Annotated in this window: 208 protein-coding genes, 1 other RNA gene, 10 pseudogenes and 1 riboswitch (1 of these 220 cut by a window edge); of the genes and pseudogenes, 137 read left to right on the top strand and 82 right to left on the bottom strand. The window is 58.3% G+C overall.

Annotated elements, in window-relative coordinates:
* From araG to otsA, 4 genes are all read left to right on the top strand, one after another.
* Nucleotides 1–868, top strand: partial view of an L-arabinose ABC transporter ATP-binding protein AraG gene (gene araG, locus NKJ21_RS12425; protein WP_049138232.1) — the 3' portion only. It extends 647 nt beyond the left edge of the window; the window shows 868 of its 1515 coding nt (coding positions 648–1515); its start codon lies beyond the left edge, outside the window; its stop codon occupies nucleotides 866–868.
* A gap of 14 nt (nucleotides 869–882) precedes the next feature.
* On the top strand, nucleotides 883–1863 hold the full coding sequence (gene araH, locus NKJ21_RS12420; protein WP_004203438.1) for an L-arabinose ABC transporter permease AraH: 981 nt from the start codon (nucleotides 883–885) through the stop codon (nucleotides 1861–1863).
* Nucleotides 1864–2024: 161 nt separating this feature from the next.
* Nucleotides 2025–2813, top strand: coding sequence for a trehalose-phosphatase (gene otsB, locus NKJ21_RS12415; RefSeq protein ID WP_008804233.1), 789 nt, complete (start codon nucleotides 2025–2027; stop codon nucleotides 2811–2813).
* Nucleotides 2788–4212, top strand: coding sequence for an alpha,alpha-trehalose-phosphate synthase (gene otsA / locus NKJ21_RS12410; RefSeq protein ID WP_012967674.1), 1425 nt, complete (start codon nucleotides 2788–2790; stop codon nucleotides 4210–4212). The genes otsB and otsA overlap by 26 nt, the downstream gene beginning before the upstream one ends.
* Before the next feature lie 23 nt (nucleotides 4213–4235).
* Here the strand turns inward: otsA and uspC are convergent, their stop codons facing one another.
* On the bottom strand, nucleotides 4236–4664 hold the full coding sequence (gene uspC, locus NKJ21_RS12405) for a universal stress protein UspC (protein WP_012541242.1): 429 nt from the start codon (nucleotides 4662–4664) through the stop codon (nucleotides 4236–4238).
* 352 nt (nucleotides 4665–5016) lie between these two features.
* Here uspC and NKJ21_RS12400 point away from each other — a divergent pair, with 352 nt between their 5' ends.
* Together NKJ21_RS12400 and NKJ21_RS12395 are read left to right on the top strand one after the other, a co-directional pair.
* The gene (locus NKJ21_RS12400) at nucleotides 5017–6600 is read left to right on the top strand and encodes an MFS transporter (protein ID WP_012541243.1); all 1584 of its coding nucleotides are present in this window, start codon (nucleotides 5017–5019) and stop codon (nucleotides 6598–6600) included.
* Between the two features lie 4 nt (nucleotides 6601–6604).
* A complete protein-coding gene (locus tag NKJ21_RS12395) occupies nucleotides 6605–7744 on the top strand; it encodes a glycoside hydrolase family 105 protein (protein WP_032730728.1) in 1140 nt (379 codons plus the stop codon).
* Nucleotides 7745–7805: 61 nt separating this feature from the next.
* Here NKJ21_RS12395 and argS read toward each other — a convergent pair whose 3' ends face one another.
* On the bottom strand, nucleotides 7806–9539 hold the full coding sequence (argS, locus tag NKJ21_RS12390; protein ID WP_023297883.1) for an arginine--tRNA ligase: 1734 nt from the start codon (nucleotides 9537–9539) through the stop codon (nucleotides 7806–7808).
* Between the two features lie 235 nt (nucleotides 9540–9774).
* On the opposite strand from argS, the gene NKJ21_RS12385 reads away from it, so the two are divergent.
* Complete coding sequence (locus NKJ21_RS12385; protein ID WP_008804239.1) at nucleotides 9775–10344, top strand: VOC family protein; 570 nt, start codon at nucleotides 9775–9777, stop codon at nucleotides 10342–10344.
* 76 nt (nucleotides 10345–10420) lie between these two features.
* Nucleotides 10421–11164: a copper homeostasis protein CutC gene (gene cutC / locus NKJ21_RS12380; RefSeq protein ID WP_008804240.1), complete on the top strand. Its 744-nt coding sequence runs from the start codon at nucleotides 10421–10423 to the stop codon at nucleotides 11162–11164.
* Between the two features lie 81 nt (nucleotides 11165–11245).
* On the opposite strand, the gene cmoB is transcribed toward cutC, so the two are convergent.
* From cmoB to NKJ21_RS12355, 5 genes are read right to left on the bottom strand one after another with little or no spacing between them, the layout of a single operon-like run.
* The gene (gene cmoB, locus NKJ21_RS12375; RefSeq protein ID WP_008804241.1) at nucleotides 11246–12250 is read right to left on the bottom strand and encodes a tRNA 5-methoxyuridine(34)/uridine 5-oxyacetic acid(34) synthase CmoB; all 1005 of its coding nucleotides are present in this window, start codon (nucleotides 12248–12250) and stop codon (nucleotides 11246–11248) included.
* Complete coding sequence (gene cmoA, locus NKJ21_RS12370) at nucleotides 12247–12990, bottom strand: carboxy-S-adenosyl-L-methionine synthase CmoA (protein ID WP_008804242.1); 744 nt, start codon at nucleotides 12988–12990, stop codon at nucleotides 12247–12249. Before cmoA ends, cmoB begins: the two co-directional genes overlap by 4 nt.
* Before the next feature lie 39 nt (nucleotides 12991–13029).
* On the bottom strand, nucleotides 13030–13425 hold the full coding sequence (locus NKJ21_RS12365; RefSeq protein ID WP_008804243.1) for an MAPEG family protein: 396 nt from the start codon (nucleotides 13423–13425) through the stop codon (nucleotides 13030–13032).
* A gap of 52 nt (nucleotides 13426–13477) precedes the next feature.
* Nucleotides 13478–14296 carry a DUF72 domain-containing protein gene (locus NKJ21_RS12360; RefSeq protein WP_012541247.1) on the bottom strand — a complete coding sequence of 273 codons (819 nt, stop codon included), beginning with the start codon at nucleotides 14294–14296 and terminating at the stop codon, nucleotides 13478–13480.
* Nucleotides 14293–14859 (bottom strand): hydrolase, encoded by a 567-nt coding sequence (locus NKJ21_RS12355; RefSeq protein ID WP_110199320.1) that lies wholly within the window; start codon nucleotides 14857–14859, stop codon nucleotides 14293–14295. The genes NKJ21_RS12360 and NKJ21_RS12355 overlap by 4 nt, the downstream gene beginning before the upstream one ends.
* A 267-nt stretch (nucleotides 14860–15126) precedes the next feature.
* On the opposite strand from NKJ21_RS12355, the gene aspS reads away from it, so the two are divergent.
* From aspS to ruvB, 6 genes are all read left to right on the top strand, one after another.
* Complete coding sequence (gene aspS / locus NKJ21_RS12350; protein ID WP_008804246.1) at nucleotides 15127–16914, top strand: aspartate--tRNA ligase; 1788 nt, start codon at nucleotides 15127–15129, stop codon at nucleotides 16912–16914.
* A gap of 1 nt (nucleotide 16915) precedes the next feature.
* Complete coding sequence (nudB, locus tag NKJ21_RS12345) at nucleotides 16916–17359, top strand: dihydroneopterin triphosphate diphosphatase (protein ID WP_002911477.1); 444 nt, start codon at nucleotides 16916–16918, stop codon at nucleotides 17357–17359.
* 27 nt (nucleotides 17360–17386) lie between these two features.
* On the top strand, nucleotides 17387–18127 hold the full coding sequence (locus tag NKJ21_RS12340; RefSeq protein WP_002911459.1) for a YebC/PmpR family DNA-binding transcriptional regulator: 741 nt from the start codon (nucleotides 17387–17389) through the stop codon (nucleotides 18125–18127).
* 34 nt (nucleotides 18128–18161) lie between these two features.
* Nucleotides 18162–18683, top strand: a complete 522-nt coding sequence (ruvC, locus tag NKJ21_RS12335) for a crossover junction endodeoxyribonuclease RuvC (protein ID WP_008804247.1) — start codon at nucleotides 18162–18164, stop codon at nucleotides 18681–18683.
* A gap of 79 nt (nucleotides 18684–18762) precedes the next feature.
* On the top strand, nucleotides 18763–19374 hold the full coding sequence (ruvA, locus tag NKJ21_RS12330; protein WP_002911454.1) for a Holliday junction branch migration protein RuvA: 612 nt from the start codon (nucleotides 18763–18765) through the stop codon (nucleotides 19372–19374).
* Nucleotides 19375–19382: 8 nt separating this feature from the next.
* Nucleotides 19383–20393 carry a Holliday junction branch migration DNA helicase RuvB gene (gene ruvB / locus NKJ21_RS12325; protein ID WP_012541250.1) on the top strand — a complete coding sequence of 337 codons (1011 nt, stop codon included), beginning with the start codon at nucleotides 19383–19385 and terminating at the stop codon, nucleotides 20391–20393.
* 63 nt (nucleotides 20394–20456) lie between these two features.
* On the opposite strand, the gene znuB is transcribed toward ruvB, so the two are convergent.
* The gene (znuB, locus tag NKJ21_RS12320; RefSeq protein ID WP_008804249.1) at nucleotides 20457–21242 is read right to left on the bottom strand and encodes a zinc ABC transporter permease subunit ZnuB; all 786 of its coding nucleotides are present in this window, start codon (nucleotides 21240–21242) and stop codon (nucleotides 20457–20459) included.
* Nucleotides 21242–21994 carry a zinc ABC transporter ATP-binding protein ZnuC gene (gene znuC / locus NKJ21_RS12315; protein ID WP_071582981.1) on the bottom strand — a complete coding sequence of 251 codons (753 nt, stop codon included), beginning with the start codon at nucleotides 21992–21994 and terminating at the stop codon, nucleotides 21242–21244. Before znuC ends, znuB begins: the two co-directional genes overlap by 1 nt.
* A gap of 77 nt (nucleotides 21995–22071) precedes the next feature.
* Here znuC and znuA point away from each other — a divergent pair, with 77 nt between their 5' ends.
* The 3 genes from znuA to lpxM all read left to right on the top strand — a co-directional run bounded on the left by znuA (nucleotide 22072) and on the right by lpxM (nucleotide 25440).
* Complete coding sequence (znuA, locus tag NKJ21_RS12310; protein WP_008804251.1) at nucleotides 22072–23016, top strand: zinc ABC transporter substrate-binding protein ZnuA; 945 nt, start codon at nucleotides 22072–22074, stop codon at nucleotides 23014–23016.
* Between the two features lie 15 nt (nucleotides 23017–23031).
* Nucleotides 23032–24351, top strand: a complete 1320-nt coding sequence (mepM, locus tag NKJ21_RS12305) for a murein DD-endopeptidase MepM (protein ID WP_012541251.1) — start codon at nucleotides 23032–23034, stop codon at nucleotides 24349–24351.
* 117 nt (nucleotides 24352–24468) lie between these two features.
* Nucleotides 24469–25440, top strand: a complete 972-nt coding sequence (lpxM, locus tag NKJ21_RS12300; RefSeq protein ID WP_008804253.1) for a lauroyl-Kdo(2)-lipid IV(A) myristoyltransferase — start codon at nucleotides 24469–24471, stop codon at nucleotides 25438–25440.
* A gap of 30 nt (nucleotides 25441–25470) precedes the next feature.
* Here the strand turns inward: lpxM and dcuR are convergent, their stop codons facing one another.
* From dcuR to NKJ21_RS12285, 3 genes are all read right to left on the bottom strand, one after another.
* A complete protein-coding gene (gene dcuR, locus NKJ21_RS12295; RefSeq protein ID WP_016161392.1) occupies nucleotides 25471–26187 on the bottom strand; it encodes a two-component system response regulator DcuR in 717 nt (238 codons plus the stop codon).
* Nucleotides 26188–26251: 64 nt separating this feature from the next.
* The gene (locus tag NKJ21_RS12290; RefSeq protein ID WP_110221711.1) at nucleotides 26252–27937 is read right to left on the bottom strand and encodes an NAD-dependent malic enzyme; all 1686 of its coding nucleotides are present in this window, start codon (nucleotides 27935–27937) and stop codon (nucleotides 26252–26254) included.
* Between the two features lie 62 nt (nucleotides 27938–27999).
* Nucleotides 28000–28947: an AEC family transporter gene (locus NKJ21_RS12285; RefSeq protein WP_012541253.1), complete on the bottom strand. Its 948-nt coding sequence runs from the start codon at nucleotides 28945–28947 to the stop codon at nucleotides 28000–28002.
* Nucleotides 28948–29366: 419 nt separating this feature from the next.
* On the opposite strand from NKJ21_RS12285, the gene NKJ21_RS12280 reads away from it, so the two are divergent.
* The gene (locus NKJ21_RS12280; protein ID WP_012967679.1) at nucleotides 29367–30701 is read left to right on the top strand and encodes a 2-hydroxycarboxylate transporter family protein; all 1335 of its coding nucleotides are present in this window, start codon (nucleotides 29367–29369) and stop codon (nucleotides 30699–30701) included.
* A gap of 61 nt (nucleotides 30702–30762) precedes the next feature.
* Here NKJ21_RS12280 and pyk read toward each other — a convergent pair whose 3' ends face one another.
* Nucleotides 30763–32205 (bottom strand): pyruvate kinase, encoded by a 1443-nt coding sequence (pyk, locus tag NKJ21_RS12275; RefSeq protein ID WP_002911440.1) that lies wholly within the window; start codon nucleotides 32203–32205, stop codon nucleotides 30763–30765.
* Nucleotides 32206–32330: 125 nt separating this feature from the next.
* Nucleotides 32331–33236, bottom strand: a complete 906-nt coding sequence (locus NKJ21_RS12270; RefSeq protein ID WP_162493240.1) for a MurR/RpiR family transcriptional regulator — start codon at nucleotides 33234–33236, stop codon at nucleotides 32331–32333.
* 159 nt (nucleotides 33237–33395) lie between these two features.
* Here NKJ21_RS12270 and NKJ21_RS12265 point away from each other — a divergent pair, with 159 nt between their 5' ends.
* The 4 genes from NKJ21_RS12265 (at nucleotide 33396) to NKJ21_RS12250 (ending at nucleotide 37745) form a co-directional block, all read left to right on the top strand.
* Complete coding sequence (locus tag NKJ21_RS12265) at nucleotides 33396–33545, top strand: hypothetical protein (protein ID WP_004145554.1); 150 nt, start codon at nucleotides 33396–33398, stop codon at nucleotides 33543–33545.
* Nucleotides 33546–33555: 10 nt separating this feature from the next.
* Nucleotides 33556–35031 carry a glucose-6-phosphate dehydrogenase gene (zwf, locus tag NKJ21_RS12260; protein ID WP_008804260.1) on the top strand — a complete coding sequence of 492 codons (1476 nt, stop codon included), beginning with the start codon at nucleotides 33556–33558 and terminating at the stop codon, nucleotides 35029–35031.
* A gap of 222 nt (nucleotides 35032–35253) precedes the next feature.
* The gene (edd, locus tag NKJ21_RS12255) at nucleotides 35254–37065 is read left to right on the top strand and encodes a phosphogluconate dehydratase (RefSeq protein ID WP_008804261.1); all 1812 of its coding nucleotides are present in this window, start codon (nucleotides 35254–35256) and stop codon (nucleotides 37063–37065) included.
* A 38-nt stretch (nucleotides 37066–37103) separates the two neighbouring features.
* The gene (locus NKJ21_RS12250; protein ID WP_002911423.1) at nucleotides 37104–37745 is read left to right on the top strand and encodes a bifunctional 4-hydroxy-2-oxoglutarate aldolase/2-dehydro-3-deoxy-phosphogluconate aldolase; all 642 of its coding nucleotides are present in this window, start codon (nucleotides 37104–37106) and stop codon (nucleotides 37743–37745) included.
* Nucleotides 37746–37802: 57 nt separating this feature from the next.
* Here the strand turns inward: NKJ21_RS12250 and purT are convergent, their stop codons facing one another.
* On the bottom strand, nucleotides 37803–38981 hold the full coding sequence (gene purT, locus NKJ21_RS12245; RefSeq protein WP_254732917.1) for a formate-dependent phosphoribosylglycinamide formyltransferase: 1179 nt from the start codon (nucleotides 38979–38981) through the stop codon (nucleotides 37803–37805).
* Nucleotides 38982–39116: 135 nt separating this feature from the next.
* Here purT and NKJ21_RS12240 point away from each other — a divergent pair, with 135 nt between their 5' ends.
* The 3 genes from NKJ21_RS12240 (at nucleotide 39117) to ptrB (ending at nucleotide 42449) form a co-directional block, all read left to right on the top strand.
* Complete coding sequence (locus NKJ21_RS12240) at nucleotides 39117–39464, top strand: YebG family protein (protein ID WP_048964808.1); 348 nt, start codon at nucleotides 39117–39119, stop codon at nucleotides 39462–39464.
* Between the two features lie 141 nt (nucleotides 39465–39605).
* Entirely contained in the window at nucleotides 39606–40268 is a 663-nt protein-coding gene (locus tag NKJ21_RS12235; RefSeq protein ID WP_012541257.1) for a tellurite resistance TerB family protein, read from the top strand.
* A gap of 120 nt (nucleotides 40269–40388) precedes the next feature.
* On the top strand, nucleotides 40389–42449 hold the full coding sequence (ptrB, locus tag NKJ21_RS12230) for an oligopeptidase B (RefSeq protein ID WP_244334809.1): 2061 nt from the start codon (nucleotides 40389–40391) through the stop codon (nucleotides 42447–42449).
* A gap of 3 nt (nucleotides 42450–42452) precedes the next feature.
* Here ptrB and exoX read toward each other — a convergent pair whose 3' ends face one another.
* Together exoX and NKJ21_RS12220 are read right to left on the bottom strand one after the other, a co-directional pair.
* Nucleotides 42453–43112: an exodeoxyribonuclease X gene (gene exoX, locus NKJ21_RS12225; protein WP_012541259.1), complete on the bottom strand. Its 660-nt coding sequence runs from the start codon at nucleotides 43110–43112 to the stop codon at nucleotides 42453–42455.
* Nucleotides 43113–43190: 78 nt separating this feature from the next.
* On the bottom strand, nucleotides 43191–43421 hold the full coding sequence (locus NKJ21_RS12220) for a DNA polymerase III subunit theta (RefSeq protein WP_012541260.1): 231 nt from the start codon (nucleotides 43419–43421) through the stop codon (nucleotides 43191–43193).
* A 113-nt stretch (nucleotides 43422–43534) separates the two neighbouring features.
* Here NKJ21_RS12220 and yobA point away from each other — a divergent pair, with 113 nt between their 5' ends.
* From yobA to NKJ21_RS12205, 3 genes are read left to right on the top strand one after another with little or no spacing between them, the layout of a single operon-like run.
* A complete protein-coding gene (yobA, locus tag NKJ21_RS12215) occupies nucleotides 43535–43909 on the top strand; it encodes a CopC domain-containing protein YobA (RefSeq protein ID WP_008804269.1) in 375 nt (124 codons plus the stop codon).
* Between the two features lie 3 nt (nucleotides 43910–43912).
* Nucleotides 43913–44782 (top strand): copper homeostasis membrane protein CopD, encoded by an 870-nt coding sequence (gene copD, locus NKJ21_RS12210; RefSeq protein WP_254732915.1) that lies wholly within the window; start codon nucleotides 43913–43915, stop codon nucleotides 44780–44782.
* Between the two features lie 16 nt (nucleotides 44783–44798).
* On the top strand, nucleotides 44799–45137 hold the full coding sequence (locus NKJ21_RS12205) for a YebY family protein (protein WP_008804271.1): 339 nt from the start codon (nucleotides 44799–44801) through the stop codon (nucleotides 45135–45137).
* Nucleotides 45138–45782: 645 nt separating this feature from the next.
* Here NKJ21_RS12205 and NKJ21_RS12200 read toward each other — a convergent pair.
* Nucleotides 45783–45926, bottom strand: a complete 144-nt coding sequence (locus NKJ21_RS12200) for an Ecr family regulatory small membrane protein (protein ID WP_142667623.1) — start codon at nucleotides 45924–45926, stop codon at nucleotides 45783–45785.
* Between the two features lie 103 nt (nucleotides 45927–46029).
* Nucleotides 46030–46998 carry a VirK/YbjX family protein gene (locus tag NKJ21_RS12195; RefSeq protein ID WP_162493241.1) on the bottom strand — a complete coding sequence of 323 codons (969 nt, stop codon included), beginning with the start codon at nucleotides 46996–46998 and terminating at the stop codon, nucleotides 46030–46032.
* A 156-nt stretch (nucleotides 46999–47154) separates the two neighbouring features.
* Here NKJ21_RS12195 and pphA point away from each other — a divergent pair, with 156 nt between their 5' ends.
* Complete coding sequence (gene pphA / locus NKJ21_RS12190) at nucleotides 47155–47808, top strand: protein-serine/threonine phosphatase (protein WP_008804273.1); 654 nt, start codon at nucleotides 47155–47157, stop codon at nucleotides 47806–47808.
* Here the strand turns inward: pphA and NKJ21_RS12185 are convergent.
* From NKJ21_RS12185 to yebS, 5 genes are all read right to left on the bottom strand, one after another.
* Nucleotides 47805–47996, bottom strand: a complete 192-nt coding sequence (locus NKJ21_RS12185) for a YebW family protein (RefSeq protein ID WP_002911395.1) — start codon at nucleotides 47994–47996, stop codon at nucleotides 47805–47807. The genes pphA and NKJ21_RS12185 overlap by 4 nt on opposite strands.
* 97 nt (nucleotides 47997–48093) lie before the next feature.
* On the bottom strand, nucleotides 48094–48333 hold the full coding sequence (locus NKJ21_RS12180) for a YebV family protein (RefSeq protein WP_002911393.1): 240 nt from the start codon (nucleotides 48331–48333) through the stop codon (nucleotides 48094–48096).
* 115 nt (nucleotides 48334–48448) lie between these two features.
* A complete protein-coding gene (gene rsmF / locus NKJ21_RS12175) occupies nucleotides 48449–49882 on the bottom strand; it encodes a 16S rRNA (cytosine(1407)-C(5))-methyltransferase RsmF (protein ID WP_064171062.1) in 1434 nt (477 codons plus the stop codon).
* A 129-nt stretch (nucleotides 49883–50011) separates the two neighbouring features.
* Nucleotides 50012–52645 (bottom strand): PqiB family protein, encoded by a 2634-nt coding sequence (locus tag NKJ21_RS12170; protein ID WP_254732913.1) that lies wholly within the window; start codon nucleotides 52643–52645, stop codon nucleotides 50012–50014.
* Nucleotides 52614–53897: a membrane integrity lipid transport subunit YebS gene (gene yebS, locus NKJ21_RS12165; protein ID WP_008804276.1), complete on the bottom strand. Its 1284-nt coding sequence runs from the start codon at nucleotides 53895–53897 to the stop codon at nucleotides 52614–52616. The genes NKJ21_RS12170 and yebS overlap by 32 nt, the downstream gene beginning before the upstream one ends.
* Nucleotides 53898–54029: 132 nt before the next feature.
* Between yebS and NKJ21_RS12160 the strand changes: the two are divergent.
* The 4 genes and pseudogenes from NKJ21_RS12160 to htpX all read left to right on the top strand — a co-directional run bounded on the left by NKJ21_RS12160 (nucleotide 54030) and on the right by htpX (nucleotide 58490).
* Nucleotides 54030–54543 (top strand): annotated as a pseudogene (locus NKJ21_RS12160) (GAF domain-containing protein).
* 81 nt (nucleotides 54544–54624) lie between these two features.
* Entirely contained in the window at nucleotides 54625–55302 is a 678-nt protein-coding gene (gene proQ / locus NKJ21_RS12155) for an RNA chaperone ProQ (protein WP_008804278.1), read from the top strand.
* Nucleotides 55303–55321: 19 nt separating this feature from the next.
* Nucleotides 55322–57370, top strand: a complete 2049-nt coding sequence (gene prc, locus NKJ21_RS12150; RefSeq protein ID WP_008804279.1) for a carboxy terminal-processing peptidase — start codon at nucleotides 55322–55324, stop codon at nucleotides 57368–57370.
* 235 nt (nucleotides 57371–57605) lie between these two features.
* Nucleotides 57606–58490, top strand: coding sequence for a protease HtpX (gene htpX, locus NKJ21_RS12145; protein ID WP_008804280.1), 885 nt, complete (start codon nucleotides 57606–57608; stop codon nucleotides 58488–58490).
* A gap of 69 nt (nucleotides 58491–58559) precedes the next feature.
* On the opposite strand, the gene NKJ21_RS12140 is transcribed toward htpX, so the two are convergent.
* Nucleotides 58560–59930: an MFS transporter gene (locus tag NKJ21_RS12140; RefSeq protein WP_012967757.1), complete on the bottom strand. Its 1371-nt coding sequence runs from the start codon at nucleotides 59928–59930 to the stop codon at nucleotides 58560–58562.
* Between the two features lie 177 nt (nucleotides 59931–60107).
* Here NKJ21_RS12140 and kdgR point away from each other — a divergent pair, with 177 nt between their 5' ends.
* Complete coding sequence (gene kdgR, locus NKJ21_RS12135; RefSeq protein ID WP_008804282.1) at nucleotides 60108–60899, top strand: DNA-binding transcriptional regulator KdgR; 792 nt, start codon at nucleotides 60108–60110, stop codon at nucleotides 60897–60899.
* 58 nt (nucleotides 60900–60957) lie between these two features.
* On the opposite strand, the gene NKJ21_RS12130 is transcribed toward kdgR, so the two are convergent.
* Nucleotides 60958–61197, bottom strand: a complete 240-nt coding sequence (locus NKJ21_RS12130) for a YobH family protein (protein WP_008804283.1) — start codon at nucleotides 61195–61197, stop codon at nucleotides 60958–60960.
* Nucleotides 61198–61356: 159 nt separating this feature from the next.
* On the opposite strand from NKJ21_RS12130, the gene mgrB reads away from it, so the two are divergent.
* From mgrB to rlmA, 7 genes and pseudogenes are all read left to right on the top strand, one after another.
* Nucleotides 61357–61500: a PhoP/PhoQ regulator MgrB gene (gene mgrB / locus NKJ21_RS12125; RefSeq protein ID WP_002911375.1), complete on the top strand. Its 144-nt coding sequence runs from the start codon at nucleotides 61357–61359 to the stop codon at nucleotides 61498–61500.
* 74 nt (nucleotides 61501–61574) lie between these two features.
* Entirely contained in the window at nucleotides 61575–61865 is a 291-nt protein-coding gene (locus NKJ21_RS12120) for a YebO family protein (RefSeq protein WP_002911374.1), read from the top strand.
* Between the two features lie 284 nt (nucleotides 61866–62149).
* A complete protein-coding gene (locus NKJ21_RS12115; RefSeq protein WP_153242727.1) occupies nucleotides 62150–62359 on the top strand; it encodes a hypothetical protein in 210 nt (69 codons plus the stop codon).
* 97 nt (nucleotides 62360–62456) lie between these two features.
* A pseudogene (locus tag NKJ21_RS12110) lies at nucleotides 62457–62528 on the top strand (DUF2627 domain-containing protein); the annotation flags it as partial.
* Between the two features lie 85 nt (nucleotides 62529–62613).
* Complete coding sequence (cspE, locus tag NKJ21_RS12105) at nucleotides 62614–62823, top strand: transcription antiterminator/RNA stability regulator CspE (RefSeq protein ID WP_001062678.1); 210 nt, start codon at nucleotides 62614–62616, stop codon at nucleotides 62821–62823.
* Between the two features lie 187 nt (nucleotides 62824–63010).
* Complete coding sequence (gene ftsI / locus NKJ21_RS12100) at nucleotides 63011–64759, top strand: peptidoglycan glycosyltransferase FtsI (protein WP_218809587.1); 1749 nt, start codon at nucleotides 63011–63013, stop codon at nucleotides 64757–64759.
* Nucleotides 64760–64819: 60 nt separating this feature from the next.
* Nucleotides 64820–65614 carry a 23S rRNA (guanine(745)-N(1))-methyltransferase gene (gene rlmA / locus NKJ21_RS12095; protein WP_012541271.1) on the top strand — a complete coding sequence of 265 codons (795 nt, stop codon included), beginning with the start codon at nucleotides 64820–64822 and terminating at the stop codon, nucleotides 65612–65614.
* 3 nt (nucleotides 65615–65617) lie between these two features.
* Here rlmA and mntP read toward each other — a convergent pair whose 3' ends face one another.
* The 5 genes from mntP to manX all read right to left on the bottom strand — a co-directional run bounded on the left by mntP (nucleotide 65618) and on the right by manX (nucleotide 69817).
* Complete coding sequence (mntP, locus tag NKJ21_RS12090; RefSeq protein ID WP_008804287.1) at nucleotides 65618–66184, bottom strand: manganese efflux pump MntP; 567 nt, start codon at nucleotides 66182–66184, stop codon at nucleotides 65618–65620.
* Nucleotides 66185–66301: 117 nt separating this feature from the next.
* Nucleotides 66302–66404, bottom strand: a riboswitch (yybP-ykoY riboswitch).
* Between the two features lie 199 nt (nucleotides 66405–66603).
* Entirely contained in the window at nucleotides 66604–67062 is a 459-nt protein-coding gene (locus tag NKJ21_RS12085; protein ID WP_008804288.1) for a DUF986 family protein, read from the bottom strand.
* A 62-nt stretch (nucleotides 67063–67124) separates the two neighbouring features.
* Nucleotides 67125–67976, bottom strand: coding sequence for a PTS mannose transporter subunit IID (locus NKJ21_RS12080; RefSeq protein WP_004145526.1), 852 nt, complete (start codon nucleotides 67974–67976; stop codon nucleotides 67125–67127).
* Between the two features lie 12 nt (nucleotides 67977–67988).
* Nucleotides 67989–68789 carry a PTS mannose/fructose/sorbose transporter subunit IIC gene (locus tag NKJ21_RS12075; protein ID WP_004203359.1) on the bottom strand — a complete coding sequence of 267 codons (801 nt, stop codon included), beginning with the start codon at nucleotides 68787–68789 and terminating at the stop codon, nucleotides 67989–67991.
* A gap of 56 nt (nucleotides 68790–68845) precedes the next feature.
* Nucleotides 68846–69817, bottom strand: a complete 972-nt coding sequence (gene manX, locus NKJ21_RS12070; RefSeq protein WP_254732911.1) for a PTS mannose transporter subunit IIAB — start codon at nucleotides 69815–69817, stop codon at nucleotides 68846–68848.
* Nucleotides 69818–70263: 446 nt separating this feature from the next.
* On the opposite strand from manX, the gene yoaE reads away from it, so the two are divergent.
* Nucleotides 70264–71823 (top strand): CNNM family cation transport protein YoaE, encoded by a 1560-nt coding sequence (gene yoaE / locus NKJ21_RS12065; protein WP_129675484.1) that lies wholly within the window; start codon nucleotides 70264–70266, stop codon nucleotides 71821–71823.
* 33 nt (nucleotides 71824–71856) lie between these two features.
* Here the strand turns inward: yoaE and NKJ21_RS12060 are convergent, their stop codons facing one another.
* The 4 genes from NKJ21_RS12060 to pabB all read right to left on the bottom strand — a co-directional run bounded on the left by NKJ21_RS12060 (nucleotide 71857) and on the right by pabB (nucleotide 77075).
* Nucleotides 71857–73428 (bottom strand): EAL domain-containing protein, encoded by a 1572-nt coding sequence (locus NKJ21_RS12060; RefSeq protein ID WP_012967761.1) that lies wholly within the window; start codon nucleotides 73426–73428, stop codon nucleotides 71857–71859.
* A gap of 182 nt (nucleotides 73429–73610) precedes the next feature.
* Nucleotides 73611–74975, bottom strand: a complete 1365-nt coding sequence (sdaA, locus tag NKJ21_RS12055; protein ID WP_032730721.1) for an L-serine ammonia-lyase — start codon at nucleotides 74973–74975, stop codon at nucleotides 73611–73613.
* Nucleotides 74976–75137: 162 nt separating this feature from the next.
* Nucleotides 75138–75716, bottom strand: coding sequence for a CoA pyrophosphatase (locus NKJ21_RS12050; RefSeq protein ID WP_008804292.1), 579 nt, complete (start codon nucleotides 75714–75716; stop codon nucleotides 75138–75140).
* Nucleotides 75717–75719: 3 nt separating this feature from the next.
* Nucleotides 75720–77075 (bottom strand): aminodeoxychorismate synthase component 1, encoded by a 1356-nt coding sequence (gene pabB, locus NKJ21_RS12045; RefSeq protein ID WP_012541273.1) that lies wholly within the window; start codon nucleotides 77073–77075, stop codon nucleotides 75720–75722.
* Nucleotides 77076–77163: 88 nt separating this feature from the next.
* On the opposite strand from pabB, the gene NKJ21_RS12040 reads away from it, so the two are divergent.
* Nucleotides 77164–77373 carry a YoaH family protein gene (locus tag NKJ21_RS12040; RefSeq protein ID WP_012967763.1) on the top strand — a complete coding sequence of 70 codons (210 nt, stop codon included), beginning with the start codon at nucleotides 77164–77166 and terminating at the stop codon, nucleotides 77371–77373.
* 30 nt (nucleotides 77374–77403) lie between these two features.
* Here the strand turns inward: NKJ21_RS12040 and NKJ21_RS12035 are convergent, their stop codons facing one another.
* A complete protein-coding gene (locus tag NKJ21_RS12035) occupies nucleotides 77404–79410 on the bottom strand; it encodes a heparinase II/III family protein (RefSeq protein ID WP_088717069.1) in 2007 nt (668 codons plus the stop codon).
* Nucleotides 79410–80648, bottom strand: coding sequence for an alginate lyase family protein (locus tag NKJ21_RS12030; protein ID WP_048268566.1), 1239 nt, complete (start codon nucleotides 80646–80648; stop codon nucleotides 79410–79412). The genes NKJ21_RS12035 and NKJ21_RS12030 overlap by 1 nt, the downstream gene beginning before the upstream one ends.
* 579 nt (nucleotides 80649–81227) lie before the next feature.
* Here NKJ21_RS12030 and NKJ21_RS12025 point away from each other — a divergent pair.
* The 5 genes from NKJ21_RS12025 to NKJ21_RS12005 are packed head-to-tail and all read left to right on the top strand — an operon-like array spanning nucleotide 81228 to nucleotide 86520.
* Nucleotides 81228–82463 carry a sugar ABC transporter substrate-binding protein gene (locus NKJ21_RS12025; protein ID WP_254732909.1) on the top strand — a complete coding sequence of 412 codons (1236 nt, stop codon included), beginning with the start codon at nucleotides 81228–81230 and terminating at the stop codon, nucleotides 82461–82463.
* A gap of 41 nt (nucleotides 82464–82504) precedes the next feature.
* Nucleotides 82505–83416, top strand: a complete 912-nt coding sequence (locus NKJ21_RS12020) for a carbohydrate ABC transporter permease (protein WP_048268690.1) — start codon at nucleotides 82505–82507, stop codon at nucleotides 83414–83416.
* 9 nt (nucleotides 83417–83425) lie between these two features.
* A complete protein-coding gene (locus tag NKJ21_RS12015; RefSeq protein ID WP_032741217.1) occupies nucleotides 83426–84265 on the top strand; it encodes a carbohydrate ABC transporter permease in 840 nt (279 codons plus the stop codon).
* 10 nt (nucleotides 84266–84275) lie between these two features.
* Nucleotides 84276–85370 (top strand): ABC transporter ATP-binding protein, encoded by a 1095-nt coding sequence (locus NKJ21_RS12010; RefSeq protein ID WP_012967769.1) that lies wholly within the window; start codon nucleotides 84276–84278, stop codon nucleotides 85368–85370.
* Nucleotides 85371–85377: 7 nt separating this feature from the next.
* Entirely contained in the window at nucleotides 85378–86520 is a 1143-nt protein-coding gene (locus NKJ21_RS12005) for an alginate lyase family protein (RefSeq protein ID WP_032741301.1), read from the top strand.
* 117 nt (nucleotides 86521–86637) lie between these two features.
* Here NKJ21_RS12005 and NKJ21_RS12000 read toward each other — a convergent pair whose 3' ends face one another.
* Entirely contained in the window at nucleotides 86638–86982 is a 345-nt protein-coding gene (locus NKJ21_RS12000; RefSeq protein ID WP_002910910.1) for a RidA family protein, read from the bottom strand.
* Between the two features lie 131 nt (nucleotides 86983–87113).
* Between NKJ21_RS12000 and NKJ21_RS11995 the strand changes: the two genes are divergently transcribed.
* The 5 genes from NKJ21_RS11995 (at nucleotide 87114) to rnd (ending at nucleotide 93573) form a co-directional block, all read left to right on the top strand.
* On the top strand, nucleotides 87114–89024 hold the full coding sequence (locus NKJ21_RS11995) for an ATP-dependent DNA helicase (RefSeq protein ID WP_008804295.1): 1911 nt from the start codon (nucleotides 87114–87116) through the stop codon (nucleotides 89022–89024).
* Nucleotides 89025–89169: 145 nt separating this feature from the next.
* Entirely contained in the window at nucleotides 89170–89865 is a 696-nt protein-coding gene (gene tsaB / locus NKJ21_RS11990; protein ID WP_038421449.1) for a tRNA (adenosine(37)-N6)-threonylcarbamoyltransferase complex dimerization subunit type 1 TsaB, read from the top strand.
* A gap of 38 nt (nucleotides 89866–89903) precedes the next feature.
* A complete protein-coding gene (locus NKJ21_RS11985) occupies nucleotides 89904–90485 on the top strand; it encodes a Slp family lipoprotein (protein WP_008804297.1) in 582 nt (193 codons plus the stop codon).
* 205 nt (nucleotides 90486–90690) lie between these two features.
* Nucleotides 90691–92376 (top strand): long-chain-fatty-acid--CoA ligase FadD, encoded by a 1686-nt coding sequence (fadD, locus tag NKJ21_RS11980; protein ID WP_046881652.1) that lies wholly within the window; start codon nucleotides 90691–90693, stop codon nucleotides 92374–92376.
* Between the two features lie 81 nt (nucleotides 92377–92457).
* Nucleotides 92458–93573, top strand: a complete 1116-nt coding sequence (gene rnd, locus NKJ21_RS11975) for a ribonuclease D (RefSeq protein WP_004175459.1) — start codon at nucleotides 92458–92460, stop codon at nucleotides 93571–93573.
* A 77-nt stretch (nucleotides 93574–93650) separates the two neighbouring features.
* On the opposite strand, the gene minE is transcribed toward rnd, so the two are convergent.
* From minE to minC, 3 genes are read right to left on the bottom strand one after another with little or no spacing between them, the layout of a single operon-like run.
* Nucleotides 93651–93920 carry a cell division topological specificity factor MinE gene (gene minE, locus NKJ21_RS11970; protein ID WP_004103270.1) on the bottom strand — a complete coding sequence of 90 codons (270 nt, stop codon included), beginning with the start codon at nucleotides 93918–93920 and terminating at the stop codon, nucleotides 93651–93653.
* 3 nt (nucleotides 93921–93923) lie between these two features.
* The gene (gene minD, locus NKJ21_RS11965) at nucleotides 93924–94736 is read right to left on the bottom strand and encodes a septum site-determining protein MinD (RefSeq protein ID WP_008804300.1); all 813 of its coding nucleotides are present in this window, start codon (nucleotides 94734–94736) and stop codon (nucleotides 93924–93926) included.
* 23 nt (nucleotides 94737–94759) lie between these two features.
* Nucleotides 94760–95461, bottom strand: coding sequence for a septum site-determining protein MinC (gene minC / locus NKJ21_RS11960; RefSeq protein ID WP_008804301.1), 702 nt, complete (start codon nucleotides 95459–95461; stop codon nucleotides 94760–94762).
* A 126-nt stretch (nucleotides 95462–95587) separates the two neighbouring features.
* Here minC and NKJ21_RS11955 point away from each other — a divergent pair, with 126 nt between their 5' ends.
* The 3 genes from NKJ21_RS11955 to NKJ21_RS11945 all read left to right on the top strand — a co-directional run bounded on the left by NKJ21_RS11955 (nucleotide 95588) and on the right by NKJ21_RS11945 (nucleotide 97086).
* Complete coding sequence (locus tag NKJ21_RS11955) at nucleotides 95588–95869, top strand: YcgL domain-containing protein (RefSeq protein WP_004203320.1); 282 nt, start codon at nucleotides 95588–95590, stop codon at nucleotides 95867–95869.
* Between the two features lie 16 nt (nucleotides 95870–95885).
* The gene (locus NKJ21_RS11950; RefSeq protein ID WP_012967776.1) at nucleotides 95886–96545 is read left to right on the top strand and encodes a fumarylacetoacetate hydrolase family protein; all 660 of its coding nucleotides are present in this window, start codon (nucleotides 95886–95888) and stop codon (nucleotides 96543–96545) included.
* Between the two features lie 94 nt (nucleotides 96546–96639).
* Nucleotides 96640–97086 carry a YcgN family cysteine cluster protein gene (locus NKJ21_RS11945; protein WP_008804304.1) on the top strand — a complete coding sequence of 149 codons (447 nt, stop codon included), beginning with the start codon at nucleotides 96640–96642 and terminating at the stop codon, nucleotides 97084–97086.
* 8 nt (nucleotides 97087–97094) lie between these two features.
* On the opposite strand, the gene NKJ21_RS11940 is transcribed toward NKJ21_RS11945, so the two are convergent.
* The 3 genes from NKJ21_RS11940 to nhaB all read right to left on the bottom strand — a co-directional run bounded on the left by NKJ21_RS11940 (nucleotide 97095) and on the right by nhaB (nucleotide 99799).
* On the bottom strand, nucleotides 97095–97439 hold the full coding sequence (locus NKJ21_RS11940) for a DUF1971 domain-containing protein (protein ID WP_022065914.1): 345 nt from the start codon (nucleotides 97437–97439) through the stop codon (nucleotides 97095–97097).
* A 150-nt stretch (nucleotides 97440–97589) separates the two neighbouring features.
* Nucleotides 97590–98120, bottom strand: a complete 531-nt coding sequence (gene dsbB / locus NKJ21_RS11935; protein WP_008804305.1) for a disulfide bond formation protein DsbB — start codon at nucleotides 98118–98120, stop codon at nucleotides 97590–97592.
* Nucleotides 98121–98248: 128 nt separating this feature from the next.
* Nucleotides 98249–99799 (bottom strand): sodium/proton antiporter NhaB, encoded by a 1551-nt coding sequence (gene nhaB, locus NKJ21_RS11930; RefSeq protein ID WP_064142133.1) that lies wholly within the window; start codon nucleotides 99797–99799, stop codon nucleotides 98249–98251.
* Between the two features lie 248 nt (nucleotides 99800–100047).
* Between nhaB and fadR the strand changes: the two genes are divergently transcribed.
* Complete coding sequence (fadR, locus tag NKJ21_RS11925) at nucleotides 100048–100767, top strand: fatty acid metabolism transcriptional regulator FadR (RefSeq protein WP_012541278.1); 720 nt, start codon at nucleotides 100048–100050, stop codon at nucleotides 100765–100767.
* Nucleotides 100768–100841: 74 nt separating this feature from the next.
* Here fadR and NKJ21_RS11920 read toward each other — a convergent pair whose 3' ends face one another.
* On the bottom strand, nucleotides 100842–102374 hold the full coding sequence (locus tag NKJ21_RS11920) for a SpoVR family protein (protein WP_004203310.1): 1533 nt from the start codon (nucleotides 102372–102374) through the stop codon (nucleotides 100842–100844).
* 88 nt (nucleotides 102375–102462) lie between these two features.
* Between NKJ21_RS11920 and NKJ21_RS11915 the strand changes: the two are divergent.
* From NKJ21_RS11915 to dadX, 3 genes and pseudogenes are all read left to right on the top strand, one after another.
* Nucleotides 102463–102597: pseudogene (locus NKJ21_RS11915) on the top strand (hypothetical protein); the annotation flags it as partial.
* A gap of 98 nt (nucleotides 102598–102695) precedes the next feature.
* Nucleotides 102696–103994, top strand: coding sequence for a D-amino acid dehydrogenase (locus NKJ21_RS11910; RefSeq protein WP_008804309.1), 1299 nt, complete (start codon nucleotides 102696–102698; stop codon nucleotides 103992–103994).
* A 9-nt stretch (nucleotides 103995–104003) separates the two neighbouring features.
* Nucleotides 104004–105074, top strand: coding sequence for a catabolic alanine racemase DadX (gene dadX / locus NKJ21_RS11905; RefSeq protein WP_012967778.1), 1071 nt, complete (start codon nucleotides 104004–104006; stop codon nucleotides 105072–105074).
* A gap of 16 nt (nucleotides 105075–105090) precedes the next feature.
* On the opposite strand, the gene NKJ21_RS11900 is transcribed toward dadX, so the two are convergent.
* Both NKJ21_RS11900 and ldcA read right to left on the bottom strand, forming a co-directional pair.
* Nucleotides 105091–106824, bottom strand: coding sequence for a potassium/proton antiporter (locus tag NKJ21_RS11900; RefSeq protein ID WP_008804311.1), 1734 nt, complete (start codon nucleotides 106822–106824; stop codon nucleotides 105091–105093).
* 92 nt (nucleotides 106825–106916) lie between these two features.
* Nucleotides 106917–107831: a muramoyltetrapeptide carboxypeptidase gene (gene ldcA, locus NKJ21_RS11895; protein WP_016161371.1), complete on the bottom strand. Its 915-nt coding sequence runs from the start codon at nucleotides 107829–107831 to the stop codon at nucleotides 106917–106919.
* Between the two features lie 175 nt (nucleotides 107832–108006).
* Between ldcA and emtA the strand changes: the two genes are divergently transcribed.
* A complete protein-coding gene (gene emtA, locus NKJ21_RS11890) occupies nucleotides 108007–108618 on the top strand; it encodes a membrane-bound lytic murein transglycosylase EmtA (RefSeq protein ID WP_008804313.1) in 612 nt (203 codons plus the stop codon).
* Between the two features lie 48 nt (nucleotides 108619–108666).
* Here emtA and NKJ21_RS11885 read toward each other — a convergent pair whose 3' ends face one another.
* The 4 genes from NKJ21_RS11885 to NKJ21_RS11870 all read right to left on the bottom strand — a co-directional run bounded on the left by NKJ21_RS11885 (nucleotide 108667) and on the right by NKJ21_RS11870 (nucleotide 114649).
* Complete coding sequence (locus NKJ21_RS11885) at nucleotides 108667–109491, bottom strand: TIGR04222 domain-containing membrane protein (protein ID WP_023297865.1); 825 nt, start codon at nucleotides 109489–109491, stop codon at nucleotides 108667–108669.
* A 12-nt stretch (nucleotides 109492–109503) separates the two neighbouring features.
* Nucleotides 109504–110355, bottom strand: coding sequence for a hypothetical protein (locus NKJ21_RS11880; RefSeq protein WP_023297864.1), 852 nt, complete (start codon nucleotides 110353–110355; stop codon nucleotides 109504–109506).
* Between the two features lie 179 nt (nucleotides 110356–110534).
* Nucleotides 110535–112655, bottom strand: coding sequence for a TonB-dependent siderophore receptor (locus tag NKJ21_RS11875; RefSeq protein WP_070544567.1), 2121 nt, complete (start codon nucleotides 112653–112655; stop codon nucleotides 110535–110537).
* A 260-nt stretch (nucleotides 112656–112915) separates the two neighbouring features.
* Complete coding sequence (locus tag NKJ21_RS11870) at nucleotides 112916–114649, bottom strand: alpha,alpha-trehalase (protein WP_117108798.1); 1734 nt, start codon at nucleotides 114647–114649, stop codon at nucleotides 112916–112918.
* A 197-nt stretch (nucleotides 114650–114846) separates the two neighbouring features.
* Here NKJ21_RS11870 and NKJ21_RS11865 point away from each other — a divergent pair, with 197 nt between their 5' ends.
* From NKJ21_RS11865 to NKJ21_RS11845, 5 genes are all read left to right on the top strand, one after another.
* Nucleotides 114847–115761, top strand: coding sequence for an alpha/beta hydrolase (locus NKJ21_RS11865; RefSeq protein WP_044649605.1), 915 nt, complete (start codon nucleotides 114847–114849; stop codon nucleotides 115759–115761).
* Nucleotides 115762–115943: 182 nt separating this feature from the next.
* On the top strand, nucleotides 115944–117383 hold the full coding sequence (locus NKJ21_RS11860) for a circularly permuted type 2 ATP-grasp protein (RefSeq protein WP_004180417.1): 1440 nt from the start codon (nucleotides 115944–115946) through the stop codon (nucleotides 117381–117383).
* Nucleotides 117377–118306: an alpha-E domain-containing protein gene (locus NKJ21_RS11855; protein ID WP_002910835.1), complete on the top strand. Its 930-nt coding sequence runs from the start codon at nucleotides 117377–117379 to the stop codon at nucleotides 118304–118306. Before NKJ21_RS11860 ends, NKJ21_RS11855 begins: the two co-directional genes overlap by 7 nt.
* The gene (locus NKJ21_RS11850) at nucleotides 118303–119118 is read left to right on the top strand and encodes a transglutaminase family protein (protein ID WP_008804319.1); all 816 of its coding nucleotides are present in this window, start codon (nucleotides 118303–118305) and stop codon (nucleotides 119116–119118) included. The genes NKJ21_RS11855 and NKJ21_RS11850 overlap by 4 nt, the downstream gene beginning before the upstream one ends.
* A gap of 16 nt (nucleotides 119119–119134) precedes the next feature.
* Nucleotides 119135–119881: a proteasome-type protease gene (locus NKJ21_RS11845; RefSeq protein ID WP_008804320.1), complete on the top strand. Its 747-nt coding sequence runs from the start codon at nucleotides 119135–119137 to the stop codon at nucleotides 119879–119881.
* A 61-nt stretch (nucleotides 119882–119942) separates the two neighbouring features.
* Here NKJ21_RS11845 and NKJ21_RS11840 read toward each other — a convergent pair whose 3' ends face one another.
* From NKJ21_RS11840 to NKJ21_RS11820, 5 genes are read right to left on the bottom strand one after another with little or no spacing between them, the layout of a single operon-like run.
* Entirely contained in the window at nucleotides 119943–121028 is a 1086-nt protein-coding gene (locus tag NKJ21_RS11840) for an ABC transporter ATP-binding protein (protein ID WP_008804321.1), read from the bottom strand.
* Entirely contained in the window at nucleotides 121015–121977 is a 963-nt protein-coding gene (locus tag NKJ21_RS11835; RefSeq protein ID WP_032733257.1) for a carbohydrate kinase family protein, read from the bottom strand. The genes NKJ21_RS11840 and NKJ21_RS11835 overlap by 14 nt, the downstream gene beginning before the upstream one ends.
* Nucleotides 121978–121979: 2 nt before the next feature.
* Nucleotides 121980–122819, bottom strand: a complete 840-nt coding sequence (locus tag NKJ21_RS11830; protein WP_239270538.1) for a carbohydrate ABC transporter permease — start codon at nucleotides 122817–122819, stop codon at nucleotides 121980–121982.
* Nucleotides 122809–123717 carry a carbohydrate ABC transporter permease gene (locus NKJ21_RS11825; protein WP_117110406.1) on the bottom strand — a complete coding sequence of 303 codons (909 nt, stop codon included), beginning with the start codon at nucleotides 123715–123717 and terminating at the stop codon, nucleotides 122809–122811. Before NKJ21_RS11825 ends, NKJ21_RS11830 begins: the two co-directional genes overlap by 11 nt.
* A 9-nt stretch (nucleotides 123718–123726) precedes the next feature.
* Entirely contained in the window at nucleotides 123727–124971 is a 1245-nt protein-coding gene (locus NKJ21_RS11820) for an extracellular solute-binding protein (protein WP_008804325.1), read from the bottom strand.
* 214 nt (nucleotides 124972–125185) lie between these two features.
* Here NKJ21_RS11820 and NKJ21_RS11815 point away from each other — a divergent pair, with 214 nt between their 5' ends.
* The 3 genes from NKJ21_RS11815 to NKJ21_RS11805 all read left to right on the top strand — a co-directional run bounded on the left by NKJ21_RS11815 (nucleotide 125186) and on the right by NKJ21_RS11805 (nucleotide 128248).
* Nucleotides 125186–126394 (top strand): ROK family transcriptional regulator, encoded by a 1209-nt coding sequence (locus NKJ21_RS11815; RefSeq protein WP_117108796.1) that lies wholly within the window; start codon nucleotides 125186–125188, stop codon nucleotides 126392–126394.
* Between the two features lie 74 nt (nucleotides 126395–126468).
* A complete protein-coding gene (locus tag NKJ21_RS11810; protein ID WP_008804327.1) occupies nucleotides 126469–127455 on the top strand; it encodes a fatty acid desaturase in 987 nt (328 codons plus the stop codon).
* Complete coding sequence (locus NKJ21_RS11805; RefSeq protein WP_023322873.1) at nucleotides 127448–128248, top strand: phosphate/phosphite/phosphonate ABC transporter substrate-binding protein; 801 nt, start codon at nucleotides 127448–127450, stop codon at nucleotides 128246–128248. The genes NKJ21_RS11810 and NKJ21_RS11805 overlap by 8 nt, the downstream gene beginning before the upstream one ends.
* Nucleotides 128249–128295: 47 nt before the next feature.
* Here NKJ21_RS11805 and NKJ21_RS11800 read toward each other — a convergent pair whose 3' ends face one another.
* The 6 genes from NKJ21_RS11800 to NKJ21_RS11775 form a co-directional block, all read right to left on the bottom strand.
* Complete coding sequence (locus tag NKJ21_RS11800) at nucleotides 128296–129612, bottom strand: NtaA/DmoA family FMN-dependent monooxygenase (protein ID WP_223168408.1); 1317 nt, start codon at nucleotides 129610–129612, stop codon at nucleotides 128296–128298.
* Between the two features lie 58 nt (nucleotides 129613–129670).
* Nucleotides 129671–130570 (bottom strand): ABC transporter substrate-binding protein, encoded by a 900-nt coding sequence (locus NKJ21_RS11795; RefSeq protein WP_023297855.1) that lies wholly within the window; start codon nucleotides 130568–130570, stop codon nucleotides 129671–129673.
* A gap of 60 nt (nucleotides 130571–130630) precedes the next feature.
* Nucleotides 130631–131299: an ABC transporter permease gene (locus NKJ21_RS11790; RefSeq protein ID WP_004203269.1), complete on the bottom strand. Its 669-nt coding sequence runs from the start codon at nucleotides 131297–131299 to the stop codon at nucleotides 130631–130633.
* Nucleotides 131299–131928, bottom strand: coding sequence for an ABC transporter permease (locus tag NKJ21_RS11785; protein ID WP_254732907.1), 630 nt, complete (start codon nucleotides 131926–131928; stop codon nucleotides 131299–131301). The genes NKJ21_RS11790 and NKJ21_RS11785 overlap by 1 nt, the downstream gene beginning before the upstream one ends.
* Nucleotides 131921–133009, bottom strand: coding sequence for an ABC transporter ATP-binding protein (locus tag NKJ21_RS11780; RefSeq protein ID WP_012967793.1), 1089 nt, complete (start codon nucleotides 133007–133009; stop codon nucleotides 131921–131923). Before NKJ21_RS11780 ends, NKJ21_RS11785 begins: the two co-directional genes overlap by 8 nt.
* A gap of 437 nt (nucleotides 133010–133446) precedes the next feature.
* Nucleotides 133447–133590, bottom strand: a complete 144-nt coding sequence (locus tag NKJ21_RS11775) for a hypothetical protein (RefSeq protein WP_163590782.1) — start codon at nucleotides 133588–133590, stop codon at nucleotides 133447–133449.
* Nucleotides 133591–133766: 176 nt separating this feature from the next.
* Here NKJ21_RS11775 and tdcA point away from each other — a divergent pair, with 176 nt between their 5' ends.
* The 5 genes from tdcA to pflB all read left to right on the top strand — a co-directional run bounded on the left by tdcA (nucleotide 133767) and on the right by pflB (nucleotide 140704).
* On the top strand, nucleotides 133767–134705 hold the full coding sequence (tdcA, locus tag NKJ21_RS11770) for a transcriptional regulator TdcA (RefSeq protein ID WP_008804334.1): 939 nt from the start codon (nucleotides 133767–133769) through the stop codon (nucleotides 134703–134705).
* 93 nt (nucleotides 134706–134798) lie between these two features.
* Nucleotides 134799–135788 carry a bifunctional threonine ammonia-lyase/L-serine ammonia-lyase TdcB gene (tdcB, locus tag NKJ21_RS11765; RefSeq protein WP_002910762.1) on the top strand — a complete coding sequence of 330 codons (990 nt, stop codon included), beginning with the start codon at nucleotides 134799–134801 and terminating at the stop codon, nucleotides 135786–135788.
* A 25-nt stretch (nucleotides 135789–135813) separates the two neighbouring features.
* Nucleotides 135814–137145, top strand: coding sequence for a threonine/serine transporter TdcC (gene tdcC, locus NKJ21_RS11760; protein ID WP_032733250.1), 1332 nt, complete (start codon nucleotides 135814–135816; stop codon nucleotides 137143–137145).
* 27 nt (nucleotides 137146–137172) lie between these two features.
* Nucleotides 137173–138381 (top strand): propionate kinase, encoded by a 1209-nt coding sequence (tdcD, locus tag NKJ21_RS11755; RefSeq protein ID WP_008804335.1) that lies wholly within the window; start codon nucleotides 137173–137175, stop codon nucleotides 138379–138381.
* A gap of 28 nt (nucleotides 138382–138409) precedes the next feature.
* Nucleotides 138410–140704: a formate C-acetyltransferase gene (pflB, locus tag NKJ21_RS11750; RefSeq protein ID WP_100751028.1), complete on the top strand. Its 2295-nt coding sequence runs from the start codon at nucleotides 138410–138412 to the stop codon at nucleotides 140702–140704.
* A gap of 51 nt (nucleotides 140705–140755) precedes the next feature.
* Here the strand turns inward: pflB and NKJ21_RS11745 are convergent, their stop codons facing one another.
* Entirely contained in the window at nucleotides 140756–140902 is a 147-nt protein-coding gene (locus NKJ21_RS11745) for a hypothetical protein (RefSeq protein ID WP_004225356.1), read from the bottom strand.
* Between the two features lie 289 nt (nucleotides 140903–141191).
* On the opposite strand from NKJ21_RS11745, the gene NKJ21_RS11740 reads away from it, so the two are divergent.
* The 5 genes from NKJ21_RS11740 (at nucleotide 141192) to NKJ21_RS11720 (ending at nucleotide 146158) form a co-directional block, all read left to right on the top strand.
* The gene (locus tag NKJ21_RS11740) at nucleotides 141192–142250 is read left to right on the top strand and encodes a branched-chain amino acid ABC transporter substrate-binding protein (protein ID WP_254732939.1); all 1059 of its coding nucleotides are present in this window, start codon (nucleotides 141192–141194) and stop codon (nucleotides 142248–142250) included.
* Nucleotides 142251–142359: 109 nt separating this feature from the next.
* A complete protein-coding gene (locus tag NKJ21_RS11735) occupies nucleotides 142360–143274 on the top strand; it encodes a branched-chain amino acid ABC transporter permease (RefSeq protein WP_008804338.1) in 915 nt (304 codons plus the stop codon).
* A 9-nt stretch (nucleotides 143275–143283) separates the two neighbouring features.
* Nucleotides 143284–144570 carry a high-affinity branched-chain amino acid ABC transporter permease LivM gene (gene livM, locus NKJ21_RS11730; protein ID WP_012967797.1) on the top strand — a complete coding sequence of 429 codons (1287 nt, stop codon included), beginning with the start codon at nucleotides 143284–143286 and terminating at the stop codon, nucleotides 144568–144570.
* A complete protein-coding gene (locus NKJ21_RS11725) occupies nucleotides 144567–145442 on the top strand; it encodes an ABC transporter ATP-binding protein (protein ID WP_008804340.1) in 876 nt (291 codons plus the stop codon). The genes livM and NKJ21_RS11725 overlap by 4 nt, the downstream gene beginning before the upstream one ends.
* Complete coding sequence (locus NKJ21_RS11720) at nucleotides 145439–146158, top strand: ABC transporter ATP-binding protein (RefSeq protein ID WP_008804341.1); 720 nt, start codon at nucleotides 145439–145441, stop codon at nucleotides 146156–146158. The genes NKJ21_RS11725 and NKJ21_RS11720 overlap by 4 nt, the downstream gene beginning before the upstream one ends.
* Before the next feature lie 5 nt (nucleotides 146159–146163).
* On the opposite strand, the gene NKJ21_RS11715 is transcribed toward NKJ21_RS11720, so the two are convergent.
* Complete coding sequence (locus NKJ21_RS11715; RefSeq protein ID WP_008804342.1) at nucleotides 146164–147057, bottom strand: LysR substrate-binding domain-containing protein; 894 nt, start codon at nucleotides 147055–147057, stop codon at nucleotides 146164–146166.
* A 283-nt stretch (nucleotides 147058–147340) separates the two neighbouring features.
* Between NKJ21_RS11715 and pckA the strand changes: the two genes are divergently transcribed.
* On the top strand, nucleotides 147341–148984 hold the full coding sequence (pckA, locus tag NKJ21_RS11710) for a phosphoenolpyruvate carboxykinase (ATP) (RefSeq protein ID WP_012967799.1): 1644 nt from the start codon (nucleotides 147341–147343) through the stop codon (nucleotides 148982–148984).
* A 49-nt stretch (nucleotides 148985–149033) separates the two neighbouring features.
* On the opposite strand, the gene NKJ21_RS11705 is transcribed toward pckA, so the two are convergent.
* Entirely contained in the window at nucleotides 149034–149510 is a 477-nt protein-coding gene (locus tag NKJ21_RS11705) for a GNAT family N-acetyltransferase (RefSeq protein WP_012541306.1), read from the bottom strand.
* A 98-nt stretch (nucleotides 149511–149608) separates the two neighbouring features.
* Here NKJ21_RS11705 and NKJ21_RS11700 point away from each other — a divergent pair, with 98 nt between their 5' ends.
* From NKJ21_RS11700 to NKJ21_RS11690, 3 genes are all read left to right on the top strand, one after another.
* Nucleotides 149609–150541, top strand: a complete 933-nt coding sequence (locus tag NKJ21_RS11700) for a LysR family transcriptional regulator (RefSeq protein ID WP_022066199.1) — start codon at nucleotides 149609–149611, stop codon at nucleotides 150539–150541.
* Between the two features lie 305 nt (nucleotides 150542–150846).
* Nucleotides 150847–152142 (top strand): MFS transporter, encoded by a 1296-nt coding sequence (locus NKJ21_RS11695; protein WP_032432118.1) that lies wholly within the window; start codon nucleotides 150847–150849, stop codon nucleotides 152140–152142.
* Between the two features lie 11 nt (nucleotides 152143–152153).
* Nucleotides 152154–152963, top strand: coding sequence for a substrate-binding domain-containing protein (locus NKJ21_RS11690; RefSeq protein WP_008804347.1), 810 nt, complete (start codon nucleotides 152154–152156; stop codon nucleotides 152961–152963).
* Here the strand turns inward: NKJ21_RS11690 and NKJ21_RS11685 are convergent.
* Nucleotides 152938–153837: a LysR family transcriptional regulator gene (locus tag NKJ21_RS11685; RefSeq protein ID WP_008804348.1), complete on the bottom strand. Its 900-nt coding sequence runs from the start codon at nucleotides 153835–153837 to the stop codon at nucleotides 152938–152940. The genes NKJ21_RS11690 and NKJ21_RS11685 overlap by 26 nt on opposite strands.
* Before the next feature lie 112 nt (nucleotides 153838–153949).
* The gene (locus NKJ21_RS11680) at nucleotides 153950–154432 is read right to left on the bottom strand and encodes a cold-shock protein (RefSeq protein ID WP_012541308.1); all 483 of its coding nucleotides are present in this window, start codon (nucleotides 154430–154432) and stop codon (nucleotides 153950–153952) included.
* Between the two features lie 190 nt (nucleotides 154433–154622).
* On the opposite strand from NKJ21_RS11680, the gene NKJ21_RS11675 reads away from it, so the two are divergent.
* Complete coding sequence (locus tag NKJ21_RS11675) at nucleotides 154623–155321, top strand: RluA family pseudouridine synthase (protein ID WP_023322865.1); 699 nt, start codon at nucleotides 154623–154625, stop codon at nucleotides 155319–155321.
* 24 nt (nucleotides 155322–155345) lie between these two features.
* On the opposite strand, the gene NKJ21_RS11670 is transcribed toward NKJ21_RS11675, so the two are convergent.
* On the bottom strand, nucleotides 155346–155885 hold the full coding sequence (locus NKJ21_RS11670; protein ID WP_012967804.1) for a DUF2058 domain-containing protein: 540 nt from the start codon (nucleotides 155883–155885) through the stop codon (nucleotides 155346–155348).
* Between the two features lie 368 nt (nucleotides 155886–156253).
* Between NKJ21_RS11670 and dgoR the strand changes: the two genes are divergently transcribed.
* The 6 genes from dgoR (at nucleotide 156254) to NKJ21_RS11640 (ending at nucleotide 161916) form a co-directional block, all read left to right on the top strand.
* Nucleotides 156254–156943 (top strand): D-galactonate utilization transcriptional regulator DgoR, encoded by a 690-nt coding sequence (dgoR, locus tag NKJ21_RS11665; RefSeq protein ID WP_022066201.1) that lies wholly within the window; start codon nucleotides 156254–156256, stop codon nucleotides 156941–156943.
* A complete protein-coding gene (locus tag NKJ21_RS11660; RefSeq protein ID WP_012541312.1) occupies nucleotides 156940–157857 on the top strand; it encodes a 2-dehydro-3-deoxygalactonokinase in 918 nt (305 codons plus the stop codon). The genes dgoR and NKJ21_RS11660 overlap by 4 nt, the downstream gene beginning before the upstream one ends.
* Nucleotides 157802–158419, top strand: coding sequence for a 2-dehydro-3-deoxy-6-phosphogalactonate aldolase (locus NKJ21_RS11655; protein ID WP_023340379.1), 618 nt, complete (start codon nucleotides 157802–157804; stop codon nucleotides 158417–158419). The genes NKJ21_RS11660 and NKJ21_RS11655 overlap by 56 nt, the downstream gene beginning before the upstream one ends.
* A complete protein-coding gene (dgoD, locus tag NKJ21_RS11650; RefSeq protein ID WP_008804354.1) occupies nucleotides 158416–159564 on the top strand; it encodes a galactonate dehydratase in 1149 nt (382 codons plus the stop codon). The genes NKJ21_RS11655 and dgoD overlap by 4 nt, the downstream gene beginning before the upstream one ends.
* Before the next feature lie 94 nt (nucleotides 159565–159658).
* Nucleotides 159659–160972 carry an MFS transporter gene (locus NKJ21_RS11645; protein ID WP_008804355.1) on the top strand — a complete coding sequence of 438 codons (1314 nt, stop codon included), beginning with the start codon at nucleotides 159659–159661 and terminating at the stop codon, nucleotides 160970–160972.
* Nucleotides 160969–161916, top strand: coding sequence for a 2-hydroxyacid dehydrogenase (locus tag NKJ21_RS11640; protein ID WP_008804356.1), 948 nt, complete (start codon nucleotides 160969–160971; stop codon nucleotides 161914–161916). The genes NKJ21_RS11645 and NKJ21_RS11640 overlap by 4 nt, the downstream gene beginning before the upstream one ends.
* Nucleotides 161917–161973: 57 nt before the next feature.
* On the opposite strand, the gene NKJ21_RS11635 is transcribed toward NKJ21_RS11640, so the two are convergent.
* Nucleotides 161974–162303 (bottom strand): gamma-glutamylcyclotransferase family protein, encoded by a 330-nt coding sequence (locus NKJ21_RS11635; protein ID WP_254732905.1) that lies wholly within the window; start codon nucleotides 162301–162303, stop codon nucleotides 161974–161976.
* Between the two features lie 632 nt (nucleotides 162304–162935).
* On the opposite strand from NKJ21_RS11635, the gene tssK reads away from it, so the two are divergent.
* The 24 genes and pseudogenes from tssK (at nucleotide 162936) to NKJ21_RS11510 (ending at nucleotide 187742) form a co-directional block, all read left to right on the top strand.
* Nucleotides 162936–164276, top strand: a complete 1341-nt coding sequence (gene tssK / locus NKJ21_RS11630; protein ID WP_023340376.1) for a type VI secretion system baseplate subunit TssK — start codon at nucleotides 162936–162938, stop codon at nucleotides 164274–164276.
* Nucleotides 164273–164926, top strand: coding sequence for a type VI secretion system protein TssL, short form (gene tssL, locus NKJ21_RS11625; RefSeq protein ID WP_012541320.1), 654 nt, complete (start codon nucleotides 164273–164275; stop codon nucleotides 164924–164926). Before tssK ends, tssL begins: the two co-directional genes overlap by 4 nt.
* A gap of 3 nt (nucleotides 164927–164929) precedes the next feature.
* Nucleotides 164930–166627, top strand: coding sequence for an OmpA family protein (locus NKJ21_RS11620; protein ID WP_239270517.1), 1698 nt, complete (start codon nucleotides 164930–164932; stop codon nucleotides 166625–166627).
* A 184-nt stretch (nucleotides 166628–166811) separates the two neighbouring features.
* A pseudogene (locus tag NKJ21_RS11615) lies at nucleotides 166812–166936 on the top strand (hypothetical protein).
* Between the two features lie 149 nt (nucleotides 166937–167085).
* A complete protein-coding gene (locus NKJ21_RS11610) occupies nucleotides 167086–169572 on the top strand; it encodes a type VI secretion system Vgr family protein (RefSeq protein WP_064171076.1) in 2487 nt (828 codons plus the stop codon).
* Nucleotides 169573–170493: 921 nt separating this feature from the next.
* Nucleotides 170494–171556 (top strand): annotated as a pseudogene (locus NKJ21_RS11605) (hypothetical protein).
* 218 nt (nucleotides 171557–171774) lie between these two features.
* Nucleotides 171775–171852, top strand: a pseudogene (locus NKJ21_RS11600) (hypothetical protein); the annotation flags it as partial.
* Between the two features lie 21 nt (nucleotides 171853–171873).
* Nucleotides 171874–172764, top strand: a complete 891-nt coding sequence (locus NKJ21_RS11595; RefSeq protein WP_109848624.1) for an SUMF1/EgtB/PvdO family nonheme iron enzyme — start codon at nucleotides 171874–171876, stop codon at nucleotides 172762–172764.
* Between the two features lie 45 nt (nucleotides 172765–172809).
* Entirely contained in the window at nucleotides 172810–172926 is a 117-nt protein-coding gene (locus NKJ21_RS11590; protein WP_004217423.1) for a hypothetical protein, read from the top strand.
* Nucleotides 172927–172947: 21 nt separating this feature from the next.
* Nucleotides 172948–173841, top strand: a complete 894-nt coding sequence (locus NKJ21_RS11585) for an SUMF1/EgtB/PvdO family nonheme iron enzyme (RefSeq protein ID WP_239270516.1) — start codon at nucleotides 172948–172950, stop codon at nucleotides 173839–173841.
* Nucleotides 173842–173893: 52 nt separating this feature from the next.
* Nucleotides 173894–173995 (top strand): hypothetical protein, encoded by a 102-nt coding sequence (locus NKJ21_RS11580; RefSeq protein ID WP_071787070.1) that lies wholly within the window; start codon nucleotides 173894–173896, stop codon nucleotides 173993–173995.
* 21 nt (nucleotides 173996–174016) lie between these two features.
* Nucleotides 174017–174910, top strand: a pseudogene (locus tag NKJ21_RS11575) (formylglycine-generating enzyme family protein).
* Between the two features lie 133 nt (nucleotides 174911–175043).
* Entirely contained in the window at nucleotides 175044–175271 is a 228-nt protein-coding gene (locus tag NKJ21_RS11570) for a DUF6392 family protein (protein WP_162536011.1), read from the top strand.
* A 114-nt stretch (nucleotides 175272–175385) separates the two neighbouring features.
* A pseudogene (locus NKJ21_RS11560) lies at nucleotides 175386–175835 on the top strand (DUF6392 family protein).
* A gap of 297 nt (nucleotides 175836–176132) precedes the next feature.
* On the top strand, nucleotides 176133–176399 hold the full coding sequence (locus NKJ21_RS11555; protein ID WP_004175522.1) for a PAAR domain-containing protein: 267 nt from the start codon (nucleotides 176133–176135) through the stop codon (nucleotides 176397–176399).
* A gap of 3 nt (nucleotides 176400–176402) precedes the next feature.
* Complete coding sequence (locus tag NKJ21_RS11550) at nucleotides 176403–177560, top strand: type VI secretion protein (RefSeq protein ID WP_239270515.1); 1158 nt, start codon at nucleotides 176403–176405, stop codon at nucleotides 177558–177560.
* Entirely contained in the window at nucleotides 177544–180954 is a 3411-nt protein-coding gene (locus NKJ21_RS11545; RefSeq protein ID WP_254732903.1) for an ImcF-related family protein, read from the top strand. The genes NKJ21_RS11550 and NKJ21_RS11545 overlap by 17 nt, the downstream gene beginning before the upstream one ends.
* 134 nt (nucleotides 180955–181088) lie before the next feature.
* Nucleotides 181089–182852, top strand: a complete 1764-nt coding sequence (gene tssF / locus NKJ21_RS11540) for a type VI secretion system baseplate subunit TssF (protein ID WP_239270513.1) — start codon at nucleotides 181089–181091, stop codon at nucleotides 182850–182852.
* A 29-nt stretch (nucleotides 182853–182881) separates the two neighbouring features.
* On the top strand, nucleotides 182882–183898 hold the full coding sequence (tssG, locus tag NKJ21_RS11535) for a type VI secretion system baseplate subunit TssG (RefSeq protein ID WP_254732901.1): 1017 nt from the start codon (nucleotides 182882–182884) through the stop codon (nucleotides 183896–183898).
* A complete protein-coding gene (gene tssJ, locus NKJ21_RS11530; protein WP_077263621.1) occupies nucleotides 183879–184415 on the top strand; it encodes a type VI secretion system lipoprotein TssJ in 537 nt (178 codons plus the stop codon). The genes tssG and tssJ overlap by 20 nt, the downstream gene beginning before the upstream one ends.
* A gap of 2 nt (nucleotides 184416–184417) precedes the next feature.
* Nucleotides 184418–184861: a type VI secretion system baseplate subunit TssE gene (tssE, locus tag NKJ21_RS11525; protein ID WP_004152261.1), complete on the top strand. Its 444-nt coding sequence runs from the start codon at nucleotides 184418–184420 to the stop codon at nucleotides 184859–184861.
* Nucleotides 184862–184880: 19 nt separating this feature from the next.
* Nucleotides 184881–186283, top strand: a pseudogene (locus tag NKJ21_RS11520) (VasL domain-containing protein).
* Between the two features lie 131 nt (nucleotides 186284–186414).
* Nucleotides 186415–187329, top strand: a complete 915-nt coding sequence (locus NKJ21_RS11515; protein ID WP_164728710.1) for a sugar ABC transporter substrate-binding protein — start codon at nucleotides 186415–186417, stop codon at nucleotides 187327–187329.
* 83 nt (nucleotides 187330–187412) lie between these two features.
* Nucleotides 187413–187742 carry a DUF1869 domain-containing protein gene (locus NKJ21_RS11510; RefSeq protein WP_043875095.1) on the top strand — a complete coding sequence of 110 codons (330 nt, stop codon included), beginning with the start codon at nucleotides 187413–187415 and terminating at the stop codon, nucleotides 187740–187742.
* Between the two features lie 81 nt (nucleotides 187743–187823).
* Here NKJ21_RS11510 and ychF read toward each other — a convergent pair whose 3' ends face one another.
* On the bottom strand, nucleotides 187824–188918 hold the full coding sequence (gene ychF, locus NKJ21_RS11505) for a redox-regulated ATPase YchF (RefSeq protein WP_008804380.1): 1095 nt from the start codon (nucleotides 188916–188918) through the stop codon (nucleotides 187824–187826).
* Nucleotides 188919–189035: 117 nt separating this feature from the next.
* The gene (gene pth, locus NKJ21_RS11500; protein ID WP_004180389.1) at nucleotides 189036–189620 is read right to left on the bottom strand and encodes an aminoacyl-tRNA hydrolase; all 585 of its coding nucleotides are present in this window, start codon (nucleotides 189618–189620) and stop codon (nucleotides 189036–189038) included.
* Between the two features lie 272 nt (nucleotides 189621–189892).
* Between pth and ychH the strand changes: the two genes are divergently transcribed.
* On the top strand, nucleotides 189893–190168 hold the full coding sequence (gene ychH, locus NKJ21_RS11495) for a stress-induced protein YchH (protein WP_002910437.1): 276 nt from the start codon (nucleotides 189893–189895) through the stop codon (nucleotides 190166–190168).
* 220 nt (nucleotides 190169–190388) lie between these two features.
* A complete protein-coding gene (locus tag NKJ21_RS11490) occupies nucleotides 190389–191435 on the top strand; it encodes a MerR family transcriptional regulator (protein WP_012541336.1) in 1047 nt (348 codons plus the stop codon).
* Here NKJ21_RS11490 and dauA read toward each other — a convergent pair whose 3' ends face one another.
* From dauA to lolB, 4 genes are all read right to left on the bottom strand, one after another.
* Entirely contained in the window at nucleotides 191436–193115 is a 1680-nt protein-coding gene (dauA, locus tag NKJ21_RS11485) for a C4-dicarboxylic acid transporter DauA (protein WP_071787626.1), read from the bottom strand.
* A 250-nt stretch (nucleotides 193116–193365) separates the two neighbouring features.
* A complete protein-coding gene (prs, locus tag NKJ21_RS11480) occupies nucleotides 193366–194313 on the bottom strand; it encodes a ribose-phosphate diphosphokinase (RefSeq protein WP_002910407.1) in 948 nt (315 codons plus the stop codon).
* A gap of 183 nt (nucleotides 194314–194496) precedes the next feature.
* Nucleotides 194497–195345, bottom strand: a complete 849-nt coding sequence (ispE, locus tag NKJ21_RS11475; RefSeq protein ID WP_012541338.1) for a 4-(cytidine 5'-diphospho)-2-C-methyl-D-erythritol kinase — start codon at nucleotides 195343–195345, stop codon at nucleotides 194497–194499.
* Nucleotides 195345–195956: a lipoprotein insertase outer membrane protein LolB gene (gene lolB / locus NKJ21_RS11470; RefSeq protein WP_008804385.1), complete on the bottom strand. Its 612-nt coding sequence runs from the start codon at nucleotides 195954–195956 to the stop codon at nucleotides 195345–195347. Before lolB ends, ispE begins: the two co-directional genes overlap by 1 nt.
* Before the next feature lie 271 nt (nucleotides 195957–196227).
* Here lolB and hemA point away from each other — a divergent pair, with 271 nt between their 5' ends.
* Genes hemA through kdsA form a run of 6 tightly spaced genes read left to right on the top strand, consistent with a single transcriptional unit; the run spans nucleotide 196228 to nucleotide 201559 of the window.
* Nucleotides 196228–197484, top strand: coding sequence for a glutamyl-tRNA reductase (gene hemA, locus NKJ21_RS11465; RefSeq protein WP_012541339.1), 1257 nt, complete (start codon nucleotides 196228–196230; stop codon nucleotides 197482–197484).
* Between the two features lie 42 nt (nucleotides 197485–197526).
* Complete coding sequence (gene prfA / locus NKJ21_RS11460) at nucleotides 197527–198609, top strand: peptide chain release factor 1 (protein WP_008804387.1); 1083 nt, start codon at nucleotides 197527–197529, stop codon at nucleotides 198607–198609.
* On the top strand, nucleotides 198609–199457 hold the full coding sequence (prmC, locus tag NKJ21_RS11455) for a peptide chain release factor N(5)-glutamine methyltransferase (protein ID WP_239270535.1): 849 nt from the start codon (nucleotides 198609–198611) through the stop codon (nucleotides 199455–199457). Before prfA ends, prmC begins: the two co-directional genes overlap by 1 nt.
* Entirely contained in the window at nucleotides 199457–199849 is a 393-nt protein-coding gene (sirB2, locus tag NKJ21_RS11450) for an invasion regulator SirB2 (protein WP_008804389.1), read from the top strand. Before prmC ends, sirB2 begins: the two co-directional genes overlap by 1 nt.
* 3 nt (nucleotides 199850–199852) lie before the next feature.
* Nucleotides 199853–200665 carry an invasion regulator SirB1 gene (sirB1, locus tag NKJ21_RS11445; protein ID WP_008804390.1) on the top strand — a complete coding sequence of 271 codons (813 nt, stop codon included), beginning with the start codon at nucleotides 199853–199855 and terminating at the stop codon, nucleotides 200663–200665.
* 39 nt (nucleotides 200666–200704) lie between these two features.
* Nucleotides 200705–201559 carry a 3-deoxy-8-phosphooctulonate synthase gene (gene kdsA / locus NKJ21_RS11440; RefSeq protein WP_002910393.1) on the top strand — a complete coding sequence of 285 codons (855 nt, stop codon included), beginning with the start codon at nucleotides 200705–200707 and terminating at the stop codon, nucleotides 201557–201559.
* A gap of 87 nt (nucleotides 201560–201646) precedes the next feature.
* On the opposite strand, the gene chaA is transcribed toward kdsA, so the two are convergent.
* Nucleotides 201647–202747, bottom strand: a complete 1101-nt coding sequence (gene chaA, locus NKJ21_RS11435; protein WP_008804391.1) for a sodium-potassium/proton antiporter ChaA — start codon at nucleotides 202745–202747, stop codon at nucleotides 201647–201649.
* A 263-nt stretch (nucleotides 202748–203010) separates the two neighbouring features.
* On the opposite strand from chaA, the gene chaB reads away from it, so the two are divergent.
* On the top strand, nucleotides 203011–203241 hold the full coding sequence (gene chaB, locus NKJ21_RS11430) for a putative cation transport regulator ChaB (protein ID WP_008804392.1): 231 nt from the start codon (nucleotides 203011–203013) through the stop codon (nucleotides 203239–203241).
* A gap of 136 nt (nucleotides 203242–203377) precedes the next feature.
* Entirely contained in the window at nucleotides 203378–204058 is a 681-nt protein-coding gene (locus tag NKJ21_RS11425; RefSeq protein WP_004152258.1) for a gamma-glutamylcyclotransferase, read from the top strand.
* Between the two features lie 218 nt (nucleotides 204059–204276).
* On the opposite strand, the gene NKJ21_RS11420 is transcribed toward NKJ21_RS11425, so the two are convergent.
* Together NKJ21_RS11420 and NKJ21_RS11415 are read right to left on the bottom strand one after the other, a co-directional pair.
* Entirely contained in the window at nucleotides 204277–204519 is a 243-nt protein-coding gene (locus NKJ21_RS11420) for a DUF1883 domain-containing protein (RefSeq protein ID WP_002910387.1), read from the bottom strand.
* A 238-nt stretch (nucleotides 204520–204757) separates the two neighbouring features.
* Complete coding sequence (locus tag NKJ21_RS11415; RefSeq protein WP_008804393.1) at nucleotides 204758–205111, bottom strand: DsrE/DsrF/TusD sulfur relay family protein; 354 nt, start codon at nucleotides 205109–205111, stop codon at nucleotides 204758–204760.
* Nucleotides 205112–205179: 68 nt separating this feature from the next.
* Between NKJ21_RS11415 and nasR the strand changes: the two genes are divergently transcribed.
* The 7 genes from nasR (at nucleotide 205180) to NKJ21_RS11380 (ending at nucleotide 217762) form a co-directional block, all read left to right on the top strand.
* Complete coding sequence (gene nasR / locus NKJ21_RS11410; RefSeq protein WP_008804394.1) at nucleotides 205180–206361, top strand: nitrate regulatory protein NasR; 1182 nt, start codon at nucleotides 205180–205182, stop codon at nucleotides 206359–206361.
* Between the two features lie 242 nt (nucleotides 206362–206603).
* Nucleotides 206604–207860: a CmpA/NrtA family ABC transporter substrate-binding protein gene (locus tag NKJ21_RS11405; RefSeq protein WP_032733486.1), complete on the top strand. Its 1257-nt coding sequence runs from the start codon at nucleotides 206604–206606 to the stop codon at nucleotides 207858–207860.
* Between the two features lies 1 nt (nucleotide 207861).
* Complete coding sequence (gene ntrB, locus NKJ21_RS11400) at nucleotides 207862–208746, top strand: nitrate ABC transporter permease (RefSeq protein WP_008804396.1); 885 nt, start codon at nucleotides 207862–207864, stop codon at nucleotides 208744–208746.
* 9 nt (nucleotides 208747–208755) lie between these two features.
* Complete coding sequence (locus NKJ21_RS11395) at nucleotides 208756–209544, top strand: ABC transporter ATP-binding protein (RefSeq protein WP_004145418.1); 789 nt, start codon at nucleotides 208756–208758, stop codon at nucleotides 209542–209544.
* A 10-nt stretch (nucleotides 209545–209554) separates the two neighbouring features.
* Nucleotides 209555–213622: a nitrite reductase large subunit NirB gene (gene nirB / locus NKJ21_RS11390; protein ID WP_072125864.1), complete on the top strand. Its 4068-nt coding sequence runs from the start codon at nucleotides 209555–209557 to the stop codon at nucleotides 213620–213622.
* Entirely contained in the window at nucleotides 213622–216228 is a 2607-nt protein-coding gene (locus tag NKJ21_RS11385) for a nitrate reductase (RefSeq protein WP_080928521.1), read from the top strand. Before nirB ends, NKJ21_RS11385 begins: the two co-directional genes overlap by 1 nt.
* Nucleotides 216229–216379: 151 nt before the next feature.
* The gene (locus tag NKJ21_RS11380) at nucleotides 216380–217762 is read left to right on the top strand and encodes a YchO/YchP family invasin (RefSeq protein ID WP_064165870.1); all 1383 of its coding nucleotides are present in this window, start codon (nucleotides 216380–216382) and stop codon (nucleotides 217760–217762) included.
* Here NKJ21_RS11380 and narL read toward each other — a convergent pair.
* Both narL and narX read right to left on the bottom strand, forming a co-directional pair.
* Nucleotides 217759–218409, bottom strand: a complete 651-nt coding sequence (gene narL, locus NKJ21_RS11375; RefSeq protein WP_002910198.1) for a two-component system response regulator NarL — start codon at nucleotides 218407–218409, stop codon at nucleotides 217759–217761. The genes NKJ21_RS11380 and narL overlap by 4 nt on opposite strands.
* Before the next feature lie 10 nt (nucleotides 218410–218419).
* Nucleotides 218420–220198 carry a nitrate/nitrite two-component system sensor histidine kinase NarX gene (gene narX / locus NKJ21_RS11370; RefSeq protein WP_110235698.1) on the bottom strand — a complete coding sequence of 593 codons (1779 nt, stop codon included), beginning with the start codon at nucleotides 220196–220198 and terminating at the stop codon, nucleotides 218420–218422.
* 311 nt (nucleotides 220199–220509) lie between these two features.
* On the opposite strand from narX, the gene NKJ21_RS11365 reads away from it, so the two are divergent.
* The 5 genes from NKJ21_RS11365 (at nucleotide 220510) to narI (ending at nucleotide 228963) form a co-directional block, all read left to right on the top strand.
* Nucleotides 220510–221898: a NarK family nitrate/nitrite MFS transporter gene (locus tag NKJ21_RS11365; RefSeq protein WP_032733224.1), complete on the top strand. Its 1389-nt coding sequence runs from the start codon at nucleotides 220510–220512 to the stop codon at nucleotides 221896–221898.
* Between the two features lie 405 nt (nucleotides 221899–222303).
* Entirely contained in the window at nucleotides 222304–226047 is a 3744-nt protein-coding gene (locus NKJ21_RS11360) for a nitrate reductase subunit alpha (protein ID WP_012967818.1), read from the top strand.
* On the top strand, nucleotides 226044–227579 hold the full coding sequence (gene narH, locus NKJ21_RS11355; RefSeq protein ID WP_002910193.1) for a nitrate reductase subunit beta: 1536 nt from the start codon (nucleotides 226044–226046) through the stop codon (nucleotides 227577–227579). Before NKJ21_RS11360 ends, narH begins: the two co-directional genes overlap by 4 nt.
* On the top strand, nucleotides 227576–228286 hold the full coding sequence (gene narJ, locus NKJ21_RS11350) for a nitrate reductase molybdenum cofactor assembly chaperone (protein ID WP_012541353.1): 711 nt from the start codon (nucleotides 227576–227578) through the stop codon (nucleotides 228284–228286). The genes narH and narJ overlap by 4 nt, the downstream gene beginning before the upstream one ends.
* Nucleotides 228286–228963 (top strand): respiratory nitrate reductase subunit gamma, encoded by a 678-nt coding sequence (gene narI / locus NKJ21_RS11345; RefSeq protein WP_002910189.1) that lies wholly within the window; start codon nucleotides 228286–228288, stop codon nucleotides 228961–228963. Before narJ ends, narI begins: the two co-directional genes overlap by 1 nt.
* On the opposite strand, the pseudogene NKJ21_RS11340 reads toward narI, so the two are convergent.
* Nucleotides 228960–229855 (bottom strand): annotated as a pseudogene (locus tag NKJ21_RS11340) (DMT family transporter). The gene narI and the pseudogene NKJ21_RS11340 sit on opposite strands and share 4 nt — an antisense overlap.
* A gap of 107 nt (nucleotides 229856–229962) precedes the next feature.
* On the opposite strand from NKJ21_RS11340, the gene NKJ21_RS11335 reads away from it, so the two are divergent.
* Complete coding sequence (locus NKJ21_RS11335; RefSeq protein WP_004152249.1) at nucleotides 229963–230406, top strand: Lrp/AsnC family transcriptional regulator; 444 nt, start codon at nucleotides 229963–229965, stop codon at nucleotides 230404–230406.
* A 165-nt stretch (nucleotides 230407–230571) separates the two neighbouring features.
* Here the strand turns inward: NKJ21_RS11335 and NKJ21_RS11330 are convergent.
* Nucleotides 230572–230686: non-coding RNA, RtT sRNA (locus tag NKJ21_RS11330), on the bottom strand; the annotation flags it as partial.

Raw genomic sequence — 230686 nt, 5'->3', positions numbered from 1 at the left:
TAAGGATGGCCGCTATGTCTGCACTTTTGACGATATGCCGAGCGTCAGTCATGACGCCCTGGTTCAGGCGATGGTGGGGCGCAATCTGGGCGATATATACGGCTGGAAACCTCGCCCCTATGGCGAAGAGCGGCTGCGTCTGGAGGAGGTCAAAGCACCGGGCGTGCGTACGCCGATCAGCCTCTCGGTACGCAGTGGCGAAATCGTCGGCCTGTTCGGGCTGGTGGGCGCCGGGCGCAGCGAACTGATGAAAGGCTTATTTGGCGGCACCCGGATCACCGGCGGTCAGGTGTATATCGATGGCCAGCCCGTCGACATTCGTAAACCGGCCCAGGCCATCCAGGCCGGGATGATGCTGTGCCCGGAAGATCGCAAAGCGGAGGGGATTATTCCGGTTCACTCCGTACGCGACAATATCAATATCAGCGCCCGGCGCAAGCATATTCACGCTGGCTGCCTGATCAACAACGCCTGGGAGGCGGACAATGCCGATCAGCATATCCAGTCGCTGAACATTAAAACGCCTGGCCCGGAACAGCTGATCATGAACCTGTCGGGCGGCAACCAGCAGAAAGCGATCCTTGGCCGCTGGCTGTCGGAAGAGATGAAGGTGATCCTGCTCGATGAGCCCACCCGCGGCATCGACGTCGGCGCCAAACATGAAATTTACAACGTGATATATGGCCTCGCCGCCTCAGGTGTTGCCGTGGTGTTTGCCTCCAGCGACCTGCCGGAAGTGCTGGGCGTCGCCGACCGCATCGTGGTGATGCGCGAAGGGCAAATCGCCGGCGAACTGCTGCATGAAGAAGCCAATGAACAGCAGGCGTTAAGCCTTGCGATGCCAAAAGTGAGTCAGGCTGTCGCCTGAGTAAGGAGTAAATGATGTCATCTGTGACTACGTCCGGCGCTACCCGCTCTGCCTTTAGCTTTGCCCGCATTTGGGATCAGTTTGGCATGCTGGTGGTGTTTGCTGTGCTGTTTATCGGCTGCGTTATTTTTGTGCCCAACTTTGCCTCATTCGTCAATATGAAGGGGCTGGGGCTGGCGATCTCGATGTCCGGAATGGTGGCCTGCGGCATGCTCTTCTGCCTGGCCTCCGGCGATTTTGACCTGTCGGTGGCGTCGGTTATCGCCTGTGCCGGGGTCACTACCGCAGTGGTGATTAACCTGAGCGAAAGCCTGTGGCTGGGGATTGCCGCCGGCCTGCTGCTGGGCGCGGTCAGTGGTCTGGTCAACGGCTTTGTCATTGCGCGCCTGAAGATTAACGCCCTGATCACCACCCTCGCGACGATGCAAATCGTCCGGGGCCTGGCCTACATTATCTCCGACGGGAAAGCGGTGGGGATCGAAGATGAGCGCTTCTTCACTCTCGGCTACGCCAACTGGTTTGGTCTGCCGGCGCCAATCTGGCTGACGGTCGCCTGCCTGGTGGTTTTCGGATTATTACTAAACAAAACCACCTTTGGCCGTAATACGCTGGCTATTGGCGGCAATGAAGAGGCGGCGCGTCTGGCCGGGGTCCCGGTGGTGCGCACCAAGATTATTATCTTTGTGCTCTCCGGTCTGGTATCGGCCGCCGCGGGGATCATTCTGGCGTCGCGGATGACCAGCGGCCAGCCGATGACCTCGATTGGCTATGAGCTGATTGTTATTTCAGCCTGCGTGCTGGGCGGGGTATCGCTGAAGGGCGGGATCGGCAAGATCTCCTACGTGGTCGCCGGGATCCTGATCCTCGGGACCGTGGAGAACGCGATGAACCTGCTGAACATCTCGCCTTTCTCACAATACGTCGTGCGCGGTGTGATCCTGCTGGCAGCGGTGATTTTTGACCGCTACAAACAAAAAGCCAAACGCGCGGCCTGATTTCAGGCATAACTTTTAAGTCTACAGAGTAATTACCGCCAGCGCCCGTTTCGCTGGCGGTAACTATCAAAAATGGCGAGGTTGGTCACACTGTCTATACTTACATGGCTAACATATAATTAACAACCAGCTTCGGCTGGCCATGATAAGGAGGAAACAGGGTGGATAACCAGATATCTGTACCGCCTGCGCTAACCGGAAACTACGCTTTTTTCTTTGACCTCGACGGTACTCTTGCCGATATCCAACCGCACCCCGATCAGGTGGTGATACCCGACAACACGTTGCAGGCGCTCAACGCGCTGGCCCAGCAGCAGGGTGGGGCGGTGGCATTGATTTCAGGGCGCTCAATGGCTGAACTTGACGCGCTAACCCATCCCTGGCGGCTACCGCTGGCCGGCGTTCACGGGGCAGAACGCCGTGATATCAATGGTAAAACCTATATCGTTTCTCTGCCGTCGGCGCTGCGCGATGAAATCGCGACTGAGCTGACCTCGGCGCTGCAGGGGCTCCCCGGCTGCGAGCTGGAGAGTAAGGAGATGGCCTTCGCGCTGCACTACCGCCAGGCTCCGCAGCAGCAGAGCGCAGTACTGGAGCTGGCTCAGCGCATCGTTCAGCGCTACCCGCTGCTGGCACTGCAGCTGGGTAAATGTGTGGTGGAGATTAAACCCCGCGGAGTGAACAAAGGGGAGGCGATCAGCGCCTTCATGCAGGAGGCGCCGTTTGCCGGCCGCGAACCGGTTTTTGTCGGCGATGATTTGACCGATGAGGCGGGATTTAGCGTGGTTAATCAACTGCAGGGAATGTCGGTAAAAGTCGGCGCCGGGGAAACTCAGGCGCACTGGCGGTTGGCGGATGCCGCCGCTGTAAGGACGTGGTTGCAACATTTGGCGTATGACGCGCAAACCGAAAGGAGGGATGACCATGAGTCGTTTAGTCGTAGTCTCTAACCGTATCGCCTTACCGGACGATAAAAAATCGAGCGCTGGCGGTCTGGCCGTCGGCATCCTGGGGGCACTGAAAGCGGCGGGGGGTCTGTGGTTTGGCTGGAGCGGCGAAATTGGCGATGACCAGCAGCCGCTGAAGCAGGTCTCCCGCGGAAATATCTCCTGGGCGTCGTTCAACCTGAATGAACGGGACCATGATGAATATTACAACCAGTTTTCCAACGCCGTGCTGTGGCCGGCCTTCCACTATCGTCTTGACCTGGTCAGCTTCCAGCGCGAAGCCTGGGAGGGATATCTGCGGGTCAACGCGATGCTGGCGGACAAGCTTCTGCCGCTGATCGAGCCAGACGATACGCTGTGGATCCATGATTACCATCTGCTGCCTTTCGCCAGTGAACTGCGTAAGCGCGGAGTGAACAACCGGATCGGCTTCTTTTTGCATATTCCATTCCCGACGCCGGAGATTTTTAACGCGCTACCGCCGCATGCCGAGCTGCTGGAGCAACTGTGCGATTACGATCTGCTGGGCTTCCAGACCGAAAGCGACAGAACCGCCTTTCTTGACAGCATTGCCATGCAGACCCGACTCTCCGATCTCGGGGACAAACGCTATCAGGCATGGGGTAAGGCGTTCAGTACCGAGGTTTATCCGATTGGGATCGATCCGGACGAAATTACGCGCAACGCCAAAGGCCCGCTGCCGCCGAAGCTGGCTCAGCTGAAGAATGAGCTGAAAAATGTGAAGAATATTTTCTCCGTGGAGCGGCTTGACTACTCGAAAGGGTTGCCGGAGCGATTCCTCGCCTATGAGACGCTGCTTGAGAAGTACCCTCAACATCATGGCAAGATCCGTTATACCCAGATCGCGCCCACTTCCCGTGGCGATGTACAGGCCTATCAGGATATTCGTCACCAGCTGGAAACGGCAGCCGGACGCATCAATGGCCAGTTTGGCCAGCTTGGCTGGACCCCGCTCTACTACCTGAACCAGCATTTTGACCGTAAGCTGCTGATGAAGGTCTTCCGCTACTCTGACGTCGGGCTGGTGACGCCGCTGCGTGATGGCATGAACCTGGTGGCGAAAGAATACGTCGCAGCGCAGGATCCGGATAACCCCGGGGTGCTGGTCCTGTCGCAGTTTGCCGGGGCGGCGCAGGAGCTGACCAGCGCGCTGATCGTCAACCCTTACGATCGCGATGAGGTTGCCACCGCGCTGGATCGTGCTCTCAGCATGCCGCTGCCGGAACGTATCGCCCGTCATTCCGCGATGCTGGACGTGATCAGAGAGAATGATATTCATAACTGGCAGGCGCGTTTTGTCGACGATCTGCAGCATATTTCGCCGCGCAGCGAGGAGAGCCGTCTGCGGGGGAAGATAGCCACCTTCCCTAAACTGGCCTAGTTCAGGAAAAGGGCTAACCGGCGTTAGCCCTTTTCAAGGGAAACCAGCAGAACATCGACGCCGCTACTGCCGACGATATTTTTCGCCGAGCAGGTGGCGCGCGAGAAAAGCGAGTGGTTGTGATTGCCGCAGATCACCAGATCAACCTTGTGCGACAGGCAAAAGTCTTTGACATGGTGACCCAGTTCGCCGCAGGCGATGGTCATTTTTTCTATCGGGTAGTCCGCCTGACGTGCCAGCTCATTGAGAAACTCCCGCGTTTCTTCCTGCATCAGCTCACGCAGATTTTCCATCATCGGTGCGGCGAACTGGTTATACATTTCCGGATCCGTGGCGAAGGTGATAAAGCTCACTTTCGCGTTAACGGGGCGGGCAATCGAAACCGCTTTTTTAATTAATATCTGACTCTCCGGTGTTGGCGCGACGGCAACCAGCAGATGTGAATAAGGCATCTGGCCTCCTTGAGATACGCGGAATAACCCTTTCTTTCCTTCTTTACTCCTGTTTCCCCAGCGGCGCAAGGGCTGCTCCCGTGATTTGCGACGCTCTTCGCCAGTCCGTGTTTTCCCCACAAGATCACATAAATGAACCTGCCTTTTTATTTAAAAGAAATGCTGTTTTATAAATGAGTGAAGTAGAGACATCGTCTCTTTGTCATTTTGCCACCGGCAGTTGTTCCGTGGCAAAAACACAAAGGTAACGTCGTTTCACTGCTTTTAGTGTAGCCAGGTACCCACTCCCTTCCGGTGGCAAATCCGGAACGATTGTCGGCGTTCTTTTAATAAAAGACACAGGATCACGGCGATGAAAACACGAAAAATTGGACTGGCTAACTACCTGGCCTACGGCGCGGGCGATTTTCTCGGCGCCGGCACGACAGCACTAACTGCCGCATGGCTACTCTACTTTTACACGACCTTCTGCGGACTGACCCCAATTGAGGCCACGCTTATTTTTGCTGCTGCCCGCGTGCTGGATGCGGTGGTGAGCCCGCTGATGGGCTTTCTCACCGATAACTTCGGCACCACCTGGCTCGGAAAGCGCTTCGGCCGCAGAAAATTCTTTATTCTGCTCGGCATTCCGTGCGTATTCAGCTATTCAGCGATGTGGGTCGGCGAGATGGGCTTCTGGTACTACCTCGTCACCTATCTGCTGTTTGATATGGTTTACACCATGATTCTGGTGCCCTACGAAACGCTGGTGCCAGAGATGACCGATGACTTTAAACAGAAAACCAAATTTTCCGGCGCGCGCATCTCGATGGCGCAAATGTCGGCGATTTTAGCCTCCTTTCTGCCGGGGATCCTCCTCACCTGGCTCGGGAAAGACAATGCCAGCTCATTCTTTTATGCCAGTCTGGTGTTCTCGGTCCTGTGCGCGGTGATGCTGACCTTCGTCTGGTGCTTCACGTGGGAACGGCCGCGTGAGGCGTGGTCAGAGGCGGCGCTGCGGGCGGAAGCGGAAAAACAAAACTTAACCCTCGCTCAGAGCCTCAATCGCCTGGTGATTGAGCTAAGCTCCACGCTGCGGATAAAAATTTTCCGCCAGCACCTCGGCATGTATCTGGGGGGCTATATCGCCCAGGACGTCTTCAATGCCGTGTTTACCTACTACGTGGTCTTTGTCCTGATGCAGGAAGCCTCTGTCGCCTCGAATCTGCTCGGGACGATGGCCATCTTCCAGTTTATTGCGGTGATCGCCATGATCCCGTTGTGCATTCGCTTTGGCCCCGCGCCGTCCTACCGCATGGTGGTGGTCCTGTTTGGCCTGAGCTCGCTCTCGTATGCGCTGCTCTATTACGCCGGACTGAGCGACGTCTATTCCTTACTGCTGCTCATCTCTGCTGTCGCCGGACTGGGACGCGGCGGGATTAACTACGTACCGTGGAATACCTACACCTATATTGCCGACGTCGACGAGGCGATCACCGGCCAGCGCCGCGAAGGAATTTTTGCCGGCATCATGACGCTGACCCGCAAAGCCTCGCAGGCGGGGGCGGTCATGCTGGTGGGTATCATCATGCAGCTGTCAGGGTTTGTCTCCGGGCAAAAAATACAACCGCCAGGCGTGAGCCATACCATTTTACTGATCCTCAGCGTCGGCACCCTGGTGGTGTTAGCCTGCGGCTTCCTCGTCTCGCTACGCTTCAAGCTCAACCTGCACACCCACAGCATCCTGCGCAGTGAAACCCTCAGAATGCGCGATCTCGGCTGTGCCCAGCCGGAACAGACCATTGCAGAACACCGCGCGGTGGTCGAGATGCTGGCGGGGATGCCTTACGACTGCCTGTGGGGCAATAACAATATTGGCTATCTGAATCGTCATAAACCTGCTGCCCCGGGGCTCACCCAGGGCGGCGCTTTGAATTCGACATACACCCGAGGTTAACAACATGAAAGTTTGGCCAGTCAAACATAGCCCATTACTGTGTCAGCCTGAGCGTTTTATCGCCCGCAGCGAACTGCAGGCACTGATCCGCAACGTGACGCAAAACCTGGTGAACATTAAGGATGAGAGCGGGCAATTTTTACTGCGCCTCGATGACGGGCGCGTGATCGATACCAAAGGCTGGGCCGGCTGGGAGTGGACCCACGGCGTTGGGCTGTACGGCATCTATCAGTATTATCAGCAAACCGGCGATATCGAGATGCGCGATATCATCGACCGCTGGTTTGCCGACCGCTTCGCCGAGGGGGCAACGACCAAAAACGTCAATACGATGGCCCCGTTCCTGACCCTGGCATACCGCTTTGAAGAGACCGGCCGGATGGCGTATCTGCCGTGGCTGGAGAGCTGGGCGGAGTGGGCGATGCATGAGATGCCGCGCACCGAGCAGGGCGGCATGCAGCACATGACCCTGGCGGAGGAGAACCATCAGCAAATGTGGGATGACACGCTGATGATGACCGTGCTGCCGTTAGCCAAAATTGGCAAGCTGCTTCACCGCCCACAGTATGTGGAGGAGGCGACCTACCAGTTCCTGCTCCATGTGCAGAACCTGATGGACCGGGAGACCGGGCTGTGGTTTCACGGCTGGAACTATGAGGGACGGCACAACTTTGCCCGGGCGCGCTGGGCGCGGGGCAACAGCTGGCTCACCATGGTGATCCCGGATTTTCTGGAGCTGGTGGATCTCCCCGAGGGGAACGCGGTACGGCGTTATCTGATGACGGTACTCGACGCACAGATTGCCGCCTTAGCAAAATGCCAGGACGACAGCGGCCTGTGGCATACCCTGCTGGACGATCCGCACTCTTATCTTGAGGCCTCCGCGACCGCCGGCTTTGCCTACGGCATTCTCAAAGCGGTGCGCAAGCGTTACGTCGGGCAGCACTATGCCGGGGTGGCTGAAAAAGCAATTCGCGGGATTGTGCAGAATATTTCGCCGCAGGGGGAGCTGCTGCAGACCTCGTTTGGCACCGGAATGGGGGCAGACCTTGATTTTTATCGCCAGATCCCGCTTACCTCGATGCCCTATGGCCAGGCGATGGCGATCCTTTGTCTGACGGAGTATCTGCGCAAGTATTTCTGAGCAGGGGGCCCCGCTGACGGGGCGCTGAATAAAACTAACCCGGCTTTCGCCGGGTTGTTTGTTACATACGCTCTACGGTTTCGATACCCAGGGTATCGAGACCCAGCTTGAGGGTTTTCGCCGTCAGCAGCGCCAGCTTCAGGCGGCTGTTGCGGGTCTCTTCGCTTTCCGCGCTGAGGATCGGGCAATGCTCGTAGAAGCCGGAGAATAGCCCCGCCAGATCGTACAGGTAGGCGCACATCACGTGCGGCGTCCCTTCGCGAGCGACCACGGAGAGGGTCTCTTCAAACTGCAACAGGCGCGCGGCCAGCTGGGCTTCGCGATCTTCGGCGATGACCACCGGCGCATCGATCATCGCGTTTTCGTCGATGCCGGCTTTGCGGAACACGGAGAGCACGCGGGTATAGGCATACTGCATATACGGCGCGGTGTTGCCTTCGAACGCCAGCATATTATCCCAGTCAAAAACGTAATCGGTGGTGCGGTTTTTCGACAGATCGGCATATTTCACCGCGCCGATACCGACCACTTTCGCCAGATTTTCCAGCTCGTCAGCCGACATGTCCGGGTTTTTCTCCGCTACCAGGCGACGGGCGCGCTCCAGCGCTTCGTCCAGCAGATCGGCCAGCTTCACGGTACCGCCGGCGCGGGTTTTAAACGGCTTGCCGTCTTTCCCCAGCATCATACCGAACATATGGTGCTCCAGCGGCACAGAGTCCGGCACGTAGCCTGCTTTACGCACGATGGTCCACGCCTGCATCAGGTGCTGGTGCTGACGAGAGTCGATGTAATAGAGCACGCGGTCGGCGTGCAGCGTTTCATAGCGATACTTTGCGCAGGCGATATCGGTGGTGGTGTAAAGGTAGCCGCCATCCTTTTTCTGGATGATGACGCCCATCGGTTCGCCTTCCTTGTTTTTGTACTCATCAAGGAACACCACGGTGGCGCCTTCGCTCTCGACGGCCAGCCCTTTGGCTTTCAGATCGGCGACGATCCCCGGCAGCATCGGGTTGTACAGGCTCTCACCCATTACGTCATCGCGGGTCAGCGTCACATTCAGGCGATCGTAGGTGATCTGGTTTTGCGACATGGTGATGTCGACCAGCTTACGCCACATCTGCAGGAAGTACTGATCGCCGCCCTGCAGTTTAACCACGTAGCTACGTGCGCGCTCGGCAAAGGCTTCGTCTTCATCGTAGTGCTTTTTCGCTTCGCGATAGAAACCTTCGAGGTCGGCCAGGGCCATCTCACCGGCGTTTTCCTGCTGCTGTTTTTCCAGATACGCGATCAGCATACCGAACTGGGTGCCCCAGTCGCCGACGTGGTTGGCGCGGATCACCTTATGACCCAGGAACTCCAGGGTACGGACTGAAGCATCGCCAATGATGGTCGAACGCAGATGGCCAACGTGCATCTCTTTCGCTACGTTGGGTGCCGAGTAGTCGACGACGATAGTCTGCGCCTGCGGTTTCGTGACGCCCAGGCGCTCAGACTGCAGCGCGCGGTTGACGTTGTCCGCCAGAAAAGCAGGATCGAGGAAAATATTGATAAAGCCCGGCCCGGCGATTTCAACCTTGTTGGCAATGCCGTTGAGGTCAAGATGAGACAGTACCTGCTCTGCAAGTTGTCGCGGCGCCATGCCCAGTTTTTTGGCGACAGCCATCACGCCGTTGGCCTGATAGTCACCGAACTGAACTTTTGCTGACTGGCGGACCTGAGGTTCGCAATCGGCAGGCGCGCCTGCCGCGATCAGGGCCTGGCTGACTTTTTCTGAGAGAAGAGCCTGAATATTCACCGGAATACCTTACGTGTAATGCGCCTGCCCCCGAGGGAGGCAGCGCCATAATGTGGACAAATTAGGGCGGGAGTATACTGCATTTGTCCCCGTCCGTCAGCATTGCGCGCGGCGCGGCGGCGTGCGCAATCCATCGCCGTTCAGTTGCCCATCAGCAGGGCGGCGGTTGGTCCGCAGACCGAAACACGGTAAATTACCTTTTCATTACTGACGAGCATCATTGACGAGCAAACCCATGGCAAACTGGCAGCAAATTGAACAACTGGCCGATATTACGGCGGATCTCCCGCGATTTTCCGATGCGCTTCAGCGCTTCACTGCGCGACTGGGACTGGAGATCGCCGGGCTCGACGCCGACCATATCTCCCTGCGCTGTCATCAGAATACCACTGCGGAACGCTGGCGCCGCGGTCTGGAACAGTGCGGAACCCTGCTGTCGGAGAATATGATCAACGGCCGGCCCATTTGCCTGTTCAAGCTGGCGGAGCCGGTCTGCGTGGCGCACTGGCGCTTCCATATCATTGAGCTGCCGTGGCCGGGTGAAAAGCGTTATCCCCATGAAGGATGGGAGCATATTGAAATTGTCCTGCCTGGCGATCCGGCAACCTTAAATGCCCGCGCGCTGGCGCTGCTGGCCGATGATGGACTCAGCCAGCCGGGGATCGTCGTCAAAACCAGCTCGCCGAAAGGGCAGCATGAGCGTCTGCCGAATCCCACCCTGGCGGTGACCGACGGCAGCGTGACGGTGAAATTTCATCCGTGGTCGATTGAACAAATCGTCGCCAGCGAGCAAGCTGATACGTAACAGTGTGAAGCCGCGCGGCGTCTGCCGCGTGAAATCATGACATGCTGCAAAGGTTGTCTGGATCAGGGAGAGAGGAATGGCGGTACTGGAAGTGTGTTGCTACAGCATGGCGTGCGCTCGGGAGGCTGAGCGCTGCGGCGCCGATCGTATTGAACTCTGCGCCGCGCCGCAGGAAGGGGGATTAACACCCTCTTATGGGGTGCTGGTCTCGGTCCGCGAGGCGATTACCCTCCCGGTGCATCCGATCGTTCGCCCGCGCGGCGGCGATTTCTGCTACACCGAAGAGGAGTTCGCCGCGATGCTTAGCGATATCTGCATGGTGCGGGAGCTCGGCTTTCCCGGGGTGGTGACCGGCGTACTGAATGCCGATGGCCAGGTCGATATCCCGCGGATGAAAAAAATAATGGCCGCGGCCGGGCCGCTGGCGGTGACCTTTCATCGCGCGTTCGATCTGTGTGCCGACCCGCGTCAGGCCTGGAAGACGCTGGGTGAGCTGGGGGTTAAACGTATCCTGACTTCCGGTCAGCAATCCTCGGCGGAGAAAGGTATTTCATTAATTACGGAACTTATTGCCGCAGGGGATACTCCAATCATTATGGCCGGTGCGGGAGTGCGCGCCGCGAACTTGCCGCTGTTGCTGCAGGCGGGGGTGAAAGAGGTTCATAGCTCTGCAGGCCAGTGGTTGCCATCGGAGATGCGCTTTCGTCATCCAGGCGTTTCGATGTCAGCCGATCCCGATGCGGACGAATACAGGCGCTACGCCGTCAATGGCGAAGCGGTGGCGGAGATGAAAGGGATTATCTCCGCCTGGAGAAGTTAAATGGTTTTTTGCTGCACATCATGTCGCCCAATATGATGATTGCCCGTACCAGGCCCCTGCCCATTAAACAGGGGCCTTTTTTTATCTCGCTTTTTTTGCCAGCGACTGCTGCGTTTCCGGTTTGGTGGCGATAATCACCGCGCGCAGCGGAGCCGGATACCCCTCCACGGTTTTGCGCTGATCCTGCGGGTCGAGGAAATCGGCCAGCGATTCACTGGTCATCCATTCGGTGCGCCGCTGCTCATCGGTCGAGGTGACGCAGGCATCGACGATGCGCACATCGATAAACCCACACTTCTCCAGCCACATTTTCAGGGCCGCCGCCGAGGGAATAAAATAGACGTTGCGCATCTGCGCATAGCGGTCGCCCGGAACCAGCACCGTATTTTCATCCCCTTCGACCACCAGCGTCTCCAGCACCAGCTCGCCTCCCGGCGCCAGCTGATCTTTCAGCTGCCACAGATGGTCCAGCGGCGAGCGGCGATGGTAGAGCACGCCCATCGAGAACACGGTGTCGAAGGCCTCCAGCGCCGGCAGCTGCTCGATGCCCAGCGGCAGGAGATGCGCCCGCTGGTCGTTGCCGAGCAGCTTACGCACCGCTTCAAACTGGCACAGGAACAGCTGGGTGGGATCGATGCCGACCGCCAGATGCGCGCCGGCGCCGATCATTCGCCACATGTGATAGCCGCTGCCGCAGCCCACGTCGAGGATAGTCCGCCCGGTAAGATCGGACAGGTGCGGCAGGACGCGCTCCCATTTCCAGTCGGAACGCCATTCGGTATCGATATTAATGCCGTACAGCGAATAAGGCCCTTTGCGCCACGGCATCAGGTTTTTAAGCAGGTTTTCTACCCGCAGCTGATGACCTTCGCTGAGCGGCGTTTCGCTCTCGGCGGTGACGCTGTGCAGGAGATCCAGACGCCACGGCGTTAATTCCGGAAGAAACTCAACGGCGCGCTCCCATTCGCGAAACTTGCCGTGCAGGGCCTCGCGCTGCCAGGCGGCTACCTGAGCTGGCAAGGTTTCCAGCCAGTGAGATAGCGGGCTTTTGGCGATCAGCTGATAGAAATTACTGAAGTCGATCATGCCTGCTCCCCGGATTTTACTGCCACCAGCGAGCCAAAGTTAAAGCACTGGAACCACAGTTCGGCATGTTCAAACCCAGCCTGACGCAGGCGGGCTTTATGGGTTTCCACGGAGTCCGTCAGCATCACATTTTCCAGCATGCTGCGTTTCTGGCTGATCTCCAGCTCGCTGTAGCCGTTCGCGCGTTTAAAATCATGATGCATATTGAACAGCAGCTCGCCGACGTGGGCGTCTTCGAAGCTGAATTTCTCCGAGAGCACCAGCGCGCCGCCCGGATTAAGCCCCTGATAGACTTTATTGAGGATCGCCTGGCGATCGCCCGGCTCAAGGAACTGAATGGTAAAGTTCAGGATCACCAGCGAGGCGTTTTCAATGGCCACATCGCGGATATCCCCTTCAATGACCTCGACCGGCGTCGGCGCTTTATAGGCGTCAATATGGCGACGGCAGCGCTCTACCATCGCGGGAGAGTTGTCGATGGCGATAATGCGACAGCCCGGATGACTAATATTGCGGCGCACAGAGAGGGTGGCGGCGCCCAGCGAACAGCCAAGATCGTAAACCTGGGTGTTGGGCTGAACGAAGCGCTCGGCCAGCATGCCGATCATCGAGATGATATTGGAATAGCCGGGCACAGAGCGCTGGATCATATCCGGGAAGACTTCAGCAACCCGTTCATCAAAGGTCCAGTCGCCGAGGCTGGCAATCGGCGCGGAAAAAAGCGTATCGCGGTGAGACATAACGTTAAACCCGAAAAAACGAAAACGGCGTATTGTGCGCTAACGGAGGGAGAAAACCAACTCCCAGGGCATATACCAGAGGTTGGCCAGCACCATCAGCAACAAGGCGCACCAGGTGGCGCTCATGCCGGAGCGGCGCCAGTGGTAGACGCGGTGATGAAAACCCCAGGAGTGCATCAGTCGCCCGACAATCAATAAAATGCCGCAAACGTGCACCATCCAGGTCTGGGCGCCGTTCATCTCCATAAATAACAGCAAAATGAGGCCAATCGGCACATATTCGACGGCATTACCGTGAACGCGGATGGCGACCTGTAGCTCGCTAAAGCCGCCGTCACCGTAGCCTACATGGTATTGGGTGCGTAACCGCACCACGTCGAACGAGAACTTCACTAACAATAACGCACCTAAAACGGCATACAGCGCGCTGACCATACGAAAACTCCCTTTAACTCTGGCAGATGGCTCCGATTATGATAGCAGGATATCAGAAAAGGGAGGATTGCTGCGGAATCGACGGCGCATTTCCTGCCGCCGGCAGGGCGGTGCGCAGATCGCTCCACAGCGTATCGACCAGCGTCGGCGCGTAAGCAATGTCTGGGGTATGCAGGAACAGCCACGGGGTGCCAGACTGATGCCACTTCGGCAGGGTCTGCAGCCAGACGCGAAACAGTTCCCGGTTGTGGGCCATATCGTCACCGCCGATAAAGCGCACCATCGGCTGCCGGGCGGTCATCACCGCATGTACCGGCACTTTGGGTTTCTTTTTCTGCGCGTCGATCATCGCCGGACTGGTGGCCGCAGCGCTGTGGACCGGGCGGCTGTCGAGGATCACACGGTTAACGTTGCGCTCGTGCAGCCCGCGGTTGAGCTGCTGTTCCGCTTCGCCTTTGGCGAAGAATTCGGGGTGACGAACCTCGACGCCGTAGGTGAAATCCTTCGGCAGCCCGTCGAGAAATTGCCATAGCGCGGGGAGATCGCGAGGACCGAAGGTCGCCGGCAGCTGCAGCCAGTACTGGCCGATGCGCGAGGCCAGCGGCGCCAGGCGGGCAAAAAATTCACTGCTTAAATCGTCGCAATGACGCAGGGCGGCCTGGTGCGAGATGGTGGCCGGGAATTTAAAGCAGAAGCGGAAGTCATCATGGGTTTGTTCATACCAGCGGGTGACTATCTCCGGCTTCGGCAGCGCATACAGGGTAGTGTTGCCCTCCACGCAGTTAAAGTGGCGGGCGTACTCTTCAAGGCTGGTGATGCCAAGGCGCACCCATTTCGGGTGCGACCACTGGGGAAGCCCAATATAAATCATAGCGCGGCGAGGATCTCCTCGGTGCTGCGCACCCGACCGATGCGCGGGAAAATATGCGTCATGCTGCCCTGATGCTGCTCGGCGGAGGCGGCGCTGCAGGCATCTTCGGCGATGACCAGGTTAAAACCCAGCTCCCAGGCGTTGCGGGCGGTGGATTCGACGCCGATGTTGGTGGAGATACCGCAGAGAATAATGGTGTCGATACCGCGGCGGCGCAGCTGAAGCTCAAGGTCGGTGCCATAGAACGCGCCCCACTGGCGTTTGGTCACTTCGATATCGCTCTCCTGCTTACCCAGCGTGGCCGGGTAGGTCCACCAGTTTTCAGGCAGCGTATGCGCCCCGGCCTGAGCGTCGACAGGCTGTTTCAGCGCTTCGGCGAAATCGGGCGACCAGCCGACGCGGACCATGATGACCGGTGAACCCTGTTGTCGACACTTGTCTGCCAGGCGAGCGGCGCGCGCCACCACCTCGTCAGCCCGATGTGGTCCGCCGGCGAAAGGCAGAATGCCTTCCTGCAGATCGATCACCACCAGCGCCGTTTTTTTTGCATTGAGTTCTAACATGGTATCCCCGTATCTTCTTCTGTTGTCAGGCGGCTACAATACCTGCGCGGCTTCAGCAAAAGGGTAACAAATATTGTTAATTTATGTGAGTGTAGACGTTAAGCGCGCAGCAAAGCAGCGTACATCGTGCGTCGGACTTATCGAACGACAGAATTTCCAGTATAATAGCCGCCTTTTTTCATTCAGTTGTGACATCAGCTAAAGCTGCGACCTCGTCGCCTGCAGGGCAGACGACAATCCGCCGACGGCTAAGTTAAGGGATATCTCATGCGTACAGAATATTGCGGACAGCTTCGACAGTCCCACGTTGGGCAGCAGGTGACTCTGTGTGGTTGGGTCAACCGCCGTCGCGATCTCGGTAGCCTCATTTTTATCGATATGCGCGACCGCGAAGGCATCGTTCAGGTGTTTTTCGACCCGGATCGTGCGGATGCGTTGAAATTAGCCTCTGAACTGCGTAATGAGTTCTGCATTCAGGTCACTGGCACCGTCCGCGCGCGTGAAGAGAAAAACATCAACGCGGACATGGCCACCGGCGCCATCGAAGTGCTGGCCTCCGATCTGACGATCATTAACCGCTCAGAATCGCTGCCGCTGGACTCCAATCACGTCAACACCGAAGAAGCGCGTCTGAAATACCGCTACCTCGACCTGCGTCGTCCGGAAATGGCGCAGCGTCTGAAAACCCGCGCGAAAATCACCAGCTTTGTGCGCCGCTTTATGGACGACCATGGCTTCCTCGACATCGAAACTCCGATGCTGACCAAAGCCACCCCGGAAGGCGCTCGCGATTACCTCGTGCCTTCCCGCGTGCATAAAGGCAAATTCTACGCGCTGCCGCAGTCTCCGCAGCTGTTCAAACAGCTGCTGATGATGTCCGGGTTCGATCGCTATTATCAGATCGTTAAATGTTTCCGCGATGAAGACCTGCGTGCCGACCGTCAGCCTGAATTTACCCAGATCGATGTGGAAACCTCCTTTATGACCGCGCCGCAGGTGCGTGAGATCATGGAAGCAATGGTGCGTCAGCTGTGGCTGGAAATTAAAGGCGTCGACCTGGGTGATTTCCCGATCATGACCTTCGCCGAAGCCGAACGTCGTTATGGCTCCGATAAACCGGATCTGCGTAACCCGATGGAGCTGGTGGACGTCGCCGACCTGCTGAAGTCCGTGGAATTCGCGGTCTTTGCCGGCCCGGCCAACGATCCGAAAGGGCGCGTGGCGGCGCTGCGCGTCCCGGGCGGTGCCTCTCTGACCCGCAAGCTGATTGACGAATACGGCAACTTTGTGAAGATCTACGGCGCGAAGGGACTGGCCTATATTAAAGTGACCGAGCGTGCGAAAGGCATGGACGGGATCAACAGCCCGGTGGCGAAATTCCTGACCGCTGAGATCGTGGAAGCGATCCTCGAACGCACCGGCGCGCAGGACGGCGATATGATCTTCTTCGGCGCCGACAACAAGAAAGTGGTGGCGGACGCGCTGGGCGCGCTGCGTCTGAAGCTCGGTAAAGACCTGAGCCTGACTGACGAGAGCAAATGGGCGCCGCTGTGGGTGATCGACTTCCCGATGTTCGAAGACGACGGCGAAGGCGGCCTGACGGCGATGCACCATCCGTTCACTTCGCCAAAAGATATGACCGCGAACGAGCTGAAAGCTGCGCCGGAAGAGGCCGTAGCGAACGCCTATGATATGGTCATTAACGGTTATGAAGTCGGCGGCGGTTCTGTTCGTATTCACCGTGGCGACATGCAGCAGACCGTATTTGGTATTCTGGGCATTAATGAACAAGAGCAGCGTGAAAAATTCGGCTTCCTGCTGGATGCGCTGAAATACGGTACGCCGCCGCACGCGGGTCTGGCGTTCGGTCTTGACCGTCTGACCATGCTGCTGACCGGTACCGATAACATCCGCGACGTTATCGCCTTCCCGAAAACCACCGCCGCGGCCTGTCTGATGACCGAAGCGCCAAGCTTCGCCAATCCGGCTGCGCTCGGTGAACTGGGTATTCAGGTTGTGGAGAAAGAGGCGAAAGCGTCTCTGGAGAACAAGTAATATGTCATTTAAGCTGCCCGTTTCGGTGCTGGTGGTGATTTACGCCGAAGATACGAAACGGGTGCTGATGTTACAGCGGCGCGACGATCCCGCGTTCTGGCAGTCGGTGACCGGCAGCCTGGAAGCAGGAGAGACCGCGCTGCAGGCCGCCGCGCGTGAAGTAAAGGAAGAGGTCGCCATTGATGTTGCCTGCGAGCAACTGACCTTAATTGACTGTCAGCGCACGGTGGAGTTCGAGATATTTTCTCATTTGCGTCATCGCTATGCGCCGGGTGTAGAGCGCAATACAGAATTCTGGTTCTGTCTTGCGCTGCCTCATGAGCGGGAGATTACCTTCACCGAACATCTGGCCTACCGCTGGGTCAGCGCGACGGAAGCCGCTGCGCTGACCAAGTCGTGGAGCAACCGGCAGGCGATTGAAGAATTTGTAATTAACGCCGCCTGAAAGGGCGCGCTTTTTGGAGAATTTTTTATGGCAGGTCATAGTAAATGGGCCAACACCAAACACCGCAAAGCGGCACAGGATGCTAAACGCGGTAAAATCTTTACGAAAATCATTCGCGAGCTGGTGACTGCGGCGCGTCTGGGCGGCGGCGATCCGGCTTCCAACCCGCGCCTGCGTGCGGCCGTTGATAAAGCGCTGTCTAACAACATGACGCGCGACACCCTGAACCGCGCCATCGCGCGCGGCGTCGGCGGTGATGAAGACGCGAACATGGAAACCATCATTTACGAAGGCTATGGCCCTGGCGGTACCGCGGTAATGGTGGAATGTCTGTCCGACAACCGTAACCGTACCGTTGCGGAAGTGCGTCACGCTTTCACCAAAACCGGTGGTAACCTCGGTACCGACGGCTCCGTGTCCTACCTGTTCAGCAAGAAAGGCGTCATCTCCTTCGAGAAAGGCGATGAAGACACCATTATGGAAGCGGCGCTGGAAGCTGGCGCAGAAGACGTGGTGACCTATGACGACGGCGCCATCGACGTCTACACCGCGTGGGAAGAGATGGGTGCCGTGCGCGACGCGCTGGAAGCCGCTGGCCTGAAAGCCGACGCTGCCGAAGTCTCGATGATCCCGTCCACCAAAGCGGATATGGATGCCGAGACGGCGCCGAAGCTGCTGCGTCTGATCGATATGCTGGAAGACTGCGACGACGTGCAGGAAGTGTACCATAACGGCGAGATCTCCGACGAGGTCGCGGCCACCCTGTGATGCAGTCGCATCCACGGTTAACCGGAGGCGCGTGATGGCTATTATTCTCGGCATTGACCCGGGGTCGCGCGTCACCGGTTATGGCGTGATCCGCCAGGTTGGACGGCAGTTGAGCTACCTTGGCAGCGGATGCATCCGCACCAAAGTGGACGATCTGCCGTCGCGGCTGAAGCTGATCTACGCCGGGGTGACGGAAATCATCACCCAGTTTCAGCCCGACTATTTCGCCATTGAGCAGGTCTTTATGGCGAAGAACGCCGATTCGGCGTTAAAGCTTGGGCAGGCGCGGGGAGTGGCGATCGTTGCAGCGACCAATCAGTCGCTGCCGGTGTTTGAATACGCCGCCCGTCAGGTCAAGCAGACCGTTGTCGGGATCGGCAGCGCCGAAAAGAGCCAGGTTCAGCACATGGTGCGCACCTTGCTCAAACTGCCTGCCAATCCGCAAGCGGATGCGGCGGATGCGCTGGCGATTGCCATCACCCATTGCCATATCAGCCAGAATGTTGCTCAGGTCAGCGAGACCCGGCTCAATCTGGCGCGAGGGCGCTTACGATAATCGCAAATCAGGCTGGATATCTATCCAGCCTTTTTTTATGATACCGCCAGATACTTAGACCATAACGCAGGAGCCCCACGTGATAGGCAGACTCAGAGGCATCATTCTCGAAAAACAACCCCCGCTGGTGTTGCTGGAAACGGCGGGCGTCGGCTATGAAGTGCATATGCCAATGACCTGCTTCTATGAGCTGCCGGAGGCCGGTCAGGAGGCGATAGTCTTTACCCACTTTGTGGTGCGTGAAGATGCCCAGCTGCTGTATGGTTTTAACAACAAACAGGAACGTACGCTGTTTAAAGAGCTGATTAAAACCAACGGTGTGGGGCCAAAGCTGGCGCTGGCGATCCTCTCCGGCATGTCGGCGCAGCAGTTCGTCAATGCCGTTGAGCGGGAAGAAGTCGCCTCGCTGGTGAAGCTGCCGGGGATTGGCAAAAAAACCGCAGAACGCCTGATCGTCGAGATGAAAGACCGCTTCAAAGGGCTGCACGGCGACCTGTTCACTCCGGCGGCCGATCTGGTGCTGACCTCGCCGGCAGGCCCGACGGCAGATGATGCCGAACAGGAAGCGGTTGCCGCGCTGGTCGCGCTGGGCTATAAACCGCAGGAGGCCAGCCGGATGGTAAGCAAGATTGCCCGTCCGGACGCCAACAGTGAAACGCTAATCCGCGAAGCGCTGCGCGCCGCGTTGTGAGGTAAGGGATGATTGAAGCAGACCGGCTGGTATCGGCAGACAGCAGCGGCGCAGAAGAGGCCGTTGACCGCGCCATCCGCCCAAAATTGCTGGCAGAGTATGTCGGCCAGCCGCAGGTGCGCTCCCAGATGGAGATCTTTATCCAGGCGGCGAAACTGCGCGGCGACGCCCTCGATCACCTGCTGATTTTTGGCCCGCCTGGGTTGGGGAAAACCACCCTGGCGAACATTGTCGCCAATGAGATGGGGGTGAATCTGCGCACCACCTCCGGCCCGGTGCTGGAGAAAGCGGGCGATCTCGCCGCGATGCTCACCAACCTCGAACCGCACGACGTGCTGTTTATCGATGAGATCCATCGCCTCTCGCCGGTGGTGGAAGAGGTGCTTTACCCGGCGATGGAAGACTATCAGCTGGATATTATGATTGGCGAAGGTCCGGCGGCGCGCTCCATCAAAATCGATCTGCCGCCGTTTACCCTGATTGGCGCCACCACCCGGGCCGGTTCATTGACCTCGCCGCTGCGCGACCGCTTTGGCATCGTGCAGCGCCTGGAGTTCTATCAGATACCCGATCTGCAGCATATCGTCAGCCGCAGCGCCCGCCATATGGGGCTGGAGATGAGCGACGAAGGCGCGCTGGAAGTGGCCCGTCGTTCACGCGGCACGCCGCGTATTGCCAACCGTCTGCTGCGCCGGGTGCGCGACTTCGCGGAAGTGCGCCACGACGGCAGCATCTCTGCCGACATTGCTGCCCAGGCGCTGGATATGCTGAATGTCGATGCGGAAGGGTTCGACTATATGGACCGTAAACTACTGCTGGCGGTGATAGATAAATTCTTTGGTGGGCCGGTGGGGCTGGATAACCTCGCCGCCGCGATCGGCGAAGAGCGGGAAACCATTGAAGATGTGCTGGAGCCCTACTTAATTCAGCAGGGTTTTCTGCAGCGTACGCCACGGGGAAGAATGGCGACGGTGCGCGCCTGGAATCATTTCGGGATCACGCCGCCGGAAATGCCCTAGTTCGCGACGGATGTGTCGTTCATTATGAGGCCCGGTCAGCAGCGCGACCGGGCTTTTTCATTTTCAGCTGGCGGCTTTTTTTGTCATGCTGAGAATAAACAGCACGGCGGCGCACAGCACCACCGACGGCCCGGCCGGGGTGTCGTAGAAGGCCGAGAAGGTTAACCCGCCGGTAACGGCCAGCATTCCCACGCCCACTGCCACGGCGGCCATCTGCTCCGGCGTGCGGGCAAAACGGCGGGCGGTGGCGGCCGGGATAATCAGCAGGGAAGTGATGATCAGCGCGCCGACGAACTTCATCGCCACGCCGATAGTCAGAGCGGTGACCAGCATCAACAGCAACTTCACGCGCTGCAGCTTCACGCCATCGACAAACGCCAGATCCGGACTGATGGTCATCGCCAGCAGCGGTCGCCACTGCCAGAGCAGGATACCAATCACAATCACTACGCCAATGGCGATGGCAATCAAATCCTGCGGCGTCACTGCCAGCAGATCGCCGAACAGGTACGCCATCAGATCGACGCGGACGTTAGACATCAGACTGACCACCACCAGCCCCAGCGACAGTGCGCTGTGCGCCATGATGCCCAGCAGGGTATCGATCGCCAGATGGGGGCGTTTTTCCAGCCACACCAGCCCGCCGGCCAGCAGCAAAGTCACGGCGATCACCGCATAAAACGGATTGATGTTAAGTAATAAGCCGAAAGCGACGCCGAGCAGCGACGCATGCGCCAGCGTATCGCCAAAATAGGACATGCGGCGCCAGACCACAAAGGAGCCCAGCGGACCGGCGGCGCAGGCCAGCATCATCCCGGCCAGCCAGCCAGGTAACAGAAGTTCAATCATTAGCGGCTGTTTCCCCGACGCAGTACAATTCGCCCCTGAAGGTCGTGGCGGTGATTATGGTGGTGGCGGTAAATCCCCAGCTGTTCCGCGCCGCGCGGGCCGAACATGGAGATAAACTCCGGATGCATGGAGACCACCTCCGGCGCGCCGGAGCAGCAGATATGCTGGTTCAGGCACAGGACTTCGTCGGTTTTGGCCATCACCAGATGCAGGTCGTGCGATACCATCAGCACTGCGCAGTCCAGTTCATGGCGCAGCTGGTCGATAAGATCGTAAAGCGCCACCTGGCCATTGACGTCAACACCCTGGGTCGGTTCATCCAGCACCAGCAGCTGTGGGCGGTTGAGCAGGGCGCGGGCCAGCAGTACGCGCTGGGTTTCGCCGCCGGAGAGTTTTTGCATCGGCGCGTCGATCAGATGCCCGGCCTGCACACGTTTCAGTGCCGGCAGGATGTCGTCTTTGCGGGTTCCCGGGCGCAAACGCAGGAAGCGGCTGACGGTCAGCGGCAGCGTGGCGTCAAGATGCAGCTTCTGCGGCACGTAGCCAATCCGCAGGCGGTCATCCCGCTTGATGACACCCTCTGTTGGTGCTACCAGCCCCAGAACCACTCGCACAAGGGTCGATTTACCGGCGCCGTTCGGGCCCAGCAGGGTTAATATTTTGCCTGGCGTGAGTGCCAGCGAAATGTCAGACAGCACGCGGCGTTGGCCAAAGGCCACCGACACATTTTCCAGCGTAACAAGGTTTGTCATAGTAATTTAGGGTTGCACAAGCTAGTGAATGTTATAATATCACATCACATTCACTCGTTTCGATGACTAGACGCATTATGTTACATAAAAATACGCTTCTTTGCGCTGGACTTGGCGCTGTTTTTTTGTTCGCGCAGGTTCCGCTGGCCAGCGCCGCCGTAGTGACTTCCATGAAACCGCTGGGCTTTATCGCAGCCGCCATCGCCGATGGGGTGACAGATACTCAGGTGCTATTGCCAGACGGCGCCTCAGAGCATGACTATTCACTGCGGCCTTCTGATGTAAAACGCTTACAGAACGCAGACTTAGTGGTATGGATTGGGCCGGAAATGGAAGCCTTTATGGATAGGTCGACGCAAAGCATTGCGGCGAATAAAAAGGTGACCATCGCGGAGCTGGAAGGGGTGAAGCCGCTGCTGATGACCGGGGCGGATGACGATGACGATCATGATGGTCATGACCACGGCGCAGCAGAAAAAAGTGACGGCGATCACCATCACGGTATTTACAATATGCATCTGTGGTTATCCCCAGAGATAGCGCGGCTTTCGGCGGTTGCAATCCACGATAAATTATTAGAACTTATGCCGCAGAGTCGAGCCAAACTCGACAGCAACCTGCAGCAGTTCGAGGCCGCGCTGGCGGCGACTGACAAGCAGGTTAGCAATGAGCTGGCACCGCTGAAAGGGAAGGGCTATTTCGTTTTTCATGACGCCTACGGTTACTTTGAAAAACACTACGGTTTGACCTCGCTGGGGCACTTTACCGTCAACCCTGAAATACAGCCTGGTGCGCAGCGTTTACACGAAATCAGAACACAACTGGTTGAGCAGAAGGCCACGTGCGTTTTTGCTGAGCCACAGTTCAGGCCAGCGGTTATCGAAGCTGTTGCCCGGGGCACGTCTGTGCGCATGGGAACCCTGGATCCGCTGGGTACTGGAATTACGTTGGGTAAAGCGAGTTACCCGCAATTCCTGACCCAGCTGGCGAATCAGTATTCGAGCTGCCTGAAAGGAGATTAACGAGGAAGTGAATACGTGCAACAGATAGCCCGCGCTGTCACTCAGGCATTCAACAATCTGCCACGACCTCATCGCGTCATGTTGGGGTCGCTTAGCGTTCTTACCTTAGCGGTCGCCGTCTGGCGACCCTACATTTACCACCCGGAATCCGCCCCCATCGTCAGAACCATTGAACTGGAAAAAAGCGAGATCCGTTCCCTGCTGCCGGAAGCCTCCGAGCCGATCGACCAGGCCCCGCAGGAAGAAGAAGCCATTCCTCAGGATGAACTCGACGAGAAGGCCGATACCGATGCCGGCGGTCATGAATATGTGGTGTCGACTGGCGATACGCTCAGCAGCATCCTGAACCAGTACGGTATCGATATGGGCGATATCGCCCAGCTTTCCTCCGCCGATAAAGAGCTGCGTAATCTGAAGATTGGCCAGCAGCTCTCCTGGACCCTGACCGCGGACGGCGATCTGCAGAGCCTGACCTGGGAGATGTCCCGCCGCGAAACCCGCACTTATACCCGTGTGGACAACGGTTTTAAAATGAGCAGCGAGCTGCAGAAAGGCGACTGGGTCAACAATGTGCTGAAGGGCACCGTCGGCGCCAGCTTTGTCTCCAGCGCGCGCGATGCCGGCCTGACCAGTACCGAAATCAGCGCGGTGATCAAGGCCATGCAGTGGCAGATGGATTTCCGTAAGCTGAAAAAAGGCGACGAGTTCTCGGTATTGATGTCGCGCGAAATGCTCGACGGCAAGCGCGAGCAAAGTCAGCTGCTGGGCGTGCGTTTGCGCTCCGACGGTAAGGATTACTATGCTATCCGTGCCGAAGACGGCAAATTCTACGATCGTAACGGGACGGGGCTGGCGAAAGGCTTTATGCGCTTCCCGACGGCGCGTCAGTTCCGCGTTTCCTCTAACTTTAACCCGCGTCGTCTGAATCCGGTCACCGGGCGCGTCGCGCCGCATCGTGGCGTCGATTTCGCGATGCCGCAGGGGACGCCGGTGCTGGCAGTGGGTGATGGCGAAGTGGTAGTGGCCAAGCGCAGCGGCGCTGCCGGGTATTATGTTGCTATCCGCCACGGTCGCACCTATACCACCCGCTATATGCACCTGCGTAAGCTGCTGGTGAAACCGGGGCAGAAAGTGAAGCGCGGCGATCGTATCGCGCTGTCGGGGAATACCGGCCGTTCTACCGGGCCGCACCTGCACTATGAAGTGTGGATCAACCAGCAGGCGGTCAACCCGCTGACGGCTAAGCTGCCGCGTACCGAAGGGCTGAGCGGTTCCGACCGTACCGATTACCTGGCGCAGGTCAAAGAGGTCGTCCCGCAGCTGCGGTTTGACTAACCACCGGTCAGTGGAAAGCCGGTGCCCCAGGGCGCCGGCTTTTTCTTTTGTAGGTTACCTAACGTCTCGCTACACTATCCCATTATCTTGATTAAGCAGTCGACCTGCGGATTGGGCATGGAAACGAAAAAAAATAATATTGAGTTTATCCCTAAGTTTGAGAAATCCTTTTTACTGCCGCGCTACTGGGGCGCGTGGCTGGGCGTCTTTGCCTTCGCAGGCATCGCGCTGACGCCGCCTTCCTTTCGCGATCCGATCCTCGGAAAACTCGGCCGCTTCGTAGGGCGTTTGGCGAAAAGCTCGCGGCGCCGGGCGCAGATTAATTTGCTCTACTGTTTTCCGGAAAAAAGCGAGCACGAACGGGAAGCGATCATCGACGCCATGTATGCCTCGGCGCCGCAGGCGATGGTGATGATGGCCGAGCTGGGCCTGCGCGATCCGCAGAAAATCCTTGCCCGCGTCGACTGGCAGGGGAAAGAGATCATCGACGAGATGCAGCGTAATAACGAGAAAGTGATTTTCCTCGTTCCGCATGCCTGGGGCGTGGATATCCCGGCGATGCTGATGGCCTCCGGTGGGCAGAAGATGGCGGCGATGTTCCACAACCAGGGTAACCCGGTCTTTGATTACGTGTGGAATACCGTGCGCCGTCGTTTTGGCGGGCGTATGCACGCGCGCAACGACGGGATCAAACCGTTTATTCAGTCGGTGCGCCAGGGCTACTGGGGTTACTATCTGCCCGATCAGGATCACGGCGCTGAGCACAGTGAATTTGTGGATTTCTTTGCCACCTACAAGGCGACGCTGCCCGCGATTGGCCGTTTAATGAAGGTATGCCGCGCCCGCGTCGTACCGCTGTTTCCGGTCTATGATGGCCAAACGCATCGCCTGACGGTGCTGGTCCGCCCGCCGATGGACGACCTGCTGGACGCAGACGATACGACGATCGCCCGGCGGATGAACGAAGAAGTGGAAGTGTTTGTTAAGCCGCACACCGAGCAGTACACCTGGATCCTGAAGCTGCTGAAAACGCGCAAGCCGGGTGAAATCGAGCCCTACAAACGCAAAGAGTTGTTCCCAAAGAAGTAGTCTAAAAGAGAGCCAGTGGGCGTTCCTGGCTCACTGGCTATATTGCGTCAGTAACATCAGGTTCTCGACGACAAGCCGGTAGCGATACTCCGGGCGGCCAGTGATACCGTAGTGATTGGTCGTGAAGAGCACGTTTATCTGCTCCAGCCAAATCAGGTATTTACGGCATGACACCCTGGATATCTGCAGCGCCGCCGCCAGCTCGTTTGTCGAAAAATCGCGCGCCTGATGGTCGTCAATCCACTGGCACACCAGGCGAAGGGTTTGCGGCGTCAGCCCTTTCGGCAGGCGGCGGGCGCTTTCCTGTTGCGGGATCCCGCGGCGCAGCAGGGTGTCGATATCCGCTTGGGCATAACAGGATTTCGCCTGCGTCACCTCACGCTTTTTGCGCCATGCCTGCAGGGCCTCCTCAAAGCGCGAAAACTGAAACGGTTTAATCAGGTAATCCACCACGCCATAGTGCAGCGCCGTTTGTAGCGTGAGCGTATCGGCGGCAGACGTCATCATGATGACGTCAATATTCCGCCCATCTGCGCGAAGCGCCGGCAGCAGGTCCAGGCCATTCTCCTGTTGCATATAGACATCCAGCAGCAGTAGATCGACCTGCGCCAGATGGCTTAGCATCGCTTTGGCGTCGCCGATCGTCGCCGCCACCCCGCAGCAGTGAAAATCAGCTACCCGGCTGATAAACAGCCGGTTCAGGTCGGCTACCATGGGATCATCATCGACGATCAGCACATTGAACATGCGTGGTTCCCCGGTGTGGCGGGAAGCCAGCCGGCTTCCCGCAAGATGAGTTGAGGAATGACGATCAGAATGACGATCGTTTATAGGCGGTGTAGCGCGCTCGCCAGAAGGTTTTATCGATATTCGCCGCCAGCTGTGCCTCGTCAATCTGCGGCGCAACGCCGTCCCGCTGCGCGGCGCGAGCGACCTCTGCGGCAATAGCCCGGGAAATCATTTCGATCTCTTCAACCGGCGGCAGTAAAGCACCGGTTTCACGGCTCGCCAAAGGCGAGTGGGCTGCCAGGGTTTTACTGCAGGTGATCAGCATCGCTTCCGTGACGCGCTGCGCTTTACTGGCGAGGATCCCCAGCCCCAGACCGGGAAAAATATAGGCGTTGTTGCACTGAGCGATATCGTAGGTTTTGCCGTCGTAGAAGACGGGTTCGAACGGGCTGCCGGTGGCGATCAGCGCGCTTCCCCGGGTCCACTCCAGCAAATCCTTCGGCTGGGCTTCGGCCCGGGAGGTGGGGTTAGAGAGCGGCATAATAATCGGACGCGGGCAGTGCCGATGCATCTCCTTCACTATCTCTTCGCTAAATAACCCCGGCTGGCCAGACACGCCAATCAGTACGGTAGGGTGGACGTTGCGTACGACATCCATCAGCGACAGTTGGGCGGACTCGGTATCCCAGTGGGCAATACTGGCTCGCGGCGTGACGAGGTCGCGCTGAAAATCGAGCAGATTGGGCATCTCATCCGTCAGCAGGCCAAAGCGGTCAACCATAAAGATACGGCGGCGTGCTTCCTCCTGCGAAAGCCCATCATCCACCATCAGCGCAATGATTTTTTCCGCAATGCCGCATCCGGCCGAACCGCCGCCAAGGAAAACTACCCGCTGGTCGCGGATCGGCGTCCCGGCCGCGGCCGCGGCGGCGATCAGCGTCCCTGAGGTCACGGCGGCGGTGCCCTGGATATCATCGTTAAAACAGCACAGCTGGTGACGATAGCGGTTGAGCAGTCGCGTGGCATTCTTTTGGGCAAAGTCTTCAAACTGAAGTAATACATTCGGCCAACGTTGCTGAATGGCATGGACAAACATGTCCATAAACTCCAGGTACTGCTCGTCGCTGATGCGCGGATGGCGCCAGCCCATATACAGCGGATCCTCCAGATGCTGCGGGTTGTTGGTGCCGACATCTAGCATGATAGGCAGCGTGGATGCCGGGTGAATGCCCCCGCAGGCGGTATATAACGAGAGTTTGCCAATGGGGATCCCCATACCACCAATCCCCTGGTCGCCCAGCCCCAGAATGCGCTCGCCATCGGTCACCACAATGACTTTGGTATCATTGCGGGAAAATCCCTGCAGCATTTCGTCAATCTGGTGACGGTTGGGCCAGGAAATAAACAAACCGCGTCCCCGGCGATATATTTCTGAGAAATGTTCACACGCTTCACCCACCGTCGGGGTATAGATCACCGGCAGCGTTTCTTTCATATGACTACGCAGCAGGTTATAGAATAATGTCTCGTTAGTATCCTGAATATTCCTGAGATAGATATGGCGCGAAATACTCTTTTTGAACTGGCAAAACTGGCCCCATGCGCGCTCGGTTTGTTCTTCAATGGTTTCAACATTATGGGGTAACAGTCCCTGAAGATTAAATGCCGTGCGTTCACTTTCGGTAAAAGCAAGGCCTTTATTTAATAACGGATTTTCCAGCAGGACGGCACCGTTATAGGGAGTGTATAAGGTTTCTGTGGCTAACATTGGATGACTCCTGAATATCAAATTAAAACATTGCCTGATGTCTTGGTGTTTTATTTCCGTGATTACGAAATGAGATAAATCATGATGCCTTCGGTGACGACGCCGATGGCGGTACCCAGCAAAATAGAGGATGAGGCCGGCTCAATATAGGTATCGCTGCGCAGTGCAAACATCCCTGCCGCGATGGCGGAAGGCGTCGCGCCGATGATAATAACCTGTTGCATTAAGGTATGACTGAGCCCAAAGGCCAGTCCGGCCAGGGCCATCATTGCCGGTTGGATCAGATTTTTGATACTGATATTGGTACAGGTTTGAATATTGACCGTCGGGCGTTCGCCGTAAAACAGCAGTCCCAGGGCGAACAGTGACAGACCGCCGGCGATTTTACCCACCATTTCAATAGGCATACTGAGCATAGGTGGCAGCTGGACTCCCGCCAGGCTGAGCAATACGCCGGAAATTGGGATCCAGACGATGGGGTTTCTCACGGCCTTCAGTAGGTTTTGCAGGATCAGCTGCCCGGCGTGAAGCTGGGGTTCATCCGCGCTCCGGTGCTTGTCTCCCATGCGAATCAGGATAATAGTCAGGGGGATCATCAATACGCTGGTCACCAGGTTTCCGATAAGCACGCCGAGAAAACCCTCCGGACCTATCAGTACCGCCAGCACGGGCGCGCCAAAGTAGGCCATATCGGGGAAGGCGCAAACCAGCGACTGAATCGCGCTGGTTTTAATATCATGACGGAAAACATAGCGTGAGATCAGCAGCGTGAGAAAATAGGACCCCATTAGGCCAATGACTAACACCGCCATAAAGGTGAAGTTTTTAATTTTATCGGGATGGGTATTTAACGCGCCGATAAAAAGATGGAACGGAAGCGCAAAGCGGATCACCACCGTGGCCAGAACGGAGGCATCCTCGCGCCGGGTATAGCCTAGTTTACCGCTAAGCCATCCCAGCAGCATGATAAATACCAATGGGAAAAGAGATTGTAAGAGTAGTGAAGGCATAAGATGTCCTGACATATTTTATCGGGTTGTTGTGTCGCCAATCTAGCGATCCCGTAATATTTAAAAGGTGATAGTCATCACAGTCGCCTGCCTTTAAATAATTTCGTCTCGGATACTTTACTTACAAATAAAGAAAACAGGGTTAAATCATGGGGTTGTATCTAAGGCATTTAAATTTCACCATTGATGAAAACTTTAGCTTTATGACGATAAATTAAATTACTTAAAATCAATTTTATAGTTTAGTCACAAAGCCAACAGAAGAAATCCGTTTGTCATTTTTTGTTTTAAACGCCTGTGCTACCGTTTTGAGTGTATTTTGGTGAGCCGGTGTTTAGTGCTATTTCATTTATGTTGCTACGCAAATTTTAATATTGCGTTACTACCCTACGCTACCTCCTTATCATTCAGGTAAAAATATGGAAAATAATTCACTCAACCACCCGATAGATAAAACGCAACCGAACGGCCAATCGACACGACTTTTATCCAATATCGACGTTGGTGCCGTACCGTTAACGCTCTTTATTGGTATCGCTGCGATCGTCGCGCTCTCTGCGAGCGCGGGCCTGCTGCCGAAAAATATGATTGGCGGACTGGCGGTCATTATGACCCTGGGATTCGCGCTGGCTAAGATTGGCCGCATGGTGCCAGTACTAAAAGACATTGGCGGGCCGGCCATATTGTGTCTGATGATGCCCTCAGTATTGGTCTACTTTGGCGTGTTTGAAGCTCATACGCTCGATACTGTGCACTTGCTGATGAAAGAGGCCAATCTCCTCTATTTCGTCATCGCCTGTCTGGTTGTCGGGAGTATTCTGGGAATGAACCGCACTATTCTGATCCAGGGGATGGTGCGTATGTTTGTCCCGCTGGTGGCCGGGACCGGGGCGGCAATATTAACCGGCCTGCTGGTGGGCAGCTTATTTGGCTACAGTATTTACCACACCTTCTTTTTTATCATCGTGCCGATTATCGGCGGCGGCATCGGCGAAGGGATCCTGCCTTTGTCGCTGGCTTATTCGGCCATTCTCGGGCAAACACCTGATGTCTATGTTGCCCAGCTGGCGCCGGCCGCGGTGGTTGGGAATATTTTCGCCATTATATGCGCTGGTTTTCTGGCGCGCATGGGCGCACGTCGTCCGGCGCTCTCCGGCAATGGGATGCTGATCCGCAGCCATGACGATAATAGCGTCTTTGCGCAACATCAGAGTACCCAACCCACCGATTTTCAGCTGATGGGCGCCGGGTTGCTGATGATTTGTGCATTTTTCATCGTCGGTGGTCTGCTGGAGAAGGTAGTGCATATTCCCGGGCCGGTGCTGATGATTCTGGCGGCCGTCTTCTGCAAATATACCAACGTTATCCCGGCGGCGATGGAGCTGGGGGCGCATAGCTGCTACAAGTTTGTCTCCGCCGCGCTGGTGTGGCCGCTGATGATCGGCCTGGGCATGCTGTATGTGCCGCTGGAGAGCGTGGTCTCGGTCTTCTCCATTGGCTACGTCGTGGTTTGCGGCTCCATCGTTATTGCCATGGCGCTGAGCGGTTTCTTTATCGCTACTCGCCTGAATATGTATCCGGTGGAAGCCGCTATCGTGACCAGCTGCCATAGCGGCCTTGGAGGAACCGGAGATGTGGCCATCCTCTCGGCGTCAAACAGGATGGGGTTGATGCCGTTTGCCCAGATTGCGACGCGGATCGGCGGGGCGTCGACGGTGATCGCCGCGACGCTGTTGTTGAGCTGGGTGGTGTAATCTGCCAGATAGTGGGCAAAAAAAACCTGCCAGCGCATCGCTGGCAGGTCGACACCGAGGCTTACTCGACGGTGAGGATACGGGTGGTGTTGGTGCTGCCGATGGTGCTCATCACGTCACCCTGGGTAACGACCACAAGGTCACCAGAGACCAGGTAGCCTTTGTCCCGCAGCAGATTGACGGCATCGTGCGCAGCGGCTACCCCGTCATTCTGGCTGTCGAAGAACACCGGGGTCACCCCGCGGTAGAGTGCGGTCAGGTTCAGGGTGCGCTCGTGGCGGGAAAGGGCGAAAATCGGCAGACCGGAGCTGATGCGCGAGGTCATCAGCGCGGTGCGGCCCGATTCGGTCATGGTGATGATGGCCGTGATGCCTTTCAGGTGGTTGGCGGCATACATCGCCGACATAGCAATCGCTTCTTCTACGTTGTCAAACTGGACGTCCAGACGGTGTTTGGAGACGTTGAGGCTGGGGATTTTTTCGGCGCCCAGACACACGCGCGCCATCGCGGCCACGGTTTCCGACGGGTACTGACCGGCAGCGGTTTCCGCAGAGAGCATCACCGCATCGGTACCATCCAGCACGGCGTTGGCCACGTCCATGACTTCAGCACGAGTCGGCATCGGGTTGGTGATCATCGACTCCATCATCTGGGTGGCGGTAATGACGGAACGGTTCAGCTGACGGGCACGACGAATCAGCGCTTTCTGGATACCCACCAGCTCTGGATCGCCGATTTCGACGCCGAGGTCGCCGCGCGCAACCATGACCACATCGGAGGCGAGGATCACGTCGTCCATCGCATCCTGATCGCAGACCGCTTCCGCACGCTCAACTTTGGCGACGATTTTCGCATCGCAGCCGGCATCGCGCGCCAGGCGACGGGCGTAGTTCAGGTCTTCGCCGCAGCGCGGGAAAGAGACCGCCAGGTAGTCGACGCCGATTTTGGCGGCGGTGACGATATCAGCCTTGTCTTTGTCGGTCAGCGCTTCGGCAGACAGACCGCCGCCCAGCTTGTTGATCCCTTTGTTGTTAGACAACGGACCGCCGACGGTCACTTCAGTAAACACTTTCATTCCCTGAACTTCGAGGACTTTCAGCTGCACGCGACCATCGTCGAGCAGCAGGATATCGCCCGGCACGACATCCGCCGGCAGGCCTTTGTAGTCGATCCCGACTTTCTCTTTGTCGCCTTCACCTTTACCAAGGTTAGCGTCGAGCAGGAATTTATCGCCGACGTTGAGGAAAATTTTGCCTTCTTTGAAGGTCGATACGCGAATTTTTGGTCCCTGGAGGTCGCCGAGGATGGCCACGTGACGGCCCAGTTTTGCCGCAATCTCACGCACTTTGTCGGCACGGAGCTGATGATCTTCCGGGGTGCCGTGAGAGAAGTTCATACGCACTACGTTTGCGCCCGCGGCGATAACTTTTTCCAGGTTGTTATCGCGGTCAGTTGCCGGGCCTAAGGTAGTAACGATTTTGGTTCTGCGAAGCCTTCTGGACATGTAATACTCCGTTGACTGATACAACTTTGGTGTTGCGTGAACATGGATTCGGTAGCGCCAGCCTGCAACGTCGCACAGCCGGATCGTTATCGAAGGTGTAATGGGGTACTGCTTGTTATCAACTTTTATTGATTATCACTGGGTACGAACGGTTCTTTATCAAAACGCGATTCCTTCAGCGCTTCCTTGACCCTCTTCAAGTTATCTCTGAATTTTGCCCCTCGACGCAGCGTAAACCCCGTCGCCAATACGTCGATGACGGTCAGCTGGGCGAGACGGGAGACCATCGGCATATAGATGTCGGTATCTTCCGGCACATCGAGGGTGATGGCGAGCGTGGCTTCCCGGGCCAGGGGGGTACCGGCGGAGGTGAGGGCGATCACCATGGCATCGTTTTCACGGGCCAGCTGCGCCAGCTCCACAAGGCTCTTGGTTCTTCCGGTATGTGAGATAATCACCACCACATCATCGTCATCGCAATTCATACAGCTCATGCGTTGCAGGACAATGTCGTCGGAATAGATGACCGGCACGTTAAAGCGGAAAAATTTGTTCATCGCATCATGGGCGACCGCCGCCGAGGAACCGAGGCCGAAAAAGGCGATTTTTTTGGCCTGAGTCAGCAGATCCACCGCGCGATTCACCGCCGACATGTCGAGAGAATGGTGGACCTGATCTAAACTCGCCATGGCCGATTCGAATATTTTTCCCGTGTATGACTCAACGCTGTCGTCTTCATCAACATTCCGGTTAACATAGAGCGTGCCGTGCGCGAGGCTCTGGGCAAGGTGCAGTTTAAAATCAGGAAACCCGCGGGTTTCGAGACTGCGGCAGAAGCGATTGACGGTCGGTTCGCTCACCCCGGCCTCAAGGGCGAGGGCGGCGATGCTCGAATGAATGGCCTGCGCGGGGGTGGCGAGGATCACTTCCGCCACTTTGCGTTCAGATTTGCTAAGGTGTTCCAGTCGGGACTGGATTTTTTCCAGCATGTTCATTAGTAACAGGGCGCTCATCAATGGAAACGATTTCATTAATGGGTGAAATCATCGGGCGTTTTAGCAAGAATATACCCCTCCGCAAGCGCAAGCGGTGAGGAATGACGTGAAATAATGTTGTTTTTTTTCATTACATGATCAGAGTCGTATTTTACTGACCTGAAACAGGTACAAACAACGAACAATATCAGCCAGATGCCCAAATCATCGCCGAATGTTTTCACCCTGTGCGGTTTTACCGCCGCAAACGAAGGGGAAGGCTTTCGGGAAATACGTAAACACAGTACAGTGCAGTGTAAGAAAATTACAAATATAGCCTGGCAGAAGCACCAGACTATCAACTGAGGAGAATGACATGGCGGTAACGCAAACGGCCCAGGCATGCGACCTGGTCATTTTCGGCGCGAAGGGCGACCTGGCGCGACGTAAATTGTTGCCTTCCCTGTATCAGCTTGAAAAAGCGGGCCAGATCCACGCCGACACCCGCATCATTGGCGTCGGCCGTGCCGATTGGGATAAAGCGGCTTACACCAAAGTCGTGCGCGAAGCGCTGGAAACCTTCATGAAGGAAAAAATTGATGAGGGTTTGTGGGATTCCCTGAGCGGACGCCTGGAGTTCTGTAATCTTGACGTCAATGACACCAGCGGCTTCACGCGTCTGGGTGAGATGCTGGATCAACAGAACCGTGTCACCATCAACTATTTCGCCATGCCGCCGAGCACCTTTGGCGCGATCTGCAAAGGTCTGGGCGAAGCGAAGCTCAATGCCAAGCCTGCGCGCGTGGTGATGGAAAAACCGCTGGGTACCTCGCTGGAAACCTCGCGTGAAATCAACGACCAGGTCGGCGAGTTTTTTGAAGAGTGCCAGGTCTACCGTATCGACCACTACCTCGGTAAAGAGACGGTCCTCAACCTGCTGGCGCTGCGCTTTGCCAACTCTCTGTTCGTCAATAACTGGGACTGCCGCACTATCGACCATGTCGAAATCACCGTCGCGGAAGAGGTGGGTATTGAAGGGCGCTGGGGTTACTTCGACCAGGCCGGGCAGATGCGCGACATGATCCAGAACCACCTGCTGCAGATCCTCTGCATGATTGCCATGTCACCGCCGTCCGATCTCAGCGCCGACAGCATCCGTGATGAAAAGGTCAAGGTCCTGAAATCCCTGCGCCGCATTGATCGCTCCAACGTGCGTGAGAAAACCGTTCGCGGCCAGTACACCGCCGGCTTTGCCCAGGGCAAAAAAGTGCCGGGCTACCTGGAAGAAGAGGGCGCCAACAAAACCAGTAACACCGAAACCTTCGTGGCTATCCGCGTCGATATCGATAACTGGCGCTGGGCCGGCGTACCGTTCTATCTGCGCACCGGCAAACGTCTACCGACCAAATGCTCTGAGGTCGTGGTTTACTTCAAAACTCCGGAGCTGAACCTGTTTAAAGAGACCTGGCAGGAGCTGCCGCAGAACAAGCTGACCATTCGTCTGCAGCCGGACGAAGGGGTGGATATCCAGGTGCTGAACAAAGTGCCGGGCCTCGACCATAAGCATAATCTGCAGATCACCAAGCTGGATCTGAGCTACTCCGAGACCTTCAACCAGACGCACCTGGCCGATGCTTATGAGCGTCTGCTGCTGGAGACCATGCGCGGTATCCAGGCGCTGTTCGTCCGCCGTGATGAAGTGGAAGAGGCGTGGAAATGGGTGGATTCCATCACCGAAGCCTGGGCTGCCGACCGCGATGCGCCGAAACCGTATCAGGCAGGGACCTGGGGACCGGTTGCGTCGGTGGCGATGATCACCCGTGACGGCCGCTCATGGAACGAGTTCGAGTAAGCTCGCAGCCTAATCCGTCAGGGTTATTTTACCGGTAACATGATCTGACGCAGAAAGTCGCACGCTTTTTAATCTTTTAAGCCCCGTGAGGATTCACCCACGGGGCTTTTTTTATTACACTGCTTTCAGACATTTTGCCCCTGAGCGCTGGTGTTGGTGGCCTTTAGCACAAAAATACGTCATCACGCAGCGGCCGGACAGATACAAATTTGAGGAGCCTTTATGAATTCGACAATGTTACGGGTAACAAATCGCATTATCGAACGGTCGCGTGACACCCGCGCGGCTTACCTCGCAAGGATTAACCAGGCCAAAACCGACACCGTGCATCGTGCGCAACTGGCCTGCGGCAATCTGGCTCACGGTTTCGCGGCCTGTCAGGCTGACGACAAAGCCTCTCTGAAAAGCATGTTGCGCAACAATATCGCCATCATTACCTCCTACAACGATATGTTGTCCGCTCACCAGCCCTACGAACACTATCCGGACATCATCCGTAAAGCGCTGCATAGCGCCAATGCGGTCGGCCAGGTGGCCGGCGGCGTGCCGGCAATGTGCGACGGCGTAACCCAGGGGCAGGATGGTATGGAGCTCTCATTGCTGAGCCGCGAAGTGATCGCCATGTCCGCCGCTATCGGTCTGTCGCATAACATGTTCGACGGCGCGCTGTACCTCGGGGTGTGCGATAAAATTGTTCCTGGCCTGACCATGGCGGCACTCTCTTTCGGCCATCTGCCGTCGGTCTTTATTCCGTCCGGTCCAATGGCCAGCGGCCTGGCTAATAAAGAGAAGGTCCGCATTCGCCAGCTGTACGCGGAAGGTAAAGTGGATCGTATGGCGCTGCTGGAGTCTGAAGCTGCCTCGTATCACGCGCCGGGCACCTGTACTTTCTACGGGACGGCGAACACCAACCAGATGGTGGTTGAGTTTATGGGCATGCAACTGCCAGGCTCGTCCTTCGTCCATCCGGATGCCCCGCTGCGGGACGCGCTGACCGCCGCTGCCGCACGCCAGGTCACCCGCATGACCGGCAATGGCAACGAGTGGATGCCGCTGGGGAAAATGTTCGATGAAAAAGTGGTGGTCAACGGCATCGTGGCGCTGCTGGCGACCGGTGGCTCTACCAACCATACCATGCACCTGGTGGCGATGGCCCGCGCGGCGGGGATCATCATTAACTGGGACGATTTCTCCGACCTGTCAGACGTGGTGCCGCTGCTGGCGCGCCTCTATCCCAACGGCCCGGCGGATATCAACCACTTCCAGGCGGCGGGCGGCGTTCCGGTACTGGTGCGCGAGCTGCTGAAAGGCGGCCTGCTGCATGAGGATGTTCACACCGTCGCTGGCTTTGGTCTGTCGCGTTATACCCTGGAGCCGTGGCTCAACAACGGCGAGCTGGACTGGCGTGAAGGGGCGACAGCGCCGCTTGACGATCAGGTCATCGCGACCTTCGAGAAACCGTTCTCCCGTCACGGCGGCACCAAGGTGCTGAGCGGCAACCTGGGGCGCGCGGTAATGAAAACCTCGGCGGTCCCGGTGGAGAATCAGGTGATCGAAGCGCCGGCGGTGGTGTTCGAGAGCCAACACGACGTATTGCCGGCCTTTGAAGCGGGCCTGCTGGATAAAGATTGTGTGGTGGTGGTCCGTCATCAGGGGCCAAAAGCGAACGGGATGCCAGAATTACATAAACTTATGCCGCCACTTGGTGTATTATTGGACCGCCGTTTCAAAATAGCGCTGGTGACCGATGGCCGACTCTCTGGCGCCTCCGGTAAAGTCCCGTCAGCTATACATGTCACGCCTGAAGCCTATGATGGTGGGTTGCTGGCGAAAGTGCGCGATGGCGATGTGATTCGCGTGAACGGGCAGACGGGGGAACTGACGCTGCTGGTGGACGATGCCGAACTGGCGGCGCGTCAGCCGCATATCCCTGACCTCAGCGCGTCGCGCGTGGGAACCGGTCGGGAGATGTTTGGGGCGCTGCGTGAGAAGCTCTCTGGCGCGGAGCAGGGCGCAACCTGCATCACTTTTTAAGACGATTTTATTTCTAGATCTGGCGAGAGAAAATCCTGATGAAAAACTGGAAAACAACAGCAGAAGCAATCCTCACCTCCGGTCCGGTTGTCCCGGTTATCGTGGTGAAAAAGCTGGAGCATGCGGTACCGATGGCGAAAGCGCTGGTCGCGGGCGGCGTGCGCGTGCTGGAAGTCACCCTGCGCACCGAGTGCGCCCTGGAAGCGATCCGCGCGATTGCTAAAGAAGTGCCGGACGCGATTGTCGGCGCGGGCACGGTCACCAACGTCGAGCAACTGAAAGCGGTAACGGAAGCTGGCGCGCAGTTCGCTATCAGCCCGGGACTGACCGAATCCCTGCTGAAAGCGGCGACCGAAGACGGCACCATTCCGCTGATCCCGGGGATCAGCACGGTTTCCGAGCTGATGCTGGGTATGCAGTATGGTCTGAAAGAGTTTAAATTCTTCCCGGCGGAAGCCAACGGCGGCGTGAAAGCCCTGCAGGCGATTGCTGGTCCGTTCGGCCACATTCGTTTCTGCCCGACCGGCGGTATTTCTCCGGCCAACTACCGTGACTACCTGGCGCTGAATAGCGTGCTGTGCATCGGCGGTTCCTGGCTGGTGCCAGCCGACGCGCTGGAGGCCGGCGACTACGATCGCATCACCACCCTGGCGCGTGAAGCGGTGGAAGGCGCGAAGTAAACCGCGCCTCAGGGTCGACAACCCGGTCAGCGGCAACGCGACCGGGTTTTTTTGTCTTTAGCCTTCGACGATGACCGCAGCGGCGGCGGTTTTAGCCCGCGCTACGGCCTCTTCAACCGAATCGGCAACGGCGAGGGTCACCCCCAGGCGGCGGGTACCGTCAATCTCGGGCTTGCCGAACAGTCGCAGCTGCAGGCCAGCCCCGACGGCCGATTGCAGCTGGCCAAAGCTGACGTTCTGACTGGTCAGCTGCGGAAGGATCACTGCGGAAGCGGCCGGACCATACTGGCGGATAGCGCCGACGGGCAGTCCAAGAAAGGCACGAACGTGCAGGGCGAATTCCGAGAGATCCTGCGAGATCAGCGTTACCATGCCGGTGTCGTGTGGGCGCGGGGAAACTTCGCTGAAGATCACCTCGTCGCCGCATACGAACAGTTCCACGCCAAACAGGCCATGACCCCCCAGCGCCAGCACTACCTTGCGGGCGATGGCCTGGGCACGTTCGAGGGCCAGGTCGCTCATCTGCTGCGGTTGCCAGGACTCACGGTAATCGCCGTCTTCCTGGCGATGGCCAACCGGGGCGCAGAAATGCACGCCGTCGACGGCGCTGACGGTGAGCAGGGTGATTTCGAAATCGAAATTCACCACCCCCTCGACGATCACCCGCCCGGCGCCGGCGCGGCCGCCCTGCTGCGCATAGCGCCAGGCTTCGCTGAGCTGGTCAGTCGAGCGGATAAAGCTCTGACCTTTGCCGGAGGAGCTCATCACTGGTTTGACGATGCACGGCAAACCGATGTCGGTGACCGCCGCGCGGAAGCCTTCTTCGCTGTCGGCAAAGCGATAGCTGGAGGTGGGGAGCTGCAGCTCTTCTGCCGCCAGGCGGCGAATGCCTTCGCGGTTCATGGTGAGCTTAGCCGCCCGCGCCGTGGGGACTACTTTCTGCCCGGCCTGTTCCAGTTCAACCAGGGTATCGGTAGCAATAGCTTCGATCTCCGGCACGATGTAATCGGGTTTTTCCTGTTCAATCAGAGCGCGCAGGCTCTCGCCGTGCAGCATATTGATGACATGGGCGCGGTGGGCGACCTGCATCGCCGGGGCATCGGGGTAGCGGTCGACGGCGATAGTTTCAATGCCCAGACGCTGACATTCAATAGCGACTTCTTTGCCCAGCTCGCCGGAACCTAACAGCATTACTTTGGTGGCTGCCGGGCGCAGCGCGGTGCCTAATACAGTCATAACTCTCTTCCGCAGTAAAAAAAGATGCTGCCGATTATAAACGGAAACGTTTGCGTCTGTCTTTACGCGCGTGAGTTGAGTCCGGAGAGGAAATTTGTTATACTGTATAAAAATACAGTATTGAGAGGCTGCAGCATGGCGGTTGAAATTAAATATGTTGTGATCCGCGAAGGTGAGGAAAAAATGTCTTTTGCCAGCAAAAAAGAGGCCGACGCTTACGACAAAATGCTCGATCTGGCAGAGGTGCTGAATGACTGGCTGGTGGCATCGCCGCTGGAGATGGATGACGCCCAGCGTGACACCATGGCGATGTGGCTGGCAGAGCGAAAAGAGGCGCTGCAGCATATCCTGCGCGTCGGCCGATTGCCGGAGCAGGATGCGTCCGCGCACGACTCACCCGCGCCGTCGGCGGCAGAAGAGGCTTCTTCAGCGGAAGACGCCGCGGCGCCAGCGACCAAAGCGCGTAAGGCGAAAGTGGCCTGACTGGCGGCAGCGAGCTATGGCCTGGCTGGGCAGGGATTTGTCTGCCGCGCCCACCTTTGCGCATCTTTAGCCAGATCTAACATTTCCTGACATCGCGTCGTTTAGGCTGATAGCAGTGTTTTATCACCTGAGAGGAAAACCATGGCTAACTGGCTTAATCAACTGCAGTCGCTGCTCGGGCAGCAGGGCGCGTCATCGACAGGCGAGTCGTCAAAAGGGAGCGCACTGCTGCCCGGCGCGATTGGCGGGCTGGCCGGGTTGCTGGTGGCCAGTAAATCCTCACGCAAACTGCTGGCGAAGTACGGCACCAGCGCGCTGCTGGCTGGCGGTGGGGCGGTGGCGGGTACGGTGTTATGGAACAAGTATCAGCAGAAGATGCGCGCTCAAAACGCGCCTGTCCCCGGGGCGAACACGCCGGCTGCCGTGCCGGCGGACGTTGATCCGCGCAGCGTGCGACTGATCACCGCGCTGGTTTTTGCCGCCAGGAGCGATGGTCATATAGATGACCACGAACGGGCTAATATTGAAGCCCAGCTGCGGGCGGCCAATATCGACGTTCAGGCCCGGGTGCTGATCGACCAGGCGCTGGCCCAACCGCTGGATCCTCAGCGTCTGGCGGAGGGCATCGTTGATCCGCAGGAGGCACTGGAGATCTACTACGTCAGCTGCGCGGTCATTGATATCGACCACTTTATGGAACGCAGTTATCTGAACGCGCTGGGAGACGCTTTGTCACTGCCAAAGGATGTCCGGGCCGATATAGAACAGGATATCCAGTCACAAAAACAAGCGCTAAGCGTCTAAATTATCACGTTTCGCTTGCATCGCCCGCGTCTTTTGCCACCCTTATAGACACGTCATCATTCAGGCGCCGCCGTGTGACCTGAATGCTCTTGTGTCACGATAAAGCAGCAGAAGAACAACATGCCACCTAAAGCCAAACGGATCCCTCACGCCATGACCTTGCATGGCGATACACGCATCGATAACTATTACTGGCTGCGCGACGATGAGCGCGCGCGACCTGACGTGCTGGAGTACCTGCACGCGGAGAACGCCTATGGCAAGCGGGTGATGGATTCGCAGCTCAGCCTGCAGGAACGTCTGCTGAAAGAAATTATCGACCGCATTCCGCAACGGGAAGTCTCCGCCCCTTACAGTAAAAATGGTTTTCGCTACCGTCAGGTTTACGAGCCGGGCTGTGAATACGCCATCTATCAGCGCCAGTCGGTGCTCAAAGAGGAGTGGGACGAGTGGGAGATCCTGCTCGACGGCAACCAGCGGGCGGCGAAGAGTGAGTTCTACACCCTTGGCGGACTGGGCGTCGCGCCGAATAACCAATTGATGGCGGTGGCGGAGGATTATCTTTCCCGCCGCCAGTATGGCCTGCGCTTCTGCAACCTTAGCAGCGGTGAATGGTACCCGGAGATCCTGGAAAATGTTACCTCCGGGTTTGCCTGGAGCAATGATTCCCGCTTTGTGTGGTACGTGCGTAAACATCCCACCACACTGCTGCCTTATCAGGTCTGGCGCCACACGGTGGGTACCGCGGCGCAGAGTGATGTGCTGGTCTATGAAGAAAAAGATGAGACCTTCTACGTCAGCGTACATAAGACCACTTCCCAGCAGTTCGTGGTGATTTATCTCTCCAGCGCCACCACCAGTGAAGCATTACTGCTCAACGCCGAACTCCCTGACGCCGAGCCGGTCTGCTTCCTGCCGCGGCGGAAAGATCACGAATACAGCCTCGATCACTATCAGCACGCGTTCTATCTGCGATCCAACCGCGAGGGGAAGAACTTTGGCCTCTACCGTACTGTGCTGCGCGATGAAGATCAGTGGACCTCGCTGATCCCGCCGCGTCACGACGTGATGCTCGAAGGATTTACCCTGTTTACTGACTGGCTGGTCGTCGAGGAGCGCCAGCGCGGCCTGACCAGCCTGCGGCAAATTAACCGCAAGACCCGGGAGGTGGTAGGGATCGCCTTTGACGATCCGGCCTATGTCACCTGGCTTGCCTATAATCCGGAACCTGAAACGTCGCGACTGCGCTACGGGTATTCCTCCATGACCACGCCGGACACCCTGTTTGAACTGGATATGGATACCGGCGAGCGGCGGGTTATCAAGCAGCAGGAAGTGAAGGGGCTGGACACGAGCTGCTACCAGAGCGAACACCTGTGGGTGACCGCCCGCGATGGCGTCGAGGTTCCGGTCTCGCTGGTCTACCATCGCGACCATTTCCGCAAAGGGAGCAATCCGCTGCTGGTCTATGGCTACGGCTCGTATGGCGAGAGTATCGATGCCGATTTCAGCGCCAGCCGGCTGAGCCTGCTCAACCGCGGCTTTGTCTACGCCATCGCCCATGTCCGCGGCGGGGGCGAGCTGGGGCAGCAGTGGTATGAGGACGGCAAATTTCTGTGTAAGAAAAATACCTTCAACGACTATCTGGACGTCTGTGACGCGCTGCTGGCCCAGGGGTACGGCGATCCGCAGCTCTGCTATGGCATGGGAGGCAGCGCCGGCGGGATGCTGATGGGCGTGGCCGTTAACGAACGTCCTGAGCTGTTTCATGGCGTGATAGCCCAGGTGCCGTTCGTCGATGTGGTGACCACCATGCTGGACGAATCTATTCCACTGACCACCGGGGAATTTGAAGAGTGGGGGAATCCACAGGATGAAACCTATTACCACTACATGAAAAGCTACAGCCCCTACGACGGCGTCCGGGCACAGGCTTATCCGCATATGCTGGTCACCACCGGGCTGCACGATTCCCAGGTGCAATACTGGGAGCCGGCGAAATGGGTGGCCAAACTGCGGGAACTGAAAACCGACGATAACCTGCTGCTGCTCTGTACCGATATGGATTCCGGCCATGGCGGCAAATCCGGGCGCTTTAAAAGCTATGAAGGGGTGGCCCTGGAGTATGCCTTTTTCATTGCCCTGGCGCAGGGGACACTGCCGGGAAAAGCGGCTGTGTGACGATTATTCCCCGAGGTAGTGTTTGAGGGTCAGACGCAGTTCGGGGCTCATCCGGTCGAGATTGTTGAATAACCAGCGCAGGTAGCCGGGGTCGTTTTCAGCAATTTCGGCCACCGCTTTACCCCGGTATTTGCCGAAGGTAAAGGTGGTGAGCAGCGCCGGGCGGCCGGTGATATCGGCCATTTCGTCAGGCGTCCAGCCGGAAACGTTGATGATATCCAGCAGCAGCGCGGCGGTGATATAGCAGTCATACAGCGCGCGGTGGTGATGCAGCCCCGGCGGGGTCGCCACATTCAGCTTACGTGATTTATATAACCCCATATTGCTGTATTTGATCCCCGGCCACAGGCGGCGGGCCAGCTTCATGGTACAAATCCACTCGCCGCTCATCTCCGGTAGCACCCGGCGGTCAAAGCTGGCGTTGTGCGCGACATACCAGGGGCTGCCAAGATAATACGGAATAATCTCTTCAATCCACGGCTTATCGGCGACCATCTCTTCCGTTATACGGTGGATAGCCATCGCCTGCGGCGTGATGGGCCGATCAGGACGCACCAGATGGCTCATCGGGTTAGTGATTCGCCCGTCGACAATATCGACCGAGGCGATTTCGACGATGCCCCCCTGCAGGCCGCAGGTTTCGGTATCAATGACGCGCAGCATGGCTCGCTCCAGAGCAAAACAACAAGCGTAAAGGAATTGGGTGGTCTTGCCAACCGATGGGGAGCAGGCGGGCGCGCATTATTTCTGCTTCGGCTCCCAGGGCAGTCGGGAAAGCGAGACAGAGGCCAGCCGATGGGCGATCAGTCGTTCGCGGAACCAGTCGCGCAGATGGGCGGGCTGCTCACGCTCGACCAAATCAGCGACCACCGGCATGTTGTATCGCTCCTTAAAGGCGACGCCGGCGGCGGCGAGATCGACGTTGACCTTATCCATCTCAGCTTGCGAAATTTTGGCCAGATTTCTTTCCATTATTAACTCCAGTGTGCTGGTAAACCCGGTCGAGGCGCTGACGCTTAGCTCGACTCTGCCATTATACAGGGTTATTCTCTGTCCTACAGACATAACAAAAGGGAATGACGAATATGCGACTCCTCGCTGGACGCGCGTTGCGCCTCTCCGTTGCGTTTGCCGGTATATTAACCGCGGCAGGCGCCTTCGCCCATGCTCACCTGCAACAGCAGATCCCCGCCGCGGGTGCCCAACTGACCGCGCCTCCTCAGACGCTGACGCTCAGTTTCTCAGAAGGGATCGAACCGGCCTTCAGCGGCGTGACCGTCACCGGTCCGCAGCAGCACGCGGTAGCCGCCGGTAAACTGACCCGCAGCGCTGACAACCCCGCTCAGGTCACCTTACCCCTGGCGGAAACGTTGCCTCCGGGGGAGTACACCGTAGCATGGCATGTGGTCTCGGTTGACGGCCATAAAACCAAAGGGCAATACACTTTTAGCGTGAAGTGATCGATGTTGACCGGGCTCTATATCACGCTGCGTTTTGGGCACTTTATCACCCTGATGTTGGCTTTTGGCTGCGTGCTGTATGGCGCCTGGTGGGCGCCGGTACCGCTGAGGCGCGTGCTGATGCACCGCTTTTATCCGCTATTGCGCCCCCTGATGTTGATTGGCGCGCTCTCAACCGTGGCGCTGTATCTGCTGCAGGGGGGGATAATGGGCGAGGGCTGGGCGGATGTCTGGCAGCCCGCCGTTTGGCAGGCGGTAGCGGGTACCCGCTTCGGCGGGGTGTGGATCTGGCAGATCCTGCTGGCGTTGACTGCTCTCGCCGTGGTGTGGATCCGTCCCCATCACGGCGCCAGGCAACTGATGGCCCTGCTGGCGGCCCAGCTGCTGCTTTCCGCCGGGGTTGGGCATGCTGCTATGCACGATGGCTTACTCGGCGCCCTGCAGCGGACTAATCATGCCGTCCACCTCTTCTGCGTCGCCAGCTGGTTCGGCGGCCTGTTGCCCTTCATCTACTGCCTGCGTTTGGCGCAGGGGCGCTGGCGTCAGGCTGCGGTCTATACCATGGCGCGCTTTTCGCGTTATGGACATCTGGCGGTGGCCGGCACCCTTGCCAGCGGCGTGGTCAATGCGCTGTTGATCCAGGGGGCGGTGATCGGCACCTCGCCCTGGAGGCGCATGCTGTTGATCAAATGTGCGCTGGTCGCCGGGATGGTGGTAATTGCCTTAGTGAACAGGTATGTTCTGGTACCGCGCATGTCGGCAAGCGGTTCGCGGGCGGAAAGCCTGATCCTGCGAACCACGCAGGCTGAGATAGGGCTGGGCGCGCTGGCGCTGCTGGCCGTCAGTCTGTTTGCCACCTGGGAACCTTATTGAATTAACTGGCAAAATCATGAAAAAAATTGTTCTGACCATGTTGTTACTGGCAAGCTCCGGGGCTGCTCTGGCGGCGCCGCAAATTATCACCGTGAGCCGCTTTGAAGTGGGGAAGGAGAGTTGGGCGTTCAACCGTGAAGAGGTGATGTTGACCTGCCGTCCGGGTAACGCGCTTTACGCCATCAACCCGAGTACGCTGGTCCAGTATCCGCTCAATGACGTCGCGGAACAGCAGGTTAAAGCCGGCAAGACGACCGCGCAGCCGATCTCGGTGATCCAGATCGACGATCCGCAGCACCCGGGACAAAAAATGAGCCTTGCGCCATTTATCGAGCGAGCGCAGAAGCTCTGCTAGCGTTCCGCGTTATCTTACTGTAATAGCATATAAAAAAACCGCCCTTGCCGGATAACGGAAGTGGCGGTTTTTTACTGGCTGACAGCCGTTTCCCAGGAATTATACGACCACATTGGCCACGGACTGGAAAAGCTGACGCGTTAAACTATTCTTATAGTGCAAGGCGACTTAGCCTGCATTAATGCCAACTTTTAGCGCACGGCTCTCTCCCAAGAGCCATTTCCCTGGACCGAATACAGGAATCGTATTCGGTCTCTTTTTATCGGTAACCTTCTGCTTTCGCAATAGCCAGCGACATCATGTCAGTCAAACCTCAGGCTGGCCTCTGGATGTCCCGTTATAGCACACCGTTTTTAGCATACACAATCCATTTACACACAAATCGCATCCTGAGGAAGGGGGGCGTCGGGAAGGAGAGATCTGAAGCTGGGGTGGAAAGAGAAAAGAAAAAACCTGCACCTAACCAGGCCCGGCGTGCAGGTTAACTGGCGGGCCAACATCGGAAGCCTGCTAGTATACACATTTGTATGACAAATAAAATAAGCAAAGTCTAATAGGTTTGGCAATTCATGCGATTAGCTATCAATGAACGACCGTATCGCTAAAAATAATAAGCGAATGCGCCGCTATGTACAGCGGCTAAAATTATTCAGGGACGCTAAAGGTGGGATATATCTTACTTTCGAGATAGCAGAGCAAAAGCCAAATTTCATCGCTAAAAATAAACCATACGCAGCCCAGCAGAATGACCGCAAGAATAATCAGCAGGAAAATTTCGGTTTTACTCATCATGCCAACCACTATCCAATGGCGCCAGGGGCCATGATAGTAGCGAAATAACGACCGAATAAGCAAACGCCGCGTGTCAGCGCGGCGCTATCCGCAGCGAAATTTACGCACCATGGCGCGGTTGCGTCAGGATGTCCACCTGCTCAGCCAGCTGATCCAGCAGCTGGAACCGACGCCGGTATTCGGCCCGTTTTTTGCTGGCGATACTCTCCAGTGATTTTCGTTCCAGACGCTGCGGCAGCCGCCAGCGCCACGCGCTTTCCGGCTTACCATCGATGGACTGCCAGAACTCGTCGTAGCTGGCGTGGAAATGGCGGCCCTTGCTCAGACGATAGCGCAGGGCACGGAACACATGGCCGTTATCGCTGACGCCATAAATCGACTCGATAGCGCTGCGAGCGGCCAGTAGCCAAATGAACTCCAGCAGCAGGCGCTTCGGGAACAGGCCGAAGCAGGCGCGAGTGGCCTGCTTAATCACCTCATGGGAAACGTGGCGCCGTGGCCCCTGCAGGCCGCCGATGACCAGTTGCCAGGCTTCACCGTCCCAGGTCACGCTAAAGGTTGCGCTGGCCAACAGGGTGTGATCGCCGTCGCGTAGCCATAATGTGGTTTCGCCCTCGCGCTCAGCCTTCCCGGCTGAGGAGGCGGAGAGAGTGAACGGGCTGTCGTCTTTTCCGTTCAGCGTCAGCAGCGGGACCTCGCTCACCGCGGTCATGGCATGCGCCAGCAGCGACCCCTGCAGGGTATCGATGTAGCGATAATGACTTATCACCGCCATCGCCCGCTGCCAGGCGTTAAGATCGCGCGTCAGGTACTGACGGTGCACTTTCCCCGGCAAGGTCGCCTGCGCGGTCAGAAGCTGATTAAAATCATCACGGGCGCTAAGCGACTCAAGCATTGCTTTGGTGGGGCTATAAAATAACGCCGTACGCAGCAGAAATTTAAGGCGAAAATTTTTCTGCCGCCAGATAGGTGCAGGTATTAGTCTGCCCATCACCAGATCGGCAATAAGATGCGAGCGCGGCGCAAGCACGCTGGTTGAATGCAGGCTATTGTCTGTCACGATAAACACCTCGTTGTTATTTCCTCCTATTTTAAAGCGAGCTTCTGATAAGCTTAATCCTCTGGCCGACTATATTTCCCGTTTGTTTAAAATCGATTGAGGTGTAAATAAAAATCACCGGGGATTCGGCGCAATTACCTATAATTACAGCAGAGAGGTAATTATATGTATCAACGTATTAATGGTAGCGACTGGCGTAATATCTGGCTGATGGGCGATCTGCATGGTTGCTTTGCGCTACTGATGGGCCGCCTGCGTCAGCTGCGCTTTGATCCCTGGGCCGATCTGCTCATTTCCGTGGGCGATCTGATCGATCGCGGACCGCAGAGCGCTGACTGCCTCGGCCTGCTGCGCTGCCGCTGGTTCAGGGCCGTTCGGGGGAATCATGAACAGATGGCGCTGGAGGCGCTGGAGAGCGGGGATATGGCACTCTGGCAGATGAATGGCGGCGACTGGTATGGCCGGGGCACCGCGCAGCAGCGCGCCGAGGCCGACCGGCTGTTAGCGCGTTGTCAGCGGCTACCGTTGATTATTGAAGTTGGGTGTGCAGATGCCCGGCATGTGATCGCCCATGCCGATTATCCGGCGCCAGTCTATCGCTGGCAGCAGCCGGTGGATCCCCAGCGGGTGTTATGGAGCCGTCATCGCCTGAGCGAACATCTGGCGGGACGTCATGGCGCCATCGCCGGAGCAGACCATTTCTGGTTTGGCCATACGCCGCTTCGCACGCCTTATGAACGCGATAATCAACACTATATTGATACGGGCGCCGTGTTTGGCGGAACGCTGACGCTGGTGGCGCTACAATCGGCAGGTTAAAAATCGCTGTATTCGCTGGCGGGTTGCCAGAAGCCATCAATAAAATCTTCTATCGGATAGCAGCCGCCGTGGCGGATCCGCTGATCCTCCATCGCCACTAAGCACTGCGTTTCCTCGCGGTAGACGTCAACCACAATGTCCTCGCAGCCGCCATCCAGATAGCAAATAAACAACACCAAGGCAAACATCCTGGCCTCATGCTCGGGTTCACATACTCTTTAGTGTAGGGGATGACGGCGGGACGGGGAAATAAATAACCCGTCTCAGGCGACGGGTTCATTTGAGTCAGGCAAGGCGCATGACCCAGGCATCAGACTGGCGGTCGTAATGTTTACGGTAGAGCACGGAATGTTCGCCATTGAGAATAGCGGGCACGCTGGTATCGGCATCCCAGGCGTCAAGCTGCATACATAAATCTGGATCGGATTTGCAGGGAATACTTAACGTTCGCTCTCCCTGATGTTCACCGTGCAGTTCGGCATCGTCTATCTCAAATGCGCCGATGCGGACATTGGTTTTACTCATCGCTTCACCCCATTTTTCAGCTGAGTTGTGGTACGACCAGTTGAGGCCGTCATTTTTCAGCGTAGTCAATGGGGTGAAAACCGCCAGTCAAAAAGTGCGCATTTTTTGCGCGGCGTCACACCTTGCCGGCAAAAAGTTTCCCATCGCGCACCAGTTCGCGCGGGTAGCTATTCTTCAGACGGGAGCCGACGCGCTTGGCCAGACCCAGCGGGACACCCTGGAAGGTCACGATGGCCTCATCCTGCTGCGGCGCGGTCTGCGGATAGACGTCGCGTCCGCGATACCATTCCTCCGCTTCCTCCTGGGTCAGCTCGAAGGCGCGCTGCGGCGCGGCAAAGGCGATAACCGCCTCATGCTGCCAGCGGTACCCCTTATTGTGCACCTCTGCCAGGCGTACGCCGATGCGTGAAAAACGCACCTGACCAAACAGGGGCTCCATAGCCTGCGGGAACAGCCACAGCTCTTTATCCCGCTGCCACAGCGTATGACCTGCGTCCCACACCAGGCCAACAGCGCTGGCGGCGGCAGTTACCGCGGCGGCCTCCCGGCCCTTCAGCGGCGTAAACGGGAATTTGCCGACCTTATAGCCTGGCGCCGGGAGCGGATCGATCGCCGCGGTCTTGCGCAGGCGAGCGACAAAGAAGCCTTCGCAATCGTAGATCTGCGGGAACACGTGCAAAAATCCTTCCGCGGTTAAGGCATCGGCCGCGCCGGAAAACAGATCTCCCAGCGGCAGGATCTCCACCGCCTGCGGATATCGGGACAGCAGCCACTGAACAACCGACTGGTTTTCCTCGCGATTCAGGGTACAGGTCGAATACACCAACGTCCCGCCAGGACGCAGGGCATGGAAGGCGCTGTCGATAAGTTCGCGCTGGGTGGCGGCAATGTCGAGGTTGCTCTCCGGCGACCAGTTTTTCAGTGCGTCAGCATCTTTACGCACCACGCCTTCGCCCGAACAGGGGGCATCAAGCAGGATGGCATCGAAAGCTTCGGGTAGCGCCGCGCCGAAAACCCGGCCGTCGAAGTGAGTCAGGGCGACGTTACTGATGCCGCAGCGGCTAATGTTGGCATGCAGCACCTTCACCCGGCTGGCGGAGAACTCATTGGCCAGAATGCCGCCCGCGTTACCCATTCGGGCGGCAATCTGGGTGGTCTTAGACCCCGGCGCGGCGGCAACATCCATCACCCGTTCAGGCTGCGGGTTATCGGCGAACAGAGCGGCGACCGGCAGCATCGAGCTTGCCTCCTGAATATAGAACAGCCCGCTGAGATGTTCGGCGGTGCTGCCCAGCGGCAGGGCATCGTCGCCGTCCCGCTCGATCCAGAATCCCTCTTCACACCAGGGGACCGGCGTCAGCTGCCAGCCATACGGGGCGACCAGAGACAGAAAATCGGCCACACTGATTTTCAGCGTGTTGACGCGAATACTGCGGCGTAGCGGGCGCTGGCAGGCGGCGATAAAGTCGTCGAAAGAGAGATGCGCGGGCATTGCCGCACGCATTTGAGCGAGAAACGCTTCAGGGAAATAGACAGTATTTTCAGCCACAGGCAGCGCACCACAGAAAAAAAGGGTGCGCAGTTTAGCACAAACGCCCCGGTGCAGGACACCGGGGCGTGCGGTGAGTCATCTTCCCGCCCCCAGCGTTGGCCGGTGCGGGAGAAGGCGTTGTGAGGGTTACTGTGGCAGGGCGGTGCCCCATTCCCGCCACTCTTTCGGCTCGCTCTCCAGCAGCAGGAAGTGCTTGCCATCCTGGGCCTTCGGCGCCAGCGGCGTACCCGGCGGCGTGGCAAAGGCGATCCCGCCGCGGATAAACTGATTGAAGGTCCCGGTTTTCACCACGCCGCCAACCAGGCCGAAGTCGAGGCTGTAACCCGAGGCCAGCCAGAACACCGAGTTATTGCGTACCAGATACTGGTAGCGCTTGCTGATACGCAGTTTCACCATCACCCGATCGGACATTGACCCCATCGACAGGCCAGTGACCGTCCCCACTTCAAGGCCGCGGAACAGGACCGGCGTACCGATGCCAAGCGACCCCGCCTCCGGCGCTTCCACCACGATGTTCAGGCCGTCGATATAGCGTGAGTCGCTGATCGTCGTATCCTGGATCTCAAAGTCGCGGCGCGCCGGCCCGCGTCCCGGCTCAACGTTAATATAGGACTGGAACAGGGTGTCGAGATGCTCGACGCCCGCGGCGGAGATTTGCGGGGTGATCACCGAGAAGCGGGTCCCGGCCCGGGCGAAGGTACCGACGTATTCCGGGTAGAGCACCGCTTTCGCCTGCACTTCGTTTTTGGCGGTGATCAGCTCCAGGGACTGGATCTGACCGATATCGATGCCGAGATAACGAATCGGCATCCCGGCCGCCATCTTCCCGGCGTCAAACGCGTGCAGGGTTATCTGGCCGCCCACGGCGCGCGCCGCCGTTTCCGAAGCGTAAAGGATACGTTTGTTATTCAGCCGCGCGTTGGCGCTGCTGCCATTGAGGTTATCGAAACTGATCGCCCCTTTAATGGCGCGCGCCAGCGGCGAGGCCTGAACGGTGAGTCCGTTGCCGTCAAGTTTGACCTTCGCCCCCCCTTCGGCCCAGAAGACGCTGTTGTTGGTCAGCAGGTAGCGGTACTCCGGCTTGATATGCAAATCGATATCGAAAGCGTCTTTGCGCGGTTTGACGGCGATGATCTCGCCGACGGCGAATTTACGATACAGCACCACCGAGCCGGCCTGAACGTCAGGCAGGGTCTCGGCTGAGAGGCTTAAGGTCGTGGTCGGCACTTCGCTCAGGCTGTTTTCCTGGGCCTTTTCGAGGTTGGCGTACAGCGGGTAGCTGCTCTGCATTTCGCCTTTTTCTCCCGGAATGACCCGGATCCCGCCATTAACCCATTCGCTGGCGCTGGCCCCCAGCACCTGCACGCCATCGAGTCCGACTTTGACATCCAGACGGCTGTTAACCACAAACTTACTGTCACCGCGAATGAGATCGCGGTATTCGGGGGCAATCGCGACCTGGAAGGTCACCCCTTTGGCCGTCAGTTTGCGCTCCAGCACCTGGCCGACTTTTACTCCGTGCAGCACCAGCGGTTGGCCGCCGTCAATCCCGTAGCTTTCCGGCGCCGAGAGCGTGACGGTGGCGACGTTGGGCTCCTCCAGCAGCGCTTTATCTGCTGGCATGACGGAGAAGTGGTTGCGCGGCTCGCCTTCACCGGGTACCAGTTCAAAGGTATTGCCGGTGAGCAGGGCGCTGACGCTGGGGTTATCGAGGGAAATCTTCGGCTTCTTCATCTGAATCAGCGTCTTCTCACGCAGCAGCGTCACCACGCTCGGGTCGACGGTCATCTCGCCGGTCACTTTGCCGCCGGGGTTAAGATTCAGCTTACTTAACTGACCCACTTCCAGCCCCTGATACATCAGCGGCGTCGAGCCTGCTTTCAGCCCATCGCCGTCGGGCAGGTCGAGGGTGACCAGCACACCGCGCTGGCTATGCGCCAGATCTTCGTACAGATGATAGTCATCGTTTTGCGCCGCAACCTGCGAATCGGCAGGTGAATCGAAGGCGATAGCGCCGTTCACCAGCGCAGAAAGGTTCTCCAGCTGCACTTTTGCCCCACTCAGGCCGACGTCGGCTTTGATCCCGGAGACGTTCCAGAATCGGCTGCCTTTTTTCACCAGGTTGGTAAACCGGCGCTCGATCAGGACATCGATGGTGACTCCCTGATTATTGGCATTCAGGGTGAAATCATACACGCGCCCGACCGGGATCTTGCGGAAATAGACCAGCGAGCCGCTGTTCAGGGAGCCAAGGTCCGGCGCCTGCAGGTGGATCATCAGCTCGCCGTTGTTGATGCGGTATTTCGGCTGAGTGTCGAGGGCCACGAAGTGATCTTCGGGCTCACCCTTGCCAGGCATCATGCCAATGTAGTTCCCGCCCACCAGCGCATCCAGCCCGGAGACCCCCGCCAGAGAGGCTTTTGGGGTGACCAGCCAGAACTGGGTCTCTTTGCGCAGCGCATCTTTCATATCGCGTTTGATGCTGGCGGAAACCTCAATCTTACTCAGATCTTTACTGAGGCTAATATCCTGGACGGTGCCGACCTCGACCCCCTGATAACGGATAGGCGTCCGCCCCGGCACAATGCCGTTAGCGGACTGGAAATCGATGGTAATCGTCGATCCGCGGTCGTCAAAGCTGGTCCAGATGAGCCAGGCGGCAATCAGCAGCGCGATGACCGGCAACAGCCAGAATGGCGAAATACGGCGTTTAGTTTTTATTCTGGCTTCAGTCTGCGAAGCGGGCGATTCCTGACTCATGTGCGTCCCAAAGTAAGCGGCTGTCCAGCCATTCAACTGCAAGAATAGTTAAAATTACCGCACCGCCGAAGTAAACCGCCGCCGGCCCCATGGTGAAAGCGAGGAGCTGATCGCGATTGATTAGCGACATGGTGAGTGAAATAACAAACAGATCCAACATCGACCAGCGGCCAATCCAGGTTATCAGCCGCAGCAGCAGGATGCGGGTGCGCAAGCCTTGCTCGCACTTGAATTGTATGCTGACCAATAGGGTAAATAACACTATAACTTTGGTGAATGGCACCAAAATACTGGCGATAAATACCACTCCGGCGATGGCGATATTGCTGCTGGCAAGGGAGATGATCCCGGAAAGGATCGTATCGTCCTGGCGCGCACCGTTAACATAGATGATCGAGATCGGCAGCAGGTTGGCTGGTAAGAGAAATATCAGCGAGGCAATCAGCGCCGCCCAGCTGCGCTGCAGGCTCTGCGGCCGGCGATGATGCAGCGGGGAGTGGCAGCGTCGGCAGCGGCCACGCGCGTCGCGGTAGCCGGTGTAGTGGCAGCCGGTGCACACCTGTAAATTGTTATCGGCGCGGGTCGCCGGCCGTTCAGGATAGAAACGCTCCCACAGCTCTTCGACGTTCATGTGAATAAGCGTCAGGATGCTCAGCAGCGTCAGCGAGATAAACGCCACCAGGCCGATGCCGGGCTGCAGAAAGGCGTAATCCTGCACCTTGATGGAGGCGACGCCAATACCCACCAGATAGATATCCAGCATCACCCACTCTTTGAGCTTGCCGAGCATCAGCAGCACCGGGCGCAGGTTCATCCCCAGCACGTTGCCCAGCCAGAGATAGCTAATCGAGACCACCAGCAGCACCGGGGCGACCACCGCGCAAAACAGCACCATGGCGGCGGTAAGCGGGTCACCCTGCGCAGTCATCTGCCAGATCCCTTGCAGGACGTTGGCGTCGATGCGCACGCCCAGCAGGTGCAGGCGCAGCAGAGGCTCCGACCAGGCAAAAGGCATGAGCAGCAGCATCGCAACGGCCATACTGCCCAAACGCGTCAGCGACCAGTCGCGCCCATCGCGCACCTTGGCGTTGCAGCGTGGACACCAGGCGCTTTGGTTGCGCTTAAGCACCGGTAAGCGAAAGAGCATGTCACACTGCGTACAGCGCTGATAATGCGCATAGGGAAGCGGTGTGCTGACGGCATGCACGACCAACTTCTTCGCAGGTTTAATCGTTGGTGTTTTTATCGGCATTTATTACGTACAGGAATGAATGTATCCCACTATCTTAACCTATGAATGAATTCATCTTGAGCCTAAGCGCATTTAATGCTTATTTTAGTAGGCTGTACGTATCAGGCAGTAAGACAACCAAGTGAAGATATAATGAGCAAAACAGAATTTTACGCGGATCTGAACCGCGATTTCCAGGCATTAATGGCAGGTGAAACCAGTTTTCTGGCGATGATCGCCAATACCAGCGCGCTGCTGTTCGAGCGGCTGAGCGAGGTCAACTGGGCCGGTTTCTATCTTCTGGAAGGCGATACCCTGGTACTGGGGCCGTTCCAGGGCAAACTGGCCTGTGTGCGCATTCCGGTTGGTCGCGGCGTCTGCGGCGCCGCGGTGGCGCAAGCCCAGGTCCAGCGCGTAGAGGACGTGCATGCGTTTGATGGTCACATTGCCTGCGATGCGGCCAGTAATTCAGAAATTGTCTTTCCCCTGCGCGTGAACGACCAGATTATCGGCGTGCTGGATATCGACAGCACGGCGTACGGCCGCTTCACAGCTGAAGATGAGCAGGGGTTGCGCACGCTGGTCGAGCAACTGGAAAAACTTATCGCGGCCACTGATTATCAAAAAATCTTTACCCGTGTCGTGGGATAATCAACGGATAACGTAGCATTTAGCGAGGACGTCATTATAATGTCGCCTGTTCATGCCTGCGGCTTGTTGGCTACGTCCGTTGTAATCAGGAAATTTCATGGAAAATCAACCTAAGTTGAATAGCAGTAAAGAAGTTATCGCCTTTCTGGCCGAACGTTTCCCGCAGTGCTTTAGCGCTGAAGGCGAAGCGCGCCCCCTGAAAATTGGTATTTTTCAGGATCTCGTTGAGCGAGTGGGTGGTGAGATGAATCTCAGCAAAACCCAGCTTCGCGCTGCATTACGTCTCTACACGTCCAGCTGGCGTTATCTGTACGGCGTGAAAGCCGGCGCTATCCGCGTTGACCTGGACGGCAACCCGTGCGGCGAACTGGAAGAACAGCACATTGCCCATGCGCGCCAGCAGCTGGAAGAAGCGAAAGCTCGCGTTCAGACGCAGCGCGCTGCCCAGCAGGCGAAAAAACGCGAAGCCGCCGCCGCCGCAGGTCAGCAGGATGAAGGGGTTCGCCGCGAGCGTAAACCACGTCCTCAGCAGCCGCGTCGTAAAGAAGGCGCTGAACAGCGTAAACCGCGTCCTGTTGCGGCCAAAGCCCCGCGTGAAGAGCGTCATACTCCGGTTTCGGATGTTTCCGTTCTGACCGTCGGCCAGGCGCTGAAGGTAAAAGCAGGCAATAACGCAATGGACGCCACCGTTCTGGAAATCACCAAAGATGGCGTTCGTGTACAGCTGACTTCTGGTATGTCAATGATTGTACGCGCAGAACACCTGGTGTTCTGAAACGGAGGCCGGGCCAGGCATGAACACATTTTTTAAAATCACCGCGCTTGCGGGCCTGCTGGCAATAGCAGGCCATGCTTTCGCTGTTGATGAAATAACCCGTGCAGATCAAATACCCGTGCTGAAAGAAGAGCCGCAGCACGCGACGGTGAGCGAGCGCGTGACGTCGCGCTTTACCCGTTCTCACTACCGTCAGTTTGATCTCGACAACGCCTTCTCGGCAAAGATTTTTGACCGTTATCTGAACCTGCTGGACTACAGCCACAATGTGCTGCTGGCCAGCGATGTGGCGAAGTTCGCGGCCAAAAAAGACCAAATCGGCGACGAACTGCGCACCGGGAAACTGGACGTCTTCTACGACCTTTACAACCTGGCGCAGCAGCGTCGCTTTGAGCGCTATCAGTATGCGCTCAAAGTGTTGGAACGTCCGATGGACTTTACCGGCAACGATAATTTTAACCTTGATCGCTCCAAAGCGCCGTGGCCAAAAGATGAGGCCGAGCTGAACACGCTGTGGGACGCCAAGGTGAAGTTTGACCAGTTAAGCCTGAAGCTGGCGGGTAAAGACGATAAAGAGATCCGCGACACCTTAACGCGTCGCTATAAGTTCGCGATCCGTCGTCTGGCGCAAACCAACAGCGAAGATGTCTTCTCGCTGGCGATGACCGCCTTCGCTCGCGAAATCGACCCGCACACCAACTACCTGTCTCCACGTAATACCGAGCAGTTCAACACTGAGATGAGCCTCTCTCTTGAGGGGATCGGCGCTGTCCTGCAAATGGATGATGACTACACCGTCATCAATTCGCTGGTGGCGGGCGGCCCGGCCGCGAAGAGCAAAGCGATCAGCGTCGGCGACCGTATCGTTGGCGTTGGCCAGACCGGGAAGCCGATGGTTGATGTCATCGGCTGGCGTCTGGATGACGTGGTCGCGCTGATTAAAGGACCGAAGGGCAGCAAAGTGCGCCTTGAGATCCTGCCGGCAGGCAAAGGGGCCAAGACGCGTATCGTGACCCTGACCCGCGAGCGGATCCGTCTGGAAGACCGTGCGGTGAAGATGTCGGTGAAAACCGTTGGTAAAGAAAAAGTCGGCGTGCTGGATATTCCGGGCTTTTACGTTGGTCTCACCGATGATGTGAAGGTGCAACTGCAGAAGCTGGAAAAACAGAACGTCAGCAGCATCGTCATTGATCTGCGCAGCAACGGCGGCGGGGCGCTGACCGAGGCGGTATCGCTCTCGGGTCTGTTTATTCCGTCCGGCCCGGTAGTGCAGGTCCGTGATAACAATGGCAAGGTCCGCGAAGACAGCGACAACGATGGCGTGGTCTATTACAAAGGGCCGCTGGTGGTGCTGGTTGACCGCTTTAGCGCCTCGGCGTCTGAAATCTTCGCCGCGGCGATGCAGGATTATGGCCGCGCGCTGATCGTTGGCGAGCCGACCTTCGGTAAAGGGACGGTACAGCAGTATCGCTCGTTGAATCGTATCTACGATCAGATGCTGCGTCCGGACTGGCCGGCGTTAGGTTCCGTCCAGTACACCATCCAGAAGTTCTACCGTATTAACGGCGGCAGTACGCAGCGTAAAGGCGTGACGCCGGATATCATGATGCCAACCGGTAATGAAGATCGTGAGACCGGCGAGCAGTATGAAGACAACGCGCTGCCGTGGGATAGCATCAACGCAGCCACCTACGTGAAGTCCGGGGATCTGACCCCGTTTGGACCGGAACTGCTCAAGCGCCATGATGAGCGTATCGCGCAGGATCCAGAGTTCCAGTACATCATGAAGGATATTGCCCGTTATAACGCGATGAAGGACAAGCGTAACATCGTCTCTCTGAACTACGCCCAGCGTGAGAAAGAGAACGAAGAGGATGATGCGATTCGTCTGGCGCGGATTAACGATCGCCTGAAACGCGAAGGCAAACCGCTGCTGAAAAAACTGGATGACCTGCCGAAGGATTACCAGGAGCCGGATCCGTATCTTGATGAAACGGTCCATATCGCGGTAGACCTGGCGCATCTTGAAAAAGCGCGCCCGGCGGTGGAACCGCCAGCCAGTAAATAAATAACAAACGGGCACCTCAGAGGGTGCCCGTTTTATTTTGTGCTTTTGTCATCACCTTTCAGCTCAACTAACAAAATGTCAACCTGCCCGGCCGCTGTCAGCAAGATGCTACAAAATGTAAAGTTGTGTTTTTATCGTGACTTAGCGGGGGTTGATGGTTGAAAATTGCAGCCTGACCCATACGATGTGGGTAATCGCATAGTGCGTTTTGTTAAATTGAGGTAAAAAGAAAATTATGATGCGAATCGCGCTTTTCCTGCTGACGAACCTGGCAGTAATGGTCGTGTTCGGGCTGGTGTTAAGCCTCACGGGGATCCAATCCAGCAGCATGACCGGTCTGTTGATTATGGCCCTGCTGTTCGGCTTCGGTGGTTCTATCGTTTCGCTGATGATGTCGAAATGGATGGCCCTGAAGTCTGTGGGTGGGGAAGTGATCGAGCAGCCGCGCAACGAAACGGAACGCTGGCTGATGCACACCGTCGCCCAACAGGCGCAGCAGGCGGGCATTGCCATGCCGCAGGTGGCTATCTATCACGCGCCTGATATTAACGCTTTTGCTACCGGCGCGCGTCGCGACGCCTCGCTGGTCGCCGTCAGCACCGGGCTGCTACAAAACATGAGCCGTGATGAAGCGGAAGCGGTCATTGCCCATGAAATCAGCCATATCGCTAATGGCGATATGGTGACCATGACGCTGATTCAGGGGGTGGTGAACACCTTCGTTATCTTTATCTCGCGCGTGATTGCCCAGATTGCGGCCGGTTTCCTCGGCGGCAACCGGGAAGATGAAGGGGAGAGCAGCAATGGTAACCCGCTGATCTACTTCGCTGTCGCCACGGTGCTGGAGCTGGTGTTCGGTATTCTGGCCAGCATTATTACCATGTGGTTCTCTCGTCATCGCGAGTTCCACGCTGACGCCGGCTCGGCGCGACTGGTGGGCCGCGAGAAGATGATTGCTGCCCTGCAGCGTCTGAAAACCAGCTATGAGCCACAGGAAGCCAGCAGCATGATGGCGTTCTGCATCAATGGTAAAGCGAAATCCATGAGCGAGCTGTTTATGACTCACCCGCCGCTGGATAAACGTATTGAAGCCCTGCGTAGCGGTGAGTATCTGAAGTAATCCGTCGGTTCGACGCTAAAAATAAAAATCCGCAGCCCGAAAGCTGCGGATTTTTTTTGCCGCCGTTTATCAGGCCGCGCGCGGCTGGGTGACGCGCAGACCGCTAATCAGTGCGGCAACGGTCGCCAGAATGCCGGCCAGCAGCAGGGCGGTATGGGTGCCGCTGTTGCCGAGCAGGTTGAACAGCAGGGCGACCAGCGCCGCGCCAGTGCTCTGACCGAGCAGGCGAGCGGTACCCAGCATCCCGCTGGCGCCACCGCTACGATGGCTCGGAGCCGAGGCGACAATAGTGTGGTTATTCGGCGACTGAAACAGCCCGAAACCGGCGCCGCACAGCGCCATACGCCAGATAATATCCAGATCGGAAGGCGACGCGGGCAGCAGCGCCAGGCCGAACAGGCCGCAGGCCATAACCAGCAGCCCAATGGCCCCCAGCAGTCCCGCATGGCATTTCTCAATCAAATAACCGGCCAGCGGCGCCATCACCATGGTCGCCAGCGGCCACGGCGTCAGCAGCAGGCCGGTCTCCACTTCGCTGCGCCCCATCATCGTCTGCAGGAAGAAGGGCAGGGAGACCATCGCCAGCATCTGCGCACAGAAGGAGCAGATGGAGGTGCAGATAGAGAGTGAGAAGAGCGGGATGCGCAGCAGGTCGACCGGCAGCAGGGGGACGGGCATGCTGAGCTGGCGGCGAACGAAGAAAAAGCCCACCACCAGCATGGCGGCCACTTCCGCCAGCACCAGCTGAACAGACTGTCCCTGGGCGAACCCGCTGAGCGCAGTGATCAGCAGCCCGAAGGTGAGGGCGTTCATGATGGCGCTCGGCAGATCGAAGCGGATGATTTTGCTGCGCGCGCTGTTGGGTGGCAGAAAGCGCATGGCCAGAACAAAAGCGACGATCCCGAGGGGAACGTTAATTAAAAACAGCCATTGCCATGAGGCGAGGGAGAGGATCGCCGCGGCGATCGTCGGGCCTGCCGCCGAAGAGACGGCGACGACAAAGGAGTTGATGCCCATGCCGCGGCCGAGAAAGCGCTGCGGATAAATCAGGCGGATCAACGCGGTGTTCACGCTCATCAGCGCGGCGCCGCCCAGCCCCTGGGCGACGCGGGCGAAGGTCAGCATGTCGAGACTGCGCGACAGGGCGCAGGCCAGCGAGGTAAAGATAAACACCACCAGGCCTATCTTATAGATGCGGCGATAGCCGACCATATCGCCGAGGAAAGAGAGCGGTAGCAGGGCGATGACAATGGCGATTTGGTAGGCGTTAACGATCCAGATTGACGCCGCCGGCGAGGCGTTAAGATCGCTGGCGATGGTCGGGAGCGCGACGTTGGCGATAGCCCCGTCGAGCACGGCCATGGTCAGCCCCAGCACGATGGTCAGAATGGCGCCATAGCGTTGCGGCAGCGGCACGCCATCGGAAGAATTTTTATCCATGGTGAATATAAGTCTTAAATGAAACGGTTTTTTGAATGATGAGTTTAGCATTGATTATTCCGCAGTATGTCGCAGATTTGTAACGAAGTGGCAGAAGAATGATTGCGGCGCAGAGGCGGCGAATTTATAATAAAAACCGGTTCTAAATTTTATAAAACAGTTACGGCGAGGTGATAAATGGCAGGTGCAGATTTGGATAAACAGCCAGATTCTGTCTCTTCGGTATTGAAGGTTTTTGGCATCTTACAGGCGCTGGGTGAAGAGCGTGAAATTGGCATTACCGAACTGTCCCAGCGCGTCATGATGTCGAAAAGCACCGTTTATCGCTTTTTACAGACCATGAAATCACTGGGCTATGTGGCGCAGGAAGGCGAGTCAGAGAAATACTCCCTCACGCTCAAGCTGTTCGAGCTGGGCGCTCGTGCGCTGCAGAACGTCGACCTGGTACGCAGCGCCGATATTCAGATGCGCGAACTCTCCCGGCTGACGAAAGAGACTATTCACCTCGGGGCGCTGGATGAAGACAGCATCGTCTACATCCACAAGATTGACTCGATGTACAATCTGCGGATGTACTCGCGTATCGGCCGTCGCAATCCGCTGTACAGTACCGCGATTGGTAAGGTACTGCTGGCGTGGCGCGATCGCAGCGAAGTGGAGCAGATCCTCGAGGGCGTGGAGTATAAACGCAGCACCGAGCGGACCATCACCAGCACGGAAGCGCTGCTGAAGGTGCTGGATGGCGTACGCGAGCAGGGATATGGCGAAGATAACGAAGAGCAGGAAGAGGGACTACGCTGCATCGGGGTACCGGTGTTCGATCGTTTCGGCGTGGTTATCGCCGGACTGAGCATCTCTTTCCCGACGCTACGTTTCTCAGAAGAACGTTTGCATGAGTATGTGGCGATGCTGCATCAGGCGGCGCGCAAGATTTCTGAGCAAATGGGATACAACGACTACCCGTTCTGACGCGGTAGCTGAAACATCCGGCGAGCGCGGTGCTATTGTCGCGCTCGCCGGAGTGATTTTAACCGTTATCAACCACGGTTGCGCTTTTGCGCAGAATGGGACAGTTACTGACGCCGATCACACCGCTGTTGGAATGCACATAAAGTGCGGTACTGACCCCGCGGGCGGTGAGATACTGACACTTAAGACCCAGACCACCGACGTTTTCTTCACTGTGGAATAATACGCCATAGCCGCTTAATAATACGCCAATCCATAAGATAGCCACGACGACAATAGTACGAATGATTAATCGCATTGATGCCTCATTATTTGTATGATCCTTGCCGTGATTTTGACACGAACACGTTTTGAAACAAGTCGATGATTCCTAAACTTGCCGTTCGTATTACAGTTAGCCGCGGTTTAAGAAGGCCGTGTTATCCTGGTGAGATAAAGTACTAATGCGGAGAGTGGAGTGAAAAAATTACGGTGGGTTTTACTGATAGTCATCATAGCAGGCTGCCTGTTGCTGTGGACTCAGATGCTTAACGTAATGTGCGACCAGGATGTTCAGTTTTTCAGCGGCATTTGCACTATCAATAAATTTATCCCGTGGTAAGACATTTTTCTGACGACTGATTTCCTTCTGCGGTGTGGGTGGTAGAATGAACGCCTTCTCTTTGAGGTGGTGAAATGAGTGAGTTACTAAATCCTGGGATCTTAAATCTGGCTTCGCTGGCTGTATCCGTCGCGTTGCTGCTTGTCGGTCTGTTGTTATGGTTCTTCGTCAACCGCGCCAGTTCGCGGGCGAACGAGCAGATAGAACTGCTGCAAGCGCTGTTGGATCAGCAAAAGCGGCAGAATGCGCTGTTACGTCGCCTTTGCGAAGCTAATGCGCCGGAAAAAGAGGACGTGGCCGAGCCGACCGTCGCAGGCAAGGCGAAAGGAGAGGATGAGTTTATCCGCCTGGTGGCAGAGCGCTAAGTACCTCCACAGGTGTGCATCATAAGATGCGCACCTGCATGATAGCTGGCAGTAATAGTTTATTCTTATTCCATTATTCCTTTCCCCGCGCATTATTCCCTTTTTTACACGCTGTAAATAAAGTCATTCCCGCCGCGTTTATTGCCCTGGAATGTGACACTGTCATCATTTTTTCATTATTAAGGTGCAGAATTAGCTCTATTTTTAGCGTGACGACTAACAGGTTTTATTATCACTACACTGGTACGGCTTTAGCGATTTTTCGTCTGCTGTTATGAGTAATTATGCGCATCAATATTCATCGCCTTCAGCGAAGCGCCGTCAGCATGGCGGTTCGTATACGTACATACCTGGACGAAGCGAAGTTGTTGAGCTATGGTAAAAAAGTTGCAGTAATGAGGCAGCAACCAGGTGATATTAGCGAATGCTATAACGCCTTGCCAGGAGCGGCAAAGACGCATAAATGTGCAGGCGATCAAATGATTACCTTATAATTTGTGCGAACGATCGTGACACGTTTAAAAATGGCTTGCCATTATTTACGTAGTATGTGATAACACGTTTCGGGTCAAACGAGGTACAGTTCTGTTTATGTGTGGCATTTTCAGTAAAGAAGTCCTGAGTAAACACGTTGTCGTTGAATACCGCTTCTCTGCCGAACCTTAAATTAGTGCCTCATGCAGTTATGTGTCAGTTTTATCTATGTAAACGCCAGCAGGCGAAGAAAACAGTCTAAGGAATTTTGCAAATGGCAAAGATTAAAGGTCAAGTTAAGTGGTTCAACGAGTCTAAAGGTTTTGGTTTCATTACTCCGGCTGATGGCAGCAAAGACGTGTTCGTACACTTCTCCGCTATCCAGGGTAACGGCTTCAAAACTCTGGCTGAAGGCCAGAACGTTGAGTTCGAAATTCAGGACGGCCAGAAAGGTCCGGCTGCAGTTAACGTAACTGCTATCTGATACAAGACCACTCTTCTTGTATAAAAGCCTCGCCTGCGCGGGGCTTTTGCGTTTTTATTGCAAAGCATGTCATTTTACCCCCTTCCGTCGCGTCTTGTTGCAAATAGTCAACTTTATTAGCATTGTGTAGCAGTCTGTTTTGCTAATTTTCTGTTAAATCAGATGGTTGCAAAATGATGCCGGAGCTATGGTGCTAAAGAAAAAAATGAAGTCCGCCGCCAGCTTTACCCCGATTCGCTTCGGGTTACTCTGTGTGGCCATTCTTGGTTGTCTGGGACTGCTGTTGGCCCGCGTGGGCTGGCTGCAAATTGTCTCTCCCGATAACCTGGTAAAACAAGAAGACATGCGTTCTCTGCGCGAAGAGCCTGTGGCGGTGGAGCGCGGCATGATTAGCGACCGCGAAGGACGACCGCTGGCGGTGAGCGTACCGGTCAGCGCTATCTGGATCGACCCGCAGACCACCATGGAGAAGGGTGGGGTTGGTTATGGTCCTCGCTGGCAGGCAATGGCCGAAGCACTGCATCTCAACCTCGGGGAGCTGGCCCAACGGGTACAAAGTCATCCTCACGCTCGTTTTCTCTATCTGGCGCGTCAGATCAATCCGGAGCAGGCGGAGTGGATTGATAAACTGCGTCTCCCGGGCGTTTATCTGCGCGATGAATCGCGACGTTTCTATCCGGCTGGTCATGTGGCTGCCAATCTGCTGGGCTTTACCAACGTCGATAATCAGGGCATCGAAGGGGTGGAGAAAAGCTTTAATGCCCAGCTGACCGGCAAACCCGGACGACGCCTGGTGCGCAAAGATAAACATGGCAATGTTATTGAAAATATTACCGAAGTGCCGCCAGTCCCGGCGCATAATCTGCAGCTGAGTATTGATGAACGTCTGCAGACGGTGACCGAAGATGCGCTGGATAATGCCGTTCGCTGGAATAAGGCGGAATCCGGGGCGGCGGTATTGATCAAAATTGATACCGGTGAGATTCTGGCGATGGCCAGCTACCCGGACTTCAATCCGAACAATCGCGACAGCGCGACGCTGGATGATTTCCGCAACCGCGCCATCAGCGACACCTTCGAACCCGGGTCGACCGTCAAACCGCTGGTGATCATGACCGCGCTCCAGCAGGGGATTGTCCAGCCGGATAGCGTGGTGGACACCCATCCGTTTGTCCTCGACGGCCACCGCATCCGCGATGTGGGCTATTATCCGGAGCTGAGTCTGACCGGGATCCTGCAAAAATCCAGTGATACCGGCGTGTCGCATCTCTCGCTCGCTATGCCGGTGCAGCATCTGCTTGATACCTATCAGGCATTTGGGTTCGGCGAGCCGACCGGATTGGGATTGACCGGGGAAAGCGCCGGGCTGATGCCGCATCGTCGCTACTGGGGGCAGCTGGATCGCGCTACCTTCGCGTTCGGCTATGGGTTAATGGTGACGCCGCTCCAGCTGGCGCACGTCTACGCGACTATCGGCGGTTTCGGTATTGAACGACCGTTATCGATAACCCGCATCGATCCGCCGGTGATAGGTACGCGGGTGATGCCGGAGAACATCGTGCACAGCGTAGAGCATATGATGGAGAGCGTGGCGCTCCCGGGCGGGGGCGGGACCAAAGCGGCAGTGCGCGACTACCGGGTGGCGGTAAAAACCGGGACGGCGAAGAAAATCGGTCCGGACGGCAAATATATCGATAAATATGTGGCCTACACCGCCGGCGTGGCGCCCGCCAGTCGTCCACAGTTTGCGCTGGTGGTGGTGATGAACGATCCGAGTAATGGCTCCTATTACGGCGGGGCGGTTTCCGCGCCGGTCTTCAGCCAGATCATGGGGGATGTCCTGCGGCTGGAGAACGTCATGCCGGACGGCATGCCGCAAGGGGCGGAGAATCTGATCGTGATGCACGACAGCCATCCGCTGGCGCCGGCGCTGTAACAGTGGTCTGCAGGGGCGAATAGCGCTACACTTTCGCCCTTTAGCAACACCGGAGCCGTCATGTCATACAGTTGCCCCCTTTGCCACGCGCCGTTAAGCCGCGGCGACAACCACTATTCCTGCCCGCAGCGGCACCAGTTCGATCTGGCGAAAGAGGGGTACGTCAATCTGCTACCGGTGCAGTTCAAGCGGTCGCGCGATCCCGGCGATAGCGCTGAGATGATGCAGGCCCGGCGGGCGTTTCTGGATGCGGGTCATTATCAGCCGCTACGGGAAGCGATCGCCGAACGGCTGCGGCACTACGCCCCTGCGGATTTACTGGATATCGGCTGTGGCGAAGGGTATTACACCCACGCGTTTGCCACCATCGCCAGCCATAGCTGGGGGCTGGACGTGTCGAAGCCAGCGATCCGCGCGGCGGCAAAACGCTACCCGCAGGTCAGTTTTTGCGTCGCCTCCAGCCAGCGTCTGCCGTTCTCCGATAACAGCTTCGATGCGGTAGTGCGCATTTACGCCCCCTGCAACGCCGAAGAGCTGGCGCGGGTGGTGCGGCCTGGCGGATGGGTGATCACCGCCACGCCGGGACCCCGCCATCTGCTGGAGCTAAAAGGGCTGATTTACGATGAGGTACGCCTGCATGAGCTGAAGACGGAAGCGATGCCGGGATTCCGCCTGGACGCTCAGCAGCAGCTGGCCTATCCGATGACCCTGACGGGAAGTGAAGCGCAGGCGCTGCTGCAGATGACGCCGTTCGCGTGGCGGGCTAAGCCTGAGGTGCACGCCGCGCTGCGTCAGCAGGCGACGTTTGGCTGCCAGACCGACTTCATGATCCATTGCTGGCAGCGCGAGGCGTAAGGCTTAACCGGCGAAATGGCTCCAGAGGATTTCGCTGCCGATGCCAATCAGCACAATACCGCCGAGGATTTCGGCCCGTTTGCCCAACAGCGGGCCAATAAAGCGACCGACCATGATCCCCAGTGTCGACATTAGAAACGTCGCGCAGCCGATCGCCAGCGCGGTGGTCACAATGCTGACCTGCAGGAAGGCCAGACCCACACCAACGGCCATCGCGTCAAGGCTGGTGGCGAAGGCGGTGGTGACCAGCAGCCAGAAACCATGACGGCGAGGCGCGTCGCACGCCTCGTCGCTGTCGCCGCGAACACCTTCCACGATCATTCGCCCGCCGAGAAACACCAGCAGAATAAAGGCAATCCAGTGGTTCCACTCGAGGACAAACTGGCTGGCCAACATGCCGAGTCCCCAGCCGACCAGCGGGGTCAGGGTTTCAATCACGCCAAAAATCAGCCCGGTGCGGACGGCTTCTGAGAATTTAGGTTTGTGCAGGGTGGCACCCTTGCCGATAGAGGCTGCAAAGGCGTCCATAGACATGCCGAAGGCGAGAAGAATGGTAGCGGATAAATTCATGTGCGTGTCCTGACCGGGGATAATCCATATGACACATCGCTGCCCCCAGTAAATATACGCGGAGCCGCTCAATGGCTGAGCAATACGTACAGCAGTGATGTATCTATGGTCTCGCCTGATTGAATCACTTCAACCCGTACGTGCCACGTTTTGCAACGAGTATGTTGACACGTACATTTCCTGGCAAACAGGAAATCGGCTACTCCCCAACGACGGGCGCAACCTTAACATATTTTTAGAATATAAAACAATAACAGAAGACGGCTATTTTAATAACCAAATGATAACGATTTTCATTTGAATTTATAAGTAAATAAATAGTTAATAAAAAAGGGAAGAGGAGGCAGGGGAAATATAGCCATGGCTATATGTTTTTCCAGAGAAAAACTGGAAGATATAGCGCTGGCTATATTTATAAATTATTGAGTTGAAACGAGAAGTTTGTAGATTTTCTCCAGGTCGTCGATATTTCGTACGCGAATAAGCAGCCGCCGTTGCTCTAATTGCATCACCAGCACGCCATCCTCGGATAAATTCATCTCTTTAATTCGCTGATATTCTATCCACACGTTGGCGAAGAAAAAGCCGCGCGGTTTAAAAATGATTTTCGGCGTACGGATCCAGAATAAATAGAGACCCATCAGCGCCAGGGCAGATAATAGCCAGGTGGTGATCGGGGTGCCGTGCTGGGTAATGTTGTTATAGATCAGAATGGCGGTGAGGCCGACAAAGATCAGACCGTCAACGCGGCTGCGGCGAAGCAGGGGGATGGCCAGCAGCACCGGGCCGTTCCGCCTCGGCATAATGAACTGGTCATACACCGCGTAGGCCAGTAGCGCAAGGATAAACAGGATGATCACCAGGTCCGTGAATGTCATTGCTTTGCGTTCCTCCTGATAAAAAAAAGCCGGGGGCAAGCCCCCGGCGTACAACCTGGAAATTACAGACCCAGCAGGCCGACAGCGTAGCCCGCGATACCGATGACGAAGAAGCCAACGATGATCCACAGTGGGTTAACTTTCTTGCGCAGCAGCCACATACAGGCGAAGGTCAACAGCAGCGGTACCAGGCCCGGCATCAACTGGTCGAGGATGGTTTGCACCGTGGTGACGTGAACCTGTCCGTCAGAACCGGTGATTTTTGACACCACCATTGGAATATTCACGTGCGTCCACTTGTTAACCAGCGCCCCCATGACAAACAGGCCGAGGATTGACGCCCCCTCAGTCAGTTTCTGCAGGAAACCGCCGCCCATATCTTTAACGATGTCCACGCCTTTGCGGTAACCATAGGCGACGCCATAGTAGCGGGTCAGCAGACGCACTGCGTTGAACAGGATAAAGAACAGCAGAGGACCGAGCAGGCTACCGCTCATCGCGATCCCAGCGCCTAAGGCCGCGAACACAGGACGCACGGTACCCCAGAAGATCGGGTCGCCGACGCCGGCCAGCGGCCCCATCAGACCGACTTTGATGCCGTTGATGGCGCCATCGTCAATCTCTGCGCCATTGGCGCGCTGCTCTTCCATCGCCAGGGTTACGCCCAGTACCGGAGCGGCAACGTAAGGATGGGTGTTGAAGAACTCAAGGTGACGTTTAATCGCCTGCTTACGCGCATCATTGTTCTCCGGGTACAGGCGACGGATTGCCGGAACCATAGAGAAGCAGAAGCCCAGCGCCTGCATACGTTCGAAGTTCCATGACCCCTGGAACAGGTTAGAACGAATGAACACGCCACGAATATCACTCTGAGTGAGTTTTTTCTCGGTGGTATTTTTAGTCATATCAACCATTTCGCTCACCTGTTAGTCCAGTTCGTTATCGAGATCGTTGTTACCAGCCGCCTGAGCCGGCGCACCGGCGACGCGGTTATATTTCGGGCTCAGCTGGATGTAGAGGATAGCCATGACCGCACCAATCACACCCAGGGCTACCAGGTTGAAGTTGGTGAAGGCGGCGGTGACGAAGCCGAGGTAGAAGAACGGCATCAGGTAGCCTGCGCGCATCATGTTGATGACCATCGCATAACCGACAACCACGATCATACCGCCGGCGATGTTCAGACCGCTGGTGACCACTTCAGGGATCGCGTTCAGCAGGCCCTGGACTTCGCTGGTACCGACGGAAATGGCGACGATGACGGCCGGGATAGCGATACGCATCGCCTGCAGGAACAAGGACGAGACGTGCAACCACGACAGGGCGGTCAGGTTGCCATTCTCCGCCGCTTTATCTGCCGCGTGCTGGAAGGCTACGGTGATGGTACGAACGATAATGGTCAGCACCTGGCCTGCCGCCGCCAGCGGGATAGCCAGCGCGATACCGGCACCGATGCTCTGATGGCCGGCAATAACCAGAACGGTGGAAATAATGGACGCCAGCGCGGCATCAGGTGCAACCGCCGCACCGATGTTCATCCAACCCAGAGCGATCATTTCCAGCGTACCGCCGATGATAATACCGGTTTTCATATCGCCGAGAACGGCACCGATCAGCGTACAAGCGACCAGAGGACGGTGGAACTGAAATTCATCAAGCACCGACTCCATACCCGCAATACACGCGACGATGAACACCAGCACAATCTGAAGAAGGGTAATCTCCATTGTACTTCTCCTGTTGATTAAGTCTTAAAGTGAAAACTGGGGCGCGATCGGCCGGGTTATTTATCAACCTTGGCGATCAGATCCATCATTTTCAGTTTCGGGTCGGTGGACACTTTACGTGCCTCCAGCTCGATACCGCGTGCGTTCAGCTTGTTAAACGCCTCAATATCTTTGGCATCGACCGAAATCGCGTTGTTAACCTGGGTTTTGCCCTGGCGGAACGCCATACCACCGATGTTGACGCTGGTGATTTTCACGCCGCCCTCGACGATACGCTCAACGTCGGTCGGGTTAGTAAACAGCAGCATGACGCGCTGCCCGGCGTACATCGGGTTGTTGTAAACGCGGATCATTTTGGCGACGTCCACCACGTGGGCGGTGACGCCCGGTGGTGCAACCTGGGTCAGCAGGGTTTTGCGCACCGTATCCGCGGCCACTTCGTCGCTGACGACGATGATGCGGGTGACGTTGGTCTCTTTGGTCCAGCGGGTGGCGACCTGACCATGGATCAGGCGGTCGTCAATGCGCGCGAGGCCAATCACCATGTAGTCGTTCGGGCCCATCGGTTTGGCCGGCGCGGCGGCTTTTGGCGCCGCGGCAGGGGCTGGCGCGGGAGCCGCTTTTTCCACCGGTTTGGCCTTCAGCGCTTTCACGCCTTCGCTACCGGTCTCCACCGCTAAGGCGACCAGTTCATCAAACGAAGGGTCATCATCGCGGGCCATGAAGGTTTCCACCAGCATCGGGATGTTGACGCCAGCGATAACTTCGTAATGCTCTTTATCGACGACAATGCGGCTCGCAGCGTTGAACGGGCTGCCTCCCCATGTATCGACGAGAAATAGCACGCCTTTACTGGTATCCAGTTTTGCCAACTGGGCATTGTATTTCTCGATCAGCGTTTCGGCGTTTTCACCCGGAACGAAATCGATCCAGCCAACGTTTTCCTGCTCGCCCAACAGCATCTCTGCTGTTTTCAGCAGCTGTTCTGCAGTCCAACCATGTGTGCCTATTACAATAGCAATCGTCACTTGCTACCTCCTTTATTATCGTGAATGCATCATCTGCTTTGATACATCCTGAATCACTCTTGAGGACAAAATCGATTCAGTTAGGGTGTAAGATAGGAAATAGTTACTACCGCGAATTATTTTAGACAGTGAAAAAATAATTAATGTGATGAAGATCCGTTAATCAGGCATCGCCTGGTAATAATTTTGCAGCGCAAAAAATAGCCTTAGTTATTGCAAATTCAGGTAAATTTTTTCCAATTTCGATCTATATTTTGCTATGTTTAACTTCCGTTTAATTACTCAGGAGTATAGGGCATAGCCCGCAGTATGGACCGTCATCGACGTCTTTTCACTTTCTGGCACCTGGTTGCCACCTCCACGCATCACGCTTTTCTCTCAGCACCTATTGTCGCGCCCATGCATGACATGGCGATGACTCAGCTTGCCGCTAACCGGAGTCGTACATGGAATTGTTAATGGATCCCTCAATCTGGGCTGGCCTGTTGACGCTTATCGTTCTGGAGATTGTGCTCGGTATCGACAACCTGGTGTTTATTGCCATCCTGGCGGACAAACTGCCGCCGAAGCAGCGCGATAAAGCGCGACTGATCGGCCTTTCGCTGGCGCTGGTGATGCGCCTGGGGCTGCTGTCGGTGATCTCCTGGATGGTGACCCTGACGAAGCCGCTGATTACTATCGCTGATTTCTCCTTTTCCGGGCGCGACCTTATCATGCTGCTCGGCGGGATCTTCTTGCTGTTTAAGGCGACGACTGAACTGCATGAGCGGCTGGAAAACCGCCAGCACGATAGCGGTCACGGTAAAGGGTATGCCAGTTTCTGGGTGGTGGTACTGCAGATCGTGGTGCTGGACGCCGTCTTCTCTCTGGATGCGGTGATCACGGCGGTCGGGATGGTTAACCATCTGCCGGTGATGATGGCGGCGGTGGTGATCGCCATGATCATGATGCTGCTGGCGTCGAAGCCATTGACGCGCTTTGTCAACCAGCACCCGACGGTGGTGGTGCTCTGTCTGAGCTTCCTGTTGATGATCGGCCTGAGCCTGGTGGCGGAAGGGTTTGGCTTCCATATTCCGAAAGGGTATCTGTACGCGGCGATCGGTTTCTCGATCATCATCGAGTTCTTTAACCAGGTGGCGCGACGCAACTTTGTCCGACATCAGTCGACGCTGCCGCTGCGTGCCCGTACCGCGGATGCGATCCTGCGCCTGATGGGCGGCCGGAAACAGACCTCCGTCAGCCATGACGCCGACAGCCCGGCAGCCATACCGGTGCCGGAAGGGGCGTTTGCCGAAGAAGAACGTTACATGATTAACGGCGTGCTGACGCTGGCCCAGCGCTCCCTGCGCGGTATTATGACCCCGCGCGGTGAAATCAGCTGGGTCGACGCCGAACAGAGTGATGACGAAATTCGTCGTCAGCTGCTCTCGTCGCCGCACAGTCTGTTCCCGGTCTGCCGCGGAGAGCTGGATGAAATCATCGGTATCGTGCGGGCGAAAGAGTTGCTGGTGGCCCTTGAGGCGGGCGAAAACGTTGCGGCGCTGGCCTCTGCCTCCCCGGCGATTGTCGTCCCGGAAACGCTGGACCCGATCAATCTGCTCGGCGTTCTGCGCCGCGCGCGCGGCAGCTTTGTCATCGTGACCAACGAGTTTGGCATGGTACAGGGGCTGGTGACGCCGCTGGACGTCCTGGAAGCCATCGCCGGTGAATTCCCGGATGCCGATGAGACGCCGGAGATCGTCATTGACGGCGATGGCTGGCTGATCAAAGGCTCGACCGACCTGCATGCGCTGCAGCAGGCGCTTGGACTGGATGTGCTGGTCAATGAAGATGAGGATATTGCCACGGTGGCCGGGTTGGTGATCGCCGTCAATGGCCATATCCCGCGCATTGGCGACACCGTGTCGCTACCGCCGCTGCAGTTTACCGTGGTGGAAGCGAATGATTACCGGGTCGACCTGGTCCGCGCGGTGGTCACCCGTCCGCTGAGCGACGAAGAAGAGTAATTGCCCTGCTCGTCGGCCCCTGTGGCCGGCGAGCTATTCTCCCCCCTCGCTTTTCTGCCCCTCTCTGTCTGCCAGCCACGCCGGAAACGCCTCTATCGGCATCGGCCGGGCATAATAAAATCCCTGCAGCACATCGACGCCGTGGCCCCGGAGATAGCTTTCCTGCTCCAGCGTCTCCACCCCTTCGGCCACGGTAACGATATTCAGACGGTCGGCGAGGGCTATAATAATATCCGTCACCGTGGCATTGACGCTGTCTATCCCGACGGAACTGGTAAACGAGCGGTCGATCTTCAGCACGTCCGGCCGCAGTTTTTCCAGCCACGAGAGCGAGCTGTTACCGGTGCCAAAATCATCTATCGCCAGCTGGACCCCTTTTAAATGCAAATGTTCGGCCATGTGCTGGTCGCCATCCTGCAGGACATCGCGTTCGGTGAGTTCAACCACCAGCTGTTGTACCGGATTGACGCTAAACCAGTAATTGTGCAGGTCATGCAGCAGCAAACCGTGGGCAAAGTGACGGGCAGCGACATTAATCGCGATATGAAAATGCGGCTCGCTGGGGAAGGCGTCCAGGCGGCGGGCGGTTTCGGCGATCACATAGCGGGTGAGGGGAATAATCAGATTGTCCCCTTCGGCGATGGGAATAAATACCTCGGGCGAAATCTCGCCGCGGCGGGGGTTGTTCCAGCGCAGCAGGATCTCCACCCCGCAGCAGCGTCCGCTGCGCGCATCCTGCAGCGGCTGGCACCAGAGGGTAAATTCCCGGGCCGTGATGCCGAGACTTATCTCTCGCGAGAAACTCATTCTGCCGGCGGTGGCCAGCCAGGCGATGCCGGTCATCAACAGGCTGAAGATGAGGGCCAGCGGCAGCTCACCGGGCAGCTCCTCCAGCGCGATAGTCGCGGCACCCGGACCGTTAATGTTGATGGTAAAGGGAAATTCTGTGGAGCGCTGGCGATAAATCACCGACGCCTGCGGGGCGTGCGCTTTGTCAATCAGGCCGAGGCCGCTGATAAAATAATGGTCGCCGACCTGCAGGCTGACGTCGCTGATCAGGGGCGATTTTTCTTTGAGAATTAAGGTCCCCAGCAGTTCGATATTGACAATTAACATCACGCCGTCGAAGCCGCTTTCCGAGGCTGGATACCACTGGATCAGCACCGGTGTGCCTTTGAGCAGTGAGTTGTCGGTAGAAAAGAGCAGTAAGGGGTGGTGAGCCGGAAGCGCGGGCTGCAGCTGGTGCAGATCCGCCTGCCGTTGCCCAAAGATACTGGAACAGTAGATCATCCCTGACGCCACCAGCGCGACGGAGCGGACCGTCTGCAGCGAGGCCGCCATTTTGCGCAGTGTGAGATGAATATCCATGCAGGGTTTGTCGACCAGGGAGAGTAGCGTCGCCCGCTCTGCGCTCAGTGGACGCAGGATGTTATCCAGCGCCGTGACCCGCTGGCTGGCGGCAGTGCGAATGTACTCTTCATTTACGCTACGCTGTGAAATAAATCGGATAGCTAAGGTGGTACCCAGGGTTAGCAGGGCTACCAGCAGGCAGACAATAATGCGTTTGCGACGATAGGCCGTAATGACTTTTTGTGCAGTCTGCATGTGCGACACCCTGTCGACAGGACGAGTGGTTAAGCGTGGCTTATTTAATAGAGCAATTGTAGTGGCAGAATATCGCCAGGTATAGAAAAAAGAAAATGCGCCGTTGAAGGCGCATCAGGGAGATTTCAGTCACCAGGGTTATCCCCCTGCGCGCTTTGCGGGCGCAGGGGGGGACGAACAGTTTAGTCACACTGAACTTTAATCGCCAGGCCGCCGCGGGAGGTTTCGCGGTACTTGGCGTTCATGTCTTTACCGGTTTCGTACATGGTCTCGATCACTTTGTCGAGCGAGACGCGCGGTTCGCTGGTACGGCGCATCGCCATTCGCGCGGCGTTGATTGCCTTGACGGAGGCGATGGCGTTACGTTCAATGCATGGCACCTGCACCTGGCCGGCGACCGGGTCGCAGGTCAGGCCGAGGTTGTGTTCCATGCCGATCTCCGCCGCCACGCAAACCTGTTCCGGGCTGGCGCCGAGCAGTTCAGCCAGGCCCGCCGCCGCCATCGAGCAGGCAACGCCCACTTCACCCTGACAGCCGACTTCCGCTCCGGAAATGGAGGCATTCATCTTGTACAGCGCGCCGATCGCCCCGCAGGCCATAAAGTAGCGGATATAAATTTCCGGGCTGACGGATTCGATAAAGTGGTCGTAATAGGCGAGTACCGCCGGAACGATGCCGCAGGCGCCGTTGGTCGGCGCGGTCACCACGCGACCGCCGGCGGCGTTCTCTTCATTGACCGCCAGTGCGAACATATTGACCCAGTCAACGACATTCATTGGATCGCTGGAGAGCTTATCGCTGGCCACCAGCAGACGACGCAGCGCCGAGGCGCGACGCGGCACGCGCAGCGGACCAGGCAGCACGCCTTCGGTGTTCATCCCGCGGTCGATACAGGCGCGCATGGTCTGCCAGACGTTGGCGAAATAGTCCTCGATCTCTTTTTTGCTGTGCAGCGCCAGCTCGTTTTGCATCACCATCCCGGAGAGCGACAGGCCGGTCTCTTTACAATACGCCAACATTTCCTGCGCCGATTTAAACGGGTAGGGCACCTGCAATTCATTGGCGTTTTCTTTGCCGAAGTGCTCTTCATCGACGATAAAGCCGCCGCCAATCGAGTAATAGGTCTTGCAGTAGATCTCTTTCTCGCCGGCCCAGGCATGAATGGTCATGCCGTTTTCGTGCAGCGGCAGGTTGTCGCTGCGAAAACGCATGCCGTCATCCGCCGGGAAGTCGACCTCGTGCTGGCCGTTGGCCAGCAGCAGTCGGCCGCGCGCCTCGACGTCACGGATAAATGCCGGGATCGCGTCAATATCGACCGTATCGGGCTGATTGCCCGCCAGTCCCATGATAATGGCGATGTCCGTATGGTGGCCTTTGCCGGTTAATGACAGCGAGCCGTAGACGTCAACCGCCATACGGGTCACCGCATTAAGCAATCCTTTTTCGACCAGGTCATCGACGAACTGTTTACCGGCCTTCATCGGGCCAACAGTGTGGGAAGATGAGGGACCAATCCCCACCTTGAACATGTCGAATAGACTAATCACGATAATACTCCTGACAGGGTTACCGCGGGTGCGGTAACGATGTAATAACTGCGCATAGTGTAAGAGGGAAGCGCGCTGCCAGTTGAACTATTCACATGAATTAAACTAATGGATAACCGCGATTTTACTAATAGTGAGAGCGCCCTCTCATAATCAGTATAGCTAAGGTCGAGCGCCTATCTGCAACGCCAGCTCGCGAATGATCCCGGCGGTCATTCCCCAGACAAAATAATGCTGGTACCAGGAGAGCCAGACGCGGTGGTCGTTACCCCGACGGTGGATGTCGAGCGGATGGTAGCGCCCCAGGCGCAGGGCTTCGGCGAGGGGCATTTCAAATACCGCTGAGACTTCGTCCTGACTGGCGTGATAGTGCAGATTGGGGGGAATAATGCCCACCACCGGCGTCACCTGAAAACCGGTGACGCTGTCCACTGGCGGCAGAACGCCGATCACCTCGACGGCTTCCGGGGGGATCGCGACTTCTTCCTGGGCTTCGCGCAGGGCGGCGGCGATAAGCGTCGCATCGGTATTATCTACCGCGCCGCCGGGAAAGGCGACCTGACCGGCGTGCTTGCGCAGCAACGGCGAACGCTGGGTCAGCAGCAGGCCGGGCTGCGGCCGGCGCACGATCGGCACCAGCACCGCCGCCTGCCGCTGATTGAGCGCATGGCGCGAAGGCTGGGGGCGCAGCAGCTGGAAGCGGGACAGAAAATCATCCAGATTGAGGGCGTGGTCCGCCATGGTCTAGTTCTCCAGTTGGTGCAGGATACGATTAACTTTATCAAAAGTTTCCTGATATTCCGCATCTTCCTCGCTGTCCGCGACGATACCGCCTCCAGCGGAGCAATACAGTTGCCCCTGCCAGGCCGTCAGGGTGCGAATGGTGATGCTGGTATCCATATTGCCGCAATAGCTCAGGTAGCCAATGCTCCCGCACCAGGCGTTACGTCGCTGAGGTTCCAGTTCATCGATAATCTCCATCGCCCGGACCTTCGGGGCGCCAGTGATAGATCCCCCGGGGAAGGCGGCGCGCAGCAGATCGCTGGCATGCAGCGTCGCCGGTAAGCGGGCGGTGATGGTGCTGACCAGATGATGGACCGCCGGGAACGGCTCCACCACGAACAGCTCGGGGACCCGCACGCTGCCCGGCACGGCGACGCGGCCGATGTCGTTGCGCATCAGGTCGACAATCATTAAATTCTCGGCGCGGTCTTTCGGGGAGTTCGCCAGCTTCTCAGCCTGCCGCGCATCTTCCTGCGGCGAATCGAGCCGCGGCAGAGTACCTTTTATCGGGCGCGTCTGGATCTCTCCCTGGCGCAACTGAATAAATCGCTCCGGCGACAGGCTTAAAATCGCCCCTTCCTCGAGGCGAATAAAGGCGCTAAAGGGGGCGCGGTTGGCAACGTTCAGCTGGCGGAAGGCCTGCCATTCATCACCGACGTAGCGGGCCTGAAAACGCTGGGCGAGGTTGACCTGATAGCAGTCGCCGCTGTGCAGATAGGCCTGCACCTGGCGAAATTTCTCGCCGTACTGCTGGCGGCTCATATTTGACTGCCAGGCAGAGGTCAGGGCGAAAGGTTTCATCGCCGGACGGGATTGCGCCTGCAGCCACTGCAGGCGCTGCTGCGGATCGTCATAGCTGAGCAGCGAAATTTGCTGGCGCTGATGGTCGACAATCAGCGCCCAGTCATAGATCCCCACCGCCATATCCGGCAGCGCGATATCGGCCTGGGCGTGCGAAGGGAGACGCTCAAAGCGACGGCCCAGATCGTACCCGAATAGTCCCAGCGCGCCGCCAAGAAACGGCAGATCGTCATGGGGCTGCGGCGTGAACGGCTGACGATCCAACTGCTGTTGAAGCAGTTGCAGCGGATCTTCCGCGGAGACAAAAGCGGTTTCGCCGTCATCGACCCACGTCTGTTCACCGCGCGTCAGCAGCGTGGCGCGCGGGGCAGCTACCAGAATATCAAAGCGGTTATGCGGATGGTCGGCAAAGCCGGAATGCAGCAGCATCGCCCAGGGCAGGGCGCTTAACGGCGCAAAATAGTGTTCGGCCGCATCCGGGCGCCAGGGCAGGGTAATAATCGCGGGGGACAACATCTTTCTCGATCCTGAACGTTGCCGTCCCTCTGGCGTAGGCGGGGACGGCGTGAAATAATTACGCCCCACAATGTAGCAGGAGTAAAAGATGTTTGCAGGTTTACCTTCGCTGAGCCACGAGCAACAGCAAAAAGCGGTCGAACGTATCCATGAGCTAATGGCCCAGGGGATGAGCAGCGGCCAGGCGATTGCCCTGGTGGCGGAAGAACTGCGCGCAACGCATACCGGCGAGCAGATCGTCGCGCGCTTTGAAGATGAGGATGAAGATCAAGACGAAGATGAGGACGAAGACCAGTAAATCCGTTTCGTCTTGCTCGGGTGAGAAACCTTACCTCCTCTGCAGGATCACATCAGGGGCCCGTCCGGGTTCGTCATATAGCATCACCTGCGTCATGTGATGACTGCGCCAGAAGGTCACTCGGGTTCCCTTTGGCGTGGGATCCACATGAGCTTCGGTAAGCGGGTTACCGTTGGCCAGATCCCACAGACCGACAAAACGCGCCTGTGGAAGATGATTGCGGATAACCAGATAGCTAAGGTCGGTTATTGCCGGGTTATCAGGGGCCTGCCCTTGCCAAAGCTCGCCGTCGCCCGCCAGCCAAAGCGCGATAGTGCTGCCGTCCCGCACAAAGTGGCGCGGCTGACAGCCATTCAGCGACGTCATCGTTGCCTTCTTCATATGCCGCAGCGGTCCGCTGAGCGAAAAAGGCTGCTGTGTACCGTTCTGATCCAGTGCCTCGGCAGCCAGATGCAGCGTCCAGTCGAGCTGCTGGCGATGCGGGTTTTCCACCGTTGAGAGATCGATCAAAACCTCTTCAAGCCACAACAGGCGGCGGCGAAAGCGTACGTCACGCCAGGACTCCAGGTCCCATTCGACTCGACTATGACTGTCGAGCGCAGGCGGCGGTTTACCCCAGTCGGTCTCACAATCCAGCCAGAAAACGTCGTCAGCCATATGCCAGCCCAGCACCGTCGGGATGGCAGGGGGCTGATTGCTCTGGTTAACTGACAGCGTATTATGCGTGGCGCTGTTTTTATAATAGTCATAATGCATCTCCGCCCCGTAGCCGGTGGTGCCAGGATCCGGTAACAACCAGCCGTCGCGCTGCCATAGCATCAGGCTTTGTCTGTCGTAGTGGTCGTGTTCCCCTCCCCAGGGACTGTGTTTAATCAGCACCGCCAGCTGTTGCTTCGGACGTCGCCACAGGGTCAACCCCGCGCCAGGTGCAAAAAAGGATTGCTGGGGGATCGGCGTCAGCGGTGACTCAGGCAGCGGATGATGGCGCCACAGCAACGTCTCACCCTCGTCAGGCTCCGTTTCGGTGAATTGCAGCACGGCGGCATACAGCGGATCGCGCCAGATAAACCAGGCGAATTCGTACAGATCCCGGTGCTGCAGCTTTTCCTGCCCGGCAAGACAGTCATTCAGCCGCGGGAATGTGCCATCCGGCAGCAGCAGCGACAGCGGGAATTTCAGCATCGGCTGATACCAGGGGCCATCCAGCAGGCTCCAGCGGGTGCCGCGCGCCAGCTTCTCAAAGGCGAAAAAGCCCTGCAGCGCGTAGTAGTGGTAGTGAATCGAACCCTCAAACCATAGCCCCTCTGCCAGCAGGCCATTTTCCAGTTGCCAGCGCAAGCCGTACGGCTGAAAAACGGCAAACTCCAGTAGATCCTCATCTTCGAGGATGAAGCCAAGTACAGCCAGCGCCGCATTGATTTTGACTTCATGGTTATGGATCTGCGGCGTGCGATGCTGCCGCAAAAACGTGGCCGCACAGCGCAACAAGTTTTCCCTGATGTGCTGCTGTTCGCCAGGCGTCAGGCTGTCGCTAATAAAATCGTAACCCAGCGCCATGTCCAGAATGCAGTTGGCTTCGCACAGGGTCTGGGCATTCATTTTACCCGGCCCGTTGTTGGGAATATCACCGTGGACTTCATAGCCCGGATAAACATCCGCGTAGCCCATCAGTAAGGCGCGTACTTTATCGCGCCAGGCTCTCTCACCGGTCAGTTGCCATAGCAGGCCGAGCTGCTGGCATGCGCTGGCATTACGCCCGTTCATTTCGCGCCACCACGCGCTGTCCCACGGTTCGCCGCGCAAAATTTCATTATCGACCGGGCAGGCATGCTGGAGGGGCATGTCCGCTCGCCACGTTAATCGTACGCCGTGGTGCGGGCAAAAGTAGTAGAGATTCCAGCTGGCAATCCCGGTCTGCGGAATGCGTAATGCGGCATGTAGTACCGGCTGCGCATCCTTCACGAGCCGTTCGAGCAGCCCGCTATGGGCTGCGGCACGTTCGACAATATTGGGCCAGAGCCCAGTAAATTGTTTCATTAGCGGTTTTCCCTGACCTCTGAGGATGGTAAAAGCGGGGCGATAAGAGTGGTGATATCGTCGGGATATTTCGCCCGCAGCCACTGCGCTTTGTTACGGAACAGTGGATCTTCCGGCCAGGCGTGGGCGGCAGTGGCGATATTGCGCAGCGCTTTTTGGTCATCCATGTTATCGATGTCTTTCCATGGCCATGGGGTATCGCTGTTAATAAATCCGGCGATGTACTGATAGCCTTTGCGCAGACTATGGTCATCAAGGGTGAAGTTCCAGATATCGACGCCCGCTTTCTCGCCCAGTCGCCCGAGGCGGTTGTAGGCTTCAAGGTTGAAATTACTGTAGTGCCAGGGCCGCGTACGCTCCAGCTCGGCCATCTGACGGCCTTCGATATCAAATTGACCGGCAATGCGCCGTAGCTGGGTGAGATACAGGCGCTGTTTCGCCTCGTCGGTTTTGCCGCTAAACAGGGCGAAGGTGACGGCCTGCATGTCAAAATAGCTGCCGTGGTTGTTGTGCCAGTTATCTTCTTCGAAACCATTCTGGCTGGTGGTCATCCAGTGATAGTACTCGCCAAACCACTGCTTCAACGCACTCACGTCCTTCTCGCTAAGCACCGCAGAGGATTGCAGCAGGGCGATAGCGTCCACCACCTCAACCAGCGCCCGGCTATCAATAATGCCGATACCGCGCCCGTTGTTAATGCCGGGAATGGCCTGGGCGTATTGCAGATTGGGGTTCATACGCGTCTGTGGGTCGAGAAACCAGGCCTTCAACTGGGCTGCCGCTTTTTGTGCGTAGCGAGCGTCGTGGGAGAAGTACCATGCCAGCGCCAGGGTTGATACATCCTGACTCATCTTCACCAGGCGGTTTTTATCGGTGGCATCGCTATTGGCGTCCGGGTTGGTTTGCCCATCTTTGCGGATATACGGCAGCCCGTCTTTGGTATCGGGATTCGGCCACCAGTAAGGGGGGAAACTATAGTAGTCGTGTTTGTTGCCGCTGGCAGCGACCAGCGTTTTGTCCATCACTGAGCGCAGCGGATGCGTGAGCGCCAGATCGGCTTTTTTTAGCAAGGCCGCCTGGGCCAGAACAAACAACGGATCTTTGGCGGCAATTTGCTGGCGGCTAAAGGCTAAATCCTTTTCGTCCAGCGTGTACGGCTCGGCGGCATGCAGAGAAGCGCTAAGGCTGGAACAAAATAGCGCAACGCATAACCAACCTCGGCGAGGTATTGCGTTCATGGTGATAACCCTTCTGCAAGTGTGAGAAAAGATAACAACGGATTTAAGCCTGTCGCGTATTTAAATAACGCGTAAAACAGGCGATTTAATTAAAAAGAATATATTTGAATATACAGTGGCGAGCAGTGTAAAAGACAAAGTTATTTTTTGTGTGACGCTCATCAAATTTATCGCTATCGATGGATAATGACCTTTTTAATGTTATGTTCATCACGGAATTCAGCGTTTTTCTATATTTTTTGATTGTTTCAACAAAAAATGTAAATTTATAATTGATTGATTTTAATGTTTATTTTTGTGCTGTAACTTTCATTGTCACTTTTCTATGTGATCTGATTCAACTTTTTTGTTTTTGAAACGCAATTTCTTTTTACTGTGGTTGTATTGATGGGTGTATTTCTATCTAATGAATGGAAATATTTCTTGCGTCAGCTGTTTTAACGCCTGAGCGATATTCAAATTAATTCCTGCGTATTAATTGAGAATTTAATTACCTTTGTGTCCAACAATAAAGGATATGCAATCATGTCTGCGAATAAATTCCGCTAATTATTACTACTCACCGCGCTTGGACTCGGCGTGAGCCAAAGCTATGCCGCCACGACCCTCAACGTCTGGATCCGCGCCAGCAACGACTCGAAAAATATATACAAGCAAGAGGCGGAGAAATTTGAAGCAAAAACCGGTATCAAAATTGAGTACTTCAACGCCACTACTGACTTTGAACAGCGCCTGGCGCGCGCCACGGCGGGTAACGCTTTGCCCGATCTGATTTTTAACGACGCGGCTTCGCTGGGGCAGTTTATCCAGTTGGGTATTGCTGAGGAAATAGATCCGCAGTCGATCTCCGGCGGCGACCAGCTCTTCCCAACCGCATGGAAGAGTACCCGCTATATCGACGGTAAGTACTACGGTGTGCCGACCTCCGCCCAAACCTTCGCCCTGTTTATACGCAAAGACTGGCGGGAAAAGCTGGGGCTGCCACAGCCTAAAAGCTGGGAAGATATTCAGACCCTGGCAAAAGCCTTTACCACCCAGGATCCTGACGGCAACGGTAAAAACGATACCTACGGCTTTATCGTCCCCGCCTCCACGACGCGCGGCTACGCCAGCTGGTTTATGAGCAGCTTTATCTGGCAGGCGGGAGGGGATTTCGTCAAAGAAGAGGGCGGCAAATTCCGCGCGTCGCTCAATACGCCAGAAGTGGTTCAGGCGATGACCTTTATACGCACCATGATGTGCGAAAAAGTCACCCAGCCGGGGGCGATCAATGCCACCACCGCCGACGTCATCCCGTCTTTCCGCTCTGGGCAAAGCGGCATGTTCTTTAGCGGCCCGTACCATATCGCGCTGTTTGATAAAGACCCGGGTAAAGACAATTTTGAAGTGGTTCCGGTAGCAGGGCCAAAAGGTGAGGCCACGCTCGCGGAGGGCACCACGGTCTTTATGATGAAGAGCAGCAAACAAAAAGACGCCGCGCGTAAATTTATCGAATTTATGATCTCGGCGGAAGGTCAGGAAATCGGCATGGGTAAAGGCAGCCAGCATATTCCGGTGGTGCGCCTGCCGGTGAATAAGAACGTCGACGTCAAAGCCGTCTATCAGGACGCCCGCTGGGAGACTTTCGCCAGGCTTTACAATCAACAGGGACGCTATGTGCCGCAAATTCCCAACTGGACGCCGGTGCGTCAGGTGGTCGCCGAGGGCTTTAACCGTATTTTTGCCGACTGCAACAGCCCGATCGCCGGCGAGCTGGAGAGTATCGACGGCAAGGTGAACGCTGAGCTGAAAAAACAAAATGTGCTGGCTAACTGAGGACAACCGTGATGACGCTGCATGAGACGAAGTCCTCGCCGATGAAGCAGGCCGCGTCGCCTGACTCGATCGGATGGCTGAGCGCAAAGCGTAAGCGGGCGCTGATCCCGTGGCTGTTTTTAGCGCCTGCGTTAATTATTTTTAGCTGGTTTAAGTTCATCCCGATGATTCAGGGTCTGGTGATGAGCTTTTACAAGGTCAACTTTAATCAGCCGAACGAGTGGGTAGGACTCGATAACTTTACCCGTGCTTTTGCCGACGTCGAGCTGCACGCGGCGGTGGTGAATACGCTGCTGTATGTGGTAGTCACGATGTTCGCTGCGGCTATCCTGGCGTTCTTCCTTGCGATGCTGCTGGAAGGCCCGGCGCGCCACCTGCGTTTTATTCGCACCGCCATCTTTTTACCCGCCGTCACCAGCGCGGCGATCGTCGCCGAAATGTGGCGTATTTTATTCAACCCGACGCCCAACGGCGTGGTTAACCACATTCTCAGCTGGTTTGGCGTGGCCGACCAAGGCTTTCTTGCCAGTTCCGACCAGGCGCTGTGGGTCATCATGCTGCTGCACATCTGGAAAGCGGTGCCTTACAACATGGTGATCTTTATTGCCGGTCTGGCGGGGATCAGCCGCGATTTATACGATGCGGCGAACGTCGACGGCGCTAACTGGTGGAACCGTCTGCGCTACGTCACGCTGCCCGGCATGATCCCGGCGCTCTCGGTGGTGCTGATGCTCTCCTTTATCCGCGGTTTCCGCGTGTTTGCCGAGGTGTACGCCACCACCGGCGGCGGGCCATCTAACGCGACGGAAATGGTCATGACCCATATCTACAAACTGGGGTTTGAGCAGTTTGACTATGGCTACGCGTCGGCGGTGTCGTTTCTGCTGTTCGCCTTCACGGTTTTCTTAACCATCTGTCATCTGACGCTGAAAAAACGTATTGCACGTTACTAAGGAGCCGCGATGTTAAGTCAACGTTGGGATACCGCAGGGCGCTGGTGCATCTACGCGCTGCTGCTGATCGTTTTTGTCGGACCGTTCTGGGGCATCGTCGCCACGGCATTCAGCGGTGCGCCGGTGAAACCGGGTGAGCTGCTGGCCTGGCCGAATCAGTTCTCGTTTGAAAATTTCATCTTCGCCTGGCGGGATATCGGTGTCTGGCAGTATCTGTTGAACTCCATCCTGGTGGTGTTCTTCGGCACCGTTTTGCAGGTGTCGGTCAGCGCGCTGGCGGCGTATGCCCTGGCCCGTAAGAAGTTTCGCGGCGTGGCGCTGGTCAGTCTGATTATTTTGTCGACCATGATGCTGCCGGAAGAGGTGATTGCGATCCCGCTGTACATGATCATCAACTGGCGGCTGCCGCTGATCGATGCCTCACTCTACAACAGCTATCTCGGGATGATACTGCCGGTCGTTGGCTGGGCGTTTTCCATCTTTGTGCTCACGGAATTTATGTCGGCGATCCCGAAAGAGCTGGAAGAGGCGGCGCGCATTGATGGCGCCAACGAATGGCAGATTTTCTTTCACGTGATCCTGCCGCTGGTGAAACCGGCGCTTGGCACGGTAGTCACCTTCGGCTTCATTATGATTTGGGACCAGTACCTGCTGCCGCTGATTGTGGTCAATCACGACAGCCTGAACACCATTCCGGTGATCCTCGGCACGCTGCGTACCGACGAGAGCATCACGCCAAACATTTTTATCGCCATTACGCTGCTGGCGATGCTGCCCAGCATCATCGTCTATCTCGGTCTGCAAAAACATTTCAATCGCGGGATTATGTCCGGCGCGGTCAAAGGATAAGGAGTTACCCATGGGATCTGTTGTACTGAATAGCGTACGTAAATCGTATGGTGATGCGCACGTGATAAAGGATGTGTCGCTGACCATTCCGGACGGCGAGTTCTGCGTGCTTGTCGGGCCCAGCGGCTGCGGCAAGTCGACGCTGCTGCGCATGATTGCCGGCCTGGAGGAGATTTCCGGCGGGGAAGTACATATCAATGAACGCAATGTTACCGACGTCGAGCCGAAGCTGCGCGACATTGCCATGGTGTTCCAGAGCTACGCCCTCTATCCGCAGATGACGGTGCGGGAAAATATGGGCTTTGCGCTCAAGATGGCTAAGTTGCCGAAAGCGGAGATTAACCAGAAGGTAAATGAAGCCGCTGCGCTGCTGGGGCTGGATCCCCTGCTGGAGCGCTTACCAAAGGATCTCTCCGGCGGCCAGCGGCAGCGCGTGGCGATGGGACGTGCCATCGTGCGTAAACCGCAGGTGTTTTTGTTTGATGAACCGCTATCCAACCTCGACGCCAAGCTGCGTACCCAGGTGCGGGGTGAGATCCGCGAACTGCATCGCCGGCTGAAAACCACTTCGGTGTACGTCACCCACGATCAGATCGAAGCCATGACCATGGGGCAGATGATTGTGGTCCTGCGCGATGGGCGCATCGAGCAGGCGGGTACCCCACTGGAGCTGTACGACCAGCCGGCGAATCTGTTTGTTGCCGGGTTTATTGGTTCGCCGGAGATTAACCAGCTGCCCGGCGAGGTCGTATTGAACGGAGAGGCGACCAGTCTGCGGCTGAAAGATGGTTCGCTTCTGGCATTACCTGCGGGGTTAGCGGTCACCAATGGTCAACAGGTGGTGTATGCCATTCGCCCTGAGCAGGTCAACGTGGTGCATGAGGCCCGCGATGATGCGCTGGCGGCGAAGGTCACGGCGGTAGAGAACACCGGTTCGGATATGCAGTTGTTCTGCGATACCGGCGGCGGGGCGTTTACTTCGGTATTTAAACAGCGACTGGCGGTGAAAGAGGGCGACAGCATCTGGCTGCAGCCGAAGCTTTCTGGCGTGCATCTGTTCGATGCGCAAAGCGGTCAACGTATAGCCTGCCGGGAGGGCGTCTGACGTGGCGATGAAGTTGTACACCCTTGACGAAAGCTGTCTGGAAAACGCGCGTGCGGGATTAAAACAGCCGTTCTCGCCGCTGCAGCTGGCGCTGAGCAAGCTGGTTTCGCAGGCCGATATTCTGCGTCGTGAAGCGCCGGAAAGCGTTGTGCATAAAAAACTGCGGCCGGCGAGCGGCGACGCGCACGATTACTACAGCCTGGGTACCTACTGGTGGCCGAACCCACGGCGTCCCAACGGGCTACCGTATATTCGCCGCGACGGACATATCAATCCGCAGTGTGAAAATAATGATACCGACACCTCGCGCATTATCCGCATGTGCGAACGCTGCCTGACCCTGGGGCTGGCGTGGTACTTCACTGGTCAGCGCCACTATGCCCAGGCGGCGGCCGCGCAGATCCGCTGCTGGTTCCTGGATCCAGAGACGCGAATGAACCCGCATCTGAACTATGGTCAGGCAATTCCGGGGATTGTCTCCGGTCGCGGCACCGGGCTGATAGATACCCGATTAATGTGGATGGTGGTCGATACCATCGGCTTGATTAGCCCGGCGAACGTGCTGGATACCGACGATATTATCGGCCTGCACCAGTGGTTCCGGGATTTTAACCACTGGATGTACTACAGCGAAATCGGCCATTCAGAGTATGTCTGGCACAACAACCACGGCACCTGGTACGACGCCCAGCGGACGGTTAACGCGCTATTCTACGGCGATAAAGGACTGGCGGCGCGGATCATTGCGCAGGGGATCACCCAGCGAATGGCGGCGCAGATTGACCAGGATGGCAAGCAGACCATGGAGCTTGAGCGCACCATTCCTTTCCATTACTCGCTGTTTAATCTGGAGGCGCATCTGCTGCTGAATCGCTATGCCGAGCATGTCGAATTCGATCGCTGGAACACCATCCGCGACGGGCGAGGAGTGAAGCAGGGGATAGATTACCTGGTGCCGTTTATCCGTGAACCCGATCTCTGGCCGTACAGTGACCTGCAGGGCATTGTGTGGGATAGCGCGCTGCGGGTGCTGCTGCAGTCAGCCCGTGGTTATGCAAAACAATCCGCCAGCTATCGCGATGTGCTGAAATGCCTGCCGCAGGAGACGCTGCAGTTGAAGGAACAACTGATGTGGTGTCCGGGTTTGTAGGCCTGATAAGCGCAGCGCCATCAGGCATTAGGTGCACGTTGCCGGATGGCGGCGTGCCGCCTTATACGGCCTACAGATACCGTGTCTCGCCGACCTCGGGAGGCACGGTATAACGAGTTACACCGCGGCGATAATTTTGATCTCAACTTTATACTGCGGGTTCATCAGCGTCGCTTCCACCGTGCAGCGCACCGGGGCGTGACCGGCCACCACCCACGCGTCCCAGGCTTTATTCATTGCCGCAAAGTCGCTTTTATCGGCGAGGAAGATGGTGGCGTCAAGAATACGCGACTTGTCGCTGCCCTGTTTTTCCAGCACCGCGTCAATCTGCGCCAGGGTATTGGCGGTCTGCTCGAAGGCGTCGGCATCAAGATTTGCCGGCACGCCGGTGTAGTACAGCGTCTGGTTGTGGATCACCACGTCTGACCAACGGGCTTCGGCATCAATACGCGTAATTGTCATTTCTTTTTCCTCTTTGAGCATTCCATTCGGCTGCGGCAAGACTGCCATAATGTTCCGCTCGCGTCACTACCTGGACTGGCGAAACGCCGTCCTCCCTGACATAATCACTGTCCAAATAACCAGGGGGCAATGTGATCGACGATTTTGCAGCAGACGGCCAGCTAGCCAAAGCCATACCGGGATTTAAGCCGCGCGAGCCGCAGCGCCAGATGGCGAAAGCGGTGAGCGAAGCGATTGAGGCCTCCCGACCGCTGGTGGTGGAAGCGGGGACCGGAACCGGTAAAACCTACGCTTACCTGGCGCCTGCGCTGCGGGCGAAAAAAAAGGTGATTATCTCCACCGGCTCGAAAGCGCTGCAGGATCAGCTCTACAGCCGCGATCTGCCCACCGTCGCCAAAGCGCTCAAATTCACCGGGAAACTGGCGCTGCTCAAAGGGCGCTCCAACTACCTGTGCCTCGAACGTCTTGAGCAGCAGGCGCTGGCGGGCGGCGATCTGCCGGTGCAAACCCTCAGCGATGTGATCCTCCTGCGCTCCTGGTCGAATCAAACCCAGGATGGCGATATCAGCACCTGCGCCAGCGTCGCGGAAGACTCCCAGGCCTGGCCGCTGGTCACCAGCACCAACGATAACTGTCTCGGTAGCGACTGCCCACTGTATAAAGATTGCTTCGTGGTGAAGGCGCGTAAAAAAGCGATGGACGCCGACGTGGTGGTGGTCAACCATCACCTGTTCCTGGCCGATATGGTGGTCAAAGAGAGCGGCTTTGCCGAGCTGATCCCCGAGGCGGAAGTGATGATCTTCGATGAAGCCCATCAGTTGCCGGATATCGCCAGTCAGTACTTTGGTCAGTCGCTCTCCAGCCGCCAGCTGCTGGATCTGGCGAAAGACATCACCATTGCCTACCGCACCGAACTGAAAGACACCCAGCAGTTGCAAAAATGCGCCGACCGCCTGGCGCAAAGCGCTCAGGATTTTCGCCTGCAGCTGGGGGATCCCGGCTATCGCGGCAACCTGCGCGAACTGCTGGCGGATAGCCACATTCAGCGCGCGCTGCTGCTGCTCGATGACGCGCTCGAGCTATGCTATGACGTCGCCAAACTTTCGCTGGGCCGCTCGGCGCTGCTCGATGCCGCCTTTGAGCGCGCCACCCTCTATCGCGGGCGCTTAAAGCGGCTGAAAGAGATTAACCAGCCGGGCTACAGCTACTGGTATGAGTGCACCTCGCGCCACTTTACTCTCGCGTTGACGCCGTTGACCGTGGCCGAGAAGTTTAAAGAGGTGATGGCGCAGAAGTCGGGAAGCTGGATCTTTACCTCGGCGACGCTGTCAGTCAACGACGATCTGCATCACTTCACTGCCCGGCTGGGGATCGACGAGGCGCAGTCCCTGTTGCTGCCGAGCCCCTTTGATTATCAACATCAGGCGCTGCTCTGCGTGCCGCGCAATCTGCCGCTGCCGAACCAGCCTGGCGCGGCGCGCCACCTGGCGGCGATGCTCAAGCCGCTGATCGAGGCCAACGACGGTCGCTGCTTTATGCTGTGTACCTCGCACGCCATGATGCGCGATCTGGCGGAGCAGTTCCGCGCCACCATGACGCTACCGGTGTTGCTGCAGGGGGAAACCAGCAAAGGCCAACTGCTGCAGCAATTCGTCAGCGCCGGCAACGCCCTGCTGGTGGCCACCAGCAGCTTCTGGGAAGGGGTCGACGTGCGCGGTGATGCGCTGTCGCTGGTGATTATCGATAAGCTGCCGTTTACTTCGCCGGACGACCCGCTGCTCAAAGCGCGCATGGAAGATTGTCGGCTGCGCGGCGGCGATCCGTTCGATGAAGTACAGCTCCCGGAAGCCGTCATCACCCTCAAACAGGGGGTGGGGCGTCTGATCCGCGATATCGACGATCGCGGGGTGCTGGTGATCTGCGACAACCGGCTGGTGATGCGCCCCTACGGCGCGGTGTTCCTGGCCAGCCTGCCGCCCGCGCCGCGGACCCGCGATATCCGCCGGGCGGTGCGCTTCCTCGCCGTGCCGCCGGCAAGGTAATCCGCACTAAAATGTGTTAAGCTGCGCGCCATTTTGTTAATTAGCGGTTCCCAATAGACTTCGGGCGGTATGGCGGCGGGTTGGCCGTTTGCCGGAAAACAGGCTGCCTGAAGGCCTGAACTATGTAACGAGAGCGTGACCACCCATGCGAATTTTGGCTATCGATACCGCCACAGAGGCCTGCTCCGCGGCGCTGTGGAATGATGGCACCCTTAGTGCTCATTTCGAAATTTGTCCCCGCGAACATACCCAACGTATCCTGCCGCTGGTGCAGGAGGTCCTCACCGAGAGCGGCGCCACGCTGACCGAGCTGGACGCGCTGGCCTTTGGCCGCGGTCCGGGTAGCTTTACCGGCGTGCGCATCGGCATCGGTATCGCTCAGGGGCTGGCGCTGGGCGCTGAGCTGCCAATGATCGGCGTTTCGACGCTGGCCACCATGGCGCAGGGCGCCTGGCGCAAAACTGGCGCCACCCGCGTGCTGGCGGCTATTGACGCGCGGATGGGCGAAGTCTACTGGGCCGAGTACCAGCGCGACGAGCAGGGCATCTGGCATGGCGAAGAGACGGAAGCGGTGCTCAAACCGGAAGCGGTAGCCGAACGGCTGGCACAGCTTTCCGGCGAATGGGCCACCGTCGGCACCGGCTGGCAGGCGTGGCCGGATCTGGCGAAAGCGAGCGGACTGACCTTAAGCAGCGGCGAAGTTGCACTGCCGGCGGCGGAGGATATGCTGCCGTTAGCCTGTTACCTGCTGGCGGCGGGGAAAATCGTGGCCGTGGAGAAAGCGGAGCCGGTTTATTTGCGAAACGAGGTGGCGTGGAAGAAACTTCCAGGCCGCGAGTGAATCTCAGTAACAAGAAGACTGAGAAAAGGAGTCGCATCATGGCGGGTCAAAAACAGGGCGTTCGCTGGCTGTTAGCCGCGGCGGTTGCCGTTGCGCTAAGCGGCTGCGTGTCAGTGCCGGATGCCATCAAAGGCACCAGCCCTACGCCGCAGCAGGATTTAGTGCGGGTGATGAACGCCCCGCAGCTGTACGTTGGCCAGGAAGCACGCTTTGGCGGCAAAGTGGTCAATGTGCAGAACCAGCAGGGTAAAACCCGCTTAGAAATCGCCACCGTACCGCTGGACAGCGGCGCACGGCCTGTGCTGGGCGAACCGTCTCGTGGGCGGATCTATGCCGACGTTAACGGCTTCCTCGATCCGGTCGACTACCGCGGCCAGCTGGTCACCGTGGTCGGGCCGATTGCCGGGGTGGTCGACGGCAAAGTGGGCAGCACGCCGTATAAATTTATGCTGATGAACGCCATCGGTTACAAACGCTGGAACGTGGTGCAGCAGGTGGTGATGCCCCCGCAGCCCATCGATCCGTGGATGCTGGGTCCGCGCCCCTGGGGTTACGGCTATGGCGGCTGGGGCTGGTACAACCCCGGCCCTGCTGAGGTGAGAAACGTCGTAACCGAATGATTTTGTTGTTTATGTTAGTTCAAAGAAACAGCGGCCGGTCCGCTGTTTCTTTGTTTTCAGTCGAATAAGAAAAAAAATAGTGACGCGCTTCGCAACCTGCTCATTGCCTAATTAATAAACTGGTACGCTGAGTTAATATAATGTTAACAAAATGTATTTGCCAGGGGCTGTGATGACGACGAATAACTATTTCAGAGGTGATGCAGTGAAAAAGGTTTGGCTAAACCGTTATCCCGCAGATGTTCCTGCGGAGATAAACCCTGACCGCTATCAATCCCTGGTTGAACTGTTTGAGCATGCCACCACCCGCTACGCCGACCAACCGGCGTTTATCAATATGGGTGAAGTGATGACCTACCGTAAGCTTGAAGAGCGTAGTCGGGCCTTTGCCGCTTACCTTCAGGAGGGGTTAGGATTACAGAAGGGCGATCGCGTGGCCCTGATGATGCCTAACCTGCTGCAGTATCCGGTGGCTCTGTTTGGCATCCTGCGCGCCGGGATGATCGTGGTCAACGTCAACCCCTTGTATACCCCGCGTGAACTGGAGCATCAGCTCAACGACAGCGGCGCGGCGGCGATCGTCATCGTCTCCAACTTTGCCCATACCCTGGAAAAAGTGGTGGCGAAAACTCAGGTTAAGCACGTGATCCTGACGCGCATGGGCGATCAGCTCTCCACCGCCAAAGGCACGCTGGTGAACTTCGTGGTCAAGTACATCAAGCGACTGGTGCCGAAGTACCACCTGCCGGATGCCATCTCGTTTCGCAGCGCGCTGCAGCATGGCTACCGCATGCAGTACGTGAAGCCGGAGATCGTTCCAGAAGATCTGGCGTTTCTGCAGTACACCGGGGGCACCACCGGCGTGGCCAAAGGGGCGATGCTGACCCACCGCAACATGCTGGCGAACCTCGAGCAGGTCAATGCCACCTACGGCCCGCTGCTGCATCGCGGCAAAGAGTTCGTGGTGACCGCGCTGCCGCTGTATCACATTTTCGCCCTGACCATGAACTGCCTGCTGTTTATCGAACTGGGCGGGCAAAATTTGCTGATCACCAACCCACGCGACATTCCCGGGCTGGTGAAGGAGCTGGCGAAATATCCTTTCACCGCCATGACCGGGGTCAATACCCTGTTCAACGCCTTGCTGAACAACAAAGAGTTTCAGCAGCTTGATTTCTCCTCGCTGCACCTGTCCGCCGGCGGTGGGATGCCGGTGCAGCAGGCGGTGGCCGAGCGCTGGGTAAAACTGACCGGACAATATCTGCTGGAGGGCTACGGCCTGACCGAATGTTCGCCGCTGGTCAGCGTCAATCCGCACGATATCGACTACCACAGCGGCAGCATTGGCCTGCCGGTGCCTTCCACTGAAGCCAAACTGGTGGACGACGACGATAACGAAGTGGCGCCGGGTCAGCCGGGCGAGCTCTGTATCAAGGGGCCGCAGGTGATGCTGGGCTACTGGCAGCGTCCTGACGCGACGGATGAGATTATCAAAGACGGCTGGTTGCACACCGGGGACATCGCGGTGATGGATGAAGAGGGATTCCTGCGCATCGTTGACCGGAAAAAAGATATGATCCTGGTGTCGGGTTTTAACGTCTATCCGAATGAAATCGAAGATGTGGTTATGCAGCACAGCGGCGTCCTCGAAGTGGCGGCCATCGGCGTGCCGTCCGGCAGCAGCGGTGAAGCGGTGAAGATTTTCGTGGTCAAGAAAGAGGCCGCGTTAACCGAAGACGCGCTGATTACGTTCTGCCGCCGCCATCTCACCGGCTACAAAGTGCCGAAGCTGGTGGAATTCCGTGACGAACTGCCGAAATCCAACGTCGGGAAAATTTTGCGGCGAGAACTGCGTGACGAAGCGCGCGCTAAAGTGGACAATAAAGGCTAAGTAACGAATGAGTCGCCTGACGCCGGCTACGCCGGCGTTTTTTATGGGCGCAAGTTAAGAGAGTATGCTTTGAACTATCAGATGATCACCACCGACGATGGCCTGCGCGCTGTGTGCGAAGCGGCAAGCGCGGCCTCCGCCGTCGCTCTGGATACGGAATTTGTCCGTACCCGTACCTACTATCCGCAGCTGGGCCTGCTGCAGCTGTTCGACGGCACCCAGGTCTCTCTGATCGATCCCTTGACGATTAGCGACTGGGCGCCGATGCGCGAGCTGCTGCTCAACCAGGATGTGACTAAATACCTGCATGCCGGCAGCGAAGATTTAGAAGTCTTCCTCAATGCGTTCAACCTGATGCCGCAGCCGCTGATTGACACCCAGATCCTGGCGGCGTTCTGCGGCCGCCCGATGTCCTGGGGCTTTGCCTCCATGGTGGAAGAGTATTCCGGAGTGGCGCTGGATAAAAGTGAATCCCGCACCGACTGGCTGGCGCGCCCGCTGACCGAGCGTCAGTGTGAATACGCCGCAGCTGACGTCTGGTACCTGTTGCCGATCGCCAGCCAATTAATGGCGGAGACCGACCGCGCAGGCTGGCTATCGGCGGCGCTGGACGAATGTCGTCTGATGCAGCAGCGTCGTCAGGAGGTGGTTGACCCGGCCGAGGCCTGGCGCGACATCGGCAACGCCTGGCAGCTGCGTACCCGCCAGCTGGGCTGCCTGCAGCTGCTGGCAGAGTGGCGTCTGCGCAAAGCGCGTGAGCGCGACCTGGCGGTGAACTTTGTGGTGCGGGAAGAGCATCTGTGGAGCGTGGCGCGCTATATGCCCACCAGCCTCGGCGAGCTCGACAGCCTCGGGTTGTCCGGCAGTGAAATTCGCTTCCACGGCAAAACGTTGATTAGCCTGGTCGAGAAAGCCCAGGCGCTGCCGGAGTCGGCCCTGCCGGCGCCGCTGCAGAACCTCATTGACATGCCGGGTTACCGCAAAGCCTTTAAAGATATTAAAGCGCTGGTGCAGGAAGTGAGCGCCGATAAGGGCGTGAGCGCGGAACTGCTGGCCTCGCGTCGGCAGATCAACCAGTTGCTGAACTGGCACTGGCAGTTGAAAACGCAAGCCGGTGAGCCTGAGCTGATTTCCGGCTGGCGTGGCGAACTGATGGCCGGGCGGCTGAAGTCGCTGTTAAACGACTATCCGCGCTAGCGGGCGGTCTGGTTCAGGCCATTAAAAAACCGGCAGCGCAGGGCGTAGCCGGTTTTTTTTCGGGATGGAACAGCAGGTCAGGGTTTCGACTCTTCCGTTTCGGGTAGGGTCACGTTCAGCTCAAGAATCGAAATATCACCATCCCGCTGCTCCAGCTGCACGCTGACCATCTCCGGGTCGATCTGCACGTATTTACAGATCACTTCCAGAATATCTTTGCGCAACTGCGGCAGGTAGTGCGGCTCCGCGTCGCCGCGGCGACGCTCGGCGACGATGATTTGCAGGCGTTCTTTCGCAATATTAGCCGTGTTCTTTTTTCGCGAGAGAAAAAAGTCGAGTAAAGCCATAATTTATCCTCCGAACAGGCGTTTGAGGAATCCTTTCTTCTCTTCTTCAATGAAGCGGAAAGGGCGTTCTTCTCCGAGCAGACGTTCAACGGTATCGGCATAGGCTTTGCCTGCGTCCGACGCGGCATCCAGAATCACGGGCTCACCCTGGTTGGATGCGCGCAGGACTGACTGGTCTTCCGGGATCACGCCCACCAGGTTGATGCGCAGAATTTCCAGCACGTCTTCCATGCTCAGCATATCGCCTTTATTGACGCGGCCTGGATTGTAGCGGGTCAGCAGTAAATGCTCTTTGATCGGCTCTTCGCCATTTTCCGCACGACGGGATTTCGAAGCGAGAATGCCAAGGATACGGTCGGAGTCGCGAACGGAGGAGACTTCCGGGTTGGTGGTGATGATGGCTTCATCAGCAAAATAGAGCGCCATCAGCGCACCGGTTTCGATACCTGCCGGTGAATCACAGACGATGAAATCGAAGTCCATTTTCTTCAGTTCTTCGAGAACTTTGTCGACGCCTTCGCGGGTCAGGGCGTCTTTATCCCGGGTCTGAGAGGCCGGGAGAATGTAGAGATTTTCCGTGCGCTTATCTTTGATCAGCGCCTGGTTCAACGTGGCATCGCCCTGGATGACGTTGACAAAATCATAAACGACGCGACGTTCGCAGCCCATAATCAGATCGAGGTTACGCAGGCCGATGTCGAAGTCGATAACGACGGTTTTCTTTCCCTTCTGGGCCAAACCTGTAGCGATGGCCGCGCTGGAGGTGGTCTTGCCAACGCCCCCTTTACCCGAAGTCACAACAATAATGCGTGCCATAGAAATTCCTTGTTAAAAAGGGATTAATTCAACGGTTGAACTGTCAAAGCGCTTTCACCTAAACGCAGGCGTGCCGCTTTGCCATAAAATTCGGCCGGGATGTTATCGCTCAGCCAATATTCCCCGGCGATGGAGACCAGCTCCGCCGCAAGGTGGGTACAAAATATCTGGGCGTCTCTGTCGCCACCGGCGCCTGCCAGCGCGCGTCCTCGCATCATGCCATATACATGGATATTGCCGTCAGCGATAAGTTCCGCACCGGCACTCACATGATTTGTAACAATAAGATCACAGTGTGGCGCATAAATGCGCTGACCGGAACGTACCGGCTGATCAATCAAACGCGTTTTTGTGATCTGGTTAGCAACTGGCGGCGGCGGAGGGGTGGGTTCGGACGGTGCCGGACGAGGGGCTTTCTCTTTCCCTTCGGTTAATAACGGGATCCCGGCGCGATCGATTTCGGTTTTCAGGCGCGGGATTTTGCATCCGCTGACGCCCATAATGCGTAAACCGGTCGCGGCGATGGCCTCGTTAATGGCGCGCCATTCGACCTCCTCCTCCACGCTGGCGATATTCACCACCACCGGCGCATGGCGTAAAAAGGCGGGAGCCTGGGCGATTTTGTCTTCTAACGCCTGACGAATAACCTCGGGATTTGCATCGTGCAAATGAACGACAGATAACGTGAAGCTACTGCCTTTAAGTTCGATTGGCGTATTTGACATCCTGGCCTTACTCAATTTGCTGTTTATCAACCGCAGAAGTGCGGTGATATTCCGAAGACTAAAAGGCATGTTATAGTCACTCATATATTGAGGCAAGTGACCACGGGTCTAATTCCGAGTAAAACTATGTTTTGTGTGATCTATCGAAGTACTAAACGTGAACAAACCTATTTATACGTCGAAAAAAAAGACGATTTCTCACGCGTTCCTGACGAGCTAATGCGCGGCTTCGGCACGCCGCAAATGGCGATGCTGCTGCCGCTGGATGGGCGCAAAAAGCTGGTTAACGCCGACCTGGAAAAAGTGAAACAGGCGTTGAGCGAGCAGGGCTATTACCTGCAACTTCCCCCGCCATCTGAAAATCTACTAAAGAAACACCTGGCGGAACAGGGGAAACAATCCGATTAACCCACGAGGGAAAATAATGTACCAACATCATAACTGGCAGGGTGCGCTACTGGATTATCCAGTGAGCAAAGTGGTTTGCGTCGGCAGTAATTATGCAAAACACATCAAGGAAATGGGCAGTGCGACGCCGGAAGAGCCGGTGCTGTTTATTAAACCTGAGACCGCGCTGTGCGATCTCCGTCAGCCGTTGGTGCTTCCTGAAGGGCTGGGCTCAGTGCACCACGAAGTCGAGCTGGCGGTGCTGATCGGCAGCACGCTGCGTCAGGCGACGGAAGAGCATGTGCAGAAAGGGATCGCCGGCTATGGCGTCGCGCTGGATCTCACCCTGCGCGACCTGCAGGCTAAGATGAAAAAGGCCGGGCAACCGTGGGAGAAGGCGAAAGGCTTCGATAACGCCAGTCCAATCTCCGGCTTTATCCCGGCCGCTGAGTTCCACGGCGACCCGCAGAATACGCCGTTAAGCCTGAAGATTAACGGTGAAGTGCGCCAGCAGGGAACCACAGCCGACATGATCCATAAGATTGTGCCGCTGATCGCCTATATGTCGCGCTTCTTTACCCTCAAAGCCGGGGATGTGATCCTCACCGGCACCCCGGAAGGGGTGGGGCCGCTGCATAGCGGTGACGAACTGGAAGTTGGCTTCAACGGCCTGTCGCTCACCACCCGCGTGCTGTAAGCGCTGCTTGCCGCCTTTTGGGGCGGCAAAACTTGCATCGGCGTGCCAGACTGGTTATAAGGTGCACCCTTAACTGGCAACGACGGACACTCCGATGAGCGAACAACCTTTCTGGCAACAAAAAACACTGGATGAAATGACCGACGCGGAGTGGGAATCGCTGTGTGACGGCTGCGGCCAGTGTTGCCTGCACAAGCTGATGGATGAAGACACCGATGAGATCTACTTCACCAACGTCGCCTGCCGTCAGCTTAATATCAAAACCTGCCAGTGTCGTAACTACGAACGTCGCTTCGAGTACGAGCCAGACTGCATCAAGCTTACCCGCGAAAACCTGCCAACCTTCGAATGGCTGCCGCCGACCTGCGCCTATCGCCTGCTGGCGGAGGGCAAATCGCTGCCGGCCTGGCATCCGCTGCTGACCGGCTCAAAAGCGGCGATGCATGGCGAACGCATCTCTGTTCGCCATATTGCGGTGCCCGAGTCCACCGTCGTCGACTGGCAGGATCATATCCTCAATCTGCCTGACAGGGCGCGTTAAGCGCCGGATCACGCTTTCTTCGCGTGAAACAGCCCGTTTTCACCGTCGGTTTCTTCGGCCACCCAGAAGTGAATATTGAAGCGGGCGTCGTCACTGAGTTCGACGCGGTGCCAGTACTGCGGCGGACTGGTGGCAAACTGTCCGGCATGAATGACCACTTTCTTTTCCGGCTCCGTCGCCTGCTCATCGGCAAAACCGTAATAGGTGACCGTTCCCTCCATGACGCACAGCTGACCGAAGACGCCGGCCGCGGTGTTGTGATGGCTCAGCAGGGCGGCGGGGACATTCTCTTTAGTAAAGAACGGGGTGGAGCGTTTAACTTTCCAGTCTGCGGGGATCAGTAAAGATGACATGTGAGCTCCTGTGGGGCTTTAAAAGATGTATTTAATATGCACCTTTTAGGGGCTGTGGTCAACCACAGGCAGGAAACGATGCAACGATGCGCAGCAGACATAAAAAAACGCCCCGCAGGGCGTTTCATTGTGTGCGGTACTCGCAGCGGCTTAGCGGCCAAACAGATCGCGTTTTTTCGCTTTGAAAGGCTGAGCAATGATCACCAGGATGGCGACCAGCAGATAGGCAGCAAAAATACCGACCAGCCATTGCGGCATCTCCAGCGACAGAAATTGCCACTGACGCACTGAACAGTCGCCGGACGCGACGAAAACCTGCGGCAGCCATTTATCCAGCGGCAGCCAGGTTGGGAAGCGGGCGGCGAAATCACAGGTCTGGAACGGCGAAGGGTGCAGCTGGATCATCGTATGCTCCCACGCCAGCTGCAGTCCACGTATTGCGCTGTACAACCAGATCACCATGGCGACATAGCGCAGCGGCGTTTTGGGGGCGATGGCGCCGACCAGCCCCGCGCCCATGATGCCGAACAGCGCGCAGCGTTCGTAAATACACATCACACACGGCTGCAGCAGCATCACATGCTGGAACCACAGCGCAACGAGTTCGAGAATAAAAGCGGTTAATGCCATCAGGAGCCAGGCACCGCGTCCCCTTGAGCACTGGTTTAAATATTGCAACATAATCATTTCCCTGGAAGATGCTAAATCATGGCAGTGTAAACGAAAACCGAACCGACGCCAGCGGCCCGGCAGAAAATATTACGTAACGGGTTATTGAATGGCCCGGATGAATCCGGGCCAGGATCGGGTCAGGGCAGCGTGGGCGTGGTCACCCAGCCGTGCGCCAGTAGCCAGTTGGTGACCGGCATCAAGGTGAACTCGACGCACAGCAGGCCGACCAGCGTCAGTACGAGAGTGTAGGGCAGCGCCATCCATACCATGCGGCCATAGGAGAGTCGGATAAGCGGCGCCAGCGCGGAGGTCAGCAGGAACAGGAATGCCGCCTGGCCGTTGGGGGTGGCGACCGACGGCAGGTTGGTGCCGGTATTGATCGCCACCGCCAGCATCTCAAACTGCGGCAGGCTGATAACGCCATGTTCGAGGGCGGTTTTCGCTTCGTTAATGTAGACCGTGCCGACAAAAACGTTATCCGAAATGGACGACAGCAGGCCGTTAAACAGGTAAAAGAGCGACAGCTGCGCGTGCGGCGAGGCCTGCAGCACAAATTCAATGACCGGGGTGAACAGCCGCTGGTCGATGATCACCGCCACAATGGCAAAGAACACCGTCAGCAGCGCGGTGAAGGGCAGCGCCTCGGTGAACGCCTTGCCAATGGCGTGCTCATCGGTCACCCCGGAAAACGTGGTGGCGAGGATGATCACCGACAGGCCAATGAGCCCGACTTCGGCCAGATGAAAGGCGAGGGCGACGATCAGCCAGACACCAATCACCGCCTGGGCAATCAGCCGCAACTGCTCCTGACGGCTGCGCTGGGCGCGGCTGCGGTCGTCAAAGTCCTGCAGCACCTTCCGTACCGTGGGCGGCAGCGGTTCGCCGTAGCCAAACAGGCGATACTTTTCGACCAGCAGGCAGGTCAACAGCCCACACACCATCACCGGCACGGTGACGGGCGCCATGCGGATAAAGAACTCGCCAAAATGCCAGCCCGCCGCTTTGGCGATAATCAGATTTTGCGGTTCGCCAACCATGGTCATGACTCCGCCGAGGGCGGTCCCGACGCCGGCGTGCATCATCAGGCTGCGCAGAAAGCCGCGGAATTGCTCCAGCACCTCGCGGTAGTGCTGCTCGATATGGCTGTCGTCCAGCAGATCGTTATCATCAGGGCGAGCTGAAGCGACGCGGTGGTAGATGCCGTAGAACCCAACGGCGACGCTAATCACCACCGCCACCACGGTAAGCGCATCGAGAAAGGCGGAGAGGAAAGCGGCCGCCAGGCAGAAGGCCAGCGACAGCAGCATCTTGCTGCGGATCCCCAGCAGCAGGCGCGTGAAGACGAACAGCAGCAGTTGTTTCATGAAGTAGATGCCCGCGACCATGAAGATCAGCAGGAGCAGCACTTCAAGGTTGCCGGCGATCTCTTCCCGCACATGCGCCGGGCTGGTCATGCCGATCAGCAGCGCTTCAATCGCCAACAGGCCGCCCGGCAGCAGCGGGTAGCACTTCAGCGCCATGGCGAGGGTAAAGATAAACTCAACCACCAGCAGCCAGCCGGCGACAAACGGCGCCACGGCAAACACCAGCGGGTTTACGATTAAGAAAATGATTAATGCCAGCTTGTACCAGTCCGGCGACTGGCCAAGAAAATTGCGCCACAGCGCGCGGCCATATGAAATTTCCACGACAGAATCCTTCCCCGTCAATTAGTACATGATTTTGTGCGTAACTATTGGCAAGAGTATCAGTTGAGCAAAATGAGAAGCAACTTTCTTCGCACCGCGGCGGCGGTGACGGGAGATAAGGAAAAGCGCAAAGTAAAAACGGAAAATGAAACGGCGATCCCTTTTTAATTCACTTGCGATGCTATCTGCGCTATAGCGGCTCTGGTATGATGAGTGCAATTGCAACAATGTGTAATGGAAATATTATTATGGTCATTAAGGCGCAGAGCCCTGCGGGTTTCGCGGAAGAGTATATCATTGAGAGCATCTGGAATAACCGCTTCCCACCTGGATCGATTCTCCCCGCTGAACGCGAGCTTTCTGAGCTGATCGGTGTCACCCGCACCACTCTGCGCGAAGTGTTGCAGCGTCTGGCGCGTGACGGCTGGTTGACCATTCAGCATGGCAAGCCCACCAAAGTGAATAACTTCTGGGAGACCTCCGGGCTGAATATCCTCGAAACGCTGGCGCGCCTCGATCACGACAGCGTGCCGCAGCTGATCGATAACCTGCTCTCCGTACGCACCAATATTTCCACGATTTTTATTCGCACCGCGTTCCGTCAGCATCCGGATAAAGCGCTGGCGGTACTGGACAGCGCCCGGGAAGTGGAAGATCACGCCGACGCCTTTGCCGACCTCGATTACAATATCTTCCGCGGTCTGGCGTTTGCCTCCGGCAACCCGATTTACGGTCTGATCCTCAACGGCATGAAGGGGCTGTATACCCGCATCGGCCGCCACTATTTCTCCAGCCCGGAAGCGCGCAGCCTGGCGCTGGGCTTTTATCATCAGCTGGCGAAGGTGTGCGAAGGCGGTCTGCACGATCAGGTGTATGAGCTGGTCCGTCGCTACGGTCATGACAGCGGGGAGATCTGGCACCGGATGCAGAAATCGCTGCCCGGCGATTTAGCCATGAATATGCGTTAAGCCGGATATTGGCGATCGATAAACACAATAAGGGGGCCAGTGGCCCCCTTCGTCGTTTTCATCGTCCCGCAATGTTATAGCGCGTTCGGGCGCGCCGGGCAGCGGTCCAGCAGCTCAATGCTGCCGTCGGCGTTCTGCTGCTCCAGCAGCACATCGAATCCCCACAGACGATGCACATGTTTCAGCACTTCGCGCCGGCCTTTGTCCAGCGGGACGCGGTTGTGTGGCACATAGCGCAAGGTCAGCGAGCGGTCGCCGCGCAGGTCAACGTTCCATACCTGGATGTTCGGCTCAAGATTGCTGAGGTTATACTGCGCCGAGAGCTTGTTGCGGATCTCGCGATAGCCCTCTTCGTTGTGGATCGCCGAGATCTCGAGATAATTGTTGTGATCGTCGTCGAGCACGGTAAAGAAGCGGAAATCGCGCATGATCTTCGGCGACAGGAACTGGCTGATAAAGCTCTCGTCCTTGAAATCACGCATCGCGAAATGCAATGTTTCCAGCCAGTCAGAACCGGCGATATCCGGGAACCAGTACTTGTCCTCTTCGGTGGGCGACTGACAGATGCGCTTGATGTCCTGGAACATGGCGAAGCCCAGCGCGTAGGGGTTAATACCGCTATACCACGGACTGTTGTACGGCGGCTGGAACACCACGTTAGTGTGACTATGGAGAAACTCCAGCATAAAGCGCTCCGTCACTTTCCCTTCATCATAGAGATGGTTGAGGATGGTGTAGTGCCAGAAGGTGGCCCACCCCTCGTTCATCACCTGGGTCTGTTTCTGCGGGTAGAAATACTGGCTGACTTTACGCACGATGCGCAGGATCTCGCGCTGCCACGATTCGAGCAGCGGGGCGTTCTTCTCCATAAAGTACAGCAGGTTCTCCTGCGGTTCGGAAGGGTAGCGACGGGCGGACTCAATCGCTTTTTCTTCCTCGCGCTTCGGCAGGGTGCGCCACAGCATATTCACCTGGCTTTGCAGATACTCTTCCCGGCTTTTCTGCCGCGCTTTCTCCTCCTGCAAGGAGATTTTTTGCGGACGTTTATAGCGGTCGACGCCGTAGTTCATCAGCGCGTGGCAGGAGTCGAGGAGTTTCTCCACTTCGTCGACACCATAGCGCTCTTCACACTCGGTAATGTATTTGCGGGCGAAGATCAGGTAATCGATGATCGAGCTGGCGTCGGTCCAGCTGCGAAACAGATAGTTATTTTTAAAGAATGAGTTGTGCCCATAGCAGGCGTGCGCCATGACCAGCGCCTGCATGGTGATGGTGTTTTCTTCCATCAGGTAGGCGATACAGGGGTTGGAGTTGATGACTATCTCATACGCCAGGCCCTGCTGGCCGTGCTTATAGGCCTGCTCGGTCTCAATGAATTTCTTGCCGAACGACCAGTGCGGATAGTTGATGGGCATGCCGACGCTGGAGTAGGCGTCCATCATCTGCTCGGAAGTAATGACTTCGATCTGGTGCGGGTAGGTGTCAAGACGATAGAGCTTGGCGACCCGGTCCACTTCGGCCAGGTAGGTCTCCAGTAACTCGAACGTCCAGTCGGGTCCATCGCTTAAACGGGTGGTGTCCCTGTTCATGGAGTCAATCGTAGCCATTAGCGCGCCCTCGTTGTTGTTGGTTTTCTCTGAACGGAAAACCTCTAAACAAGCATAGAACACCGGATGGCAAACTGTATCGTCAGACAATTTCTTTTCTTCGCGATTTCCCCATCTCAAAGCCGTTTCTTGCGCTTATTTACAGAATTTAATGCTGGGTAAAAATAAAGCGCAGCATGAGATCGTAAATCTCGCAGCGCAGGGCTGGTGCGGTATGCTGTGAGTTAAGTCACCATAAATAAAGCGTATGTTGAATAATATTTTCAACTGAGTTATCAATTTGTAATTAGATGATTGTTCTTTAACTGTTACGGAGTCGCTATGCGTGTCGTCATACTGGGAAGTGGGGTGGTTGGGGTAGCCAGCGCGTGGTATTTGAGTCAGGCGGGTCATGAGGTGACGGTTATCGACCGTCAGCCCGGTCCGGCAGAGGAGACCAGCGCGGCCAACGCCGGGCAGATTTCTCCCGGCTATGCGGCGCCCTGGGCGGCGCCGGGGGTGCCGCTGAAGGCGATCAAATGGATGTTTCAGCGCCATGCGCCGCTGGCGATCGGTCTTGACGGCACGTCGTTCCAGCTGAAGTGGATGTGGCAGATGCTGCGTAACTGCGACACCCGCCACTATATGGAGAACAAAGGCCGTATGGTGCGCCTGGCGGAGTACAGCCGCGACTGCCTGAAAGCGCTGCGCGACACCACCGGCATTCAGTATGAAGGGCGTCAGGGCGGGACGCTGCAGCTGTTCCGGACCGCCAAACAGTATGAAAATGCCACCCGCGACATCGCGGTGCTGGAAGACGCCGGCGTGCCGTACCAGCTGCTGGAAGCGAAGCGGCTGGCGGAGGTGGAGCCGGCGCTGGCGGAAGTCAGCCATAAACTGACCGGCGGCCTGCGCCTGCCCAATGATGAAACCGGCGACTGCCAGCTGTTTACCACCCGGCTGGCGGCAATGGCGGAACAGGCCGGGGTCACTTTCCGCTTCAACACCGCAGTGGACGCCCTGCTACAGGAGGGCGATCGCATTGCCGGGGTGAAATGCGGCGATGAGATTATCAAGGGCGATGCCTATGTGATGGCCTTCGGCTCCTACTCAACGGCGATGCTTAAAGGGCTGGTGGATATACCGGTCTATCCCCTGAAAGGCTACTCATTGACCATTCCGATTGCCCAGGAGGACGGCGCGCCGGTTTCCACTATCCTTGATGAAACATACAAAATCGCTATTACCCGCTTCGATCAGCGCATTCGCGTCGGCGGCATGGCCGAGATCGTCGGTTTTAACAAAGCGCTGCTGCAGCCGCGTCGCGAAACCCTGGAGATGGTGGTGCGCGATCTGTTCCCGCGCGGCGGCCACGTGGAGCAGGCGACGTTCTGGACCGGCCTGCGGCCGATGACACCGGACGGCACGCCGGTGGTCGGCCGCACGGCGTATAAAAATCTGTGGCTCAACACCGGCCACGGCACGCTTGGCTGGACCATGGCCTGCGGCTCCGGGCAGCTTATCAGCGATCTGATCTCCGGGCGCACGCCGGCGATCCCTTACGACGATCTGGCGGTCGCCCGCTACAGCCCCGGGTTCACCCCGGCGCGTCCGCAGCATCTGCATGGCGCACACAACTAAGGAGCTTGCATGACCCGTCCGGTAGTGGCCAGCATCGACCTGCTGGCCTTGCGGCAGAATTTACAGATAGTGCGTCGCGCGGCCCCTGGGTCGCGCCTGTGGGCGGTGGTTAAAGCCAACGCCTACGGCCACGGCGTGGCGCGCGTATGGAGTGCGTTAAGCGGGGCGGATGGTTTCGCCTTGCTCAACCTGGAAGAGGCGATCCTGCTGCGCGAGCAGGGCTGGAAAGGTCCGATCCTGCTGCTGGAGGGCTTCTTCCATGCCGATGAGCTGGCGGTGCTCGATCAATATCGCTTAACCACCAGCGTCCACAGCAACTGGCAGATTAAGGCGCTGCAGCAGGCGAAGCTGCGCGCGCCGCTGGATATCTATCTCAAGGTGAACAGCGGTATGAACCGGCTGGGCTTTATGCCGGAGCGGGTGCATACCGTCTGGCAGCAGCTGCGGGCGATAAGCAACGTCGGCGAAATGACGCTGATGTCGCACTTCGCGGAGGCGGAGAACCCGCAGGGGATTGTCGAGCCGATGCGCCGTATCGAACAGGCGGCGGAGGGGCTGGATTGCCCGCGCTCGCTGGCCAACTCGGCGGCGACCCTCTGGCATCCGGAAGCGCATTTTGACTGGGTGCGTCCGGGCATCGTGCTGTATGGCGCGTCGCCTTCCGGGCAGTGGCAGGACATCGCGAACACCGGGCTGAAGCCGGTCATGACGCTGCGCAGCGAAATCATCGGCGTGCAGAACCTGCGCCCCGGCGAGGCGATTGGCTATGGCGGCCTGTACCGCACCAGCCAGGAGCAGCGGATCGGCATCGTCGCCTGCGGCTATGCCGATGGCTATCCGCGGGTGGCGCCGAGCGGCACGCCGGTGCTGGTGGATGGCGTACGCACCACTACCGTTGGACGCGTATCGATGGATATGCTGGCGGTCGATTTAACGCCTTGTCCGCAGGCCGGGATCGGCGCGCCGGTCGAGCTGTGGGGCAAAGAGATTAAAATCGACGACGTGGCGGCCAGCAGCGGCACCGTCGGCTATGAGCTGATGTGCGCCCTGGCGCCGCGGGTGCCGGTTGTGACCCTGTAACCTATTCCGGGGCGGATCACTCCGCCTCGTCTTCCGCGACCCGCACCCCAACCTTCAGCACGTGATCGTTCTCTTTTTCTGCCACCGTCCACACCATCCCGGCGAACTCCACCTGGTCGCCCACCACCGGCGCGGCGCCCAACAGCTGCTGCACCACTTCCCCGAGCGACTGCTGATGCTCGCGGAACTCCTCTCCGCCATCGAGGCCGTAGATTTGCGCCACATCGGCGAAGCGGGCCTCGGCATCAAGAATAAAGTCGCCGAAAAAGCGCTGATCGAGCGCCACCGGCGGCGACTGGCTGAACATTTTGCCCAGCGCCGGCAGGTCGTGCTCCCGACCAATGACGCACAGGATATCGCCTTCCCGCAGGCGGGTGCTGCCGGTGGGGTGCAGCAGGGCATTGTTGCGAAACAGTGCCGCAATCCGCGTCTCCGGCGGCATATGCAGATCGCGCAGCGCCGCGCCGATGCACCACTTATCGGCGCCCAGCTGATAGACAAACTGCTCCCACGGGTTTTCCGGGTGAATATCCAGCCCGACGCGGGAGATGGGCCAGCTGATGGGCGGCACCACCACTTTGGCTTTCTTCGCCGCCCACGACAGCGAAGTGCCCTGCAGCAGCAGCGACACCAGCACCACGAAGAAGGCGACATTGAAGAACAAGCGGGCGTTGTCCAGCCCCGCCATCATCGGGAACACCGCGAGAATGATGGGCACCGCGCCGCGCAGGCCAACCCAGCTGATAAACACCCGTTCGCGCAGGTTAAAGCCGCGAAACGGCAGCAGGCCGGCAAACACCGACAGCGGGCGGGCAATGAAAATCATCCACATCGACAGCAGCAGCGCCGGGATGGCGATCGGCAGCAGGTCGGAGGGCGTCACCAGCAGGCCCAGCACCAGGAACATGGCGATCTGCGCCAGCCACGCCAGGCCGTCGAAGTTCTGCAGGATACCGTGTCGGTTGCGGATCGGCCGGTTGCCCAGCAGAAAGCCGCAGAGATAGACGGCAAGGATACCGCTGCCGTCGAGGGTGGTGGTGACGGCAAAAATCATGATCCCGCCGCTCAGCGCCAGCAGTGGATAGAGCCCGGCGGGCAGCACGATACGGTTGATCATCTGCAGCAGCAGGTAGCCGCCGCCGAGGCCGATGGCGATCCCGAGACCAAACTGCTGGATGATATGCACGGCGAACATCCAGCTGAGGCCGGTCTGGTGCTGCTGGATCATTTCGATCAGGGTGATGGTCAGGAAGACGGCCATCGGGTCGTTACTGCCTGACTCAATCTCCAGCGTTGAGCCGACGCGTTCGTTGAGCCCCTTGCCGCCGAGCAGCGAGAAAACCGCCGCAGCGTCGGTGGAGCCGACAATGGCGCCGATCAGCAGGCCTTCGATCATATCCAGCTTGAACAGCCAGGCCGCCATCATCCCGGTCAGCGCCGAGGTGATCAGTACCCCGACCGTCGCCAGCGATAGCGCGGGCCATAGTGCGACGCGAAAGGAGCTGGCCTGGGTGCGCATCCCGCCGTCCAGCAGGATCACCGCCAGCGCCAGGTTACTCACCATATAGGCGAAGGGGTAGTTGTCGAAGGGGATGCCACCGATGCCGTCAATGCCTGCCAGCATCCCGATGGCCAGAAAGATGACCAGAATCGGGATGCCAAGGCGCGAAGAAAAGGAGCTCAATAAGATACTGCAGGTTACTAAAACAGAACCCAGAATAAACAGACTAATGACCGCAGCGGCGTCCAATGTTCACGTACTCCCTGACTGGCGTGAAAAAATGGCTAAAAGTGACACTATTTTAACAATTCGCAGGGGATCCGCCTATGCGTCCGGGAAATTTATTCTGTCAGCACCGGGTGGCCGCTGATCGTCAGAGTGGTGGTCGCTGCCTGATTCACCAGTCGCGCGCGGGCGCCCAGCGGCAGGGTCACCGTGCGCTGCTCGTGGCCAAACTCCAGTCCGCTAATCAACGGCAGGGAAAGCTGCTGGCGCAGGTAATCAAAGACCTGCGGCAAATCGTACCCCGCGTCATAGTCGTTTGGCGCGCTGCCGGTGAAGCTGCCGAAGATCACTGCTTTCTGCGCCGCCAGCACGCCGCTGTGCAGCAGCTGAAGCAGCATGCGCTCGACGCGGAACGGGTGTTCGTTGATATCCTCCACCACCAGGATGCCGTCGCGGATCGACGGTAGCCACGGCGTGCCGATAAGCGAGGTCAGCATCGCCAGATTTCCCCCCCACAGGGTGCCTTCTACCTGGCAGTTCGGCCCTTCGCCCGGCCATTCGAGGGTAAATTCCGCCTGGCGTAGCGCCTGCCAGAAATGGTGCTCGGTAAACGGATCGAGGGTCTCCGCGCCGAAGTTGCCCGCGAGCATTGGCCCGCTGAAGGTGATGACGTTGCCCGTAGCCAGCAGGCCCGACTGGATAGCAGTGAAATCGCTGTGGCCGCAAATCAGCAGCGGGTCGCGCTGCTGGCGGGCAATCAGTCCCTGCCAGTCGATATGCGGCAGCAGGCGACTGGCGCCGTAGCCGCCGCGCACCGCGAGGACGATACGGTTGCGCCCGGGCAGCTGGGCCAGCTGGTTAATATCGGCCAGGCGCTCCTGTTCAGTCCCGGCGAAACGCTGCTGCCGGCGGGGAATGACCTGCTGGTGGGCCACCTCATGTCCGGCCTGCTGCAGACGCTCGACGCCGCGGGCTGCCGCCTGCTGGTTAATGCAATAACCCGAAGGCGCGACCAGATAAAACTGAGACATGATAATTCCTTGCTATGAATGAAAGGGTTATGATGCCGCCTGGAATGGCGATTGTCATCTCCAGGTGGCTAACTTCAGTCCGCACCCGTCATCCTTCAGGCTGTCGGCGGGCGGGGGACGTACCGCTGCCGTCGTTCTGCAGCATGATGGCGTTTGGGTAGATAAGGATAGATGTGTGAAATTGAGATGGTTGCTTATTTTAGTCGTTTTTCTGGCCGGTTGTAGTTCGAAACATGATTACACTAACCCGCCGTGGAACCCCGAGGTCCCGGTGAAGCGGGCGATGCAGTGGATGCCGATCAGTGAAAAAGCCGGCGCTGCCTGGGGCGTGGACCCGCAGCTGATCACGGCGATCATCGCCATCGAGTCGGGCGGTAACCCTGCGGTGGTGAGTAAATCCGGCGCCGTCGGGCTGATGCAGCTCAAGCCGTCGACCTCCGGACGCGATGTCTACCGGCGGATGGGCTGGCGCGGCGAGCCGTCGGTCAGTGAGCTGAAAAACCCGGAACGTAATATCTCGATGGGGGCCGCCTATCTGAGCATTCTGGAGAACGGTCCGCTGGCGGGGATCAAAGACCCGCAGGTGATGCGCTACGCGGTGGTGGTCTCCTATGCCAACGGTGCCGGCGCCCTGCTGCGCACCTTCTCGTCGGATCGCCAGGACGCCATCGATGAGATTAACGATCTCGACGCCGATGAGTTCTTCGAGCATGTGGTGAAAAAACACCCGGCACCGCAGGCGCCGCGCTATATCTGGAAACTGCAGAAAGCGCTGGACGCCATGTAGGCCTACGCTCACCCCGCTGACCTGGCGGGGTGAGTGCTTCTCACTCGCCTAATCCTCGGTACGCAGCGAGGAGATAGCGCTCATCGGCGCAATTAGCGTTTTATAGTCCCGGTAGCGCTCGGGAAGGGATCCTGGGCCGTTCACCGCCACGCAGAGCATGGCTGTCGCGTCATCTTCCTGATCGCCTTTCAGCGCTAACGCTTCTCGTAACGCATCGATGCAGGCATGGGCGTCATGATGTGAGATGCCGCAGATATCGAGACGAATGGTTTTGCTAATGGCTTCTATCCATAACCCGCCCCACAAAACGCAACCCGTGGGCATGAGCAGGCAACTAAAGATGCTGTACGCGGTGAAGTCGAGCCAGATAAAGGTCTTACTGAAAACGATAATGCCGAGGGCGAGCGAAGGGATGCTGATGGCCAGCATATTACACCCGCGGCGCAGCGGACTTAAGGCTAAGCCCGCGCTCGCTATCTGTTCCTGCCAGAGGTTACGTCCGGCAATACTCAGGCTGCAGGGCAGATCTTCATGACACGGCTTTCGCACCTCAAAATGGTCAAACAGTATTCTTTCAATGACGTTCATTTCCTGGTTTGCATAGCGTCCGTTGGCCAAAACCTGCCCGGCCTCCGGGATCCACAGATACTTTTTACTGAGTAAGCTGAACATCGCCAGCTGGATCACCCGGGTCCCTTCTCCGGTCAGCCAGGCCAGCAGCCATGGACTGACCTCCGTCGCGTGCGGCTGGGGCTGAGCCGCTGGCCGTGTCACGACGATCGTCGTACCGATAGCAATATAGATACCCGGGACGATAAACATAAATCCGCCAAGAAACAGCAGTGGATGCAGATGCATCATAAAATTCCACATACTGTCCCCTCGTTAATCCAGGCGCTGCAGACAAAAGGGATACTGAATAAGGTTGATGATTTTTACATATTCAGCAAATCTTTCGGGAAGCAGGGTGGTTGTACCAATCGCCACGCAATAATCGGCGTTTTCATCGGTCAGGGTATCTGCGTCAGCAATAAGCGTCTCTTTCAGGGTATCAATATAGTGGTGAAGAATATTAATAGCGATCCCCTCCCGGTCGAGCCGGGTGGCATTTAAGGTGATGCATAATAGCCACAGCCACCACAGTCCGGAAACCATAAACATCACCAGCCAGCTCAATACGCTGGAGTGAATTATCGCCTGATGATCAAATAGTGTTTTCCAGACGAGCACAGCGATTAACAGCAGGGAGGGGGCGGCAATCACTATCATGTTCCACGTTTGGTGCGTTGGGCTTAGCCGTAGCCCACTGCAGTGGGGATCGGTAGCCCAGTGGTTTTGTTCAGCGACGTGCAGAGAAAGCGGGAGATCCTGGTGACAGGATTTTGGCGTAGCGAAATGGTCAAACAGTATTTTTTCCACGCAGGTCATTTTGCATTCGGCATACTGCTGATTGGCGCAGAGCTGAATATCTTCAGCAGAATGGATGAGGGTGACATAGTTTTTTCTTAACAGCCGGAACATGGCCAGCTGAATGACGCGGGTGGCGCGATGACGTAGCCAGGCTAAAAAAGAGGGGGAGATAGAATAGGGCGCCGGGACGGCGGTGGTATTTCCAGCAGGGCGGGTCTTCGCAATAATGATATTCAGCAGAATATATATCACTGTGGTGGATAATACATAATAACCCATAAATGATAACGGATGTAAATTGGCAATATAGCTAATGACGGGGTTCACTTTTATTCCTTGTGAGCGCTATAACCGGTTTGCGCCAGCATAGTAAGCTTTCTCATCCGCGGGGGGCAAGTGAAATAATGGGGTGGCATTTTTAAGTTAATTTCAGCAATAAAAGCGAGATAAAAGTCTTCATGAAAGCCTCCGCCGTCATGGCCGGAGGCTTATATTGCTGCGGTCAGTTAAAAGTCGTAGCCCACGGTGGCCATGACGCTGCGCTCTGCTCCCCAGTAGCAGTTGCCGGTGCCGTAGCAGCCGGAAATATACTCGCGGTCGCCGATATTGTTGGCGTTAACCTGCACATAAGCGCCTTTCAGCGTTGGCGACCAGACACCGAGGTCGGCCCGCATCATGGCATCCATCAGCGTGACCGACGGCAGCCGCGCGGTATTGGCATCATCCGCCCACTGTTTGCCGATGTAGCGGACGCCAGCGCCCACCGAGATCCCCGCCGGGAACTGATAGCGCGCCCAGAAGGAGGCCATCTGATCCGGGGTCAGCTGCGGCGTGTTGTTATCGGTACCGTCCCTGGTGTCCTGGAAGCGCAGACGATTCCAGGTATACGAGGCGATAGTACTCAGCTGCGGGGTGATCTGGTGGTGTGCTTCCAGCTCAACGCCCTGGGAATGGACCTTACCCGCCGGAATATAGGTGGCGGTGGCGATGTTCGGGTCGCGGGTGGCGACATCCTTTTGCGTCAGGTCGTAAATTGCAATGCTATAGAGGTCGCGGCTGCCCGGCGGCTGGAACTTCAGACCGGCTTCGACCTGCTCGGCGGTGGTCGGTTTCAACGGTTTGCCGTCCGCGCCCGGCAGCATCGCCGGGGTGATCGCCTGGCTGTAGCTCAGATAAGGCGAAAGGCCATTATCCAGGGCGTACAACAGCGAGGCGCGGCCGCTGATATGGTCGTCTGAACGGCGGTTTGAGGTGCCGAAGGTATCGCTGACCTGCTGGGAAACTATGCGGTCGTAGCGTGCGGAAACATCCACATGCCAGCGGTTCCAGACCATCTCATCCTGCAGATACAGCCCGGTCTGATAATAGCGGCGATGATTGTCATCGCTATAGGTGACGGTATGCCCGGTCTGCGCAGTATAGCCGCTAAACGGGTTTAGCGGCGCCGCACCGCCGGCGCCGGTCCACAGATCGTTGCGGAAGCGATGATATTCGGCGCCGAGGATCAGGGTATGCGCCAGGTCACCAGTATTGAAATCGGCGCGCAGGCGGTTATCGGTCGACCAGCCGTCCAGCGAACCGCGCGAACCGCTGTAGCCGCGGGCCAGCATGTCGCTGTCATCTATCCAGCCGACCTGATAGACCTGATCGAGGGAGACGTTGGTGTGGGTGTAGCTCCCGGCGGAATAGACCGACCAGACGTCGGTGAACTGGTGGTCAAACTCATAGCTGTAGATCTGCTGGCGGCGCTGATAGCCATCTCCCGGATCGCCCTCGTTGGTGCTGGGGGAGAGCTTACGACCATTATGCGCGTAGCGGGTGCCGTCCAGCGGCAAAGAGCCGTGGTAGCCGCCGGAAGGATCTTTTTGCAGATAGGCGCGCAGCAGCAGCGAGGTGTCGCTGTCCGGCTGCCACAGCAGGGAAGGCGAAATCGCGTAGCGCTCTTCGCGGGTATGGTCATACTGCGTGTCGCTGCTGCGGGTCATCCCGATCAGCCGCCATGCCCACTGCTCGTTGATGGCGTCGGTGTAATCGAAGGCCGCGCCTTTGGTATTTTGCGTACCGCCGGTCAGGCGGACGTGGCCCTGCTGGCTAAACTGCGGGCGTTTGGAGGTCAGGTTGACCACGCCGCCCGGCACGCTCTGCCCGTAGAGCGCGGAGGAGGGGCCGCGGATCACATCGACGCGTTCGATAAACCACGGGTCGATTTGCACAACGTTATGACTGCCGCCGTCGCTCATCAGGCGCATACCGTCGAGGAACAGGTTATCGACGTCGCCGCCGTGGTAGCCGCGCAGGGAGATAGCGTCGAACCGGGTCGCGCCGCCGCCGAAGCTGGAGTAGACCCCCGGGGTATATTCCAGCGCCTGGCTGATGGTATTCGCCCCCTGGTCCGCCATCTGCTGGCGGGTGACCACCGATACCGACTGGGCGGTGGTGATTAACGGCTGGTCGGTTTTCGTCGCCCCGAGCGAAGTGCTGGCGCTGTAGCCTTCAGTCGGCGCGCTGGCGGACGCCGGCGGGCTGGCAGTGACCACCACGGTCTCTTCAGCTTGCGCGGTGAGGGGAAGGGCGACCACGAGGGCGTACAGCAGCCTCGGGCGTTTTCGGAAAATAGCCACGTTCATAAGATCATCCTGAACCAACGCGGTCTGGTACTCCTGTACGCCGCCGCGGGAAAAACGAATCTGTCATTGTTCGTTAAAAAGTAATGCGAATTATTATTGTTTGTATTTATGTGATCAAGCGAAAGGTGACCGGTTCAGGGCGATGGGGGGAGTGACATGCTTCCCGCGGGCCGCAGAGCGGGGCTGCACGGGGACGTTGTCAGCAGGGAGATAACTCCCCCTACTGATTTTGGTAGGGGGAGGGACGGGCCGGAAAAGCGTCAGGCGCCGGTTTTTTGCGCTGCCGCCGGTGCGGGGTCGTTGGCGGCTGGCTTGCTCTGCGCGGAAGGGGCCGCCGCCGGGCGCGTGGCGGGCAGGGCATCGCAGGGTTTCTCCTGCGGGCAGATCAGATCCAGCATCTTCAGGGTGACACCGTTGGTCCAGCCAAAGCCATCCTGTAGCGGATATTCGCCACCGCCGCCGCCGGTCCCGGTCGAGCTTACGTCATACTTCTCCACCAGCTTTTGCTTGCTGTCATAGGTATGCTGAACGTTGCTCAGGAAGCGCCAGCTGACCTCCATGGCGATCTTTTGTTGGCCGTAGTTTTGCAGGCCCTCGACCGCCACCCACTGCAGCGGCGCCCAGCCGTTCGGGGCGTCCCATTGCTGGCCGCTGTTGACGGTGGTGGTGGTCAGCCCGCCGGGTTTGAGCAGCCGCGACTCAGCGGCGGCGGCCACTTTCGTCGCCCGCTCGCGTGACGCCGCATTGACGTACAGCGGGAACAGCGCCGCCGCGGTCAGCTGATTGCGCACCTTGCGGGTTTTCAGATCGTAATCGGCGTACCATCCCTCTTTATCATTCCACAGATATTTCTCGATGGCCTGCTGGCGGGCATTAGCCAGCGCATCGTACTGCGTAGCGCGGGCGCTGTCCCCGGATGCCTTGCTGGCGCGGGCGAGGGTTTTCTCCAGATGGAACATCAGGGCATTGAGATCGACCGGGACAATCGAGGTGGTGCGAATGGTGGCGAGCTGCTGCGGATTATCCATCCAGCGGGAGCTGAAATCCCAGCCGGAGGCGGCGGCGGAGCGCAGGTCGCGATAGATCTCGGTTGCCGGACGATTCGGGTTGCTTTTGGCGGTTTTGACGTCGTCAAGCCAGGACTCGGGGCGCGGGGTGTCGTTATCGTCCCAGTAGCGGTTGAGCAGCGCGCCGTCCGCCATCCGCACCGCCCGTTTGTCGGCGCTGCCGGGGGCCAGCGCGTCCGCTCCGGCCATCCAGTAGCGATACTCCTTCTCCAGCTGCGGCTGGTAGGTTTTCAGTACCTGGTCGCCATCGTGCGTCGCCAGCAGGCTCACCATAAAGGAGAAGAAGGGGGGCTGCGAACGGCTGAGGTAATAGGTGCGGTTGCCGTTGGGGATATGGCCCCAGGTGTCAATTTCCGCGGCGAAGTTGGCGACCATATCTTCGACTTTATCCCAGTGACCGCTTTCGGCAAGACCCAGCATGGTGAAATAGCTGTCCCAGTAATAGACTTCGCGAAAGCGTCCTCCGGGGACCACGTAGGGCTTAGGCAGCGGCAGCAGCGAGTCCCATTTTTCCACCTCGACGGTGCTGCGGGTCAGGACCGGCCACAGGCCATCGATATGTTGACGCAGGGTTTGCCCTTTAGGCGGCACATAGGTGTCATTTTCTTTCGGCAGCGTGAAGTTCAGCTCGACGAAGTGGCGCAGGTCAAAGCTGGCCTGGTTTTTCTGCATCCGGTAATCAGCAAGGATCATCAGCGGATCGCTGTTAGGGATCGCGTCGGCGAAGGTTTTTTGATCGGCAAAGAGCTTCGCACTCTGGACATCATTGAACAACGGGCCCAGCAGAATATCCGGCGAGGGGGGCGGCGCGGTTTTGCCGTCTTCCGCCTGGACATTCAGGCTCATCAGGGCGAGCAGGGCGCCGCCGATCGCCAGGCGCAGGGTACAGGGCAAAGCAGCGGGACGATGTGCATCAGTACTCGTCATGGGGAGTTCTCCTTATCATTATCGACTGCGGGCCACGACGTTTGGCCATCCAGAAACCTTAGACGAATATCTGCCGCTGCGCGTGTCAGGGGTAACATTTTGCGCGAAAACAGAGGATTTACCTGCCAGGTTTTCTGATATAACCACCAGCAAAGCGGTTAGGTTTACAGGCAAGCCAACGCGCCCGGGAGCCAGTCATGAATCGACGTCAATTTCTGCTGTTTAGCGCCGCTGCGCTGTCTGCGGTGCGGGGCGCGGCGGCCACTGCTCCGGCGCTGACGCTGCCGCTGTGGCCGGATCAACCGCCGGGGGGAGGCGGGCCGGGGGGCGAGGCTCGGTTATCCGCCCGCGGTGCGCTGAGCCATATCCCTCGTCCTGTGCTGACGGTCTGGCAACCCGCCCGGGCCACTGGCCACGGAGTGCTGGTGGCGGCCGGCGGCGGATACCAGCGGATCGAGATGGGCAGTGAGGCCTGGCCTGCGGCGCACTGGCTGACGGCGCACGGCTATACCGCCTATGTGCTGAGCTACCGCTTGCCGGGGGAGGGCTGGCAGGCCGGTGCGCTGGCGCCGCTGCAGGATGCGCAGCGGGCCCTGCGGCTGATCCGCGCCCGGGAATCGCAGGTCAGCGTGCTCGGTTTTTCGGCGGGGGGACATCTGCTGGGGATGGCCGCCTGTCGGCCGGCGTTTACCAGCTACCCGCCGGAGGATGCGCTGGACCACCAGCCCGCCACCGCCGACGGCGCCGCGCTGATCTATCCGGTGATCACGCTCCTGCCGCCCTGGAGCCATACGGCGACCCATCGTCTGCTGGTGGGGCCGCAGGCGAGCGAGGCGGCCGACCGCGCCTGGTCGGTACAAACCTGGGTGACAACGGCCACACCGCCCTGTTTTCTGGTACAGGCGCAGGACGATCCGATTTCCGATCCGCACAATACGCTGTTGATGGCTAACGCCTGCCGCCAGCATCAGGTTCCTGTGCAGCTTTTCCGCTATACCCGCGGTGGCCATGGCTTTGGTATGGGGCGCCCGGGAACGCCGACGACCGCCTGGCCCACGGCCTATGCCGCCTGGCTGAAGGCGCTGGCGTCCACGATGGCGCAAAAATCGTAGCGCTGCCTCACGACGGTGCAACCACAGCCGGGCGCGGGCGGCTGTTCTGGCGATTTTTTGCATAATCAGACGGCGGGTCAGAACAGATTTGCACAACGCCGCGGCGGTAGATGACCTGGCATAATTAATGCTTATCTCTTACCGGGATTACCACAAAGTGAGTACAACCGGAGGGGATAGCCATGATTAAAATTACGCTACCTGACGGGCATTATTATGACGAGATGCTGACCGCGCAGGGTGAACAGCGGCCGCACTATAATGCCTGGTGGCAATGGTTTCGCAACACCGATCAATTCTCTATCCGGCAGAAAAAAGCGCAAGCGGAACTGCTTTTTCACCGTATCGGCATCACCTTTAACGTGTACGGCGAGGATGAGGGAACCGAGCGGCTGATCCCGTTTGATAGCGTGCCGCGGATCATACCCGCCGGGGAGTGGCAGCGCATTGACCGCGGCATTCGCCAGCGGGTGAAAGCGCTCAACGCCTTCCTCTATGACATCTATCATGAGCAGAATATTCTGCGCGCGGGGCTGATCCCGGCCGAGCAGGTGCTGGCCAACGAGCAGTATCAGCCATGCATGCAGGGCATCAACCTGCCAAACAACACCTATGCCCATATCACCGGCGTCGATATGGTGCGCAATAACGACGGTCAATACTACGTGCTGGAGGATAACCTGCGTACGCCGTCCGGCGTCTCCTACATGCTCGAAAACCGTAAGATGATGATGCGCCTCTATCCGGAGATGTTCGAGCAGCATCACATTGCGCCAGTGGAGCGTTACCCGAGCTACCTCCTGCAGACCCTGCGCGAAAGCTCGCTGGTGGATGACCCTTGCGTCGTGGTGATGACCCCGGGGCGCTTCAACAGCGCCTACTTTGAGCACAGCTTCCTGGCGCAGCAGATGGGGGTCGAGCTGGTGGAGAGCGCCGACCTGTTCATTAAGAACGGCGCGGTGTATATGCGGACCACCGAGGGGCCGCGGCGAGTGGATGTGATTTATCGCCGCATCGACGACGCCTGGCTCGACCCGCTGGCCTTCCGCGCCGATTCCATGCTCGGCGTACCGGGGCTGCTGTCAGTCTATCGCGCCGGCGGCGTGGTGCTGGCCAACGCTATCGGCACCGGCGTCGCCGACGACAAATCAATCTACCCGTACGTTCCGGAAATGATCCGCTTTTACCTCGGCGAACAGCCGATCCTCAGCAATATCCCCACCTGGCAGTGCCGGAAAGCAGAGGACCTGCGCTATGTGCTGAGTAACCTTGAGCTGATGGTGGTCAAGGAGGTCCATGGCGCCGGGGGCTACGGCATGCTGGTTGGCCCGCGTTCGACTAAAGAGGAGCGAGAGGCCTTCCGCCAGCGCCTGCTGGCCAATCCGGCCAACTATATCGCCCAGGACACCCTCGCGCTGTCGACCTGCCCCACCTTCGTTGATGAAGGTCTGTCGCCGCGACATATCGATTTACGGCCCTACGTGCTGTCCGGGCAGGAGATGCGGCTGGTGCCCGGCGGCCTGACCCGCGTGGCGCTGACCGAAGGGTCGCTGGTGGTCAATTCGTCGCAGGGCGGCGGAACCAAGGATACCTGGGTGATGGAGGATGACGCATCATGCTAAGTCGTACGGCGAGTGAATTGTTCTGGATGGCCCGCTATCTCGAGCGGGCGGAAAGCTACGCCCGGGTACTGGACGTGACCTGGAAATTATCGATGATCCCCCGGCACAGCCAGCAGTCGCGGGATCTGGCGCTGCCGCTGAATTTGTCGATGACCCACGAGTTGTTTCAGGCGCGCCACGCCCGCTTTACCATGAGCAACCTGCTCAACTTCTTTGCCCTCGATGGCAACAACCCCTGCAGTATTTACAGCTGCGTGGAGATGGCGTGGAACAATGCGCACGCGGTGCGCGGCAGTCTGTCGGCCGAGGTGTGGGAGAGCATCAACGCCACCCGAATCGAGCTGCGAACCCTGCGCCAGCAGGGGCTGGGCGAACTCGGCAGCGACGGCTTTTTCGAGTGGGTGAAAGAGCGGGTGCATCTGTTTCGCGGGGCGGTGATTGGCACGCTGCTGCGCAACGACGCGCTGAGCTTTATCGGCATCGGCACGCTGATAGAGCGCGCCTTCGCCACCACCCAGCTGCTGCTGATTAAGGATCAACAACTGACCAACGACCCGGATCCGGTGCGGGAATACTATCGACTGGATACCTTGCTCAATGCGGTCAGCGCCCGCGAAGCCTACAACAGCCTCTATCGCCAGCCAGTCAGTCGCGAAACGGTGATGGAGCTGCTGATCCTGCGTAACGATATTCCGCGTTCGCTGCGCGCCAGCATTGCCGATCTGGTCGGCGAGCTGGAGAAGATCGCCAACGATCGCTCCTATCAACCGCTGCGCCTGGCCCATCAGCTCAACGTTGACCTGCGCTTCAGCACCCGCGACGACCTGGCGCAGGCGGACCTGCAGACCACCCTTAACGGCCTGCTGGCGAGAATTAACGCGCTGTCCGACAGCATCAGACAAACCTATCTGGAGGCCTTATGAAACTGGTCATCGATCATCTCACCCGCTATGGCTACGATGAAGAAGTGAAGTTTTCCACCCAGTATCTGCGCCTGACGCCGCGCAGTACCGGCCGGCAGACCATCACCGCCTGGACGCTGACCCTGCCGGACGGGGCGGCGGTGACCACTACCGACGGCTGGGGCAATGTGCTGCATGTGCTGACGCTGGATAACCCGCACAAGGAGATCACTATCCGCGCCAGCGGGATTGTCGATATCGCCGATGAAGGGGAGGAGACGCGTGATGAAGAGGCCGAGCTGCTGTCGCCGCTGGTTTTTCTGCGCTGTACGCCGCTAACCCGCGCCGATACGGCGATCCGTGAGTTTGCCCAGCGCCTCTATCGTCCCGATGCGGCGGAAGAAAGTCTGAATCAACTGATGGCGGATCTGCTGTTAAGAATGCCATACTCCCCCGGCGCGACCCAGGTGCAGGACTCCGCCGCCGACGCCTTCGCCCGCGCGAAGGGAGTGTGCCAGGATCATACCCATGTTTTTCTGGCCTGCTGCCGCGCACTGGAGATCCCGGCGCGCTACGTCAGCGGCTATGTTTACAGCGATAACGCTCAGCATGTGGCGATGCACGCCTGGGCGGAAGTCTGGCTCGACGGCCGCTGGCTGTCGTTTGATATCACCAATAATACCCGTCGCCTGAATCAGCATTTGCGGCTGGCGACCGGGCTGGATTATCTCGACGCCTGCCCGGTACGGGGCACCCGGCTGGGCGGCGGCGGGGAGATTATGTTAACCAACGCTGAAGTGCGCGAACACAGCCAGCAGGCGCAGCAGCAATAATACGGGAAAAACCGCAATGACCTACTGTGTGGCCATGTGCCTGGCGGATGGACTGGTGTTTGCTTCCGACTCCCGCACCAACGCGGGCGTCGACCATATTGCCACTTTTAAAAAGCTGCACGTTTTCCATCAGGAGGGGGAACGGGTGCTGGTGCTGCAATCCGCTGGCAACCTGGCCACCACCCAGAGCGTGATAAGCCTGCTCAGCGCGCGCATCCGTACCCAGCAGGAGCCGAATCTGATGCAGGTCACCTCCCTCTACGACGCCGCGATGCTGATCGGTAAAACGCTGCTGGAGGTGATCCAGCGCGACAGCAGCAACCAGCAGAACTGCAGTAACACCAACTTCAACTGCAACCTGCTGCTTGGCGGCCAGATCGCCGGCGAAACCCATCGTCTGTTCCATATTTATCCGGAGGGCAACTTTATTGAAGCCACTCGCGACACACCTTATTTCCAGATTGGTGAAAGCAAGTACGGCAAGCCGATCATCGATCGGGTGCTGACCATCGATACGCCGCTGGAGCAGGCGATGTGCTGCGCGTTGATCTCCATTGACTCGACGCTGCGCAGTAATCTGTCCGTCGGCCTGCCGCTGGATACGCTGCTCTACCGCAGCGGCAGCCTGAGCAGTGCCGGGCAGCATCGCATCACCGACAGCGATCCCTACTTCAACCGCATCCGCAAGGCGTGGTCCGAAGGGCTGTTGCACACCTTCCAGACTCTGCCGACCTGGACCCCAGCGGAGCGGGAAGAGGAGTAGCCCTGGAACACGAGCTCGCCCGGAGCCCGGCCACACGGATGATGACCGGCTCCCTTCGCCCTTAGCGCGTCTCCGCCAGCCGCTCGCCGCTGGCGGCATCAAACAGATGCAGGTTTTCGCGGCGGAGAGTCAGCCCCAGCGTCTGCTGCGCCGCGACCGCCACCCTGCCGGCAACCTGCACATGCACCGGAAAACCCTGCCAGTCGAGATGCAGCAGGGTGGATTCCCCCGTCACCTCCATGATGTTTACCGTTGCCGGCGCGCCATGCGCATCCGGCAGAATATCCTGCGGGCGCAGACCGACAATCAGCGGGGCATCGCCCTGCTGCGCCACGGCCTGATGCCAGCGTTCGGCCAGCGGAAACCACAGCGCGCCGCAGGCGACGCCGGGCTGACCGTCGCGCACGGCGCGCTGACCGGGCAGGAGATTCATCGGCGGGGAGCCGATAAAGCGGGCGACGAAGGTATTGCAGGGCTGGTCGTAAATGGCCAGCGGCGCCCCCTGCTGGACGATCTGCCCGTCGCGCATCACCACAATCTGATCGGCCAGAGTCATCGCCTCCACCTGGTCATGGGTGACATAGATCATGGTGGTATTGATGCGCTGGTGAAGGGATTTGATCTCCGCGCGCAGCTCCATCCGCAGCTGGGCGTCAAGGTTCGACAGCGGCTCATCGAACAGGAAAACCTGGGGGTTTCTGACCATGGCCCGGCCCATCGCCACCCGCTGGCGCTGGCCGCCGGAGAGCGCTCGCGGATAGCGAGCCAGCAGTTTATCAATCCCCAGCAGGCTGGCGACCTGCTGCACTTTGCTTTTCTGTAACTGCTTATCCACCTTTTTGACCTGCATATGAAAGGCGAGATTTTCCGCCACCGTCAGGTGGGGGTAGAGCGCGTAGCTCTGAAAGACCATCGCCACATCGCGGTCGGCCGGATCCAGATCGTTGACCGGCCGCTTGTTCATCAGAATGGTGCCGCCGGAAAGCGTTTCGAGACCGGCCAGCAGGCGCAGCAGGGTCGACTTGCCGCAGCCGGAAGGGCCCACCAGTACGGTAAAGCTGCCGTCGGGGATGGTGAGGTCCAGCGGCTGGAGCACCGTCTGTTTGCCGTAGCGCTTGGCGACATCGATCAGTTCAACACTGGCCATCGGTGGCCTCCTCAAGGTGATGTTGCAGGGTATGCCAGTCGGGATAGCGGCGCGGGGAGGTGCCGATCGCCTGCGCGGCGACGGTATTTCCCCAGCGCAGCGCGGCTGCCGCAGGTTTACCGCTCAGCAGCGCGGCAAGGAATCCTGCGTTAAAGCTGTCGCCAGCGCCGATGGTATCGATCACGGTGACTGGCCGGGTCGGCGCATGGTGATGGCCGTCGGTCGTCCAGCAGTCCGCGCCGTCGGCGCCGCGCTTTACCACGCACCCGCCGCGGCCGCTGAGCCGTGCCGCCAGGGCTGCGGCGGCTTCGGCGAGGGTCGGGTGGCCGGCCAGCTGCAGGGTTTCAACGTCGTTGAGCAACAGCCAGTCGCAGTCGCCCAGCCAGCGGTCGACCTCATGACGCAGCGGGTCGCTCCAGCCCTGAGGCGGCCAGCCGGTATCGACGGCAAGGGTAAACCCGCGCTGGCGGAGCGTGGCGAGCAGCTGCGGATAGTCGGACAGCAGCCCGGTACAGAGAAAGGTACCGCAGAGCAACACGATATCGCCCTCGCCAGCGGCGGCCGGCAGCTGGCTCAACACATCCCCGGCGGTCAGGCGGGTAATATGTCCGTGGTTGCTGAGGAAGGAGCGCTCTTTGTTGGGATGGGTGATCGCCACCGTCAGCGAAGTTTCACAGGGATACTGCGGCCAGCGTGCGCTGCCGCCGGGAAACTGTGCCGCCAGCCACGGAGTAAACGCGTCGTCGCCCTGACAGCCGACCGTGCAGTGCGGAAGCTGCATGGCGGCGGCGGCCAGCGCGCAGTTGCCGGCAGAGCCGCCGGGCCGCAGCGCGCTGTGCTCGAGCATCATCTCAGTCCCCTGGGCAGGCCAGTGGGTCAGGGTTCCCATCACTAAATCAATATTGTAATTGCCCACGATATAGAGCACAGGTGTCCTGGTGTTATCCATAGTTATCCTTTACTTCCTCCGTTGGTGAGGCCGCTGACCAGCGATTTTTGCAGCCAGATAGCAATCAACAGCGGAGTGACTGAGGCCAGTATGCCGACCGCCGCCACCAGCCCGTCATCGGTGGCGCGGCCAGCGGTGAAGCCGGCGATGGTCACCGGCAGCGTTTGGGCGGCGAGGTTGCTGGTGAACAGTAGCGCATAGAAAAACTCGTCCCACGCCAGCAGCCAGCCGAACAGCGCGGCGGCGCCAAGCATCGGTTTCGCCAGCGGTAGAGTGATACGCAGCAGGACCTGCCAGATGCGCAGACCGTCAAGCCGGGCCGCCTGTTCGATATCCTGCGGCAGGGTATCGAACTGGTTTTTGACCATCCACGTCAGAAACGGCACGATCAGCGAGCAGTAGACCAGCACCAGCCCGCTGCGGGTGTTGAGCAGGCCAAAGTGTTCAAGAATAAAATAGAGCGGCAGCACAAAGGCCACGGGCGGCACCATATAGATGCCGAGGCCGGCGTACAGCCAGCCGTCGCGGCCGGGATAACGCGAAAAGCTGAAGGCGGCGGGGATCGCCAGCAACAACGACACCAGCGTCGCCCCGGCGGCCACCAGCAGGCTGTTGCCCAGCGCGGGAAGAAACAGCGCCCCGGGTTCTCCAGGGGCCAGCGACAGCAGATGGCCATAGCGGCTGAAGTCCCACTGCCGCGGGAGCCACTCCAGCGGGACGCGGGTGAGGTCCGCGGTGGTGCTGACGCTCATCAAAAACAGCCACAGCATCGGGGCGAGGATCGAGATCGCCACCGCCAGCGCCGCCAGGTAACGCAGTACGATGTACCCTTTACGCTTCATCATCAACACTCCGGCGCCGCTGACGCAGCAGCAAAAACAGATACAGGGCTATCAGCACGGCGCACATCAGGCTCATCAGCATGGCGTAGGCCGCGCCGCTGCCGGCGCGCAGGTAGCTGAAGGACTCCTGATAGACAAAAAAGCTCAACGTTTTGGTACTGTCGAGCGGGCCGCCGCGGGTCATAACATAGATAATGTCGAACACTTTGAAGGCATCGATGGTGCGTAGCACCAGCGCGACGCCAAGGGGACCCACAATGGCCGGAAAGGTAATGGCGCGAAAACGCCGCCAGGCCGAGGCGCCGTCGAGCCGCGCCGCCTCGTACAGATCGTCGGGAACAGACTGCAGGGCGGCCAGCACCAGCAGGGTGACCAGCGGGTAGTTTTTCCAGATATCCGCCAGCATCACCGCGTGCAGCGCAGAATCCGGCGAGCCCAGCCAGCTGCGATAGCTGTCAATCAGCCCCAGCTGGCTGAGCAGAGCATTAACGCTGCCGTAGTCGGGATTAAAGTTAAGCCGCCACATCATGGCGTTGACGATAGTCGGCAACGCCCACGGCAGGATCACCAGCACCCGCAGGCCATTTCGCCCGACAAAACGCTGATTCAACAACAGCGCCACCAGTACGCCGATCGCCCCCTCAATCGCCACCGAGACCACGGTGAAATAGAGCGTTCGCGCGAAGGCCGCACGAAAGTCCGGGTCGGTCAGGGCATAAAGATAATTATCCAGCCAGACGTAGTGGGTCGCCTCGCCGCTTCCCGCCAGCGCGGTATCGGTAAAACTCAGCCACAGCGTGCGCGCCAGCGGCCATGCGGTGAGGATAAACATCGCGATAAGCATGGGCGCTAACAGCACCCATGCCTGACGATGCTCGCGTCGTTGCAGACTCAGCATCATGCCTCCTTAACGCAGACGGGCCGCGCTGGTGTCGACCGCCTTGAGGGCGACGTCGGGCGTGGCTTTACCCTGCAGTACCGACTGAAGCTGCTGTTGCAGGGTGTTTGACAGGCGCGAGTAATCTGCCGTTTCGGGACGAGAGAGCATCACGTTCAACGACTTGTCGGCGGCGGCGATCAGACTCTCCTGGCCTTTGGCAACGGCAGGATCCTGGTACGAGGCTTTCCACACCGGCAAGCTCAGTTTGGCATACTTGTCCTGTACCGGCTGGGAGGTCAGATAGTGAATATACTGCCAGGCCTCTTCCGGATGCTGACTGGCTTTGGCGATGCCCAGCCCCATAGAACCGTTGACGGCGCCGGGTTTATCCGGGGTATCGCCTGGGGCGGGGACAATGCCAACATCACCTGCGACTTTACTCTGTTTCGGATCGTTGGCCATGTTGTACATATAGGTCCAGTTGAGCGCAAAGGCGGCGTCGCCATTGGAGAAAGCCTTACGCACATCCTCCTCAAGATATTCACGTGATGCCGGGTTGCTCAGCCCCTGATCGAGCGAGGTTTTCATCAGCGTGACCGCTTTCAGCGAGGCGGGCGTCGAAAAATCGAGCTTGCCGTTCTGGTAGAAGCTCCCGCCGAAGCCGGAGACGAGGGTGGTGTAATCGCAGACCAGCGCTTCCGCTTGCGACCAGCTCCAGACCAGAGGATATTTAACAATCCCTTTGTCCTTAAGCACTTTGGCGTCGTCCATTACCTGCTGCCAGCTGGCAGGCGGCGTTTTGATCCCCGCTTTGTCCAGCATGGCTTTGTTGTAATACAGATATTTGGTGTCGAGGATCCACGGCATGCCGAGGGTTTTGCCTTGATACACCACGGTATTCATCGCCCCGGGGAAAATCTTCTCGCGCTCGTCGGCGGCAATCCGTGAGGAGACATCCTGCAGCAGATCGAAGCGGCTAAACTCCGCCGGCCAGATCGCGTCGAACAGCACCACGTCGTAGCCGTTACCCCCTGCGCCGCGGGCGGCGACGATCTTGTCGTGCAGCGCTTCATAGGGGACGAATTCGAGATTGACCTTCACGTCAGGGTGTTGCTTTTCGAAGTCACTGGTCATCGCGCGAATGTCGTTTTCGCTATAGGCCGCCTGGGTCATGAACAGGGCATTAATCTGGGTCGCTGCGCTGACGCTCCCGCTGATAACGAGCATCGCCAGCAGACAGGCGTTGACCCGTAGTGCGCTGTGGTATTTCATCTTTGCTCTCCGCTGTGCTGTACTGAAAGGGGTTATGATTTATTAAATCAATTTGATTGATTTAATGAGGGCGACAATATCGGCAACATCTCCCGAGGGGCCCCAGCACTAAGCGTAGCAAAGGGTATGCCATCGCGAAGACCCGCCTGCGCGGGTCGTTGTCAGATCTGTGATGCCGGCTAAAATTTCACCAGTCCAGCCTGGAAGGGAAACGATGAAAACATCAGGTACAAACCTTGAACATGCCCGGGTGCATAACCGCCGGGTGATCATTGAGGCGGTGCGTTTACATGGCGAGCTGACCCGCGCCGAGCTGGCGCGGCTGACCGCGCTGACCCCGCAGACCGTGTCGAATATTGTGGCGGAGCTGGAGCAGATGGATCTCCTGACCAGCCACCAACCGCGGCGCGCCAGCGGCCGTGGACAGCCAGCGGTGCCGGTGAGCCTCAATCCCGCCAGCGCCTGGTCAATTGGCATCCATCTTGATCATCAGACGCTGATTGTGGTGCTGGTGGATCTGGCCGGCGAGGTCCATTTTCGCCGACTCATTCTGGTGCAAAAGCCCCAGCCTGGTGCGACCTTTGCCCGCCTCGCTGAGGTGCTGAATGAGATCCGTGCGCTGCCGACGCTGGACTGGTCGCGGGTGCTGGGGATGGGGGTCGTGATGCCGGGGCCCTTTGGCGTGGAAGGGATCTCGTCGACGGGGCCCACGACGCTCAACGGCTGGGAAGGGGTCGATGTAGCGGCGGAGCTCGGGCGACTCAGCGGCCTGCCGGTGACTCTCGAAAACGACGCCACGGTGGCCGCCATTGGCGAACGCTTTCACGGCGTGGCGCGGCAGCTCAACTCTTTTGTCTATCTCTATATTGGCACCGGTCTGGGCGCCGGTATTTTTACCGATGGTCATGTGTATACCGGCCATGCCCATAACGCCGGTGAGGTCGGGCATATTGTGGTCGCGCCGAACGGTCGCCCTTGCTATTGCGGGAATGAGGGATGCCTTGAGCGCTATGTTTCGCTGCAGGCGGCCTATGAGTTTTGCGGCCTCGACCCCTATCGCGCGCTGCCGGAAGATCTGCTGTCGGTGGGCGCTGCGCTTTTCGACCAGTGGATCACCAGCATCCTGGCGCCGTTGCGTCAGGCGATCAATTTGCTGGAGTGCGTCTTCGATGCCGAGACGGTGGTGGTGGGCGGTATGATGCCCGCCCCCTTGCTGGAGAAAGTGCTGGCGCGGCTGCCGCCGCTGTATCAGTCTGTGCGCGGGCGTTACCTGCCGGCGCAGCGTGTCAAAATGGGGATGACCGGCACCGATACCGCCGCGCTGGGCGCCGCTGCGCTGCCAATCTTTGATGAATTTAATCCGCAGTTTCAGGTGTTGATGAAAGCGGTGAATACAAACGCGCTTTTTGGCAAAGCTAAGTAAATTAAATACTTTGTTATTTAACGTGTTATCTCACATCTTCGGAGGGAATGAGGCAACACGGCAAGGTATCGGAAGTGACGGAAAAGAAGACGGCTGTCTATGTGGATGATCAACAGCGCATCCTGATCCGCCAGCTGGCGCGCAGCTGGCTGTGGCGCAGCGAGCTGCCGACATGGCTGCTGATTGTGACGGTTTACGGCGGCTGGTTTGCCTGCGTGGCGGGCTGGCAGACGCTGGGTTTGATGCCGGCCACGCTGCTGCTGATCTGGTTTACCACCTGGTATATGTCCTTACAGCACGAGCTTATCCATGGGCATCCCACCCGGCTGGCATGGTTTAACCAGCTGTTGGGGACGCTGCCGCTGGCGGTCTGGTATCCCTATGGCATCTACCGCGACAGCCACCTGGCGCACCATCGCAACCATCTGCTGACGCACCCCGAGGACGACCCCGAATCGTACTATGTGACGGCGGAAAGCTGGCAGCGCTTCTCAGCCTGGCAGCGCCGTCTTATCCACCTGCGCAACACCTTCTGGGGGCGTCTGCTGCTGGCGCCGCTGATGGATATTATTCACACCCTGAACCGCGCGCTGCGGGCTTTCCGCGAGGGTGACCGCCGCGCTATCGCCATGTGGAGTCTGCATCTGTTGCTGCTGACGGGCCTGCTGACCTGGATGGCGGCGCAGGGTTTTTCCCCACTGTGGTTTGTGCTGGCGGTGAGCTACCCGGCGCTGGCCCTGACCAAAGTGCGCTCTTTTCTCGAACACCGCGCCGCGGATGACCCGCTGGCCCGCTCGGTGATCAACGAGGCCGGGCTCCCCTGGCGGGTGCTGTTCCTCAATCTCAACTACCATGCGGTGCATCATGACCTGCCAGGGGTCCCCTGGTACGCTTTACGTCAGCTGTATCTGCATCGCCAGACGGCTTATCTGCAGCGTAATCAGGGGTTCCTGGTGCGTGGGTACGGCGAGTGGCGACGCCATTTTGGCCGCCGGGCGGTGGCGGTGAACGCCCATCCGGGCTTTGGCGAGCAGGCGCAAGCGGGAGGAGAACATGGCTGAACGCATGACCTTTCCGATGTATGCCATCCACCGTCAACAGACCCAGGCCCTGTGGCAGGCGGTGCAGTCGCTGCTGGCCGAACGCGGCGTGACCGTGACGGGAGATCCTCCGACGGCTGACCCCGAGGATCTGCTGGACCACTGGCGCCAGCCGACGCTGTTGCTGAGCCAGACCTGCGGCTACCCGCTGGTGACCCAGCTGCCGGAGGTGCAGACGGTGGGCTGTTTCCACTACGCCGCGCCCGGTTGTGAAGGGCGCCGCTACCGCAGCCTGTTGGTGGCCCGCGAAGCGGATAGTCATCGGATGCTGGGGGATTTTTTTGGCCGTCGGGCCGCGTGCAATGCCGAGCACTCGCAGTCCGGCTACAACGTGCTGCGTAAAATGGTCGCGCCGCTCTCCCGGGAGGGGCGATTTTTTTCGGCGGTGGTGTTCAGCGGCAGCCATCGGCAGTCGCTGCGCGAGCTGCAGCAGGAAAACGCCGATATCGCCGCCATCGACTGCGTGACCTACGCGCTGCTGCAGCGCCATCAGCCGCAGGTCCTGGCAGGCCTGGTGGCGATCGGCTGGAGCCCGGCCGCGCCAGGGCTGCCGCTGATCACCGCCGGCGCCACTCCGGCGGCGACGCTGAATAGCCTGCGCGAGGCGCTCCAGCAGTTAGTGAGCGATGCGCGCTATCGTCCCCTGTGCGATGCCTTGCTGATCTGCGGCTATAGCGATATGCCGCGGGAGGCCTATGCGCCGCTGCTGGCGTGGCGGGATGAGGCCGCGGCGCTGGGAGTCAGCCAGCTATAGGTAAAATGCCCCGGCCAGCGGTCTGTGCCGGGGCGGGCCACGTCGGGCTACGGCGCGGTGAAGCGGTTTTCCACCGCGGGCAGACCGAGCTTTTCACGCAGGGTGCCGGGCGGGTAGCGATCGCGCATGACGCCGTTACGCTGCAGAATCGGCACCACCTGGTCAACAAAGCGGTCAAAGTCTCCCGGCAGCAGCGGGAACATCAGGTTGAACCCATCGGCGGCGCCCGCCTGCCAGGTCTCCGTTAAGGCGGCGGCAATCTCCTCGGCGCTGCCCAGCAGCAGCCAGCTATCGGAACTCTGTAATAACAATTTCCCCAACTCCAGCAGGGTGAGCCGCGGATCGTACTGGCGGATAAGCTTCAGCGCCGTGCGGATGCCATCAAAGCTCTCTTCATCGGGGAGCGGCGGCAGGGGTTGGTCCCGTGGCAGGGTGCTGAGATCCATCCGAAGATAAGAGGAGAGCAGGTCGATAGCCATCTGGTCGCTCATCAGCTGCTCGTTAAGCTGCTGGCGGGCCGCCTTTTCCTCGCTGGAGTTCACCACCACCGGCAGGACCCCGGCGATAATTTTGAAATGGGCCGGATCGCGCCCGTGCTGGCGCAGCCGCTGGTTCATCTCTTCGCGATAGGCCAGCCCTTCGGCGATCGAGTGAATAAACACGAAGTGCATATCAGACCAGGCGGCGGCCAGCGCTTTTCCCGCCTCTGAAGAGCCGGCCTGCACCAGCAGCGGATGGCCCTGCGGCGGGCGAGGGACGTTGAGCGGGCCGCGCACGCGAAAGTACTCGCCCTGATAGTCGAGGTGATGCACCTTGCCGGCATCGGCGAATAATCCGTGCGCTTTATCGAAGATCGCCGCGCCATCTTCCCAGGAATCCCACAGGCGAGTGACCACGTCGATGAATTCACTGGCCCGCTGGTAGCGGGTGCCGTGGCGGGGAAGCTGCTCCAGACCGAAGTTTGCCGCCTCTTCTTCCAGCCACGACGTCACCACATTCCAGCTGGCCCGGCCATTGCTGAGGAAATCCAACGAGGCAAAGTAGCGCGCCAGGTTATAGGGTTCGTTATAGGAGGTCGACGCGGTGGCCATCAGGCCGATATGCTCCGTCACCGCGGCGAGGGCGGAGAGCAGCGTCAGGGGTTCAAGCCGGGCGTTGGCATAGTGGGTCAGGCCGCTGGGCACCGTATCCCACACCGCGATATGGTCGGCGACAAAGATAGCGTCGAGGGTCGCCGCTTCGGCCTTGCGCGCCAGACTGGCGTAATAGTTGAGGGTAAATATTTCCGCTTCTGGTGCGTCAGGGTGACGCCAGGAGAAACGGTAATCCCCCTGCGGGTTATAAAAGAACAGGTTCAGGATCATGTGTCGGGTAGACATAGCGTGGACTCGCGGCTGAACGCCATCCGTGGCGGGGTGACGGTCAGTGTTGGGGGAGGTTGGCATTAACCCATTGCTCGGCGACGGCTGCCGGATCTTTATGCTGGAGATCCACCTGCTGGTTGAGGGCAATCAGCGTGGCATTGTCCAGCTTGCCGGAAACCTCATTGAGCACGGCGCTGATCTCCGGCGTCAGACTGGCTTTGCGCACCAGCGGCACCACATTCTGACTCGGTTGTTCATGTTTATCATCCTCGAGGACCACCCATTTCTCCTTCGCCAGGTTGCCCTGGGTGGAGACGACCGTCGCGACGTCGATTTTGCCCGAATTGAGCGCCAGCCGGGTCAGCGGCCCGCCCATGTCCAGCGATTTCACCGCTTTGAACTCAAGTCCATAGACGCGCTTCAGCCCCGGCAGGCCCAGGGCGCGTACCGCCAGCTCCGGTGGTCCGCCGATCACCAACTGCGGGGCGACGGGCTTCAGGTCGGAGAGGGTGCGCAGATGGTATTTCTCCGCGGTCTCGGCACGTACCGCCCAGGCGGTGATCGAGGTGGCCGGGGCCGGGTTCAACAGGGTGAAATCGGCGGGCAGGGCCTGGGCCAGCTCAGCGCTAACGGCCTGCTGGCTGGTGGCCTCGGTCTTGCCGTTATAGAAATTGAGCAGGGCGCCAAGATATTCCGGAACGATATCGATCTCACCGCTCTGCAGCGCCGGAATAATAATTTCCCGGTTGCCAAGGTTGAGACGGGTGTTGGCCTCGATATGATTTTTCTTTAACGCGCTGGCGTAGATGTTGGCGAGAATGGAGCTTTCGGTAAAATTGGCCCCGCCCACCGTGACGCTGGCGGCAAAGGTGCTAACGCTCAGGCTGAAGAGCCCGGCGGCCAGCAGCGAGAGACGAAATCGACGGGCGGTGACGGCCTTGCCAAATAATTGCTTCATAATACCTCTTTTATTTTCAGGTTAATCAGCCCCAGGCGCTGGGGTCATGTCAGTTTCACGCTAATAAGGCGCGGCAATACGGCGATGAACCAGGCGGCCGGCGCAGCGGGCGAAAAGCAGTTCACCGCCTATCGCCAGCAGGGAAACCACCAGCGAGCCGCCGATCACCTGCGGGATATCCCGCTGCCCGAGGCCGTCGATCAGAAAACGTCCCAGCCCGCCCAGACCGGCATAGGCCGCGACCACCGCCGTGGCGATAAGCTGAACCAGCGCCGTGCGCACACCGGCGAGGATCAGCGGCGCCGCCAGGGGGATCCGCACCTGCCACAGGCTTTGCCAGGGGGTCATGCCCAGCGCGATGGCCGCATCGCACAGCGGGCGATCGGCGTGATAAATCCCCACCCAGGTGTTAGTGAGGATGGGCGGGATCGAGAGCGCAATAAGCGCCGCCAGCACCGGGATATCGTTAAAGCCAAAAACGATGATGCATAATAAAATCAGCCCTAACGAAGGGATGGCGCGGCCAAGATTAAACAGGTTAATCACCACGAAGGCGCCTTTGCGCCAGTAGCCCAGCGCGATGCCGAGCGGCAGGGCAATGGCGCAGGCCACGGCCATACTGACCAGCACGTAATAAAGGTGTTGGCCCAGGCGCAGCAAGATGCCCTCGTCACCCAGCCAGTGCTCCGGCTGGGTTAGCCAGTGAAAAGTAGCAAGAAGCAGGGTCATCATTCCGTCCACGGCGCTAGCCAGTCGCCGAGACGGGCAATCAGCCCGTCAAAGACCAGCGACAGGAGCAGGCTCAGGACCAGGCTAACGACTATCGGCGTCAGAAAGTCCTGATTAAAACCCGCCAGCAGTAGCTGCCCCAGCCCGCCCTGGCCGATCAGCGCAGTGACGGTGACCAGGCCGACCAGCGTCACCGAGGCAATGCGCAGCCCGGCAAACAGAGAGGGCAGTAGCAGCCACAGCTCGATATCGAAGAAGCGGAACCCGCGGGTGTAGCCGAGCGCCCGCGCGGACTCCAGCGCCGCCTGCGGCAGCTTCTCCATGCCAGCCAGCACGTTGCGCAGCAGGATCAGCAGGGAGTACAGCGTCAGGCCAATCAGCGAGGTGGTCAGCGACAGCCTGGTAAACGGCAGCAATAAAATAAACAGCGCCAGCGAGGGAATGGTAAAGAGCACACCGCACAGGGTGATGAGCGGCTGCGCCGTCGCGGGCCAGCGTAAGGTCACCGCTAACAGGCCGCCGGTGAGCAGGGAGCCGAACAGCAGGGCCAGCAGGACCATCCGCGCATGCTGCCAGAGCAGATCGCCGATCATCGCGTGGTTATCGATAACCCAGCTCCAGTCAATCATGAGATCGCACCCCCACCGCGCCGTCGAGCACCTGCTGCAGCAGGGTGTGGGATACCGCCCCCTGGTATTGGCCTTCGTCATCCACATGCACCAGCACGCCGGTCGCCACGTCGAGCAGCGCGCTGTAGGCAAAACGCAGGCTGTGGCTGCTGGCGAGTGGGCGCTCCACCGGCAGGGTGAGGCCCCGCTGCGGATCGAACCAGTGCAGCGGGCGTCGCTGGCGGTCAAGCACCAGACGCAGCGGGCTGGCCAGCGGTGGATGGGTACTGGCGATCGGCGTCAGCGCTTCGTCGAGCAGGGGGACATCGTGACGCGGCAGCTGGCCGACCTGTATCATGCCCAGCCGCTTCAGATTGGGCTCTGGGCCGATAAATCGGCGCACGAACTCGCTCGCCGGGTGGGCCAGAATACGGTCGGGTGTATCAAACTGCGCCAGCACGCCGCCTTCCTGGAAAATGGCGATTTTATCGCCGAGACGGATCGCTTCATTGATATCGTGGGTCACTAATACAATGGTTTTCTGCAGCCGCTGCTGCAGGAGCAAGAGCTCATCCTGGAGGCGTTCGCGGACCACCGGGTCGATGGCGGCGAAAGGCTCATCCATCAGTAAAATGGGCGGATCGGCGGCGATGGCTCGGGCGATGGCCACGCGACCCTGCTGGCCGCCGGAGAGCTGATGCGGATAGCGGTGCAGCAGATGACTATCGAGCGACATCAGCGCCACCAGTTCGTCAATCCGCGCGCGGATCCGTGCTTTGCTCCAGCCCGCCAGCCGCGGCACGGTCGCGATATTTTGCGCCACGGTACGATGGGGAAAGAGCGCAGCGCTTTGCATCACGAAGCCGATCTGGCGGCGGATCTGGATAATATCAGCGTCAGCGAGGCGGACCCCCTGAATATAGACGTCGCCGCTGTCGGGAATATCCAGCTGGTTAATCATCCGCAGGATAGTCGTTTTTCCGCAGCCGCTCGGGCCGACGAAGGTGCAGAATTCGCCATGATCAATATCCAGACTGAGGTCGCGAATGGCCGGCTGGGCGCTGCCTGGATAGGTTTTAAAAAGATGCGTTAATTTAATCATGGCGGAATTCAACACTCTGAATAATAAAGTCCTGACCCGGATAAAGTGGCGCCGGGATCCTGGCTCAAACTACAGAGCGCCTGCGGGGAGGGCAAATACGTTATTTGCATTTGCATAGTGAAAAGCTGGTTAATCAGTTGCTATGGAAGAGAGGCCGGGAAGTTGTTTTATGGATTTGTGATCGGCAACACAAATGACCCTCCATTGGCCGCCGTAAAAGATAAATTACCAGGGTTGACTTTAATCAAAGTATGACCGCCTGCGATATGGCGGAAAAAACAGCGCTGCCTATCGCAACCCAAAAGAAAAATTGTGAATTTAATGTTTCTATCGTGTAAATAATGACCGCGCATTTTGCCCAACCGCCGGGGATAAAATGTGATGCCCGACCGGCTTGTCGTTAAATAACGGCGTTTATTACGTCTGCTTTTTATTGTTTACAGCATTAATTTAATTTTCGGCTTTCTTCTCACCCTGATAACGCGGGTCGAATAACGTACAAAAGGCGTATTTTTTATCGCCACTTCGCCGTCGAGGTTATCGCCATCAATTATTTTTATCCCCGCATTCGGCCACGGCAAAAGGCGCGCAAATAGCGTTTATGATGCTTGTAATATGTTGATTTTAATTTACTTATTCTGACTCGTGGCTCCTGTTTATCCGCCGCGGCGGAGCCTTTGTGAGAGCTCTCACATAACCCGGTGATCGCGATTTGTTACACTTTCCGCCGTCAACAAAGGAATGAAAGTGAGACGCGATGAATACTTTTTCTCTGCCTAAAACACAGCATCTGGTGGTTTTCCAGGAAGTGATCCGCAGTGGGTCAATCGGGGCCGGAGCAAAAGCGTTAGGACTCACTCAGCCGGCGGTCAGTAAAATCATTGGTGACATGGAAAGTTATTTTGGCAGCGAATTAATCGTCCGGCGAAATACCGGCGTCTCGCTCACCGAGGCCGGGCAGGTATTTCTCAACTGGTCAGAAGCGATCACCCGTGAAATGAAAAATATGGTCAATGAAATGAATGCTCTGACCAACAGCGCGGTGGTGGATGTCTCCTTTGGTTTCCCTTCGCTGGTCGGGTTTACCTTTATGTCGGAGATGGTGCATCAGTTTAAAATGACCTTCCCGAAGGCGCGGGTATCGATGTATGAAGCGCAGCTCTCCGCTTTTTTACCGGCGATCCGCGACGGGCGTCTCGACTTCGCCATCGGGACGCTGAGCGATGAGATGAAACTGCAGGACCTGCACGTCGAGCCGCTGTTTGAGTCTGAGTTTGTGCTGGTGGCGAACCGGGCGCGGATCGGCAACGGCACCGTCCGTCTGGCCTCGCTCCAGCATGAGCAGTGGGTGCTGCCGGAGACCAATATGGGCTATTACAGCGAACTGCTGGCCACCCTGCAGCGCAGCGGCATCCGCCGCGAAAATATCGTCAATACCGATTCGGTGGTGACGATCTATAACCTGGTACTCAATGCCGATTTTCTGACGGTGATCCCCTGCGACATGACCACGCCGTTCGGCTCGAGCCAGTTTGTCACCATCCCCATTAAAGAGGCCTTGCCGGTGGCGCGCTATGCGGCGGTATGGTCGAAGAATTACCGGCTTAAAACCGCGGCGGCGTCGCTGGTGGAGATGGCGAAACAGTACTCTTCGGGGCAGGGAAACCGCCACTGGCAGCCAATAGAAATTGCCTGACTGATATTGATTAAATAACCCAACACACGTCCTCGCTGTTATCAGCAGGATGACGCCCGGTCATTGACTTTATATTAAGATACAGAGGCCATCATGCATATTACCTACGATCTTCCGGTATCCATTGACGATATTCTCGAGGCGAAGCAACGCCTGGCGGGAAAAATATATAAAACGGGCATGCCCCGCTCGAATTATTTTAGCGAACGCTGCCAGGGGGAAATATTCCTTAAATTCGAAAATATGCAGCGCACGGGCTCATTTAAAATTCGCGGCGCGTTTAATAAGCTCTGCGGTTTAACCGCGGCGGAAAAACGCAAAGGGGTGGTGGCCTGTTCGGCGGGCAACCATGCGCAGGGGGTCTCGCTCTCCTGCGCCATGCTCGGCATTGACGGGAAAGTGGTGATGCCGAAAGGGGCGCCGAAATCGAAAGTCGCCGCCACCTGCGATTATTCGGCAGAGGTAGTCCTGCATGGCGATAACTTTAACGATACCCTCGCCAAAGCCAGCGATATTGTTGAACTTGAGGGCCGTATTTTTATTCCCCCCTATGACGACCCGCAGGTTATTGCCGGGCAGGGAACGATTGGTCTCGAAATATTAGAAGATCTGTATGACGTGGATAATGTCATCGTGCCGATTGGCGGCGGGGGATTAATTGCCGGCATCGCGATTGCGATTAAATCCATTAACCCGACGATCCGCATTATTGGCGTGCAGTCAGAAAATGTTCACGGGATGGCCGCCTCCTGGTATGCCGGGGAGATCACCAGCCATCGCCACGCCGGCACCTTAGCCGATGGTTGCGATGTCGCCCGGCCAGGGAAACTGACTTATGAAATCGCCCGCCAGCTGGTGGATGACATCGTCCTGGTCAGTGAGGACGACATTCGCCAGAGCATGGTCGCCTTAATTCAGCGCAATAAAGTGATCACCGAAGGGGCCGGGGCGTTGGCCTGCGCCGCGTTATTAAGCGGCAAACTAGACAGCTATATCCAGAACCGCAAAACGGTCAGCCTGATTTCCGGGGGCAATATCGATCTCTCGCGGGTATCGCAAATTACGGGTTTTGTTGACGCTTAATTCAATACATAAGTGAGGACAGGATATGAGTACGACTGAGAGCATTGCATCCAGCCAGACAAGCCTTTCGTCCTGGCGTAAATCTGACACCACCTGGACCCTGGGCCTGTTTGGCACCGCTATCGGCGCCGGGGTGCTGTTTTTCCCTATTCGCGCTGGCTTCGGCGGGCTGATCCCGATCCTGGTGATGCTGGTGCTGGCCTATCCCATCGCCTTTTATTGCCATCGGGCGCTGGCCCGGCTATGCCTGTCGGGGGCTAACCCCTCCGGCAATATCACCGAAACGGTGGAAGAGCATTTTGGCAAAACCGGCGGGGTGGTGATCACCTTTCTGTACTTCTTCGCCATTTGCCCGCTGCTGTGGATTTATGGCGTCACGATCACCAATACCTTTATGACCTTCTGGGAGAACCAGCTGCAGATGCCGGCCCTCAACCGCGGGGTGGTGGCGCTGCTCCTGCTGCTGCTGATGGCGTTTGTCATCTGGTTTGGTAAAGACCTGATGGTCAAGGTGATGAGCTATCTGGTGTGGCCGTTTATCGCCAGCCTGGTGGTGATCTCCCTGTCCCTGATCCCTTACTGGAATAGCGCGGTGATTGAGCAGGTCAACTTCAGCGATATCGCCTTAACCGGTCACGACGGCATTCTGGTGACGGTATGGCTGGGCATCTCCATCATGGTGTTCTCCTTTAACTTCTCGCCGATCGTCTCCTCGTTTGTCGTCTCCAAACGCGAAGAGTATGAAGCGCAGTTTGGCCGGGAGTATACCGAACGCAAATGCTCACAGATCATCTCCCGGGCCAGCATGCTGATGGTGGCGGTGGTGATGTTCTTCGCCTTCAGCTGCCTGTTTACCCTCTCGCCGCAGAACATGGCGGACGCCAAGGCGCAGAATATCCCGGTGCTCTCCTATCTGGCGAACCACTTTGCCTCGATGTCGGGCACCAAATCTACGTTTGCCACCCTGCTGGAGTATGGCGCGTCGATCATCGCCCTGGTGGCCATCTTCAAATCGTTCTTCGGCCACTATCTCGGCACCCTCGAGGGGCTGAACGGTCTGATCCTGCGCTTCGGCTATAAAGGGGATAAAACCCGGGTCTCCAGCGGCAAGCTCAATACCCTGAGCATGGTGTTCATCATGGGCTCGACCTGGGTGGTGGCGTATGCCAACCCCAATATCCTCGACCTGATTGAGGCCATGGGCGCGCCGATTATCGCCTCGCTGCTGTGCCTGCTGCCGATGTACGCCATTCGTAAAGCGCCTTCGCTGGCCAAATACCGTGGACGTCTCGATAACCTCTTTGTGACCGCCATTGGTCTGCTGACCATCCTCAACATCGTTTACAAACTGTTCTAATCCGGCTCAGGCCACGCGGAGTACAACATGACTGAATTTCCGGTAGTACTGGTGATCAACTGCGGCTCGTCGTCGATCAAATTTTCCGTCCTGGACGCCGCCAGCTGCGACTGCCTGCTGAACGGCGTGGCCGAGGGCATCAACGCGGAACGGGCGTTTCTCTCGCTCAACGGCGGCGAGCCGGTGGCGCTGGCGCAGCGCGGCTATGAAGGCGCCCTGCAGGCGATTGCCGGAGCATTAGCCCAGCGCGACCTTATCGACAGCGTGGCCCTGATTGGCCACCGCGTCGCCCACGGCGGCGACCTCTTCACCGAGTCGGTCATTATTAGCGAGGAGGTTATCAATAACATTCGCCAGGTATCATCCCTGGCCCCGCTGCATAACTACGCCAGTCTCAGCGGCATCGCCTCGGCGCAGCGGCTGTTCCCGCAAGTGATGCAGGTGGCGGTCTTTGATACCAGCTTTCACCAGACCCTGGCCCCGGAAGCTTTTCTCTATGGTCTGCCGTGGGAGTATTACCAGAACCTCGGGGTACGCCGCTACGGTTTCCACGGTACCTCGCACCGCTATGTGTCCCGGCGCGCCCTGGCGCTGCTCGGGTTGCCGGAGCAGGAGAGCGGCCTGGTGATCGCCCACCTGGGCAATGGCGCCTCGATCTGCGCGGTGCGCAACGGCCGCAGCGTGGACACCTCGATGGGAATGACGCCGCTGGAGGGGCTGATGATGGGCACCCGCAGCGGCGATGTCGACTTCGGCGCCATGGCGTGGATTGCCGGGGAGACCCGGCAGACCCTCAGCGACCTGGAGCGGGTGGCCAACACCGCCTCCGGCCTGCTGGGGATCTCCGGCCTTTCCTCCGACCTGCGGGTGCTGGAGCAGGCGTGGCATGAGGGCCATGCCCGCGCCCGCCTGGCGATTAAAACCTTTGTCCATCGCATCGCCCGTCATATTGCCGGTCACGCCGCGGCGCTGCAGCGTCTCGACGGCATTATTTTCACCGGGGGAATTGGCGAGAACTCGGTGCTGATCCGTCGGCTGGTAAGCGAGCGGCTGGCGGTATTTGGCCTTGAGATGGACGTCGCCCGCAACCAGCAGCCGAATTCGGCCGGCGAGCGCCTGATCTCCGCCGACGGCAGCCGGGTGCGCTGTGCGGTTATTCCTACCAATGAAGAGCGCATGATTGCCCTCGATGCGATCCGCTTAGGTCGGATCCACACGGCGGCGGCGCTGGCCTGACTTTTTATTCTGTAGAGAGACGATGTTCATGAAAGTAGATATCGACACCCACGACGCACAATACGCCGACGCCTGGCAGGGCTTTCGCGGTACGGCGTGGCAAACGCAGATCGACGTCCGCGACTTTATTCAGCATAACTACACCCCTTACGAGGGCGATGAGTCTTTCCTCGCCGACGCGACGCCAGCGACCACCGCCCTCTGGGAGCAGGTGATGGCCGGGATCCGCGTCGAGAACGCCACCCATGCGCCGGTGGATTTCGACACCAATGTCGCCACCTCCATCACCGCCCACGCGGCGGGCTATATCAACCAGCCGCTGGAAAAGATCGTCGGCCTGCAAACGGACCAGCCGCTGAAGCGCGCCCTACATCCTTTTGGCGGCATCAATATGATCAAAAGCGCCTTCGAGGCCTATGGCCGCGAAATGGATCCCGCCTTTGAGTATCAGTTTACGGCGCTGCGCAAGACCCACAATCAGGGGGTATTTGACGTCTATTCCCCGGATATGCTGCGCTGTCGCAAGTCGGGGGTGCTGACCGGGCTGCCGGACGGCTATGGCCGCGGACGGATCATCGGCGATTACCGCCGCGTCGCGCTGTACGGCATCCGCTATCTGGTTCGCGAACGTGAGCTGCAGTTTGCCGACCTGCAGCCAGCCCTTGAGCGCGGCGAGGCGCTGGAGGCCACCCTGCGCCTGCGCGAAGAGCTGGCCGAACAGCGGCGCGCGCTGCAGCAGATGCAGGAGATGGCGGCCCGCTACGGCTGCGATATCGCCCACCCGGCGCGCACTGCCCGGGAGGCGGTGCAGTGGCTGTACTTCGCCTACCTGGCGGCGGTGAAGTCGCAGAACGGCGGCGCCATGTCGCTGGGGCGCACGGCCACCTTCCTCGACATCTATATCGAACGCGATCTGCGGGCGGGTCGGCTCAATGAACAGCAGGCCCAGGAGCTCATTGACCACTTCATCATGAAGATCCGCATGGTGCGTTTCCTGCGCACCCCGGAATTTGACACGCTGTTCTCCGGGGATCCCATCTGGGCGACGGAGGTGCTGGGCGGTATGGGGCTGGATGGCCGCACCCTGGTCAGTAAAACCACCTTCCGTTACCTGCATACCCTGCACACCATGGGGCCGGCGCCGGAGCCGAACCTGACCGTGCTCTGGTCGCAGGCGCTGCCGGTGGCGTTTAAAAAATATGCCGCCCGGGTCTCTATCGCCACCTCGTCGCTGCAGTATGAGAACGACGATCTGATGCGCAGCGATTTTCACAGCGACGACTACGCCATCGCCTGCTGCGTTAGCCCGATGGTGATCGGCAAGCAGATGCAGTTCTTCGGCGCCCGCGCCAATCTCGCCAAAACGCTGCTCTACGCGATTAACGGCGGGGTGGATGAGAAACTGAAGATCCAGGTGGGGCCGAAAACCGACCCTCTGCGTGATGAGGTGCTGGACTATGACACCGTGATGGCCAGCCTCGACCACTTTATGGACTGGCTGGCGGTGCAGTACATCAGCGCGCTGAACATCATCCATTGTATGCATGATAAGTACAGCTACGAGGCGGCGCTGATGGCCCTGCACGACCGCGACGTCTACCGCACGATGGCCTGCGGCATCGCCGGCCTGTCGGTGGCGGCGGATTCGCTGTCGGCGATAAAGTACGCCCGGGTGAAGCCGGTGCGCGATCACCACGGGCTGGCGGTGGACTTTGTCATTGAAGGCGACTATCCGCAGTACGGCAACAACGACGATCGGGTCGATGCCATCGCCTGCGACCTGGTGGAGCGCTTTATGCGCAAAATTCAGGCGCTCCCCACCTGGCGTCAGGCGGTGCCGACCCAGTCGATCCTGACCATCACCTCCAACGTGGTATACGGGCAGAAAACCGGCAATACGCCGGACGGACGTCGGGCGGGGACGCCGTTCGCCCCGGGGGCCAATCCGATGCATGGCCGCGACCGGAAAGGGGCGGTGGCGTCGCTGACCTCGGTGGCGAAACTGCCGTTTACCTACGCCAAAGATGGCATCTCGTATACCTTCTCCATCGTGCCGGCGGCCCTCGGCAAAGCCCCGTCGGCGCAGGAAAACAACCTGGTGGGGCTGCTGGACGGCTACTTCCATCACGAGGAGACGGTGGAGGGGGGACAGCATCTCAACGTCAATGTACTGAACCGGGAAAAGCTGCTCGATGCGATAGAACACCCGGAGGAGTATCCGAATCTGACGATCCGCGTCTCCGGCTATGCGGTCCGCTTTAACGCGCTGACCCGCGAGCAGCAGCAGGATGTGATCTCCCGAACGTTCACCAGCCAACTCTGAGCCGCCGCCAGGCCACAGGAGAGCCTTTAACGGGCTCTCCTGTTATCATCTTCACATTACCGCAACAAAATAATCACCACTGTTGATCATATTCGCATTTTTGCACCACGCTGGCGCGCAGCGACCGCTAACTGCATCTATGTTTAGCTCACGGGCCGGTACGGATACCGCGTTGTCCGGCTCGCCACGTGATGGCAACCGATCTCCTGACCTGAAAGGGAATGCGCCCTTGCCGGATGCGGCACGGGTTGCCGTCGCGTGCGCACTGACCGGGGCGTCCGCGCTCCGGCGCGACCTCTCTACCTGGCGGGATTTTTGCTTCTTCCACCCTGGCCGTCCTGGCGCTGCGCCAACGTCGGCACCACACGGTAAGTGATATTTTCTGCGTCATTCCATGACGCCAGGCTTTACATCGCTGAGGAATATCCGAATGTCTTTGAAACTGAAAACAATGACGCTTCATGTTGTGATAGCAGGTTGTATGAGCATGGCCTTTTACGCCCAGGCAGACGTGAAGATCGGCGTCGCCGGGCCCTTTACCGGACCCAACGCCACCTACGGCGCCCAGTACTGGAAGGGGGCTTCGCAGGCGGTGGCCGATATCAATGTCGCCGGCGGTATCAAAGGTGAAAAGATTGTGCTGGTGCAGGGGGATGACGCGTGCGAACCGAAGCAGGCGGTGGCGGTGGCCAACCGGCTGGTGGATGAAGCGAAAGTCTCCGCCGTGGTGGGGCACTTTTGCTCTTCCTCAACGATGCCGGCTTCCGAGGTATATGACGAAGCTGGGATCCTGACCATTACCCCCGGCTCGACCAACCCGCAGATCACCGAGCGCGGCATGAAGGACCTTTTCCGCATGTGTGGTCGTGACGATCAGCAGGGGGCGATTGCCGCCAACTATATGCTGGACGTGCTGAAGGCGAAGAAAATTGCCGTCATCCACGATAAAGACACCTATGGTCAGGGGCTGGCCGATGCCACCCGCGCGGCGCTGGCGAAGCGGGGCACCAAAGAAGTGTTGTACGAAGGCCTCTCCCGCGGTGAAAAAGACTTTAACGCCCTGGTGACCAAGATCGGCGCCCTCAAGCCGGACGTGGTCTACTTTGGCGGCTGTCATCCGGAAGCGGGCCCGCTGGTGCGTCAGATGCGCGAGCAGGGGGTGCAGGCCAAATTCTTCTCCGGCGACTGTATCGTCACCGAGGAGCTGGTGACGGCCGCCGGCGGGCCGCAGTTCACCAACGGCGTGCTGATGACCTTTGGTCAGGATCCACGCACTCTCCCGGAAGGCAAAGCGGTGATCGAGAAGTTCCGCGCCAGCGGCTTTGAACCAGAAGGCTATACCCTCTACGCCTACGCCTCCATTCAGGCTATTGCCGCGGCCTGGAACGCCGTGGGTACCGATAACGCCAAAGCCAGCGACTGGCTGAAGAGCCACGATGTCGAGACGGTAATGGGCAAGAAAGCCTGGGATGGCAAAGGCGACCTCAAGGTGTCCGACTACGTGGTCTATCAGTGGGACGACAAGGGCAAATATCATCAGCTCTGATCGGCCACGACCTGAGGACGCTCTGTCCTTTTGACTTGCGAATCGTCACACGGCGGCGGTCGACCGGGAACGGAACCCGGCGGCCGTCTGCCTGGCGGCTGGAGGGGCTATGACGGCGTTTTTTCTGCAACAACTGATCAATGGGCTGACGCTGGGCGCAGTGTACGGCTTAATCGCCATCGGCTACACCATGGTGTATGGGATCATCGGCATGATCAACTTCGCCCACGGCGAGGTGTATATGGTCTCCGCCTATCTGTGCGCCATCGGCCTGGCGCTGCTCTCTTTCTTCGGGATCCACTCCTTTCCGCTGCTGATTTTCGCCACCCTGGTGTTCACCATCGTGGTCACTGGCGTATATGGCTGGGCGATCGAGCGCATCGCCTACCGGCCGCTGCGCAACTCGACGCGACTGGCGCCGCTGATCTCGGCTATCGGGATGTCGCTGATCCTGCAGAACTATGTCCAGCTGAGCCAGGGGCCGAACCAGCAGGGGATCCCGACGCTGCTCAGCGGCGCGCTGCGCATGACGGTGGGCGATGGGGTGGTGCAGATCACCTGGACCAAAGTGTTTATTCTCGTCGCGGCGCTGGTGGGGATGCTGACCCTGACCTGGATTATCCAGTACACCCGGCTGGGGCGCATCTGTCGCGCTACCCAGCAGGACCGGCGTATGGCGGCGATCCTAGGCATCAATACCGACCGGGTGATCTCCCTGGTGTTTGTCATCGGCGCGGCGATGGCCGGTCTGGCCGGCGTGCTGGTGACCATGAACTACGGCACCTTCGACTTCTATATCGGATTTATTATCGGCATCAAAGCCTTCACCGCCGCGGTGCTGGGCGGGATCGGCTCGCTGCCTGGCGCGATGCTGGGCGGACTGCTGCTCGGGGTGGCCGAAGCCCAGTTCGCCGGGCTGGTGAATTCGGATTACAAAGATGTCTTTTCCTTTGCGCTGCTGGTGGCGATCCTGATTTTTCGCCCGCAGGGGCTGCTGGGACGTCCGCTGGTGGCCAAGGTCTAAGGAGGCTTTATGGGTGAATTTACGCGCCAGCCTGCGCGGGATATCAAAAGCGCGCTAATCGACAGCGTGCTGGCCGGTCTTTGCGCGTTAATTGTCTTTGGCCCGATCGTCGGCGTGGTGCTCAAAGGGTATGGTTTTACCCTCGCGCCCGCGCGGGTGGCGATCCTCGTGGCGGTGGTGATGGCCGGCAGGCTGGCGCTCAGCCTGCTGCTGCAGAGCCGTCGGGGAAAAGCCTTTATTGCCCGCTTTGAGGGGGCGGATGACGGGGTGTACGTCCGGCCGCCGGGCTACCGCTCGCGACTGCGCTGGATAATGCCGCTGCTGGCGGTCCTGGCCATTGCCTTTCCATTTCTCGCCAGCAAATACCTGCTGACCGTGGCGATCCTCGGCCTGATCTACGTTCTGCTCGGCCTGGGGCTGAACATTGTGGTGGGCCTCGCGGGCCTGCTCGATCTGGGCTATGTGGCGTTCTACGCCATCGGCGCCTACGGCCTGGCGCTGGGCTACCAGTACCTGGGCCTCGGCTTCTGGGCGATGCTGCCGCTGGGGGCGGTGATGGCGGCCCTCGCCGGGGCGTTGCTGGGCTTTCCGGTGCTGCGCATGCATGGCGACTACCTGGCCATCGTCACCCTCGGCTTTGGCGAAATCATTCGCCTGGTGCTTAACAACTGGGTGAGCTTCACCGGGGGGCCCAACGGCGTACCGGTGCCGTCGCCCACGCTGTTTGGCCTCGAGTTTACCCGCCGGGCCAGGGATGGCGGCATCCCCATCCATGAGTTTTTCCACGTCAGCTACAACCCCAACCTGAAATTCATCTTTCTCTACGCCGTGCTGTGCCTGGTGGTGATGCTGGTGCTGCTGGTGAAACATCGTCTGACGCGGATGCCCATCGGCCGCGCCTGGGAGGCGCTGCGCGAGGATGAGATCGCCTGTCGGGCGATGGGGCTCAACCACGTGCTGGTGAAGCTCTCGGCGTTTATGCTCGGCGCGTCGACCGCCGGCATCGCCGGGGTGTTCTTCGCCAGCTATCAGGGGTTTGTTAACCCGACGTCGTTCACCTTTTTTGAGTCGGCGCTGATCCTGGCGATTGTGGTGCTCGGGGGAATGGGCTCCACCCTGGGAGTGGTGCTGGCGGCGTTTGTCCTGACGGTCACCCCGGAGCTGCTGCGCGGTTTTGACGAATATCGGGTGCTGCTGTTCGGCGTGCTGATGGTGGTGATGATGATCTGGCGGCCGCGCGGCCTGGTGCGCACCAGCCGCAGCGGGGTTGCGTTGCGAAAAGGAGTCGCGCCATGACCGACAGCATCTTACGCGTTGAGCATCTGATGATGCATTTCGGCGGCATCAAAGCGCTGAATGATGTCAATCTGGAGGTGGAGCGGGGGTCGATCACCGCCCTGATCGGCCCCAACGGCGCGGGCAAGACCACGGTGTTTAACTGCCTGACCGGTTTTTACCGGGCGACGGGGGGGAGCATCGTGCTGCGGGCGCGGGAAAAGGTTACCGATGTCATTCAGGTGCTGGGGCAGAAGCTTCACCCGGACGATTTTCTCCACCCGGCGCAGCTGGGGCGGCGGATCTATTACAAGATGTTCGGTGGCACCCATCTGGTGAACCGCGCTGGCCTGGCGCGCACCTTCCAGAATATACGTTTATTCCGCGAGATGTCGGTGATTGAGAACCTGCTGGTGGCCCAGCATACCCAGGTTAACCGCCATCTGCTGGCCGGGATCCTCAATACTCGTGGGTATCGGCAGGCGGAGAGTCAGGCGCTGGATCGCGCTTTTTACTGGCTGGAGGTGGTGGAGATGGTGGACTGCGCCAACCGTCTGGCGGGGACCCTCTCCTATGGACAGCAGCGGCGGCTGGAGATCGCCCGCGCCATGTGTACCCGCCCGGAGATGATCTGTCTGGACGAGCCGGCCGCCGGCCTCAACCCGGTGGAAACCCAGGCGCTGAGCCGGATTATTCGCTTTCTGCGCCAGCAGCACGGCATCACGGTGCTACTGATCGAGCATGATATGGGGATGGTGATGGAGATTTCGGATCATATCATCGTCCTCGATCACGGGGACGTCATCGCCCGCGGCGTGCCGCAGGCGATCCAGGCTAACGCCAGCGTGATTGCCGCCTATCTTGGCGCTGAGGAAGAGGAGACGCGCCGATGAGCCAGCCATTGCTTGCCTTTAATGAGGTGGATGTCTTCTACGGGCCGATCCAGGCCCTGAAGCAGGTCTCCCTCACCGTCAACGAGGGAGAGACGGTGGCGCTGATCGGCGCCAACGGCGCCGGTAAATCAACGCTGCTGATGTCGGTCTTCGGCCAGCCGCGCATTGCCGGCGGGGAGATTTTCTATCGCGGGGAGGCGATCAGCCGGAAATCGACCCACTTTATCGCCAGCAACGGCATCGCCCAGGCCCCGGAAGGGCGGCGCATCTTTCCCGATATGACCGTCGAGGAGAACCTGCTGATGGGGACCATTGCCATTGGCAACCGCTATCAGGCCGAAGACAAGGCGCGGATGTATCAGCTGTTCCCCCGGCTGGAAGAACGGCGGGGACAGCGGGCGATGACCCTCTCCGGCGGCGAGCAGCAGATGCTGGCCATCGCCCGGGCGCTGATGAGCCGACCGCGCCTGCTGCTGCTGGATGAGCCAAGCCTGGGGCTGGCGCCGCTGGTGGTGAAGCAGATTTTTCAGATCCTGCGCGAGCTGACGGCCCAGGGGATGACGCTGTTTCTGGTGGAGCAGAATGCCCGCCATGCCCTTAACCTGTCGGACCGCGCCTATGTGATGGTGAACGGCCAGATCCGCCTGAGCGGCAGCGGCCAGGCGCTGCTCAACGACCCGGAGGTGCGTAAGGCATATCTGGGGATCAGCGGCTGAGGGGGTTATTCCCGCGGTTCGTTACGGGTTTTAATGTGCTGCCAGAAACGTTCGGCGGCCTGGTTAAGCCGCGAGCCGGAGCGGTAGAGCCAGGCGCCGATCGGCAGCGACAGGCGGTCATCGAGGATCGTCAGTCGGCCTTCGTCCAGCTCGCGCTGAATAGAGTATTGCGGCAGCCAGCCCACGCCGTCGCCATTGAGGATCATGCGCTTGAGCAACTCGCTCATGGAAGAGACAAACGTAAGGGAGAAGGTGATCTCCGGCGTACGGTCGATCACCTGGTTCACCTGGCGCCCCATATAGCTGTCGTTGGCGTATTTCATCAGCGGCAGCACGCCGCGATGTAAATGAAACAGCGGGCGGCCATGTTCGTCGCAGGGGGAGACCAGGTGCAGGTAAGAATCAAAAATTTTATGATTAATAAACGGATAGTTCATTAATTCTTCATTATAGAAGGAGAGGATAAAATCGCTTTTTCCCTCTTTCAGGTTAAATACGGCGTCGTTGACGTTAATCGATTCAACATGAAAAGTCTTATTTTTACGGTCGGTGTAACCGGCGATGATTTCCGGCAGTAATAACACCGACAGCGAAGGGGCCGCGTCGATTCTTATTTTCTGGGTCGTGTTATTTAAACCCTTAATACGACTGATCTGAAAATCCATGTCATCGAGCATATTTCGCGCATAGCCGACAAAAATTTTCCCGCGGTTGGTCAATTGCAGGGGGTTGGCGCTACGATCGAAGATGCTGAATCCGAGGGAGGCCTCCAGCGACTGGATGCGTCGACTGAACGAGGACTGAGAGATGTTGCGGGCTTTGGCCGCCAGGGTAAAGCTGCGCGACTCCTCAAGGGCAATCACATCATACAGCCATTTTACTTCCAGATTTGCCAACACCGATCCAGTCCTCAAAAACGCAATAAAGGCTATGCAATTTTAGCATAGCGCATAGAAACTATGCAATTAACATAATTATCGACAGGTGTTAACATTTTTTGGAAAGTTGAGATTTATGAATGCATATCGGCGACCCTACATGAGCACGATATGAAATCGCGACTCACGGTTATTTATTGCTTTATTTTATTGTCCAGGACTTATCTTATTAAATCGCCGGCGACGATGACGAAAGCAATGAATAACCCAGGCCTCTTACCTTAAATAGTTTGTCAGGAGTTCCATGTCACAACAAATTGAATCAGTTAAAATGGCTCTGCAGGAGCTGGGGATTAATGCAAGCGGCGAATTCTTTTACAACCCTGATTACGATTTGCTTATTGCACATGAAACCGCTCCTGAACTGACCGGCGCGGCCCGCGGCGTGATGACCGACTCTGGCGCTGTGGCTGTTGATACCGGGATCTTCACCGGCCGTTCACCGCGCGATAAATACATCGTCCGCGACGAACAGACGCGTGATACCGTCTGGTGGGCAGACTCAGGCCTCGGCCGCAATGACAACAAACCGTTATCGCCAGACGTGTGGCGCAGCCTGAAAAGCCTGGTCGCGGGCCAGCTGAGCGGCAAAAAACTGTACGTCATCGACGCCTGGTGCGGCGCCAGCCCGGACACCCGTCTTGGCGTACGCTTCGTCACCGAGGTGGCGTGGCAGGCCCACTTTGTCAAAAACATGTTTATCGTGCCGAGCGCCGACGAGCTGGCCAGCTTTACGCCAGACTTCGTGGTGCTCAACGGCGCGGGCTGCACCAATGCCAACTGGCAGGCGCAGGGGATGAACTCCGAGAACTTCGTCGCCTTTAATCTCAGCGAGCGTATTCAGCTCATCGGCGGCACCTGGTACGGCGGCGAAATGAAGAAAGGGCTGTTCTCGGTCATGAACTACCTGCTGCCGCAGAAAGGCATCGCGTCGATGCACTGCTCGGCCAACCGTGGCGAAGCAGGGGATGTGGCGCTGTTCTTCGGCCTCTCCGGTACCGGTAAAACCACCCTGTCGACCGATCCGCATCGTCAGCTGATTGGCGATGACGAGCACGGCTGGGACGATGACGGCGTGTTTAACTTTGAAGGCGGCTGCTACGCCAAGACCATCAATCTCGACCCGCAGGCGGAGCCGGAGATTTATGGCGCCATCCGCCGCAATGCGCTGCTGGAAAACGTGGTGGTGCGCGCCGACGGTAGCGTGGATTATGCCGACGGCAGCAAAACCGAAAACACCCGCGTCTCCTATCCGCTGTCGCATATCGACAATATCGTCAAGCCGGTATCCCGCGCGGGCCATCCGTCGAAGGTGATTTTCCTTGCCGCCGATGCGTTTGGCGTCCTGCCGCCGGTCTCCCGTCTGACCACCGAGCAGATGCAGTACCATTTCCTGTCGGGTTTCACCTCGAAGCTGGCGGGTACCGAGCGCGGCATTACCCAGCCGACGCCGACCTTCTCCGCCTGCTATGGCGCGGCGTTCCTGCTGCTTCACCCAACCCAGTACGCCAGCGTCCTGGCGGCGAAGATGGCGGAATCCGGTGCGGAAGCCTGGCTGGTCAACACCGGCTGGAACGGCGAGGGCAAACGCCTGTCGCTGCGCGATACCCGCAGCATCATTAGCGCGATCCTCAACGGCACTACCGGCCCGCTGCGCGATGAGACCATCCCGGTGTTCGGTCTTGCGATCCCGCAGAGCATTCCAGGGGTAGACAGCGCGGTGCTGGATCCGCGTAATGGCTGGAGCTCAGCGGATAAGTGGCAGGAGAAGGCCGAGAGCCTGGCTCAGCTGTTTATGGATAACTTTAAGCAGTACAGCGATACCGAAGCGGGCGCGCGTCTGGCGCTGGCCGGTCCGCAGCTGCAGAATAGCGCGGTCGAAGCCTGATCCGCGGCCAGCAGGTCGACGCCTTGCGCCGACCTGCTGGCGAGCCGCTTTACTCCGCAAAGGCCCGCAGCGCATCGCCCGTGAGTCGATAACGCACCCACTCATCCTGCGGCTGCGCGCCAATGCTCAGATAGAAATCAATCGCCGGCTGGTTCCAGTCGAGCACGCTCCACTCCAGACGCCCGCACTGACGCTGTACAGCATATTGCGCGATGGTTTTCAGCAGCGCTTTTCCGGCGCCTATCCCGCGAAAGTCGGGGGTGACGTACAGATCCTCCATATAGATACCATTGCGTCCAAGCCAGGTGGAATAGCTGGTGAAGAACACCGCGTAGCCCACCGCTTTGCCCGCCACCTCGCAGATCAGCGCTTCGGTTTTGCTGCCGCTGGCAAACAGCGTCTCTCTGATCTCCTCTGCCGTCGTCACCACCTCTTCAGGGGCTTTCTCGTAGACCGCGAGTTCATAAATCATGTCGTAAATAGCGGTGGCGTCGTCCGGGGTGGCCTGGCGGATCGTGATGCTCATGGGGCGTCCTGTATCAATAGTCAAAAGAGAGCAAAATTGCTGACCCTGAGGATAAGCGGTATTGTGAAAAGAATTAAGTGCAATGAAATCAGCAAACGATGAATATTATGCATCCTGTCCTGCGCCGGATTGACCTCAACCTGCTGCCAGTCTTTGACGCGGTCTATCGCTCCCGCTCGGTGCGCCTGGCGGCGGAAGAGCTGGCAATGAGCACCTCGGCGCTGAGCCATGCGCTTTCCCGGCTGCGCAGCGCCCTCAACGATCCGCTGTTCTATCGCGAAGGGCACCGGATGTGCCCCAGCGTCTATGCCAGCCAGCTGGCGCCCTCTATTGCTTCGGCGCTGAAGTTTCTCAACCAGGAGCTGACGCCGCCGGCGGCGTTTGTGCCGGCCGCCAGCACCGACTGCATGCAGATTGCGATCACCGATTTCACCGCGTTCTGCGTCTTTCCGACGCTGATGCACCACCTGCAGCGTGAGGCGCCCGGGCTGCGGTTTGAACTCCGTTATCTGCCCCACAGCCCGGCGCTGACCGAGCTGCTGGCGGGCGAGGTCGACCTGGCCCTCGGGTTCAATACCCCTGACGAGCCAGCCCATCCCGATCTTGAGGAGATTAACTGGCTGCGGGACGAATATGTGGTCATCAGCCAGGCCGACCGGACGGCGCTGACCCTGGACGCCTACCTTGCTGCCCGTCATCTGGTGGTGACCCCGTGGAATGAGCAGCAGGGGGTGCTGGACCGTGAGCTGGAGCGGCAGGGCTATTCGCGGCAGGTGGCGATGAAAACCCCCTCGATGCTGAGCGCGCCCTTCATTATTGAGCAGAGCGACCTGTTGATGGCGCTGCCCCGGCGAGCGGCGGAGACGATGGCCCGCGCCGCCCGGCTGACCATTTTCCCGCTGCCGTTTCCGGTTCCGCCGTTTGACGTCAAGATTTACGCCCACCAACGCAGCGGGAAACGCGAAGCTACCCGCTGGCTGATCGCTCTGTTGCAGACGCTGGTGGGGGAGTCTGCCGCGTCCGCTTCCTGACGCGCTTTGCGGCCGGCAGCGTGTATCCTCACCTCAGGCCAGGGTTTTTATGCCGTCAACCCGCGGCGACGTACCCTGGCCTCGGTCACAAAACGGAAAACTGACTTTTTCGCCGTCACCCGCGGCGTGGTTAGCACGGGATGTGTTAAATGATTGTATGCAAAAGTAATGTTAATTAGTTAAATGTTATTCATACGTAAAGTGCATTAATGGATGCGTTTATTACGCTTATTTCGTTCCCGGTTCTGTTTCAGTCTTCAGCAACAGGCGCGCGACAACGCGTGGATAACAAACTGGAGACCTGCATGCATTCGACAACCTCACTGATGAGTACCCGTGACCGGATCGGCGCCATCCTGCGCGTCACGTCCGGTAACTTTCTCGAACAGTTCGACTTTTTCCTGTTCGGGTTTTATGCCACCTACATCGCACATACCTTTTTTCCGGCGAGCAGTGAATTCGCCTCGCTGATGATGACCTTCGCGGTCTTTGGCGCCGGCTTTTTGATGCGCCCCATCGGCGCTATCGTGCTTGGCGCCTACATCGACAAGGTGGGGCGGCGCAAGGGGCTGATCGTCACCCTGTCGATCATGGCCACCGGCACCTTTCTGATCGTGCTGATCCCCTCTTACCAGACCATTGGCCTGTGGGCGCCGCTGCTGGTGCTGATCGGCCGTCTGCTGCAGGGCTTTTCCGCTGGCGCCGAGCTGGGCGGGGTGTCGGTCTATCTGGCCGAGATCGCCACGCCGGGCCGCAAAGGCTTTTACACCAGCTGGCAGTCGGGTAGTCAGCAGGTTGCCATTATGGTGGCGGCCGCGATGGGCTTTGCCCTCAACGCGGTGCTGGAGCAGAGCGCCATCAGCGACTGGGGCTGGCGCATTCCGTTCGTCTTCGGCTGCCTGATCGTTCCGTTCATTTTCATCCTGCGCCGTAAGCTGGAGGAGACCCAGGAGTTTACCGCCCGCCGCCATCATCTGGCGATGCGCCAGGTGTTCGCCACGCTGCTGGCGAACTGGCAGGTGGTTATCGCCGGGATGATGATGGTGGCGATGACCACCACCGCGTTCTATCTGATCACCGTCTATGCGCCGACCTTTGGTAAAAAGGTGCTGATGCTCAGCGCCTCTGACAGCCTGCTGGTTACGCTGCTGGTGGCGATTTCCAACTTCTTCTGGCTGCCGGTGGGCGGGGCGCTGTCTGACCGCTTTGGCCGCCGGCCGGTGCTGATTGCCATGACCCTGCTGGCGCTGGCTACCGCCTGGCCTGCACTGACCCTGCTGGCGAACGCGCCGAGCTTTTTGATGATGCTGAGCGTGTTGCTGTGGCTGTCGTTTATCTACGGCATGTACAACGGGGCGATGATCCCGGCGCTGACCGAAATTATGCCTGCCGAAGTGCGCGTGGCAGGTTTCTCGCTGGCCTACAGCCTGGCGACGGCGGTATTTGGCGGCTTCACGCCGGTGATTTCCACGGCGCTGATCGAGTATACCGGTGATAAAGCGTCTCCCGGCTACTGGATGAGCTTTGCCGCCATCTGCGGCCTGCTGGCCACTTGCTACCTCTATCGCCGTAGCGCCGTTGCGCTGCAGACGGCACGTTAATCAGGGAGAAGATGATGCGTAAAACGACAGGAACACTGCTGGCCACGCTGCTGCTGGCCGCCACCGGCGGCAGCGCGCTGGCCGCAGAGGTCACCGTGATGATCTCCGGCGGCTTCAAAGCGGCGCTGGAAAAGCTGGCCCCGGCGTGGGAAAAACAAACTGGCAACCACCTCGTGGTGATCCCCGGCCCGTCGATGGGGAAAACGCCGCAGGCGATCCCTAACCGCCTGGCGCGGGGCGAACACGCGGACGTGGTGATTATGGTCGGGGATGCGCTAACCAGCCTCGAAAAAGCGGGCCGTACGCAACCGGGTTCGCGTCGGGAGCTGGCCGACTCGCCGATCGGCGTGGTGGTGAAGGCGGGGGCGCCGCTGCCGGCTATCCATAGCGCAGACCAGCTGCGAGCGACGCTGCTGGCGGCGCCGTCGGTCGCGTACTCCGACAGCGCCAGCGGACGCTATGTTAGCTCGACGCTGTTCCACACCCTGGGCATTGATGACGCGATGCAGAGCAAAGCGCAGATGGTGGAGCGCATTCCGGTAGCCTCGGAAGTGGCGAAGGGACGGTATGCGATCGGTTTTCAGCAGGTGAGCGAACTGCTGCCGGTACCCGGCGTGACCTTCGTTGGCGAACTGCCGGATAACCTGCAGTACATCACCCGCTTTGCCGGGGCGGTGACTATCAGCGCCGACCACCCGCAGGAAGGCAAAGCGCTGCTGGCGTATCTGGCCTCACCGGCGGCGCAGGAGACCATCCACGCCACCGGCATGCGAAGCGTGGCCGCCACCACGCCGGTCAGCCAGAAGGATACTGTTCAATAATCAGCTTCTCCAGCTCTGCCGCCACGTAGGACTGAATACGGCCGCTGAGGCGGATCAGGCCTACCGTGCGCGTGACCACCGGGTCAGTGAGCGGCACAGCGCGGAGAACGGAATGCTCCCCGGCGGGCATCGACATCGCGGGCACGGCGGCAATGCCGATGCCCGCTTCCACCATCCCCAGCATCGTGGTGACGTGGCGGGTTTCGCAGATACTTGGCCGCGCCGGCGTCAGATGCGCCAGCTCCCGGTCGAGCAGCGTCCGGTTGCCCGAGACCCGATCCAGGCCAATATAATCCTGTTCAAAATACGCCTGCCAGCTGAGGTGCGTCTTGCGCGCCAGCGGATGATCGTACCGACAGGCGGCCACATAGCGGTCGTCGGCAAGAGGCGTGAATTCGAGACTGGCTGGCAGGTTTTTGGCAAAACAGAGGCCAAAGTCAGCCTGTCCGCTGCTGACCGCCTCGATCACATTCCCGACGCTGCTGTCAATCAACCGGATGCGCACCTGGGGATAACGCGCCTGAAAGCTGCGGATGATTTCCGGCATAAAGTAGTAGGCGGCGGAGGGCACCGTCGCCACCGTCACCAGCCCGGTGCGCGCCTTGCTGACCTGGCTGATATCCGCCAGCACCGTCTCGACATGGGCCAGCAGTTGCTCCGAACGTTCGGCAAAATTTTGCCCATACAGCGTGAGGGTCACCCGCCGGGTGGTACGTTCGAACAGCCGGTTGCCCAGCGCCGTCTCCAGCTTTTCGATGCGTCGGCTAAGGGCCGACTGCGACAGGCAGATGGATTCAGCGGCCAGCCGAAAACTGCCATATTCCATCAGGGCGCGAAAGGCGTAGAGATCGTTGAAGTCAAAATTTACGGGCATGGCGGCGGCATCCTTATCGGCTGTCTGGCGCCATCGCCCCGTCCGGCGAGGGGCGATGGCGGGTAGTCTATCGGGCAGGTCTTCGGGCGCGCGGGAAACCGCGCGCCGGGGCTTACACCTTAAGCAGTTTTACCGTGGCATCGATATCGATTTCGTCTTCCGAGAAGATCAGGGTTGTCCCCTGAAAGGTGGTGATCGCCAGCTTTTTCACCGAACGCATCTCTCCCGGCTGCACTGTGGATTTTGGCCGGATGCTGTTCATCAGCAGCCCGACCGACAGCACCGCGTTTTCTTTATCGACGCGGGTCTCGACCGGCTCCTCCTCATGGTACACCACATAGGATTTGATGGAGGTCAGCTTCAGCCGCTCGCCGGCGATATAGATATATTTGCTCTCCGGAATGACCTTCACCGCGTAGGCCGACAGCCCTTTATTGTTGGTGGTAGGTTCGAAAGTCACCGCCGCGTCTTTCTTGATAAGATCAGGATTGGCGACCTTAATCACGTGAAAATAACGATTTTCGCCGTTTTCATCTTTGATAAATCCAAAACCTTTATCTTTAAACCACGTTGTGATTGTTCCGTTCATCGCCATTACCGTATTACTCGTTGGTTAACTCAAATTTTGCAGCGCGCAGTGTAAAGCACATTGCCTGCGCAGACCATGCCTTTACGATAAGTGTGGGTGATAAATGACGCCGCCGCGAGGGCGGATTGTGCGCCAGCATCGTGCCGGCGGCCAAAATGGGGTACTATCGCCAGCCACTCCTTCTTCGGGCCGCCTGATGTCCACCATTATCGATACCTTTGTCGCGCCGCCGTGCCGCGAACAGATCACCCTCTTGTATCAGGACGAACACCTGCTGTTGATCAATAAACCCGCCGGGCTGCTGAGCCTGTCGGGCAAAGATCCGCGCAACCTTGACTCCGTGCATCACCGGCTGGTTCAGCGCTTTCCGGGCTGCACCCTGGTGCACCGCCTGGACTTCGGTACCTCCGGTCTGATGGTGGTAGCCCGCAACAAAGACGTTAACGCCTTGCTGTGCCAACAGTTCAGCCAGCGCACGGTGGCAAAGGTCTATACGGCGCTGCTGTGCGGCCACCTGGCGGAAGATGAGGGGATAGTGGAGGCGGCAATCGCCAAAGATCCGGCCCGTTTCCCGCGCATGTCGCTCTGCGCCCGGCACGGCAAACCGGCGCGTTCGCGCTATCGGGTCATTGACCGCCTGTATCAGTCACGGGATGGGGAGAGGGCGCTGGCGTTAACCCGGGTGGCGCTTACCCCGGAGACCGGGCGCACCCATCAGCTGCGCATCCACTGCCAGCTGCTGGGCTATCCGATCCTTGGCTGCGATTTGTACGGTGGCCGGGAGCTGCCCGGCACGGAACAGGCTCCGCGGCTGATGCTGCACGCCAGCGAACTGCGCTTTGTCCACCCCGTCAGCCATGAGCCGATGCATATCCAGCAGGCGAGCCCGTTTTGATTGCCCGCGGCGAGAGAACCGGGGTTACCACATCAGATCGTCGGGCACCTTAAAGTCGGCGTACGGATCGTCTTCATCCTGCTCATCCTGACTCAGGGCGCTGTGCAACACGATGCTGCTGGCGTCGCGCTGGGCGATTTTCTCGGCCACCACCGCCGGAATAATCGCATATTCACCTTCGGGCTTGTTATCCACCGCCAGGCGGGCAATCGCCAGACGGCCGTTAATCAGCTGGGTCTGGGTGGTCTTGTCGACCATGATTTTTTTGATCAGATTATTATCGGTGAAGTTAAAGCCGATATCGCCCCGGGCGACCGTAATGCGGTTCATCTCGATCAGCTGCTTCACCTGGGCTTTATACTCTTTCGCCAGCACCGCCTGCTTTTGCTGCTCGCTGAGCTGCTTATCGCGCTCCAGCTGAGCTTTTTTATTTTCTTCCACCGCTTCCCGGGCCTCACGGGCCTGAACGCGGGATTTTTTTGCCGTCCTCTGGACTTTAGCCATTTTTTTGCTGCTGACCAGGCCGGCTTTGAGCATCTGCTCTTGTAAGGTGAGTTTTGTCATCTGCGTGTCTGAAACTGAGGAAACATCTGCCAAGTATACCTGCATTGGCCGAAACGACGCCAGACTACCCACCGTTCGTTACCCCGATTAGCCTGACAGCCCCCCGCCGAAGCCGCGTTAACCCAGCCTCGCAGGCCCATCTTTCCCGTCCCCGGCGAAGGATCGTCGCCACCATTTTTGGCATGTCGACGATCCTTTTTTGTGATGGATTGTCTTTTTTGTGATCTGGATTGTAGTACAATTTTTATTAATGGTACTACTATGTGTCACAGGCAAGGATGAACAGGTTCACGTTTGTACTACCAGACTGGGTGGAAATGCGCTGAACGGAGTAAAGTAACCGGGCATAACCCCGTTAAGGACACGCTATGAACCTGACTAAAACCGATCGGCTGATGGTGACCCTGGGCCGCCAGATTGTGAGCGGCAAATATCTTCCCGGCGCGGCGCTGCCGGCGGAGGCTGACCTGTGCGAGGAGTTTGCCACCTCCCGCAACATCATCCGCGAAGTCTTTCGCTCGCTGGAGGCGAAGCGCTTGATTGAGATGAAACGCTATCGCGGCGCCTTCGTCGCGCCGCGCAGCCAGTGGAATTTCCTCGACAGCGACGTATTGCAATGGGCGCTGGAACAGGATGAAGACCCGGGGCTCATCGCGGCGATGAGCGAAGTGCGTAATCTGGTGGAGCCGGCGATAGCCCGCTGGGCGGCAGAGCGGGCCACCTCCAGCGATCTGGCGCAGATTGAGGCGGCGCTGAATGACATGATCGCCAACAACCAGCAGCGCGATGCCTTTAATGAAGCCGACATTCGCTATCACGAAGCGGTGCTGGCGTCAGTGCATAACCCGGTGCTGCAGCAGCTCAGCGTGGCGATTAGCTCGCTGCAGCGCGCGATATTTGAACGGACCTGGATGGGGGATGAGGCCAACATGCCGCAAACGCTCCAGGAACATAAAGCGCTGTTCGATGCGATTCGCCATCAGGACAGCAACGCGGCAGAGCAGGCGGCGCTCACCATGATCGCCAGCTCGACACGAAGACTGAAGGAAATCACATGACATCTCGCTACATCGCTGTTGACTGGGGATCGACCAATTTTCGCGCCTGGCTGTTTGAGGGCGAACGCTGCCTCGACAGCCGACAGTCGGCGGCGGGGATCGCCCGCCTGAACGGTCAATCGCCGGCAGCAGTGTTAGCGACACAAATCCATGGCTGGCGCGAGGGGCGTACCCCAGTGGTCATGGCGGGAATGGTAGGCAGCAACGTGGGCTGGAAGAACGCGCCCTATTTACCGCTTCCCGCCGATTTCACGGCCATTGGCAACCAGTTGACCGCCGTAGATGAAGGGATCTGGATTGTCCCCGGGCTTTGCACTTCCCGCGAAGACCACCACAACGTCATGCGCGGCGAAGAGACACAGCTCCTCGGCGCACGCCTGCTGGCCCCTGCGGCGGTGTACGTCATGCCCGGCACCCATTGCAAATGGGTCAAAACCGACGGCCGGCGGATTGAGGACTTTCGCACGGTGATGACCGGCGAACTGCACCATCTGCTGCTGACGCACTCCCTGATCGGTGCGGGATTACCCGAGCAGCAGGCTGCGCCGGCGGCGTTTCACGCCGGGCTGGCGCGCGGCCTGGCCGCGCCCGCGGTGTTGCCACAGCTTTTTGAGACCCGCGCCGCGCACCTGTTGGGGGCGCTGGCCCGGGAGCAGGTGAGCGAGTATCTATCCGGCCTGTTAATTGGCGCGGAGGTGGCCAGCATGCGCGCCTTCATTGCCGACGAACAGGCTATCGCGATCGTTGCCGGCCCGTCCCTCTCCGCGCGCTATCAGCAGGCATTTCAGCTGCTGGGCCGCCAGGTGACGACAGTGTCGGGCGACGATGCCTTTCTGGCTGGTATAAGGAGCATCGTACATGCAGTGGCAAACCTCACTTCCGCTGATCGCTATTCTGCGCGGCATCACCCCTGACGAGGCGCTGGCGCACGTCGGTGCGGCGATCGCCGCCGGGTTCGACACCGTGGAGATCCCGCTCAATTCACCGCAATGGCAGCAGAGCATCCCGGCCGTGGTCGAGGCCTACGGCGCGCAGGCGCTGATTGGCGCCGGAACGGTGCTGCAGGAAGCGCAGGTCGATCGGCTGGCGCAGCTTGGGGCGCGGCTGGTGGTGACCCCCAATGTGCAGCCGGCGGTGATCCGCCGGGCCGTCGGGCACGGGATGACCGTCTGCGCCGGCTGCGCGACGGCAAGCGAGGCGTTTACCGCGCTGGAGGCCGGGGCGCAGGCGCTGAAGATTTTTCCCTCTTCGGCGTTTGGCCCCGACTATATCAGGGCGCTGAAAGCGGTTTTGCCCGCGTCGGTGCCGGTATTTGCCGTCGGCGGCGTCACGCCGGAAAACCTGGCGCAATGGATCGAGGCCGGTTGTGCGGGCGCGGGGCTGGGCAGCGATCTCTATCGCGCCGGTCAGCCGGTAACGCGGACCGCAGAGCAGGCCGCCGCATTTGTTAGGGCGTATCAAGAGGCTGTGAAATGAAAATAACCAAACTGACCACCTGGCGTTTACCCCCGCGCTGGATGTTCCTCAAGATTGAAACCGACGAGGGGATAGTCGGCTGGGGCGAGCCGATCGTCGAAGGCCGGGCGCGCACCGTGGAGGCGGCGGTACATGAGCTGGGGGACTATCTGATTGGCCAGGATCCGGCGCGGATCAACGATCTGTGGCAGGTTATGTACCGCGCCGGCTTTTATCGCGGCGGACCGATCCTGATGAGCGCGATCGCCGGTATTGACCAGGCGCTGTGGGACATTAAAGGGAAGGCGTTAAATGCGCCGGTCTGGCAGCTGCTGGGCGGCCTGGTGCGCGATAAAATCAAAGCCTACAGCTGGGTGGGAGGAGATAGACCTGCCGAGGTCATTGCCGGGATTAACACGCTGCGCGGGATGGGGTTTGATACCTTCAAACTCAACGGCTGTCAGGAAATGGGGATGATTGACAGTTCGCGCACGGTGGATGCGGCGGTGAACACGGTGGCGCAGATCCGCGAAGCATTTGGTAACGACATTGAATTTGGCCTCGATTTTCATGGCCGCGTCAGCGCGCCGATGGCGAAACTGCTGATTAAAGAGCTGGAACCCTATCGGCCGCTGTTTATCGAAGAGCCGGTGCTGGCCGAGCAGGCGGAGTACTACCCGCGGCTGGCGGCGCAAACCGCGATCCCGCTGGCCGCCGGCGAGCGCATGTTCTCGCGCTTTGAGTTCAAGCGGGTGCTGGAGGCCGGCGGCCTGGCTATTTTGCAGCCCGATCTCTCTCACGCTGGCGGCATCACCGAATGCTTCAAAATCGCCGGTATGGCGGAAGCGGCGGACGTGTCGCTGGCTCCGCACTGCCCGTTAGGCCCCATCGCGCTGGCCGCCTGTCTGCACGTGGACTTTGTTTCCTACAACGCTGTCTTCCAGGAGCAGAGCATGGGGATACACTATAACCAGGGCGCCGAGTTACTCGACTTCGTGAAAAACAAAGCCGATTTCAATATGGAGGGGGGGTACTTTAAGCCGTTAATGAAGCCGGGGCTGGGGGTCGATATCGACGAAGAGAAAGTGATTGAGATGAGCCGACGCGCTCCTGACTGGCGGAACCCCGTCTGGCGCCTTGCCGATGGCGTGGTCGCCGAGTGGTAGTCCCCGGTTAATACCTGCTGCGATTCTTAATATCAATCTTTGCCTGGCGCGGGCGGTCTTCCCCTGCCCGAGGCAAAGTCATGGGGTTATTATTATGAGCATTGAACTCTGTACTTCTACATTAAAAAAGCTAAACAGCAAAATCATCCCCTTTATTATTATCTGCTATTTTGTCGCCAATCTTGATAAAACCAATATTTCCATTGCCGCGCTGCAAATGAACGCCGATCTGGGATTAACGGCCAGCATGTACGGCCTTGGGGTCGGCATGTTTTATATTTCCTATATTATTTTCGAAATTCCCAGCAACCTGATCATGACCCGGGTGGGGGCGCGGATCTGGATCGCCAGAATAATGATCACCTGGGGAATGGTGAGCGCCGGCATGGCGTTCGTCCAGACGCCGACCCAGCTCTATATTATGCGTTTTTTACTCGGCATGGCGGAGGCGGGATTCACCCCAGGGATTATTTACTATATCTCCTGCTGGTTTCCGAAGCGCAACCGGGCACGGGCGATGTCGTTCTTTTATATGGGATCGGTGCTGGCGTCGATCATCGGGCTGCCCGTCTCGGGGCTGATTTTAAATATGCATGGCATTGCCGATGTTGCCGGCTGGCGCTGGCTGTTCGCCATTGAAGGGGTTCCCGCCATCGTGCTGGGGGCGCTGGTGCTCTGGCTGCTACCTTCCAGCCCGCAAAAGGCGGCCTGGCTCTCTGAGGCGGAGAAAGGCTGGCTGACGGCGCAGATTGCCGCTGATAACCGCGGCGCGGTAGTTAATCAACACGCCTCCTGGTTCAGTGCGCTGAAAAATAAAGTGGTACTCCTGCTGAGTCTGGTCTGGTTTCTGCAGGCGTTCGGCTCCATCGGCATCACGCTTTTCTTACCGCTGATCCTCAAAAGTATGGCCAGCGAGCAGAGCGATGTGGTTATTAGTCTGCTGTCCGCGGTGCCGTTTATTTTCGCCTGCCTGTTTATGTACCTCAATGGCCGTCATTCGGATCTGACCGGCGAGCGGGCGTGGCATATGGGGCTGCCGCTGATTCTGGCCGGTCTCTCGCTGGCTGTCGCCATCTATGCCGGCAACCTGCTGGTTGCCTATCTGCTGCTGGTGCTCACCGTGGGCTTTAATTTCGCGCTAACGCCGGTGTTCTGGGCGGTGACCACCGAGAAGCTGGCGGGCGTGGCGGCCGCGGCCTCCATTGCATTTATCAACACCATCGCCAATTTTGTCGGCTTAGGCTTGCCGCCGCTGCTCGGGAAGATTAAGGACCTGACCAACAGCTATCACTCCGGACTGCTGATCGTCGCCGTGGCGCTGGCCCTCGGCGGAGTTATCGGCATCATCGTCTCCCGGAGCGGCCAGAAACCCTCCGCCTTCCACACTCTGAAAGAAGATAAGCTATGAAACTGAACGTGTTAAAACAGGCTTCGCTCCCGGATGCCCTGACCGCGGAACTGGCGCGACGCTATCACCTCGTGGAGCTGACCGCACTCACTGACGCCGACTTTCGCGCGCTGGCCGGCACCTTTACCGTGCTCATCACCAACGGCGAAGCCACCGTGACGCGAGAGCTGATCGCCAGCCTGCCTGCGCTGGAGCTGATCGCCGTCTTTGGCGTCGGCTATGACGGCGTGGATGTGCAGGCGGCCGCTGAGCACCAGGTGCGGGTCAGCCATACGCCAGGGGTGTTAACCGACGATGTGGCGGATCTGGCGCTGGGCCTGATGCTGGCGACCTCGCGGCAGATCGTCGCCGCCCACAAGTTTATCGAAGCGGGCGAGTGGGCGGCGGGCGGTTTTCCGTGGACGCAAAAAGTCTCCGGTTCGCGGGTCGGCATCGTGGGCATGGGGCGCATCGGCCAGGCCATCGCCCGGCGCTGCGAGGGGTTCGCCATGCAGATTGCTTATCATGACCGCAAGCGTCTCCCGGCGCTAAATTATGCCTGGCGGGAAGATCTGCTGACCCTGGCCGCGGAGAGTGATTTTCTGGTTATCTGCACGCCGGGAACGGCGGCAAACCAGGGGCTCATTAACCAGCCGGTGCTGGCGGCGCTGGGGGAGAAAGGGATCCTCATCAATATCTCGCGCGGCAGCGTGATTGATGAGCCCGCGCTGGTTGCCGCGCTGGAGAGCGGGATTATCGCCGGGGCGGGGCTGGATGTCTTCAGCCATGAACCGGCGGTACCGGCCGGGCTGCTGCAGCGCAGTAATGTGGTCGTCACACCGCATATGGCCAGCGCCACCTGGAGTACCCGCGCGGCGATGGCGCAACTGGTGCTCGATAACGTTGCCTGCTGGGCTGAGAAGAAGGCGCTGGTGACTCCAGTGGCGGAAAGCCTGGCGGACTGACCGCAAAGCCGTGAACGCGCTGGGCTGCTGTATTGTACAGCGCGTTCGCGGCGGGGATTACTCCCGGGGCTGAAGCTGATAAATCCAGGCGCTGACCTGCTTTCCATCGTCGGTGGTCACCTCCACCGGCACCCGATCGTACCCCTCCTCAAAGTCGTCCAGCATGGGCCAGTGCGCCGCCAGCCGATCGGACAGGAACAGATAGCCGTTGACCCGCGGGCCGTGAGCGTCGAGGACGATACCCGGAAAATCGGCGGCGGCGCCCCAGCCGCGCGCGTAAAAGGTGCCGGTGACGTAGCCGGGACGCCACTCGCCCCCGATCGCCTCCAGAATGTGCGCATTGCTGCGACCGGGACAGAGCGTCCCATAGACAAATAGCGGTTTCATTTTCTCTCTCTCGTTCGCCCTGATACCCGCCCACAGCGGAGCGGAAAACCAAAATACGGCGTAATTCAGCGCCTGGCAATGGCCGGGTGGGGCGGGGCACTCCTCCGGGCATCTCTCTGATGCTGGGGAACGCTTTGGCCTCGGCGCTAATGAAGGTATATCGATTGCGATGATATTTTTATTATTATTTATATTTAAGATCAATATAAATAAGCCTGACGGAGAGACTAATTCGCTAATTAACATTCAATGGGGAAATAATAAAACGATAGCTTATGGAATATTCCTTCTCAATGGATTAAACAAGAGCCATAAAAGCAGCCGTAGGTTGAATTCAGATATTATTTAGGGCCAGGCGTTACCTCCCCTGGCTTTTTCGCTTTATGATAAACCTCCCTTGTACAAAGAATACCATCTGACTTCTAAACCCTCGCTGGCAGAGTTGATATTTCCTTTCCCTGAAGCGGCAGGCAATAAATCGAGCCGAACGACGTTCGGGAGAAAAACCGCTAGTGATGAACAGGCCAGAGCAAAGGCAGAGGCTGAGGCGAACGTACGGCGGATGAAGGATATCCGCCGCGGCATTTGGTCCTGTCTGCAAACAGATGAAAGCGAAAGGCACAGGAGGTGCAATGAAGATTTTCCGCCCATTATGGCGCGACGGGGCTTTTCTGGTCCCGCAGCAGTTTCAGCAACAGGCTCGCTGGGATGCGCACGTCGCCGATACGGTCTCCCGCATGGCGCTCGCCCACCCGTGGGGGGTATTGCGCGCGGAGTTTGACGCCAGCGCGCTCACCCTTTCCCGGCTCAACGCCACCCGGCTGATCGTGCGTTTCGCCGACGGAACGCTGATTGACACCGAGCTGGCGGATACTCTGCCACCGGTCCGTGATGTCTCGGGCGTGATGCTGGACAGCGTGGAGGTTGTGCTTGCTCTGCCGCTGCTCAGCGCCAGCGGCGGCAATCTTGATGACGGCCAGGAGAGCGCCCGCCCGCGCCGCTGGCGCGCCGAGCAGGTGACCGTGCAGGAGCTGGCCGGCCATGAACGCAGCGAGCTGGCCGTTCTGCGGCACGCGCTGACGCTGCGTCTCTCCACCGAGGAAAATGCGGCCTTCCTTACCTGCCCGGTAGCGCGTCTGGTACGCGACGCCCAGGGACAGTGGATCGTTGACCCGGAATTCATCCCGCCGCTGCTGTCGCTGGCGGCAAGCCCGACGCTGGTCAGTGAGCTGGGCGAGCTGTTACATCGCCTGCAGGCCCGACGCAGACGCCTGATGGCCATGCGCCGTGAAAGTAATGCGCGAATGGCTGATTTTGCCGTGGCGGATGTTTCCCTGTTCTGGCTGCTCAACGCGCTGAACAGCGCCGAGCCGGTGCTCAGCGAGCTGCATCAGGACCCTTCGCGCCATCCGGAGCTGCTCTATCGTGAACTGGCCAGGCTGGCCGGCAGTCTGCTGACTTTCTCCCTTGAACATCATCTGGAAGCAATCCCCCGCTACCGGCATGCCTCGCCAGAGCAGGTATTCCCGCCGCTGTTTGCCCTGCTGGATACGCTGCTCGAAGTCAGCCTGCCCTCAAGGGTGATCGCCATCGCTCTGGAGCAGGGAGCCGACCGGGAGATCTGGCGGGGCAGGCTACACGATGCGCGACTGCGCGAGGGGGCGGATTTTTATCTGTCGGTGCGCTCTTCACTCCCCCCTCACCAGCTACAGAGCCGCTTTCCGCAGCTCTGTAAGGCGGGTAGCCATGATGATGTCGCCGAGGTCGTCAACATTGCCCTCAGCGGCATCGCGATCAAACCGCTGAGCCACGTGCCGGCGGCCATTCCGCTACGTCTGGAAAACCAATATTTCGCTCTGGATCTCTCCACCGATGCCGCCCGCGCGATGCTGGAGGCCGGCAACTGCACCTTCTATACCCCGGAATCGCTTGGCGACGTGAAACTTGAACTCTTTGCGGTACTGCGCTCATGAATACCTCTGAAAGCGATCTGATCAACAAAACTTTTTACCCGGGCTGGCTGATGGTCAGCCAGTTACGCTGCGGCCAGCCGGTGACCGATGGTGAGGCGCTCTATCGTCAGGCCTGTCGATGGGTGACCGAGGCGCGCGAGGCGCTGACGGCGGCAGGAATCAGTGACACCAGCGCTGAGCAGATGCTCTATGCCTACTGCGCGCTGCTCGATGAGAGCGTCCTCAACCGCGCCAGTCAGGATGATGGCTACCGCAGGTGGCGCAAGGATCCGCTGCAGGCGCGTTTTTTCAGCACTCTCAACGCCGGGGAAGAGCTCTGGGAACGGATCCGCCAGCTGCTGCGAGAGCCCACGGCGGATGCGGCAGTGCTGACTTGTTTCTATCGTACTTTGCAACTGGGGTTTGTCGGGCAGTACCGCGCCCAGGATGACGAACGGCGTGAGGACGTGGCGCATGCGCTTGGCGCGCGGGTCCCGCCGTTCAGCCTGACCCAGGAGGCGCCGGTGGTGGTTCGTGCCTCCCGGCTGCGCAGCGGACGGCGGATGTACTGGTGCGGCTGGGCGGTTGGCATTGTGGCGCTGGCCGCGCTGTGGTTGACCTTCTCCGCCGTGCTGTCACAGATGGTGGCGAAGATAGCAGGGCAGGGATAAGAGATGCGTGATAACGCCCGTCGTCTGCTTACGCTACTGACCGTCATCCTGGCCCTGTGGCTGGTGCTGGGCTTCTGGCCGCTGTCCATCGGCAACCAGGTGATCTTCAGTCTGTGCATCCTGCTGGCGGGCGGCGCGGCGCTCTGGCGTCAGCGTCGCCGGGCAGTCAGCCGTCAGCGATCGGAAATCGTCCTGCCGCCCGAGGATTTTCAGGGGGCGGTGGTTCTGGTCTGCGGGGATACCGACAGTCTGTTTCCCGGGCGTTCGGCGCACTGCGAAACCCGTCACGGCTGGTATCTACGGGGAGACAGCGCGGAGCAGTTGCCGCGGCTGGCGCAGTACCTGGCGGCGGCGCGTCCGGCGCTGGTATCGCAGGTTTCCGTGCTGCTGGCAGTGGTACCGGAGCACCACCCCACCGGGGAGCAACTGGCGCAGTCGCTGCGCGACTGGCGACGGAGTATCGTTCAGTGCCGAACCTGGCTAAACGGTCTGCCGCCGGTGTGGAGCGTGTTCTGGGTGACGCCGCCTGGCGGCCAGGCAGGGGAAAGCCGCTGGTTTACCGTCACGCCGGAGAGGCCTGGTCTCCAGGTGCAGCAGAAAGGACAAGCGCCCCAGTCGGTTGCCGAGTGGCAGCGGGAGGGCAGCCCTGCCTCACGCCTGTATCAGACGCTGTGGCTGGAGAGCATTCTGACCTTGGCCGAAAACGCTCTTTTCCGGCCATTCCGCGCCCGGCAGGCGGAACTTCCTCCGCTGAACCTGTGTGCCGCGGGCATCTGCCTGACACCGGTGGTAGCGGTGGCAAATAACCTCTGGCAACAGCAAATCGCCGGGATCACCACGCTCTCCCCGGGCAACGCCGCGGCGCCAGGTCCTCACCCGCTGCCGGATCTTCTTCTGTCGTCACTGCCGCACTGCCACGGGGTCAGCCGCCGGATGCGCGATGCCGGTCTTGCCGCTGGCGTGGGCTTCCTCTTTCTGGCGCTGGCGATGCTGGCTTCCTTTATCAACAACCAGCGCCTGGTGCGCAGCGTCGGCGATCATCTGGCGGTGTATCACCGCCTCAGCGGCACGCCGCCGACGCCGAAGCTGCAGGCGCAGCAGCGTCTGCGTGCCGACAGCCGCCAGCTGGATGACTGGCTGCGCCGGGGAGAGCCGTTGCGTTACCGGCTGGGGCTGTATCAGGGGATGCGGCTGATCCCCTTCGTGGAAGCCGCTATCAATGACTGGGCGCCGCCCCCGCCGGTGCGTCCGGTCATTAAGCAGGTTGTGCAGGGGCCGCAGACGATCCGCCTCGATAGCATGGCGCTGTTCGATACCGGCAAATCGACGCTGAAACCGGGTTCGACAAAGCTGCTGGTGAACTCGCTGCTGGGCATTAAGGCCAAACCCGGCTGGCTGATCGTGATGGCAGGCCATACCGACAGCATCGGCAACGATAAATCCAATCAACAACTCTCCCTGAAGCGTGCCGAGGCGGTCCGCGACTGGATGCGCGATACCGGCGATGTGCCGGAGAGCTGTTTTGCGGTGCAGGGCTACGGCGCAAGTCGTCCTGTCGCCAGCAACGAGACGCCAGAGGGGCGGGCGCAAAATCGCCGGGTGGAGATCAGTCTGGTCCCGCAGAAGGACGCCTGTCTGACGCCGGGCACGGCTAATACGTCAGGAGCCGGGGCTGACGCCTTAAAAAACGAAACCGAGTAATCCGCGACCCCGATCGCGGAGGTTGAACAACAACATTATGCCTGCCTGACCCTGTGCGCTACGGGTTCCTGATAAACAGGAAACAGCGATGGGCGGTAGCGTGCCTGCAGCCAGTCAATCTTGTCGGCAAAGCGGGGCCTCTGCGGGGATGAAGCGCAGGAAAGAGGGGATAAAGGCGCTCAGCATAGATAGCGCTAAGGACATTGCCAGAGAAATGCTGGCGGCGATAAACGTTGAAGGTTCCGGTTTCTGGCTGCTTTTTTTATTTCTCAGTCAGTGAATATAAATATCTCTGGGGTTTCCTTTTAGTTATGAAATTCCTGGTGGGGTATCTGAGATATCGATATGCACATAAATATATTTATGATGAATGAGATGATTATCATTAAAAAAATTAAACAGTGCATCCTGTTAATTGATTTTTGGTGGTCATTACTGCGGAGTAAAACAGGAATATAATGGATACCTTTTCAATGATTACCGGCACCACCCTTAACCGTTACCAGCTGGATATTCCTTCATGTACCGCATCGCTGGATGTGGAAGAATTCAGTGGTGCAGAAAAGCTGAGTGAACTTTATTATTACACCATTACGTTTACCAGCGCAGAGAAAAACATTGATGCCGCACAGCTCCTGAGCAAACCCGCCATGCTGACGATGGGCGGCGGCGCACTGCAGCAGCTGGCGGACTGCAAACGCGTCCATGGCGTGGTGACTGCCTTCCGGCGTATCAGCAGTTCAGAAGATCAGTCGAAATATCAGATAACCCTCCAGCCGTTTCTCTCCCTGCTGGATAAACAGTTTCGCAGCCATCGTTTTTTCGTGAATAAATCGGTACCGGAGGTGGTGGAGCAGGTATTGCAGGAACATCACCTGCATGACTGGGAGTATGAGTTTAATCTCAAGCAACACTATCCGCGGCGCGAGCAAATTAATCAGTATCAGGAGAGCGACCTGGCGTTTATCCAGCGCCTGCTGGCAGAGGTGGGGATATTTTATTTCTTCACCCTGCAGGAAGAGGCCCAGAGCGAAGTGGTCCACTTCGCCGACGCGCAGCGGGCGCTGATGTTCGATAAGACACTCCCTGTAAACAGCCCGTCCGGGATGAGCGACAGCGGTACGGAATCGATATGGGGTCTGAGCATCACGCATAACGTCGTAGAGGCGAACGTCACTACCCGGGATTATAACCCCCGCGATGCGCAGAGCGTTCTCCAGTCGGCAACAGCGGATATGACCCGGGGAAATGGGGAAGGCCTCACTTACGGTGAGGTATACCACTATAAGCTTCGCCACCTGGAGCGTGGCGATAAAATCGACCCGCAGACGGAGACCGCCAACTTCTATGCCCGTCTCGACCATGAGCGTTTTCTGGCTCACCAGACGCTTATTACCGCGAGCAGTACTGCAGCCTGGCTGGCGCCGGCCCAGGTGCTGACCGTTACCGACAGCCTCCCTCCGACCCTGCCTGCGCCCGTGCAGGATCCGCTGTTAATCACCGGTACCGGTTTTACCGCCAGCCGCCGGGAGGCGCTGCGGGTGACCCTGCTGGCGGTGCCCTACAGCGAAACATTGTGCTGGCGTCCGCCGCTGCTGCCGCGCCCGAAGGTGACTGGCACCATGACGGCGCGGGTGACCAGCGCGAAAGCGAATGATATCTACGCCTGGCAGGATGCGTCCGGCCTGTACCGGGTGAAATTTGACGCTGACAGAGATGAGAAAGGGCAGGGTCAGGAAAGCATGCCGGTGCGTCTCGCCAAACCCTACGGCGGCGACGTGTACGGCTTTCACTTTCCGCTGATCCAGGGCACGGAGGTGGCGATTGCTTTCCACGAAGGCGATCCCGACCGGCCGTATATTGCGCATGCGCTGCATGACTCGCGGCATGTCGACCCTGTGACGGAGAAAAACAGCACCCGCAATGTGATTCGTACTCCGGCCAATAATAAGCTGCGAATGGAGGATAAGCGCGGCGAGGAACATATCAAGCTCAGCACCGAGTACGGCGGCAAGACGCAGCTCAACCTGGGGCATAACGTGAATGCGCAGAGGGAGTTGCGGGGCGAGGGTGCGGAACTGCGTACGGATAAATGGGTGAGCATCCGGGGCGGTGCGGGGGTGTTTATCAGTGCGGATAAACAGCCTTCGGCAGGCGACAGGATGCTGGCAATGGAGGAGGCGATTGCGCAGCTTGAAAATGCCCTGGGTATTGCGAAAAGCCTGGCGTCGGCAGCGGAATCGGCTCAGGCCCTGCCATCGGATACCGGCAACCAGCAGACGCTGAACGATGCGCTGAAAGAGCTGGCGCAGCCGGGGATAGTGCTGAATGCGCCGCAGGGCGTGAGCATCAGCAGTCCGCAGGCGGTACGGTTGTCTTCGGGTAGCGCCAGCGTGGGGATTGTGTCACAGCAGAATACGGACATCAGTGCGCTGAAACGTTTTACGGTGGCGGCGGGAGAAGCCGTCAGCCTGCTGGCGCGAAAGGCGGGGATGAAGCTGTTTGCGGCGAAGGGAAAGATGGAAATCCAGGCGCAGGATGATGCGCTGGAGGCGACGGCGAAAAAGGATATCACCGTGACCAGCGTGGAAGGCCGGGTGGAAATCACGGCGGCGAAGGAACTGGTGGTCAACTGTGCGGGAGCGTATATCAGGCTAAGTGGTGGCAATATCGAGCTGGGCTGCCCGGGGAATATTCTGCTGAAATCGGCCAATGTGCAGAAAATGGGCGCAGCTGATTATGATGCAAACAAACCTGAGCTTCCCGTCGGTTTCAGTGAGTTTTTTACTGCAAAAGATGAAGAGTCCGGGGAGATTTTACCTTTTACCCGGTACAGGATAACAACCGGTGAAGGTAAAGTATTTGAAGGCAGGACCGATGCGGAAGGTAAAACTGTTGCAGTTTATACTGCCCTGCCTGATGCCCTGCATATAGAATTACTTTAAAGAATGAAGGAGTAGCATATGGCTACCGGAGAAGAGAAAAGTAAAACATCGGTACAAGGGACGGGAACGGTTGTAAAAGGAAAATATGGCCCAGAATGTTATTTTCACCCAGGTAGCGCAACATTGCTTTTTCTGGAGGCTTCAGATACTAAAATTATCGAACAGGAGCATGATTTTCTGTCTGGCTTGCTTGAAACTCAGAAACAGGCGCAAAAAAATCTTGATGATATTAATTTTGAAGCAATCACTCAGGCAGGCAGAGTGCCAGCAAGAAAATTTGAAAGTGAAATCACTAAAGCCTATGAAGCCTTAAACAAAGCAAATCAGGCTTTGCGGAAAGAGCTTATGTCACTAACAGCGAATCCTCCGGAGGGGGAATTGCTTAATGATAAAATGAAAGATACTGCCATTGGTATAATGGAACTTATTCCGTTTAAAAATAACACAGTGAAAGGGTTCAAGAAAACTTATGTGCGTTCCGATAAAATAAAACACCAGTGGCGAACATATAAGCTCAGCGAAGTTGATAAAGAAAGTGGTGAAGCCAGTTTCATAAAATATAAAAACAAAACTATTGTTTCTCAGGATGCGAATGGTAATCAGGTTAATAAAACCATACGTCAGGGAAAAATAGATACAGCAGAACTAAAAAAACAACTAAGTAACGTACCTGTTTCACTGAAATTCGATCTTGTTGACGATACGAATGTTATTGTCAGTCACTGGGCAGAGGAAATGAACAAATCTCTGACCTGGCCAAAGGGGGATGGTAAAGTCGACGAATCTGTTTATCACCAGTATGTTGATATTAGCGCGCAGGCTCAACTGATGCGCTACAGCCATGGAGGGGGTGCATCAGCGGAATATAATCCGTCAGAAAAAAAACTGGAGGGAAAAATAGAAGGTCATGCCAGTTTTGCACTGGGGGAGGCGAAGGCCGAAATGGCCCTGTACCTGCCGGACAGGTTAGGTGTCAGCCTTTTATTTCCGGCGAAAAAAGTGACGCCACAGACACCGGATGGTGTCTGTAATATGGGAGCGCTGCGTTTTGCCATGAAACTGGTATTGTCAGGTAGCGTTGGTGCCAGTGCTGCAATTGAATTAGGGGTGACAGTAGACTGGAGTGGAGAAATGGGAAAGGGCTATGGCATTAAAGGCCGTCCTGCAACCCTGACTGCTCCACCGTTGCCAGGACAGCAGCAGGTGAATTTAAAGACCTCAACGATACCTGAAGCACAGGGGGGAGGTGAAATTGGTGTTTTTGTTGGTGCTCAGGCGGGAGGTAATATCAGTGGTGCAATTGAGTGGTTTGACCCGCATCCTGATGATACGCCAGTAGCTATAGGTGTCGAGAAAGATAACAAACCCATTGTCAATAAAGAGAAGAAGTTTGCCGCGATAGCCAAACTGGAAGCGGGGATGACGGTGCAGGCAGGCGCTGGGGGAAGTGGGGTTTTTTATATCACCTATATTCAGGGACGTTTTCGTATTTACTGTAAAGCGGCTTTATGTTGGGGAGTGGGGGCCAAAGGGGAAGTCGGTTTTGAAGTTGATGGCAGCAGCTTTGCGGCTTTTATGAAGAGTTTTATGCTTATGCTAAGGAATGTTGATTATCAGAAGCTTGAGCAGATGATGGCAGGGGATGCCTTTCGATCTTTATGTGCAATTCCTATTATTATGGCTGCGCAAGGGATACAGGCAATTGATGCGATGTACATCGATGTAACTAGAGTGTTAGTTAACTTGAGTAATCAGATTAGTGATGAGGGAAAACGAATTGATTTAATGTATAGTATTTTGTCTAATCCGGATCAGCTAAAATATACTCCTCCAGAAACAAAAGGGGCAGTGATTGCCACATTAATTGATCAGAATTGGGTGGACTGGCTTGACCCTCGCAATCAAAATAATGATTTTTTTTCCGTTAACAGTTGGAAGCTCGGTCCTCTCAAGAGGCGAAAGCAAGCGGTGTTTATGGCACTGAAGTGGGTACAAAGTCAGGCAGATTATAACAATGTTATGCAGCATTTGACGTTGTCGCCAGGGGAGAAGAAAGGTAATAAAGAATTGAATGAAAAAGATGTGATTAAGTTTTTAGGCATTGGAGAACGAAAATTGTTTTTCTATACCAATTATGGCGAAAAGCTCACCTTATTGCATAATAACCTTCCGGTTTCCGTTGGCCCGGATGAACCATTTAGACCTATTCCGGATATCCTGATGTCAGAATATCTTGCCATGATCGACGACCAGCACCCGACGGGGACAATGACTGCCTGATGCAATGGCTGAGGTGATAAGATGAGAAAATTAATCGTAGTTGCTTCTGTTGCCGCCAGTTTACTGCTCGGGTGCGACCAGAAGAGTACTGAAAAGCGTAAAACCTTGTCTGAAGCGCTTGTTGCTAAGTCGCTTTCTGACATGGTCGCCGTACAGGGCGGCGAATTTTTAATGGGAGATTTTGGACCGTTAGTCGGTGAAAAACTGCCTTTCAGCATAAACCAGGATGATAAGGTATTACATAAGGTTGTGTTAAGTGATTTTTTAATATCAAAATATAAGGTTATTAATAAGAATTATAAAGAGTATTCAAAACTTACTAATAAAAGAGCACTGCCGGTAGGTCCATTTATGAAAAATCATCCATCTTTATTATCCGATGATTATTCAGCAAATGTGACCTGGCAACAGGCAAAAGACTATTGTCAGTGGTTAGGTAAGGAGTCCGGTAAAAAAATTGATTTGCCGACAGAGGCGCAATGGGAGTATGCAGCAAGATCCAGAGGGCAGTATCTTCCGTTTGCTACCAACAATGGTGAGCTTTTACCCGGGAAAAATTTCCCGAACCAGGACGAACTGGATAGTTATACTGATGGTATTGGACTTCCTTTTTATCCAATAGGGAAGTTCCCGCCAAACCCCTTAGGTCTGTATGATATGGGACTCAGTGGCTCTGAATGGACCAATGACTGGTATGCAGCAGATTATTACTCTCATTCTCCGGTAAACGATCCTCAGGGGCCTGCGCAGGGTACTAAAAAAGTCCTGCGCGGGAATGTTGGCGGTGACAGACAGTACGCATTGACTATGTTTAGACAATCTGCTTCACCACTCCCAGAAGAAGTTGATGGTGACTATGAAAAATATGGTGTTGGTCCGCAGTATGTTTTCCGTTGCGTCATCAATAAATAATGTCGTTTGGTGGTGACATATATCATTTTAACCGGAGCAACAACGTTGAATGAATGTTCCAATAAACCGGAGAGACTATTTAAACCTGTCCCGGATAGCCTGATGTCAGAATATCTTGCCATGATCGACGACCAGCACCCGACGGGGACAATGACTGCCTGATGCAAAGGCTTAGGTGATAAGATGAGAAAATTAATCGTAGTTGCTTCTGTTGCCGCCAGTTTACTGCTCGGGTGCGACCAGAAGAGTATTGGCAAGCGTGAAACCTTGTCTGAAGCGCTTGTTGCTAAGTTGCTTTCTAACATGGTTCCCGTTAAGGGCGGCGAGTTCTTAATGGGGGATTTTGGCCCATTAGTCGGTGAAAAACTGCCTTTCAGCATAAACCAGGATGATAAGGTATTACATAAGGTTGTATTAAGCGATTTTTCGATATCAAAGTTTAAAGTTACCAACGATGATTATAATAAATATCTGCAGATAACAGGAATAAAAAAACCTCCCATTAATATTCTGGTAAAAGAGTACCCATCCTTGCAAAAAGATGATTACTCTGTTGGTGTGACCTGGCAACAGGCAAAAGATTATTGTCAGTGGCTAGGTAAGGAGTCCGATAAAAATATTGATTTACCGACAGAAGCACAATGGGAATATGCGGCAAGGTCAAGAGGGCAGTATCTTCCTTTTGCGACTAATAATGGAAATTTCGAGCTTGGTTCTAATATACCTGAACAAAAGAAATTAGATGAATACACAGATGGTTATGGTTTTCCTATTTATCCAATTGGGAAATATCCTCCGAATCCGCTAGGTTTATACGATATGGGGCTAAGTGGAGCCGAATGGAGTAATGATTGGTATTCAACTGATTATTATTCCCACTCCCCTGTTTATGATCCTCAAGGTCCAGTTAAAGGTAATGAAAAAGTTTTAAGGGGGTATGTTGGCGGAGATCGTCAGTATGCCTTGACTATATTCAGGCAATCGTCACAACCTGTGCCAAAATTTGCTGGGCGTGATGATTATCAAAAGTTTGGAGTTAGTCCTCTTTTTGTATTTCGTTGCGTTATTAATAAATGATATCGTTTGACTGTAATACTATATTATAGTCGGAACGCTCAATGAATATAATATTCCGCTGGACAGCCTGTTTAAACCTGTCCCGGATAGCCTGATGTCAGAATATCTTGCCATGATCGACGACCAGCACCCGACGGGGACAATGACTGCCTGATGCAAAGGCTTAGGTGATAAGATGAGAAAATTAATCGTAGTTGCTACTGTTGCCGCCAGTTTTCTGCTCGGGTGCGACCAGAAGAGTACTGACAAGCGTGAAACCTTGTCTGAAGCGCTTGTTGCTAAGTCACTCTCTAACATGGTTCCCGTTAAGGGCGGCGAGTTCTTAATGGGGGATTTTGGGCCGTTAGTCGGTGAAAAACTGCCTTTCAGCATAAACCAGGATGATAAGGTATTACATAAGGTTGTATTAAGCGATTTTTCGATATCAAAATACAAAATCACCAATGATGATTATAATAAATATTTGCAGATAACAGGGGTAAAAAAAGCACCCATCCATATTTTTTTTAAAAAATTATCCATCCTTGCAAAAAGGATATTATTCTGTTGGTGTTACCTGGCAACAGGCAAAAGACTATTGTCAGTGGTTAGGTAAGGAGTCTGGTAAAAAGATTGATTTACCAACAGAGGCGCAATGGGAATATGCAGCAAGATCCAGAGGTCAATATTTTCAGTTTCCAACAAATAATGGTGACTATTTACCTGGAAAAATGTTCCGGGTAAAGATGAATTAGATAAATATACAGATGGTTTTGGTTTCCCATTTTACCCAGTAGGCAAATATCCCCCAAACCCCCTGGGTCTGTATGATATGGGGCTTAGTGGCTCTGAATGGACTAATGACTGGTATGCAGCAGATTATTACTCTCATTCTCCGGTAAACGATCCTCAGGGGCCTGCGCAGGGTACTAAAAAAGTCCTGCGTGGATATATTGGCGGCGACAGACAGTACGCTTTAACCATGTTCAGGCAATCAAAATTGCCAGTTCCGAAGATCGATAAAGACGATGACTATGAAAAATATGGTGTTGGTCCGCAGTATGTATTTCGTTGTGTCGTTAATAAATAATGTGTGATGCTATATCTTATTTTAAAAAATCGGTGGCGTTCAACATATAAGGTTTTTTTCTAATGGATGGTAAAATCATGTACAGTAGTGAAATTATTTCATCGTCATCAACGATGATTGTCAACGGAAAAAAGTGGTGCTCATTAAAAATCTGAAAGAAGAAATGTTAAGGTTTGAAGATGAAGCCAAAACTGACTGGCTGTTTCCTAATCCTATGCCGTTTGGTCTGGAACGAGTTATGATTCAGCAGTGGGTGCGGGCTTATCTAGGATTTCCGATGGTTTACGTTGAAGCAAAAATTGTTATGACTGCTTATAGGGGGGGAAGAGATATATACCTTACCTATGCCTCATCAAAATAGTTCTGTCGGATTTATCTATAACAATGATTTATTTGCAGAAACCGTGACTTTTTATCCACTGAAGCGAGCAAAGGAGATTCATATTGCGCTGGAGAAAAAGCGACTTTGTGGCAAATGAATATTGATATCGAAACACTTGTGAAGCAATTAGGTAAACCTTATCAGGATATTTATGAACAAGGTTTAATTCCCTACAAAACAAAACCAACGATTACTGTTGGTGATGATATTTTCAGGCTGGATATGAGGCGGTAAGGAATATTTTTATCTTTTATCAATAACTAGAAAAAATCTTGAGGAAGTGACTTTGCGGTTAGAAGATGAAAAAAAACGGCTTGGTTATTTCCTAATCCGCTGCCATTTAGTCTTGAATCAGTAATGACGCAGCGATGGATGCGCGAACGCTTCGGATTTCCCATAGGTTATGGCGAACGCAAAACGATAGAGAGCTATAGTCGTCGTATTAGCGAGGTATACCCACTGTTGCCACCTAATCAGAAAATGTCTGTTTTATTTTTTTATAATTCTGATTATTTTGTTGTTAGTGTATTTTTTATTGTATAGAGCATGCAATAGAAATTAAGGCGGATCTCGCGAGTATAAGGTCGTCTGGCAATTGGCGTTCGAAGTGAAAAGTTATTAATGTAGGGGATATCACCTGGGGGAAGAAGTATATATTAAGTAAAGAGAGGCGTGCAGATATTCCAGATATTATTTTATGTTTATTATTCTTTCTTTGATAGGAGTGGCCGGTTTTTGTCTGTTATTAAATGTTATTGCCTCACTCTTTAGGTTGAAATAGATGCGATTGAGTATTCTAATTAATAACTACTGTATCGCTGATATATAAAAGGAAATTCAATGTCCAAAGGTTTTGTATTACTCGGCGATAAAACTACGCACGGCGGTGCTGTTATTTCCGCATCCTCCACCATGATTGTAAATGGAAAGCCTGTAGCGCTGGTGGGGGATAAAGTCAGCTGCCCGATTCCGGGACATGGCACTAATGCCATTATTGAGGGAGCGCCGGAATGGTCTTCCGATGGTAAAGCCATCGTGGTCGATGGCTGCAAATGTCAGTGCGGTTGCCAGGTGATTTCCGGCGCGCCGGAATGCGCGATAGGATAAAAAATGGGCTGGGTACGAACAAAAGCATTGACCATGGAGCAGCCATCGGCTCCTTCACTGACCCGATGGCTGTTTGCCGGTGTACTGATGGCGATTATCGGTGTCCTGCTCTTTATCCTCCATGCTTCCGGCACCGTAAAAATTCTCTCAGTGATAAATATCTGGTGGGTATCCCTGATGCCTGCAGGATGCTGGTTGCTGATTTTTTGTCTGCGTTGCTACCTGTGGGACAGGGATCTGAAAGCGCATCAGTTCTTGCTGAAAGAGGCGGAATACGGACAGCAGAGGTGGGAAGACTGGGCCGGGCGCTGGCTGGCCGTTCTGGGCAGTGCAGTGCTGTTGCCGGATCATATTTCTGCGGCGCATTGGGGAAGTGAGCGGCCTCAGCAATACGGACTTACCCGCAGGATTAATTACCTTCCGGTAGAAGAGCCGGTGCAGTTGAGTGCGATGCATGCGCTGCTGACCAGTATAGAAGAGCGCGTGCAGTGCCTGCCGGAAGAGCTACCGCTGTATGTCACCCTGATCACGGATAATCCCTCGCCTGAGCTGACCAGCAGTTTCAGTAATCTCTGGAAAGAACACATTCCTGGCCGCGCCGTGCCTGATGATATTACCGTTACCGGCTCATTCTCACTGTCGGAAGTGGAAGAGCGCCTGAAGCAGCCTGTACTGACGGTCAATTTACTCCTGGTCATCCAGCTCAACGGTGGTACAGCATACTCCGACGGGCTGGCCGTGCTGCTGCTGACCAGCGATGATGTGGCGCAAAAATACCATCTGCCGCACTCATCACGGCTGTTACGTCCTATGCCCTTAGATATGACGAACTTTGAAGACGATATCACCCTGTTTCTGGAAACCCAGACTGTCGCCTGCCAGACGCCCTCCGTTATCGGGGACGCAAAAAAATGGACGGAAACAAGCGCCGCGCTTATCACGCAGGGCGGCAAAATGCATACCCCATGGAAAGCTGAAGATATCGCGCTGCTGGAAAAATGGTGCGGTATTCCGGGACCCGCAGCGCCCTGGCTCCTGGCCGCCCTGGCAGCCGATCTGGTCAGCCTCCGTAAACAGCCCCTGCTGGCGTTATTTTCCAGCGAACAGGAACATTTTATCAGTACCATCACCCCAGGGAGTGAAGATGAATATACCGGGTAATGGCCTGGGCCGGTTTGGCCTGGCCGGGCTTACGTTGGCCGGGATGGCTGCAATATGGTGGGGGATCACCCGCTATGGCGGCATGCTGAATATCAATACGCGGGGCGAGCAGGTACTGGCGTTTGTCCTGGTCTGTCTGGCGTTGGTATTTGTTTTTTACCTTCCTGCAATGTCCCGCCGTGTGAAGGAGAGTTTATATCGCCGGCAGTCGCAGCAGGCCAGCGTCTTACCCGGCGAAGAAGGGCGCGTGGCGCTGACACCTCCCCATCATATTACGGTGGGGGAAATTCGCCAGACTCTACGCTATCAGTATGGACGCGCCTGGTCCCGCAAAGTCCGTATTCTGCTGATAATTGGCTCAGTCAGAGACGTAGAACAACTGACCCCAAAGCTCACGCAGGAACTCTGGCAGGAAGATCAGGGTACATTATTGCTGTGGGGTGGAGACCCTGGGGCAGCGGTAGATAACGCCTGGTTCACAGCGCTGCGTAAACTGCGTTATCGCCCGGCTGATGGTATGGTGTGGGTAACATCGGGCTTTGACGGCGTTTTGACAACGATGAACAGAACGAAGCCCAGGCTCACGCCAGATGAAATGGACAGTGTGTCTCACTCTCTAAAGCTACGCTACGAAGCTCTTGGCTGGAAACTACCCCTATACGTCTGGTCGATGTATGAGGGGGGCAACGAAAAAAATGGACGTATCACTCAGCCTGTAGGCTGCCTGTTACCTGCAGGTAGTACGCCGCAAATAGTTGCCGAACAGTTCACTGCCCTGGCGCCGTTACTGATAGAGCAGGGCATCCAGCAGATATGCGGGCAACCACAGCACAATTTTTTACTCGCGCTGGCCGATCAGTTGACCCGTAAACCGGAAACGGTGACGGAGCCGTTATCGGTACTGCTTAATCCTTACCGCCCGCAGCCGCTGGCCGGAGTGGTATTTAGTGAGGCGTCAGTAGAGGCTGGTCGCAGTGTCCGTCATCACTGGGGACGGGATAACCGCTGGGAAACGATACCAGACTCAGTGCTGTGGTTGCCAGCCGGTCTACGTCCGCGCAAACAGGGAGTCAACTGGATGCGTGGGATGAGCGTGGCCACTGCCGCCCTGATGTTATTTTGGGCCGCCACTCTGCTGGTCTCTTTTATCGCCAACCGCGAGCTGGTGGCGACCGCACATCAGCAGGTGCAGCAGGCCTCGGCGGGAAAACAACCGCTGGCCGTACGCCTGCATGCGCTCTCCGCGATACAGAAAACGCTTTCTAAACTGGAATACCGCTCGCAGCACGGCGCGCCGTGGTACGCTCGCGCTGGTCTCAGCCAGAATGATGACCTGCTGGCGGCGCTGTTCCCGCGCTACGGGGAGATGGCGCAGCCGCTGCTGCGCGATGCGGCAGCAGCGCACCTTCAGCGGCAGCTGAACGCCTTCGCACAGCTGCCGCCGGACAGCCCGCTGCGTGAGACGATGACGAAGACCGCTTACGACCAGTTGAAACTGTACCTGATGCTGGCCCGCCCGGAGAGAATGGATGCTGCGTGGTTTGCGGGAGCGTTGATGCGCGAGTGGCCGCAGCGTTCCGGCGTGGCGGACGGCGTCTGGCAGGGTAGCGGCCCTTCGCTGCTGGCATTTTATGCCGCCAGTCTGGCGTCGCATCCGCAGTGGCGTCTGCCTGTCGATGACGGTCTGGTCAGCCAGGTGCGCACACGGTTAATTCGCCAACTGGGCCAGCGTAACAGTGAGTCCACGCTTTACCAGAAGATGCTCGCGCAGGTGGCGAATCAGTATGCCGATATGCGCCTGGCGGATATGACTGCCGACACCGATGCTTCGCGTCTGTTCAGCACTGATGAGGTGGTGCCGGGAATGTTTACCCGTCAGGCCTGGGAGCAGGCCGTGCAGCCGGCCATTGAGAAAGTAGTCGCGGAACGCCGCGATGAAATGGACTGGGTGCTGAGTGATACGAAGCAGACTGCCGCGCAGTCGACGTCGCCGGAAGCTCTGCGAGCCAGGCTGGCGGAGCGTTATTTCGCTGATTTTAGCGGCGCCTGGCTGGATTTCCTCAACAGTCTGCGCTGGCAGCGCGCGGCGACCCTCTCCGATGCTATCGACCAGCTGACACTGATGGCCGATGTGCGCCAGTCGCCGCTGGTGGCGCTGATGAACACCCTGAGCGTGCAGGGGCGAACCGGCCAGACCGGGGAAGCCATCGCCGATTCGCTGGTCAAATCGGCCAGGCAGCTGTTTAACCGTGATAACCCGCCCGCCATCGATCAACGGTCCGGCGCGCGCGGTCCTCTGGATGCCACCTTCGGGCCCGTGCTGGCGCTGCTGGACAATCGCGACGGCGGGACGCCCACCAGCCGCCTCAGCCTGCAGACCTTCCTGACCCGCGTCACTCAGGTGCGTCTGCGCCTGCAGCAGGTCACCAACGCCACCGACCCGCAGGCGATGACCCGCCTGCTTGCGCAGACGGTGTTCCAGGGCAAGGCTGTGGATCTAACCGAAACGCGCGATTACGGCAGCCTGGTGGCGGCGGGACTGGGCCAGCAGTGGAGTGGTTTTGGGCAGACGCTGTTTGTTCGCCCGATGGAGCAGGCCTGGCAGCAGGTATTGACCCCGGCGGCGGAAAGTCTCAACGCCCAGTGGCGCAGTGCGGTGGTGGAGGACTGGAATAGCGCTTTTGGCGGTCGCTACCCCTTTAAAAATACCAGCAGTGAAGTCTCTCTGCCGCTGCTGGCAAAATATCTCAATAGCGAGACCGGGCGCATCGCCCGCTTTCTGCAGACCCGGCTGAACGGCGTGCTGCATAAAGAGGGGAGTCGTTGGGTGGCGGACAGTATCAATGCCCAGGGGCTGACGTTTAACCCGGCCTTTCTGCAGGCGATGAATACCCTGAGCCATCTCTCCGACGTCGCGTTCGCCAACGGCGAAGCGGGACTACATTTTGCGCTACGCCCCGGCACGGCGGACGGCGTGATGCAGACGGAGCTGGTCATCGACAGTCAGAAACTTGTTTATATGAACCAGATGCCGGCCTGGCGGCGGTTCAGCTGGCCCGCCGACACCGAAGCGCCTGGCGCTAGTCTGAGCTGGATCAGTACCCGGGCGGGCACCCGCCAGTATGGCGATTTCCCGGGCGCCTGGGGCTGGATCCGCCTGCTGGATAAGGCGGTGGTCAGCGCTTATCCCGGAACGAGCAGCAGCTGGAGCCTGAGCTGGAAAGCGCCGGATGGTCTGTTGCTGAACTACACGCTGCGTACCGAGGCGGGGGAAGGACCGCTGGCGCTGTTGGCCCTGCGAAACTTTACGCTACCGGAGACGATATTCAGCGTGCGCGCGCCTGCTGAGCGTGTTCCGCTGACCGACGATATACCCGGCGAAGAGGGATACTGAAACCGCCTCCCTCACTGATTGGCGTTGACCTGCGACGCCGGGCCTCCTCTGCTCATGGCCGCCCGGCGGCCAACTAATCTGACCGCGCAGCCATGCTGCGTGTCTCCCTGTAGACGAATAATGGAATATTCATAATGGACGATTTAACCCTGCGATATTTTGACGCTGAAATGCGCTACCTGCGCGAGGCGGCAAAAGCGTTCGCGCAGGCTCACCCCGATCGGGCGGCGATGCTGGATCTCGATAAAGCCGGTACGCCGGACCCTTACGTTGAGCGCCTGTTTGAAGGCTTTGCCTTTTCCGTAGGTCGCTTGCGCGAAAAAATTGATGATGATCTGCCGGAGCTGACCGAGGGGCTGGTCAGCATGCTGTGGCCGCACTATTTGCGCACCATTCCGTCGTTATCGATCGTGGCGCTGACCCCAACGCTGCCGGCGATGAAGATGGCGGAAACGGTGCCCGTCGGGTTTGAGATTAGCTCCCGCCCACTGGGGCCGAAAAATACCGTGTGCCGGTACCGAACCACCCGCGATCTGACGCTTAACCCGCTGGCGATAGAGGAGGCGGTGATGACGGCGGAGCCGGACGGACGTTCGGCTCTGCGACTACGATTCGCCTGTAGCGAGCTGGCGGACTGGTCGCAGACCGATCTCCGCCGCCTGCCGCTGTACCTGGGGGAAGACGCCGTTACCGGCAGCGCCCTCCATCAGTGGCTGACCCGACGCCAGGCCGCGCTGTACCTGCGCCTGCCGGGTCAGACAGAGCGGGTAAGCCTCGACGGCTATTTTTTCCCGGGAGGATTCAGCGAGGAAGATCGTTTATGGCCGAAGGGGGAGAGCGCTTTCAGCGGCTATCAGTTGCTGCTCGAGTATTTCACCTTTCGCGAAAAATTTATGTTCGTGCAGCTAAATGGCCTGGAAAACATCACCCTGCCGGCGGGGATATCGCATTTCACGCTTGAGGTGGTGTTCAGCGAGGTCTGGCAAAGCGATTTACCCGTCAGCGCAAGCAGCCTGCGCCTGCACTGTGTGCCGGTGATTAACCTGTTTACCCTCGAGGCCGATCCGTTGACCATCAGCGGGCTGGAGAGCGAATACCTCCTGCGTCCGAAGCGCCTGCAGGACGGGCATACCGAAATCTATTCTGTCGACAGCGTGACCGGCTCCGGGCGCACCGGGGAGGCGCGCTATGTGCCTTTCACCCGCTTTCGTCACCAGGGGGGAATGATGCGTCGCCATGCGCCGGAGCGCTACTACCACACCCGCGTCAAGCGGGGCGTCACCGGCATGCACGATACCTGGCTTATCCTCGGCGGACAGCAATGGGAGGCCGACCGGGCGCTGGCACGGGAAACGGTCTCCTTGCGCATCACCGGCACTAACGGCCAGCTGCCGCGCCGGGCGCTACAGAGCACGCTGCTGGATCGCTGTGAGTCGATATCAGCCACGCCGCTTACCGTCCGCAATCTCTGTAAGCCCACATTGCCGGTATATCCCCCGGCGGAAGACCGCTACCACTGGCGGGTCATGAGCCATCTGGGCACCCGTTTTCTCAATATGATGAGCAGCGCCGAGGTACTGCGCGGTACGCTGTCGCTCTACAACTGGCGGGAGGATGAGCTCAATAACCGTCGTCTGGACGCTATTCTGGCGGTCAGCCATCACCGAATTCAGCGTTTCGAACAGGGATTCCTGCTGCGCGGGCTGGATATCGAAGTGACGCTCGACGGTAGCGGATTTACCGGCGCGGGCGATGTCCACCTGTTTGGCGACATGCTCAACCGCTTTTTCGCACTGTATGCCGATATGAATCAGTTCAACCAGCTGACGCTCATCGTTCAACCTGAAGGGAAATGTATCCGGTGGAAAGAGAATCACAGTCTGCGGCTGGCCGGCTGATGGCGCAGCTCCGGCCTCAGTTGCCATACATGAATTTTTACCGCTTCTGCCAGTTGCTGGAGAAGATCCAGCCGAAGGCGCCGGTCATCGGCAGCGACTGGCAGTTGGGTGATGAGCCCATACGCTTTCGCCCGCATCCGGGGATGGGTTTCCCGGCCGGCGAAATCCGTGGAATGGACGATCCTGAACCGCCCCGACCGCCGGCGGTTCGCGTTGCTTTTATGGGGCTCTACGGCGTGGAATCCCCGCTGCCGACCCACTGTAGCGATGACATTGCGCAACGGCGGGAAGGCGTCGAGGCGACCGAGGATTTTCTCGATATCTTTAACCATCGGCTGATCGCCCAGTATTACCGTATCTGGCGCAAATATTCCTACCCGGCAACCTTTCGGGCGGGTGGCACGGACAACACCTCGCAGTATCTGCTGGGCCTGGCGGGGCTGGGCATACCGGGATGTGCCGCCGTTGCCGCAGCGCCGCTGTCGCGATTTCTGGCGTTGCTGCCGGTGATGATGCTGCCGGGGAGATCCGGGGAAGGCATGGAGGCGTTGGTGGCGCTCCTGGCCCCGGGGACCCGGGCGACGGTGTACCACCACGATCCCTGCCGGATCCCCTTGTCGCAGCCGTTAACGATGAGCATCCGCCAGCCGGTTAGCCTGCAACACAGGCCAGTGATGGGAACTCACGCCACGGATGTGAACAGTCAGGTGTTGCTGCAGCTAGCCACGGAGAATCCTGATGAGGTTCGCGGCTGGCTGCCCGGCGGCGAACTGTTCAGCGACCTGATGGCGCTCCTGCACGTCTGGCTCGGATCTCATCTCGACGTGCGGCTGCAGCTTTGCGTCGCCCGCCATTTACTGCCGGATGCGCAACTTTGCTGCCAGCAGGCGCATGCCGTCCAGCTTGGCCGTACCGCTGTGCTGCGTCCGCTGGATGCGCAGAAACAGGCTGACGACAGGATCACGATTTATCTGGGGCGCTATCAGCGCGTCCGGGAAAATATCCACCGCAGGGAGAGCGATGAAGATGGCGATTACCGCAGATAAACCCTCCGCCAGGTTGCTGGCATTCCTTATGGTTACCGTCTTAACCGGTTGCGGCCTGACGCAGACCGTGAAAGACGGCGCCGTTTCCGTGACCCAGTCCATTTTTTACCCCCAGGTGAAAACCCTGCATCTGGATCTTCGCGCCCGGGAAGGGGTGAATAACAACGCCAAAGGCGCCTCCCTGGCGACGGTAGTGCGTATTTACCAGCTTAAGGACCGGCAGGCGTTCGACAATACTGACTACCCGTCGCTGTTTGCTGGCGATGGCCAGGCGCTGCAGGCGGACCGGGTGGCGGAAAAAGATGTTCGCCTGCGTCCGGGCGAATCGGTGACCGTCGATATGCCTATGGAAACCAGCGCGCAGTTTGTGGCGGTGGCGGCCATGTTTATCGATCCAGACCTGACGCAAAACAGCTGGCGGCTGGTACTCACCCGGGACGATCTTGACCCGGCGAGGCCGCGCATTATCGAAGCCAGCCAAAATCAACTGACGCTGCACCCGCTTAAGGAGAAGTGAAAATGCCTCGTCCCTCCCTGTATGACATCCTGTACGGCAACTTCGCCGGCGGGCTTGACCTGAATACTGTCAGCGAAACGGATCAGGTCATCCTGTCGGTGCTCGATAACATGCAGCGCATCCTCAACTGTCGGGCTGGAACGCTGGCGCATCTGCCGGACTACGGCCTGCCGGATATGACCGCTATCCTCCAGGGGATGCCGGCGTCGGCGCATCAGCTGATGAGCACGTTATCGGCGGTGTTGCTGAAATACGAACCGCGCCTGCAGCGGATCGCGGTGGTGATGCTCGATCAGCATGCGCCCGGCGAACTGCGCTATGCCATTGATGCGGAGCTGAAGGATATTGGCCTGGTGCGTTACGGCACAGAGTTTATGCCCGAGGGCAGGGTGTTGATCCGCCACCTCAAACGCCAGCAGTATCTTGACGCCCGCTCCGCCCTCTAATCTCTCGCTGAAAGACATCATGATGACAACACACGACGAACGCCACTATAAAACCGGTGGCGACCCGCGCACGCTGGCTGATTTTATTGCCCTGCGTGCGGAAATGAACAAGCTCAGCCACCCGGCGCGGCCGGATATTAACTGGCCGTATGCCGAGCAGCTTGCCCGCTCGCTGCTGGAGCATCACGGCGCGGATCTGCAGACTGTCGCCTGGTATACGCTGGCCCGCGCCAGGCTGGGCGGGCTGGCAGGGATCCACGAGGGGCTGTCGCTAATGGAGTCGCTGCTGGCCCACCAGGGTAAAAACCTGTGGCCGCAGGCGCTCCCGGCCCGGACAGAGATCTTCCGCACCCTGAGCAAGCGGCTGCGGCAGGTGATCCGCACTCTCAGTCTCGCCCCGGCGGATCTCGAGTCGCTTGGTCAGGCTGAACGTTCGCTGCAAAGCTTCGACGCAGTGCTCCAGCGCCTTGAGATCGCGCCTGAAAACTCGCTGAGCGACCTGCGGGCGCTGTTGCACAGCACGGTAAGCCGCTTCGAGAATCTCGACCCTGCGCCAGCGCTCCCCACCGCGCCGCCGGTGGCGGTGTCTGACGCGGAACTTCCCGGCGCTCTGGTCAGCGAAGAGGATGCGGCGAAGGTTGAACCAGTGCCAGAACTAAAACGTAGACCAAAGGCTGAGCCGCTGGCGCCGCCTTTACCTGCAAAGCGGCCCGCGCCAGTGGTGGCGTCTTCTCCGGCAACCGCGCCGCGCTGGAAGCCGTTTGTCGCCGGGATGGTCACCATGCTGGCGGTGACGGGCATCGCCGTCGGTGGATGGCTGGCGTTGCGTCAGTCCGATTTACCGCCCATTTCGGTGACCCAAAATGTGATACCGGGCCTGCCGGGGGCATCTCCCCTGATGCCGGTGGATCTGCCTCAGACGCAGCGCCAGCTTGGCGAGCTCGCCCGCCTGGCGCCGGACTGGGCGGTAAGCTACGGCGACCAGCTGGTCCGGCAGGCCCTGAGTCGCTGGCCGGATCAAGCACAACCGCTGGCGCAGCAGTGGCGGCAGCAGTTGAGCGCTGCCGCATTGCCCGCGGAAAACCTCACCGGCTGGTCCGAGGGAATGCAGCTGCTGCAGCGGCTCGCCGGCCAGCTCAATGCCCTCGACGAGCAGAAGGGGAGATACCTCACGGTGAGCGAACTGAAAACAGCAGTGTTTGCCATCATGCAGTCGTTTAACCGCGCCGTTCCGCTGGAGGAGGAGCTACGCCAGCTGGTCGCGCTTCCCGTTGATCAACCCTGGCCTGCCGCCCGGGGAAGCCTCGCGGAGCTGCATCTGCAACAGCTGATCGTGGAGTATGCCCTGCTGAAGCGAAAGCAGTCGCCGCCCGCTGAGATCCCCCTGCCGGTAAGCCCTCGGTGAGTGAGGCGGTGAAATAAAGTGTGCGCATGGCAACATTTTCTTTACATCATGATTGCAAGAACCGAACGCCCTTCGTAGTCTGAAAATGATTTAAATATACCATTTGTGTTTATATTGAAAATTTCATTTCGACCTCTGAGGGCATGCTATGAAGCACTGTAAAATCATCCTGTTAGTTGGGTTACTGGCCTGTTCCGCCTCGGCTTTGGCGGAGAAGATCGGCGTCTCAATGGCCTACTTCGATCAAAACTTTCTCACCATTATCCGCCAGTCCATTGAGAAAGAAGCTCAAGCCCGCCACGTCGACGTGCAGTTTGAAGACGCCCGCGGCGACACCGGACGTCAGGCCGATCAGGTGCAGAGCTTTATCGCCTCCGGCGTGGACGCGATCATCGTCGACCCGGTGGACTCCGCCAGCACCCCGCAGCTGACGAAGATGGCGCAGCAGGCCAAAATGCCGCTGGTGTATGTGAACCGGACGCCGGGGGATAAAACGTTACCGCCTGGCGTGGTGTTTGTCGGTTCGGACGAGCGGGAGTCCGGCACATTGCAGATGGAGGCGCTGGCGAAGCTGGCGAACTACAAAGGCAATGTCGCCATCATGATCGGCAATCTCACTGACGCCGGCGCGCTGCAGCGCACCAAAGACGTCGAGCAGGTGGTGGCCAAATATCCGGCAATGAAAGTGGTGCAGAAACAGCCGGCCAACTATTCCCGCAGCGAGGGAATGGATCTGATGCAGAACTGGACAGGCAACGGGGAAGCGATTGATATTGTGGCGGCGAACAACGACGAGATGGCGATTGGCGCGGCGATGGCGCTGGAGAAGAGCCAGAAGAAGCTGTTGATCGGTGGGATCGACGCCACGCCGGACGGGCTGAAAGCCCTGGCCAGCGATAAGATCCAGGTGACGGTCTTCCAGGACGCCGTCGGTCAGGGCAAAACGGCCTTAGCGGTAGCGCTGAAGTTGATTAAAGGAGAAAAGGTCGAGTCTCATGTCTGGATCCCGTTTGAGTTAGTGACCAAAGAAAACATGCAGATCTATGTGGAAAAGAGTCATTAACGGCAAGGCGCACGTGAACGAACTTTGCTGATAAAACCGGGCTGATAATGTGACGCCCGGGCAACGAAACCGGAGGAAAAGACATGGCAACGGCAAGAAGCGGCTATACGCTGCAGGTGATAAAGGCAGGGCAGCAGGGACATGTTGAAATGAGGTGGGGGCATCTCGCAGACGTTGATACGCGCGCGGCGGCGGCGGCCATCGTGCAGCAAATCGGGCGACCATCGTCCGCAGCGGGACAGCTGGAGATCAGCCTGTCACTGACCAATGCCGCCAGCGGCATCTCGGTCGAGCTTCATCACCCGGCCTCAGGGGAAAGCGCCACCCCGGCTTTCATCGAGGGCGAGTTAAAGAAAATTGTGCAGATCGTTGATGGCTATGAGGCGGCTGAAGAGACCCATATTGTGGAGTAGCGTGTCGTCCGGGTAAAAAAAATCCACGCCGCTGCGTGGATTTTTATGACGCGGTGGTGGCGAAAACGCCAGCCAGCGGGATCAGACGTTGAACAGGAAGTTCATCACATCGCCATCTTTCACGATGTAGTCTTTACCTTCAGCACGCATTTTACCGGCTTCTTTTGCACCCTGTTCGCCTTTGTAGGTAATAAAATCTTCATAGGCGATGGTCTGCGCGCGGATAAAACCTTTTTCGAAGTCGGTGTGGATCTTACCGGCTGCCTGCGGGGCGGTTGCCCCGACCGGGATGGTCCATGCGCGAACTTCCTTCACCCCTGCGGTGAAGTAGGTCTGCAGATTCAGCAGCTCGTAACCGGCGCGGATCACGCGGTTGAGGCCTGGCTCTTCGAGACCCAGCTCGGCCATAAACTCGTCGCGGTCAGCGTCGTCCAGCTCGGCAATATCGGACTCAACGGCGGCGCAAACGGCGACGACCACAGAACCTTCGGCGGCGGCAATTTCACGGACTTTATCGAGATAAGGGTTATTCTCAAAGCCGTCTTCATTGACGTTGGCGATATACATGGTCGGCTTCAGCGTCAGGAAGCTGAGGTATTTAATCGCTGCTTTGTCTTCGTCGGTCAGGTTTTTCAGTGAACGCAGCATGCCGGCATTTTCCAGCTGCGGCAGGCATTTTTCCAGCGCCGCCAGCTCAGCTTTAGCGTCTTTATCGCCGCCTTTAGCTTTCTTCTGCACACGGTGGATAGCGCGCTCGCAGGTGTCCAGATCGGAGAGTGCCAGCTCGGTGTTGATAACGTCGATGTCGTCAGCCGGATCCACTTTGTTGTTAACGTGGATAATGTTGTCATTTTCAAAGCAGCGAACCACGTGGCCGATAGCTTCGGTTTCACGGATGTTGGTCAGAAACTGGTTGCCGAGACCTTCACCTTTGGACGCGCCTTTCACCAGGCCCGCGATATCAACGAATTCCATCGTCGTCGGCAGGATGCGCTGCGGTTTGACGATTTCAGCCAGCTTGTCCAGACGCGGATCGGGCATCGGTACGACACCGGTGTTCGGCTCAATGGTACAGAAGGGGAAGTTGGCCGCTTCAATACCCGCTTTGGTGAGCGCATTGAACAGGGTGGATTTGCCGACGTTGGGCAAACCGACGATACCGCATTTGAATCCCATGATTTAAATCACCTTAATCTTTGGATAATCAATCTGTTATAAGCAACAGATTGCAGAAAATTGAATAGCTTTGCCTATTATACACGGTGCGCGGCAAAAATGCCGCACGACAACGGCTTATTGCGCCTTAAAGGCATGTAAGCGGTTGGTGGCTTTGGTCAGCCCGTCCTTTAACCAGATTTCGGTGCAGCGCGCCGCTTCGTCGACAGCATCATCAATCAGTTTCTGCTCGCTGGCCGGCGGTTTGCCGAGTACAAAGCCGACAACCTTGTTTTTGTCACCCGGATGGCCGATCCCGACGCGTAAGCGGTGAAAGTTCGGGTTATTGCCGAGCTTACTGATGATGTCCTTCAGGCCGTTGTGGCCGCCGTGGCCACCGCCAAGCTTGAATTTCGCCACCCCGGGCGGCAAATCCAGCTCATCATGGGCGACCAGAATTTCATCCGGGTTGATGCGATAAAAGGTCGCCATTGCAGCCACTGCTTTACCGCTGAGGTTCATAAACGTCGTAGGAACCAGCAGGCGAACGTCTTCGCCCGCCAGATTGATGCGCGAGGTGTAGCCGAAGAACTTGCTCTCTTCGCGCAGCGGCGCACGATGGCGATCCGCCAGTAAATCGACATACCAGGCGCCAGCGTTGTGCCGGGTGGCGGCATATTCCGCACCGGGGTTGGCCAGGCCGACAATCAGTTTAATGGTCACGTTTTCTTTCCTGCATGGGGCATTCTCTGCCGCGTAGTGTACTGTCTGCGGGCGCGCTTGACAAAGTTCTGCCCACGAGACAATACCAGCATTGATGATTACCCACCTGAATCATTAGAATTTGATATTGTTCAGAGGCTTATTTGTAAATATTTGTCTAATCGGTGTTCACTAATGTGATCGTGGGCGCACTCCAGGGCAGGGACCCTGTCTATACTACACCTATAAGATTTGGGGATATTCCCTGGCAACCCAAAGTCCGGAGGTGACACATGAAACGCAAAAACGCTTCGTTACTCGGTAACGTACTCATGGGGTTAGGGTTGGTGGTGATGGTTGTGGGGGTAGGTTACTCCATTCTGAACCAGCTTCCGCAGCTTAACCTGCCGCAATTCTTTGCACATGGCGCAATCTTAAGCATCTTCGTTGGCGCCGTGCTCTGGCTGGCCGGTGCCCGTATTGGCGGCCACGAGCAGGTCAGCGACCGCTACTGGTGGGTGCGCCACTATGATAAACGCTGCCGTCGTAATCAGCATCGCCACAGCTAACCGTAGCATGATTTCCCGCATCGGCCCCTGAAGGCCGATGCGTTTTCCTGTGACTCTCGTTATTTCCTCCTCTTTTCCCCATCACCATACGACCCCATTCCGTCCTGACCTCCGTGCTGCTAAGGTTGCCACCAAAATGAATAGCTAATGAGGTTTTCGCTTGACCCTGACGTTACGTCAGGCAGCAGAGTAGCGGACCTGGCCACAGAGAGGAGCAGTCATGTTAATTCAGGTGGGAGAGCTGGCGAAGCGCGCCGGAATGACGGTGCGTACGCTGCATCATTATGAACAGACGGGGCTGTTAACGCCTTCGGCCAGAAGCGAGGCGGGCTATCGGCTCTATAACCTGTCCGCGGTTCAGCGCCTGCATATGATAAAGGCGCTGGCGCAGGCCGGGCTGACGCTCGCCACCATCAAGGACTATCTCGATCGGCAAACGCTGTCGCTACCCGAGCTGCTGACGCAGCAGATAGAGACGCTCAACGCCCAATTGCGCGATGTCGGCAGGCTGCGCGACCGGCTGTTGGTGCTGCGCGAGGCGCTGGCGGGCGGCAATGAACCCGATCTGGAGTCCTGGCTACAGACGCTGGAGTTAATGAAAATGTACGATCGTTGGTTTAGTCAACAGGAGTTAGCCGCGCTGCCGTTTGCGGCACAGGATGAACAGCGCGCGCAGGCGTGGCGCGAGCTAACAGAGGAGGTGCAGACGCTGATGGCGAGCGGCTGCCCGACGGACAGTCCGCAGGCGATGAGTCTGGCGACGCGCTGGATGGAGCGCCTGGAGCAGGATACGGCAGGGCGCCCGGAGTTTCTGACCCGCCTGAACGAGATGCATGCCGCCGAGCCGCAAATGGTTGAACAGACCGGCGTCACCCCGGCCATCATCGCCTTTATCACCGAGGCCTTTGCCGAAAGTAAACTGGCCATCTGGGCGCGGTACCTCGACGACGAGGAGATGGCGTTCACCCGCCGGCACTATTTCGACCGGCTACAGGAGTGGCCTGCGCTGGTGGCGAAGCTGCATCAGGCGTGCCGGGAGGGCGTAGCGCCGGACTCGGCGTCGGGTCAGGCGCTGGCCCGGGCGTGGCTTGAACTGTTTCAGTCCTATGCCGGTACCCGGCCGCAGACGTTGCAGAAGTTTCGTCGGGCAATGGAGCAGGAGCCGCATTTGATGAAGGGCACCTGGATGACGCCGGCGGTGCTGAGCTGGCTGCAGCAGGCGACCGGAGCCTTGATGCGGCAGGCGCAGGGGCCTGCCGCCGGGTGATCACAGGTCAGCCAGCGCGGCCTGACGATCGGGGTAGAAGCTCAGGCGTCCGGGCAGCGGCTTGACGCCGGCGCGCGCTAACGTGCGCAGCGGCTGAAACTCGAGGTTAGATACGCGCAATTCACAGCCTTCCGGCAGCTTGTTCACAAAGCGCTGGAAGGCATCCAGACCACCGGCGTCGAGAACCGGCACCGCGTCCCATTTCAGCACCACGATGCGCTTGCCGGCGATCCGGGTCTCCAGGTCGTTGAACAAGCCTTCGGCGGCGGCAAAGAACAGCGGCCCAATCACCCGCAGCACCAGCACATCGTCTGGCACCTCGACGTTGACCGGCGCCAGATGGGTCATGCGCGCGATACGGCGCATAAACAACAGCGAGGCCAGCACGATCCCGACGCTGATGGCAATCACCATATCAAACAGCACCGTCAGCGACATGCACATCAGCATCACCACGATGTCGTCTTTCGGTGCGTGGCGCAGCAGGTTGATCACTTTATGCGCCTCGCTCATATTCCATGCCACCATCAGCAGCAGGGCGGCCATCGCCGACAGCGGCAGCCAGGAGAGCAGCGGGGCGAGGATCAGCAGCGCCAGGATCACCAGCAGGGCGTGGATCACGGCGGCCACCGGCGATGTGGCGCCGGCGCGGACGTTCGCCGCCGAGCGGGCAATCGCCGCAGTGGCAGTGATCCCGCCGAAGAACGGCGCAACGATGTTGCCCAGCCCCTGGCCAATCAGCTCGCTATTGGCTTTGTGCTTGGTGCCGGTCATGCCATCGAGCACCACCGCGCACAGCAGAGACTCAATGGCGCCGAGCATCGCCATGGAGAAGGCGGCAGGCAGCAGGGCCTGCAGCGAGGCCCAGCTCAGGGTAAAGTTTGAGCCCGGCATATCCCAGGGGAGTACCAGCTGCGGCAGCAGCTGTGGAATGCCGTTGCCCTGAGTGCCGTCTGCCAGCTGATAGTGGAACTGCGAGCCGATCGTCGCGACATCGCCGCCGAGCAAATTGACTACCAGCATCACCGCGCAGCCGGCGAGTAATGCCGGAAGATGGCCCGGCAGACGGATACCCAGCCGCGGCCAGAGGATCAAGGTGCCAAGGGTGACGACGCCGATGGCGGCATCGCCGGGGTTAATCGTTGGCAGGGCCATCGCCAGCGCTGCCACTTTCTGCAGGTAATGCTCCGGCACATGGGGCATCTGCAGGCCGAGGAAGTCTTTAATCTGCATGGTACCGATGGTGATACCGATCCCGGAGGTGAAACCGAGAGTCACCGACAGCGGGATATATTCGATCAGACGGCCAAAGCGCGCCAGACCAAAGAGAATTAAAAAGATCCCCGACATCAGCGTCGCCACCAGTAGCCCCGCCAGACCAAACTGCTGGGAAACCGGATAGAGGATCACCACAAAGGCGGCGGTCGGGCCGGAAACGCTAAAGCGCGACCCGCCGGTTAAGGCGATCACAATCCCTGCCACCGCTGAGGTATAGAGGCCGTACTGCGGCGGCACACCGCTGCCAATCGCCAGCGCCATCGCCAGCGGAATCGCAATGATCCCGACGGTGATCCCGGCGATCAGATCGCGGGTAAAGCGGGCGGTGGTGTACTTTTCTTTCCAACAAGCGTCGATGAGGGCGCGGAAAGGCATCACATGTGAGGAAAATAATCTGTTCACAATAATGTTTCATCCATGAGCGCATCATCTGTCAACTAAATGGCAGGTGAAGGAGGCATTGGTCATTTCCACGTCATCCTTCGGGATGCCTCTGTGTTGGCTGCGTTCATTTACCCCGGTCACGTACTGCCTGTACGCTCCCGGGGATTCATTCACTTGCCGCCTTGACGCATGCCGAATGATTTTGTGGAAGAATTAAAAATTCAGAGACAAAAAAACCCGCCGCAGCGGGTTTTTATGCTCGGCTCGATTAATGTTCGAACATAGCAGAGATAGATTCTTCATTGCTGATACGGCGAATAGCTTCAGCCAGCATACCGGAGAGCGTCAGAGTACGCACTTTATCCAGCGCTTTAATTTCGGGTGCCAGCGGAATGGTATCGCAAACGACAAATTCATCAATCACAGAGTTTTTGATGTTCTGGATAGCGTTACCGGAGAAGATCGGGTGCGTGGCGTAAGCGAATACGCGTTTCGCGCCACGCTCTTTCAGCGCTTCTGCCGCTTTACACAGGGTGCCGCCGGTGTCGATCATATCGTCGACCATCACGCAGTCACGACCAGCCACGTCGCCGATGATATGCATCACCTGGGAGACGTTGGCGCGCGGACGGCGCTTGTCGATGATAGCCATATCGGTATCATTCAGCAGTTTAGCGATAGCGCGGGCACGCACGACGCCGCCGATGTCCGGAGAAACCACAATCGGGTTGTCCAGGTTCAGCTGCAGCATATCTTCCAGCAGGATTGGGCTGCCGAACACGTTATCAACTGGCACATCGAAGAAGCCCTGGATCTGTTCTGCGTGCAGGTCAACGGTCAGCACGCGGTCAACGCCGACGCTGGACAGGAAATCTGCCACCACTTTCGCGGTGATTGGCACACGAGCAGAACGAACACGACGGTCCTGGCGAGCATAACCGAAGTAAGGGATAACGGCGGTGATACGACCTGCCGAAGCACGACGCAGAGCATCAACCATAACAACCAGTTCCATCAGGTTGTCATTGGTGGGAGCACAAGTGGACTGGATGATGAAAATATCACCACCGCGTACGTTTTCATTGATTTGTACGCTGACTTCGCCGTCGCTAAAACGACCTACAGCGGCGTCGCCAAGAGAAGTGTACAGGCGGTTGGCAATACGTTGTGCTAGTTCCGGGGTGGCGTTACCAGCAAAAAGCTTCATATCAGGCACGAGAAGAACCTCAGGCATGCGTCCAGTGGTGGATGAGTGGGCCAATAATGTGCGGGCTGGCGCCATTCGATCCAGTCGGTGTATTTAAAGAGCACGATGCAACGTCTGGAACAGGGTGACGTTGTCACCGTAACTCAATTTCCCCGGTTGACTCGTTATCGTTGCGCCATCACGGCGCAGGATTCAGAGCAGGGCCTGCTTGAGCGGCGAGAGGTTAACTCCGCGCGCTACAAAGCCATTTAGCCATGCCGGGGCAGTGTCCAGCACCTGACGGGCAGCGGATTCGGTGTTAAATTCAGCAAACACACAGGCCCCTGTGCCGGTCAGGCGTGACGGCGCATATTCTAACAGCCAGGAAAGCGCTGCATCAACCTCGCGAAAACGTTTTCTTGCGATAAGCTCGCAATCGTTGCTGAATTCACAATTTAATAACGTATTAATTGACCGGCGCGGGGTATTTCGTGGTAGCTCCGGATCGCGAAAAATGACTGGCGTCGGAATACTGACCCCCGGGTGCGCCACCAGGTACCATTTTTCCTCGGGCTCCACCGGCGTCAGAATTTCGCCGACTCCTTCGGCAAAGGCGGCATGACCGCGCACGAAGACCGGCACATCGGCCCCCAGCTGAAGGCCCAGGGTCGCCAGCTCCTCTTCCGAGAGACCGCAGCCCCAGAGATGGTTGAGCGCCACCAGCACGGTGGCGGCATTGGATGAGCCGCCGCCCAGGCCGCCGCCCATCGGCAGGCGCTTGTCGACACTGATATCGGCGCCGCTACCCGCCGGAAGGCGGTCGCTTTCGCTGGCGGCACGCATCAGCAGACGCGCAGCGCGAACGATCAGGTTCTCCTCGTCCGGCACGCCGGCCACCGGCGTCAGCAGGCGCAGTTGACCGTCAGTTCGCGGTTCGATGGTCAAGGTGTCGCCATAGTCGAGAAACTGAAACAGCGTCTGCAGGGTATGGTAACCATCGGCCCGCTGGCCGGTGATATATAAAAACAGATTCAGTTTTGCAGGAGAGGGCCAGCGGCTCATCATTTCACGATCCAGTTATCCATCTTCAGCTTGATGCGCTGAGCGCCATTGTTCAGCTCGACATTAGACGGCAGGGCTGGCTGGGTATCGCTGGTGTAGCCGCCGTAGGTGACGTGCCAGGTTTTGCCATTTTGCGTGTAGTTAAGTTCACGCAGACGGTACTGATCGTCCAGCGAATAGTCGGTGGCGTCGCCCGGCAGGCCGATGATCCACTGGCGCAGGCTGTTCAGCGGGATCGGCATCCCGGTCAGGCGGCCGATCATCTCTTCGGCATCGGTGGCGGTGTAGGTCTGGCCTTTGTTATCGATCAGCTGCACGCTGCCTGGCTGCGCGGTCAGCGACAGCTCGGTGCTGCCCAGCGGGTTGGTCAGCAGCAGGCGATAGCGGTCCTGGCCGGTCTGTTGCCAGAAGAAGCGAGCATAGACTTTTTGCTCATCGGAAAGATAGGCAAACGCCCCGCGAGTCTGGAACTGGTTGAGGCTGCGAACAGCCTGCTGGTGCTGACGCCACTGCGGCGAATCCGGGCTTTTGCCAGGCCCTTGCGGCGTATGAAGAGAACAGGCGGTGAGGACGAGGCTGGCCAGCGGCAGCAAGCGGAACAGTCGATTCATAATGATGACAAATCCTTGATGTCTACAGGGAAAAACGGCGGCAGGGGAATAGCGGGCCGATTTGTGTAGCAGGTTACATTTATAACCCTTAATGCTAGCGTCGCCGGGCGATAGCGTCTACGTTCAAGTTGTCTGAAATCAAAAAATTAACGTTAATGGCGGTCTTGCTTTGGCTATTACTCCAAAAGGGGAGCCTCTCTTTTATTGATTACGCGCATCCTGTATGATGCACTCAGACTAACCTTAGCAACGCTGGTACTACTCCCTCACAATGACCCTTTTAGCTCTTGGCATCAATCACAAAACAGCGCCGGTCGACCTGCGAGAACGCGTGACGTTTTCGCCGGAAACGCTCGATCAGGCGCTGGAGAGCTTGCTGGCTCAGCCGATGGTGCAGGGTGGGGTAGTGCTGTCGACCTGCAACCGCACGGAACTCTATCTCAGCGTCGAAGAGCAGGACAATCTGCAGGAAGCGCTGATCCGCTGGCTGTGCAACTATCACGGCCTCAACGAAGAAGACCTGCGTAAGAGCCTCTACTGGCACCAGGATAATGACGCCGTCAGCCATCTGATGCGCGTCGCCAGCGGCCTCGATTCGCTGGTGCTGGGCGAGCCGCAGATCCTCGGCCAGGTGAAAAAAGCGTTTGCTGATTCCAGCCGCGGTCATCTGAACGTCAGCGAACTGGAGCGGATGTTCCAGAAATCGTTCTCGGTGGCAAAGCGTGTGCGTACCGAAACCGATATCGGCGCCAGCGCCGTTTCCGTCGCGTTCGCCGCCTGTACCCTGGCGCGGCAAATCTTTGAATCGCTCTCCAGCGTCACCGTGTTACTGGTCGGCGCCGGTGAAACCATCGAACTGGTGGCGCGCCATCTTCGCGAACATCACGTGCGCAAAATGGTGATTGCCAACCGCACCCGCGAACGCGCCCAGGCGCTGGCGGACGAAGTGGGCGCCGAGGTGATTGCCCTCAGCGATATCGACGAACGGCTGAAAGAGGCCGACATTATTATCAGCTCCACCGCCAGCCCGCTGCCGATCATCGGCAAAGGCATGGTGGAGCGCGCGCTTAAGGCGCGGCGTAACCAGCCGATGCTGCTGGTGGATATCGCCGTTCCGCGCGATGTCGAACCGGAGGTCGGCAAACTGGCCAACGCCTACCTTTACAGCGTCGACGATCTGCAAAACATCATTCAGCATAACCTGGCGCAGCGTAAAGCCGCGGCGGTGCAGGCGGAATCGATCGTCGAGCAGGAGACCAGCGAATTTATGGCCTGGCTGCGCGCGCAGAGCGCCAGCGAGACGATTCGCGAATACCGTTCTCAGTCTGAGCAGGTCCGTGAGGAGCTGACCGCGAAGGCGCTGGCCGCGCTGGAGCAGGGCGGTGATGCCCAGGAAATTATGCAGGATCTGGCCCGCAAGCTGACCAACCGCCTGATCCACGCGCCAACCAAATCTCTTCAGCAGGCCGCCCGTGACGGGGACGACGAACGCCTGCATATTCTGCGCAACAGCCTCGGGCTGGAATAGCGCACCTTTCTCTTATTTTCAGGACAGGGTGAATTCACGCCTATGAAGTCTTCTATTGTTGCCAAACTGGAAGCGTTGTACGAGCGCCATGAAGAAGTGCAGGCGCTGCTCGGCGATGCCGCGACGATTGCCGATCAGGATAAATTCCGCGCGTTGTCGCGGGAATACGCTCAACTGAGCGATGTGGCGCGCTGCTATACCGACTGGCGTCAGGTGCAGGAGGATATCGAAACTGCGCAGATGATGCTCGACGATCCGGAGATGCGCGAAATGGCGCAGGAAGAGCTGCGTGACGCCAAAGAAAAAGGCGACCAGCTGGAGCAACAGCTGCAGGTACTGCTGCTGCCGAAAGATCCCGATGACGAGCGTAACGCTTTCGTGGAAGTGCGCGCCGGAACCGGCGGCGACGAAGCGGCGCTGTTTGCCGGCGATCTGTTCCGCATGTACAGCCGCTACGCGGAATCGCGCCGCTGGCAGGTGGAGATCCTCAGCGCCAACGAAGGTGAACACGGCGGATTCAAAGAGGTGATCGCCAAATTCAGCGGCGACGGCGTTTACGGTCGGCTGAAATTTGAATCCGGCGGCCATCGCGTGCAGCGTGTGCCGGCCACCGAATCGCAGGGACGTATTCATACCTCCGCCTGCACCGTGGCGGTGATGCCGGAGCTGCCGGAAGCCGAAATGCCGGACATTAACCCGGCGGATCTGCGCATCGATACTTTCCGCTCCTCCGGCGCGGGCGGTCAGCACGTCAACACCACCGACTCAGCTATCCGTATTACTCACCTGCCGACCGGCATCGTGGTGGAGTGTCAGGACGAACGTTCCCAGCATAAAAACAAAGCCAAGGCGTTGTCAGTGCTGGGGGCGCGTATCCGCGCCGCCGAAGTGGCCAAGCGTCAGCAGGCGGAAGCCTCCACGCGCCGTAACCTGCTGGGCAGCGGCGATCGTAGCGACCGTAACCGCACTTACAATTTCCCACAGGGGCGCGTGACCGACCACCGCATCAACCTGACGCTTTATCGTCTGGATGAAACCATGGAAGGCAAACTCGATATGCTGATTGAGCCAATTGTTCAGGAATATCAGGCCGATCAGCTGGCGGCGCTGTCCGAGCAGGAATGATGACCTTTCAGGCCTGGCTGCAGCAGGCGATCGCCCGGCTGCGTGAAAGCGACAGCCCGCGACGCGATGCCGAGATCCTGCTGGGACATGTTACCGGCCGGGCGCGCACCTGGATTTTGGCCTTCGGCGAAACGACGCTGTCCGCTGACGAGGCGACGACGCTGGAGGCGCTCCTGCAGCGACGTCAGCGCGGAGAACCCATTGCCCACCTGGTTGGGCAGCGTGAGTTCTGGTCGCTGCCGCTGTTCGTCTCCCCGGCGACGCTGATCCCCCGACCGGATACCGAGTGTCTGGTGGAGCAGGCGCTGGCGCGACTGCCTGCCATGCCGTGCCGTATTCTCGACCTCGGCACCGGGACCGGCGCCATTGCTCTGGCGCTGGCCAGCGAGCGTCCGGATTGCGAGGTCACCGCGGTGGATGTGATGCCGGACGCCGTGGCGCTGGCATTGCGCAATGCCGCTCATCTGGACATCGCTAACGTGACGATACGGCAAAGCGACTGGTTTAGCGCGCTGGCCGGGCAGCGTTTTGCCATGATCGTCAGTAATCCACCCTATATCGACGCCGCCGACCCGCATCTCGCCGAGGGCGATGTGCGCTTTGAGCCGTTGACGGCGCTGGTCGCTGCCGATCAGGGGCTGGCGGATCTGGCGCAGATTATCCGCGAGGGACGGCAGTATCTGCTGCCCGGCGGCTGGATGCTGCTGGAGCATGGCTGGACCCAGGGCGAGGCGGTTCGCGCCCTGTTCCGCGAAGCGGGCTATCTCGACGTCGCGACCTGTCGCGACTATGGCGACAATGAACGTCTGACTCTCGGACGTTTACCCGACATGGAGAACGTTGGCTGATGAACTTATTCACGGCTGTCCTCTACCTGCACATCGCCAGCGTGGTGGTGTCGGTAGGATTGTTCGTTTTACGTTACTGGTGGATGTATCATCAGAGCCCGCTGCTGAACCAGCGGTGGGTGCGAATTGCGCCGCACTGCAGCGATACGCTGCTGTTTCTCAGCGGTGCGGGTTTAATGGCGATAACGCACTACCTGCCGTTCACCGAAGACGGCGCATGGCTGACTGAAAAGCTGTTTGGCGTTATCATTTACATCGCATTAGGTTTTATCGCGCTGGGCCGCCGTCGTCCGCGCAGCCAGCAGAGTCGTTTTATCGCGTTCCTGCTGGCGCTGGTGGTGTTGTTTATTATCATTCAACTCGCCATCACAAGAATACCGATACTGGGGTAGGGCATGGGGTCATTAGCGGATTTCGAATTTAACAAAGCGCCATTGTGTGATGGCATGGTCCTCATTTCTGAACAGGTCCGCGACGATTTTCCGTCGCGTTTTGTCGAGGAAGAGCTGCAGCGGCTGCTGCGCCTCGCGCAGGAGGAGATTGCGCCGTCGTGGGACCAGGAGCGCCAGATAGAACGCCTGCTGGCGCTGTTTTACGACGAGTGGGGCTTTGGCGCGTCGCAGGGCATTTATCGTCTTTCCGACGCGTTATGGCTGGATAAAGTGCTGGTCAACCGTCAGGGGAGCGCGGTGTCGTTAGGCGCGATCCTGCTGTGGATCGCCCAGCGCCTGGCGCTGCCGGTGGTGCCGGTGATCTTCCCGACCCAAATGCTGTTGCGTGCGGATCCGGAAACCAGCGAAGAGATGTGGCTGATTAATCCGTTTAACGGCGAGACCCTCGACGAACATACCCTGGAGGTATGGCTGAAGGGCAACATCGGGCCGGTGGCGGAACTGTTTAATGAAGATCTCGACGAAGCGGATAACGCCGAGGTGATCCGCAAGCTGCTGGACACCCTGAAGTCGGCGCTGATGGAAGAGCGGCAGATGGAGCTGGCTCTGCGCGCCAGCGAAGCGCTGCTGCAGTTTAACCCGGAAGATCCGTATGAGATCCGCGACCGCGGGCTGATATACGCCCAGCTGGACTGCGATCACGTGGCGCTGTTGGATCTGAGCTATTTCGTTGAGCAGTGCCCGGAGGATCCGATCAGTGAGATGATCCGCGCGCAGATCAACACGATTTCGCACAAACAAATTACATTGCATTAGTCTGGAACCATTCCGGTTACACCCTGATAAGGCGAACTTATGAAACAAAAAGTGGTTAGCATTGGTGATATCAACGTAGCAAACGACCTGCCGTTCGTGCTGTTCGGCGGGATGAACGTGCTGGAGTCGCGCGACCTGGCGATGCGCATCTGTGAACATTACGTCACCGTTACGCAGAAGCTTGGCATCCCCTACGTCTTCAAAGCCTCCTTTGATAAAGCCAACCGTTCCTCCATCCACTCCTATCGTGGTCCGGGTCTGGAAGAAGGGATGAAGATTTTCCAGGAGCTGAAGCAGACCTTTGGCGTGAAAATCATCACCGACGTTCATGAAGCCAGCCAGGCGCAGCCGGTGGCTGACGTGGTGGACGTGATCCAGCTTCCGGCCTTCCTCGCGCGCCAGACTGACCTGGTGGAAGCGATGGCCAAAACCGGGGCGGTGATCAACGTCAAGAAGCCGCAGTTCGTCAGCCCGGGTCAGATGGGCAATATCGTCGATAAGTTTATCGAAGGCGGTAACGACAAAGTGATCCTCTGCGACCGCGGCGCTAACTTCGGTTACGACAACCTGGTCGTGGATATGCTCGGCTTCGGCGTGATGAAGAAAGCCTCCAACAACTCGCCGGTTATCTTCGACGTCACCCACGCGCTGCAGTGCCGCGACCCGTTTGGCGCTGCCTCCGGCGGTCGCCGCGCGCAGGTGAGCGAGCTGGCCCGCGCCGGTATGGCGGTAGGTATCGCCGGTCTGTTTATCGAAGCGCATCCGGATCCGGACCACGCGAAATGCGACGGCCCGTCCGCGCTGCCGCTGGATAAACTGGAGCCGTTCCTCAAGCAGATGAAAGCGATTGACGATCTGGTGAAAAGCTTCGACGAGCTGGATACCAGCAAGTAAGCCTGACCGCATCACAGAAAAAGCCTGCCGGTGTTAACACCGGCAGGCTTTTTTTTCGCCCGGACTCCGCCGGGCGGGTAAGCGGGGTCAGGCGAAAATGGTCATCAGATAGGCGGCGAACAGCGCCAGGTGGGCCGCGCCGTTCAGCACATTGGTGCGCCCGGTGGAGAAGGAGATATGGCACAGCACCAGCGAAGCGACCATCACCACCATCTCCGGGGCGCCAAGGCCAAAGCGCAGCTCATTGCCGGTCAGGAAGGCGATGAGGGTGACCACCGGGACCGTCAGCGAGATGGTGGCCAGTACGGAGCCGAAAAACAGGTTCATCGCCCGCTGAACCTGATTGTTGAGCACCGCTTTGAGGGCGCCAAGGCCTTCCGGCGACAGGATCAGCAGGGCCACCAGGAAGCCGGTAAAGGCCACCGGGGCGTTCATGCTGGTCAACAGCGTTTCCAGCGGATTGGCGTTCATTTTGGTGACTGCGATCACTGCCACCAGGTGCACCAGCAGCCAGGCGGTATGCCACCCGCTGCTGTGGGCAGACGGTTTACCGTGGTGCGGGTCGTCATCGTCGCTGTCGTCTTCATGCTCATAAACAAACAGACTCTGATGGGTTTTGGTTTGAATCAGCAGGAAAACGCCGTACATGGCCGCCGAGATCACCGCCACCAGCAGCGATTGCCCGGTGCTGAAGTTTGCGCCCGGCAGCGCCATCGGAAAGACCAGCACGATAATCGCCAGCGGAAACAGGGCGATAAGATACTGCTTAATGCCGAACAGATTCATATATTGGGTGGCAAATTTACGCCCGCCCAGCAGCAGAGAGAAACCGACCAGACCGCCGGTGACGATCATAATAATGGAGTAGAGCGTATCACGCATCAGGGTCGGCGCGGCGTCGCCGGTGGCCATTAAGGCGGAGATCAGACTGACCTCAAGGATAACCACCGACAGACTGAGAATCAGGGAGCCATAGGGTTCGCCCAGGCGGTGGGCGAGGACGTCGGCGTGGCGGACCACGCTGAAGGCGCTGCTTAAAATACCGACCAGCGCGAGGATATTAATTGCGATAACCACTGGCAGTGACTGGCTGCTGCCCCAGAAAAACAGCACCGCCAGCGCCAGCACCGGAAAGACGAGGGAAGACTCCTTATGGCGGGTTTTTACCGCCTCATGTGCATGGGTCATGAACCATCTCCATTTATGCAGGTGTTATAATTATAAAAACGTAGGGCGGTAAAGTAACAGATTTTGATAAATTACCGCTGGTTTTTTACTTAAATTTACGGGTATCGAGTGATATCTTGATTAGTTTATTATAATTTATGTTTACCACTATTTAGTTCTTACTATTCAGATAATTACTAAAATAATTTTTCTACTCATTTTGACCTTGATAGCCAGCCGCTTGCGTACCAGACTTAAATTTAATGCTCAAACAGGAGGTCAGTATGCCCTATCGCAATAAACAAGAACTCCCCGACAGCGTTCAGCATGTTCTGCCTGCTCATGCGCAGGAAATTTATAAAGAAGCGTTTAACAGCGCCTGGGATCAATATAAAGATAAAGATGAGCGGCGCGATGACGCCAGCCGCGAAGAGACGGCGCACAAAGTCGCCTGGGCGGCGGTGAAGAACAGTTACGAGAAAGGCGATGATGATAAGTGGCATAAGAAAAAATAATTGCTGACGCCGCTTTTATGCTTGCCAGCGCCCCGCTGATTGCTTATTGAAGGATAAAGCTGGATAATATTTCAGCAATATTGACGGATGCATGAGACGAACGCCGGGAAGCGGGCAGTGGCGGAGGTAGTAAACAGTGTTAACTCGTGATTTCTTAATGAATGCGGATTGTAAGACAGCGTTTGGCGCTATTGAGGAATCGCTACTCTGGTCGGCAGAACAACGTGCAGCCTCGCTGGCGGCGACGCTGGCCTGCCGCCCGGATGATGGCTCAGTGTGGATCTTTGGCTACGGTTCGCTTATCTGGAACCCGGCGCTCAATTATCGCGAGTCCTGCACCGGTACGCTGCCGGGCTGGCATCGTGCGTTTTGCCTGCGGTTGACCGCCGGGCGCGGTAGCGCCTGCCAGCCGGGACGCATGCTGGCTCTCAAAGAGGGCGGCCGAACCACCGGCGTCGCCTATCGTTTGCCTGACGACACGCTGGAAGAAGAGCTGACCCTGCTGTGGAAGCGGGAGATGATCACCGGCTGCTATCTGCCCACCTGGTGCAAGCTGGAGCTGGATGACGGACGGACGGTGAATGCCCTGGTGTTTATTATGGATCCGCGCCACCCACTGTTCGAACCGGATACCAGCGCCCAGGTTATCGCCCCGCTGATCGCCCGGGCCAGCGGGCCGCTCGGCACCAACGCCCAGTATCTGTTTTCGCTCGAGCAGGCGCTAAGAAAGCTGGGGATGCACGACGCCAGTCTCGATGACCTGGTGGCCAGCGTACGCGCGCTGTTGGGCGAGAGTCCGACGCCGGGCCTGGCCTGAGCGCGCGCAAAAGAAAAACGCCCGGCATGGCCGGGCGTCCGATTGCTGACCAGTAAGGAAAAAGCGTGGTTTTTCCTTACTGGTGGTTATCAGCCGAAAATCAATAAATTGATTTTCCCTGTTATTTTTCTGGTGCAATCTGCAAGTACAATGATTGCATGAGGTTTGTCATGAATCTCACGCCCGGCACGGCCGGGCGTGTGTTCTGATAGTAACTGTCAGGCCGGAACGTAGCTGATGGAGTGCTCCAGTGACTGGCTGTGACTGTCGATAAGCACGTTCCAGGTGCCGCTGTAGGGCACCGTCAGATAGGCGCTATCCCGATCCTGCACGCTCAGAATATCCGCATGGCTATCGCCCGGGACCTTCGCGCTCATTAGATGAATATGGCAGCGCTCTGAACACCGCACCACCAGTGTGTCACCACCAAATAACGTCAAACTTGCTTTAACCATCGCCATTTTTGTACCCCGTTTCTGTCCCGCTACAGCATCCTGCCCACCCAGTCCTCGCGTGATATTGTTCACACTTTGCTCTGTGCATCACACCAAACGGCGCGGGCCGGGATGCTGATTTTGATCAAAAAAAGGGATAAAGATTAAACAAAAATGACGTTGTTCCTGAAAGCATTCAGCTAACGTTTTTTTTGTCTCTTCAAGCGCCAATACGTGACATTTCATCCCGTTCGACGGCCTACCTTCAGAAGGTCAGCACTTTATCTGCCGCCAGCGTCCACTGGGCCAGCTCAACCAGAGTACCGACCTCCACGCCGTCAATCAGCGGTAGCGCGCTGACGCCGCGGCCGTCCGCGCAGGTTTTGCACAACTTCACCGGCACCTGCTGGGCGGTGAGGATCTCCAGCATCTGCTGCACATTGTATCCTTCCGCCGGCTTCTGCCCGCGCAGCCCGGCGGTGACGGCGTCGGACATCAGAAACAGCCTGAGATCGAGGTCGGACTGTTGCTCGCGCAGGGCAATGGCCAGGCGCAGGCTGTTGAACAGGGATTCGCTGCCATAGGCGGCGCCGTTGGCGATAATCACAATACGTTGCATACAAACTCCTTCTTAAAGGCACGGTTATTGCTTTACCGCAGTATAAAGCGTTAACCCGGAGGAGGGGTATGAATAATACGACTGGTCACGCGCACGATGAGACGGCCTGGCTGCAGCTGGCGCGTCGCCTGCAAAAACAACAACTTCAGCAGCTTAGCCAACTGGGGGAACTGGCCAGCCAGCTCAGCGCGCTGGTGCATATGCTGCAGTGCGAGCGCGGGGCGTCGAATATTTTTCTTTGCTCGGGCGGCCAACTGTATGCGGCGGAATGTCGGGCGGGCGGGGCGCTGGTTGATGAGCGGTTAGCGCTGTTCTATGCCAGTCTCGAACGGGCACGTACGGTCGCCGGCAGCGCGCTGTGCTGGCGCATTGCCAGGGCGGTTGGCGATCTGCTGCAGCTTCCGGCGCTGCGCGAGCAGATCGCCCGCCGGCAGATTGCCGCGGAAGCCGCGACGGAGCAGTTCAGCCGTGTCATCCGCCATCTGCTGAACATCGTCCCGCAGCTCAATGACAGCATTGACGATCCGCCTGTGGCCGGCCGCATGGTCGCGCTGTACAGCTTTATGCAGGGTAAAGAGCTGGTGGGTCAGGAGCGCGCGCTGGGCGCTCTGGGCTTTACCCGCGGCGAGTTCAGCGACAGCCTGCGCCAGCAGCTGGTGGACCGTATTGACGGTCAGCAGCCCTGCTTCGACAGCTTTCAGGCGCTGGGCAGCCCGGCGACCGTCCAGCTGTTTATCACCCAATGCCAGGCCGGCCTGGACATTGAGCAGCTGCGGCGGATCGCCTGCACCCGCCAGCCGGCCGCCGACGGCGGGGAAACGGCGCTGCGCTGGTTTGGCCTGCAAACCCAGCGGCTTGAACACCTGCGCGAAGTGGAAGAGCAATTGATCGACGATCTGCTGAACGCCACCGACGCGCTGTTAGTGGACGACGCGCCTGGCTGGCTGGCCGGCGAGGAAGTCGATACCCTGACGCCGCATCTGGATAAACAGCTGCTGCCGCTGGTGCGCCAGCAGGCCTATGAGCTGCAGCAGCTCTCCAGCCAGCTGGCCTCGCTGAAAGACGCGCTCGAAGAACGCAAGCTGATCGAAAAAGCGAAAAGCCTGCTGATGACGCACCAGGGAATGCAGGAGGAGCAGGCCTGGCAGACGCTGCGCAAGATGGCCATGGACAAAAATCAGCGCATGGTTGAGATAGCCCGCGCGCTGCTGATGGTGAAGGCGATTTGGCCGCTAACACCAAAGGAGTAGATGCACAATCGATGGGCATTCTCTGCCTGTCGGCGGTGCACTTTTACGTGAAAAACCGGCCAACGTTGGGAAAAAGCCTGCCAGTGCGCGATTGCCAAAGCTGGCATCCCGTTTGCATTACTTATTGAGTGAATAAAAGTCCGGACAACGAACCAATGGCGGTTCGGGTGTCCGTGGATAAAGGCGTCCTGCAGTGCGTATGCACTGTCGGACGCTTTTTTTTTGCGCGTGGTGGAGCGGATATGAGCGACAAGTTTTCAATTTCCCGGCGGCGCTTGCTGCAGGCAGGGGCCGCGCTGGGTGGCGCGATGCTGCTGCCGGGGGTGATGCAGGCCGCATGGGCCGGCGGATCGGACAAACCGGAGCAAACCCGCGTGCGGGTCGGATTTATTCCGCTGACCGATTGCGCGCCGCTGGCTATCGCCGCGGCGAAGGGGTTTGACAAAAAGTATGGCATCACCCTGGTGGCGAGTAAGGAAGCCAGCTGGGCGGCGGTGCGCGACAAGCTGGTGGCCGGCGAGCTGGACGCGGCGCATATTCTCTACGGCCTGCTGTACGGTCTTGAACTGGGGATCGCCAGCAAGCCGCAGGCGATGGCTAATCTGATGACCCTCAACCGCAATGGTCAGGCCATCACCCTCTCCGGTGAATTGCAGGAGAAAGGGGTAACCGACCTCGGCGGGCTGAAACGGCTGATCGACCGCAGCGCGCCGGGCAGCTACACCTTCGCCCATACCTTTCCCACCGGCACCCATGCCATGTGGCTCTACTACTGGCTGGCGAGCGCCGGCATCGATCCCTTTAACGATGTGCGCACCGTCGTGGTGCCGCCGCCGCAGATGGTGATGAACATGCGCATCGGCAATATGAGCGGCTTTTGCGTCGGCGAGCCGTGGAACGCGCGCGCCATTAACGACCGCATTGGCTTCACCGCGGCCACTTCCCAGGATATCTGGCCCGAGCATCCAGAAAAGGTGCTGGGCACCCGTCGCGACTGGGTGGAACGCAACCCGAACACCGCCCGCGCGCTGGTGGCGGCCCTGATGGAGGCGCAGCGCTGGATCGCCGCCTCGCCGGAGAACACTCAGGAGACGGCCCGCCTGCTCGCCAGACGTGGCTGGCTCAATACCAAGGAACAGTACCTCACCGGCCGGATGCTTGGGGAGTATGACAACGGTCTCGGCCGCCGCTGGCAGGATGCCCATCCGATGCGCTTCTGGGCCGGGGGCGAGGTGAGTTTCCCCTGGCTGTCGGACGGAATGTGGTTCCTCACCCAGTTCCGCCGCTGGGGGTTGCTGAAGCAGGCTCCGGATTACCTCGCGGTGGCGTCGCGCATTAACCGCATCGACGTCTGGCAGGCTGCCGCCCAGGCGGTCGGCGGGATCAGCGCCCCGGCAGCCACGATGCGCAGCAGCACACTGATGGACGGTACGGTCTGGAACGGGTCTGACCCGGAAGGCTACGCCCGCCATTTTGCTATTCAACGTAAGGGGGCATGAGATGAAGCAGGCACAACGTAAGCAACCGGTCGTCAGCGTGGAGAACGCGCCTGGCGAAGTGATTATCCTGCCGCCGGTGCAGGTCCGGCGCACCACGCCAACCGTCACGCGCTGGCTGCGTGAGCTCATTCAGCGCCTGCTGCCCCCGCTGTTGGGGTTGGGGGTGCTGCTGCTGGCCTGGCAGCTGGCGGCGATGCACAGCAAAGGTTTTCCCACGCCGCTGAGCACGCTGGACTCGGCGCTGACGCTGTTTGCCGATCCGTTCTATCAGGACGGGCCCAATGACATGGGCATCGGCTGGAACGTGCTGGCCTCCCTGCAGCGCGTGGCGGTGGGCTTCGGCCTGGCGGCGCTGGCGGGCATTCCGCTGGGGTTTTTGATCGGCCGTTCGCTGTTCTTCGCCCGCATGTTTAATCCGCTGATTGCCCTGCTGCGCCCGGTCAGCCCGCTGGCCTGGCTGCCGATTGGCCTGCTGCTGTTCCAGAAGGCGGAGCCGGCCTCCAGCTGGACCATTTTTATCTGCTCCATCTGGCCGATGGTGATCAACACCGCGGAAGGCGTGCGGCGGATCCCGCAGGACTATCTCAACGTCGCCCGCGTCCTCCAGCTCTCAGAGTGGACGGTGATGCGCAAAATTCTCTTTCCGGCGGTGCTGCCGGCGGTGCTCACCGGCGTGCGTCTCTCCATCGGCATCGCCTGGCTGGTGATCGTGGCGGCGGAAATGCTCACCGGCGGGCTGGGGATCGGCTTCTGGATCTGGAACGAGTGGAACAACCTCAATGTGGAAAACATCATCATCGCCATCGTCATTATCGGCGTCGTCGGCCTGCTGCTGGAGCAGGGTCTGATGCTGCTCGCCCGCCGCTTTAGCTGGCAGGACAAATAAGGAGCCAACATGAAACCATTAATTCAGGTACAGGCCGTCAGCCAGCGCTTTAACACCGCCAGCGGCGAGTTCCTGGCGCTGCAGAATGTTTCCTTCGATATCGTCGAAGGGGAGACCATCAGTCTGATCGGCCACTCGGGCTGCGGAAAATCGACCCTGCTGAATCTGATCGCCGGGATCACGACGCCCACCGAGGGCGGACTGCTGTGCGATAACCGGGAAATCGCCGGGCCCGGGCCGGAGCGGGCGGTGGTTTTCCAGAACCACTCGCTGCTGCCGTGGCTGAGCTGTTTCGATAATGTGGCGCTGGCGGTGGATCAGGTGTTCCGTCGCACCATGAGCAAGAGTGAGCGCCGGGAGTGGATCGAACACAACCTGGCGCGCGTGCAGATGGGGCATGCGCTGCACAAACGTCCCGGGGAGATCTCCGGCGGTATGAAGCAGCGGGTAGGTATCGCCCGGGCGCTGGCGATGAAGCCGAAGGTGCTGTTGCTTGATGAGCCCTTCGGCGCCCTGGACGCGCTGACCCGCGCCCACCTCCAGGACACGGTGATGCATATTCAGCAGGAGCTTAATACCACCATCGTCATGATCACCCACGACGTTGATGAAGCGGTGCTGCTCTCGGATCGGGTGCTGATGATGACCAACGGTCCGGCGGCGACGGTCGGTGAGATCCTCGCGGTCGATCTGCCGCGTCCGCGTCACCGCGTTCAGCTGGCGGACGACAGCCGGTATCACCATCTGCGCCAGCAAATCCTGCATTTTTTGTATGAAAAACAGCCGAAAGCGGCGTGAGGAGGCGGTCATGACGCGGCGACTGGTGGTGATCGGTAACGGCATGGCGGCCACCCGACTGGTGCAGCGACTGGTTGAGCGCGACCCCGCGCAGTTTGCCATTACTGTCGTCGGCGACGAGCCGCATCCGGCCTATAACCGCATTCAGCTCTCGCCGCTGCTGGCTGGCGAAAAAACGGCGGCGCAGCTCCCATTGCTGCCGGCGGAGTGGTACACCCGGCACGGGGTGTGCCTGCGGTCCGGCGAGGCGGTCGATGAAGTCGATGTTGAGCAACGGCGGCTGCGCATCGCGGAAACCTGGCTACCGTGGGACGAGCTGGTGTTCGCCACCGGTTCGCGGCCCTTTATCCCGCCGCTGCCGGGCAGTGATCGTCCGCAGGTTATCCCCTTCCGCACCCTGGCGGACGTGGAACGTATTTTGGCGATACCCGGGCCGGCGGTGGTGATTGGCGGTGGGGTTCTGGGTGTGGAAGCGGCGGCGGCGCTGCGTCGCCACGGCGGGGAGGTCACTCTTCTGCATCGCGGCAGCGGATTAATGGCGCCGCTGACCGACGCTTTTGCCGCCGATGAGCTCAGGCAGCAGCTTGAAGCGCGCGGCATCCGCTGTGTGCTGGAATGCCGGATCGCCGCCATCGAAGAGGATGGCGTGCGGCTGGCGGACGGGCGCGCTTTCCGTGCTGCCAGAGTGGTGCTGGCCGCCGGCGTGCAGCCTAACAGCCGTCTGGCGGCGCAGAGCGGCGTGCTGTGTCAGCGGGGGATCGTGGTTGACCGCCAGATGGCCGCCTCGCTGCCGGGGATCAGCGCCGTCGGGGAATGTTGCGAAATTGACGGCCAGACCTGGGGGCTGGTGGCTCCCTGCCTGCGCCAGGCCGAGGTACTGGCGGATCGCCTGTGCGGCGCCCCCGGCGAGGGCTTTGTCTGGCAGGACGCCGGGACCCGCCTGAAGGTTACCGGCATTGAACTCTTTAGCGTCGGGGAGCAGCAGGCCGGCGAACAGGATGACATCTATACCAGCTGGGACCCCATCGATCGCCACTACCGTCGCCTGCTGCTGCGCGACGGCCGCCTGCGCGGCGTGCTGCTGATGGGCGACTGCACCGCCGCCGCCGCGCTCACCGCGCGCCTGGAAAGCGACGAGCCCGCCACCGCGGACTGGCTTTTTGACCCCTCTTCAACGCAGCCGCAGGCTGCAGGAATAATGACAATGACGAAACCTGTATTAGTGCTGGTGGGACATGGCATGGTCGGCCACCATTTTCTCGAACAATGCGTGAGCCGCAACCTGCATCAGCAATATCGAATCGTGGTGTTTGGCGAAGAGCGTTACGCCGCCTACGACCGGGTCCATCTCTCCGAATATTTCGCCGGGCGCAGCGCTCAATCGCTGTCGCTGGTGGCCGATGATTTCTTTCACCAGCACGGCATCGAACTCCGCCTCGGCGAGGCGGTGGCGACGATCGACCGCGACGCGCGGCTGGTGCGAGACGCCGAGGGACATGAAACCCACTGGGATAAACTGGTGCTGGCGACCGGCTCCTATCCCTTTGTTCCGCCGATCCCTGGCAACGATCTCGACGGGTGCTTTGTCTACCGCACTCTTGACGATCTCGACCGTATCGCCGCCCATGCCGCCGCGGCGAAGACCGGAGTGGTTATCGGCGGCGGCCTGCTCGGGCTGGAGGCGGCTAACGCCCTGAAACAGCTGGGGCTGGACACGCACGTAGTGGAGTTTGCCCCGAACCTGATGGCCGTCCAGCTGGATAACGGCGGGGCGGCGATGCTGCGGGAGAAGATCGTCGCCCTCGGCGTGGGGGTGCATACCAGCAAAGCGACCACCGCCATCGTGCGCGAGGCCGACGGCCTGCGGCTGAACTTTGCCGACGGCGGCGCGCTGCGGACCGACATGGTGGTCTTCTCGGCGGGGATCCGTCCGCAGGACGCGCTGGCCCGCGGTTGCATGCTGCAGGTGGGCGAACGCGGGGGCATTCACATCGACGGCCAGTGCCGCACCTCTGACCCGGACGTGCTGGCGATAGGCGAATGCGCCCTGTGGGACAATAAAATTTACGGTCTGGTGGCGCCGGGCTATCAGATGGCGCGTATCGCCGCGGCCACCCTCGCGGGAGAAGACGCCTGCTTTAGCGGCGCCGACATGAGTACCAAACTGAAGCTGCTGGGGGTGGACGTCGCCTCATTTGGCGATGCGCAGGGGCGCACGCCGGGCTGCCAGAGCTATCAATGGACCGATGGTCCGCAGCAGGTGTACAAAAAAATCGTCGTCAGTCAGGACGGCAAAACCCTGCTTGGCGGCGTGCTGGTGGGGGAGGCCAGCGACTATGCCACGCTGCTGCAGATGATGCTGAACGGCATGGCGCTGCCGCCGCGTCCGGAGAGCCTGATCCTGCCCGCGCTGGAGGGCGCCGCGCCGAAGGCGCTCGGCGTCGCGGCGCTGCCCGACAGCGCGCCGATCTGCTCCTGCCATAATGTCAGCAAAGGCGATATCTGCCAGGCGGTGAACAATGGGGCGGGGGATATGGCGGCGATAAAAAGCTGCACCAGAGCGGCCACCGGCTGCGGCGGCTGCAGCGCGCTGGTGAAACAGGTGATGGAGTACCAGCTGGCGGAGCAGGGCGTCGAAGTGAAAAAAGACGTCTGCGAGCATTTCCCGTGGTCGCGCCAGGAGATCTACCACCTGGTACGGGTCAATCATATCCATACCTTCGAGCAGCTGATTAGCCGCTACGGCCAGGGGCACGGCTGTGATGTCTGCAAACCGCTGGTGGCCTCGGTGCTGGCTTCCTGCTGGAACGAGTACCTGCTGAAGCCGGCGCACCTGCCGCTGCAGGATACCAACGACCGCTATTTCGCCAACATTCAGAAGGACGGAACCTATTCGGTGGTGCCGCGGATGGCGGCGGGGGAAGTGACGCCGGACGGGCTGATCGCTATCGGGCAGATCGCCAAACGTTACCAGCTCTACAGCAAAGTGACCGGCGGCCAGCGTATCGATCTGTTTGGCGCGCGGCTGGAACAGCTGCCGGCTATCTGGCGCGAGCTGGCCGACGCCGGGTTTGAAACCGGCCACGCCTACGGCAAGTCGCTGCGCACGGTGAAATCCTGCGTCGGCTCAACCTGGTGTCGCTACGGCGTGCAGGACTCCACCGGGCTCGCCGTGCGCCTCGAGCATCGCTATAAAGGGCTGCGCGCCCCGCACAAAATCAAGATGGCGGTCTCCGGCTGCACCCGCGAATGTGCCGAAGCCCAGGGAAAAGATATCGGGGTGATTGCCACCGATAAAGGCTGGAATCTGTACGTCTGCGGCAACGGCGGGATGAAACCGCGTCACGCCGACCTGTTTGCCAGCGATCTCGACGAAGCGACGCTGATCCGCAGCATCGATCGTCTGCTGATGTTCTATATCCGTACCGCCGATCGCCTGCAGCGGACCAGCACCTGGATGGATAACCTGGAGGGCGGCGTCGCCTATCTGCGGCAGGTGGTGCTGGAGGATAGTCTCGGCATTGGCGAGGAGCTGGAGCAGGAGATGGCCCGGATCGTCGACAGCTACCAGTGCGAGTGGCAGACCACCCTCAACGATCCGCAGCGTCTGGCGCTGTTCCGCTCCTTCGTGAACAGCGACCAGCCGGACGAGGCGGTGCAGCGCCACGAGCTGCGTGGTCAGCCGCAGCTGTTGCTGACTGAGACGTTGCCCGAGGGCGAACTCCCATCCCGGCCGTGGCAGGCGGTATGCGACCTTGACGCCATCCCGGCGCAGGCGGGGATCGGCGCCCGCTTAGGGGAGCGGCAGATTGCCCTGTTCCGCTTTGGCGATCGGGTCTACGCCCTGGACAACCGCGAGCCGGGCAGCGCGGCCAACGTGCTGTCACGCGGGCTGTTAGGGGACGTCGGCGGCGAGCCGGTGGTGATCTCCCCGCTGTACAAACAGCGGATCCGCCTGCGCGACGGCTGGCCGTGCGACGGCAGTGAACAGGCGGTACGCGCCTGGCCGGTGAAAGTGGAAAACGGCAAAGTGTGGGTGGGCAGCCAGCAGCTGCTGGCCCGAGCGGAGGCCTCCTGATGCAGACCATCCGAACGACCTGCCCCTACTGCGGCGTAGGCTGCGGGGTGCTGGCGAGCGTGGACGACGCGGGGCAGGTGAGCGTGCGCGGCGACGATCAGCACCCGGCCAACCTCGGCCGCCTGTGCGTCAAAGGGGCGGCACTCGGGGAGACCACGGGCCTGGCGGGGCGGCTGCTGGCACCGGAGGTCGACGGCCAGCAGGTAGCCTGGCCTCAGGCGCTGGCGGAGACCGCTGCGCGCCTGCAACAGGTTATCGACCAGCACGGCCCGCAGGCGGTGGCCTTCTACGCCTCTGGCCAGCTGTTAACCGAGGATTACTATGCCGCCAACAAGCTGATGAAGGGATTTATCGGCGCGGCGAACATCGACACCAATTCGCGGCTGTGCATGTCGTCGGCGGTGACCGGCTACAAACGGGCCTTTGGCGCCGATGTGGTGCCCTGTAGCTATGAGGATGTGGAAAACAGCGATCTGGTGGTGCTGGTCGGCTCGAACGCCGCCTGGGCGCACCCGGTGCTGTTCCAGCGGCTGGCGCAGGCGAAGCGGGATAATCCCCGACTGCGGATCGTGGTGATCGACCCCCGGCGCACCGCCACCTGCGAGATCGCCGACCGCCATCTGGCGCTGGCCCCGGGGAGCGACGGTGGGCTGTTCGTGGGGCTGCTTAACGCCGTGGCGGAGGCCGGAGCCTGCATCGACGGCTTTCGCGATGGCTCACAGGCGCTGGCCGAGGCGAGAGGCTGGGACGTGGCGAAGGTAGCGGATTTTTGCGGCCTGACTGTCGATGAGGTGTCGGCCTTCTATCGCGAGTTTATCGCCGCCCCGCGGGCGATCACCCTCTACACCATGGGAATCAATCAATCCGCCAGCGGCAGCGACAAATGTAACGCCATCATCAACGTCCATCTGGCCAGCGGGAAGTATGGCCGCCCCGGCTGCGGCCCCTTTTCGCTGACCGGTCAACCCAACGCCATGGGCGGCCGCGAAGTCGGCGGGCTGGCAACGATGCTGGCGGCGCACATGGATTTTGTGCCAGACGATCTGCAGCGGCTGGCCCGCTTCTGGGGGACGGAACGGCTGGCGCAGACCCCCGGGCTGACCGCCGTGGAGCTGTTTGCCGCCATTGGCCGCGGCGAGGTCAAAGCGGTGTGGATCATGGGCACCAACCCGGTGGTGTCGCTCCCTGACAGCCACGCGGTGAGCCAGGCGCTGGCCGCCTGTCCGCTGGTGATCGTCTCGGATGTCGCCGCCCAGACCGATACCGGACATTTCGCCCACATCCGCTTTCCGGCGCTGGCCTGGGGCGAGAAGAATGGCACGGTCACCAACTCGGAGCGGCGGATCTCCCGTCAGCGCAGCTTCCTGCCGCCGCCGGGGGAGGCGAAAGCGGACTGGTGGATCATCGCCAGAGTGGGGCAGGCGCTGGGGTATCGCGAGGCGTTTGCCTGGCAGCATCCGCATGACGTCTTCCGCGAGCATGCGGCGCTGTCCGGTTTCGAAAACGACGGTCAGCGGGCGTTTGATATCGGCGCGCTGGCGGATCTCAGCCGTGAGGCGTGGGAGGCTATGGCGCCGGTGCGCTGGCCGGTCAGTCGCAGCGAGGCCGCCTGGGATATCGCGCGCGGCTGGCATGGCGATGGCAGGCTGCGGATGGTGCCGGTGACGCCTCAACCGACCCGGGCGACCACCGATGTCTTTTATCCGCTGATCCTCAACAGCGGGCGGATCCGCGATCAGTGGCACACCATGACCCGTACCGGCACGGTGCCGCGGCTGATGCAGCATATTGCGGAGCCGGTGGTGGAGGTGGCGCCGCAGGATGCAGTTCGCTACCAGCTTCCCGCCGACGGGCTGGCGCGGATCTGGTCGCGGCATGGGGTGATGGTGGCGAAAGTGACGATCAGCGAAGGGCAGCGCCCCGGCTCGCTGTTTGTTCCGATGCACTGGAACAATCAGTTTGCCCGTCAGGGGCGGGTGAATAACCTGCTGGCCGCCGTCACGGACCCGTATTCCGGCCAGCCGGAAAGTAAACAGGCGGCGGTGGCCATCGCCGCCTGGCAACCGGCCTGGCACAGCGAGCTGCTTTGTCGCGAACCGCTGCCGTTTCCAGCGGCCTGGCACTGGCGGCGGCGGGCAGCGCCTGGCGTGCTGCACTATTCGCTGGCCGGGGAGGCGTCTGCCCGACAGTGGATCAGCGCGTGGTGCGCGCAGCGCGGCTGGCAGCTACAGGTGGCTGACGGCGGCGCGGTATGGAACCTGCTGGCCTGGCATCAGGGGAGGCTGATGCTCGGCTGGTGGAGCGATGCGCGCGAGCCGGCGGTGGATAGCGCATGGATAAGCGCCGCCTTTGCCGCGCCGCCGTCCGATGCCGTCCAACGACATGCGTTGCTTAGCGGCCGACCGGGCGCCGCCGCCGCCCCGCGGGGGCGGATCGTCTGTAGCTGCTTTGGCGTGGGGGAACGGTCAATTAGCGAGGCTATCGCCAGCGGCTGCGCCAGCGTCGGGGCGTTGGGAGCGAAGCTGAAATGCGGGACCAACTGCGGCTCCTGCGTGCCGGAGCTTAACGCGCTGCTGGCGGCGCAACGAACCCGAACCCAGGCGTAACGGTGGCGCGCAGCGACGGCGCCGGTTGGGTGATATGTTGCCCAACCGGTTTCAGCATATTCCTGGAATTGCCCACAGGGCTGCGGGAGCAGGGAAAAAACGATAAACTAACACTTCTTCCCATTTTTGTGAGCCTGCTCAAAATCTGTTGATGCCTGTGTCCTTCCGTTTGTTGCCAACGTTCACCTGTCTCCTGCTGCTGCCGGGCGTTCCCGTCTGGGCGCTGACCGCCAGCGAGACGACCCGCCCCGCGCCAGCGCAAGATCCGCTGCCCGATATGGGGATTGCTCCCCAGGTCGATGACGACGCCCGGCACTTTGCTGAGGTGGCGAAGAAGTTTGGCGAGGCCAGCATGAGCGATAACGGCCTGACGGCGGGCGAGCAGGCGCAGCTGTTCGCCATCAGTAAAATCGGCAATGAAGTGAGCCATCAGCTGGAGAGCTGGCTCTCGCCGTGGGGCAACGCCAATGTCGACCTGCTGGTCGATAAAGAGGGCAAATTCACCGGCAGTAAAGGGAGCTGGTTCGTGCCGTTGCAGGATAACGACCGTTATCTGACGTGGAACCAGTATTCGGTGACCCGGCGCGAGAACGATCTGGTGGGCAACATCGGGCTTGGTCAGCGCTGGCGGGTCGGTGGCTGGCTGCTGGGCTATAACTCGTTTTACGACAAAGTGTTGAGCGAAAGCCTGGCGCGCGGCAGCGTCGGCGCGGAGGCGTGGGGAGAATATCTTCGCCTGTCGGCAAACTATTACCATCCGCTGGGCGACTGGCAACTGCGCGATAATCAGACTCAGGAGCAGCGGATGGCCGCAGGGTATGACGTCACCGCCCAGGCGCGGCTACCGTTCTACCAGCACATTAATACCAGCGTCAGCGTCGAACAGTACTTCGGCGATAGCGTCGATCTTTTTCACACCGGTACCGGCTACCATAACCCGGTAGCCGTCTCCGTTGGGCTCAATTACACCCCGGTCCCGCTGGTCACCGTTACCGCTAAGCATAAGCAGGGGGAAAATGGCGTCAGCCAGAACAATGTGGGCCTGAAGCTAAACTATCGCTTTGGCGTCCCCCTTAAGCAGCAGCTGGCCGCAGACGAGGTAGCGATCAGCAATTCGCTGCGCGGGAGCCGCTTCGATAGTCCGGAGCGGGATAATCTGCCGGTGGTGGAGTATCGTCAGCGCAAAAATCTGACAGTCTATCTGGCCACGCCGCCCTGGGATCTGCAGTCCGGGGAGACGGTGCAGTTGAAGCTGCAGATCCATAGTCTGCATGGCATCAAGGCGCTGCACTGGCAGGGTGACACCCAGGCCCTCAGCCTGACGCCGCCGGTGGATGCCAGCAGCGCGGATGGCTGGAGCGTCATTATGCCGGTGTGGAACAGTGAACCGGGCGCCGCGAACCGCTGGCGCCTGTCGGTGGTGGTGGAGGATAAACAGGGGCAGCGCGTCTCCTCCAATGAGATCGCTCTGGCGCTGACCGAGCCGCTGGTCAAGTTCACCACGCCAGGCGTCTCCTGGACGGACTCGCCTTAGAAAATTCGCTCCTGGTGGACCCATACCGCGGCTTCCACCCGGGATTTGAGCTTCATTTTCTTCAGCATGTGCTTCACGTGTACTTTGACGGTGCTTTCGGTGATATCCAGGCGACGGGCGATCATTTTGTTCGGCAGTCCCTGGGCGATCAGCTTGAGGATGTCGCGCTCGCGCGGGGTCAGCTGGCTGATGTCGCGATCGGAGGTGGCGCGGTTAGCGCGCAGGCTGGCGGCCAGCACCGGGGTTAACGCTTCGCTTAATACCATCTCTCCGGCGGCGGCCTGCTGCAGCGCTTTCAGCAGATCTTCCGGCTCCATATCTTTCAGCAGATAGCCATCGGCGCCGCGCTTCAGGGCGGTGACAACGTCCTCTTCATGGTTGGAGACGCTAAAGACCACCACCCGGCCAGAAAGCGATTTCTCACGCAGTTTGTCCAGCGTTTCCAGGCCATTCATGCCCGGCATATTGAGGTCGAGCAGGATCAGGTCCGGATCCAGCGATTCCGCCAGCTCGATACCTTGCGCGCCATTGCTGGCCTCGCCAATCACCTGGATGTCCGGCGCCATGCTGATCAACTGTTTCACGCCGGTGCGCAGCATCGGATGGTCGTCAATGAGAAGGATGGTTGCCCGTTCCTGTTGACTCATGGGGGTCTCCTTATTGGATGGAAAACGTTTTTTCCGGGATAAACGTGACGATCACTTCGGTTCCGCCGGTTTCCCGGCGTCGTACCTGACAGTCACCGCGCAAGCTCTGGGCGCGATCCCGCATAATAATTAAACCGTAATGGTTACTCCGCTCGGCGTGATCCGGCACGCCGCGGCCGTTATCCGCCACCACCAGACGGACCTGATTATCGCGTTGTGACACCGTCACGGTCACTTCGGTCGCGCTGGCATGCTTCAGGGCGTTGCTTAACGCTTCGCGGGCGATCTGCAGCAGGTGAATGGCCTGATGCGACGGTACAAAGCGCGGCGGAAGCTGATAATCAAGCTGTACCGTAAAGCCGAAGTGGGCGCTGTACTCCTGACAGCTGGCCTCCAGCGCCGGGCGCAGTCCCGGCTCGGTCAGCTGCAGGCGGAAGGTGGTTAACAGCTCCCGCAGCTGGGCCCAGGAGGTATTCAGCTCGTTGCGTATCTGCCCCAGCAGCTGGCGGCTCTCCGCCGGTAAGGCGTCGCCCTGCATCTGCAGACAGCTGACCTGCATCTTCATACAGGACAGCGACTGGGCGATGGAGTCGTGCAGCTCGCGGGCGATAGTGGCCCGCTCTTCCATGACGATCAGCTGCTGCTGTTTCTCCTGATGGCGGTCCAGCGCCAGGGTACTGGTCAGTTGTTCCACCAGGGTATCCACCAGTTGCTGCTGATCGTGGCTGAGATGGCGGCCAACCGGCAGCGTCGCCAGCAGAATGCCGTACTGATTATGCGCATCCGACAGCCGCCACTTCAGCGTTGTTCCGCCATCCGGCAGCGGGGGCAGATTGCGTGGGCAGAGGTAGCAGCCTTTATCATCACATTCATAATCCGAGTGGCAGGTAAACTCCTGGTGATTATCTTCGTCTTCCAGGTCGTAAACCCGTACCTCGATATCGCGCAGCAGCGTCAGCCCCTGCAGGCCATTCAGTACCGGTGAAATCCGCTCGCAGAGCGGGGCGCTGGCATGCAGCCGGCGATTGGCCTGCCATAAGAAAGCAAGGATCTCGTTCTTCTGTTCCAGCCCGGCGGTCTTCTCCTGCACCCGCCGCTCGAGCACCGCGTAGCTTTCCGCCAGCTCTTCCGACATGTTATTCAGCGCCATGCCGAGGGTCGCCATTTCGTTACGCCCGCTGATGTGCGCCCGCTGGGTGAAATCGCGCTGGCTGACCGCCCGCGCCATGCCCAGCAGCTGTTTCCACGGCCGCAGCAGGCGCGCGCGTAACCAGATGATGGTAAAAATCAGCAGCAGCGCCATACCAATGGCGAGAATGCGATGGATCCAGACTACCCGCTCGATACGCTGCTCGGTGGTGTGGTCGAATGCGGTGACCAGCTGGTCGATACGATCGACAAAGTCGGCGACATCCTGAGCCACTTCCGCCTGGTTAATCGCACGCTGCATGCCGGGGGCCAGCGCCTGCTGCCAGTATTGCTGCAGCGCTTTTAACTGTTGTTCCTGGCCGTCGCGGCGGGCGGAATTTTGCAGCTCGGGGCTGAAGACGGTGGCGGTCATGTCCGACACCAGCTTTTGATCGTTTTCATTCAGCGGGATCGCCGCCAGCAGCCGGTAGCTTTGCATACGCAATGAACCGGCCTTGTTAATCGCGTGGGCGCTGCCCTGGACGCCGTTCACCAGACGCGCGGAGATCGCCATGCCGGCGACGCCAATAATGGTGGCGAGCAGCACGATTAACGCCAGTTGATTGACCAGCGTCAGCGGAGTAAAAAGACGTTTTAACATGGAATGCGTGGCTCCTGACCGGTGATCTCTCCGGGAGTGGCGCTTATTCTCGGCTATCCCCTGGAGTATACCCATACCCCTAAAGAGTTACTCCTTAATTGTCGGTGGTAGGCGCTATTGGGGGTGGGGTTATACGCAACCCGGCAGCCGCGTGAAAAACCACACTTTTTTCCTCACCTTTCTCTACTCACTTCGGAGCATGGTTTATTTTTGCACAAATTAGTGCGCGCTTTTCCTTTGATTTATATCAACTTACCGCCCCGGGCAACCCCTAAGGTAGCGGCAGGAAATATGAATAATCAGAGGTATCTATGAGTCAATCTTCCCTACCGGAGAAGGCTAACCGCTCGGTCATTACCGACTGGCGCCCTGAAGATCCTGAATTCTGGCAACAGCGCGGTCACCGTGTGGCGAGCCGTAATCTATGGATCTCCGTTCCCTGTCTGTTACTGGCGTTCTGCGTATGGATGTTGTTCAGCGCCGTCGCCGTTAATCTCAACAAAGTGGGCTTTCAGTTTACGACCGATCAGCTGTTTATGCTGACCGCACTGCCGGCGCTGTCTGGCGCCTTATTGCGCGTGCCTTACGCTTTCATGGTGCCGCTGTTCGGCGGCCGTCGCTGGACGGCGTTCAGCACCGGGATCATGATTATTCCGTGCGTCTGGCTGGGCTTTGCGGTCCAGGATACTTCCACGCCGTTTAGCGTCTTCGTGATTATCTCGCTGCTGTGCGGCTTCGCCGGGGCCAACTTTGCCTCCAGTATGGCTAACATCAGCTTCTTCTTCCCGAAAGCGAAGCAGGGCGGGGCGCTCGGCGTCAATGGCGGCCTTGGTAATATGGGCGTCAGCGTGATGCAGCTGGTCGCGCCGCTGGTGGTGTCGGTCTCAGTGTTTGCCTTTTTTGGCGGGACCGGCAGCGAGCAGCCGGACGGCTCAATGCTGTATCTGGAAAACGCCGCGTGGATCTGGGTACCTTTCCTGATTATTTTCACCCTGGCGGCGTGGTTCTTTATGAACGACCTGTCGGCTTCTAAAGCCTCGCTGAGCGAACAGCTGCCGGTGCTCAAACGCCTGCACCTGTGGATTATGGCGCTGCTCTATCTGGCCACCTTCGGCTCCTTCATCGGATTCTCCGCCGGCTTCGCCATGCTGTCGAAAACCCAGTTCCCGGACGTGCAGATCCTGCACTACGCCTTCTTCGGCCCCTTTATTGGCGCGCTGGCGCGTTCGATGGGCGGGGCGATCTCCGATCGTCTCGGCGGGACTCGCGTGACGCTGGTCAACTTCGTGGTGATGGCTGTCTTCTGCGCGCTGCTGTTCCTGACCCTGCCGACTAACGGCCAGGGCGGCAACTTCATCGCCTTCTTCGCGGTGTTCATGGTGCTGTTCCTGACCGCCGGGCTGGGGAGCGCCTCCACCTTCCAGATGATCTCCGTGATCTTCCGTAAGCTGACCATGGACCGCGTGAAGGCCCAGGGCGGCAGCGAAGCGCAGGCGATGCGCGAGGCGGCGACCGATACTGCGGCGGCGCTGGGCTTTATCTCCGCTATTGGCGCCATCGGCGGCTTCTTTATTCCAAAAGCATTCGGTATCTCGCTGGATCTGACCGGTTCGCCGGCCGGCGCGATGAAAATCTTCCTGATCTTCTATATCGCCTGCGTGATCATCACCTGGGCGGTATACGGCCGTAAGCGTCAGTAATCCGCCGCGTTCATCATGACGTTTGAAAAGGCGCGCTCCCAGGGCGGCGCCTTTTTTTACGTTATTCGTTAGTTACAACATACTAATGGATGATTTGATTCATATTGGCCACAGAGCCGGGAAGGGACGGCTTGCCAGCGAAACGGCTCTACCCCTTAATACCTCCTTTGTTAACAAATCCTTCCATGATGACGGCTTTTTAGGAAAAAGAGCTTATAAAACATAAAATTAAAAAATAGTATCTCATACCACCTTGGTGGTAATCGCGGTTTCCCTCCGCTTTGACAAGCCAGTCCGGATTGATCGCCATCAATTCTCGCCCTCTTTCATAGCGTTACCTTCGCTGCAAATCCAGCAATGTCGATTTATCAGAGAGCCGTCAGGCTCCATATCAGGAGAAACCCGATGAGTAAATTCCTGGACCGGTTTCGCTACTTCAAACAGAAGGGTGAAACCTTTGCCGATGGGCACGGCCAGCTTCTAAACACCAACCGGGACTGGGAGGATGGATACCGTCAACGTTGGCAGCATGACAAAATTGTGCGTTCCACTCACGGTGTCAACTGCACCGGCTCATGCAGCTGGAAGATTTATGTGAAAAACGGTCTGGTGACCTGGGAAACGCAGCAGACTGACTACCCGCGCACCCGTCCGGACCTGCCGAACCACGAACCACGCGGTTGCCCGCGCGGTGCCAGCTACTCCTGGTATTTGTACAGCGCGAACCGCCTGAAATACCCGCTGATGCGTAAACGTCTGATGAAGATGTGGCGGGAAGCGAAAGTTCAGCATAGCGATCCGGTTGAGGCATGGGCCTCGATTATTGAAGACGCCGACAAAGCCAAAAGCTTCAAACAGGCTCGCGGTCGCGGCGGGTTTGTCCGCTCCTCCTGGCAGGAAGTGAATGAGCTGATTGCCGCCTCCAACGTCTATACCGTCAAAACTTACGGTCCGGACCGCGTGGCCGGTTTCTCGCCGATCCCGGCGATGTCGATGGTTTCCTACGCCTCCGGCGCCCGTTATCTGTCGCTGATCGGCGGCACCTGCCTGAGCTTCTACGACTGGTACTGCGACCTGCCGCCAGCTTCGCCGATGACCTGGGGCGAACAGACCGACGTCCCCGAATCGGCGGATTGGTATAACTCCAGCTACATTATCGCCTGGGGCTCCAACGTGCCGCAGACCCGTACCCCGGATGCCCACTTCTTTACCGAAGTCCGCTACAAAGGCACCAAAACCGTGGCGATCACCCCAGACTACGCCGAAATCGCCAAACTCTGCGATCTGTGGCTGGCGCCGAAGCAGGGTACCGATGCCGCGATGGCGCTGGCGATGGGCCATGTGATGCTGCGCGAGTTCCATCTCGATAAACCGAGCCAGTACTTCACCGATTATGTGCGCCGCTATACCGATATGCCGATGCTGGTGATGCTCGAGGAGCGCGACGGTTATTATGCCGCTGGCCGTACGCTGCGCGCCTCCGACCTCGTGGATTCCCTTGGTCAGGAGAACAATCCGGAATGGAAAACCGTCGCCTTTGACGAGAAGGGCGACATGACCGTACCGAACGGTTCCCTCGGATTCCGCTGGGGCGACAAAGGCAAATGGAACCTCGAACAGCGCGACGGTAAAACTGGCGAAGAGATTGAGCTGCGTCTGAGCCTGCTGGGCAGCCATGATGAAGTGGCGAACGTCGGCTTCCCTTACTTCGGCGGCGAAGGTTCTGAGCACTTCAACAAAGTCGACCTCGAAAATATTCTGCTGCACAAACTGCCGGCCAAACGCCTGCAGTTGGCCGACGGCTCCACCGCTTTGGTGACCACCGTTTACGATCTGACCATGGCCAACTATGGCCTGGAACGCGGTCTGAACGATGAAAACTGCGCCACCGGCTACGATGACATGAAAGCCTACACCCCGGCCTGGGCGGAGAAGATCACCGGCGTCTCCCGCGCGCACATCATCCGCACTGCACGCGAATTTGCTGATAACGCCGATAAGACCCATGGTCGCTCGATGATTATCGTCGGGGCGGGCCTCAACCACTGGTTCCACCTCGACATGAACTACCGCGGCCTGATCAATATGCTGGTCTTCTGCGGCTGCGTCGGTCAGAGCGGCGGCGGTTGGGCGCACTATGTGGGCCAGGAAAAACTGCGTCCGCAGACCGGCTGGCAGCCGCTGGCGTTCGCCCTTGACTGGCAGCGTCCGGCACGTCACATGAACAGTACCTCGTACTTCTATAACCACTCCAGCCAGTGGCGTTATGAAACCGTGACCGCGCAGGAACTGCTGTCGCCGATGGCGGATAAATCCCGTTACAGCGGCCACCTGATCGACTTTAACGTGCGCGCAGAGCGCATGGGCTGGCTGCCGTCTGCGCCGCAGTTAGGGGTGAACCCGCTGCGTATCGCTGATGAAGCGAAAAAAGCCGGCATGACCCCGGTGGATTACACCGTGAAGTCGTTGAAAGAGGGCTCGATTCGCTTTGCGGCCGAGCAGCCGGAAAATGGTAAAAACCACCCGCGTAACCTGTTTATCTGGCGCTCCAACCTGCTGGGCTCCTCCGGTAAAGGCCATGAGTATATGCTCAAGTACCTGCTGGGTACCGAGAACGGCATTCAGGGCAAAGACCTCGGCAAGCAGGGCGGCGTGAAGCCGGAAGAAGTCGAATGGCGGGATAACGGCCTCGACGGCAAACTGGATCTGGTGGTGACCCTCGATTTCCGTCTGTCGAGCACCTGTCTCTACTCCGACATCGTGCTGCCGACCGCCACCTGGTACGAAAAAGACGACATGAATACCTCGGATATGCATCCGTTTATTCACCCGCTGTCGGCCGCCGTTGACCCGGCCTGGGAATCGAAGAGCGACTGGGATATCTATAAAGGTATCGCGAAGAAATTCTCTGAAGTCTGCGTGGGCCACCTCGGCAAAGAAACCGACGTCGTCACGCTGCCGATCCAGCACGACTCCGCCGCGGAAATGGCGCAGCCGCTGGATGTCAAAGACTGGAAAAAAGGCGAATGCGATCTCATCCCGGGGAAAACCGCGCCGCATATTATTCCGGTTGAGCGTGATTACCCGGCGACTTACGAACGTTTCACCTCGATCGGTCCGCTGCTGGAAACCATCGGCAACGGCGGAAAAGGCATCGCCTGGAACACCCAGAGCGAGATGGACCTGCTGCGTAAGCTCAACTACACCAAGGCGGAAGGCCCGGCGAAAGGCCAGCCGAAGCTGGAAACGGCCATCGACGCCGCGGAAATGATCCTCACCCTGGCGCCGGAGACCAACGGTCAGGTGGCGGTGAAGGCGTGGAAAGCGCTGAGCGAGATCACCGGTCGCGAGCACGCGCACCTGGCGCTGAACAAAGAAGACGAGAAGATCCGCTTCCGCGATATTCAGGCGCAGCCGCGGAAGATTATCTCCAGCCCGACCTGGTCTGGCCTGGAAGATGAACATGTCTCCTATAACGCTGGGTATACCAACGTTCACGAGCTGATCCCGTGGCGGACGCTGTCCGGCCGTCAATCGCTGTATCAGGATCATCAGTGGATGCGCGACTTTGGTGAAAGCCTGCTGGTCTATCGTCCGCCGATCGACACCCGTTCGGTGAAAGCGGTGATGGGCGAGAAGTCCAACGGCAACCCGGAGAAGGCGCTGAACTTCCTGACCCCGCACCAGAAATGGGGTATCCACTCGACCTACAGCGATAACCTGCTGATGCTGACCCTGTCGCGCGGCGGGCCGATCGTCTGGATGAGCGAAGCGGATGCGAAAGATCTGGGTATCGAAGATAACGACTGGATCGAAGTGTTTAACGCCAACGGCGCCCTGACGGCGCGTGCGGTGGTGAGCCAGCGTGTACCGGCCGGGATGACCATGATGTATCACGCGCAGGAACGCATCGTGAACCTGCCGGGATCTGAAATCACCGGTCAGCGCGGGGGGATCCACAACTCCGTCACCCGTATTACGCCAAAACCGACCCACATGATCGGCGGCTACGGCCACCTGGCCTATGGCTTTAACTACTACGGTACCGTCGGCTCCAACCGCGATGAGTTTGTAGTGGTACGTAAGATGAAGAACATTAACTGGTTAGACGGCGAAGGCAACGACCAGGTACAGGAGAGCGTAAAATGAAAATTCGTTCACAAGTCGGCATGGTGCTGAATCTCGATAAGTGCATCGGCTGCCATACCTGTTCGGTGACCTGTAAAAACGTCTGGACCAGCCGGGAAGGGATGGAATACGCCTGGTTCAACAACGTGGAGAGCAAACCTGGCGTTGGCTTTCCGAACGACTGGGAAAACCAGGAAAAATGGAAGGGCGGCTGGATCCGCAAAATCAACGGTAAACTGCAGCCGCGCATGGGCAACCGCGCGATGCTGCTGGGTAAAATCTTCGCCAACCCGCATCTGCCGGGGATCGATGATTACTACGAGCCGTTTGATTATGACTACCAGAATCTGCATAACGCGCCGGAAAGCAAACATCAGCCGATCGCCCGCCCGCGCTCGCTGATCACCGGCCAGCGGATGGACAAGATCACCAGCGGTCCGAACTGGGAAGAGATCCTCGGCGGCGAGTTCGAAAAACGCGCCAAAGATCAGAACTTCGACAACATGCAGAAGGCGATGTACGGTCAGTTCGAAAACACCTTCATGATGTATCTGCCGCGCTTGTGCGAGCACTGCCTGAACCCGGCCTGCGTCGCGACCTGCCCGAGCGGCGCTATCTATAAGCGTGAAGAAGACGGCATCGTACTGATCGACCAGGACAAGTGCCGCGGCTGGCGGATGTGTATCACCGGCTGTCCGTACAAGAAGATCTATTTCAACTGGAAGAGCGGGAAATCCGAGAAATGCATCTTCTGCTACCCGCGTATTGAATCCGGAATGCCGACGGTGTGCTCCGAAACCTGCGTGGGCCGTATCCGCTACCTTGGCGTACTGCTGTATGACGCAGATGCGATTGAAAACGCCGCCAGCACCGAGAACGAGAAAGATCTGTATCAGCGCCAGCTGGATGTGTTCCTCGATCCAAACGACCCAAAAGTGATTGAACAGGCGTTAAAAGATGGCGTACCGCAGGGGGTCATTGAGGCTGCGCAGCAGTCGCCGGTCTACAAAATGGCGATGGACTGGAAGCTGGCCCTGCCGCTGCACCCGGAATATCGCACCCTGCCAATGGTCTGGTACGTGCCGCCTCTGTCGCCAATTCAGTCGGCTGCGGACGCTGGCGAATTGGGTAGCAACGGTATTCTGCCGGACGTGGAAAGCCTGCGTATTCCGGTGCAATACCTGGCGAACCTGCTGACCGCGGGCGATACCCAGCCGGTCCTGCTGGCCCTGAAACGCATGCTGGCGATGCGCCACTATAAACGTGCGGAAACCGTTGACGGCGTCGTCGATACCCGCGCGCTGGAAGAGGTGGGGCTGAGCGAAGCGCAGGCCCAGGAGATGTACCGCTATCTGGCGATCGCTAACTACGAAGATCGTTTCGTGGTGCCGAGCAGCCACCGTGAACAGGCGCGAGAAGCGTTTCCGGAGAAAAACGGCTGCGGCTTCAGCTTTGGCGATGGCTGCCACGGCTCGGACAGCCAGTTCAACCTGTTCAACAGCCGTCGCATCGACGCTATCGACGTGACCAGCAAAACGGAGCCGCACGCATGATTGAACTCGTGATTATGTCGCGTCTGCTCGAATACCCTGACGCTGCCTTATGGCAGCATCAGCAGGAGATGTTCGAGGCGCTCGCGTCATCAGAGAAACTCAGCAAAGAGGATGCCCACGCGCTGGGCGTTTTCCTGCGCGATTTAGTGGCTCAGGATCCGCTGGACGCCCAGGCGGCCTATAGCGAACTGTTTGACCGCGGCCGCGCCACCTCGCTGCTGCTGTTTGAACATGTCCACGGCGAATCCCGCGATCGCGGACAGGCGATGGTGGATCTGATGGCGCAGTATGAGCGCCACGGTCTGCTGCTTGACAGCCACGAGCTGCCGGATCATCTGCCGCTGTATCTGGAGTATCTGGCGCAACTGCCGGAAGAGGAAGCGCTCGGCGGCCTGCGGGACGTCGCGCCGATCCTCGGCCTGCTCAGCGCGCGCCTGCAGCAGCGCGAAAGTCGCTATGCGGTGCTGTTCGAGCTGTTGCTGAAGCTGGCCAATACCCAGGTCGACAGTCAGAAGGTGGCGGAGAAGATTGCCGACGAGGCGCGCGACGATACGCCGCAGGCGCTGGATGCGGTCTGGGAAGAAGAACAGGTCAAATTCTTTGCCGACCAGGGCTGCGGCGAGTCGGAAATTTCCGCTCACCAGCGTCGTTTTGCCGGAGCCGTAGCCCCGCAATATCTGAATATCTCTAACGGAGGACAGCAATAATGCACTTCCTGAATATGTTCTTCTTTGACATTTATCCGTACATTGCGGGCTCGGTGTTTCTGATCGGCAGCTGGCTGCGCTATGACTATGGCCAGTACACCTGGCGCGCCGCCTCCAGCCAGATGCTGGACCGTAAGGGGATGAACCTGGCGTCGAACCTGTTCCATATCGGCATCCTGGGTATTTTCGCCGGCCACTTCCTCGGCATGCTGACCCCGCACTGGATGTATGAGTCCTTTCTGCCGATCGACGTCAAGCAGAAGATGGCGATGATCGCCGGCGGCGCCTGCGGCGTGATGACCCTGGTGGGCGGGTTACTGCTGCTCAAGCGTCGTCTGCTCAGCCCGCGCGTTCGCGCCACCACCACCGGAGCGGATATTCTGATCCTCTCCTTGCTGATGGTGCAGTGTGCGCTCGGCCTGCTGACGATCCCATTCTCAGCCCAGCATATGGACGGCAGTGAAATGATGAAGCTGGTTGGCTGGGCGCAGTCGGTGGTGACGTTCCACGGCGGCGCGTCACAGCATCTGGATGGCGTGGCATTTATTTTCCGCGTTCATCTGGTGCTGGGCATGACCCTGTTCCTGCTGTTCCCGTTCTCCCGTCTGGTTCATATCTGGAGCGCGCCGGTCGAATACCTGACGCGCAAATACCAGATTGTCCGCGCCCGTCGCTAACTGGCCCGCGACTGCTCACTGACCCCGCCGCGGCGGGGTTTTTTTCGCCCCAGCCGAGGTTATTCCCTGCGGCGGCAAACAGAATAAGCATCCCGCCAATCAACTGCACAGGGGTCAACGCATGGTGGAAGACCAGATAGTCGACCACCATTGCCACCAGCGGATAAATAAAGGAGAGCGAACCGGTAATGGGCGTCGGCAGTTTCTGTATCGCGCTATATAAAAGCTGATACATGATCCCGGTATGGACGATGCCGAGGATCAGCAGATAGCGCCAGGGGAAGCTGGCCGTCCATTCGGGGGCATGCACCAGCGGCAGCAGCATCACGACGCCAACGAGCACCTGAATAAAGGCGATATGCTGCGCGGGGAGCGGATGCAATTTGCGCGCGATAATGGCGGTCAGGGCATAGAAGAATGCCGCGCCCAGCGCCAGCAAAACGCCGGTGGTAAGCCCCTCTCCATGCGCAGACGTCAGCTCGCTTGACAACAGGATCACTACGCCGCCAAAGGCCAGCAGTAGCCATCCCCATTTCACGGCGCTGACCCGTTCCCCCAGCACCATCCCCATCAGTACCAGCATAAACGGCTGGGTGTTATAGACCACGGTGGCCATACCGATTGAGATCCGCGAATAGGCGGCAAACAGCAGCAGCCAGTTGACGACCAGCGCCGCGCCGCCAATTACTGCCAGAGCGAGAGTGAAACGCGTTAGCCGGCTGAAGGGCTGGCCGCTTAACACGATAAACACCAGTAAGGTTAGCGCGCCAATCAGGCAGCGCCAGAACACCACATCCATCACCGGCAAACCAGAGAGCAGCACGAACGCGCCGATCGAGCCGGAGATTATCATTGCCAGGCTCATTTGCCAGACGCCGCGGGTAAGTTGCATTTTTCACCTCCATCATTTTTCAGTTATTGTGCGAAAAACCCTGACAGGGTGATATGGCTGAATTAAGGTAGAAAGACGCGAATGCCTTTTATAATTAGGTGAAAAACATGAATGACGTACTTGATGAAATTGACCGGGCCATCCTCACTTGCCTGACTCAGGATGCCAGAGTCTCGCTAAAGGTATTGAGCGCGCGAGTAGGGCTGACCTCGCCGAGCACGGCCGAGCGGGTGAAGCGCCTGGAGGAGCGGGGCGTCATTCAGGGCTATGGTGCGCGGGTGAATCTCGCCGCGCTGGGCTACAGCCTCCAGGCGCTGGTGCGGGTCCGGCCGCTGCCTGGGCTGCTGCAGAAAGTGGATAAATATATCCAGGCGATGCCGGAATGCATTGAAAGTGACAAAGTGACCGGGGAAGATTGTTTCGTGATGCGCCTCGTGGTGCGCGATATTGCCCAGCTGGATACCCTGCTGGACGGTCTGGCCGAGTATGCGCAGTGTAACACCTCGGTGGTGAAAAGCTCGCCGGTAAAAAGGCGTTTGCCACCGCTGTGAGTTTCCCGGAGGCGGTGCTGCGCACCTGTCCGGGCTACCAGACGGCGCCACCTGTAGCCTCGCTAAGCGAAGCGCGAGCGAGGGGGTAGCAAAACAGTGCTTGTAGCCTCGCTAAGCGAAGCGCGAGCGAGGAGGTAGCAGTACAGGTGGTTGCAGAGAGCGCGAGAATAGAGGGGGAAGGATAACTCGTCGCTATCGCTCCTCGCCCTTCGGACCATTGCCTGCGGCAACGTTCTCTCGCTGGCGCTCGAGTCGAACCTTAGTCGAAGCTTCTCATCCT

The organism is Klebsiella sp. SWET4 (assembly GCF_024296565.1).
GTDB lineage: Bacteria > Pseudomonadota > Gammaproteobacteria > Enterobacterales > Enterobacteriaceae > Klebsiella > Klebsiella variicola.
Note: the sequence above shows the minus strand (reverse complement) of the source record. Positions and strands in the feature narration are given on the sequence as shown.

Coding starts and splice junctions, on each gene's coding strand:
- araH (WP_004203438.1), top strand. CDS start 883: ATGTCATCTGTGACTACGTCCGGCGCTACCCGCTCTGCCTTTAGCTTT.
- otsA (WP_012967674.1), top strand. CDS start 2,788: ATGAGTCGTTTAGTCGTAGTCTCTAACCGTATCGCCTTACCGGACGAT.
- uspC (WP_012541242.1), bottom strand. CDS start 4,664: ATGCCTTATTCACATCTGCTGGTTGCCGTCGCGCCAACACCGGAGAGT.
- NKJ21_RS12400 (WP_012541243.1), top strand. CDS start 5,017: ATGAAAACACGAAAAATTGGACTGGCTAACTACCTGGCCTACGGCGCG.
- NKJ21_RS12395 (WP_032730728.1), top strand. CDS start 6,605: ATGAAAGTTTGGCCAGTCAAACATAGCCCATTACTGTGTCAGCCTGAG.
- NKJ21_RS12385 (WP_008804239.1), top strand. CDS start 9,775: ATGGCAAACTGGCAGCAAATTGAACAACTGGCCGATATTACGGCGGAT.
- cutC (WP_008804240.1), top strand. CDS start 10,421: ATGGCGGTACTGGAAGTGTGTTGCTACAGCATGGCGTGCGCTCGGGAG.
- cmoB (WP_008804241.1), bottom strand. CDS start 12,250: ATGATCGACTTCAGTAATTTCTATCAGCTGATCGCCAAAAGCCCGCTA.
- cmoA (WP_008804242.1), bottom strand. CDS start 12,990: ATGTCTCACCGCGATACGCTTTTTTCCGCGCCGATTGCCAGCCTCGGC.
- NKJ21_RS12365 (WP_008804243.1), bottom strand. CDS start 13,425: ATGGTCAGCGCGCTGTATGCCGTTTTAGGTGCGTTATTGTTAGTGAAG.
- NKJ21_RS12360 (WP_012541247.1), bottom strand. CDS start 14,296: ATGATTTATATTGGGCTTCCCCAGTGGTCGCACCCGAAATGGGTGCGC.
- NKJ21_RS12355 (WP_110199320.1), bottom strand. CDS start 14,859: ATGTTAGAACTCAATGCAAAAAAAACGGCGCTGGTGGTGATCGATCTG.
- aspS (WP_008804246.1), top strand. CDS start 15,127: ATGCGTACAGAATATTGCGGACAGCTTCGACAGTCCCACGTTGGGCAG.
- nudB (WP_002911477.1), top strand. CDS start 16,916: ATGTCATTTAAGCTGCCCGTTTCGGTGCTGGTGGTGATTTACGCCGAA.
- NKJ21_RS12340 (WP_002911459.1), top strand. CDS start 17,387: ATGGCAGGTCATAGTAAATGGGCCAACACCAAACACCGCAAAGCGGCA.
- ruvC (WP_008804247.1), top strand. CDS start 18,162: ATGGCTATTATTCTCGGCATTGACCCGGGGTCGCGCGTCACCGGTTAT.
- ruvB (WP_012541250.1), top strand. CDS start 19,383: ATGATTGAAGCAGACCGGCTGGTATCGGCAGACAGCAGCGGCGCAGAA.
- znuB (WP_008804249.1), bottom strand. CDS start 21,242: ATGATTGAACTTCTGTTACCTGGCTGGCTGGCCGGGATGATGCTGGCC.
- znuC (WP_071582981.1), bottom strand. CDS start 21,994: ATGACAAACCTTGTTACGCTGGAAAATGTGTCGGTGGCCTTTGGCCAA.
- znuA (WP_008804251.1), top strand. CDS start 22,072: ATGTTACATAAAAATACGCTTCTTTGCGCTGGACTTGGCGCTGTTTTT.
- lpxM (WP_008804253.1), top strand. CDS start 24,469: ATGGAAACGAAAAAAAATAATATTGAGTTTATCCCTAAGTTTGAGAAA.
- dcuR (WP_016161392.1), bottom strand. CDS start 26,187: ATGTTCAATGTGCTGATCGTCGATGATGATCCCATGGTAGCCGACCTG.
- NKJ21_RS12290 (WP_110221711.1), bottom strand. CDS start 27,937: ATGTTAGCCACAGAAACCTTATACACTCCCTATAACGGTGCCGTCCTG.
- NKJ21_RS12285 (WP_012541253.1), bottom strand. CDS start 28,947: ATGCCTTCACTACTCTTACAATCTCTTTTCCCATTGGTATTTATCATG.
- NKJ21_RS12280 (WP_012967679.1), top strand. CDS start 29,367: ATGGAAAATAATTCACTCAACCACCCGATAGATAAAACGCAACCGAAC.
- pyk (WP_002911440.1), bottom strand. CDS start 32,205: ATGTCCAGAAGGCTTCGCAGAACCAAAATCGTTACTACCTTAGGCCCG.
- NKJ21_RS12270 (WP_162493240.1), bottom strand. CDS start 33,236: ATGAAATCGTTTCCATTGATGAGCGCCCTGTTACTAATGAACATGCTG.
- NKJ21_RS12265 (WP_004145554.1), top strand. CDS start 33,396: ATGCCCAAATCATCGCCGAATGTTTTCACCCTGTGCGGTTTTACCGCC.
- zwf (WP_008804260.1), top strand. CDS start 33,556: ATGGCGGTAACGCAAACGGCCCAGGCATGCGACCTGGTCATTTTCGGC.
- edd (WP_008804261.1), top strand. CDS start 35,254: ATGAATTCGACAATGTTACGGGTAACAAATCGCATTATCGAACGGTCG.
- NKJ21_RS12250 (WP_002911423.1), top strand. CDS start 37,104: ATGAAAAACTGGAAAACAACAGCAGAAGCAATCCTCACCTCCGGTCCG.
- purT (WP_254732917.1), bottom strand. CDS start 38,981: ATGACTGTATTAGGCACCGCGCTGCGCCCGGCAGCCACCAAAGTAATG.
- NKJ21_RS12240 (WP_048964808.1), top strand. CDS start 39,117: ATGGCGGTTGAAATTAAATATGTTGTGATCCGCGAAGGTGAGGAAAAA.
- NKJ21_RS12235 (WP_012541257.1), top strand. CDS start 39,606: ATGGCTAACTGGCTTAATCAACTGCAGTCGCTGCTCGGGCAGCAGGGC.
- ptrB (WP_244334809.1), top strand. CDS start 40,389: ATGCCACCTAAAGCCAAACGGATCCCTCACGCCATGACCTTGCATGGC.
- exoX (WP_012541259.1), bottom strand. CDS start 43,112: ATGCTGCGCGTCATTGATACCGAAACCTGCGGCCTGCAGGGGGGCATC.
- NKJ21_RS12220 (WP_012541260.1), bottom strand. CDS start 43,421: ATGGAAAGAAATCTGGCCAAAATTTCGCAAGCTGAGATGGATAAGGTC.
- yobA (WP_008804269.1), top strand. CDS start 43,535: ATGCGACTCCTCGCTGGACGCGCGTTGCGCCTCTCCGTTGCGTTTGCC.
- copD (WP_254732915.1), top strand. CDS start 43,913: ATGTTGACCGGGCTCTATATCACGCTGCGTTTTGGGCACTTTATCACC.
- NKJ21_RS12205 (WP_008804271.1), top strand. CDS start 44,799: ATGAAAAAAATTGTTCTGACCATGTTGTTACTGGCAAGCTCCGGGGCT.
- NKJ21_RS12200 (WP_142667623.1), bottom strand. CDS start 45,926: ATGAGTAAAACCGAAATTTTCCTGCTGATTATTCTTGCGGTCATTCTG.
- pphA (WP_008804273.1), top strand. CDS start 47,155: ATGTATCAACGTATTAATGGTAGCGACTGGCGTAATATCTGGCTGATG.
- NKJ21_RS12185 (WP_002911395.1), bottom strand. CDS start 47,996: ATGTTTGCCTTGGTGTTGTTTATTTGCTATCTGGATGGCGGCTGCGAG.
- NKJ21_RS12180 (WP_002911393.1), bottom strand. CDS start 48,333: ATGAGTAAAACCAATGTCCGCATCGGCGCATTTGAGATAGACGATGCC.
- NKJ21_RS12170 (WP_254732913.1), bottom strand. CDS start 52,645: ATGAGTCAGGAATCGCCCGCTTCGCAGACTGAAGCCAGAATAAAAACT.
- yebS (WP_008804276.1), bottom strand. CDS start 53,897: ATGCCGATAAAAACACCAACGATTAAACCTGCGAAGAAGTTGGTCGTG.
- proQ (WP_008804278.1), top strand. CDS start 54,625: ATGGAAAATCAACCTAAGTTGAATAGCAGTAAAGAAGTTATCGCCTTT.
- prc (WP_008804279.1), top strand. CDS start 55,322: ATGAACACATTTTTTAAAATCACCGCGCTTGCGGGCCTGCTGGCAATA.
- htpX (WP_008804280.1), top strand. CDS start 57,606: ATGATGCGAATCGCGCTTTTCCTGCTGACGAACCTGGCAGTAATGGTC.
- NKJ21_RS12140 (WP_012967757.1), bottom strand. CDS start 59,930: ATGGATAAAAATTCTTCCGATGGCGTGCCGCTGCCGCAACGCTATGGC.
- kdgR (WP_008804282.1), top strand. CDS start 60,108: ATGGCAGGTGCAGATTTGGATAAACAGCCAGATTCTGTCTCTTCGGTA.
- NKJ21_RS12130 (WP_008804283.1), bottom strand. CDS start 61,197: ATGCGATTAATCATTCGTACTATTGTCGTCGTGGCTATCTTATGGATT.
- NKJ21_RS12120 (WP_002911374.1), top strand. CDS start 61,575: ATGAGTGAGTTACTAAATCCTGGGATCTTAAATCTGGCTTCGCTGGCT.
- NKJ21_RS12115 (WP_153242727.1), top strand. CDS start 62,150: ATGCGCATCAATATTCATCGCCTTCAGCGAAGCGCCGTCAGCATGGCG.
- cspE (WP_001062678.1), top strand. CDS start 62,614: ATGGCAAAGATTAAAGGTCAAGTTAAGTGGTTCAACGAGTCTAAAGGT.
- ftsI (WP_218809587.1), top strand. CDS start 63,011: ATGGTGCTAAAGAAAAAAATGAAGTCCGCCGCCAGCTTTACCCCGATT.
- rlmA (WP_012541271.1), top strand. CDS start 64,820: ATGTCATACAGTTGCCCCCTTTGCCACGCGCCGTTAAGCCGCGGCGAC.
- mntP (WP_008804287.1), bottom strand. CDS start 66,184: ATGAATTTATCCGCTACCATTCTTCTCGCCTTCGGCATGTCTATGGAC.
- NKJ21_RS12085 (WP_008804288.1), bottom strand. CDS start 67,062: ATGACATTCACGGACCTGGTGATCATCCTGTTTATCCTTGCGCTACTG.
- NKJ21_RS12080 (WP_004145526.1), bottom strand. CDS start 67,976: ATGGTTGATATGACTAAAAATACCACCGAGAAAAAACTCACTCAGAGT.
- NKJ21_RS12075 (WP_004203359.1), bottom strand. CDS start 68,789: ATGGAGATTACCCTTCTTCAGATTGTGCTGGTGTTCATCGTCGCGTGT.
- yoaE (WP_129675484.1), top strand. CDS start 70,264: ATGGAATTGTTAATGGATCCCTCAATCTGGGCTGGCCTGTTGACGCTT.
- NKJ21_RS12060 (WP_012967761.1), bottom strand. CDS start 73,428: ATGCAGACTGCACAAAAAGTCATTACGGCCTATCGTCGCAAACGCATT.
- NKJ21_RS12050 (WP_008804292.1), bottom strand. CDS start 75,716: ATGGCGGACCACGCCCTCAATCTGGATGATTTTCTGTCCCGCTTCCAG.
- pabB (WP_012541273.1), bottom strand. CDS start 77,075: ATGTTGTCCCCCGCGATTATTACCCTGCCCTGGCGCCCGGATGCGGCC.
- NKJ21_RS12040 (WP_012967763.1), top strand. CDS start 77,164: ATGTTTGCAGGTTTACCTTCGCTGAGCCACGAGCAACAGCAAAAAGCG.
- NKJ21_RS12035 (WP_088717069.1), bottom strand. CDS start 79,410: ATGAAACAATTTACTGGGCTCTGGCCCAATATTGTCGAACGTGCCGCA.
- NKJ21_RS12030 (WP_048268566.1), bottom strand. CDS start 80,648: ATGAACGCAATACCTCGCCGAGGTTGGTTATGCGTTGCGCTATTTTGT.
- NKJ21_RS12020 (WP_048268690.1), top strand. CDS start 82,505: ATGAAGCAGGCCGCGTCGCCTGACTCGATCGGATGGCTGAGCGCAAAG.
- NKJ21_RS12015 (WP_032741217.1), top strand. CDS start 83,426: ATGTTAAGTCAACGTTGGGATACCGCAGGGCGCTGGTGCATCTACGCG.
- NKJ21_RS12010 (WP_012967769.1), top strand. CDS start 84,276: ATGGGATCTGTTGTACTGAATAGCGTACGTAAATCGTATGGTGATGCG.
- NKJ21_RS12005 (WP_032741301.1), top strand. CDS start 85,378: ATGAAGTTGTACACCCTTGACGAAAGCTGTCTGGAAAACGCGCGTGCG.
- NKJ21_RS12000 (WP_002910910.1), bottom strand. CDS start 86,982: ATGACAATTACGCGTATTGATGCCGAAGCCCGTTGGTCAGACGTGGTG.
- tsaB (WP_038421449.1), top strand. CDS start 89,170: ATGCGAATTTTGGCTATCGATACCGCCACAGAGGCCTGCTCCGCGGCG.
- NKJ21_RS11985 (WP_008804297.1), top strand. CDS start 89,904: ATGGCGGGTCAAAAACAGGGCGTTCGCTGGCTGTTAGCCGCGGCGGTT.
- rnd (WP_004175459.1), top strand. CDS start 92,458: ATGATCACCACCGACGATGGCCTGCGCGCTGTGTGCGAAGCGGCAAGC.
- minE (WP_004103270.1), bottom strand. CDS start 93,920: ATGGCTTTACTCGACTTTTTTCTCTCGCGAAAAAAGAACACGGCTAAT.
- minD (WP_008804300.1), bottom strand. CDS start 94,736: ATGGCACGCATTATTGTTGTGACTTCGGGTAAAGGGGGCGTTGGCAAG.
- minC (WP_008804301.1), bottom strand. CDS start 95,461: ATGTCAAATACGCCAATCGAACTTAAAGGCAGTAGCTTCACGTTATCT.
- NKJ21_RS11955 (WP_004203320.1), top strand. CDS start 95,588: ATGTTTTGTGTGATCTATCGAAGTACTAAACGTGAACAAACCTATTTA.
- NKJ21_RS11950 (WP_012967776.1), top strand. CDS start 95,886: ATGTACCAACATCATAACTGGCAGGGTGCGCTACTGGATTATCCAGTG.
- NKJ21_RS11945 (WP_008804304.1), top strand. CDS start 96,640: ATGAGCGAACAACCTTTCTGGCAACAAAAAACACTGGATGAAATGACC.
- NKJ21_RS11940 (WP_022065914.1), bottom strand. CDS start 97,439: ATGTCATCTTTACTGATCCCCGCAGACTGGAAAGTTAAACGCTCCACC.
- dsbB (WP_008804305.1), bottom strand. CDS start 98,120: ATGTTGCAATATTTAAACCAGTGCTCAAGGGGACGCGGTGCCTGGCTC.
- fadR (WP_012541278.1), top strand. CDS start 100,048: ATGGTCATTAAGGCGCAGAGCCCTGCGGGTTTCGCGGAAGAGTATATC.
- NKJ21_RS11920 (WP_004203310.1), bottom strand. CDS start 102,374: ATGGCTACGATTGACTCCATGAACAGGGACACCACCCGTTTAAGCGAT.
- NKJ21_RS11910 (WP_008804309.1), top strand. CDS start 102,696: ATGCGTGTCGTCATACTGGGAAGTGGGGTGGTTGGGGTAGCCAGCGCG.
- dadX (WP_012967778.1), top strand. CDS start 104,004: ATGACCCGTCCGGTAGTGGCCAGCATCGACCTGCTGGCCTTGCGGCAG.
- ldcA (WP_016161371.1), bottom strand. CDS start 107,831: ATGTCTCAGTTTTATCTGGTCGCGCCTTCGGGTTATTGCATTAACCAG.
- NKJ21_RS11885 (WP_023297865.1), bottom strand. CDS start 109,491: ATGTGGAATTTTATGATGCATCTGCATCCACTGCTGTTTCTTGGCGGA.
- NKJ21_RS11875 (WP_070544567.1), bottom strand. CDS start 112,655: ATGAACGTGGCTATTTTCCGAAAACGCCCGAGGCTGCTGTACGCCCTC.
- NKJ21_RS11870 (WP_117108798.1), bottom strand. CDS start 114,649: ATGACGAGTACTGATGCACATCGTCCCGCTGCTTTGCCCTGTACCCTG.
- NKJ21_RS11865 (WP_044649605.1), top strand. CDS start 114,847: ATGAATCGACGTCAATTTCTGCTGTTTAGCGCCGCTGCGCTGTCTGCG.
- NKJ21_RS11860 (WP_004180417.1), top strand. CDS start 115,944: ATGATTAAAATTACGCTACCTGACGGGCATTATTATGACGAGATGCTG.
- NKJ21_RS11855 (WP_002910835.1), top strand. CDS start 117,377: ATGCTAAGTCGTACGGCGAGTGAATTGTTCTGGATGGCCCGCTATCTC.
- NKJ21_RS11850 (WP_008804319.1), top strand. CDS start 118,303: ATGAAACTGGTCATCGATCATCTCACCCGCTATGGCTACGATGAAGAA.
- NKJ21_RS11845 (WP_008804320.1), top strand. CDS start 119,135: ATGACCTACTGTGTGGCCATGTGCCTGGCGGATGGACTGGTGTTTGCT.
- NKJ21_RS11840 (WP_008804321.1), bottom strand. CDS start 121,028: ATGGCCAGTGTTGAACTGATCGATGTCGCCAAGCGCTACGGCAAACAG.
- NKJ21_RS11835 (WP_032733257.1), bottom strand. CDS start 121,977: ATGGATAACACCAGGACACCTGTGCTCTATATCGTGGGCAATTACAAT.
- NKJ21_RS11830 (WP_239270538.1), bottom strand. CDS start 122,819: ATGAAGCGTAAAGGGTACATCGTACTGCGTTACCTGGCGGCGCTGGCG.
- NKJ21_RS11825 (WP_117110406.1), bottom strand. CDS start 123,717: ATGCTGAGTCTGCAACGACGCGAGCATCGTCAGGCATGGGTGCTGTTA.
- NKJ21_RS11820 (WP_008804325.1), bottom strand. CDS start 124,971: ATGAAATACCACAGCGCACTACGGGTCAACGCCTGTCTGCTGGCGATG.
- NKJ21_RS11815 (WP_117108796.1), top strand. CDS start 125,186: ATGAAAACATCAGGTACAAACCTTGAACATGCCCGGGTGCATAACCGC.
- NKJ21_RS11805 (WP_023322873.1), top strand. CDS start 127,448: ATGGCTGAACGCATGACCTTTCCGATGTATGCCATCCACCGTCAACAG.
- NKJ21_RS11800 (WP_223168408.1), bottom strand. CDS start 129,612: ATGATCCTGAACCTGTTCTTTTATAACCCGCAGGGGGATTACCGTTTC.
- NKJ21_RS11795 (WP_023297855.1), bottom strand. CDS start 130,570: ATGAAGCAATTATTTGGCAAGGCCGTCACCGCCCGTCGATTTCGTCTC.
- NKJ21_RS11790 (WP_004203269.1), bottom strand. CDS start 131,299: ATGACCCTGCTTCTTGCTACTTTTCACTGGCTAACCCAGCCGGAGCAC.
- NKJ21_RS11785 (WP_254732907.1), bottom strand. CDS start 131,928: ATGATTGACTGGAGCTGGGTTATCGATAACCACGCGATGATCGGCGAT.
- NKJ21_RS11780 (WP_012967793.1), bottom strand. CDS start 133,009: ATGATTAAATTAACGCATCTTTTTAAAACCTATCCAGGCAGCGCCCAG.
- tdcA (WP_008804334.1), top strand. CDS start 133,767: ATGAATACTTTTTCTCTGCCTAAAACACAGCATCTGGTGGTTTTCCAG.
- tdcB (WP_002910762.1), top strand. CDS start 134,799: ATGCATATTACCTACGATCTTCCGGTATCCATTGACGATATTCTCGAG.
- tdcC (WP_032733250.1), top strand. CDS start 135,814: ATGAGTACGACTGAGAGCATTGCATCCAGCCAGACAAGCCTTTCGTCC.
- tdcD (WP_008804335.1), top strand. CDS start 137,173: ATGACTGAATTTCCGGTAGTACTGGTGATCAACTGCGGCTCGTCGTCG.
- pflB (WP_100751028.1), top strand. CDS start 138,410: ATGAAAGTAGATATCGACACCCACGACGCACAATACGCCGACGCCTGG.
- NKJ21_RS11740 (WP_254732939.1), top strand. CDS start 141,192: ATGGCCTTTTACGCCCAGGCAGACGTGAAGATCGGCGTCGCCGGGCCC.
- NKJ21_RS11735 (WP_008804338.1), top strand. CDS start 142,360: ATGACGGCGTTTTTTCTGCAACAACTGATCAATGGGCTGACGCTGGGC.
- livM (WP_012967797.1), top strand. CDS start 143,284: ATGGGTGAATTTACGCGCCAGCCTGCGCGGGATATCAAAAGCGCGCTA.
- NKJ21_RS11725 (WP_008804340.1), top strand. CDS start 144,567: ATGACCGACAGCATCTTACGCGTTGAGCATCTGATGATGCATTTCGGC.
- NKJ21_RS11720 (WP_008804341.1), top strand. CDS start 145,439: ATGAGCCAGCCATTGCTTGCCTTTAATGAGGTGGATGTCTTCTACGGG.
- pckA (WP_012967799.1), top strand. CDS start 147,341: ATGTCACAACAAATTGAATCAGTTAAAATGGCTCTGCAGGAGCTGGGG.
- NKJ21_RS11705 (WP_012541306.1), bottom strand. CDS start 149,510: ATGAGCATCACGATCCGCCAGGCCACCCCGGACGACGCCACCGCTATT.
- NKJ21_RS11700 (WP_022066199.1), top strand. CDS start 149,609: ATGAATATTATGCATCCTGTCCTGCGCCGGATTGACCTCAACCTGCTG.
- NKJ21_RS11695 (WP_032432118.1), top strand. CDS start 150,847: ATGCATTCGACAACCTCACTGATGAGTACCCGTGACCGGATCGGCGCC.
- NKJ21_RS11690 (WP_008804347.1), top strand. CDS start 152,154: ATGATGCGTAAAACGACAGGAACACTGCTGGCCACGCTGCTGCTGGCC.
- NKJ21_RS11685 (WP_008804348.1), bottom strand. CDS start 153,837: ATGCCCGTAAATTTTGACTTCAACGATCTCTACGCCTTTCGCGCCCTG.
- NKJ21_RS11680 (WP_012541308.1), bottom strand. CDS start 154,432: ATGGCGATGAACGGAACAATCACAACGTGGTTTAAAGATAAAGGTTTT.
- NKJ21_RS11675 (WP_023322865.1), top strand. CDS start 154,623: ATGTCCACCATTATCGATACCTTTGTCGCGCCGCCGTGCCGCGAACAG.
- NKJ21_RS11670 (WP_012967804.1), bottom strand. CDS start 155,885: ATGACAAAACTCACCTTACAAGAGCAGATGCTCAAAGCCGGCCTGGTC.
- dgoR (WP_022066201.1), top strand. CDS start 156,254: ATGAACCTGACTAAAACCGATCGGCTGATGGTGACCCTGGGCCGCCAG.
- NKJ21_RS11660 (WP_012541312.1), top strand. CDS start 156,940: ATGACATCTCGCTACATCGCTGTTGACTGGGGATCGACCAATTTTCGC.
- NKJ21_RS11655 (WP_023340379.1), top strand. CDS start 157,802: ATGCAGTGGCAAACCTCACTTCCGCTGATCGCTATTCTGCGCGGCATC.
- dgoD (WP_008804354.1), top strand. CDS start 158,416: ATGAAAATAACCAAACTGACCACCTGGCGTTTACCCCCGCGCTGGATG.
- NKJ21_RS11645 (WP_008804355.1), top strand. CDS start 159,659: ATGAGCATTGAACTCTGTACTTCTACATTAAAAAAGCTAAACAGCAAA.
- NKJ21_RS11640 (WP_008804356.1), top strand. CDS start 160,969: ATGAAACTGAACGTGTTAAAACAGGCTTCGCTCCCGGATGCCCTGACC.
- NKJ21_RS11635 (WP_254732905.1), bottom strand. CDS start 162,303: ATGAAACCGCTATTTGTCTATGGGACGCTCTGTCCCGGTCGCAGCAAT.
- tssK (WP_023340376.1), top strand. CDS start 162,936: ATGAAGATTTTCCGCCCATTATGGCGCGACGGGGCTTTTCTGGTCCCG.
- tssL (WP_012541320.1), top strand. CDS start 164,273: ATGAATACCTCTGAAAGCGATCTGATCAACAAAACTTTTTACCCGGGC.
- NKJ21_RS11620 (WP_239270517.1), top strand. CDS start 164,930: ATGCGTGATAACGCCCGTCGTCTGCTTACGCTACTGACCGTCATCCTG.
- NKJ21_RS11610 (WP_064171076.1), top strand. CDS start 167,086: ATGGATACCTTTTCAATGATTACCGGCACCACCCTTAACCGTTACCAG.
- NKJ21_RS11595 (WP_109848624.1), top strand. CDS start 171,874: ATGAGAAAATTAATCGTAGTTGCTTCTGTTGCCGCCAGTTTACTGCTC.
- NKJ21_RS11585 (WP_239270516.1), top strand. CDS start 172,948: ATGAGAAAATTAATCGTAGTTGCTTCTGTTGCCGCCAGTTTACTGCTC.
- NKJ21_RS11555 (WP_004175522.1), top strand. CDS start 176,133: ATGTCCAAAGGTTTTGTATTACTCGGCGATAAAACTACGCACGGCGGT.
- NKJ21_RS11550 (WP_239270515.1), top strand. CDS start 176,403: ATGGGCTGGGTACGAACAAAAGCATTGACCATGGAGCAGCCATCGGCT.
- NKJ21_RS11545 (WP_254732903.1), top strand. CDS start 177,544: ATGAATATACCGGGTAATGGCCTGGGCCGGTTTGGCCTGGCCGGGCTT.
- tssF (WP_239270513.1), top strand. CDS start 181,089: ATGGACGATTTAACCCTGCGATATTTTGACGCTGAAATGCGCTACCTG.
- tssG (WP_254732901.1), top strand. CDS start 182,882: ATGAATTTTTACCGCTTCTGCCAGTTGCTGGAGAAGATCCAGCCGAAG.
- tssJ (WP_077263621.1), top strand. CDS start 183,879: ATGGCGATTACCGCAGATAAACCCTCCGCCAGGTTGCTGGCATTCCTT.
- tssE (WP_004152261.1), top strand. CDS start 184,418: ATGCCTCGTCCCTCCCTGTATGACATCCTGTACGGCAACTTCGCCGGC.
- NKJ21_RS11515 (WP_164728710.1), top strand. CDS start 186,415: ATGAAGCACTGTAAAATCATCCTGTTAGTTGGGTTACTGGCCTGTTCC.
- NKJ21_RS11510 (WP_043875095.1), top strand. CDS start 187,413: ATGGCAACGGCAAGAAGCGGCTATACGCTGCAGGTGATAAAGGCAGGG.
- ychF (WP_008804380.1), bottom strand. CDS start 188,918: ATGGGATTCAAATGCGGTATCGTCGGTTTGCCCAACGTCGGCAAATCC.
- ychH (WP_002910437.1), top strand. CDS start 189,893: ATGAAACGCAAAAACGCTTCGTTACTCGGTAACGTACTCATGGGGTTA.
- NKJ21_RS11490 (WP_012541336.1), top strand. CDS start 190,389: ATGTTAATTCAGGTGGGAGAGCTGGCGAAGCGCGCCGGAATGACGGTG.
- ispE (WP_012541338.1), bottom strand. CDS start 195,345: ATGAGCCGCTGGCCCTCTCCTGCAAAACTGAATCTGTTTTTATATATC.
- lolB (WP_008804385.1), bottom strand. CDS start 195,956: ATGAATCGACTGTTCCGCTTGCTGCCGCTGGCCAGCCTCGTCCTCACC.
- hemA (WP_012541339.1), top strand. CDS start 196,228: ATGACCCTTTTAGCTCTTGGCATCAATCACAAAACAGCGCCGGTCGAC.
- prfA (WP_008804387.1), top strand. CDS start 197,527: ATGAAGTCTTCTATTGTTGCCAAACTGGAAGCGTTGTACGAGCGCCAT.
- prmC (WP_239270535.1), top strand. CDS start 198,609: ATGACCTTTCAGGCCTGGCTGCAGCAGGCGATCGCCCGGCTGCGTGAA.
- sirB2 (WP_008804389.1), top strand. CDS start 199,457: ATGAACTTATTCACGGCTGTCCTCTACCTGCACATCGCCAGCGTGGTG.
- sirB1 (WP_008804390.1), top strand. CDS start 199,853: ATGGGGTCATTAGCGGATTTCGAATTTAACAAAGCGCCATTGTGTGAT.
- kdsA (WP_002910393.1), top strand. CDS start 200,705: ATGAAACAAAAAGTGGTTAGCATTGGTGATATCAACGTAGCAAACGAC.
- chaA (WP_008804391.1), bottom strand. CDS start 202,747: ATGACCCATGCACATGAGGCGGTAAAAACCCGCCATAAGGAGTCTTCC.
- chaB (WP_008804392.1), top strand. CDS start 203,011: ATGCCCTATCGCAATAAACAAGAACTCCCCGACAGCGTTCAGCATGTT.
- NKJ21_RS11420 (WP_002910387.1), bottom strand. CDS start 204,519: ATGGCGATGGTTAAAGCAAGTTTGACGTTATTTGGTGGTGACACACTG.
- NKJ21_RS11415 (WP_008804393.1), bottom strand. CDS start 205,111: ATGCAACGTATTGTGATTATCGCCAACGGCGCCGCCTATGGCAGCGAA.
- nasR (WP_008804394.1), top strand. CDS start 205,180: ATGAATAATACGACTGGTCACGCGCACGATGAGACGGCCTGGCTGCAG.
- NKJ21_RS11405 (WP_032733486.1), top strand. CDS start 206,604: ATGAGCGACAAGTTTTCAATTTCCCGGCGGCGCTTGCTGCAGGCAGGG.
- ntrB (WP_008804396.1), top strand. CDS start 207,862: ATGAAGCAGGCACAACGTAAGCAACCGGTCGTCAGCGTGGAGAACGCG.
- NKJ21_RS11395 (WP_004145418.1), top strand. CDS start 208,756: ATGAAACCATTAATTCAGGTACAGGCCGTCAGCCAGCGCTTTAACACC.
- nirB (WP_072125864.1), top strand. CDS start 209,555: ATGACGCGGCGACTGGTGGTGATCGGTAACGGCATGGCGGCCACCCGA.
- NKJ21_RS11385 (WP_080928521.1), top strand. CDS start 213,622: ATGCAGACCATCCGAACGACCTGCCCCTACTGCGGCGTAGGCTGCGGG.
- NKJ21_RS11380 (WP_064165870.1), top strand. CDS start 216,380: ATGCCTGTGTCCTTCCGTTTGTTGCCAACGTTCACCTGTCTCCTGCTG.
- narL (WP_002910198.1), bottom strand. CDS start 218,409: ATGAGTCAACAGGAACGGGCAACCATCCTTCTCATTGACGACCATCCG.
- narX (WP_110235698.1), bottom strand. CDS start 220,198: ATGTTAAAACGTCTTTTTACTCCGCTGACGCTGGTCAATCAACTGGCG.
- NKJ21_RS11365 (WP_032733224.1), top strand. CDS start 220,510: ATGAGTCAATCTTCCCTACCGGAGAAGGCTAACCGCTCGGTCATTACC.
- NKJ21_RS11360 (WP_012967818.1), top strand. CDS start 222,304: ATGAGTAAATTCCTGGACCGGTTTCGCTACTTCAAACAGAAGGGTGAA.
- narH (WP_002910193.1), top strand. CDS start 226,044: ATGAAAATTCGTTCACAAGTCGGCATGGTGCTGAATCTCGATAAGTGC.
- narJ (WP_012541353.1), top strand. CDS start 227,576: ATGATTGAACTCGTGATTATGTCGCGTCTGCTCGAATACCCTGACGCT.
- narI (WP_002910189.1), top strand. CDS start 228,286: ATGCACTTCCTGAATATGTTCTTCTTTGACATTTATCCGTACATTGCG.
- NKJ21_RS11335 (WP_004152249.1), top strand. CDS start 229,963: ATGAATGACGTACTTGATGAAATTGACCGGGCCATCCTCACTTGCCTG.